The organism is Streptosporangium longisporum (assembly GCF_039534895.1).
In the GTDB taxonomy this organism is placed as follows: domain Bacteria; phylum Actinomycetota; class Actinomycetes; order Streptosporangiales; family Streptosporangiaceae; genus Streptosporangium; species Streptosporangium longisporum.
In genome coordinates, this window is record NZ_BAAAWD010000007.1 from 739,393 (window position 1) to 970,078 (window position 230,686).

Sequence of the window (230,686 nt, forward strand, 5' to 3'; positions counted from 1 at the left end):
TATGTCTTTAAATGACAATTCGATGGCGTATGCACATGCGTTTGCAAGTGCATCGGGTACGTGCGGTCGCGTAGGGCCGTGCAAATCTCACAGTAGTATGGAAAGGTATGACATCGCAGAAAGGTGAGACAGGGAGCCGACATGGCCGGACAGACCGCCGAGGACAGTGACGCACAGAGTGGCGTCCTCGCCTACTCGGGCGGTGGTGGCCCCACCATCCTGCGCATTCTGCTCGGTTCCCAGTTGCGGCGGCTGCGCGTCGCCAACAACATCACCCGCGAGCAGGCCGGTTACGCCATCCGCGCCTCCCACGCCAAGATCAGCCGCCTGGAGCTCGGGCGGGTCGGCTTCAAGGAACGCGACGTCGCCGACCTGCTGACGATGTACGGGGTGACCGATACCGAGGAAAGGGCCCCGCTGCTCGCCCTGGCCCGCCAGGCCAACGCCCCCGGCTGGTGGCACAAGTACGGCGACCTCCTGCCCAGCTGGTTCGAGGTCTACGTGGGCCTGGAGGAGGCCGCCTCGGTCATCCGCACCTACGAGGTGCAGTTCATCCCCGGCCTGCTGCAGAGTCCGGAGTACGCGCGCGCCGTCATCATGCTGGTGCACGGTGCCGCCTCCGCGGAGGAGGTCGACCGCCGCGTCTCGCTGCGGCTGGCCCGCCAGGAGCGCCTGAGCAGGCCGCACGCGCCGACCCTGTGGGCCGTGATGGACGAGGCCGTGCTGCGCAGGCCCATCGGCGGGCCCGAGGTGCTGCGCGCGCAGATCGACCACCTGCTCGAGGTCGTCGAGATGCCCAACATCAAGCTGCAGATCATGCCGTTCGAGCACGGCGGTCACGCCGCGGCCGGAGGGCCCTTCTCCATCCTGCGCTTCGCCGACCGGGACCTGCCCGACGTGGTCTACATGGAGCAGCTCACCAGCGCCCTGTACGTGGACAAGCTCGAGGAGACCGACCACTACATGCAGGTCATGGACCGCCTGTGCGTCCAGGCGTACTCCCTCGCCGAGAGCAAGCGGTTCCTGCGCGAGCTCCGCGACGAGCTCGCGGGCTGACGCCCTCCCGCGAGTGTGTGCCGGATGCGGTGAACCCGGCGGGGCCGGTGAGCGTATCTGAAGGATGTTGACACATTCGCGCCGGATCGGTGTCGCCAGGAACATCCGCGTGGTCGCCACCGTGACCCTCGCTCTCTCGTTCTCCCTCGCCTGCAGCGCGGAGCAGCCCCCCGCAGCCCCGGTCGCGGCCGGCAACGCCGCTCCCGCGGGGCCGCCGCTCACCGTGGAGCAGCTGGCCGAGAAGGTCGGCTGCAAGCCCACGATCCAGGTCGACGCGGTCGACATCCGGACGGGGGCCTGCAAGACCGCCACGGGCCGGTTCTTCATCAGCACCTTCGTCACCCAGTCCGGCAAGGACCAGTGGATGGACCAGGCGCCGGAGTACAACCCGCACCTCGTGGGGGACCTGTGGACCGTGCTCGGCGCGCGGAAGGTCCTGGACGAGCTGCGACAGGAGCTGGGGGGCGACCTGCACCTGACCGACCACCGGGTGAGCTCGACCCCGGCCCCACCCGCGGGGTGAACGCGACCCCTGCCAGGCGTTCCGCCCTCCCGGAGTTCCCGGGAGGGCGGAATATCCCTTAATGAAATGGATACGGCATTGCCTGGTGATTCGGCGATCCGTAGCATCCGTCCCATGTCCATCACACGTGAGTTCGCCTATGCCTCGCCCTCGCGTCCCGCCGACGCCGAGTGCGTGTGGTACCGCTCCAAGGGCGACCTCTACGACCTGATCCGTACGGGCAGCGACGGGGAGTTCCGCTACCACGCCTTCCACGCCCGTGACGGCCGCTACCTGCAGGCCTTCGCCTCCTGGGAGGACGGTCTGGAGTGGATCAGGGAGCGCGTCGGGGACGAGTGAGGGGGACGCCGGCCCGTTCGCCGGGCCGGGTGCGCGCCGCCGCGCGTATGAGGTCGCGGAACGCCGATCCGGCATGACTGATTCAAGATACTCTGCCGGACGTGCGGCGATTGATCACTTCCCGAGGAGTACGGCTCGCGCTCGCGGTCGGCGCGACGGCGATGGTGGTCATCGCGATCGTCACGCGTCTCCGCCAGAGCCGAAGCCGGAACCAGAGCCAGAGTCGGAGCCAGAGCCGGAGCCGGGCACGCCGGGATTCCGCTCCCCTCCGTCACGACGCCCCGCCCGCCGGGATCCCGTCTTCGGCGCAGTCCGGGACCCCGGCCCGCGCGGTGAGCGGGCCCGTCCCGCCGTGGCCCCCGGTCCCGGTCCTCGGTGTCCCCACCGCCGAGGATCTCAAGCGCTACGACGTCGAACCCTCCGCCCTCCGTTCCACCTTCGAGCGCTTTCTCACCCGAGAGCCGCGAGAGCCGCGAGCGCCGCTGGACGAGGCCACCCGGCGCCGGCTGCGCCGCTGGGGCGTCGCCGGGCTCGCGTTCCTCCTGCTGGCGGGCACCGTGCAGGCCCTTGAGTCCGCGGTCTTCCCGGGGACGCCGATCGAGGAATCCGGCCGGTACGCGAGATCGTGCACCCAGGGCTGGGATCCCCTCGCCCTCACCTACGCCTGTACGGACGACGGGTCGGGGGCCGACGCGGTCCTCGGCGAGGACACGCCGTCTTTTTCGTCCACGAGGCCGTCGGGGCCGCCGGAGACGCCGGAGACGCCGGAGACGCCGGAGACGCCGGGGCCGTCGGAACCGTCGGTGCCGGACGTGATGCCGGAGACGCCCGGGCCGGACCCCGGGCCGGCTTCCGACGCGGACTGCCGGCCCGCCCCCGCCGTCCCCCGCGTACGGCCGGTCGATCCGAGGGTGACGCGGGCGGTGAACCGGCAGTGGCGGCGGATCGAGAGGTGGTTGAAGGCCAACGCCCCCACGAGCCGTCGCACGCTCGGCAGGCCCGCGAGGGCCCGGACGATCGCGGTGGCGGAGGCGCAGATGGGCCTGCGCTTCCCCGACTCCCTGCGGGCCTCGCTGCTGAGGCACGACGGGACCGTCTTCGTGGAGGGCGTCTGGCGATTCGGTTTCCAGGGGGACACGAACCTGAGCGTCCGGGAGATCCGGGACACATGGCGGATGCTGTGCAGGGTCGATTCCGACGACGGAGTCGAAGGAGATCTCTCCGATCCGCGCTCGGAGTGGTGGGACGGGCGGATGATCCCCATCAGCGCCAGCGGATCGGGCGACCATCTCGTGGTCGACTCGATGAAAGGTGACGTCGGACATACCGATCACGAGGGCAACATGAGCTTCACGGTCGGAGGGATCGCGGTCCGCTCGTACTACGCCCTGCTGAAGGCCACCGCGGACGCCCTGGAGACCGGCGGCTCCATCGGGCACATGAGGCCCCGGGCGGTCGGCGGTCAGCTGGAGTGGGAGGTCGCCGAGTCGTCACCGGCCGCGGACCCGGATGCCTCCGGCTCCTCCTGACACGATCCGGACGGGGAGACCGGGCCGGACGAGACCGGGGAACGGACGGGGACGAGGGAACGGACGGGGACGAGGGAACGGGCCGTCGCGGTGACCCGCGGGGAGCGTCCCCGCGACGGTCGTCACCTCCCGGTCGTCGCGGGGTCCCCGGCGGCGCGCTCCGGGCCGTCGTGCGCGGCGTCTCCCGGGCCGGGCAGCGGCTCGAACCCGTGGGTGTAGAGCCAGGCGGTGGACCTCTCGTAGAAGTGACGGAAGAAGATCGGCATGATCAGGTCGTTGACGCGGCGGCCGACCGGTCCCGCGGTCTTGGAGTCGCGGTTGGCGCTCGCGGCCCTGACCATCCTCCCCACGCGGGCACGGCGGGCACGGTCGTAGCCGGCCAGCGCGTCCGGGATGCCGGGGACGGTGGCCAGGTGGTGGGCGAGCACCACGGCGTCCTCGATCGCCATGGACGCGCCCTGGCCCGCGCCGACCGGGTGCGCCGCGTCCCCGAGGAGCACGATGCGGTCGTCGTGCCAGGTCGGCACCGGGGCCAGGGTGTGCATCAGGGTCGGCCGGTGCAGCCGGGTGGTGGCCCGCAGGATCGCCGAGGGCACCTCCTCGAAGCGGTAGAGCTCCGTCAAGCGCCGTGACCACCCTTCCTCGTCCACCCCGGTGAGGTCCGGTTCGTCGGGACGGGCGACCTGCGCCGACCACCAGACGGTCCCGTCGGGAGCCGGCAGGTGGACGAACGCCCCGTTGCGGGCGAAGACCATGTTGAACGTGCCCGCCTCCGTCCCGATACCGACTGGAAGGTTCTCGGCGATCCCCGAGACGCTGTAGAGCCCGGCATAGGCGGGGACGGGCGCCGCCGGGTCGAGGACGGCCCGGGTCGCCGACCACAGGCCGTCGGCGCCCACGAGCAGGTCGGCGGTGTCCGTACGGCCACCGGCGAACACGGCCCGCACGCCGTCCCCGCCGTTCACCGCGCCGACCAGCCGTTCACCGGTGACGATCGCCGCGCCCGCCCGTAGCGCGTGCTCGCGCAACGTCCGGACCAGGTGCCCGCGCATCAGCGTCACCGCGCGCATGCGGTCGCCCGACAGACGGCCGCGGGGGACGTCGCCCAGGAGCCTCCCGGCGCTCGACCACAGGCGCTGCCGGGAGACGTCGAACCCGGCCCGCCGTACCGGCTCCAGGCAGCCGAGCGACTCCAGGGCGCGCAGGCCGTTGACCGCCAGGCTCAGGAACGAGCCGACCTGCCCGCCGGGATCGGAGTACGCCTCGTACACGGTGACCTCGGCGCCGATCCGCCGGAGCGCGATCGCGCTCACCGCCCCGGCCACCCCGCCGCCCACCACGATGACCCGCATGGTTCCCCTTTTCTGAATCCTCATTCACTGAATCTATATTCGGCGAATTGGGGTTCAGTATGCTGTCGTGCGAGACGGGACGTCAAGGAGCGGGCGAGAGCGAGGGCGAGGCGGCGGTGGTCACTCGGAAGGCGGGTGCGCGGAAGGGCGATGCGGCGGAGGCCACCAGGAAGGCGGGCACGCGGAAGATCAAGGCGGCCGAGACCGAGCAGGCGCTCAAGCAGGCCGCACGGCGCCTGTTCGCCGACAACGGCTACCCGAACACCAAGATCACCGACATCACCCGCGAGGCGGGACGCGCCACCGGCTCCTTCTACGACCACTTCGCGAGCAAGGAGGCGCTGCTCCAGGCGCTGATGCGGGACATGGACGACCAGGCCGACGCGGAGATCGGCGTCCGCGCGCACCCGCGCGAGCACGACCTGACCGAGCGCGACCAGCTCCACGCCCACCTCGGCGTCACCTGGACGGTGATGCGCGACCACCTGCCGGTCGTGCTCGCGCTCATGCAGTCGATGATGGCCGAGGCGCCCGGCACCGGCCGCGCCTGGCGGAACCTGGTGGCCGAGACCGCCGTCTTCCGCGACCACCTGGAGTACGCCCGGGAGCGGGGCCGCGACCTGCCCGGCGACCCCGCGATCGTCGCCGCCGCCATGGGCGCGATGATCTCCATGTTCGGGTACGCGCTGCTCACCGCCGGTGAGCACGGCCCGGGGCTCACCGACGACGAGATCGTCGAGACCCTGACCTCCCTGCTGCTCCACGGCCTCGCCGGGCCCTCCGCCCCGAAGCCGCGGTGAGGAGCCCGTCCGGACCCTGGTCCCGCGGCTCCACGGCCTCGCCCGGCCCGCCGCCCCGAACGTCGCGGTGAGAAGCCTGGTCCCGCTGTTCCACGGCCTCGTCCGGCCCACCGCCCCGAGGTCACGGTGAGGGACCCGTCCGGCCCTGACCTCCCCGCTCCCCCGCGGCCTCCTCCGGATGGTGGCGGGAACGCCCTGCCCGAGAGTGACACGGGGGATTCACGGAGAACGCTTTCACTCTCCGTGGCCATTGCGTAACGTTCTGCGTGTCGAGGGCCCCCGAGGGCGGCCGTCTCGTCGATCCGCCGAGCGTGACCACCTCCCGCTCCGCCGCGTGTCCCGGTGTCCCGCCCGGGTCGTCCGCGAGCGGGCCGGGGCAGACCGGAAGGACAGCGCGTGCCCCCCTTCGAGCTCCCCGACTTCTACGTGCCGTACCCGGCCAGGCTCAACCCGCACGTGCAGACCGCGCGCGAGCACACCCGCGCCTGGGCCCACGACATGGGCATCCTCGACGACGAGCTCGGGATCTGGGACGAGGCCAGGCTGGAGGCCATGGACTACGGCCTGCTGTGCGCCTACACCCACCCCGACGCCCCGGCCGCCGAGCTCGACCTGATCACCGACTGGTACGTCTGGGTGTTCTTCTTCGACGACCACTTCCTGGAGACCTTCAAGCGCAGCGGCGACCTGGCCGGGGCCAGGGAGTACCTCGACCGGCTGGCCGCCTTCATGCCGGTGCACCCCACCGGCTCGCCCGGCGAGCCGCGCAATCCGGTGGAGCGCGGCCTGGCCGACCTGTGGGGCCGCACCGTCCCGGCGAGGTCCGACGGCTGGCGCGCCCGGTTCGCCGAGAGCACGAGGAACCTGCTCGACGAGTCGCTGTGGGAGCTGGCCAACATCAACGAGGGCCGGGTCGCCAACCCGATCGAGTACGTCGAGATGCGGCGCAAGGTGGGCGGGGCGCCCTGGTCGGCCAACCTGGTCGAGCACGCCGCCGGGGCCGAGGTCCCGGACGCCGTCGCCGCGAGCCGGCCGATGCGCGTGCTGCGCGACACCTTCTCCGACGCGGTGCACCTGCGCAACGACCTCTTCTCCTACGAGCGCGAGGTCGGCGACGAGGGCGAGCTCAGCAACGGCGTGCTGGTCTTCGAGCGCTTCCTCGGCTACGAGACCCAGCAGGCCGCCGACGCCGTCAACGACCTGATCACCTCCCGGCTGCACCAGTTCGAGAACACCGTGCTGACCGAGCTGCCCGTGCTGTTCGAGGAGCACGGCCTGGACCTGAGGTCCCGCCTGGACGTGCTGGCCTACGTCAAGGGACTGCAGGACTGGCAGTCGGGCGGCCACGAGTGGCACCTGCGCTCCAGCCGCTACATGAACGGCGCCACGCGCGACTCCCCGGTCGCCGCCCCGGCCCTGCTGGGCGGCCCGACCGGCCTGGGCGTCGCGGCGTCGCGGATCAGGCTGGCGCCGGGCCTCACCGGGCCGGGCGGGATCAGGAGTCACACGCACGTCCCGCTGCGGAAGGTCGGGCCGATGCCGCTGCCCGAGATCTACATGCCGTACACCGCCCGGATGAACCCCCACATGGACCGCTCGCGCCGCAACGCGGTCGAGTGGGCCCGCGAGATGGGGATGTTCGAGCAGCTTCCCGGTTTTCCCGGGCTGGCCGTGTGGACCGAGCACAAGCTCGTCTCCTACGACTTCGCCGTCTGTGCCGGGGCGATCGCTCCGGACGCGACCGGCCCCGAGCTGGACGTGTCGACGTTCTGGCTCACCTGGGGCACCTACGCCGACGACTACGTCCCGGTGGTCTTCGGGGCCCGCCGCGACCTGGCCGGGGCGAAGCTGTTCGACGCGCGGCTGGCGGCGTTCATGCCGCTCGACCTCTCCGCCGTCCCGCCGCCCGCCAACCCGGTCGAACGCGGTCTGGCCGACCTGTGGGTCCGTACCGCCACGCCGATGTCGCGGGACGCGCGCGCCACGTTTCGCCGGGCCGTACGGGACATGACCGACAGCTGGCTGTGGGAGCTGGCCAACCAGGCCCAGAACCGGGTGCCCGACCCGGTCGACTACATCGAGATGCGCCGCAGGACGTTCGGCTCCGACCTCACGATGAGCCTTTCCCGGCTGGCGCACGGCCGGTCGGTGCCGCCCGGGATCTACCGCACCCGGACGATGCGCGCGCTGGACGACTCGGCCGCCGACTACGCCTGCCTGGTCAACGACCTGTGCTCGTACCGCAAGGAGGTCGAGTTCGAGGGGGAGCTGCACAACTGCGTGCTGGTCGTGCAGGACTTCCTCGGCTGCGACCGGCGGCGGGCCGCCGACATCGTCAACGACCTGATGACCTCCCGGATGCGGCAGTTCCAGCACATCGTCGCGACCGAGCTGCCCGTCCTGTACGACGAGCACGACCTGGACTCCGCCGCCCGGGCGGCGCTCGACGGTCACGTGCGGGAGTTGCAGGACTGGATGGCAGGGGTCCTGCTCTGGCACCTGCGGACCCGCCGCTACGACGACTCCGAGCTGCACCACCCGCCCGCGCGGGTGCGGCCGGTCATCGGCCCCAGCGGGCTGGGCACCGCGCTCGCCCGTCCGGGATCACGGCCCCGCGCCGAGGCGGTGCCGGCCCGGCCCCGCTGACGGTGGACGGGACACGGCCGGGGGCCGGTGCCGGACCCCCGCCGTGTCCACGAGCTGCCTCGCCGTGCCGTTCGGGATGAAACGTACATCGGGGTTCGTCTTCATACGGCGCGTTCCGCGGGGGCGTAACGCCAGGTAAGCGCTTTCCTGAAGTCTCGTCGGCCGTTCCGGGTGGTTCGCACTCCCTTGACGACGGCGGTGGCCGCCCTGACACTTGCCCGGAACCCCTGAAAGATCTCCGTGACCCCGACCGTTTCCCGCTCCGTTTTGTTAACGCTAACATCCCTCGGGGAGGCACCGCATGCCGAGTCCCACCCTCGGCGCGGTGCGCGATGTCGTGACGACCGGCCGATCGTCCGGAGTGCCATCCCTCCACCCTCCAGGAGTACCCCTCATGTCCCGAAGAAAGGGCATCATCGGCGCGATCTGCGCGCTTCTCCTCAGCCTCGGCTGCCTGGTCGCGGTCACGGCGCCCGCCCAGGCGGTGGGCGAGACCACCTTCCGCAACCCGCTGCTGCCCAACGGCGCCGACCCGTGGCTGCAGTACCACGCGGGCAACTACTACCTGGCCACCACCACGTGGAACTCCCAGCTGGTGATGCGCAAGTCGCCCACCCTGGCCGGTCTGCGCACCGCCGCCCCGCAGCACGTCTGGTCGGAGACCGCCGCCGACAGCTGCTGCAACTTCTGGGCCTTCGAGTTCCACCGGCTCAACGGCCCCAACGGCACCCGCTGGTACATGATGTACACCTCCGGGGTGAGCGCCAACCTCGACCGCCAGCACCTGACCGTGCTGGAGAGCGCCGGTGACGACCCGATGGGGCCGTACACCCTCAAGGGCTCGCCGATGCCGGGCACCTGGAACATCGACGGCTCCTACCTGCAGCTCAACGGGCAGCTCTACCTGCTGTGGTCGGAGTGGCAGGGGGCCGACCAGAGCCTGTGGATCGCCCGGATGAGCGACCCCTGGACGGTCACCGGTTCCAGGGTCCTCATCTCCAGGCCCACCCACTCCTGGGAGACCGTGGGCGGGCGCACCAACGAGGCGCCCGAGGTGCTGCAGCGCAACGGGAAGACCTTCATCGTGTACTCGGCCAGCTCCTGCAACACGCCGGACTACAAGCTCGGCATGCTCACCCTGACCGGGAGCAACCCGCTCAGCGCCTCCTCCTGGACCAAGGCGCCCAACCCGGTCTTCCAGCGCGGCAACGGCGTGTACGGCCCTGGTCACCACGGCTTCTTCACCTCCCCGGACGGCACCGAGGACTGGATCGTCTACCACGGCAACGCCTCCACGAGCGAAGGTTGCGGCAGCACCCGGTCCACCCGGGCGCAGAAGTTCACCTGGAACTCCGACGGCACCCCGAACTTCGGCGCGCCCGTCTCCACGAGCACCGACCTGCCGGTGCCCTCCGGCGAGCTGGGCCCGATCACCACGGCGGTGAAGGGCGCCGCGTACACGCTCGTCAACCGCAACAGCGGCCTGTGCCTGGCCACCACCGGCGGATCGGCCGCCGACGGGGCGAACGTCGCCCAGCACTCCTGCTCCGGTACGGCCGCCCAGTGGGTGCTGGACCCCACCGCCGACGGCCACCACCGGCTGGTCAACAAGCAGAGCAACAAGGCCCTGGACGTGGCCGACTGCGGCACCGCCGACGGCACCGACGTCCGGCAGTGGGCGTGGCTGGACAACACCTGCCAGCAGTGGCAGCCGATCACCACCTCCGACGGCTGGCTGCGGCTGCAGAGCCGCAGCAGCGGCAAGGTGCTCGACGTGGCCGACTGCGGCACCGCCGACGGCGCCGACGTCCGGCAGCGGACCTGGTCGAACACCACCTGCCAGCAGTGGAGGCTGCAGCCGGTCGGGAACGTCGCGATCACCAGCCTGCAGAGCGGCAAGGTGCTCGACGTGGCCGACTGCTCGACCGGCAACGGCGCGAACGTCCGCCAGTGGCCCTGGCTCAACACCGACTGCCAGAAGTGGACCTTCGGTCACACCGACAACGGCCACTACCGGATCCGCCCCGCCCACAGCACCGGGAGCTGCCTGATCGTGAACGCCGCCTCCACCGCCGACGGCGCCGACGTGACGCAGGGGGCCTGCTCCGGCAACAACTCCCAGTGGCGCCTGGAGGTGCTCACCGACGGCTCGGTCCGGTTCACGGCCCGGCACAGCGGCAAGGCCCTCGACCTCGCCTCCTGCGGGCTGGCGGCCGGTGCCGAGATCGCGCAGTGGGCCTGGCTGGACAACATCTGCCAGCGGTTCGCCATCAGGGCCGTCTGAGCGATCGGCCCCGGGGCGTCCGGTCCTTCCCGGCCGGACGCCCTTGCCCGGATCCCGGCCGGGCGTCCTTTCCCGGGAACCCGGGATCCTGGCCTCTCCGGCCGGGAGCGCCGGTCCGGTCCGCCCGCCGGAGTCCCGGTCACCCGGGGCACCGTCGGTGCCGGTCGGCGAATCGATGAATCAGCGAATCGGCAGATCGGCGGGTCAGCGGGTCCGGCGCGAACGGAGATCGTACCGGCGCGGCCTGATCCGCGGCGCCGGCCGTTCCGGCGCCGGACCTGTCCCGTTCGCCGGACCCGTCCCGTTCTCCGATCCGGTCCCGGCTCCGTTTCCAGCCCCGTTCTCCGTCCCGGTCCCGGGTCCGTTCTCCGGTCCGGGGGGCGGTGAGGCCGGTGCGGGGGGTTGCTCCGGGGTCGGGGCCGGGGCCGCTCTGCCGGGCTCGGCGACCTCGGGGATCACCGGGGCGGTGACGACCTCCGTGCGGGGCTCCTCGACCGGCTGGCCGGTGGACAGGTCGACGGCCGTGCCGTGGTGGCTGGTCGCGGCGTGCGAGGCGGCGAACAGGATGAGCACGTTGACCAGCTTCAGGAACAGCAGCATGCCCACCGCGCCCGCGACGACCTGGTACGCCGGGTTCGCCGAGCTCGCGTTGAAGTAGGCCTGCCCGAGGTTCTTGATCAGCTCCAGCCCGATCGTGATGATCAGGGCCGGGCCGATGACCCGGCGCGGGGAGAGGCGCATCCGGGGGGTGAGCGTCAGCAGCGCCGTCGACAGCAGCAGGTTCACGCCGATGCCGAGCACGAAGGCCGCGGCCGAGAGCGTCCAGCGCGCCGGGGTCGCCTCGGTCCCGATCGTCTCCCCGATCAGCCAGGCCAGCGCGGTCTGGGCGCCGAAGGAGAGGGTCAGCGAGATCGACAGCAGCAGCCCGAGCATGACCATCACGGCCAGGTCGATCAGCCAGCGCAGGAAGAAGTTCCCCGGGTACTGCACCAGCCCCCAGACGGCCCGGATGGAGGAGCGCATGGAGTCGATCCAGAACAGGCCGGTCAGCGGCAGGCCGAAGGAGGCGATCACCCCGGCCGTGTCCCGCGCGTCGCGCAGCGCCTGCACGTTCAGGCGCGGCAGCGTCTCGCTCAGGTAGTTCTCCACCTGGGAGATCGCGGCCGGTGTGTCCATCACATGGCCGATGATCACGAAGCCCAGCAGGACCAGCGCGAAGGTGGCGTAGAACGCGTGATAGGTCATGCCCGCCGAGAGGCGGCCCGCGTCGGTGCGGTCGTAGTGGATGGCGGCGCGGACGAGATGGTCGAGCCAGTCGTACCGCTGCCGTAGGTCGTTCCATCCCCTGGTGAGCCGGTCGGTCCACCGGCTTGCCCTCGCGGTGGCCGTCATGAGGCCAGACCCTACCCGCAGGAACGCGTTTCACCGCCGCCGACCACCGTCGGGATGCGCGGGAGTGTCCCTCAGGGCGCCGGACGGGGCTGGGCCGCCGATGGGGGCTCGTAGGCCAGGGCGAACATCCCGCAGAGATCGCGCAGGCACTCCTCGAAGACCGGCTCGAAATCGGTGTAGGCGAAGCTCAGCTGGTTCATGACCTCCATGCACAGCAGGCCGTACAGCCTCGTCCAGGCGGAGAGGAAGACGTGCAGCGCCGCGGGCGGCATCGGCTCGCCGATCCTGGCCGAGTACGCGTCGAGCTGGGCGCGCAGGGACGGGGCCAGATCCTCAGGGCGCGGGACCGGGAACCCCCCGGCCTCCCAGATCTTCACGATCTCTCCCAGGAAGATCTTCTCGAACTCGTTCCCCGCCTCGTAGCGGGAGGACTCGAAGCCCGAGTCGGCGGGGGAGGGGGCCGGGCTGGCGAACATCCAGCCGAACTCGGCGCAGTGGGTGATCGCCCAGCCGCGCAGGGCACGGCACATGGCGAGCAGCCGCCGGGCGGCGGGGGCCGCGGCCCATGTCCGGCGCGTCTCCTCGACGGTGCCGGCGAGCTCACGGTAGAAACCGGCGGTCACGTCCGCGACCAGTTCGTCGTAGCCGGAGTAGTAGCGGTACAGGGCGGGACCGCTCATCCCCATCTCGCGGGCGACGGCGTTGATCGTCACGGCCGAGGAGCCCTGGGTGACCAGCAGTTTCCGCGCGACGGCATGGATCTGCCGCAGGGTGGTCCGCCGCAGCCGCTCCCTGCGGCTCGTGGCGCTCGGTGTGCTCATCGCCTCTTCCTCGTCGGGATCTCGTTGACATCATAGAGCATGGTCGTGTTAGCATCAATAACAAAGTTATAGGGTCAAACTCTTTGCTTTATCAGTATGTTCTTGTTTTCTAAAGCGGCCTCCGTTCCCAAGGATGCCGAGACAGGTGCCGAATACATTCCGACCATTTCCGAGGAGCACCGAGTGAACGCCGGCCGAGCGGTTTCCGGACGTCGCCGCCCTTCCCTCAACCCGCTGGAGCGCATCTTCGCCAAGCACGTCGCCGAGGGCACGGTGATGGAGGCGAGCATGGTCACGCCCACGATGAGACGCATCCGCATCCACTGCCGGGAGCTGAACGAGCGCCCCTACGTGCCGGGACAGCACGTCAGGATCGAGATCAACGACCCGCTCTCGCTGTACGGGATCCTCCGTCCCGTCGAGACGCTCCGGACCTACACGATCTGGGAGCACTCGCCCGAGTCGCGGGAGTTCGAGCTCCGTGCCCACCTCTACGACGGTGAGGGGATCGGCCTGACCTGGGCGCGCAACGTGATGATCGGCGACCGGGTGAGGTTCTGGGGGCCGATGGGGGACTTCACGACTCGGCCCGCGCCGTACCACCTGTTCGTCGGCGAGGAGACCGCGACGGTGGCGTTCGGCCCGATGATCCGCGTCCTCGGGCCGCAGGCGGCGGTGTTCGCGGTGCTGGAGAGCGACACCGAGGAGGACGAGGTCCCGGTGCCCGGCGGACCCCACAGGCTGCACCGTGTCCACCGGAACGGCGCCTCGGCCGTGTCCTCCGAGGCGCTGCTCGCCGGGGTGGCGGAGCTCGACCTCCCCGGCAACGCCGGGACGGCGTACGTCGCAGGGGAGGCCCGGACGTGCCGGCTCGTCCGCGACCACCTGGTCCGCGAGCACGACTGGCCCCACACGTCGATCAGGGTCAAGCCGTTCTGGACACCGGACAAGCGGGGCCTGCACCACTGAGGTGATCCCGGCGAGATGGTTCGGGGATCGGGGCCCTCCTCCCGGCTTCCCCGGCTGCCCGGCGGGCGTCCGGCGTTTCGCGGGTTCGACGGTACCGACGACGATCCGCCGTGACGGCGCCCGGACACCTCCCGCCGCAGGATCGCGCGGGTGAGGCAGAAGCGGTGAGGTGCCGGTTCAGGGGGCCGCCGGTGGCTGGACGCGGCGTCACAGGGTGGAGGTGAGCCCTTCTCCGATCTTCTTCAGTTCGACGTCGACGGCCTCGGTACCGGAGAACGTCTCGGCGTACACCGGGCTGAACCTGATCTCGGCCCACTGCCTGTCGCTCATTCTGAGGAAGAGGGTCGGGGTGCCCTTCATGCCGTCCTCACCGACGCCCTGCACGACCAGGTAGCCGCTCCGGTCGCCGACGGTCACCTCCGCGCCGTCCTTCTCGGCGCGATACGCCCGGACACGATCGTCGACCTTCCGGACGTTCTCCTGCTCGTGCATGCAGATCTCGACCCGATAGAAGCCCTTCTCGTCGCCCTTGTCGTTGTACGACGTCGCGTACCAGTCGCCCAGGTCCACCGACCGCCGGGACCATCGCAGCCCGTCGGGCAGGTATCCCACCTTGACGTGCCCGAACTCCCTGCCGTCGCCCAGGTCCCCGAGGTCCGGCGGGTCGGTCGGCGCGGGCGGGGTGTCGTCGATGGCGGGCGGTTCCTGTACCGCGGGGAACGTGCTCCGGTCGCCGGTCGTGGGCGGCGAACCGAGGGTCAGGTCGGCGACGGACGGAGCGACGACCACGAGTGCGGCCACGGACGCGGCCGTCACCGCGGCCCTGGCCCTCCTCCTCTTGATCCGGGAGGAACGCACCACCCGCCCCAGCAGGTCGGGCGCGGCGTGCATTCTCGCCGTCCCCTCCGTCATGAGCCGGCGGATCTCGTCCTCAAGCGTGAGCATCCTTGATCGCTCCTTCCAGTGTTTCCCGGCCGAGCGCCGAACGGAGCTTGGCCATGGCCTTCGACGTCTGGCTCTTGACCGTGCCGACCGCGCATCCGAGCACCTCGGCGGTCTGCGTCTCGCTGAGGTCCTCCCAGTACCGCAGGACGATCACCGCCCGCTGCCGGGGCGGCAGGGTTCGCAGCGCGTCCATGAGCACGTGGAACAGGTCGGGGTCACTCGCACGGACCGACGTCTCCGGCGGACTGTGCATGGGGATGATGTTGAGGATCGCCCGGCGGCGGGCGCGGTTGATGACGGCGTTGATGATGACGCGCCGTACATAGGCGTCGGGGTTGTCGTAGCGGGCCACCCGGTCCCAGTTCTTGTAGGTACGCTCGAGCGCCGTCTGCAGCAGGTCCTCGGCCTCGGTCTCGTCGCCACAGGTGAGGTAGGCGACCCGCAGCAGGCTGGTGGCGCGTGCGGCCACGAAAGCGCCGAAGTCGGGTTCCAGGTCACTCACGGCTGTCCGTCCACTTTCACGCCTCCTAACACACTTCGGCCCTCGCGACGGTTGCCCGCTCGCGCGGAGAACTCTGCGGGCAACCCTTCGGACGGCTCAGGTGTGTGGACGAGTGTGACTTCGAATCGATGGAGCAGTCCGATGACGTTCGCGACCATGCCGTCCCGGCGGTCGATCATTCTCGGTGTCGCCCTGGCCGTGGGCGCCACCGTCCTGGGCGCGCCGTCCGCCGGCGCGGGCACTCCCCCGGAGGGTGCCTACTGGCACACCAGGACGCTGGAGACGTCCCCCCACCCCTGGCGGTTCGGTACGGACTCGAACCCCTATTCGCTGGTCGAGCGGCATGTCTTCGAACGGTGGAGCGCTCCCGGCGGCAGGGCCTGGTACGGCGGCCGGGACCTGGGGACGCTGCCCAGGACCGCGGCGGACAGGAAGGCATGGCGACGCGACGGCTCCCCCTCCAGGTGGAGCGAATCGATCGACGGCAAGACGGTGAAGCTGTCCACCGAGCCCGGCCGGGGTTCCCTGACCCCCGCACCGAGGGAACAGGACTGGTTCGAGTTCGCGGGGCAGCGGCTGACGTACGACGAGGTTCAGCGTCTGCCCGCCGACGTGGGCCGTCTGAAGGAGTGGCTCACGAGGGCGGGTCAGGTAGGCCGGGAGATGGACCTGGCCGGCTGGCTCAAGGAAACCCTGCCTGTGCTCCTGCATGACGTTCCCGCCCCGAGGGAGGTCCGCGTCGCGGCCTACCGGGCCCTGCTGACGCTGCCGGGCGTCCGCGCCGACGGCGACGCACAGGACGACCTGGGCAGACCCGGTGCCGCCGTCGTGATCGACATGTCCGTCAAGGCGGCGAGGAAGGCGCCCTCGACCACGGTGAGGGTGATCGTCGACACCGGCAGGATGGTGTTGCTGTCGCAGAGCCACACGGGCACGGTCGACGGCAAGGCGTCCGCGGAGTGGTCCTACGAGCAGACGCTGATCGAGGTCGGCTGGACGAACTCCCGGCCTGCCGTGCCGGCTCTGCCCTGACGCACGATCTCTCGAAGGCGGCGACCGGAGGCCTTCGTGGCTCGTGTCGCCGTGTCATCCCGGCGGATGATGATCCTTTCCGGCCCACCCGCCGCGTCACTCCGGGTTCCTCCCCGAGGACGAAGGACGGGCCGGACATCGCTGGAAGGCTCCTGGGAGGACACCGGAACGGCCACCAGGAGATCACCGATGACAGCTTCCGCACGAACCGCCCGAGCCCGCCGTACCGGGTGGACCATCGCCGGGCTGGGGGTCGCCGCCGCGCTGACGGTGCAGGCCGCACCTCCGGCGGTGGCCGGACCCGTGCCGTACGGGAAGGGTCCGGCCGCCGAGGGAGGCGTGCCGGGATCACCCGCGTCCGTCCTGGCCGGCCCGCCGGGGTCACCGGCGTCCGGCCCGGCCGGCGCGTCCGGTACGTCCGCGAAGGCCCTCGGGGTGTCGCTGCCGGCGCCCACCGGGCGGCACCCGATCGGCACGGTCTCCCTGCACCTGGTGGACCGGTCGCGCCCGGACTCCCTGGTGCCCTCCCAGCCCTACCGGGAGCTCATGGTGAGCCTCTGGTATCCGGCCCGCCGGTCGGGGAACCTCCCCCTGGCGCCGCAGATGCCGCCGCTGGCCGCGGCCGACTTCGACCGGGACACGGCCGCCGACCTGGGGATAAAGCCCGGTGAGGTGGACTGGGCGGCGACCAGGACGCACGCCCGCGCCGGTGCCCCGGTGGACCGCGGCGCGGGCGGCCTGCCGGTCGTGCTGTTCTCACCGGGGTACGAGGCCCCGCGCACGCTCAGCACCGTCCTGGTCGAGGAGTTGGCCAGCCGCGGCTACCTCGTCGTCACGGTCGACCACACCCACCAGCTGGACCAGGTGGAGTTCCCCGGCGGCCGGGTCGAGAGGTCCAAGCTCCCGCCGGTGCGGACCGAGCAGGAGCAGGCGAGGCTGTTCGACATCCTGATGCCGACCCGGGTCGCGGACATGCGGTTCGTCCTGGACCGGCTGGCGCACCTGGACCGCGGGCGGAACCCCGACGCGGCGCGCGCGAGGCTGCCGTCCGGGCTGCGCGGCGCCCCGGACCTGTCCCGTGTCGGCGTCTTCGGCCACTCCATGGGCGGGGCCACGGCCGCCCAGCTCGTGCACGACGACCGGCGCGTCGACGCGGGGGCCAACCTCGACGGCGTCCTGCTGGGGCCGGTCGCGAAAAGCGGCGTGTCCAGGCCGTTCCTGCAGGTGGCGGGGGAGACCACCACCCGTCGGACCGAGCCCACCTGGAAGTCCTTCTGGGAGGGCTCCACCGGCTGGAAGCGCGAGGTGCGGTTCACCGGGGCGCGGCACTTCTCGTTCTTCGACCTCCAGGCGATGTTCCCGCAGATCGCCGGGGAGCTGAAGGACGTGCCCGTCGCCGAGACCATCGGGACGATCGACCCCGCGCGCTCGGTCGCGGCCCAGCGCGCCCACCTGGCCGCCTTCTTCGACCTGCACCTGCGGGGACGGCACACCCGCCTCTTCGACCGTCCTTCCAGGGCCTACCCCGAGGTGAAGCCGATCCCGTAGTCCGATGCCCGTCCTGGGAGTGCAACCTGGGGTGTAGCCGGATCTCGGCCCGGAGAGGGAATCCGACAAAACGGATGATACGTATCGTTGGGCCCGTGTTCAGCAGACCGCGCGCCTGGGTGGCGCGCCACGGTGTCCTCGGGGACGCCCTCGTCGTCGCGCCGCTGGTCCCCCTCTGCCTGATCCAGGTGATCCACCCGGGCGGGCCGGGGATGCGCACGGGTGGCCCGTGGGGCGGCCTCGTCCTGGTCGCGGCCCTGCTGATCCCGCTGATCTGGCGGCGCCGGTACCCGCTCACGGTCTTCGCGGTCGTCGCGTCGGTGAGCTTCGCCCAGTGGGCGGCGGGCCTGGACATGGTCGCCGGGAACATCGCGGTGCTGGTCGCCATGTACGGGGTGGCCTCCCTGTGCCGGACGCGCTGGGCGATCGCGGCCGGGGCGGTCGCCCAGCTCGGCATCCTGCTCGTGGTGTTCCGGCCGGACGGCACGGTGCCCGTACTGGTCAAGGAGTACGCCGCGTTCTCCGTGTTCGTCGTGGCGATCTGGATCGCCGGGATCAACGCCGGCACCCGCCGCCGGTACGTGGAGAGCCTGGTGGGACGGGCGGAACAGGCGGAGAGGGAGCGGGGCCAGCAGGCCCTCATCGCGGCCGCCGCCGAGCGGGTGCGCATCGCCCGCGAGCTCCACGACGTGGTCGCGCACAACATGAGTGTGATCGTCATCCACGCGGACGGCGCCGGGTACGCCCTCGACGGCGACCCCGAGCTGGCCCGCCAGGCCCTGCGGACCATCTCGACGACGGGCCGCAGGGGGCTCGCCGAGATGCGCCGGCTGGTGGGCGTGCTGCGCGACGACACCGGGACCGCGGAACCGCACGCCCCCCAGCCGGGCCTGGCGCGGCTCGGCGAGCTCGTCGACCAGGCGCGGGCGTCCGGCCTGCCGACCGAGCTCGCCGTCCGCGGGACCCCCCGGGACCTGCCCGAGGGGGAGCAGCTGGTGATCTACCGGATCGTCCAGGAGGCGCTGACGAACACCCTCAGGCACGCCGGGCCGGGCACCCGGGCCACCGTCGAGCTCGGGTTCGGCCACGACGAGGTCGAGCTGGAGATCGCCGACGACGGCCGGGGGCCGGCCGGGCCCGGGAACACCGGTGGCCACGGGCTGGCCGGCATGCGCGAGAGGGCGGCGGTGTACGGCGGGACGGTCAGGGCGGCTCCCCGCTCCGGCGGCGGCTTCCGGGTGCTCGCCCGCATCCCCGTGGGCCGGGACGAATGAGTCCTCACGGCGCGCGGCGGGGTACCGTCCACCGCGACACGCCGCGACCGGACGCCGCGGAACGGGCGCCGTTCGGACGGGTGTCGCCGGAACGGGACCCGTCGCGGCGGGATCTGCCGGGGCGAGGACCGGAAGGACGGGCCCCGGGAAGACGGGCGCCGGGAGGGCGGACATCGCCGGAGCGGGGTGGGACACCATGATCCGAGTCGTGCTGGTCGACGACCAGGAACTCGTCCGGACGGGATTCCGGCTGGTCCTGCGCTCACAGCCGGACATCGAGCTGGTCGGCGAGGCCGCGGACGGCGCGGCGGCGATCGAGGTGCTGCGCGCGATCGAGGCCGACGTGGTGCTCATGGACGCGCGGATGCCGCGGATGGGAGGCGTCGAGGCGACCGGCCTCATCCGCGACGGCGCCACCGGCGGGACGCCGAAGGTGCTCATCCTCACCACGTTCGACCTGGACGAGTACGCCTTCGCCGCGATCAAGGCCGGAGCGTCGGGCTTCCTGCTCAAGGACGTGCCCCCGGCCGACCTGTTCGGCGCCATCAGGTCGGTGCACGCGGGGGACGCCGTGGTCGCGCCGAGCACGACCCGGCGCCTGCTGGAGCGCTTCGCCGTCCACCTGCCGGACGGCATCCCCAGGAGGGACGCGCACGGGCTCACCGCGCGGGAGCGGGAGGTGCTCCTGCACGTGGCGCGCGGCCTGTCGAACACCGAGATCGCCGAACGGCTCCGGCTGGCCGAGGCGACGGTGAAGACGCACCTCAACCGGATCCTCGCCAAGCTGGACCTGCGCGGCCGTGCCCAGGCCGTGGTCTACGCCTACGAGAGCGGCCTCGTCATTCCAGACCGTCCCGGGGACTGACGTCCCGGACCCCCGACCCCTCTCCGGTACCGGCCCGATCGGACCCGGGAACGAAGCCGAGATTGCCTAATTCACTATTTATTGGTAGGAAATAGGCATGTTCACGACCGCGCGTCTGGTCCGGCGCCTCCACCTCGACCTGTGCCGGGTGGCCGGCTCGACCTGTCGCTCCTGACCGCCGCCTTCCGTCCGCGGCCACCCGCCTTCCTTTCCGCGTCATGCCGCGTCCCGCTCCCGGCGGCGCGGACCGATGACCTCCCGGAGTGACAGCCGTGACCTCTTCCGCCCCCACCTCCCTCTCCCCGGACCCCGTCGCGCCGGACCCCGACGCCGGTTCCGTCCGCCCCCCGGGCCCGCGTGCCCCGCAAGGCGCGCGCCCCGGCCGGGAACCGGCCCGGTACGCCCGGACGGCCCGGCGGTTCGGCGTGCGCGCGCTGTCGCTGCTCGTCCTGCTCGGGCTCTGGCAGCTCGCCGCGGTCGCGGCGGACAACCCGTCGTTCGTGCCCGCCCCTGGCGCGGTGTGGGACCAGCTGCTGCTGCTGTCCAGCACCCATGACGGGATCCGCGGCTACAGCGGCAACCTTCTCGTGGAGCACCTGGGCATCAGCCTGCGCCGCATCCTCATCGGCTCGGCGCTCGGGGTGGCGGGCGGCCTGGTGCTGGGCGTCGTGCTCGGCGTCGTGCCGTGGATCCGCTTCGTGGCCGAACCGGTGGTGACCTTCGTCCGGGCCCTTCCCCCGCTCGCGTACTTCAGCCTGCTGATCATCTGGTTCGGCATCGACGAGACCCCCAAGCTGTGGCTGCTCGCCATCGCGGCGCTTCCCCCGGTCGCGGTGGCCACGGCCGCCGCGGTGCACGGCGCCCCCGCCGGCCTGGTGGAGGCGGCCCGCGCGCTGGGCGCGTCCCGGTGGAGCACGATCAAGGACGTGGTGCTGCCCAGCGCACTGCCGGAGATCTTCACCGGTGTACGGCTGGCCGTGGGCATCGCCTACTCCTCGGTGGTCGCCGCGGAGACCGTGAACGGCGTGCCGGGCATCGGCGGCATGGTCCGCGACGCCCAGCGCTACCTGCAGACCGACGTCGTGGTCCTCGGGCTGTTCGCCATCGGCATCTCCGGGTTGCTCCTCGACGGCCTGCTGCGCGTCGCCGAGAACCGGCTCATCCCGTGGAGGGGCCGCGTCTGAGCCGTCCCGCCCGCCGTCCCCCCTCCCGCCGATCCCGTACCACCCGGCGCTGATCCACCCACCCGGCACCGATCCACGTACCGCCCAGCTGAGAAAGAAGCCGATCATGTCACGGCCGCGTCCGACACACCTGCTCTCGCTCCTCCTGGCCGTCGCCACGGCCCTCGCCCTGACCGGATGCGGTAACGGCACGGCCTCCGCCGGAGGCGGTGGCGGCGGCGACAAGGCGGCCAAGACCATCCGCATCGCCTACCAGGCGTTCCCCAGCGGCGACCTCATCGTGAAGAACAAGGGCTGGCTGGAGAAGGCGCTCCCCGACTACGCCATCACCTGGACGAAGTTCGACTCCGGCGCCAGCATCAACACCGCCTTCGTCGCCGGGAGCATCGACATCGCGGCCATCGGGTCGAGCCCGGTCGCGCGCGGGCTGTCCGCGCCGCTGAACATCCCCTACCAGGTGGCGTTCGTGCTGGACGTGGCCGGTGACAACGAGGCGCTGGTCGTCAGGAACGACGCCGGGATCTCGGACGTGTCCGGCCTGAAGGGCAAGAAGGTGGCCACCTCCTTCGCCTCCACCGCCCACTACAGCCTGCTCGCCGCCCTGGACCAGGCCGGAGTGGCCGAGTCCGAGGTGAAGATCGTGGACCTGGAGCCTCAGGACATCCTGGCGTCGTGGACGCGGGGCGACATCGACGCGGCCTACACCTGGCTGCCCACCCTGGAGGAGCTCAAGAAGAACGGCAAGGTGCTCATCGCCAGCCGGGAACTGGCGACCGCGGGCAAGCCCACCCTGGACCTCGGCGTGGTGTCCACCGCGTTCGTCGGCGCGCACCCCGGGGCGGTCGACGCCTGGCGCAAGGCCGAGGCCCAGGCGCTCGACCTGATCGCCAAGGACCCCGACGCCGCGGCGCAGGCGGTGGGCGCGGAGCTGAACCTGAGCAAGGAGGACGCCAAGTCCCAGCTCAGCCAGGGGGTCTTCCTGAAGCCGGCCGACCTGGCCTCGCCCGAGTGGCTCGGCACGCCCGACAAGGTCGGCGGCCTGGCGAAGAACCTGGTCAGCGCGGCCCAGTTCCTCAAGGACCAGCAGAAGATCGACTCCGTGCCCGACCTGGCGACGGTCGAGCGCGCCATCTACAACAAGGGGCTCCCCGGTGTCCTCGGCTTCTGACCTCCCGGCCCCGGGGAGCCTCGCGGGCGGCGGGCGTCCCGCGGCCACCGAGGTCCTCACCGCCGCCGGAACCACCGCAACCAACGGAATCGCCGGAACCACCGTCGGGACCACCGGGACCACCGGGGCCACCACCGGGACCGGTGTCGCGGCCGCCGACGCCGCCGTCCAGGTGAGCGACGTCGAACACGTCTACGGTACGGCCGCCGGTGCCGTGACCGCCCTGGGCCCGGTCTCGCTGACCGTCCCCAGGGGGACGTTCCTCGTGATCGTCGGCGCCTCCGGATGCGGCAAGAGCACGCTGCTGCGGCTCATCGCCGGTTTCGAGCGGCCTACCTCCGGTGTCGTCCGCAGCGGCGGCACCGAACCGGTCCCCGGCCGTGGCGCCGGGGTCGTGTTCCAGCAGCCCCGGCTCTTCCCCTGGAAGAGCGTGGGCGGCAACGTCGAGCTCGCCCTGCGGTACGCGGGCGTACCCCGCGCCGAACGCGCCCGCAGGGTGCCGGAACTGCTGGAGCGGGTGGGCCTGCACGACGTGGCCGACCGCCGGATCTGGCAGATCTCCGGAGGCCAGCAGCAGCGCGTCGCCATCGCCAGGGCACTGGCCGGCGACGACCCGCTGCTGCTGCTCGACGAGCCGTTCGCCGCCCTGGACGCGCTCACCCGCGAACGGCTCCAGGAGGACCTGCGCCGGGTGAGCGCGGAGACCGGCCGCACCTGCGTGTTCGTCACCCACAGCGTCGAGGAGGCGGTGTTCCTGGGCAGCCGCGTCGTGGTGCTCACCCGCCGTCCGGGCCGGATCGCGCTCGACCTGGACATCACCCTGCCGCGCACCGGGCTCGGCCCCGACGAGCTGCGAGCCCTTCCCGAGTACGCCGCGTTCCGCGCCACGGTCGGCCAGGCCGTCCGCGCCGCCGCCGCGTGAGAACGCCCACCCGCGAGGAGAGAACCCGATGACCGTCCGGACCGTCGACGCACCGCCCGCCACCCCCGCCACGCTGACCCTGACCCCCCTCGGACCGCACTTCGGAGCCCGCGTCGAGGGACTGGACCTGGCGACGGCCACCGACGAGGAACTGCTCGCGGTCCGCGCCGCCCTGGTCGACCGCAAGGTGCTGTTCTTCGGGGACCAGGACCTCGACGAGGACACCCAGGTCGCGCTCGGCCGCCGCATCGGCGAGCTGACCGTCTCCCACCCCGTCATCGAGGGCGTGGACGAGGCGCACCCCGAGATCTACGCCCTGGACAGCGCGGACAACGGCTTCGCCGACGTCTGGCACACCGACGTCACGTTCATGCCCCGCCCGCCGCTCGGGTCGATCCTGCGGGCCGTCGTCCTGCCGCCCACCGGCGGCGACACGAGCTGGGCGGACTCCCAGCTCGCCTACGACTCGCTCTCCGCGCCGGTACGGGACCTGGTGGACCGGCTCACCGCGGTGCACGACGGCACCCGCGAGTTCGGCTACTACCTGGCGCAGCGGCGCGGCGGCCGGGGCAACGTCTGGGAGGACGAGGCCGTCACCCGGCTGGAGCCGGTTGAGCATCCCGTCGTGCGGGTCCACCCCGAGACCGGCCGCAAGGGGATCTTCGTCAACCCCGGGTTCACCTCGCACGTCTTGGGGGTGTCGGAGGCCGAGAGCCGGGCGATCCTGGACCTGCTCTACGCCCACCTGACCAAGCCCGAGCACATCGTCCGCCACCGCTGGAGCGTCGGCGACGTCGCCATGTGGGACAACCGCTCCACCTCCCACTACGCCAACCGCGACTACGGCACCGCCCGCCGCGTGATGCACCGCATCACCCTGCGCGGTGACCGTCCCTTCGGCCCCGCTCACCCGTTCCAGGTCGCCGGGAGCGCCTGACCCGGGCCTGCCGCGCGCGGGGTGGTGCCGACCGGCCCCGCGCGTAGTAGCGTCCGGGAGATGGAGCGGGTGAGCGGGCCCGGTTACCGGCTGCGGTTCGGCTCGGGCGCGGCCGGGATGGAGCGGCTGGAGGCGTCGCTGGTCGGCACGGCGTTCGCGCCGCACCGCCACGACACGTACGCGATCGGCATGACGCTCAGGGGCGTGCAGACCTTCCGCTACCGCGGTGAGCTGCGGCACTGCCTGCCCGGCGAGTGGCACGTGCTGCACCCGGACGAGGTCCACGACGGCGCGGCCGGCACCGACGAGGGGTTCGGCTACCGGATCGTCTACCTCGACCCGTCCCTGGTGCAGCAGGCGCTGGGCGGCAGGCCGCTGCCGTTCGTCGCCGATCCCGTGGTCAGGCCCGGCGGGATGCCCGCGTCGCTGGCCGCCTGCCTGGCCGACATCGACCGTCCGCTGGAGGAGGCCGAACGCCTGGACATCGCGCTGCTCGTCGCGGACGCGCTGGAGCGGCACTCCGGGACGAGGACCGCCAGGCGGGAGCCGCTCGCGCTGGAGGCGCTCTCCCGGGTACGGGAGCTGATCGTCGCCGATCCGGTGGTCAGGCACTCGCTCGCCGAGTTCGAGGCCGTCTCGGGCCTGGACCGGTGGACGATCGCGCGCCAGTTCCGCGCCGCGTACGGCACCAGCCCGACCCGGTTCCGTACCATGCGGCAGCTCGACCGGGCGCGGCTGCTGATGGCGGGCGGGACGCCGCCGGGCGCCGCCGCGCAGGCCGCGGGCTTCGCCGACCAGAGCCACCTGACCAGGATGTTCAAGCGCGCCTACGGGCTGACACCCGCCCGCTGGACCGCCGCGCTCACGGCCCGGCGGTGAGAGCCGCGGTCCGGCGGTGAGAGTCGCGGCCCGGCGATCACGGTCCGGCGGTGACGTTCACCGCCCGACGGCCGCGATCGCGGTCACGGGCACGGTCCGGCGGTGCGGGCCACGGTCCGGCGGTGCGGGCCACGGTCCGCGGTGACGGTCGTGGTCGTGGCTACGACCGGTCCCGTACGGCCCGCGTCCTGGCCTCGATGGCGTGGACGACGGCCGCCATGTCGTCGTCGGCGTGCCCCAGCGCGAGCGTCTCCCCGAACAGGGCGTGGCAGACGTCCAGCAGCGGCGAGGCCACATCGGCCTTCCGCGCCGCCTGGGCGATGAGCCGGTTGTTCTCCAGTACGTCGGCGATGGCCGCCTGGGGGGCGAAGTCCTGCCCGATCAGCTTGCCGAGCTTGATCCGGGAGATGTCGCTGGCCATCTGGCCGGAGTCCAGCACCTCCCGGAGCCGTTCGAGGTCGAGGCCGTGCCGGTCGGCGAAGTGGAAGGACTCGGCCAGGCCGGTCACCGTCGTGATCAGGAACACGTTGACCGCGAGCTTCATCAGCAGCCCGCTGGGCACCGGGCCGCAGTCCACGGCCTGGTGGCACATCGGCCCCAGCAGCGGGCGGACCTCCTCGACGGCCGCGGGCTCGCCCGCCAGCATCGCCACGAGCCGTCCGGCCTTCGCGGGCTCGCGCGACCCCGAGACGGGCGCCTCGACGTAGCGGCCGCCCGCGGCCAGGACGTCGGCCTCCAGGCCCGCGGAGAAGACGGGCGTGGTGGTGCCCATGTGGACGATCGTGCGCCCGGCGACGGTGTCGGCGAACCCGGGGGTGCCGCGCCCGAGGACGGAATCGATCGCGGCCTCGCCGGCCAGCATCAGGAAGATCAGGCGCGCCCGCTCGAACACCTCGGCCGCGCTCGCCACCACCGTCGCCCCGGCCTCGCGCAGCGGCCCGGTCCGTTCCGCGGTGCGGTTCCACACGACGAGCGGTGTCCCCGCGCGTACCAGGTTGAGCGCCATGGGCCGCCCCATGAGCCCGAGACCGACGAAGCCGACGTCCATGTTGCCCTCCCGAGTGGGGCACCGTTCTAACCCGTGAGGTCCCCGGCGGTCTTGAACGATTGTGCGGGCGGGCACGGCCGGAGGCGGGGACGAGCGGGAACGCGGGGAAATCCGCTGGCCGACGGCGACGGTGGTCTGCCAGGGTGGCGCGCATGACCGAGGTGGCGGGCGTGCGTGACGTGGCGGGTCTGATCGCGGCCGTGGAGCGGGGTGAGCGCGTCAGGTACCTGATGTTCTGGGGGCACCGGCCGCCGCGCTCGGGCGGGGTCGGGGCCGGGTGCCTGTCGCAGTGGTGGCCGGCGGACTTCACCGTGGACGGGGTCGTCTACCGCACCGCCGAGCACTTCATGATGGCGGGCAAGGCGCGGCTGTTCGGCGACGAGGAGACCGCGGCGGAGATCGTGGCGGCGGGGCACCCGAAGCGGGCCAAGGACCTGGGGCGCCGGGTGCGCGGCTTCGACGAGCGGGCCTGGGAGGAGGCCCGCTTCGACCTGGTCGTCCGCGGCAACCTCGCCAAGTTCGACCAGCACCCCGAGCTGCGGGAGTTCCTGCTGGGGACGGGGGAGCGGGTGCTGGTCGAGGCGAGCCCGGTGGACAGGGTCTGGGGGATCGGCCTGGCCGCCGACGACGAGCGGGCCGGGCGGCCCGAGCTGTGGCTCGGGCCGAACCTGCTGGGGTTCGCGCTAATGGAGGTACGGCGGGCACTGCGGCAGGGGTGAGGGCTCGTCCCCGTGCCGTGTGAGGCCGCCGAGCCCCTCGGCCCGCCGGGGACGCCGGTCGCGGTCCGGGTCACCCGGGCCCGAGTCCGGGTCACCCGGGTCACCCGGGTCACCCGGGTCACCCGGGCCCGCCGAGGACGCCGGTCGCCAGCCGGGTCAGGGCGGCCGTGATCTGCTCGGGGGTCAGCCCGCGGTCGGCGCGCTGGAAGCCGTACACCTCGGGGGCGAGCGGGGCGAGCAGGGAGTCCGTCAGCGCGTCGGGGTCCGGCACCCCCGCGGCGACGAGCAGGGACCGTACGTGCGCCCGCCAGAAGCCGTACGCCCCGGTCGCGAACCGGGAACGGCCGGTCTCGGCGCCGAGGACCAGGTGGGCGTGGTCCTCCAGGAGCCGCACCATGGCGGCGTAGAAGGTCGACAGCCGGGCCGCGGGCGGCGCGCCAGGACCCAGGGGAGGGGCGCCGCGCAGCAGCTTCTCCTGCAGGACCCGCTCGTGCTCGTCGAGCAGGGCGAGGGCGATCGACGCCCGGTCCGGATAGCGCCGGTACAGGGTGCCGCGTCCCACCCCGGCGGCGCGCGCGATGTCCTCCATGGTGACGTTCGGCGCTCCCTCGGCCGCGAACAGGCGTTCCGCCGCCTCGAGGATCCGGGCGCGGTTGCGAGCGGCGTCGGCTCTCTCCATGCCTCAGAGCATATCTGGACGCCATGTCCGCTTATCCCGTACGATCCTCCAAGTGGACACCGTGTCCGCTTATTTGGAGGGACCCCCATGAGCCATCTGCTCCACCTGGACGCCAGCGCCCGCAGGAACTCGATCTCCCGGGACCTCTCGCGCAGGTTCGCCGAGACCTGGCGCGCGGCGCATCCGGACGGGCGTTACACCTACCGGGACCTGGCGGCCGACCCCGTACCGCACATCGGTGAGGCGTGGACCGAGCTGTGCGACCACGTGCTGGCGCACGGGATCACCGACATCGGCCGCTACCGGGAGGCCGTGAGCACCCCCGCTCAGCGGGAGGCGTGGGCGGTCCTCGCCCCGCTGCTGGAGGAGCTGGTGGCCGCGGACGTGGTGCTCATCGGCACGCCGATGTACAACTACTCGGTCCCCTCGGCGCTCAAGGCCTGGCTCGACCAGGTGACGTTCCCCAAGATGTCGCTGGCCGGGCGGCGGTTCGTGGTGACCGGGGCCCGCGGCGGCGCCTACGGCCCCGGCACCCCGCGCGAGCCGGTCGACCACGAGGAGCACTACCTGCGCGACTTCTTCAAGGGGCACTTCGGCGTCGAGGACGTGGTGTTCGTCCACGCGGAGCTGACCAACGCCCTGATCGACCCGGGACTGTCCCACCTGAGGGACGGCCAGGCCGAGTCGCGGGCCGTGGCCGAGCTGCGGGTCCTGGAGGAGGCGAAGCGATGAGCTGGCCGATCCTGGTGCTCGCCGGGCTGGTCGAGATCGCCTGGTCGCAGAGCATCAAACCGACGGAGAACTTCACCAGGCCGCTGCCCACCCTGGTCTGCTTCGCCCTGGCGGCCGGCGCGGTCTGGCTGCTGTCCAGGGCGATGAACGACATCCCGGTCGGTACCGCCTACGCCGTCTTCACCGGCATCGGCGCGGTCGGCGCGGTCACCTTCGGCGTCGTGCTGCACGACGACCCGCTCAGCGTCGGCCGGATCGCCGCCATCGCGTTGATCGTCGGCGGCATCCTGCTCGCCAGGCTCGCCTGACCCGCCCGGTCCCGACGGCCGGGGGCGGGGACCGCCGGCCCCGCCCAGCCGGCCGGCTCCCCGGTCTCGCGCAGTTCCACGGCGAACAGCCCGAAGCCGCGGTCCTCCCAGCCCTGCTCCATGAACGTGAGCGTGGCCGCGGTCTGCTCCCGGGTGCGGACCGAGCCGTCGCCGATGAAGCGCATGACCTCCGGATCCCCGTCCATCGCCGCCAACGGTTCCAGGTCCTCCGCACGCCAGCGACGCAGCACCAGCCGCTCGGTCACCAGCTCGGTCACGATCCATCTCCTCTCGGCAGGGCCCCGTCCCCGATCTCGCCGCGACCGGACGGTACGGAGGCCAGGCAGCAGCGGACGAAGTCCCCGACGACCGGGTCGGAGTCGTCGGCGGGTGCCCAGGCCACGCCCACCCGGCTGGGGCCGACCCCGCTGAGGGGCCGGTAGACGACGTCGGGACGCGCGTAGAAGCGGGCGGCGGATTCGGGGGCCAGGGCGATGCCGTAACCGTTGGCGATCGCGTTGAGCCAGTCGTCGGGCCGGTCGGTGACGGCGCCGACGCGGACCGGACGGCCGTCACGCTCGTCGGCCGCCAGCCAGTGGTCCCGCCACCAGCCCGATTCGGCCGGTGCCGCCACGAACGGCTCGTCCCACAGCTCACGGAAGGAGATCAGGTCGCGCGTGGCGAGCGGGTGCGCCGAGGGGAGCGCGATCCAGCGGGGCTCGGTGAACAGCACCTCCACCCGCAGGGTCTCCTGGCCGGGGAAGGGCAGCCGCAGCAGAGCGACGTCCACGTCCCCGGCGGCGAGCCCGGCGGTCGGGTTCGACCACGCGGCCTGCCGCATGTCGGCCCTCCACCCCGGCCGTAGGCGGGCGAACGCCGCGATGATGTGCCGGGTGGCCTCGTTGGCGGCACTGGCCAGGAAACCGACCCGCAGCACCCGGGCCACCCGGCTGGTCGTGCTCTTGGTCTCCCGCAGCGCCTGGTCCCATCCGGCCAGCAGGGCGGGCACCCGTTCGGCCAGGACCCGGCCCGGTTCGGTGAGGGCCATGCCGGTCCGCGACCGGGTGAACAGCCGCACTCCGAGCCGGGTCTCCAGCTGCCGGATCTGCTTGGTCAGCGCCGGTTGCGACACGAACAGCCGTCCGGCGGCGTTGGTGAGGTTCCCCTCCTCCGCGACGGCGAGGAAGTACCGCAGCAACCGCGTGTCCACATCCATGCCCCCAGGTTATGGATGCGGATATTGGACGTGTTCCCGGCCCTCGTCGAGGCTTGAGGCGGCGAGCGGCGGCTCGCCACCGTCCACGACCGGCGAGGAGACGCCATGCCCGTTCTGATGATCCGTTACCAGGTGGCCGACGAGGGTGCGCAGGAGGTCGCCGACGCCGTCCGGGCGGCCTTCGCCGAAGTGGAGGAGCAGCGGCCGGACGGCATCCGGTACGTCTACCTGCGCCGCGCCGGCGGCACCGAGTTCGTCGCACTGCTGGAGCTCGACGAGGGCGCCGAGAACCCGCTGCCCGGCATGGAGGCCGCGCGGCGGCTGCAGGCGACGGTGGCCAGGTGGGTCGTGGGACCCGCCCCGGAACCCCGGCCGTTCGAGGTCCTCGGGACCTACCGGGCCCTCGGCTGAACCGGAGCCGCGCGAATGTTCACCGCCTATGTGGTCGTCACCGTCGTCACGATCGTGGCCAACGCCGGGATCGTCGTGGCCGACCTGGCACGAGCCGGGTTCGTCCTGGACAACGGGGCCGAGGTGGGGGGTCCCGCCGTCGTGGCTCCCGGTGCTCGCCACGCTGAAGGCCGCCGGGGCCGTGGGGCTCCTGCTCGGCCTGCTGGGCGTCCGGCCCGTCGGCGTCGCGGCCGCCGCCGGGCTCTGCCTGTTCTTCGTCGGCGCCGTCGTCGTCCACGTCCGCGCCCGCGTGTTCCACAACATCGCCTTCCCCGGGGTCTACCTCGCGCTGGCCGTCGCCTCCCTCGTCCTGGCGGTCGCGCGATGAACACCGGGATCGTCGCCCCCACTACCGCGCCAGGAACCACGTGCTCGCCGACGTGGGGAGGCGCGCGACGTCCGAGGTCCTCGCCGACCACCGGCGCGAGGGGTGACGGAGGCGCCGCCCTCGCAACCCTCGCCGACCTCGCCGCCCCCACAGCCCTCACCGATCTCGCAGCCCTGCTCGTGGCCGGGTTCGTGGCCGGGTCGGGGGTGCGGGCCGGTCTCACGGGGGCGTGAAGGCGTCCGCGTGGTCGGTCACCCAGGTGCGGAACGTGCGGGCCGGGGTGCCGGTGATCTCCTCCACCGCGGCCGTGGCGGCCCTCGGCTCGGTCACCAGCGCGGCCTGGGCCGCCAGGACGCCGTCCGCGACCGGGGGCGGCCAGCCCAGGTCGAGCATCCGCCGGCGCGCGTCCCCCGGTGAGACCTCCTCCCAGCGCACCGGACGGCCGGTCACCTCCCCGATGACGCGTACCTGCTCGGCCTGGGTCAGGGTCTCGGGGCCGGTCGGCTCGTAGGTCGCGCCGTCGTGCCCGTCGCCGAGGAGGGCGTGCACCGCGACCGCCGCGAGGTCCCGCTCGTGCAGCGGGGGCATGGCGGCCGCACCGTACGGCTCGCGCACGACCGCCTCGGCGCGGATCTGCCCGGCCCAGCGCAGGGCGTTGGCCGCGAAGGCGTGCGGCCGCAGGACCGTCCACTCCAGTCCGGACCGCTCGATCATCCGCTCGATGCGCCGCTCGTGCTCGCGTACGGCCGCCGAGGACAGGTAGACGACGCGGCGGGCACGTTCGGCGACGGCGTTCAGGAGCGGGGGCACCCCCTCGGCCGTGGCGAACGGCCACAGCAGGAACACGGCCTCGACCCCGTCCAGGGCCCCTCGCAGGGTGCCGAGGTCGCCGAGGTTTCCGAGGTCGCCCAGATCTCCGCGCGCCACCTCCACCTCGTCCGGCAGGTCGGCCGTGCCGGGGTCGCGGGCCAGGGCGCGGACCTCGGCGTCCGTCTCCAGGAGCCGCGCCACGACCTGCCGGCCGACCGTGCCGGTCGCCCCGAGCACCAGGGTCCTGCGTCGCCGCGTCATCGAAAGGCTCCCAACGGTCGAGTCGCTTCATGTGCACCCAACCGTACGAGGGGACGGAGAGACGGCCAATGCGGATGAGTCTCGTTCTCATACGCGTCCGTCTTCGAGGAGTCCTCTGTCTAGACTCCCGCCATGGACGTGCTCAGCGATGTGGTCGCCGCGACCCGGGCGGGGGAGCCCCGCTCGGCGTGCGTCCGCTGGCACGCACCCTGGGGGCAGCGCTTCCCCGCGGTGCCCGGCTCGGCCGGTTTCCACGTGGTCCTGCGGGGATCGTGCCTGCTGATCCCCACTCCCGGCGACGCCTCCGACGGTGTCTCCGGTGGTGCCGACGGCACCCCCGTCGTGCTGAACGCCGGCGACGTGGTGTTCCTGCCGCACGGAGGCGGGTACGCGCTGGCCGACGGCCCCGGCACCCCGTTGGACGGACCGGCCTGCGATCCGCTGAGCGACTCCCGGCCCGAGGACCGCTACGCCTCGGCGTCCGTGGGGAGGACCGGGCCGGACGGGTCGCAGGCGGTCACCGTGACCCTCTGCGGCGGGTACCGGATCGACGCCCGCCGCGCCCACCCGCTCCTGGGCGACCTGCCGGAGATCGTCCACCTGCCCGCCCGCCCCGGGCACCGTCCCGAACTGCGCGCCGCCGTCGACCTCCTCGGCGGCGAGCTGGACGATCCGCGTCCCGGCGTGGACACCGTCGTCCCCGCGCTGCTCGACATGCTGCTGCTCTACATCCTGCGAGCCTGGTTCGACGAGCAGGCCGCGCGCGGCACGGCCACCGGCTGGGCGGCGGCCCTGGGCGACCCGGCGATCGGCGCCGCGCTGCACGCCCTGCACCGCGACCCCGCCCGCCCCTGGACGGTCCAGGTGCTCGGGGCGCGGGCCGGGCTGTCCAGGGCGGCCTTCTCCCGGCGCTTCACCTCGCTGATCGGCCGGCCGCCCCTGGCCTACCTGACCTGGTGGCGCATGACCGTCGCGGCCCGGCTGCTGCGCGAGACCGACGCCGTGCTCGGCGAGGTGGCCGGCCGGGTCGGGTACGCCTCGGAGTTCGCCTTCGCCGCCGCCTTCAAACGGGAGTACGGCATCGCGCCCGGCGCCTACCGGCGGAGCCGGGCCGGAACGCGGAGCGGTGACCCGCGGCCCACCGGCCGGGAGGCGCCGGTGTGACGCGCCTGTCCGCGACCCCGGGTGACGGCCGGCCGGGACGGGTCGTGGACAGGCCGGTCCGGCAGGGGACCACCGGGGACTAGAAGGGCCGGTCGTCGCCGATGACCGGTGCGGTGCAGGTGTCCACGTCCACCGCGGTGCGCGCGAGAACGGCACCGCCTGCGCCGTCCGCGCCGTCGGCGACGAGGGCGATGTGCAGGCGTCCGCTGCCCCAGCCCTCGGGCAGCTCGGCGTGGACGTCGCAGGGGGAGCCCAGGGCGAAGGGCTTGGCGCCCGCGGTGCCCGCCCGCGTCCAGCCGTCCGGGATGCCGGCCGGGGCGTCGGCCGGGGTGGCGCCGAACGTGGCGGTCCAGGCCGTGCGGAGGTGGCCGTGGACGGGTCCGGTGCCGTGGTGCGAGACGCGCACCCCGACGGTGACGTCCCGCGACGCGGTCAGCAGGTCGCGTCCCGGCGCCACCGGGACGACGTCGACCACCAGCGTCGTCACCGCGTTCACGTCCGCGGGGTCGATCCCGGCCAGGTCCTTGGGGCGCCGTTCGGTGTCGAGCAGCCCGGCCGACTCGTGCTCGATGTCGTACAGCTCCGTGTAGACGTACCCGGCGAGCCGGTCGTGGCGGCGCAGTTCCTGGGTCTGCCAGCGCAGGTGCCAGGCCCGCTCCACGCTGGTGAACCCCGCGCCGTACTCGCTGTTGAGGTTGGGAAGGCCGCGCAGCGGCTGCTCGGCCGTGCCCGCCAGCGCCTTGTGCACGACGAAGTCCGGGCCGAGCCTGACGGGGAAGTCGTCCCGGTCGCCGTCGATCAGCCCGGCCACGTTGCGCGCCCACGCCGAGGCCGACTCGTCGTAGTAGTGCCAGTCGAGCAGGTCGGTCCGCACATGGGCCCAGCCGGAGTTGTCCACCGCGGGGCGGCTGTCGTCGAGCGCCTTCAGCAGGTCGTACGCCCGCGCCACCGCCTGCTGCTTGCGCGGGTCGCCCGGGATATCCCAGTCGAGTCCCCACTCCTCGTTGTACAGCCCCCAGACGACGATCGACGGCGCGTTGCCGTCGCGCTCGACCATCGGGGCGATCTGCGCCTCGAACGCCTCCACGGACGCGTCCGAGAACCGGCCGGTGGCGGCGGGCTCGGCCCACACGAGCATGCCCATCCGGTCGGCGTGGTGGTGGAAGCGGGGGTCCTCCAGCTTGAGGTGCTTGCGGACGAGGTTGTACCCGGCCGCGGCGGCCAGCTCGATGTCGCGCACCATGGCCTCGTCGGACGGCGGCGTGATCCCGGTCAGCGGCCAGTAGCCCTGGTCGAGCACGCCGCGCACGAACAGGCGCTCCCCGTTGAGGTACAGCTCCTCGCCGACGACCTCGATCCTCCTCAGCCCCGTGTAGGCCGAGACCCGGTCGCCCGAGTCGAGTTCGGCGTCCACGACGTACAGGTGCGGATCCTCGGGCGACCACCGTCGCGGCGACGGCACGGGCAGCTCGGCCCGCGCGTGCCCGCCGACGACGGGCACGGTGACCGGCTCGCCGCCCCGCAGGGTCAGCCGCAGGGATCCGCCGGTCGCCGCGGCCTCGACGAGGATCCCGTCGAGGCCTGCGTTCGGCCGCAGGGCCAGCCGCGAGATGTGGGCCTCGGGCCGCGCCTCCAGCCACACGCTCTGCCAGATCCCCGACGACGGGGTGAAGCACACCCCGTCGAAGTCGTCGCGCGGGACGCTGCGCTGCTTGCCGTGCGCGAGGTCGCGCTTGTCGAGCGGCGCGCCGACGCGCACGACGATCTCGTGCTCGTCCCGGCCCTGGTGACCGTCACCGCCGGTCAGCGCGTCGGTGACGTCCATCTCGAACGGCGTGTAGCCGCCGACGTGGCCGCCCGTCTCGACGCCGTTCACCCAGACGACGGCCTCGTGGTTGACGGCCCCGAAGTGCAGGATCACCCGCAGGCCCGCCCATTCGCCGGGCACGCGGACCCGCCTGCGGTACCACGCCACCGGCAGCCAGTGCCGTCCGACGCCGGACGCGGCGGTCTCCCAGGCGTACGGCACGGTGATGCGGCTCCAGCCGGAGTCGGTGTCGGCCCGGAAGTCCCAGTCGCCGTTCAGACTCGACCAGGCGTGCGACCGGTCGAAATGTGGCCGGGGGTACGGGTTCATGGTTCTCCGATCACGAAGGGTCAGCCCTTGACGCTGCCCGCGAGGATGCCGTTGATGAAGTGGCGCTGAAGCAACACGAAGATCACCAGCAGCGGGAGCATGGCCACGCTCCCGGCGGCCAGCAGCTCGCCCCAGACGGTGGCGAAGTCGGCGCCGACGCGGTTGCCGGTGACGTTCTGCGCCAGGGTGGAGAGCACCACCTGGAGGGTCTGGTGCTCGGTGTCGTTGACGGCGACGACCGGCCAGACGAAGTCGTTGTAGACGTTCATGGTGGTCAGCACGGCCAGCGCCGCGAGACCGGGCCGGATCACCGGCAGCACGATCCTGGCGAAGACGCCCAGCTCGGAGGCGCCGTCGACGCGGCCGGCGTCGATGAGCTCGTCCGGGATCGCGGCGATCGTCTGGCGCATCCAGAAGATGCTGAACGCGTCGATCGAGCCCGGCAGGATCAGCGCCCGGTAGGTGTTGACCCAGCCGAGCGCGCTCATCTCCAGCAGCAGCGGGATGATCAGCACGAGCGTCGGCAGCATCAGCGTCAGCAGCACCACCCCGAACAGGGCGTTCTTGCCGGGGAAGGAGTACTTGGCGAACGCGTACCCGGCCAGCGGGCAGAAGACCATCGTCATCGCGCCCTTGACCGCCAGTACCAGGGCCGTGTTGGCGAAACCGGTCCCGATGGGCACGTCGGCGAACATCGCCTGGTAGTTCTGCAGCGTCGGGCCCGACAGCGACAGCGGGTCGGTGATGATGTCGTTCGGCGGCCTGAACGACGAGCTGATCGCCCACCAGATCGGGTAGAGGAACGCGACCGCGAGCACACTCAGGACCGCGTACTGGGCGGGGCCCGGTCTGGTCTGGTTCACGAGGTCCCGTCCTTGGGCCGCAGCAGCCGGACCGCGCCGAGCGAGAGCCCGAAGACCAGCAGCACCAGCAGGAACGAGTTGGCGGCGCCGGTGCCGAGGTCGGACGCGGAGATGTGGTCGTAGAGGTAGAGCCCGGCCGTCTTGGTCGAGCCGTACGGCCCGCCCTGGGTGACGACGAACGGCTCGGCGAACATCTGGAACACCGCGAGCGTCTGCACCACGACGAGGAAGGCGACGCTGCGCCGCACCAGGGGCACGGTCAGCGACCAGAACTGCCGCAGGCGCCCCGCGCCGTCCAGCGACGCCGCCTCGTAGACCTGGCCGGGTACGGCCTGCAGCCCGGCGAGCAGGATGATGATCGCGAATCCGGTCGTCTTCCACAGGAACAGCAGCGCCAGCGTGGGCTTGGACCAGGCCGTCGAGGTCAGCCACCCGACGTCGGGCAGCCCGACCAGGTTGAGCACGTGGTTGACCAGGCCGTAGTCGGTGTCGAACACGACGATCCACACCTGGGCCATCGCCACCAGCGGGGTCACGAACGGCGCGATGAACGCCACCCGGAAGAACCCGCGCAGCCGCAGTCTCGCGTCGGCCAGCAGCACGGCCGCGCCGAGCCCGGCCACGACCTGGACGGGCACGATCAGCAGCCACATCACCGCGCTGTTGCCGAGCGACGCCCAGAAGTCGGGGCTGGTCAGCAGGTAGGAGTAGTTGTCCAGGCCGATGAACGTCGCCGCCCCGGCCCCCCGCCACCGGGTGAAGCTGAGCTGCAGGGCGAAGACCAGCGGATAGACCCCGAAGGCGGCGAACACCAGGAAGAACGGCGACACGAACAGGTAGGGCGTCAGCCAGGTGACCGGGCGCCGGTGCGGCGCCGCGAGCCGGTGTGGTGCCGTGAGCGCCATCAGCCGCGGTCGATCAGGTTGCGCTGGATCTTGGCGGCCGAGTCGGAGATCACGTCGTCCGGCGACATCTTCCCCTCGATGAGGCGCTGCACGTTGTTGCCGAGGTGGTCGACCGACTGTGCCCACCACCAGGGGATCGGCGCCGCGGCCGGGATCGTGGCGGCCGCCTCGGTGGCGACCTTCCACAGGTCCTGGCCGCCGAGCGCCTCGATCGGCTCGAACAGCGGCCTGGCCGGGTCGAGGGCGGGGGTGTAGCTGGGGATCGAGGTGGACAGGCCGCCGGGGTAGACGTCGCCGGGGCCGTACACGGCCCGGATGCCCTCGTCCTTGAAGCACAGGAACTCGTACAGCAGCCAGGCCAGCTCGGGGTTCTTCGCCTTGGCGGGGATGACGAAGCTGCTGCCGCCCATGACGCCGCTGCGCGCGCCGCCGGGGGTCCACGCGGGCAGCGGCGCGGCGCGCCACCTGCCCTTGGTGGCCTTGAGCAGGTTCTGCGGCGCGAACGACCACCAGATCGCCCACGGCACGAACACCTGCTGCCCGGAGTCGAGCGTCCTGACGTCGGCCGCCTCCAGGTAGGGGGCGTGGGTGACGAGGCCGTCGCCGGTGGCCCGCCGGATCCAGTCGAAGATCCTCCGGTACTCCGCCGAGTCCAGGCGGAGTTTTCCACTGGCGTCGGCCAGGGAGGTGCCCTGCTGGTTGGCCAGCATCTCCAGCCAGAGCTGCGACAGGAACGGGTTCTTGTCCAGGTGGATCGGCCTGCTGGAGGGGTTCTTCTCCTTGATCGTCCGGGAGGCGGTCAGCAGGTCGTCGTAGGTGGCGATGCCCGCGATGTCGACGCCCGCGTCCTGCAGGATGTCCTCGCGGTACCAGAGCAGGCCGGGGTCGAGGTCCCACGGGACGCCGTAGATCTTGCCGTTCACGGTGTTCACCGAGATCTTGTACGGCGAGGTGCGGTCCCGGTAGGGCGCGATCAGGTCGGTCAGGTCGTACAGGTGCTCGGCCTGACCGCCGATCTTGGCGTCGTCCCAGAAGCTGCCGTCGGGCACGTCGGTGCCGCTGATCAGCGTGCTGGCCAGCTTGGCGTCGATGTCGACCTGCCGGTGGTTCACCGTGACCTGCGGGTAGGCCCGGCGGAACTTCGCGATCGCGGCGTCGAAGACCTTGAACAGGTCGCCGGACCGGTTCCAGACGGTGATCTCGCCCTTGACGGCCGAGGCGGTGGCGCTCGGGGCGGTCAGCCTGCCGGGCGCGGCGGTCCCGCCGCCCGGCGCGCAGCCGGCCAGGGCCAGCGCGCCGGCTCCGAGCGTGCCCTTGAGGAAACCGCGACGACCGATGGGGGATGTGGGCATGGGGCGCTCCTTAAGCATCCTCGCCATCGGCGGAAGTGACGCTGTGAGGTCTCTGCAACGATGTAGACATCATGCATATAGGAATGCAACGATGCAAGCAGCAATCAGGATCTACCCAAATCGAGCGGTGCAAGGTATAGGAGACGCATGGCCGGTCCCACTCTGCGCGACGTCGCCCGCCGGGCGAACGTCTCGATCCGCACCGTCTCGAACGTCGTGAACGGGTACGCGCCGGTCTCCGACGAGCTGCGGGCCCGGGTCCAGGTGGTGCTCGACGAGCTGGGGTACCGGCCCAACCTGATCGCGCGCAACCTGCGTCAGGGACGCACCGGGATGATCGCCCTCGTGGTGCCCGAGCTCGACGTGCCGTACTTCGCGGAGCTCGCCCGGGAGGTGATCACGGCGGCGCGCGTCCACGGCTACGTGGTGATGGTCGACCAGACCGACGGCGACGCCGACCACGAGCGCGCTCTGCTCGGCCGCGACTCACGGGCCACGATGTTCGACGGCCTGCTGCTCAGCCCGCTGACGATCACCGCCGAGGAGCTTCGGCAGCGCGGCAACCGGGTGCCCATCGTCCTGCTGGGCGAGCACATCTTCAACGGCAGCTTCCACCACGTGGCCATCGACAACGTCGCCGCGGCCCACGACGCCACCGCACACCTGCTCGACCTCGGGCGGCGGCGCGTGGCCGCCATCGGCGACCAGCCGTACGCGACCGGGGAGACCGCGCAGCTGCGGACCATCGGCTACCGGCGGGCGCACGCCCGGCGGGGTCTCCCGGTGGACGAGGAACTCGTCGTCCCGACGGCCAACTTCCACCGCCGGCTGGGCGCCGCCGCCATGGACCGGCTGCTCGCGCTGCCCGAACCCCCCGACGCGGTGTTCTGCTACAACGACCTGCTCGCCCTCGGCGCGCTGCGCGCGCTGACCAGGGCCGGGGTACGCGTGCCCGACGACGTGGCGGTGGTCGGCGTCGACGGTGTCGAGGAGGGCCAGTACAGCACGCCCAGCCTGACCACGGTCGCCCCCGACAAGGCCGAGATCGCCCGGGCGGCCGTCGGCACGCTGTTGTCGGCGATCGACGGGACGGCGACGTCGGCGGCCGAGATCGTGATCCCGCACCGGCTGATCGTGCGGGAGAGCACGGCGGGCGAGGTGTGACCGCACCGCCCGCCCCTGAGGGCGGTGTGGTCACACCCGCGCCGCGGTCGCCTTCTCGCCGCAGAACGCCGCGGTCGCCTCCTCGCCGGAGAACGCCGCGTCACGCGAACGCGGGGAGGATGTGCCGCCCGAGCCGGGAAACGCCGCGCTACGCGAATGCGGGAACGCCGCTCTTCGCGAATGCGGGAACACCGTGCTGCGCAAATGCGGCAACGCCGCGCTGCGCGAATGTGGGAACGCCGCGCTACGCGAACCGCCAGCGCGTCGCCGTCAGGCCGTCCGCGCCGTAGCCGAACGCGCGGACGGGCGTGATCCGGTAGAAGCCGTACTCGGGAGAGCCGGGAAGGTGGTCCTCGTACACGGAGCCGTCGCGTACCGCCAGCTCCCAGCCGTACTTGGCCTCGAAGGCGGCGGCCACCCGCCGGAGCGTGGCCTCGTCCCGCGCCCGTACGGCCTCACCCTCGACCACCAGGTCGAGGGTCTCGGTGGAGACCGTGACGACGCACCAGGGGTTGCCGGACAGGTTCCTTCCCTTGCGGGACGTCGGGCGGGTCGTGATCCAGGGGGCGTCGTCGGCCCAGACCTGCATCACGGGCATGGCGTGCGCGCGGCCGTCGGGCCGCACGGTCGAGAGCCACACCTTCGGGGCCGACCGCAGGCACTCCCGCCCCTGCTCCCACGGCTTCACCGTCGCCTCGTCCGTGCTGATCGGCGTCGCGTCGGCCTCGCCGAACAGGAGCTCGGCGACGGGGAGGGCGGTGCTCACGCCTCGCGCCCGGCGTACTCGTCGTGCAGGCGCCACCACTCGTAGGGCTCGGTCTGCGGCCGGCCCTCGGGGGAGTCCTCCCAGGTCTCCTGCCTGCCGAGCGGCGTCAGGTCGAGGAAGGTCCAGATGCTGCCGAGCCGCTCGACGCCCCGGCCGGTGGTGAAGTAGGTGCGGTAGACCTCGTCGCCGTCGCGCAGGAAGACGTTCAGCCCGAACCCGTCGCCCGCCCCCATGTCCTCGTTGAAGCCGGTGCCCAGCGACGAGAACCACGGGATCGTCCAGCCCATCCTCTCCTTGAACGGCGTGATCTCCTCCAGCGGGCCGCGGGAGGCCAGCACCAGGGAGGTGTCACGCGCGTGGAGATGGGCCAGGTGGCCGACGTTGTCGGTGAACATCGAGCACCCCGAGCAGAAATGCTCGCCGTCGTTCCACATGAAGCTGTAGACGATGAGCTGACGCCGCCCGTCGAACAGGTCGAGCAGGCTCGCAGGCCCGTCCGGGCCCTGGAACACGTAGTCCTTGCCGACCCGGACCATCGGCATCCTGCGCCGCTCGGCGGCCAGCGCGTCCAGGGCGCGGGTGTGCTCCTTCTCCTTGACCAGCAGTGCCTCCCACGCGGCCTGCCACTCCTGCTCCGAGACGACCTCGGGACCGTTCACGATGGACTCCCCTCCGTACGTTCCCTAAGGGAACTTATAGGGAGAACCTAACAGGTGCCGTCTCCTGAAGGAACCTTTTCGGCCGGACCGGACGTGTGTCGCGGACCCGGCCCCTTTCCCTGACCGGTCCTGGCTCCCGGCCCTGACCGCGGACGCAGGGGTCAGGGCCGGGTGGAGGGCAGGCGCGGGCGCCACCACCGGCGCAGGGGGTTCGCCGGGCCCGCGAAGTGCTGGAACGGTGTCCCGTCCGCCGCCCAGCGATCGAGTTCCTCCCTGCCGAGAAGACGGAGGCGGAAATGTTCCGCCATCTGCCGGGCGTCCGGGGTGAAGGAGCCGTTGGTGACCACCACCGCGTAGTCGGCCCCGTGGACCGGGGCGGCGGTTCCGTTGACCTCGTACATGACCCGCGGTCCCACCCTGGCGCCGGTGGTGGTGTGCTTGCACTGCACCACGACGACGTTCCCGAGACGGTCGCGACCGATGACGTCGGCCGCCCTGTCCCCTCGCCGGCCGACGTGCTCGGCGCGGAGACCGTCACGGATCATGAGATCGCGTACCGCCAGCTCGAAGCCGGTGGGGGACATGGCGTCCAGGTCGGCCAGGGTCAGGCGCAGGGCCCGCAGGCGTTCGGCCCGGCGCCGGTCGGAGACGACCTTCCCTCGCGTCCAGACGGCGATCGCCGCGACGGCGCCCACCCCCACCGGGACGCCCACGTACCAGGTGCCCGGGCCGCCGACGGGGACCGCGGTCAGACGGGCAGTGGCTCCCCTTGCCGGGACTCGGCCCAGACGGGGACGGTCAGCGCGTCACCCACGGCGAGCCGTCCCGGGCGAAGGACGGAGAACTTGGCGCCGAACACCACGACGCCCTTGGCGGTACGGCGGTAGGTGGCCAGGGTCCGGAGGGGTTCGGGACCGGCACCCTCGCCGCTGTCCTGGTCGACCAGTGTGACGGCACACCGGACCGCGAGCTTGGCGTACCCGAGTTCCGCCTCACCGACGACCACCCGGTGGGCGAGGTCCTCCCGATGAGGCTCGTCCCACCCGTCGATCACGATGTTCGGGCGGAACCTGGACATCGGTACCGGGGGCCCGCTCACCCGGCGGTTCAGCTCGTCCAGCGTGGCCCGGGAGAGGATGTGGGCGGCATGGCTGTCGGCGTACCCGGAGGTTCCGGGTGTCAGGCCGTCGGCGGCCCGGTCGTGCTCCGGTGGCACCCGCATCAGCCTGCTCGGCGAGCCGAGCACCGACGACAGCCACTCGGCGGGCGCCTCGCCCTGGTCGATTCCCCGGTACTTCTGGCCGAACAGGTCCACCTCCCGGCGGGGGGCGTCCAGGTCGATGGGGACGTGCAGGTCCTCGAAGCCGGAGGCGCGGAGCGTGAGCCGTTCGCCAGGGGCGTCGACGGACGGCCGGATCACCGCCAGCCGGGGGTCCCGGCGCTGGCTGCGGAACGTCGCGTCCCTGTCGACGACCATGAAGCTGCGGTCGTGGGCCAGGCCCGCACGGGTCAGCACCGTCTCGCCCAGCGGGACACCCGCACAGCCTTTGATCGGATACGAGATCAGTTCGCTGATCACGGCCGTCATCGTCTCTCCCGTCGCGTCGCCCGCACGTCGCGACACTACGGGGACTCCGCACACGGCGCCAGACTCGGCGGCCGTATCTGACACCGTTTTGTGAGGTTCGACCCGTGGCCCCTGGCCGGGGAGCGGGCCCCTGGCCGGGGAGCGGGCCCCGGGGCGGTGACGGCGCCCCGGCCGGTCTCGTACCCGGTGGCACCGCGGTCCCTACCCGGCGTCCGACCGCTTCGCGAGCGCCAGCACCCGCTTGTGCCGGGTGTCCAGGAAGGCGATCACGGCGAAGGCGACGATCATCGCGCCGACGGCCGCGACATAGCACCAGGGGGCGGGCAGGTAGTTCGCGGCGGTCAGCACGTTCGGCCTCCTGTCGGTGTAGAGGCGGAAGACGATCGCCACCGGCCCCTCCCAGACACCCGCGATGAGGACCAGGAGCATCCCCAGCCGGTACCACGCCTCATCCATCGTCGTTCTCCCTTTTCGTGGTCGTGAACGTTACGAACGTATCAATCGCTGTACCTTTTCTAGTTGATCCAGCAGGGGTTATCACGACTTACATCACAGAATATCCACGCCTTTCCGCAGAAATGCGTGATGAAAATCCAAGGGTGATCCCAGCATGTCCCCGCACAGGTCGCACATCTCGTCCCGTGTCGCGTCGAAACGCGGACAGGAACCGGCCGCGATTGTTCGTAGCGTTCCGCCATGACCAACAGCAACCCCATCCTCGTCCTGGGCGGCACCGGCACGGTCGGAAGCCGGGTCGCCGACCGGCTGCGCGACGCCGGTCATGACGTCCGGGTCGCCACCAGGCACGCCGAGTTCCGGTTCGACTGGTCGGCCCCCCGGCACCTGGAGGCCCGCCCTCGAAGGCGTGCGCACCATGTACGTCCTCCTTCCCGAGCGGACCGGCATGCCGGAGTCGTTCATGCCGGAGGCGTACCGGACCGGAGTGCGCAGGGTGGTCCTCCACTCGGACCGCGGCGTCGACATCATGAACGTCACCCCCCTGCAGGAGGCGGAACGACAGGTACGCGAATCCAGGTGTGACTGGACGATCGTGCGTCCCGACTGGTTCGACCAGAACTTCGAGACCTTCTTCCGCGACTCCGTCGTCGACGGGCGCCTGTGCGTGCCCATCGGCTCGACACGCCAGGGCTTCGTGGACGCCGGCGACATCGCCGCCGTCGCGGCCCGGGTCCTGACCCGGGAGGACCACGTCGGGCGGATCCTGCCGCTGACCGGCCCGGAGGCGCTGTCGTTCCCGGAGGCGCTCGACCGCATCCGGGACGCGGGCGGGCCCGCGGTCCACTTCGACGGCACCCCGGACGCCTACCGCGAGTCCCTGGGTGCCGAGGGCGTACCGGAGGAGGTGATCGACACCATGATCGAGAACTTCGCGTCCCTCGCGGCGCAGGGGGACACCGAACCCACCGGGGTCGTGGAGGAGATCCTCGGACGTCCAGGAAAGGACTTCGCCGCCTACGCGCGGGAGGCCGTGGCCGCCGGGGTGTGGAAGAGGCCCTGACCGCACGCCCGCGATCCTCTTCCTCCGGGCCCGGGACGGGTCCCGTCCCGGGCCCGGAAGGAAGCGCGCGCGGCACCGATCGCTGGCAGTGCAAGGCCCTGATCATTACGCTTTTCGCCATGGAGATGCAGCCGGAGTTACGAGCGAGTGACCATGATCGGGAACGGATCGCCGAGATGCTGCGTGTCGCGGCGGGTGACGGGCGCATCAGCATTCAGGAACTGACAGAACGTCTCGACCGGGTGTACGCGTCCCGCACCTTCGGTGAGCTGGACGCCGTCATCGCCGACCTGCCCGAGGGCAGACGTGAGGTAGTACTACCGGACGCTCAGGACGTTCTGCGGCTCCACACCTACACGCGGACGGTCAGGCAGGCCGGGCGGTGGACGGTACCCGCGCGGATCGACGTCGACTGCACCTGGCGCACCGCGGTGATCGACTTCAGGGAGGCGATCTGCCCGCACCGCGAGATCGCCATGCACATGCAGTGCCTTTCCCCCTTCGGGGACATCGTCATCCGTGTCCCTGTCGGCTGGCAGGTGCTCTCCGACGAGGTGACGTCCGGCGGGTGGCTGCCGTTCCGGCGGGTCCACAACAGGCCGCCCGGGCCCCCGTCACCGGACGGAGTGGTGTTGCGGTTGTCCGGCCACACCAGGGGGGACGTCTGGGTGCGGTACCACCGCCCGACCGCCTGACGGTCACCGTTTCAGCGGCCGCCCGGCACGTCGACGAAGGTGGCGCCGATCTCCGTCATCCGCTCGACCGCGTAGGAGGGGTCGATCAGGCCCTCGGGGGTGTGGATCCCCGGCGCCGCGGGTTCGCCGCGCAGGCCGAGGAGCCGTTCGACACCGAGGGCGATGCCGAGTGAGGTCAGGGGGCGCCGGCCCTCGGGGTGCAGGAGGTAGTGGCCGGTGCGGCGCGGCGCACCGGTGAGATCCAGGCCCTCCAGGTCGATCCTGATCTCGGCGGAGGCGGGTCCGCCGCGGCGCCTGCTCGCGGACTCGCCGACGGCGAAGTCGAGGCGGACGTCCGACGCGCCCGTCGCCAGGGCGAGGCTCGGGACGTCCAGGGTGGGAACGGCCTGGCCGGGCAGGAGGACGCCGTCGACGCCCGGGACCTCCGCCTGCGCGTCGGAGCCGGCGAGCCAGGTGAAGACGCCGTCGCGGCGGACGAACCCCGCCGAGGTCGCGGCCATCAGGCGCTGAAGGTCCGCCGTCGCGGCGGGTCCGCCGCTGTCCGTCTCGTCGAGCACGGCGCCGATCCGGATGCTGTCGACCCGGTCGAACCCCCTGGCGAGTTCCAGCACGGCGAGGACGAGGAGCCCGGCATACAGGTGGCCGGCCAGCAGGATCGGTGCGGCGCCGGCCCGCAGGCCGCCCGGGACCACCTCGGGCGCGACCTCCACCATGCCGCTGGAGATGCCGATGTACGGCAGCCCGCGGTCCTGCGCGTAACGGAGCCCGTTCAGGTGGTCGTCCCACACGGCCGCGACGACCGCCGAGTGGTCGTGGCCGGGCGGAAGACCGAGGTCGCCGCGTCGCAGATCGATGGTCGTGGCCGTCGCTGTGCCGAGCCGGTCGGCGACACGCCGCGCGCGATCGAGGTCGCGGCCCGCGATCGTCAGCGGCAGCGCCGGGTGCCACCGGCGCAGCACGGCGGCGGCCCCCGAGCCCGCCTGGCCAGATCCCCCCATGATCAGTACGGATTTCGCGTGTTCCACCGCAGAGGTCCGCCGGTCGCCGTCTCCCGCACCGCACCGCACCGACGACGCTTTGTGCTCACCGGCGTTCACACGACGGTGCGGACCACTCCGGCAACGTCCGGCCGTTCTCCAGGTACAGCGGGTGGCCGATGCTGCGGGCGGTGACGGCGGCCGTGACGCAGGTGGTGAGCCGTTCGATCAGGAGGCCGGGTAGTTCCTCGACGGGGTGGAAGTCGTAGCCGGCCAGCTCGTCGGCTCCGAGCCGGATGCTGTCGCGCAGGGCCGGGCTGAGAATCCCGCCGTCGAAGAGGAACAGGATCTCGTCGCCCTCTTCATGGCGGGACGGCCAGTCGACCACGAGGAGGCCGCCGATCGGCGGCTGGATGCCGAGTTCTTCCCGGACCTCGCGTACGCAGGCCTGGAACGGGGTCTCACCGGGCTCGATGTAGCCGCCGGGGACGTCGTGACAGTCCTTGTAGTGGGGGTCGACCAGCAACAGGCGGCCGTGGTCGTCGAAGAAGAGCGCCCCGGCCGCGGCGTGAGGGCTGGCCATGGGCGGAGCCCCTTGTTCGGTCATGGTGCCTACGGTACGGGAAGCACCTGGTGTGACGATCGCTCAGGTCACGTGCGGACGGCGGGCGATATCGGTGAACCGGTGGCCGGGTCCGCCTCCTGACGACGGACCCGGTTCGGGACGGCGACGGCGGACCTGCCCCGTGCGAGGTGCCGGCCCGAAGCTCCGCGGGACTCGGAAAATCCGGGCTCACCTGAAGAACGGGGTCCTGGGCATCCCGCGACGGCAGGGCGGTCCGGCGCCGCGGGCGTGCTAGTCGTCGTCCTGCTCGACGGCTTCCCACAGGAAGGCGCTGCTGCCGGTGATCTGGCTGCTGCGGGAGTCGAACGTCGCCGAGCCGTTCACCGCGTCGTCGTCCTCGGCCGCCGTCACGGTGAGAGGCTGAGGGACGTCCCAGTTGTCCGGGGTGAAGGTCAGCGGCGGCCCGGCGGACAGGCTCGTGTCGCCGTAGACCCGCGCGGTTCCCACGATGACGTTGCCCGGGGGCCGCTGGCTGAGCCGTACCTGGACGCTCGCCGTGCCGCCCTCGGGCACCGTGAGGTCGGAGGGGGAGATGAGGATCCGCAGCCGCGGGGGTGAGGGCGAGGGGCTGGGTGAGGGGGTGGGACTCGGCACCAGCTTGACCGTGCACGGCACACCGTTGAGGGCGAAGTCCGTCGGCGGCGGGTTGCTGCCGGTCCAGGTTCCGTTGAAGCCGATGCCGAAGGTCTTCCCGGAGGGGACCGATCCGCCCCAGGTGGGGTTTCTGGCGGTGACCAGCGGGCCGCTCTGGCTCCACTGCGCGCTGAAGCCGGTGGTGATCCGCTGGGTGCCCGGGAACGTGAAGGTCAGCGCCCAGCCCGAGAGCGGGTCTCCGGTGTTGGTGATGTCGATGAAGGCGGTGAAGCCGCCCGACGAGGTGCCCCAGGTGTGCGAGGTGTAGGTCACGGCGCAACCGGCCGCCGCGTCGGCGGAGGCGGCCGCAGTGCCCATGACGGCCCCGGTCCCGGCCGCGAGGAGCGCGGTGGCCGCGGCCGATGTCAGAACCCTGTTCCGTAACGAGCCCTTACCGAGTCCCACGAATGATCATCCTCCCGTTGAGGCACCCCGTCGGCCGCCGCCCGTCACGCCGGCGGTTCCAGGTTCGGACGGTTCCCGGAGGATGTACAGACACCGCCGTCGCCGCACGGCCGCCGCCTCCCCGGGGCCCGTACCAGGGCCTGGGCGGGGGCCTTGAAGACCTCGGGAAACGCCGCCCTCGCACCCGCCGCCCAGGTGGGGCGGCAGACGGAACCGGGTGAAAGTTTCACCTGGCGCCGACGACCCGAACCAGGAAGACCGGCCGACAGAGATCATTCCCCGGCCTGGAAACGGTCTGCGTGCTCGTCCGCCCACCGTGTGAACGTACGTGCCGGACGGCCCGTCACCCGTGCGACCGTGTCGTCCACGGTCGTGGAGGAATCACTGGGCTCGGCATACCAGCCGACGACATACTCGGCGTCCGCCCGGGACACGCCGGTGGCCATCAGCCGGTCGATCGCCTGTTCGTGCGTTATCGGCTCGAAGGCGATGTCGCGGCGGACAGCCCGGGACAGGATCGCGATCCGCTCACGTGGGGTCAGCGCTTCAGGTCCGGTGAGGTTGTAGGACCGCCCCGCGTGGCCGTCGTCGAGCAGTGCGACGGCTGCCACGGCCGCGATGTCGGCCTCGTGCACCAGCGCGCTGGGAAAGTCGTACGGTTCTCGGACCACTCCTTCGGCTCGGATCGACTCGGCCCAGCTCAACGTGTTGGACATGAACTCCTGTGCTTCCAGGCGTGTCCACTCCACGCCTGAGTCCGCCACCGCCTGCTCGACCGGGCCCACCCAGCCGCCCCACAGCACGGTGATGCGCCGGACGCCCGTGGCGACCGCCCGCTGGACCAGCTCGGGCCCGACCTCGGCCAGCCCCGCCGTCACCGTGATGTGCAGCCGGTCGACGCCGTGGAGTGCGGCGTCCAGCTTCTCCGGTGTGGTGTGCGTGCCGGCCACCAGCTCCACCTCGGCCGGAAATCTTCCCGCGTTCGCCGCCGGGTCTCGGCTCAGGGCCCGAACCCGCTCTCCTCGGCGGACCAGCTCTGCCACGACGTGCCGGCCGGTGTTCCCGGTGGCACCTGTCACCAAGGTCGTCACAGTCGAGTCCCTAGATCGTCTTGTCCGGATGAGTCACCGACGAGCCTAGAAACTCAACCGCACTCGAGGTCAAGAAGTCCGCCCGGCCACCGGCGTGCCCATCGGTCCAGCTGCTCACCTGGCACCCTGAGCCGCCGGGGCCACGTCGCCCCGGACACAGGCGCTCACACGGCACCCCCGGCATCCTCTGATGCTTCGTGCCCTCACCCGCACCGCCTCCGTGTCAGGCGCAGCCCGCCAGGAGTTCCGCGAGGCGTTCGGCGGGGATGTGAGCGGGAGTCCGGCACCGCGGGGTTTCGGCTGCCGCCGTTCGGTATCGGTCGTTGCCGAAAGGGTGCCGCCCCTACCGCAGCAGCTCGGAGATCCGCGCCTGGTCCTGGTCCGAGGCGGTGAAGGTGACGAGTTTCTGCTCGGTTGCGTCGGCGACCTGAAGCACGACGTGGCGCACCTCGAACTCACCGAGCGCCGGATGGTACAGCCGCTTGGTGCCGGAGCCCAGAGGCGCGACTTTGTGCTGCGGCCACCAGTCCCTCACCTCGGGGCTCGCCGCGTGCAGGCGATCGAGCAACGTGCCGAAGCCGGGGTCACCCGGGTGCCGTGCCGCGGCCGTGCGGAACCGGCCGAGCAGCGCGGACGCCTCGCCCGGCCAGTCGACCATGATCTTCCGGGCTTCGGGATCGGTGAACATCCACCAGAGCATGTTGCGGGCCTCCGGCGGGCGGGCCGGCCAGTCGGTCCACAGCGCCCGGGCGGCCCGGTTGGAGGCCAGCACGTCCCAGCACCGGCCGGTGACGTAGGCCGGGCACGGATCGAGCCGGTCGACGAGCGAGACGACGCCGGGCGAGAGCGATTCGACGACCGCGGGTGTCCCGGTGGGCGGGGCGCCGTGGACGAGCTCGTGGAGATGGCTCCGCTCGGCGGCGTCGAGGCGCAGCGCCGCTGAGAGCGCGTCGAGCACCTGGCGCGACGGACGCACCTCGCGGCCCTGCTCCAGGTAGGTGTAGTACGTCGAGGAGATGGCCGCGAGCTGGGCCACCTCTTCGCGGCGCAGTCCGCGGGTCCGGCGCCGGGTCCCCGCGGGCAGGCCGACGTCGGCGGGCTGAAGTCGCTCACGGCGGGAACGCAGCAGGTCCCCCAGCTCTCTCGCCCGGATCGCGGAGTGAGACATCCTGGCACTTCCATTACTAGGAACAATGACCTGTGGATACCAGGATAAGCCGCGGCTACGTTGCCCTCATGAACGTCATGAGCACACGAACCCTCGGGCCGGAAGGTCTCACCGTCTCGGCGGTCGGCCTCGGCTGTATGGGCATGTCCCAGGGCTACGGGGCGGCCGACGACACCGAGTCGATCGCCACCCTGCACCGGGCCGTCGACCTGGGCGTCACCTTCCTGGACACCGCCATGAGCTACGGCCGCGGCCACAACGAGCGGCTGCTCGGCCGGGCGCTCGCCGGACGCCGCGACAAGGTGGTCGTGGCCACCAAGTTCGGGATCGTCCGCGACGACGACGGCGTACGGGTCGACGGCCGGCCCGAGAACGTCCGCGCCTACTGCGAAGCGTCACTGTCCCGCCTCGGCGTCGACCACATCGACCTGTACTACCAGCACCGCGTCGACCCGCAGGTGCCGATCGAGGAGACCGTCGGCGCGATGGCCGAGCTGGTCGCCGAGGGCAAGGTCCGCCATCTCGGGCTGTCCGAGGCGAGCCCAAGCGAGCTCGAACGGGCGGCCGCCACCCACCCGATCAGCGCGGCGCAGTACGAATGGTCGCTGTGGTGGCGCGACATCGAGGACGACGTACTGCCCACGGCCCGGCGGCTGGGCATCGGGCTGGTCCCCTACAGCCCGCTCGGCCGGGGCTTCCTGACCGGCGCCGTCACCGCGGACACCTTCGAGGCCGGCGACCTCCGCGGCGGCGACCCGCGGTTCCAGGGCGAGAACCTGGAGCGCAACCGGGCGCTCGTCGCCGAGGTGCGCCGGCTGGCCGCCGAGCGCGAGGTGACCCCGGCTCAGCTGGCTCTCGCCTGGCTGCTGGCGCAGGGCGACGACGTCGTCCCGATCCCCGGGACCCGGCGCGCCGAGCGTATGGCCGAGAACGCCAGGAGCGCCGAGATCGTGCTGTCCCCCGCCGATCGCGACCTGCTGGAGGCGGCCGTGCCCCGGGCGGCCTGGTCGGGAGACCGCCGGGCGTTCGCCGCCCACCGCACCGTCCGGACCCCGGCGTGACAGGGCCGTACGCCTTTGCGGCCGGTGGGGCGGCCTCCCGTTCGGCGAGGACGGGTACGTCGTCCCCGGCGACGAGAAGCCCGCCGTCCAGGCCTGTTGCCGTGTTCTACAGCAGGGGCGTCTTCGAGGTCGGCCCACGGCACGGCGGGCGGTGTCCTCGACAACGGCTTGCTCGGGGGTCTCTCCGGCGAACGCACGTACGGCGTCCATGTCGGTGAAGAAGGTGATGGAGGTGAACATCACCTCGTCGGCGTCTTGGCGGAGCAGACGTGCTCCGGAGAAGCCGGCCACATGCCGGAGGTGCTCGGCGACCTCGGATTCGTAGTGGCGCTGATAGTCGTTCGCCGTTTCCGCCGAAGCCCATCCCAGCCATGTGCGCGCGATCATCGACGCTGTACCCGGACCTTCCTGTGATCTGCTGCCGGCCGACTGACCTGGTATCACGCCGCCTTGTCGTCAGTGTCGGCGGTTTCCCGCTCGACCATTTTGTCGCACTCGAAGCGCGCCCCGGCGCGGACGAGTGCGACGAACTGTGGCGCGTCCACCGCGCGCCGGCGGGCCTGGGCGGACTCGATGAGCGTGAACGCCATGACCGGTGGCATATGGCTGCTTTCGCCTACCTGTGACTGCCTGACGGGTTCGAGCTGCGGGCAAGCAAAAGACCAGGTCAGCGTGTGGATGACCTGGCCTTGGCAGCGCACCCTGCAGGATTCGAACCTGCGACCGTCGGATTAGAAGTGGAACGCTGCTTCTCGGCTTGGCGATACGCTGACCTGCCGGTAAATCAAGTGATCTTCATTTGACAGGGAGGCCAATCCGCACATGTTCCGGATCTTGAAAAGCGCCTTGTGCGAGATTAACGGCAGGCGACTTCCTTTCAAGGGCGGCGAAAGTACCGGCCGATGTCAGGCCACCTCATCACGAACCACCATTTGATGCTCTGCAGCCTCTGCCGCCTGCTCAACCAACCTGGTAGACGGGAATGCGGGATGAAGATCCATACGTCGGCGACGATGCTGTCCGCATGTTCGCGAACCACAAGGTCCAGGTCGCGCAGAAGCGGCCGGAGGATTTCCAGCGTCACGTCATCGATCTCACCGGTACGGCGGACCATGTGCGACACGGCGGTCAACCCCTGGCAGCGAAGCTGCCGTTTGTCGGAGGCGATGGCTCTGCGAGCCCGGGAAGCGATGACCTCGGCGTCGTCATGACACAGGGACAACCCGATCACGGCCACCCCGACCAGAGGATCACCTCGATTGAAGGCCGTGTCGACCTCGTCGGCGCACCCCTTCGGGTCGTGCGGAATGTTTCCCCAATCCACCCGGTCTCCCAATTACGCGATCTTCACCTGCGCCCGTTCGCTTGAAAGCGCTGCCCGGATACAGCCACGGGGTTGGAGTAATCGGCGTTCCAGCACCAAGAGGGTTCGTTGCCCTCCACGCTTGATCCTCTCATCAGAGGCCGGTTCCATCGGAGCACCCCTGATCACGAATTTGTATCCGTCCCGTCCCCGGAGTTTGAGCGTCTCGCCTGGATGCCGATCTTTCGGACGCCGGTGATCATCGGTCATGACGTCCGCCCTGGACACCGTGTCCATCTGCATCGCCCGAAAGCGAAACGGACCCCATCAAGGCCTGGCGCTGGGCTCCCGAACGACCGGCATGATCATTGCCAGCCATGTGCTGCGCCGGTCGCCAGGACTCCGCCCGTTTGATCTGTCCGACTCGGTTCGTGGTCACCCGGCCGGGCGGATTCGGGCGACTCTCACGCACAGCCCTCGTGTGAGGCTGAGCACTGTGCGTACGCTGCCTCCGTGAACAGAGACGCGCTCGCCGGCCTCCTCGCCGGAACGGGAGAGGCCGGCCATGCGTGCCGCCGATCACTCATGGCCGGAGCGCACTTCACGATCTGGCCAGGCCTCGTCCCGACATCTGAGTTGATCAGTATTTACCGGCGGCGCGCACGCCACACCCGCCGCAAGAACATACCGACCCTCGGCTTCGACGAGGCAATCCTCAACCTCGAAGCCTGCGGACTTGAGCACCTCAACCTCGGTATCGTCCCAAGCACCCCGTCCGCCTACCACTTCCAGCTCTTCCTGTCACCTGACTCCTCACGCGTGGTGGCCTGCCTCGGTGTCGGCCGAAACCCCTGACCGCGTCCCGGGCGCCACCCCGCCGACGCTCCCGCGAGCATTCGCAGATCCTTTAGGGTCGGTGCGTGCGCATCAGCCAACATGCCTACTTCGCCCTGCGAAGCACGACCATGACACCCGCGCAGATCACCGCCCGCATCGGACTGGAACCGGATGAGGTCACGCTACGCGGCAGCCGGTCGGCGGATCCGCCACGCCCCATCGCGTACGCCTGGAAGATCGTGTGCCGCGAGCCGGCACTGACGGTCGATGAGATGATCACTCGTCTGCTGGATCGAGCCGAACCCTTCAGCCACACCATCGCCCTCCTGGTACAGGAGCTGGACCAAGAGGATGACGACTGCGGTTCTTCCGCTGTTCTGCAGGTGGTCCGTCACCTCGATGACGAGGACGGCGAGGAAGAAGATCTCACCTCTCCGCCCGGTTTCGAGAAGATCACCGGTCAGCACCAGTTACTCGGCTGGCATCTGGATCGCCGGGTACTGGCCTTCCTGACCACCACCGGCGCTGAACTGGACGTGGACGAATACGGGTGACCCTCGCCGAGAGGGAGTGATCCTCCCTCACCCGGGAGAGGGTGACCGTAAGCTGCATGCTGCTCTAGCAGTTTTCAAGAGGGCTGGGTTCCGAGCAGCGGAGGGGCCTCCCAGCAGGGCGAGCAGTCCATCATGGAGATCAGTCTCCGAAGATCATCCCGTGTATATCCCGCGGCAGTCACCACCAAAGTCATGGTCATCACACCAGATAATGAAGTATGTCTCGACTTTCTGAGGATGTCCGCGCCAGCCTGCGCCTCTTTGCGTTCTACCTGGCCAACGGCACCATCGACATGGAGCTGTTGGAGGACATCGACTACCGGCCAGCCCTGATGGAGTTCGGTTCGCCGTTGGAGATGGTGTTCACGATCTTCACCAATGTGCTTGAGGTAGATGAGAACGGCATGGTCACCAACGAGGGGAACGCTCAGAGGCGGGCAGCCCAGTGGATCCGCCACCACTGTGACCCGTCTTACGAGGTCGACCCGCCGTTCCAAGCATGGGAGACCGAACTCATCGGCCCTTGACCATCGGCTGTCCATTGCTTTGCCGTGGAACGGCGCGCGCTACTTTCCATACGCTCCGGCCACGGCGGGCCCGATGTCGGCCGGCAAGTGCCTGGCAGCCAGCGCTACCGCCTCCTCCGGGCTGGCGGTTTCCCCCAGCACCGGTCCATACGCAGACGCCTTGACGACGTAGCCGCCTCTGCCGACTTGCAGACACACCACGTCGGGTGAGAACGGTGAACCCGTGGTCGTCGAGAATCGCAGTAACCAGTGGCTCACGTACGGAAACAACTGCCGTAGCCTAGGATCTGCGTAGGCAGCTTCGACCAGCACGCGATATTCGGGCCATGGTGCCTCTTCCGCGTCCTGTCGCACCCATTCCCACTGCACTGACACCAGATGTGCCGGCCCCTGCTCGGCAGCCTTGAGGCGCCTAGCAGATTCCGGACAGTCGGCTGCATAAGCTGACAGAAGTCTGGAAGAGGTAGGCACGTGACGAGACGTCGCAGGCAGTTCTCACCCGAGTTCAAGGAAGAAGCCGTCCGTATGGTGCTGGAGGGTGATCGCACAGTCGCGGCGGTGGCCCGGGAGTTCGGCATCAACGCCAGCACCTTGGGCAGTTGGGTGACTCGGCATCGGGTTGTGCACGGCCCAGATGAGCAGCCGGTCTCCGGGCCGGAGCGGGCCCGGATCCGGGAGCTGGAGCGAGAGAACGCCGAGCTGCGAGAGAAGCTGGCGTTCTTGAAAAAAGCAGCCGCCTTCTTCGCGGCCGAGAGTCGATGACGCTCGCCAAGTACGAGCTGATCGATGCGGAGAAGGCCCACCACGCCATCGCCCGGATGTGCACCTGGCTGAACGTGTCCCGCTCGGGCTACTACGAATGGCGCGAGCGGCCGGCCTCGGCCACCGCGCAACGCCGCGCGTTGCTCACCCAGCTGGCCGCCGAGGTCTTCGCCGACTCGCACGAAACCTATGGCTACCGGCGGGTCCACGCCGCCCTGCTGCGCCGGGGCGAGCACTGCTCGGCCGAACTGGTCCGCGCGTTGATGCGCACCCAGGGCCTGGTCCCGGCCCAGGTGCGGGCGTTTCGGCCCACCACCACCGTTCAGGGCGACTTTCGCGGCATCCCCGACCTACTCGGCCGCGACTTCACCGCAACCCGGCCGGGCACCAAGCTGGTCGGCGACATCACCTATATCCGCACCTGGGAGGGCTTTTTGTATCTGGCCACCGTGATCGACTGCCACAGCAAAGCGGTCCTAGGCTGGGCGATGGCCGACCACTACCGCACCGACCTGATCAAGGCCGCGATCCAGATGGCCGCCGGCACCGGCCTGCTCCAGCCCGGAGCCATATTCCACGCCGATCGCGGCTCGAACTACACCAGCAACGAGTTCGGCCGTTTCCTGGCCGGGTTGGACATCCGCCGCTCGGTCGGCCGCACCGGGGTCTGCTACGACAACGCGATGGCCGAGTCGTTCTTTGCCGCGCTCAAGAACGAATGGCTGCACCGCTTCGTCTTCACCACCCGGGCCAAGGCAAGACGGCAGGTCATCCGCTACATCGAAGGGTTCTACAACCGCCGGCGCCTGCATTCGGCGCTCGGCTACCGGCCGCCCCTGGAAGTACTCAACGAGTCCCTTTCAACCCCAGCAGCCGCATAGGCTACGCCCATAAGACGGCTGTCCGGAATCGCCGTGGCCCCTCACCTCGGCTAGATAGGTCAGTTCGACGAAGGGTGCCGATTGCCGAATATCGCATAGCGGGGTCCCGTGTCGCCACTCCCGCGCGACCTTGGCAACCTCAGACAGCTCCCGCGTCTGACCTGAGATCAAAGGTGTGCCTTGGCCCCAGCCGTTGATCAGCCAGTATCGATTGATGTGGCCGGCACTGACACCGAGGGCTTCGCGAAGCGGCGTCGCGCTAGGAACGCTGGCATAAAGCAGTGAGCCTTTTTCATCCTGAGTAGCGGCCCTCTTCGACGAGTTGCAGAACGAGGATCGCCTGTACGAGCGCGGTCGCGCGATGCGGACAGCAGCGCAGCTTGGTCAGCACCCTCCAAGACTTCAAGGTCGCGACGGCGCGTTCACCGATGGCTCGGATACGGGCATGAGAGCGGTTGACGTCCCTCTGGGCGCGTGACAGCCAGGGGCGATGGCGGTGCCGTTTGAACGGCGTGCGGATCGTGCCGCCCGCACCCTGGTAGCCCTTATCCGCGAAAGTCTTCACACCGACGCCGGCCAGGGCGTCGATCAGGCCAACCGTCCGGGCCGCGGTCACGTCGTGGACGGCGCCCGGCAGAGCAGGTGAGGCCCACACCAGCCGTCCCACAGGATCGGTCAGCAGTTGGACGTTCATCCCGTGCTGTTTGTGTTTCCCGCTGTAGTACGGCCGTTCGTCGGTGACGCGATCGATGGGAATGAGCGTGCCGTCCATGATGGTGTAGGCCAGCGGGGATGCGCGCTTGGCGGCGGCGTGCACGTCGTCGGCCAAAGTGGCCAGAAGATCGACGCTTTCGTGGATGTAGCGCCAGGCCGTGGTGGTGCCGATGGCGAAGCCGGCGGCCAGGCGGGCGTAGGTGTCGCCGTTGCGCAGGTGTGCCAGTACCAGGAGCGCTTGCCGGGACGGGTCTAACCGTCGCCATCGGCAGCGGCGTTCGATACGTCGCGTCCGGATGAGTTCGGCGAGGCGGGCCAGGGTGTGGTTGGACAGCGGAATCGAGGCACGGTAAGACAGCAACGAGGCTCCCGGTTGGGGCATCGGATCTTGGTCGACTGCTGTCTTAGACCGTGACTCATTTGGTAGTCGGTCGTTGGATAGGACGTGGATGCATTCCTTCAGCGACTGGTCCCTGACGAGTTGTGGGAGCTGTTTCAGCGCGTGGTTCCCTCGGCTCCCACCCGGCCGCAAGGCGGTGGACGACGGCGCGTGGATGATCGAATGATCTTGGCGGCGATCGTGTACGTGGCCACCACAGGGTGCGCCTGGCGGCAGCTCCCGCCGGTCTTCGGCGCCTCCTGGCAGACGGTGAACCGTCGTTTCGCCGAGTGGAGCGCCGCCCGGGTGTGGGCCAAGCTGTACCGGGTTGTACTGGATGAGCTGGGCTCGCGCGGAGAACTCGACTGGTCGCGGTGCGCGATCGACTCGGTCAGCGTACGGGCGGCAAAAGGGGGGAGCTGACAGGTCCGAATCCTGTCGATCGAGGCAAGGCCGGGTCGAAGATCCACCTCATCACCGAACGGACCGGTCTGCCGATCTCTGTCGCGATCAGCGCGGCCAACGTCCACGACAGTCGGGGATTGGAGCCGCTGGTGCGCGCTATCCCGCCCATCCGCTCTCGCCGTGGACCGCGACGTCGCCGACCGGCGAAGCTTCATGGTGACAAGGGTTATGACTACCCGCATCTGCGAACCTTCCTGCGCAGCCGCGGGATCATCCCGCGCATCGCCCGCCGGGGGATCGAGTCCAGCCAGCGCCTGGGACGCCATCGCTGGGTAGTCGAGCGGACCGTCTCCTGGCTGGTCGGCTGCCGACGCCTCCACCGCCGCTACGAACGCCGCGCCGACCACTTCGCGTCCTTCGTCGCCATCGCCGCCGCTCTCATTTGCTACCGCCGCCTGACCAAATGAGTCACGGTCTTACCGGGAGCCTCCTCTCATCCGCCACTTCTTGGCGCCAACCCACCGCGACCTGCGCCGTCAGGATGGAAAGAGCTCAGTGGCTGCGTCTCGTTGGCCGCCACAGTACCGAGTACGAATCCGTGCTCCTTGGCCACTTCCTGAAGGGCTCCGGCCAGACTTCCCTTAGCTGCTACATCGGGATAGAGATCGGCCGGGTCTGGGAACGTCGTCACCATGGCGAGTCTGCCGCATGCAACATGGCCTTCTGCCCCGTAGGTCCCCGAACGGCATGCAGGAGACCGTTCAGAGCCGTCCGCCGCGCTGCTCGTCGGGACTCCGGCCGTTCGGATCCGTCCGGCTCAGTTCATGATCGTTCGCTCGGGTGGCTCCCAAGTTGGCTCCATACCACCGTTCACACATGCAGAGCCGCACCCCGATCATCGGCAACTTCCAGCCGTGATCAAGATGCTTCATGCTGCTGACTTCGCTAGTTGTGATGAGCGATGGGGAGTGACGGCGCGTGAAGAGGCGGAGCACAATCTTGCTGCTGATCATGGCATCGGTGGCAGTGCCGACGCTTAGCACCGCCGCCCCGCTGGATTGTCGAATGCGACCACTCACGAAGGCCGAGTCCCTCGCGATGGATGAGTCGTTCCTTGAACGGCAGAGGGAAGACTGCGAAAAAGAAAGGCATCCCGACCGACTCGTTCACGCGCTGGATGACGGTTGACGGCGCCATACGTGATGTGAGGGCGGACAGTGTGGCGCCATCCATCGGGGTTGAGGTCGTGGAGCTGCCAGGCTGTTCCGAGATCAGCGGTTCACATTAAGCTGCAACTCGAATCGACTCAGAACCTGCACGGCCATGGATGCTCCCGCCTCCATGGCTTCTCGCGGAACTGCTGTCAGGTGACCGAGGGCCGGTGCGGGTCGGTGTAGTCGACCTGCTTCTCCTCGAAGAGTGACTCGAAGGCTTCCAGACCAGCGTTCATGATGAGGTCGCGCTCCGCCGGGGTGATCGGCAACAACCAGAGGATGCGGGCGTGGCCGCCGTCCCACGTGCAGACCTCGAAGTCGGGGCCGAAGGGATAGGGCAGGCTGCTCAGGTACCGGTCGCATGCCGAGTCGGCGAACCAGGGCCGGTTGATCGGGACGACGTGGCCGTGATCGAGGCGCTGGTGAGGTGGGCCCGCATGATAGTAGGCGTTCATGGTCACCGACTCCAGGTGCTGCCAGTCGTCGGTCCGCGCGGTGAGCACGAACTCCAGGTCGTGCCCGTCGGCCGAGCCGGTTCCGGCGCATCCAGAAGTCACGTAGGTCCAGTCGCCGAACCGCGGTCCCGGTCCGATGCGGAAGATCCGGAATCCCGGGATCCGCTCCTCGATGGGACCAGCGACTCCTGGTAGGCAGTCGACCTGGTGTCCTTGGAAGAAGTCTTCCAAATGATCCCGCAGGGCGTCATGGGCTTCGTCCACGTCAGCCCTCTTGCCACGGGCGTGAGACTCATCCACGTCGTGCTCCTGATTGTCCTGTCCGCCCCGTCTCCCACGGGACAGGGACGGGGATTGAACCCGCGCTGTCAGCTTGGGAAGTGCATCGATCGCGCCTCGTAGGACGGCTGAGCTGGGCGTCGGGCCGGTCGTGAGTGACCATGGTCGACCCTTCGTCCCCCTGTCTGATGGCACGCTAATGGCACGGTGATCATGCCGGTGATCGGTGATTCTGTTTCGTCGGGCTCTTGCTCTACGGTGTGCGGTCACGGCATTTCGTGATGATCGGGGTGAGAAGGCGTGGGGCTGACAACACCACCTGCACCGGTGGATGTAGTGGTGCTCTTTCCTGAGCTGGCCAGCCAGAGTAAGACCGCCGTCCGGCTGCACCCGCGCCGTGGGACTCCAGCCGCCACGGACAGTTCCATGGGTGGGCCGCTGCTCTGGCCTGCCGATGAGCCGTGGCCGTCCTGCGCTTCCTCCGACCATGAGGACCTCTCAAGCCCGCGTCCGATCGCGATGGTGTCGATCCTCCAGGTCTACGCCCGGGACGTGCCGGAACTGCCGTTTCCTCCGGATGCGGACGTATGCCAAGTGCTGTGGTGTCCCTTCGTTCACGAGTCCGACTACCGGCCTGTGGTACGCGTGGTCTGGCGCGATTCGCATCTCTTCGCGGACCTCCTCGCCGCGGCCCCGGAGCCCGTGGCCAGTGAGAAGGGCTATCGTCCGCGACCTTGCGTGCTCTCACCTGAGCGAGTCGAGGAGTATCCCGCCGTCTGGGAGGTGCCGGAGGAACTGTACGAAAAGATCGATGCCTGGGAATCGTCTCTGAATGGCCCGCAGAAATGGAGCTACCAGTACCACCTGTCGGTCGCGCCGGGAACGAAGGCCGGCGGGTGGGTCGACTGGGTGCAGCTCTCGGAGACCGTCGAGTGCGGACAAGACCACGAGATGGAGCACCTGCTGACGATCGCCAGCTGGGAGCATGATCCTGGATCCGCGATCAGATGGGTCCCGCTCGAAGAACAACATCTCCTTAGCTCGGACTTCGACCCCGAACGCATGGGCCCAGCCAGCATCATGATCGGCGACGCTGGATCGGCATACCTCTTCATCTGCCTTCAGTGCCCTGACCGACCTGTCCGAGGTGTCAGCCAGTGGTCGTGAAGCCGAGCGTCATACGTCGGCACGCGACGCGGATAGGAGTCGAGCTGCACTGTCAGCTTGGGAAGCATCTACTGGCTTTGGTGGTCTGAGCTGGGAAAACGAGAACGCAGGTCAGAACGGGTCGAGTTGCCTGAGTCCCCTGAGTCACCGTGACTCCCCGCCTGTTCTGGCACGCATCTGGCACGGGATCAAGATCTCCGTGTCGTGGCACTGTCGGCGCAGCCTGGCACCATGCACCGTCATGGATATCGATGAGTTCTGGCTCTTCCTTCAGCGATCCCGGCAAGTGACCAGCAATCCAGATGAGCGCTTGAGGTGGCTCTCCCTCCACCTTGCACAGCGTCCGTCGGCCAGGATCATCGACTTTCAGATCCTCCTCAACCAGGTACGGCGGCGATCCGACACCTACGACATGTGGGAAGCCGCCGACCTCATCTGTGGTGGCTGCTCCACCGACGGCTTCTGGTACTTCCAGGCGTGGCTGATCGGGCTCGGCCGCGACACTTTCGAGCGTGTCGTGACCGACCCCGACAACTTGGCCGAGGTTCCGGAGGTGCAACGGTTGGCAGAGCGCCCGATGGGCGAGTGGGCCGATGACGAGTGGCCGGGATGGGAGGCACTGAGCTATGTGGCTGTTTGCGCATACGCAAAGGTGACCGGTGAAGAGGAAGGCGTCTACGACGCCATGGAAGAACGCGGGCACACCAACCAGAGCGATCCCGAGCCTTCGGGGCTTTCGTGGGGGCTCCGCGACCCTGAAGCGGTGGCTCAGAGGCTGCCCCGGCTGAGCCGCATGTTCCAACGAGACGAATCGTGATCCGATGCAGGAAGACGCGGTTACGCACCTGCGTGCACTCCGCCCCTGCTCATCTCGTCTGCCGTCGACCCTGCCCAGCTCGGCTTGTTCCGGGTCGACGGCAGACGAGATGAGCAGGCCCCTACCTCAGCCACCGATCGGCTGGCGGTGATGGGCACGTCCTAGGTTGAGCTTGCTCCGCTTTGACGGACACCATCGTTGTGGTGGTCAGGCTGCGCGGGCGGCCTCGTAATCGGCAGGGCTACGGTAGCTCAGGCTGCTGTGCAGCCGGTGCAGGTTGTACCAGCCCTCGATGAATTCGAAGATCGCGCTTCGGGCGGCGGAGCGGGTGGGCCAGGGCTGGACGTCGAGAAGTTCGCCCTTGAGCGTGGCGAAGAACGACTCGGCCAGCGCGTTGTCCCAGCACTGACCGGTACGACCGACCGACAGTCGCACTCCGAGCCGTTCAGCCAGGGCGGTGTAGTCAGCGCTGGTGTACTGGCAGCCCTTGTCCGAGTGAAAGATCACCGGTCGGGTGGGGCGGCGGCGTGCCCAGGCCTGGAGCAGCGCGTCGGTGACCAGGTCGGTGCGCAGATGATCCGCCGTCGCCCAGCCGACCACCCGGCGCGAGGCGATGTCGATGACGGTGGCCAGATACAGCCAGCCCTCCTCGGTGGCGATGTAGGTGATATCGCCACACCAGCGGGCATCGAGCCCGGCCGCATCTGGTGTGAAGTCGCGGCCGATCAAATCCGGCCGGGTGCCGGCGCCCGGGCCGGGGACGGTGGTCCGCCGCCGGCGCCGCCGATACCGTCCGGCCAGGCCGAGCACGCGCATCAGTCGGGCCACCCGCCGCCGGCCGCACTGCTCACCGTCTCGCTGCAGTTGCGCGTGCACCCGCGGCGCGCCGTAGCTGCCCCGCGAGCGTGCGTGCACCTCGGCGATGTGCTCGGCCAGCTCCGCATCACGCACGGCACGCGGACCGGGCAGCGCGCTGCGGCGCGAGTAGAAGGCGGCACGGGAGACTCCCAGCAGCTCACACGCCCGTTTGACGCTGTGGCCGCCCTGCTTCTCCGCCTCGATGAACGGGTGCACGCTCACCGGGTCTCCCTCACGAAGAAAGCCGTCGCTCGCTTGAGCACGTCGACGTCTTGGCGAAGCCGCTGGTTCTCCCGCCGCAACGCCTGCAGCTCCTGCCGCTCACTGCTGGTCAGCCCGTTCCTGTCGCCGGCATCGACCTCGGCCTGGCGCACCCATTGCCGCACCGCGGTCTCGGTCAGATCGAAGTCCTTGGCCACCTGCCCGACCGGGCGGTCACCGCGCCGGCACAGCTCGACGATCTCGGCTTTGAACTCGGGCGTGAACGAGCGGCGAGGACGCGGCTTCTTCTTCCCCATGCTCTCCATCATGGACATCCTCTCGGGGGCGAGCCCCTGATCTCGGATGTCCGTCAAACCGGATCAAGCCCAGGTGGTCATTTCGGAGTCGGAGCGCCCCCGCCGGAGGCATTAGGGTTCGTCGGTGCTTTCCGGCTCACAGGCTGGATGACTCCCAACCTCCGGGCGCTCAGTGGAGACAAAGTCATGGGGGTGAGCCATCCCTGCCGGGCCGAAACGACCTGGGCCGGCAGCGGGGTGAGCGGGTAGGCCTCGACTCCTCTCTTCCAGTTCATGAGCAGCCCTTCGGTCGCCTCTACGTCGACCAGGACGATCGAGAGGCTCTGGCCGTCTTCGGCCCAGGTGTTCCAGATCGCCCAGCCTTCAGGCCTGGCATCGACTCCCAGGCCGACGCAGACCTCGGTATAGCTCTCCTCCATGCCGAGGGGAACGGCATCCGGCCGGAGGAGGACGACCCCGGCGAGGCGCAGGAGCGAGCGTTCTTCATCGAGGCACCCGTCTGTGTCGAAGTGGTAGTGACGGAGCTGACGGGCTGTTTCGTTCACCATTCGCTGGAGCGGGGTGGCCTCGTCGGGATCGTCGGCGTAGGTGAGCCATCCTTCGGTGCTCGCTGCGTTGACGATTTCGCGGGCCAGGTGCTCGATATGGCGGAGGTATTCGGGCTCGCTGAGGTCTGGGCGGGGCATCGTGTCAGTGTGGCATTGCGCTTCAAGGCGGGGCACGTAGGTTGTCTGCACTGTGGTAGGCAACCGATAGTGGTCAGGTCTTATGCCGTGGAGGCCGGCGGGCCACTGACGGTCTCGTAGCGGTGGCGTGGCCCATGGGCGGTGCGTCGGTAGGTGCGACGAGGTGGGTGGTCGGTGGACGGCCCGAGTGCGGCCCCGGCTGTGACCGGCCCTCAGGCCGCGTGCGCGGCCGAGGCCGCGACGCTGGGCCGTGCGGCGCCGCGCCGCCGCCATATACCTATGAGAACACTTCGGCAATGACTTGGGACGCGCTCACCTGGTGTGCCGTTGCTCAGGGCTTCGCGAAGAGGCTGAGCACCTCGTTGAAGCCGGTGGTGAGATTGTCGAGCAGGGCCTTGCCTTTTCGGCAGTGGCCAGTGAGGGCCGGCCGATGACTCCGCTGTTGGTGTAGGACTGCATGCCCTTGGTCAGGAGGTGGCGGCGGTCGTCGGCGTTCCAGTCGGCGGACTCGTAGCCGACGCGGATCACCTCCGGGTAGGCGTGCACTGAAGAAGACCAAGCCGCAGAGCAACAAGCGGTTCACCGACTCGGGGGAGACCCACGACGAACGCGGTCTCAAGCACCGGGGCGAGAAGGAGACACGGCCGGTGCCGATCCCGCCGGAGCTGGTGGCCATCCCGCGTGATCACATCGACCGTCACGGCGTCGCCGCCGATGGCTGGCTCTTCCGGACCCGTGGGTGGACTGATCTCCGGGTCGGCGTACGCCAAGGTCTGGAAGGAGGCTCGGACGTACGCCTTCACTCCCGAGCAGGTGGCCTCACCCCTGGCGGGCAGGCCGTACGACCTGCGGCACGCGGCGGTCTCCCTGTGGCTCAACGCCGGGGTGCACGCGCCGGAAGCCGCGGAGAGGACCGGCCACGGGGTGGACGTGATGCTCAGGGTCTACGCCAAGTGCATCGACGGCCAGCGCGAGGTGGCCAACCAGAGAATCCTGGCCGCGCTCGTCACATGACACGGATCATGCTCCATGGAAGGACCCCGGGCCCCCTCGGGGTCCTTCGTCGTTCCGGCCCCGGAATCACTCCGCAGGACTCCGGAAACCTCGGGCTCACCTGGGAAGACGGGGCCTCGCGCATTCCGCGTATGTTCCGCGACCGGTGGCATACGGCTGCTTTCGCCTACCCATGACTGCATGACGGGTTCGGGCTGCGGACAAGCGAAAGACCAGATCAGCGTGTGGATGACCTGGTCCCGGCAGCGCACCCTGCAGGATTCGAACCTGCGACCGTCGGATTAGAAGTCCGATGCTCTATCCAGCTGAGCTAAGGGTGCTCCCGATCAATTGTGCATGATCCGGGGAGTGCCCACGTATCGGTTTCGGGGCTGTGTCGCGAAGGTCACTCCATGATTCCGTCATCTCCCGGCGGGTGGCCTTCCCTCCACCGGCCGGAGAGCGGGCACGGGGTGTGGTTCGGTCTCCTCCCGGAAGCCGCACGCCGACCCCGGAAGCCGCGGACCCACCCCCGGAGGCCGCGGCGGACCCCAGAAGGGCGGGGACCGCCCCTCGGAGGCCGCGGACCGTCCCCGGCCGGCACCCGGCCTAGCCCGGCCGGCACCCGATCGCACCTCGATCGCCCCGAGATCATCTTCGATCGGGCCGTCAGAACCGATCGGACCGTCAGGACGGTCCCCACCTGCCCGCCCGGAAGCCCGCGATCGGCATCCGGCTCTCCCGTTCCGCCCACGCGGTCTGCCCGAATCGTTCCCGTCGGAAGGCGGGCCGGTCTAGGCTCGTATGCCATGTTCGTCGCCACGGTCCGAGAGGAGATCCCCCTCCTGGGGGGTGACGTCACCGAGGGAGTGGTGCGGGTCGGGGACACCGTACGCCGTCCTCGCAGGCCCTCCACGGAGTCGGTGCACGCGTTGCTGCGTCATCTGGAGCGGTCCGGGTTCGAGGGTGCTCCCCGGGCGCTGGGTGTGGACGAGCAGGGCAGGGAGGTACTGAGCTACGTCGAGGGCGAGTCCGCGGCCAGGCCGTTGCCCGCGTACGCGCTCACCGGTGAGGCGCTGGCCGCGCTGGCGCGGCTGCTGCGGCGGTTCCACGACGCCGCCGAGGGGTTCGTCCCGCCCGAGGGGGCCCGCTGGGAGGCGGGGTCCAACGACGACGCGGCCCCGGCCCTGGTGGGGCACTGCGACGTCAACCTCGACAACGTGATCTTCCGCGACGGGCTTCCGGTGGCGCTGATCGACTTCGACATGGCCAGGCCGACGACCAGGCTGTTCGACGTGGTGACCACGCTGCGCCACTGGGCGCCGATCGCCGATCCGGTGGATCTGGAGCCGCTCCAGCGCGAGCTGGATGTCGGCCCGCGGCTCCGGTCGTTCTGCGACGCGTACGGCCTGGAGGCCCGTGACCGGCGCCGTCTGCTGGACCTCGCCCGGCTCCGCTTCGACCGCTCCTACCACGCGATGCGGGTCAAGGCCGAGCGCGACTCCGTGGACGGCGGGTGGGCCCGGATGTGGGCCGGTGGGGCCGGCGAGCGCATCCGGCGGGCCTGTGCCTGGCTGGAGACCCACCAGGATGAGCTTCATGAGCATCTCGTGTAGGAGATCGAAGCGCGGGCGCCGGTACGGGCCCGGAAGGGCCGAAGGACTGGGGATGCTCGCCGGGATCGCGATCGACGCGGTGTTCGCCGATCCCCGGCGTGGGCACCCGGTCGCGCTGTTCGGCACCGCCGCCGCCACGGTGGAGCGCCGGCTGTACGGCGACGACCGGTTCCGGGGCGTGCTGCACGTGGCCGCGTGCGTCGTCCCGGTGGCGCTGCTCGGCCTCGCCGCGACCAGGCCGCGTGACCCGGTGGTACGGGCCGTGCTGAGCGCGGCCGCGACCTGGGCGGTCGTCGGCGGTACCACGCTGGCCCGGGAGGGCACGGCGATGGCCGTCCTCCTGGAGGACGGCGACCTGGCCGGGGCGCGGGGGAGGCTGCCGCATCTGTGCGGGCGCGACCCGTCGGGGCTGGAGGCACCGGGACTCGCCAGGGCCACCGTCGAGTCGGTCGCGGAGAACACCTCCGACGCGGTCGTGGCCCCCCTGTTCTGGGGTGCGGTGGCCGGGGTGCCCGGCCTGCTGGCGTACCGGGCGGTCAACACGCTGGACGCGATGGTCGGTCACCGCAACGCGCGCTACGAGCGTTTCGGCTGGGCCGCGGCCCGTCTCGACGACGTGGCCAACCTCGTGCCCGCCCGGATCACCGGACTGCTCGCCGCGCTCGGCGCCTCCCTGGTGGGAGGGTCGGTACGGGAGGCGGCGGCGGTGCTGCGCAGGGACGGCCACCGCCATCCCAGCCCCAACGCGGGCCGCTGCGAGGCGGCCTTCGCGGGCGCTCTGGGCCGCACGCTGGGCGGCGTGAACGTGTACGGCACCCGCGTGGAGCACCGGCCGGAGATGGGTGACGGGCCCGCGCCCTCGGTCGCCGACATCCGCCGGTCCGTACGGCTGGCGCGCGCGGTGGGCCTGGGGGCCGCGGCCCTGGCGGTGACGGCCCTGCTGCTGCGGCGCCGGTGAGGGGAGCGGCCAGGTGCCGCGGCGCCACCGGTGCGGGAGCGGGCGGGCGAAGGCACGGGGGTGGATGGGCGGCACGGTCGCCCGACCGGCATGCTGGTCGGCATGACGGCCGATCCCACCGCAGGACCCCCCCACGACCGCGATCCGTCCCGGAGCGCCGCGCCGCACCGGAAGCTCCCTGCCCCCGGGCGAGGGACCGGGCGCGTTCCCGGGCCGGACGCCCCGCTCGCCGTACGGCGGCGTGCCCGCGGAGGCGGGAACGGGAGCGAGAACGGGAAGGCGCGACGGGGACGTGCCGGTCGCGCGCCGGACCGGGACCGGAGCCGGGGCGTGAAGGGGGCGCTGCTGGTCGCGGGGACGACCTCGGACGCGGGCAAGAGCGTCGTCACCGCGGGGATCTGCCGCTGGCTGGCCCGCCAGGGCGTGAAGGTCGCGCCGTACAAGGCGCAGAACATGTCGCTGAACTCGTTCGTCACCGCCGACGGCGCCGAGATCGGCCGGGCGCAGGCGATGCAGGCCGCCGCGTGCGGGCTGGAACCCACCGCGGACATGAACCCGATTCTCCTCAAACCGGGCAGTGACCGGCGCAGCCAGGTCGTGGTGATGGGCAGGCCGATGGCCGAGGTCGACGCCATGGAGTACTGGGACGTCAAGGAGCGGCTCCGCCAGGTCGCGGTGGAGGCACTGGAGCGGCTGCGGAGCGCGTACGACGTGGTGGTCTGCGAGGGTGCGGGCAGTCCCGCGGAGATCAACCTGCGCAGGGGGGACATCGCGAACATGGGCCTGGCCCGTGCCGCGGACCTGCCGGTGATCGTGGTCGGCGACATCGACCGGGGCGGGGTGTTCGCCGCGCTGTACGGGACGGTGGCGCTGCTGGAACCCGCCGACCAGGCGCTGGTCGCCGGATTCGTGATCAACAAGTTCCGCGGGGCCCCCGAGCTCCTCGAACCCGGGCTGGACATGATCAGGGAGCTGACCGGCCGCCCGGTGTACGGGGTGCTGCCCTGGCTGGACGGCCTCTGGCTGGACGTCGAGGACTCGCTGGCGCTGGAGAACCGGCCCGCGATCGGGACGCGGGCCCCGTACGGACGGCAGACCCTCCGGGTGGCGGTGGTACGGCTGCCGCGGATCTCCAACTTCACCGACGTGGACGCGCTGGCCGCCGAGCCGGGGGTGACGGTCCGCTTCGTGACCTCGCCCGGCGAGCTGGAGGACGCCGACCTGGTGGTGCTGCCCGGCTCCCGGGCCACCGTCTCCGACCTGGCCTGGCTGCGCGCCACCGGCCTGGCCGACGCCCTGCCCGGACGGGCCGTGCTGGGGATCTGCGGCGGCTACCAGATGCTCGCCAGGACCATCCGCGACGACGTCGAGTCCGGTGCCGGGCCGGTCGAGGGGCTGGGGCTGCTGCCCGCGACGGTGGAGTTCGCCCGGGACAAGACGCTGGGACGCCCGGTCGGTTCCGCCTACGGCCACCGCGTCGAGGCGTACGAGATCCACCACGGGGTGGTGACCGCCGACGGCGGCGAGCCCTTCCTGGACGGCTGCCGGGACGGCTCGGTGTGGGGGACCACCTGGCACGGGGCCCTGGAGAACGACGGCTTCCGCAGGGCGTTCCTCGCCGACGTGGCCGCGACCTGCGGACGGGACTTCGTCCCGGCACCGGACGTGTCGTTCGCCGCGCTGCGCCAGGAGCGGCTGGACGCGCTGGGCGACCTGATCGAGCGGAACGTCGACACGGACGCCCTGCTCCGGCTGCTGGAGGACGGGGCACCACCGGGGCTGCCGACGGTGCCACCGGGCGGGGCCGGACGCGGGGCCCCGGACTTCTCCGGCGGCGGGTGAGCGGGGTCCTCCCGGCGGGTGACGGGATCCGGCGCCTCGGGCGGGTAAAGTCGGCAGTGCCCCCGCCGGTCTCGACGGGCGCGACAGGGGAGGTCGCCGATGAGCCGCTTCATGATGTTGCTCTTCGTCATCGTCGTGATCGCCGCCGTGATCTTCGGAGTGATGCTGCTGGTGCGCGCCTCGGCGGCGCGTGCGGCCGCGGCGCGCGAGCCCGTCGCCGAGGACCCGCGGGCGATCCTCAAGCGCCGCTACGCGGCCGGGGAGATCGACGAGGACGAGTACCTCCGCCGCATGTCGGGACTGTCCCAGGACTGGTAGGCCGTCGGGCGGCCCGCCCGGCCACCGTCCTGTCGTCCAACGCCGCGCACGCCGCGCACGCCGCGCACGCCGTTCACGCCGTCTACGCCGGCTTGCCGTCCACGCCGGCCGCGGTCAGGTCGTGGGGGCCGGGGCCGGGCGGTTCTCGGCGATCCAGGCGTCGATCTCGTCCCAGTGGTCGAAGAGCCAGCGGATCTGCTCCTCCCGGTCGCGGGGCACGTCGTCCGCCCGGACCCGCCACCACTTGGCCTTGATCTCGGCGCTGACCGGCAGGCGGTGCCAGATGTCTCCGAAGGTGACCAGGTCGTCGAGGCCGGTGTGCGCGACGAAGACCACGTCCGCCTGCGGGCAGGCCTCGATCGCGGCGAGCGCCCCGTTGGGACGCGGGGCCATCAGGTACTCCAGCTTCCGGGCCCGCGCGGCCTCGGCGGCCAGGCCCTTCTGCTCCAGCCGCAGGATGGCCCGCCAGCGCCGTCTGGGCGTGAAGTTCCCGCCCTCGGGAAAGATCACCAGGGCGTCGTCGGCGTCCATGCCGGAGGACAGGCGGCGGATCTCGTCCAGGATGCCGCTCTCGGCGGCCCTGTTCGGGACGAAGGCGTTCGGCAGGCGGTTGATCACCACGTCCAGCGAGGGGTCGAACTGCAGGGCCGCCTTCATCACGATCCTCGGGCGCCTGTTGTAGCCGGTGAGCAGGTGATGGATCAGCAGGAACGAGTCACCGGGACCGGCGTGGCGCGACAGCACGACGACGGGACGGGTCAGGCGGCGGGAGAGCTCGTCGGAGGTGGGGGTGGGCTCGTCCACCTCGACGCTCAACCGGAAGATCCGCACGGCGGCCTCGTAGATCTTGGCCAGGAACCACCGGATCAGCTCGTAGTGGCGTTCCTGGTACTCGTCCCGGTTGAGGCGGGCACCGAAGCCGTTCGCCACCCACAGGCCCAGGCAGGCGCCCAGCATCATCGTCTCCAGCGTCAGCCAGGCCACCGCGAACCAGACCAGCCGGGTCCCGCGCCGTTGCGGGGGCGGCAGCCGGAGCGAGGCCGCGGTCACCACCAGCAGCCAGATCGGAAGCGTGATCACCGCTCCCACCGCGAGCACGACGATCAGCGGGGCGAGGACCAGGCGGCGGATGATGCGAGGAGGCAGCACGAGCGGCTCCTGCCGGTACGAAGGTGCGGTGTGGTCTTGGGGTCCCTCACGAGCGGTGGTCCGGACGACGGATCGGGCGGTGGATCGAACGGTGAATCGGACGATGGCCGGGCGGGTGGTTCAGGGCGTATCGGGCGGGTGGTTCAGGGCGTCCCGGCGGATCCGGGCGGATCCGGCAGGCTCCCGGTGGACGCCTGCTCCGCCAGGTAGTCGGCCGAGGCCCGGTACGCCCGTTCGATGTATTTAGATATATGCGATAAATCCCGATAACGCAGTTGGGAGAGATCGACCCCGGGACGGGCCTCGCCCCCCGAGGGAAGCACGTGGACCTCGACGTCCCCGGGCAGGGTGGCCATCTCCTCGGTGAAGCGGTGCCGCCGGGCGATCTCGAAGGCGGTCATGCCGACCTCCCACGGCCGCTTCGGCACCGTCAGGGGACGCTCGATCCGGCCCACGTGCAGGACGTAGACCCGGCGCGCGCCGAGCGCGACGGCACGGCCGATCGGGATGCTGTGCACCAGCCCGCCGTCGAGGAAGTGGTCGTCGCCGATACGGATCGGCGGCAGCAGACCGGGAACCGCGCAGGAGGCCAGGACCGCCTCGACCACGGGTCCCTCGGTGAACCAGTGCGCGGCGGCGCGCTCGACACAGGCGGCCACGCACTGGAACGGCACGGCCAGGTCCTCGATGCGGGAGACCGGCAGGGTCCGGGCCAGCAGGCCGCGCAGGGGCTCGGCGGAGTGCAGGTGGGTGCCGCTCCGGGCGAGGGTGGACAACCGCGTCACCCACGAGCCCGCGAACGCGGTACGGACGATCTCCGAGCTCCACAGGGTGGTCAGGCGCGCGACCGCCTCGCCGGGGGCGGCGGCGACCACGACGCCGTTCAAGGCGCCCACGGAGGTGCCGACGATCACGTCCGGCGTGATGCCCGCCTCGTCGAGCGCCCGCAGCATGCCCACCTCGTGGGCGCCCATGACGCCTCCGCCCCCCAGGACGAAGGCGGTGTCCACGCTCATCGGTTCTCCTTGAGAGTGGAGGGAACGCGGCACGGTGCCGCACGGTCCGGTGTGGGCATCACGATAGACCGCGCCGGGAACCGCCGCGTACGCGGTGCGGGTTCCGGATCCGCGCAGTGAAGAGGGGGCCAACTGTGGGGATCCGGCCATGGCCCCGGCCGTGCCCCGGCGGGCACGATCGGGCACATGACAGCGGTGGTGCAGACCGAGGGGCTCACCAAGTTCTACGGCGGGCGCCGGGGACTTGAGGATCTCGACCTGGAGATCCGGCCCGGGGAGGTGTTCGGGTATCTCGGCCCGAACGGCGCGGGGAAGACGACCACGATCAGGCTGCTCCTGGACGTCATCCGTCCCACCAGGGGGCGGATGACGGTCCTGGGAGCCGATCCGCGGGACGCGGCGGTACGGAGCAGGATCGGCTACCTGCCCGGGGAACTGGCCCTGGAGGGCAGGGAGAACGCCGCAAGGTACCTCGCCTTCCTCGGCGCGGTGCGCGGCGGCGTGCCCGCGGGACGGATCGAGGGACTGGCCGAGCGGCTGGAGGCCGACCTGTCGGCGCCCATGGGAAAGCTCTCCAAGGGCAACCGGCAGAAGATCGGCCTCATCCAGGCGTTCATGCACGAACCGGAGTTCCTGATCCTGGACGAGCCGACCAGCGGCCTGGACCCGCTGGTGCAGCAGGAGTTCCTGTCGATGGTCCGTGAGGTCCGCGCCTCCGGCCGGACCGTGCTGATGTCCTCCCACGTGCTGGCCGAGGTCGAGCACGTCTCCGACCGGGTCGGCATCGTGCGCTCCGGCAGGCTGGTCGCGGTGGAGGAGGTCGCCGCGCTCCGGGAGAAGGCGGTGCGCCGGGTGGAGTTCCACTTCGACGCGCCGGTTCCGCGCGAGGCGTTCGAGGACCTGCCCGGCGTACGGGACCTGCGGGTGGAGGGCGCCGGGGTGCGCTGCACGATCGACGGCCGCCCGGACGCGCTGGTGAAGGCGGCGGCGAGGTTCACGGTCGTGCACATGGTCAGCGCCGAGCCCGACCTCGAGGAGATCTTCCTGACCTACTACAGCGGAGAGGAGGCGCGTCATGCCCGCGCTGACGTCGAAGAGCCTGCGTGACAACCGGAGGGCACTGATCGGCTGGACGGCCGGGATCGGCGCGTTCTTCACGCTGTACCTGTCGTTCTACCCGAACGTCGCGGACAACCCCGGCCTGTACGGGGACGTCGCGCTCACCAAGTTCCCCGGGGCGATGCGCGACCTGATGGGCGGCCTGGAGGGAGGCTTCACCAGCGGTTCCGGCTACCTGCAGGCGCTGGTCTACCAGTTGTTCGGGCCGCTGCTGTTCATCATGTGCGCCGCGGTGCTCGGCAACCGGGCGATCGCCAGGCCCGAGGAGTCCGGCACCCTGGAGCTGACCCTCACCCTGCCGGTCACCCGCAGGCGGCTGCTCCTGGAGCGCTTCGCGGCACTGGCGCTGTCCCTGCTCGGCGTGGCCGCGGTCACCCTGGTGATCGTGCTGGTCCTGTCCGCGGCCGTCGGCCTGGGCGTCCCGGCGGACAGGATCCTGGCCGGTCACACCGGGGTCCTCCTGCTCGCCCTGTTCTTCGGCACGCTCTGCCTGACGGTCGGCGCGGCGACGAGGCGCCCGGGGACCGCCCTGGCGGTGGTCGGGACGGTCGCCGTGGCCGGGTACGTGGTCGAGACGATGGGCAAGGGCGTGGACGCGATCTCCTGGCTGCGCTGGGTCTCGCCGTTCCACTACTACCTCGACGGCCGCCCGATCCAGCTCGGGTTCCCCGTCTGGGAGTATCTCGTGCTGGCGGGGGCGATCGCCGTGCTGGTGCTGGTCGCGATACCGGCCTTCGACAGGCGTGACGTGGGAGTCTGATGGACGAGCTGCTCGGCGGCCACCTCCGGGCGTTGAGGGAGGCGGCCGCCACCGGCAGGCCACCCGGCCGGGCCGAGCTCGACGACTGCCGCGCGGCCGGGGCGCTGGCCGCCGAGCGCGGCCTGAGCGTGCGCGGCCTGGTCGAGGCCGCGCTGGCCGGGGCCGAGGCCGTGACCCCGGTTCCGTTCCCGGCCCTGCGGCGGACGGTGTCGGCCCTGATGGAGGGCTACGAGAACGCCCAGCGGTCGGCGCTGCGCCGGGAGGAGGCCGCGCGCCGGGAGTTCGTCGACGACCTGCTGCAGGGGCGTGCCGACCGGCTCGCCGAGCGGGCCGAGCACTTCGGGCTCCGCCTGGCCGAGACCTACGTGGTCGCCGTGGCCCGTCCCCGCGTCCCAGGCGTCATTGAGGGTGACCCGGGACGGACGGGCGATCCCACGGGCACCACACCCTCCGGAACCACCACGACGGCCAGGGCCACCGCGGCCACCACGGACGCGGGGGTCACCGAGGCGACGGCCCGGCGGATCGAGGAGGCGCTGATCACCAGGTTCGGCTCGCACAACGTACTGGTCGCGGTCCGCGACGGGATGCTCGTGTGCGTCGCACCGGGCGGCCTGACCGTCGCGATCGGAGAGTTCACCCATCACGTACGGCAGGCGTTCGCGCCCGGCTGGAGGGTCGGGCTCGGCCGGCCGCACCGGGGTCCCGGCGGGGTGGTCACCTCCTACCGCGAGGGTGCCGGAGCCATCGGGCTCGGCGACCGGCTGGGGCTGCGCGCCCCCGTCCTCAAGGCCGCCGACCTGCTGGTCTTCCCGGTGCTGCTGCGCGACCGGGCGGCCATCGAGGACCTGGTGACGACGGTGCTCAGCCCGCTGCTGGAGGCGCGCGGTGGCCCCGGGCCGCTGCTGGACACCCTGGAGGCCGTCTTCGCCTCCCAGGGCAACCAGACCGCGGCCGCCCGCAGGCTCGGCGTCAGCACCCGGGCGGTCACCTACCGGCTGGAGCGGATCCGCCGCCTCACGGGCTTCTCGCCGGACGACTCCACCCAGCGGTTCACCCTGGAGACGGCGGTCCTGGGAGCCCGCCTCCTCGACTGGCCCGCCCACCCGCCGGGCTGACCACCGCACCGACGCCCCCGCGCGACTCCCGTACGGCTCCCGGACCCACCGGCACCCCGGCGGACGCTTCCCAGGCCGTCAGGGGATCAGCAGCACCTTGCCGGTCGTACGGCGGGCCTCCAGGTCCTCGTGGGCACGGGCGGCCTCGTCCAGCGGGTAGCGCCCGGAGACGTGCACCCGCAACTGCCCCGAGGCGACCCACCCGTACAGGTCCGAGGCCCGCCAGGTGAGCTCGTCGCGGGTGGCGACGTACGCGTTCAGGGTGGGACGGGTCAGGAACAGCGAGCCGTTCCGGGCCAGGAGCTGCGGGTCGAAGGGCGGCACCGGGCCGCTGGCCTGGCCGTACAGCGCCATCATGCCGCGCGGGCGCAGCGAGGCGATGCTCTGGTCGAAGGTGGCCGCGCCCACGCCGTCGTAGACGACGTGCACGCCGGAACCGGCCAGCTCGCGGACCGCCTCGGAGAAGCCCCCGTAACGCAGCACCTCGTCGGCGCCCGCCTGGCGGGCCAGCTCCTCCTTCTCATCGGTGGAGACCGTGCCGATCACCCGGGCGCCGCGCAGCTTGGCGATCTGGGTGAGCAGCAGCCCCATGCCACCGGCCGCCGCGTGCACCAGCACGTCGTCCCCGGCCTTCACCTCGTACGTGGAGTGGGTCAGGTAGTGCGCGGTCAGCCCCTGCAGGGTGACGGCCGCCGCGATCTCGGGCGTCACCCCGTCGGGTACGGCCAGCAGCTTGGAGGCGGGCACCACGACCCGGGAGGCGTAGCTGCGCGGCACGCCCGCCCAGGCCACGGTGTCGCCGACGGCGAACTCGCGGACGTCCTCGCCGACCGCGGCCACGGTGCCCGCCCCCTCCTCGCCGGGGACGAAGGGCAGCGCGAGCGGGTAGCGTCCCATCCGGTGGTAGACGTCGATGAAGTTGACCCCCGCCGCGGCGACGTCGACCAGCACCTCGCCCGGGTTCACCTCGGGGTCGGGATGGTCGGCGCAGGTGAGGACCTCGGGTCCGCCGGTGGCGGAGACGACAATGGCGCGCATCTGCTGAGCTCCTTCGATAGGTCGGGTCCGCTCATCCTCCCCGGTCCCGTACGGGTCACCCGCCGCGGGTCTCCCGCCCGGGGCCGTCCGGCCGCCGGGCCGGAGCGCGGGGGACATGAGGCGTTCCCGGTCAGGGTTTCCCGGTGGTGGCGGGGCCGTGCAGGGTGAAGTTGTCGAACGCGACCCTGAGCACGGCGCCGCTGTTCTCGCCCACCCGGGCGATCACGCCGACCAGCCCGTTGGGCAGCGGGGTGTTGGTGTCGAGGTGGGTCTGGACCTGCTCGTCGCCGACCCACATGGTCAGCTGCACGCCCTTGTCGACCCCGGTGCACTCGGCCGACAGGCGGGTGGTCCCGCCCTTGGGCAGCTCGACCTTGACGGGTTTGGTGAGCTCGCCCCCGGCGTCCTTGACGGCCTTGCGGATCCGCGCGTTCCCCGTGGTGTCCAGCAGGAACTCGTACCGGGTCGCCTTGTTGTCGTCCTCGCCCCGGCAGAACAGGCCGTACTCGCCCACGCCGACGCTGCCGGGGCGGATCAGGATGTCGGTGCCGAGCAGGATCCGGCTCGGCGTGACCGGTGTGGGGCTGGCCGTGGGATCGGGGGTGGCGGGCGGCGCGGGCACGAAGGGGATCGGGGCCTGCTCCCGCTTGACGGCGGACTGGCCGCTGACGTCGATGGCGTAGTACCCCTGGGGGGCGTAACCGTAGCTGCTGACCAGCGGGTTGTAGGCGCCGCCGCTCCAGCCGGTGCCGCTCTGGGTGAAGTCGTCCTGGTAGAGCAGGGCGAGGTTCTCGGGCGGGCCGCCCGGGGAGAGCGCCATGCGCACGCCGAGCGCGCCGCCCGCGACCAGCAGGACCGCCGCGACCGCTCCGACGGCCAGCTTCCGCCGCCCGGTGACCGATCCGGGCCGGCCGGTCCCCGGGTCGCCCGGCCCGGTGCCGAGCAGGGTGTGGCCGGGACCCTGGCGGGAGGCGGGCGCGGTCGGCGGCACGTCGGAGACCGTCTGACCGGACCAGGCGAACGCCGGGGCCGCGGTGCCGGGCCCGTGGAAGGCGCCGGCCGGGACGTGCCCGCCCGGTCCTGGGGCGTTCGGCCCGGGGCCGGCCGGTCCCGTACGGCCGGGCGAGCCGGCCGGTCCGCCCGCGGTCCAGGGGCCGCCCTCCCGCGCCGGTGCCGGGTCCTGCCAGGAGGCCCGTACCGAGTGGGCCGCCTGCTCGGGCGCGGCTGAGCGGCCGACCAGGTGGTCCAGCAGCTGCTGGGAGGTGGGCCTGCGCCGGGGGTCCTTGGCCAGGGCGTGACCGACGATCCCGCGCAGGGCGGGCTCCATGCCCTCCAGGGAGGGCTCGGTGTTGAGCACCTGGTACAGCACCGCGGGCAGCGCCTCGCCGCCGAACGGCGCCCGGCCGCTGGCGGCGAAGGCCATCAGGCAGCCCCACGAGAACACGTCGCAGGCCGCCGAGACCGGCTCGCCGCGCAGCACCTCGGGCGCCATGTAGCGGGGGGTGCCGAGGATCTCGCCGGTCCCGGTCATCCCGCTGAGCGTGTCCAGCGCGCGGGCGATACCGAAGTCGATCACCCGGGGGCCGACGGGGGAGAGCAGCACGTTAGAGGGCTTGAGGTCGCGGTGCACCACCCCGGCGCCGTGGATGGCGGTCAGCGCGGTCGCCACCCCGACGGCCAGCGCGTCCAGGCTGGAACCGCGGAGCGGCCCGCCGGAGTCGACGGCCTCCTCCAGGTTCGGGCCGGCGACGTACTCGGTGACCACGTAGAGCTGGTCGCCGTCGAGCGCCGCCTCGATGACCGCGGCCGTGCAGAACCTGCGGACCCGCTGCGCGGCGTCGGCCTCGCGGCGGAAACGCATCCGGAACCGCTCGTGCTGGCTGTACTCGGGGTTGATGACCTTGATGGCGACCTGCTGCCCGTCGGGGGACGCGCCGAGGTAGACCGTGCCCATCCCGCCCCGCCCCAGCCTGCTGAGCACGCGGTATCGGCCGATCTGCAGGGGTTCGTCGGGACTGAGGTTGTTCACCCTTGTACCTAACCGCATACGCCGTCACATGAGGGGATCAGCCTACCGATCCGTTGTCGCGCGCCGTCGGCCGCAACAGCGGCAGGCCCACTTTTTCACGGCCGTACGCCGCCGGTCGTGAGGCGGCCCGGCGACTTGCGCCCGGCGCCGTGAGAACGTATGTTCGATACTCCAGGCCCGCCTTCCCCCGGGTGCTCGTCCGAAAGCCGCGGGGAGAAGACCGTTGTGAGCAGACTCTACGGCGACCCTGTCGAGGTGTGGACCCGCGAGGGAAGGCCCGTCCAGTTCGTCTGGCGCGACCGTCTCTACACCGTCCACCGGGTCCTCGACCACTGGGTGGTCGCACGCGAGTGGTGGAAGATCTCCGAGACCGATCCGGGAGAGCGCCGGTTCTGGCGGGCCGAGGCCGCCACGGGCGGCCGGGCCGGCACCTACGAGCTCCGCTTCGACACCGCGGGCGCCGACTGGCTGCTGGTCCGGGCATGGGACGACGCCCCGCCCTGATCGCCGTGTCCCGATCTCCCGCCGGGGCTCACTGCCCGGCGGGGTGGACCTCCTGGGCGCGTTCCCGCCGGACGGGCTCCTCCACGGTCTGCGGCACCTGCTCCGGGGCCGGCCGCCCTGCCCCTCGCGGACCCTCCTCGCGGGCGTTCGCCTCGCGGGCGTCCGCCTCCCGGGAGGCGGACGGGGCGACGGACGAGGAGACGGACGGGGAGGTCGTCGGGGCGGTGGACGCGGAGACGGGAGGGGGGTCCTGCGGGAGCGGGTCCGGGGCCACGGGTGCGCCCGTGGCGAGGTGCGCCGACGTCTCCGCCGGAGGCCGGGGGAGACGGCGTCCGGCCGGTTCCCGGTGACGGTGCGCGGCGCCCGCGGCCTGGACGGCGCCGATCTGCCGGACGGTCGCCCCGCAGAGCAGGGAGGCGACCACGACCGCGGTCAGTTCGAGCATCCCGAAACCGGTCAGGCTCCCGCCGCCGCGGGAGGCGCCGGGCCAGAGCCGTACCAGCACCAGGACGAGCGCGACCAGCCAGCTCAGCCACCACGCGGTCAGCAGCGCCACCCAGCGCTCGCGGCGGTCCAGCGGCGGCCGGGAGGCCCACCACAGCCGGTCGACCAGCAGCGCGGGAGCGAACAGGTTGACCACCGGCACGAGCCAGCTCGCCAGGACCGGGAAGATCGCGGGCAGGTCGGCGTACCGGCGGGCCCGGACCAGCCAGTTCAGGTACGCCACCGCGCACGCGATCGCGGCCCCGGCGAAGAGCATGATCAGAATCGCGAAGACGGTGACCGCCCCGAAGACCGCCTCCGCACCCGGGGACCGGGGGTCGCCACCGAGCCTGGAGATCTCCACGACCAGGCGCCTGCCGCGGGCGTTCTCGAACACCACCAGGGCGGTGGCCGCGAGCACCAGCGCGGTGAGCGCGAGGTAGACGGCCGAAGTCGCCCTTCTCTGTAGAGATGGGATAGAGCGCATGTATATCTCCCCCCGCCATGCGCCGAGGACCTGCCTCTTTCCTATCCCGTAGGCTCTTCCGCTAATCGGACCCGTCCGGCCCGTCCGTCCCGCGTTGCCCCTCCGGCCCCGTTTCCCGCCTGTTTCCCGCCGGTCCGCTCAGCTCACGACGCCGGACTCCCAGGCCCACGCCGCGGTCTCCACCCGGTTCCTCGCGCCCAGCTTCGCCTGGATGCTCCCCAGATGGGTCTTGACGGTGGAGAGCGAGACGAAGAGCTCGGCGGCGACCTCCTGGTTGGTCCGTCCCCTGGCCACCAGCCGGACCACGTCCAGCTCGCGCTCGGTGAGCGGCTCGGCCGGGGGCCGGCTCGCCCCGGACCGCGGATGGGCCAGGTGCGCGAGCAGGCGTACGGTGACCGACGGCGAGACCAGCGCGTCACCGGCCGCCGCGGCCCGGATCGCCTCGATGAGCAGCGTCGGCCCGCTGTCCTTGAGCAGGAAGCCGGTCGCGCCGGCCCGGAGCGCGCCGTAGACGTACTCGTCCAGGTCGAAGGTGGTGACGATGACCACCTTCATCGGGTCCGTCACCCCCGGCCCCGCCAGGATGCGGGTGGCCTCCAGGCCGTCCAGCTTGGGCATCCGGATGTCCAGCAGGCACACGTCGGGCCGCAGCCTGCGCGCCAGCTCGACGGCCTCGGCACCGTTGGCGGCCGTCGCCAGGACCTCCATGTCCTGCTGGGCGTCCAGAATCATCTGGAACCCCGTCCGCACGAGCTCCTGGTCGTCAGCGATGAGCACCCGAATCGTCACCTGAAGGATTCTGCCAGCTCGCGCGAGGGACGGGATCGGGCATCCGGCCGATGCGCGCGCGGACGGCGGCGCCGGACCGTGCCGGAGGGTGCCGGAGGGTGCCGGAGGGTGCCGGAGGGTGCCGGAGGGTGCCGGAGGGTGCCGGACCGGCGTGGGTCCGGGCCGGTCGGCGGGGTGCGGTGTCGGGGTCGCTAGCCCAGGACCAGGTCCCGGATCGCCCGCAGGGAGGGCTCGTCGCGGGGGCCCATGACCAGGAGGTTGCTCACCGGGCTCTTGCGCCACGGCTCCAGGCGTTCGCGGATCCGGCCCACCGGGCCGACCAGCGAGATGCCGTCGGCCAGCTCGTCCGGGATCGCGCGGAACGCCTCGTCCCTGCGTCCGGCCAGGTAGAGCGCCTGGATCTCCTCGGCGGCCTCGGCGTAGCCCATCCTGCCGATGATGTCGGCGTGGAAGTTGCGGCTCTTGGCGCCCATGCCCCCGATGTAGAGGGTCAGCATCATCTTGACCCCGTCCAGCGCCGCCCGGACGTCGTCGGTGATCAGCGTCATGACCATGGCCGCGATGTCGAAGTCGGGCCCGGCCCCGGCCAGCGAGGGGCCGTACATCTGCTCGATCTTCTCCGGGAACACGAAGAGCGGCAGCCAGCCGTCCGCGATCTCGGCGGCGAGCGCGACGTTCCTCGGGCCCTCCGCGCCGAGGTAGAGGGGGATCTCGCGGCGCAGCGGACGGGTGATCAGCTTCAGCGGCTTGCCCAGGCCGGCGCCACCGGGGTAGGGGAGCGGGTAGTGCTCGCCGTCGCTGGTCACCGGCTCCTCGCGGCGCCAGACCTTCCGCATGATCTCGACGTACTCGCGGGTGCGGGCGAGCGGTCTGGGGAACGGCACGCCGTACCAGCCCTCGACCACCTGGGGGCCCGACGCGCCGATGCCGAGCAGCAGCCGCCCGCCGGTGAGGTGGTCCAGCGTCATCGCGGTCATCGCCGTCGCCGCCGGGGTCCTGGCGGAGATCTGCACCACGGAGGTGCCCAGTTTGATGCGGGACGTCCGTGCGCCGTACCAGGCCAGAGGGGTGAAGGCATCGCTACCGTATGCTTCTGCCGTCCATACGGACTCGTACCCCAGCCGTTCGGCGGCCTGGACGAGTTCGGTGGCGTCGTCGGCGTTCCGCTGCCAGTAGCCGAGGTTCAGGCCGAGTCTCAGGTCGGTGCTCACGGGGACCTCCTCGCGACGTGCGCCGGACGCGCCCCATAATTAGAACACGTTCTATATTGCTCGGTCGAGTGTGAGGTGTCGAAATTCGTTCTCCAGGGAAGCGTGCATTTGTGCTCAACGCCGCTCGTAAACTCCTCTCCCTGATCTCCCTCCTCGCGCTCGCCCTGGTGCTCGCCGCCGCCGGGACGACCCCGGCGGTGGGAACGGTCCCGGCCGTGGCGCAGGCGTCGGGACGGCCCAACATCGTGCTGATCCTGGTCGACGACCTGGAGGCCGGGGACCTGCGGAGATTTCCCAACATCTCCGCGCTTCTCGGTCAGGGCGGTACCAGGTTCGACCGGTTCTTCGTGACCAACTCCTGGTGCTGCCCGTCGCGGGCGTCGATCATGCGGTCCCAGTACGTGCACAGCCACGGCGTGCTCACCAACACCGCCCCCGAGGGGGGTTTCACCAAATATCATCTTTCGGGGTTGGAACGCTCCAATATCGGGACATGGATGAAGTCGGCCGGGTACCGGACCGGCCTGATGGGCAAGTACCTCAACCACTACCCCGGCGGCGCCACCGACGCCGCCTACGTGCCTCCCGGCTGGGACGAGTGGGACGTGCCCGTGCGCAGGCTGTACGAGGAGTACGGCTACACGCTCAACGAGAACGGCACGCCGCGCGCCTACGGGTTCACCCCGCAGGACTACCTGACCGACGTGCTCAGCGCCAAGGCGGCCTCGTTCGTCTCCTTACCGGACGACGACCCGTTCTTCCTCTACCTCGCCCCGGTCGCCCCGCACAACCCGGCCAACCACGCCGCGCGGCACGCCGCCGCCTTCCCGACCGAGGTGGCCCCCCGCCTGCCCTCCTACAACCAGCCGGACGTCTCCGCCGAGCCCCTGTGGCTCAGGTCGCTCCCGCAGTTCGGGGCCGGGACGGTCCGGCGGATCGACCGGCAGTACCGCAACCGGCTGCGGGCCATGCTCGGCGTGGACGACATGGTCGGCACCCTGGTGGAGTCCCTGAGAGTCTCGGGAAAGCTCGACGAAACGTACATCTTTTTCGCTTCCGATAACGGGTTCCACCTGGGCCAGCACCGGATCGCGCTGGGCAAGACCACGCCCTTCGACGAGTCCATCCGGGTCCCGCTGCTGGTCCGCGGCCCGGGGGTGCGGCCCGGTGGCGTGGTCGGCGACCTGGCCGCCAACGTGGACCTGGCCCCGACCTTCGCCGACCTGGCCGGGATCACCCTCCCGGACTTCGCCGAGGGGCGCTCCCTGCTCCCGCTGCTGCGGGGGGAGCGGCCGTCCTCGTGGCGCCGCAACGTGCTGCTGGAGTTCAACCGGCCGATCAACCCGAACTCGGCCCGCCAGACGCCGGTCCCGGCCTACCAGGGGATGCGGACGGCCCGGCACACCTTCGTGCGCTACTCGACCGGCGAGTACCAGCTCTACGACCTCGTCGCCGATCCCCACCAGCTCCGCAACATCATCGCCGAGACCCCGCTGCCGGTGATCGCCGAGTTCAACCGGCAGCTCGACGCGCTGGTCTCCTGCTCGGGCGCCACCTGCCGCAGGGCCGACGCGGCCGAGCCGCCCGTGCTACCCGCCGGACCCATGCCGCTCACCCCCTGGGGGCAGTGAGATGCCCGGGTAGGCCCGTCGCAGGTGCGCCTCCACCGCGGCCGACGCCTCGGCCGCGTCCCCGCCGGCGATCGCCCGGTGGATCCGGCGGTGGTCGGCCATCAGCCCGGCCGTGTCACCGAGGCGCTCGACCGCCTCGACCGCGTACCGGCGGAGCGAGTCGCGCAGCGAGAGCATCATGGCGGTGGTCAGCCTGTTCCCCGACGCCTCGGCGATGGCCACGTGGAAGGCCGCGTCGTGCTCGACGAACTCCTCGGCCGTCGTCGCGGCGTCCATCCGCTCCAGCGCCGCGGTCATGGCCGACAGGTCGGCGCCGCGCACGGCGGCGTGCGACGCCGACCACCGTTCGATCATCAGGCGGGCGTCGACGACCTCCTCCAGGGAGAGGCTGGACAGCCCGAGGTGCAGCCTGAGCAGGTCGCTCAGGGCGTCGGCCGGCCGGGAGATGAGGAAGGCGCCCGCGTCCGGGCCCCTGCCCACCTGGGACGACACCACCCCCAGCGTCTCCAGGACGCGCATCGCCTCGCGTACCGAGGAACGGCTCACCCGCAGCTGCTCGGCGAGCTGCCGTTCGCCGGGCAGGCGGTCGCCGACCGTGAGGCCGTCGCCGGCGATGCGCCGCTCGATCTGGGCGATCACGTCCTCGAAGGCCCGGGTACGCCGGACCGGTTGCCAGCCGCTCAACAGACCCTCCGCCTTGTGGGGAATATGGTCAGACCATACTGTGGTCAGACCATAGAACGGAAGGAGCGCCGTGCGCGTCGCCCTCTTCATCACCTGCGTGAACGACACGCTGTTCCCCGGGACCGGGCGGGCGGTCGTCACGCTGCTGCGCCGCCTCGGCTGCGACGTCGAGTTCCCCCGGGCCCAGACCTGCTGCGGCCAGATGCACGTCAACACCGGGTACCCCGACGAGGGCAGGCGGCTGGCCGCGCACTTCGTGGACGTCTTCTCCGGGTACGACGCGATCGTGGCGCCCTCGGGGTCGTGCGCGGCGATGGTCCGCGAGCAGTACCCCCGGCTGGCCCGTACCCCCGGGACCGCGACCTCCGCGACCTCCGCGACCGCCGTGACCTCGAAGGACACGGTCACGTCCGGAACGGCCGGCGGCCCCCCGCCGGGCCTGGTCACCGGGAGTCTCGCCCCCGCCGCCGAGCCCGGCTCGTTCGCCGCCGCGGTCGCCGAGACGGCGCCGAAGGTGCACGACCTGTCGGAGTTCCTCGTCGACGTCCTCGGCGTCACCGACGTGGGCGCCTACTTCCCGCACCGGGTGACCTACCACCCGACCTGCCACTCGCTGCGCGGCCTGCGCGTGGGCGACCGGCCCACGCGGCTGCTCCGGCAGGTCAGGGGGCTGGAGCTGGTCCCGCTCCCGGGCGACGAGGAGTGCTGCGGCTTCGGCGGCACGTTCGCGGTGAAGAACCCCGCGATCTCCGCGGCCATGTGCGCGGACAAGGTGCACAACGTCACGGCCACCGGCGCCGAGGTGCTCTGCGCCGCCGACAACTCCTGCCTGATGCACATCGGCGGGACCCTGCGGCGCCAGCGCGCCGGAGTGAGGATCATGCACCTCGCCGAGATCCTCGCCGCCACGGAGGTGACCCGGTGAACGCCCCCGGACCCCGGAACGGGACGGCGCGCGGCCCCGCGGCGGGCGGCACGTTCCTGGGCATGCCCGCCTTCCCGGCGAACGCCGCCGTGGCCGTGCAGGACTCGCAGCTCAGGTACAACCTGCGCAAGGCCACCCGGACGATCCGCGGCAAGCGGGCCGCCGTGGTCGGCGAGCTGCCCGACTGGGCCGAGCTCCGCCGGGCGGCCAAGGAGATCAAGGACCACACCCTGCGCGACCTGGAGCGCTACCTGCTGCGGATGGAGGAGGCCGTCACCGCCGCGGGCGGGCACGTCCACTGGGCCGCCGACGCCGCGGAGGCCAACAGGATCGTGGCCGACCTGGTCAAGGCCACCGGCGAGACCAGCGTGGTCAAGGTCAAGTCCATGGCCACCCAGGAGATCGGCCTCAACGAGGCGCTCGAACGGGAGGGCGTCACCGCGTACGAGACCGACCTCGCCGAGCTGATCGTCCAGCTCGGCGACGACTGGCCCTCGCACATCCTGGTCCCGGCGATCCACCGCAACCGCTCGGAGATCCGCGAGATCTTCCAGGACAGGATGGCCGACTGGGGCCGTGCCGCGCCCGAGGACCTGACCGACGAGCCGCGCGATCTCGCCGAGGCGGCCCGCCTGCACCTGCGCGAGCGCTTCCTGTCGACCAAGGTCGCGATCTCCGGCGCCAACTTCATGATCGCCGAGACCGGCACGCTGGTGGTCCTGGAGTCCGAGGGCAACGGGCGGATGTGCCTGACCCTGCCCGAGACGCTGATCAGCGTGGTCGGCATCGAGAAGCTGCTGCCGAGCTGGCAGGACCTGGAGGTCTTCCTCCAGCTGCTGCCCAGGAGCTCCACCGGTGAGCGGATGAACCCCTACACCTCCACCTGGACGGGTGCGGTCGAGGGGCAGGAGTTCCACCTGGTGCTGCTCGACAACGGCCGTACCGACGTGCTGGCCGACGAGGTCGGACGCCAGGCGCTGCGCTGCATCCGCTGCTCGGCCTGCCTGAACGTCTGCCCGGTCTACGAGCGCGCCGGAGGCCACGCGTACGGCTCGGTCTACCCCGGGCCGATCGGCGCGATCCTCACCCCGCAGCTGCGCGGCACCGCCTCGGAGCTGGACGCGTCGCTGCCGTACGCCTCGACGCTGTGCGGCGCCTGCTTCGACGTCTGCCCGGTCGCCATCGACATCCCCGAGGTCCTGGTCCACCTGCGCGGCAAGGTCCGCCACGCGCGTGCCGAGCGGCTGGGCATGCGCGCCGCGGGCTGGGTGTTCGACCGCCCGGCACGGCTGGCGGGCGTCCAGCGGCTGGGCGGGCGCCTGCGCAGGTTCGTCCCCGGCCGCCTGCCGGGACCGCTGTCGGCCTGGACCGACACTCGCGACATCCCCGACATCCCCGACGAGTCCTTCCGCGACTGGTGGAACCGTACCGACGGAGGCGCCCGATGACCGCCGGAACACCCGCCGACGGAGCGAGCGGCACGGGAAGCGCGGGAGGCGCCGGAAGCGCCGGAAGCGCCGGAAGCAGGGAGCGGATCCTGGCGAGGATCCGGGCCGCCGTCGCCGGAGCCCCGGAGGTCGAGATCACCCGTGCCTACCGCGGGTCGCCGCTCACGGCTCCCGTCCCGGCCTCTCCTGTCCCGGTTCCGGACTCGGGGGATCGGACGCGTGCCGGGAGTTCCGAGGTCGTGGAACGGTTCGCGGAGCGGGTGGCGGACTACCGGGCCGTCGTGCACGTGGTGGACGAGGACGAGGCGGCCGCGACGATCGCCGCGGCGCTGGCCCGGCGGGGTGCCGTCCGCGTGGTCGTCCCGGACGGCCTGCCGCCCGGGTGGGCGCCCGCGGACCCGGTCACCGACGATCCGCCGCTGAGCGCGGCCGAGCTGGACGGGGTGGACGGGGTCCTCACCGGGTGCGCCGTGGCGATCGCGGAGACCGGCACGATCGTGCTGGACACCGGGCCGGGACAGGGACGCCGGGTGCTGACGCTCGTCCCCGACTACCACCTGTGCGTGGTGCGCGCCGGGCAGATCACGGCCGGTGTCCCGGAGGCGGTCGGCAGGCTCGACCCGTCCAGGCCGCTGACCTGGATCAGCGGCCCCTCGGCGACCAGCGACATCGAGCTGGACCGGGTGGAGGGCGTGCACGGGCCGCGCACCCTGGAGGTCGTCGTCATCCGCTGAGGCGCGTCCGGGAAGCGGGCCGTGCGCGCGGCCCGCGGGCACCCACCGGGACGTTCCGCATCCGGTCTCACGGGTCCCGTGGCCCCGGAGGCGCGGGCCGTACGGGCCCGTACGGCCCGCGTCCTCTCGGCCTGTTCGGAGGCGATCCGGCGCGATCCGCGTGGTGCGGCTGGACGTCCCGCGCACGCCCGGTTACCGTGCCAGGACGTGGCATCCGGCGGGTCCCGTGACCACGGGGGTCCGCCGGTCGTCGCGACCGATGTTAAAAAATGCATTTACCGATCCGTTACCTGCCCATGAGACGCCGCGATCGGCTATTGTCGCGATTCGCACTCGCGTAACCCCAGGTCAAGGTCATTGGAGTCCTGTTTCCATGAAACCGCCGCTGCTGCTCATCGGGCAGGGCTCGCACGATGACAGTGGATCTGCTGAATTCGGCAGGTTCGTCCACCGGCTCCGCTGCCGTCTGGACCGGACGGCGGCCGACGTCTCCGGTGGCTACATCGCCAGGGCCAGACCGCGCCTGAGCGACTCGGTCGCCTCGCTGGTCGCGCGGGGGCACCATCGGATGGTGGTCCAGCCGATGAGCCTGACCGGTGACGTGCGGCTCGGCGCGGACATCCCCACCGCGATGGCCCGCGAGCAGGAGAGGCACCCCATGCTGACCTGCGACCACGGCCGCCCCCTGGGCTCCGACCCCCGGGTGCTGGCGCTGCTCGCCGAGCGCCTGGCCGACGCCGCCGCCGAGGTCGCCAGCCTCCGGCTCGTCCCCGTGGCCGCCGGGCCGTTCGACGACGAGCCCGAGCGCATCGAGATCGGCGAGACCGCGGTGGTCCTGGTCGGGGACGGCTCGACCAGCCCCGAGACCAACGCCGACGTGCACCGGGTGTCCCGGCTGTTCTGGGAGATGCACGCCCACGAGTACATGACCGTGGAGACGGCCTTCGTCTCCCTCACCCCGCCCGGCGTCCCCGGTGGCATCGAGCGCTGCCGCCGCCTGGGCGCCAAGCGCGTGATCGTCGTGCCGTACCTGCTGTTCGCCGGGAGCCTGCTCGACCGGATCTGGGCGCAGGCCATGGCCTACGCCGCGGGCCACCCGGGGCTGGACGTCCGCTGCGCCGACGTCATCGGCGACTGCGAGGGCCTGGCCGACGTGGTGATCGACCGCTACGAGGAGGCGGTCAGCGGCATCATCTGGTGATCCGCGGCCGTCCGGACCCGTCTCTTACCCCACTTCCGGCTTTCCGGACTTTTCCTGAAACGGCGTTTCCGCGAGAGACTGGATCACATGACCATTCTTGAGGAGACCGTCGCGGCGATCCTTCCCGCCGACCCGGCGGCCGTCGCCGAGGCCCGAGCCCACCAGGACCGCCTGACCAAGCCGCAGGGCGCGCTCGGCGTCCTGGAGGACGTGGCGGTACGGCTGGCCGGAGCGGCCGGGGTCAGCCCGCCGCCGCTCCCGGCCCCCGCGGCCCTGGCGATCTTCGCGGCCGACCACGGCGTCCACGCCAGGGGCGTGACCCCGTGGCCGCAGGAGGTCACCCTGCAGATGGTCGGCAACTTCCTCGCCGGGGGCGCCGTGGCGAACGCCTTCGCCGCCCAGGTCGGCGCCTCGGTGACGGTCGTCGACGTCGGCGTGGCCGCCGACCTCGACCCCGCGCCCGGCCTGATCGTCAGCAAGGTCGCCCACGGCACGGCCGACCTGTCCCGCGGTCCGGCGATGACCCGCGAGCAGGCGGTCGCCGCGCTGGAGGCCGGGATCGCGGTGGCCCGCGACCTCGTCGCCCAGGGTGCCCGTTGCCTGGTCAGCGGGGACATGGGCATCGCGAACACCACCGCCTCGGCGGCGCTGATCTGCGCGTTCACCGGCCGGGACGCGGCCGTCGTGACCGGCAGGGGGACCGGCGTCGACGACGAGACCCTGACCCGCAAGGTCGAGGTGGTCCGCGAGGCCCTGCGGGTGAACGGTCTGGAGCGCGGGCCGGACGAGGCCCCGCCGGTGCCCGCGCTGGAGACGCTGGCCGCGGTCGGCGGCCTGGAGCACGCCGCGATCGCCGGATTCGTCCTCGGCGGGGCCGCGCTGCGGGTGCCCGTCATCCTGGACGGCGTCATCGCGGGGGCCGCGGCGCTGGCCGCCGTGGCACTGGCCCCCGACGCCGTGGACCACTGCGTGGCCGGGCACCGCTCGGCCGAGCCGGGCCACGCCATCGCCCTGGAGCACCTGGGCCTGCGCCCGCTCATCGAGCTGGGGATGCGGCTCGGCGAGGGCACCGGCGGCCTGCTCGCCCACCCGCTCGTCTGCGCGGCGGCCAGGGTCATGCACGAGGTGGCGACGTTCGATTCCGCCGGGGTGACGGACAAGACGGCCTGACCTGCGAAAGCCTCGGGGAGCCGATCGACGGTGGACGGTCGGCCGCCCCTTGACATCTGTTAACACCGTGGCAGCAAAGGCGGGGCCGCCAGCCGGTAGGTTTACCTCCTAGCACGCCCCGCTTCACCATCACTCGCGAACGGGAGATCTGTCGCCATGTCGCCCTACCTGCTCGGCCTGCGTCTCTCCGGGCGGCGGGTGCTCGTCGTGGGCGGCGGGCACGTCGCCCAGCGCCGGGTCCCGACGCTGCTCGACGCGGGTGCCCTGGTCACCATCGTCTCGACGAGCGTGACGCACGCCCTCGACGACCTCATCGCGACCGGCCGCGTGACGTGGGAGGCCAGGCGCTACCAGGTCGGCGACGTCGACGGGGCATGGCTGGTCCAGGCGTGCACGAGCGACCGCGCGGTGAACGCCGCGGTGGCCGCGGAGGCCGAGGCCAAGCGGATCTGGTGCGTACGCGCCGACGACAAGGACGCCTCGGCCGCCTGGACCCCGGCCAGCGGCAAGGTGGACGAGATCAGCGTGGCGATCACCGCCGGGGGCGACCCCCGGCGCGCCGCCGGGATCAGGGACGCCGTCGTCGGGGCCCTCAGGGACGGCACGGTCGGTGCCCGGCGCAACCGCGCCAAGCCGGTGGGTGTCGCCCTGGTCGGCGGCGGGCCCGGCGACCCGGGCCTGATCACCGTACGAGGGCGGCAGCTGCTGGCCCAGGCCGACGTGGTCGTCGCCGACCGCCTCGCGCCGCAGGCCCTGCTCGACGAGCTCTCCCCGGACGTCGAGCTGATCGACGCCGCGAAGATCCCCTACGGCCGTTACATGGCCCAGGAGAGGATCAACGAGCTGCTCATCGAGCACGCCAAGCAGGGCAAGTTCGTGGTCCGGCTCAAGGGCGGGGACCCGTTCGTCTTCGGCCGCGGCGGCGAGGAGATGCTGGCCTGCGCCCGCGAGGGCATCCCCGTCACCGTGGTCCCCGGCATCACCAGCCCGGTGGCGGCGCCCGCCGCCGCCAACGTGCCCGTCACGCACCGCGGGGTGAGCCAGGAATTCCACGTGATCTCCGTACACGTCCCCCCGGGCGACGAGAGATCCACCGTCGACTGGCCCAATCTGGCCAGATCGGGTGGCACGCTGGTGCTTATGATGGCGGTCGAACGGATCGGAGTGATCGCCGAGACGCTGATCCACGACGGACGTTCGCCGGAGACTCCCGTAATGGTGGTACAGGACGGTACTCTTCCCACCCAGCGAGCTCTTTACGCCACGTTGTCCACCGTGGCGGAGCGCGTGAGCGCGGCTGGGATTCGGCCACCTGCGATCGTGATCATCGGCGATGTCGTGAAGGTCGGCCAGGAGGTCGAGATGGTTCGAGCGGAGCGAGTACCGTGATATCGGCTTCCAACTGGCCCCCCCATCAAGGGGGCGGCCGTGATCCTCGCCTCGCCGGCACCCCCCAGGAACCATCCGACGACGCCCCGCCGGACGACACCGAATCCCCCGGCGAGCAGACGGTCTCCTTCGGCGCCATCCGTCCCGACGACGACGCCGCCTCCATCCGCGCCCGCACCCGGCCACCAGGGGGGACGGCCGATCCGGCCCCGGGTTCTCCCGACGTCCGCGGGGGGCCGCAGGGCGGTCCCGCCACGACCTCCCGGCCTGCGGGCCCCGCCACGACCCCGGGACGGCCTGCCGGTCCCGCCGCACCCCGGGCCTCCGGCGGGGCCGACAATCCCGCGGCCCCTCCCGCCTCCGCCGAGGCCATGGCGGCCTTCCGCGCCGCTGCCGCCGCGGCCCAGGCCACGATCGACGCCCTCACCGCCTCCCGGGACGCGGCCTCCGGATCCGCTCCGCCCGGCGGGCGCCCTGACGCCTCACGCGGCGCCCCGGCCCCCGCCTCCGGCCCTCCTCGCCCCCCTGGTCCCGGGACCTCCGTCCCCCCGTACGGCTCGCGCGGGGGTGGTCCCGCACCCGGTACGGTCCCGGGCGCCCCCGCCCACCCCGGAGCCCCGGCTCCCGCCCGTCCCGGCCCCCCGGCCCCCGTTCACCCGGCGGCTCGGCAGGGGGGAGCGCCCGGCGCTCCCCAGCCCTCAAGTGCTCAGAACCCGCAGGCGGGGGGTCCCCCGGGTGGTCCGCGAGAAGGCGGACCCGCCGCCCCGGGCGCGATCTTCCGCCCGGGCGCCCCCGTGCCGTCGGCCGCCCCCGTACCGCCGGGCACGCACGCCCCCTACCCCGCCGGTCCCGGTGCGCGACCCCCGGGTCCCGTCCCCGGCTCCCAGGGTGGGCCCGGCATGCCCCCTCCCGGTTCCGCCCCCGTCTCCCACGACGGTCCCGGTGCGATCTTCCGGCCGGGTGCCCCCGTACCACCGGCGACCCCGCTCCCCCCGCAGGCTCGTCCCGCCACCGGTGACCCGGGTGACGTCGCCACTGCCTCTCCCGGGGCCCCGGGAGCGCTCTTCCGCCCGGGAGCCCCGGTCCCTCCGAGCGCTCCCCGGAGCGGGGGACCGGCCATGTTCCTCCCCGGCGCCCAGGACGAGCGGCCCCACGCGGACGCCGCCCCACCGCTCCGCGCCGGCAGGCCGCGCGAAGAGCCCGAGCAGGACGGACCCGATCAGGGCAGACCCGAGCAGGACGAGAACGCGACACCGGGCGAGGGCTCCGGTCTGTCCGAAGGGGCCGAGGAGGCGTCCCGGCAGGGGCGTTCCGTTGGTCCTGAGACCGCTGGGCCTGAGACCGCTGCTCCCGAGATCGGTGGTCCCGAGACCGACGGGTCCGGTTCCGGGTCCGGCCAGCCTGGACTCGACGAGCCCGGGGCCGGTGAGCCCAGGTCCGGCGAGCCGGAGTTCGACGGCTCCGTGGACCAGCGTTCCGGCGGCTCGGAGAACGAGCACTCCGACGACGCCGGGGACGAGCGTTCCACGGACGATCGCTCCGCAGGTGAGCGTTCCGGAGACGCCGCGAGGGGAGACGTCGAGACGTCGAACGCCGACGGTGTCGAGAACGACTCCGCGGACATCCCGCCCTCGCGTGACAAGGTCACGCCCCCGCATGAGCACGAGATCGTCGAGATCCGGGACGACGTACGAGACGACTCCGGTACCGGCGTCGTCGACGGCGAACTCCGTGACGCCGAGCACGAGAGCACCGAGTCCCGGAGCGGGGAGCGACCCGCCGGGACCGGGGAACAGGTCCCCGACGGGGCCGACGGGGCCGACGACACGACCGGTGGCGGGACCGATGACGAGGTCAGGGCCGACACCGGGGCCGAGGGCGAGGACGCAGCAGGGTCCGCCACCTCCGAAGACGACGGTGCCGATGTCGCCTCCCCCGAGGCCGACGGCCCCACCGAGACCGGCACCCCTGCCGACACCGGCACCGATGCCTCCACCGAGACCGGCACTACTCCGGCCGACACTGATACCGGCACCGAGACCGGCACTCCGGCCGACACCTCCGACCACCCCGAGAGCGAGCCCTCCGCTCCCGACCCCTCCGACTCCGAGGCGTCCGACCACGAGGCGTCCGGTGACGGTGACGGTGATCACGAGAGCGGTGACGCCGAGGCCGAAGACCGCGGCGACAAGGCCCGGGACGCAGAGGACGCGGAGCCGCAGGAGCGCGTACGGGAGACGCCGCTTCCGGCCGCCGTCTCCAAGGCCCTGAGCAGCGCGCTCACCGCCGTCCGCATCGGCGTGACCGACCTCACCTTCGGCCTGGACCTCCCCGGCGCCGAGGAGGCCAGGAAGGTCCAGGGCGAGATCCTGGCCCAGCTCGACGACTACGTGATCCCCCGCGTGCACACCAGCACCGCGCCCGCGCTCATCGTGGTCGCGGGCTCCACCGGCGCGGGCAAGTCCACGCTGCTCAACACCCTGGCCAACGCCAAGGTCAGCGCGACCGGCGTACGCCGTCCCACGACCGGTACGCCCGTCCTGGCCTGCCACCCCGACGACCACGAGTGGTTCGCCAAGGGCGAGCTGCTCGGCGGCCTGCGGCGGCTCGGCGAACCCGACCCCGAGGTGTCCTCGGGCGGTCTGGTGCTCGTCTCCACCGAGCACCTTCCCGCGGGCGTGGCCCTGCTGGACACCCCCGACATCGACTCGGTCGTCGAGGAGCACCACGAGATCGCCCACCGCATGCTCGACGTGGCCGACCTGTGGATCTTCGTCACCACCGCCGCGCGGTACGCCGACGCCCCGGCGTGGCGGCTGCTGCGGCTGGCCAAGGAGCGCGGTGCCCGGCTGGCCATCGTGCTCTCCCGGGTGCCCCCCCAAGTCCCGGGAAGTGATCGACAAGCACTTCGTGAGGATGCTCACCGAGTACGGTCTCGGCGAGGTCGACCGGTTCGTCGTCCACGAGAGCAAGGTCGTCGACGGGATGCTCCCCGACGACGAGGTGACCGAGCTCCGGCGCTGGCTGGACGAGCTCTCGGTCGACGAGCGCCGCCGCGAACAGGCCGTGAAGGCCACCCTGAACGGGGTGCTCAACAGCTTCCGTACCCGGATACCGGCCCTGGCCAGGCAGCTGGAGGTCCAGGTCGCCCTGCGCAGGGACCTGCGCGCGGACGTCGACACCGCCTACGCCCGCGCGCTGGCCGAGATCGACGAGAAGACCGGCAACGGCTCACTGCTCCAGGGGGAGGTGCTGGCCCGCTGGCAGGACTTCGCCGGTTCCGGTGACCTCATGCGCACCCTTCACCTGCGCAGACCCGGTCGTTTCGCGGGCAAGGCGAGCCAGCAGGCGCCCGAACGGCTCAGCGCGCTGAAGTCCGCGTTGCGGGCGGGGCTGGAGTCGGTGGTCGTCTCGGCGGCGCACCGGGCGGCCGAGGAGGCGGCCTCACGCTGGCTGAACCGTCCGGGCGCGCAGGACGTCCTGGCGGCGGTCCCCGACTCGGGCCGCGCGTCCGACGAACTGCTGCGCCGGGCCGGCCGGACCATCGGGGCCTGGCAGGATCACATCATCGAGCTGATCCGCACCGAGGGCGTGACCAAGCGGTCGGTGGCCAGGGTGATCTCGTTCGACGTCGAGTCCCTGTCGCTGATCCTGACCATCGGGCTGCTGGGGTACGGTTCCCCGGACGCTCGGAGCGGTCCCGGCGCGCTGCCGCAGCGCCTGGTGCACGCGCTGCTCGGCGCCGAGTCGCTGCGCAACATCGGGGTGAAGGCCCGGAGCGATCTCCGTGCCAGGATCGGCCTGCTCTTCGACGACGAGACCGCCCGTTACGTCCAGGCCCTCGACGGGGCCGGCATACCCGACGAGGCCGCGGCCACGCGTCTCTACCAGGCAACGTACAACCTTGAGGTCGCCCGATGAGTGTTGGCACCACCCAGGCACGCCAGGGACTCGGCGGACGGCTCGCCGCGCTGGCACGGATCGTGGAGCTGGGCCCGGGCAGGGTCGAACCCGCGCTGCTCGCGGAGTCGGGGCGGCTGCTGCTCCGGGCCGGTGAGCGGCTCAAGCTCTCCTCCGACCACACCGTGGTCGCGCTCGCCGGGGGCACCGGGAGCGGCAAGTCCACGCTGTTCAACTCGATCTCCGGCCTGGAGCTGTCACCCACGGGGGTCCGCCGCCCGACCACGGCCCGTACCCACGCCTGCGTGTGGGGGCTGGACGGCGCGGGCCCGCTGCTGGACTGGCTGCAGATCCAGTGGCGGCACCGCTTCGCGCGGGCCAGCGCCCTGGACCGGGGCGAGGGCCGGCTGAACGGGCTGATCCTACTCGACCTGCCCGACCACGACTCCATCCGCGCGCTGACCGACACCGAGGCCGACCGGCTGATCCAGGTCGCCGACCTCGTCGTGTGGGTGCTGGATCCGCAGAAGTACGCCGACGCCTCCACGCACCGGCGCTACGTGACCGACCTGGCCGGGCACGAGGCTGTGACGATCTTCGTCCTCAACCAGTCGGACCGGCTCGACGAGGACGAGCTGGCCGAGTGCGTCGCGGACCTGGACGGCCTGCTCCGCCGGGAGGGGGTCGAGCATCCGGTGATCGTCACCACCTCGGCGATCACAGGCAGCGGCGTCGGCGAGCTCACGTCCGTCCTCGCCGAGACCGTCTCCGAGCGCAGGGCCGCGGTCCAGCGCCTGGAGGCCGACCTGGACCGGCTGACGCTCCGCCTGGCGAAGGCCGTGCCCGCGGACGGGGACCCCGCCCCGTCCTCCTCCCTCGACGACGCCCGCCGGATCGGCTTGACCGACGCCCTCTGCGACGCGGTCGGCGTTCCCGCCGTCGGTGAGGCGATGGAGAACGTGTACGCCGCGCGTTCCGCCGAGTGGGTCGGCTGGCCCTACGGCCGCTGGATCGCCGGGCTCCGCCCGGACCCCCTGAACAGCCTGCGGCTGGGGGACCTCCGGGACGAGATCCGTGGCCTGACCGGTGGTTCGGTCAGCGCGCAGCCCGCCGAGGTGGACACCGCCGTCCAGGCCCTCGCCGACGGCCTCACCTCCGGTATGCACGAGGCGTGGCAGAACGGCATCAGGGACGCCGCCCGCTCCCGGGTGGCCCAGCTGCCCCAGGTGCTCTCGGAGGAGCTGTCGGAGGTGGCGCCCCGCCTGGACAGGGTTCCCGGCTGGTGGCGGCTGCTTCTGGTCTGGCAGTACCTGCTGGTGGTGCTCTTCCTGGCCGGGCTCGTCTGGGTCGGCGTGGCGCTGGCGTACGGCGTGTTCGGGCTCGGGACCCCGCCCGAGGCGCTGGAGTTCTTTGCCGACGTGACCTCGCTGCCCTGGGTCGGGCTGATGATGTTCTCCGTTCTCGGGCTCGGGGCGCTGACCGCGTTGGCCAGCCGCAACTTCGTCGTGCTCGGCGCGGGCAACGAGCGTGACGCGCTGGAGCGCGAGATGCGCCGCAGGGTCGGCGGCGTCGCCGAGAGCATGGTGATCGAGCCGGTGGAGCGCGAGCTGACCCGCTATAACGAGTTCTATTCGGCCATGCGGAGCCTGCGGGGCTGATCCCGTTCGGCTCTCTTCGCCGAGAGCCTCATGCCGAGCCGTCCCCTTCGGCCGTGTCGATCGAGGGGGCGGTGCGGCCGTCGCCGACCGTCCACGGCCTCACCCCGGGATCCGGGTTTTCCACAGAACGAGGTTCGGGGTCCTGCGGGCGGGACGGTAAGGGCCATCGTGTCTCTCAGCCGCCGGCAGTCAGCCGGCTCCCATGGGAGGCACGATGAACGACATCCATGTCACGCTGACCGGTAACGTCGCGGCCCCGCCGCGCCAGCACACCTTCCCCGACGGTTCCCGGGTCACCTCGCTCAAGATCGCTTCGACGAGCCGCTACTTCGACCGGGAGAACCAGCAGTGGCGCAACGGGGAGACCACCTACTTCGGGGTCCGCTGCTTTCGCGGGCTGGCCGACAACGTCGCCCAGTCGGTCCAGCTGGGCCAGCCCGTCATCGTCCAGGGCAGGCTGCGCATCCGCGAGTTCACCCATGAGGGGGAGCGCCGGTTCATGCCCGAGGTGGAGGCCGGCTCGCTGGGCCACGACCTGCGCTGGGGGCTCGGCAGCTTCAGCAAGCCACAACGTGGCGGGCCCGTCCCTGCCCTGGGCAGCGCGGAGCGGAGCGAGCTCGACCGCGAGACGTCCGACTGGGCCATGAGCGGCGGCGTTCCCGTCGGCTCCGACGCCCTGACCGCGGCGAGGTCCGGGTCCGGTGCCCGGACGGCCGGGGAGCCCGGATTCGGTGCTGAGATCACCGGAGGGTCCGGAGCCGGTGGTGAGACGACCGGGGAGGCGCCGTCCACGAAGGACGGGTTCGCGCAGAGCGGGTCCGGGGGCTCGACGGCCGAGGGGCTGGGGGAGACCGGAGAGACCGGGGAGACCTGGTCCGCCGATGCGGCGCCGTGGGAGACCGGGGCGCAGGCCGTTCCGGGCGCCGAGCCGATCGTGACGGCCGAGATCTTCGCGGAGATCGCCGGGAGCACCCCGCACGCGATGGGGAACGGGCTCCCGGCGGCGGAGCCCGCGCACGGGGAGGCCCCGAACCGCAGGCGCAGGACGACGGCGAAGGGGGCGAGGCGAGCGGACGCCACGGCGGGAAGCGGTCCCGCCCGGGAGGCCGGGGCGCTCGCGACCGTGCCGGACGAGGACAAGGTCCACTCCGCCGTGGACGACGAGGTCCCCTGGCCGGTACGGGAGCACGTGGCGGCCTGAGCCGCACCGCACCGCGACGGGAAGGCCCGGGCCGCGGGCCTTCCCGTCCGGCAGTCGGTCCGTCGTCCGGACGCGGGTCCTGTCACGGGCCTGTCACGGGCCTGTCGCGGGCCTGTCGTCCGGCCGGCGGACGCCGGCGCCGGATCGTCGACCCGAGGGGGGAAGAGAAGGGCGAAAAGAAAAGGGGCCGAGACGCAGGGGAGCGGCCGGGGCGGAAGGGGAATACAGGGGGCAAGGGGCAAGGGGGAGCCGGGGGGAAAGAGGGCTCAGGGGTGAAAGAGAGGGCCTGGGACGGGCTGAGCGAGGGGGCATCGGCCGGACGCGGCCGGCGCCCGCCGCGCTGGGCGGTGACGCCGGGATGAACCGGCCGATGGTCTTGCCCGTGTCAGATGCCGAGACACCTGTTAGGTCCAGGTCACGCCCCGCAGCATGGCTTGCTCCTTTCCCACACGGCCCGCTCGCGGGCGAGCGGTTTCCACGTCGTGGATCAACCGGCGGGTTGACCCACTTCGTCAACGTAGCGGTTGCCATCGCGCGACGCACACTCCGCAACTATTGTGTTACACATCGTTAGTCGGAGAGGGGGACGACATGGCGGCTCCCGGTCACACCTCGGTGAAAGCGCGCGACGGCGTGACGGCCTTGGTCGATCGATGGCCCTTGCTCGGGCAGCGTCGCCCGCTGGTCGCCTATCTGTGCGGGCTGGTGACGCTGGACGCCGTCGCGATCGTGTACTTCGCGACGTCCGGTGTCTTCCGCTGGTCCGATCTGCTGACCTTCACCGCGCTGATGGCATGCGGGGCCGTGTGCATCGAGGCGACCCGCAGGCTCGGCATGCCCGCGGGCGTCTACCGGGACCTGCTCTCCGCCTGGTGGCTGCCCGCCGCGCTGCTGCTGCCGCCGCTGTACGCCCTCCTGGCGCCCATACCGCTGCAGTTCCTGCTGCAGAAACGGGTGCGCGCGACCGTGGTCTACCGGCGGGTCGTCAGCTCGGCGGCGATCGGGCTCGCCGGATGCGCGGCCTCCCTGCTCTTCCATGCCACCGCCGGTGACCTGAACGCGCTGGTCAGGGGCGACGGAAGGCCGATCCTGGTGGCCGTCGGCTGCGCGGTCCTGTTCACGGTGATCAACACCGCCCTGATCGCCGTCGCCGCCCACACCGCCGACCCCGAGAGCCACTGGCGGGAGGTCCTGTGGAACCGGGAGAACCTGCTCCTGGACGTCGTCGAGCTCTGCCTGGGCGTCCTGGTCTCCATCACCTGCGGGCTCAACCCGGCGCTGCTGGTCCTGGCCCTGCCGCCGGTGGTGCTGCTGCAGCGCAGCCTGCTGCACGCCCAGCTCCAGGCGGCGGCCCGCACCGACCTCAAGACCGGCCTGCTGAACGCCGCGGCCTGGCACCGCGAGGCCGACACCGAGATCGTCAGGGCCCGGCGCACCGGGGAGACGCTCGCCCTGCTGATCGTCGACATCGACCACTTCAAACGGGTCAACGACACCTACGGCCACCTGATCGGCGACCAGGTCCTGGTCGGCGTGGCCGACACCATCCGCAGCCAGCTGCGCGACTACGACGTGGTGGGCCGGTTCGGCGGCGAGGAGTTCGTCGTCCTGCTGCCCAGGGCCGACGTGACCGAGGCGCGCAGGGTGGCCGAGCGGCTCCGCTCCCGGGTGGGGAGGATGGCCGTCCCGGCCGATGACAACATGATCACCGTGACCATCTCGGTCGGTGTGGCGATCATGAGCGTGCACGGGGACGACCTGATCGAACTGCTCGCCGCGGCCGACCTGGCCCTCTACCGCGCCAAGGAGCTCGGCCGCGACCAGATCTGCCTGCCCGCCACGGTCGTGCCCCCGGCCCGCAGGCCCGGATCCGAGGCCGCCCCTAGCTGAACTTTCCAGGCCCTAAACTAAAGGCATGCCGGAGTACATCTACACACTGCAGCGCGTGCGCAAGGCGCACGGCGACAAGGTCGTCCTCGACGATGTGACGCTGTCGTTCCTGCCGGGCGCCAAGATCGGTGTCCTGGGCCCCAACGGCACCGGAAAGTCGACGCTGCTGAAGATGATGGCGGGCCTGGAGCAGCCGTCCAACGGCGACGCCCGGCTCATGCCCGGCTTCACCGTCGGCATGCTTCAGCAGGAGCCCCCCCTCAACGAATCCAAGACCGTCCTCGGCAACGTCGAAGAGGGCGTCGCCGAGACCAAGGCGATGCTCGACCGCTTCAACGAGATCGCCGAGCTGATGGCCACCGACTACAGCGACGAACTGCTCGACGAGATGGGCAAACTGCAGGACGCCCTCGACCACCGCAACGGCTGGGATCTCGACAGCCAGCTGGAGCAGGCGATGGACGCCCTGCGCTGCCCCCCGCCGGAGGCCGAGGTCACCCAGCTCTCCGGTGGCGAGCGCCGCCGGGTCGCCCTGTGCAAGCTCCTCCTGGAGCAGCCCGACCTGCTGCTGCTCGACGAGCCCACCAACCACCTCGACGCCGAGAGCGTCCAGTGGCTCGAGTCACACCTGGAGAAGTATCCGGGCACCGTCCTGGCGGTCACCCACGACCGTTACTTCCTGGACAACGTGGCCAACTGGATCCTGGAGCTCGACCGGGGCCGCTGCCACCCCTACGAGGGCAACTACTCCACCTACCTGGAGGCCAAGGCGGCGCGGCTCAAGCTGGAGGGCCAAAAAGACGCCAAGCGCAAGAAGCGCCTGGAGGACGAGCTGGAGTGGGTCCGCTCCAACGCCAGGGCCCGCCAGACCAAGAGCCGGGCACGTCTCCAGCGCTACGAGGAGATGGCCGCCGAGGCCGACAAGCACCGCAAGCTCGACTTCGAGGAGATCCAGATTCCGCCGGGCCCGCGTCTGGGCACCACGGTCATCCGGTCCGAGAAGCTCACCAAGGGCTTCGAGGAGCGCGTGCTGATGGAGAGCCTCTCCTTCGACCTGCCGCGCAACGGCATCGTCGGCATCATCGGCCCGAACGGTGTCGGCAAGACCACCCTGTTCCGGATGATCACCGGGAGCGAGACGCCCGACAGCGGCGAGATCGTGATCGGCGACACCGTCAAGATCTCCTACGCCGACCAGAGCCGGGGCGGGATCGACCCGTCCAAGAACGTCTGGGAGGTCGTCTCCGACGGGCTGGACTACATCAAGGTGGGCCAGGTCGAGATGCCGTCCCGCGCCTACATCGCGGCCTTCGGCTTCAAGGGGCCGGACCAGCAGAAGAAGGCGGGCATCCTCTCCGGTGGAGAGCGCAACCGGCTCAACCTGGCCCTGACCCTCAAGCAGGGCGGCAACGTGCTGCTGCTCGACGAGCCCACCAACGACCTCGACACCGAGACGCTCTCCAGCCTGGAGAACGCGCTGCTGGAGTTCCCCGGCTGTGCCGTGATCACCTCGCACGACCGGTGGTTCCTGGACCGCATCGCCACCCACATCCTGGCGTGGGAGGAGGGCTCGAACTGGTTCTGGTTCGAGGGCAACTACGCCGACTACGAGAAGAACAAGGTCGAGCGCCTGGGGGCCGACGCGGCCCGGCCGCACCGCGTCACCTACCGCAAGCTCACCCGGGACTGAGGCCGGCCCACCGTCCCCGTCGCCCGGACGCGCGCGAGTGAAGGACCGTCCGGGCCGGTGCGGGAACGGGCCGTACGGACGACATCAGGGGCCGGCCGCCGATCGAGGCGGCCGGCCCGCGGTCATCGCGGGACGCGCCCCGGGGTGCGGCGGCCGCCGGAGGGTCGCTACGGTTTCGGGTGTGTTTGAACAGAGCGTCGCGGACGCGGTCGGCCGGGATCACCGGCACGTGTTCTCCAGGGCCGTCAGGTTCGCCGACATCGACTCGCTGGGACACGTCAACAACGTGCGGTTCCTCGACTACCTGGAGGACGCGCGGCTGGCGATGTTCCACATCGACCCCCACCACGAGGGCATCGCCCCGTTCCGGGGACTCGTGGTCGCCCGTCACGAGATCGACTACCGGCGTCCGCTCACCTTCCGCCTCGACCCCGTCCGGGTGGAGTCCTGGGTGACGGAGATCAGGCCGGTGCGGTTCACCCTCGCGTACGAGATCCGCGACGACGAGGAGGTCTTCGTCAGGGCCGGGTCGGTGCTCGTCGCCTATGACGTGGAGCAGGCCTCCCCCCGGCGGCTGAACCAGGACGAGCTGGCCTACCTGCGCAGGTTCACCGCCGGCGGCTGAGGACGGCCCGGCGACGCTGCCGGAGGGCACCCGGCGGGGACTCCCGGGGCCCGCCGGGTGCCCTCCGCACGCCCGGAACCCGTACCGCGGGAAAATCCCGCCGTCCTGGGTGCCCGGCGGTGGGCGCGCCGCCGGTGGGGGCGGCGCGCCGGGGGTGTCAGGCGCCGGAGGTGGCCAGCCAGACCGCCGTGTCCGGGAGCAGCAGGTGCCCCTCGACCGGGGCGCTGCCGATCAGGACGCGGTCGTGCGGGGGCAGCTTCACCGGCTCGGTGCCGCAGTTGATGACGCAGGTCAGCGGTCCCCGCCTGAAGACGAGGGCGTCCCCGGAGCTCTCCAGCCAGGTGATCTCGTCGGGCAGGGTGCCGCGCAGGTCGCGGCGGGCGCGCAGGGCCTCCCGGTAGAAGCTCAGCGTCGAACCCGGGTCGTTCGACTGGCGCTCGGCCGACAGCACCACCCACTCGACCGGCTGGGGCAGCCAGGGCCGCGTCCCGTCCGGGGAGAAGCCGTACGGCTCGGACACCCCCGACCAGGGCAGCGGGACCCGGCACCCGTCCCGGCCGGGCAGCTTCCCCTCGGACCGGGCGAAGATCGGGTCCTGACGGGCCTCCGGGGGAAGATCCTTCACCTCGGGGAGGCCCAGTTCCTCCCCCTGGTAGAGATATGCCGATCCCGGCAGGGCGAGCATGGCGAGCAGCGCCGCACGCGCGCGGGCCAGACCCGTCGTGGAGTTCGTCAGGCCGTCGCCGTACCGGGTCACGTGCCGGACCACGTCGTGGTTGGAGAGCACCCAGGTGGGGGCGGTCACGGCGGCCAGCGTGTCGTCGATGACCTTCTTGAACGCGGTCCCGGACCAGGGGGCCTCCAGCCAGGCGAAGTTGAAGCTCTGGTGCAGCTCGTCGGGCCGGACGTAGAGCGCGAGGTCCTCGGCGGAGTCGGTCCAGACCTCGCCGATGGCCATCCGCTCACCGTCGTAGGAGTCGAGCACCTTGCGCCACTCGCGGTAGACCTCGTGCACCTCGGGCCGTCCCCAGATCGGGGACTCGGCCTTGAACGCCTGGTCCTCCGGCGGCGTGTCCGGCAGCCCCTCGGCCTTGTACAGGCCCATCGCCACGTCGATCCTGAACCCGTCCACCCCCCGGTCCAGCCAGAACCGCAGCACGTCGAGGAACTCGGCGTGCACCTCGGGGTTGCGCCAGTTGAAGTCGGGCTGCTCGGGGGCGAAGAGGTGAAGGTACCACTGCCCGTCGGGCGCCTTGCTCCAGGCCGGGCCGCTGAAGGTCGACTGCCAGTTGTTGGGCGGCAGGTCCCCGCCGTCGCGGAAGACGTAGCGGTCGCGTCCCTCGCCGCGCAGCGCGGCCTGGAACCACTCGTGCGCCGAGGAGCTGTGGTTCGGGACGATGTCCACGATGACCCGCAGGCCCAGCCGGTGCGCGTCGGCCACCAGGTCGTCGAAGTCGGAGAGCGTGCCGAAGAGCGGGTCGACGTCGCGGTAGTCGGCCACGTCGTAGCCGCCGTCGGCCATCGGGGAACGGTAGAAGGGGGTCAGCCAGATCGCGTCCACGCCGAGCTCGGCGAGGTACGGCAGGCGCCGCCGGATGCCGGGCAGGTCGCCGACGCCGTCTCCGGAGGCGTCGGCGAAGCTGCGAACGTAGATCTCGTAGACGACGGCGTCACGCCACCAGGGGGTTTCCATGAGCATGGGTTGCCCCCGGTCGGCGGGGTTTATGCGTCGGGGGCGTTGACCATGCTGTGCGCCGCGTACACGAGGTAGTCCCAGAGGCGTTTCTCCAGGTCCTCGGGGAGCTCCAGGGAGGCCACCGCGTCGTGCATGTGCCTGAGCCAGGCGTCGCGCTCGGCCGAGCGGATGACGAACGGGTTGTGCCGCATCCGCAGGCGCGGGTGCCCCCGCTGGGTGCTGTAGGTGTTGGGGCCGCCCCAGTACTGGATGAGGAACAGCCGCAGCCGGTCCTCGGCGCCTTCGAGGTCGTCCTCGGGGTAGAGCGGCCGGAGCAGCGGGTCGGTGGCCACTCCCTGGTAGAAGTGGTGCACCAGACGCCTGAACGCCTCCTCGCCGCCGACGGCGTCGTAGAAGGACTCTGGTTCCTCGGGGGTGGCGGACACGTGCTCCAGCCTAATCGACGTCAGCCGGCGATCGGGATGGAGGCCCGGTCCAGGGCCGTCTTGACCCGCAGGCGGAGCTCACGGGCGATCTCGGCCTGCTTGGAGGGGAGGGTCTTCGCGCTGATCCGGAAGATGACCGAGGTATCGGAGATCTGCTCGATGCCCCAGACCTGCGGCTCCTCCACGATGACGGAGCGGAAGCCCGGGTCCTCCCACATCTCCTCGACGGTCGCCTTGAGCAGGTCACGGACGGCCGGGACGTCGGAGGCGTAGGCCACCGGCACGTCCACGGTGGCGCGCGACCAGCCCTGGGACTCGTTGCCGACCCGGGTGATGGTGCCGTTGCGCACGTACCAGACCCGGCCGTCGGCGTCGCGCAGGCGGGTGATGCGCAGGGTGACCGCCTCCACGGTGCCCACCGCGGCGCCGGCGTCGATCACGTCGCCCACACCGTACTGGTCCTCCAGGAGCATGAACATCCCGGCGATGAAGTCCTTGACGAGCTCCTGGGCGCCGAAGCCGATCGCCACGCCCACGATGCCGACGCTGGTCAGCAGGGGGGCGATGGGTATCGTGAGCCGCTCCAGGACGGTCAGCACGGCGGTGCCGAGGATGATGATGGAAGCCACGTGCTTGAGCACCGAGCCCATGGTCTCGGCCCGCTGCCTGCGCCGCTCGGCCAGGATCGCGTCCAGGCCCTCGGGGGCAGGCGCGTCCCGGCCGCGCAGCCGTCCCGCCAGGGAGGTGCGCCCGGAGGACGCCCGCCGCACCACGCGGTTGATCAGCCGGTGCGCCACGTTGCGCAGGATCAGCGCGATCACGATCACGAGCACGAGGGCGAGGGCGGCCGCGACCACGGGGGCCCAGTTGGCCGGGATGAAGAGCTGCACGAGATCGCACACTAGCCCCCCCGCCGTCCCCGCATCCCCTCGTCAGGCCCGCGCTCATGTCCAAAAGCCCCTTGACGCTCTCGGCTGGATCCAGCGTCGTGGTGACGGTCGGGGTCGGGACGGGGGACGGGCTGGGACTCGGGGTGGGAACGGGCGTGGGGGAAAGCAGGAACACGGAGTGGATCCCTCTCGGATCGGATCGATGGCCGGCCGGGCGCGTCTGATGACCCACCCATCTTGCCGATCGAACCGGCCTCCGTCACATCACGCCGGGGAAGACGGGGACATCCGGATCAGGGGCCGCGGGGGGCGGACCCGGATGCCCCGGTGACGGGTGGCCCGGACGGGACACGCACCCGGAAGCGTGTCCCGTGTCGTTCCCGAGAAGGATCCCCTCCTGTCACCGTCCGGACGAGAGGCCGGACGGCAGTCTGTGCTTCGGATGGGTTCGGGGGCCTCGGCCCGACGGAGCCGAGGCGTGTCGCGGGAGGTCCCGCGGGCGACCGGTTCGCAGGACCGGTCCGTGCGGGCGGCCCACCCCGCGAGGGTGGCCGCCGGGCCGGGACGGGCCCGAGGGGGCGGGCCCGTCCGGCCGATTCGGAGCCGGCGGGACGACCAGCGTCCGAGGACGCTCCGCACCGGTCGCCCCGCCGGCTCCGTCGAGCCGCGGCAGGCGCGGCGCACCGGCCGGAACACCGGCCGTTGCGCCGCTCACCTCACTCTCCTACCGCGGCGAGTACGCGTGCGACCTTGGTCGCGGCACCGGCGGGGTCCTCCACCGTGTGCATCTTCTCGCCCCAGGACCACCAGTAGTACCAATCCCGATGGCTGGGGGCGGCCTGGGCCCGGCAGGTGACGTTCTCCGCAAGGCTGGTCGCCTTGGGGTTGATCACACGCACGAACGTGCGGCCCGAGTGGGTCCGTACCACGCGGGCGTGCAGCCCGCGGCAGTCAAGCTCCGTCACCAGCCGTTCCAGGTGCCGGAAATCGTCTTCACCCACCTCGTCCCTCCTCGTGATGTCGGTTGCCGGCATCGAATCGTGTTCGCTCGATCACGCATTCGGTGCTGCTCGCCAAAGATGACTCACGGTGGGCCCATGGGTCAATTCGGGGAAAACCCTGTTCAGGGTGGACGTTGTGCCAAGTGGGTTGAAAGAAACAGTCCCCGGGAGGACGATTCTTAGCCCATGGCTTTATTAGTGCGTTCCGGATGAGTCAAACGTGGTCCATCATTCTCGGTAGGCGCAGTGCGACAGAAAGATCACACTGAGTCAAGGGGGAGAGGACCGGTCGGGACAACGTGTGCCGGCCAGCCCCGGCTGGCCACGAGAGAGGGGCCGGTATGTCCGGCAGGCAGCACAGGGAGACAGAGTTGGCGCGGCGGATCCGGGCTCGTGGCCTGGCGTCCGGGAAGTCCTCGGCGCAGATAGCCGAGGAAATTCACGACAAATGCAATGCGCAATTCGGGACCACACGGATTAAAGGTCACCGGCTCGCGCACGGCGTCGCCCTCGCGGACGTCATCGAACAGATACGGGCGCTGTTCGAACGCGACGGCAAGTCGGCCCCGGGCATCGGCGAGACGCTCCTGTCCGCGTACGAGAGCGGGCTGAAGCGGCCCGGTCCCGAGTACCTGCACTACCTGTGCTCCGCCTACCGGGTCGAGCCGGCCTCCCTCGGGTACGACGGCCCGTGCATCTGCGGCCACGGCCACAAGATGCCCGGTGTCGTCCGAGGCGATCTCCAGGATGGAAGACCCGACACTTCCCCTGGTCCGCGAGAGCTGCTGATCCAGCCGATCGGCCTCGGCCTTTCCGCGGACGGGGGCGAGGAGGACGAGAACGTGCTACGGAGGACACTCTTACAGCTCCTGGCGGGCAGCGGCATCGCGCTGGACGGCCAGGTGCTCGGATCGGTGGAGAGCATCCGCAGGAGGATGGACGACACGCTGGTCTCGGCCACCGTCTCGCCCGCCATGCTCGACCAGTGGGAGGAGTCGACCATCGGCTTCGGCCGCCAGTACATGAACACCCCGCCGCTCCGGCTGCTGTGCGACGTCATGCTGGAGTTCAGCGCGGTGCGCAAGGCGATGGAGCGGCGCCAGCCGGTCGACCTGCAGGAACGGCTCTGCCGGATGGCCGCCCAGCTCGCCGGGCTGAGCGGCATGATCATGATCAATCTCGGTGACCACCGGCTCGCCCGGTCCTTCTTCCGCACCGGCAGGACCGCCGCCGACGAGACCGGGGACCGCGCGCTGCGGGCATGGGTCACGGCCAGGGAGGCCCTGGTCCCGCTCTACTACGGCGATCCGCGCGAGGCGCTCAACCTGGCCAAGAAGAGCCGGGACCTGGCCGGGCAGACCCCCTGCGCGGCCCAGGCGATGGCCCCGGTGGTGGAGGCCCGCGCGCTGGCGATGATGTCGGGCGCGGGCAAGAAGGAGGTGGTCGACCAGGCCAAACGGGCCCTGTCCCGGGCCAGGGCGGCCTTCTCCCAGATGACCGCCGCCGACCAGGACGACTCCACCTTCGGCTACACCGAGCGCCAGCTGTACTTCCACCAGGGGGACGCGCTGGTCAAGCTCGGGCAGGCGATGGAGGCCGACCTCATCCTGGAACAGGCGCTCACCAAGTACGGCCCGACCGACTGGCTGGATCCGACCATCATCAAACTCGACCGTGCCCAGTGCAAGATCCTCGAAGGCGACGTGGAGGAGGCGCTGGACATCGCCCAGCGCACGATCGCGGGCCTCGACGACGAGTGCAGGCCCGACATCCTCATGCAGCGCGCGCACGAGGTGGCCCGGCAGGCCGAGGCGAAGGCTCCCGGCCATCCCAAGCTCAGGATCTACCTGGACTCGCTGCGCAGCCGTGGCGTCCCGGTGGCGGATCCGGTGGCCGACGGGAGGGAGAGTTGAGGCCGACGCTCCGGCGTTATCGCTGGTCCGACCTCGAAACCGTCTGGTCGCTGCACCAGATATGCCTCGCGCAGGTGGGTCTCGCGCCCGGGGACGGCGTCTACTACGAGGACGACTTCCCCAGGATCGGCGAGGTCTACCTCGCCGACCGGGGCGAGTTCCTGGTGGGCGAGATGCCCGGCGGGCGCATCGTCACGATGGGAGGGCTCCGTCGCGTCGACGACCGGAGCGCCGAGATGTGCCGGCTGCGGGTCCATCCGGAGTTCCAGCGGCGCGGGTTCGGCGCCCAGATGGCCCTCGCCCTGGAGGCCCGGGCGGTCGAGCTGGGGTACGCCCGGCTCTGCGGGGACACCACCCTGAACCAGCCCGCGGCGATGGAGCTCTACCGCAGGTTCGGGTGGCGGGAGATTCGCCGGGAGGAGCGAGGAGGATGCACGGTTATTTACGGAGAAAAAGACCTTATATCCGCTATGTCCTCTTTAATGCAGTAAGTTGGTGAACCGCTTCGCTCCAGGTATTGCCGATCGCGGAAACAGCGGAATACTGGGTCTTCTCATCCGTCGACATTCTCTGGTGCGTACGATGAAAAAGATCATTGTTCACAAGCCCGGCGTTTCCCGACTCGGTGGTGTCGCCGGAGTCATCCACAAGGGGTGAGGATCTTTTCGGCGAGGGAGGGCGGCCCCGGTCCATGAGATCGGGTGCCACTCTCGCCCCCTTCTGCGGCACGTTTTCCGGCTCTGCGCGGCCTTTTTCGGTCCGAAATGACGTCGAGGAATGCGCAGGCCCCTGAGGTGTGACGCATTCGCGTGGCTTTCCGGTCCCGTGACGGGTGTATTGCGGCCCCGTACGGATCGGCCGGTTCCAGCCGGGTGACCCGGCCGATCCGGGGCGTGTCCCGGCTGGCCCGGCAGACGATCCGCGGGCGTGCGGGCAGGGCGGTGGGACGGCCCGGCCGGCTCCTCCGCGGGCGTGCGGGCGGGACGACCCGCCGGTCAGCCCAGCAGGGTGAGGCGGCGGACGACCTCCGGCAGGCCGGGAGGCTCCAGGAAGCCGGGCAGGTCCGCCATCTCCGCCACGGAGAACCAGCCGGAGCCCAGGAACGTGACGTCCTCCTCGGCGGTCAGCGACACCGCGCCCGCTTCGGGACCGTCCTCGAACCTGGCCAGGTAGAACCGCTCGGTCTTGGCGTAGTGGACGCCGAGCCAGTCGAACTCCCGGCGTACCGGCACCCACCGGTCGAGCACCGCCTCCCCGGGCAGGCCCGTCTCCTCGGTGAGCTCCCGCCGGGCGGCCTGCAGGGGGGTCTCGCCCGGGTCGATACCGCCACCGGGCGGTTCCCACAGGGTGTGGCCGCTGGTGGCGTCACGCCAGTGCATCAGGAGCACCCGTCCGGAGGCGTCCACGCAGATCACCCGGGCCGCGGGCCGGTCGTTCGGCTGAGAGTCCCCCATGGGCCAGGGACGCTATCACCCGCCCCCGCCGGGCCGGAGCCCGGTGGCGGTCCGGTGGCGGTCCGATGAGGGACCCGGTGGCGGTCCGGTGACGACCCCGTGGTTTCCCGCGTCCCGGACGGCGTTGCGGACGCGTTGTGGACGGTGTCGTGGACGGCGTTCCGGACCGGCGGATGCGGCGCCGGGATTCGCTGTACCCTGCCCAGGTCAGGTGCGAGCACCGTACGATCCACCTCCTCAAGCTCAAGGGTGAAGGCATGAGTTCCAGGGCCGAGTATGTGTTGACGCTCTCCTGCCCGGACCGTCCCGGCGTGGTGGCCGCGGTCTCCGGTCTCCTGGCCGGACGAGGATGCAACATCATCGAGAGCCAGCAGTTCGGGGACGCCGTGGCCGGGCGGTTCTTCATGCGGGTGCAGTTCGCCTCCCCGCTGCCCGACGCGGAACTGCGCGAGGCCGTCGCGGCGCTGGCCCCGGAACTCGGCATGGACTTCAGGCTGCGCGACGTCTCGGTCAGGCCGCGCGTACTGGTGATGGTCAGCAAATTCGGCCACTGCCTGAACGACCTGCTCTACCGGACCCGTTCCGGCCTGCTCGACATAGAGATCGTCGCGGTCGTCTCCAACCACCCCGACCTGCGCCCGCTGACCCAGTCGTACGGCATCGACTACCACCACCTGCCGGTCACCCCCGAGACCAAGCCCAGGCAGGAGGCGGAGGTGCTGACCCTCGTCGATCACTACCGGGCCGATCTGGTGGTGCTCGCCCGCTACATGCAGGTGCTGTCGGAGGATCTCTGCGTCAAGCTCGCCGGCAACGTGATCAACATCCACCACTCGTTCCTGCCGTCGTTCAAGGGGGCCAAGCCCTACCACCAGGCGCACGCGCGGGGTGTGAAGCTGATCGGCGCGACGGCGCACTACGTGACCGCCGACCTCGACGAAGGGCCGATCATCGAGCAGGAGGTGGCCCGGGTGAACCACACCCACTCAGCGGAGGATCTCGCCGCCATCGGACGTGACGTCGAGTGCCAGGCCCTGGCCCGCGCGGTCCGCTGGCACACCGAGCAGCGGGTCCTGCTCGACGGCCACAAGACGATCGTCTTCCCCCGCTGACCGTCGCGATCGTCACCTGACCGTCGTGATCGTCACGTTCGTCATGTGAGCGGTGCGGTCGTCACGTGACCACCACGGTCGTCGTCTGGCCGGTGCGATCGTCACGCGCCTGTCAGGTATTCCTCAGGCGACCGTCCCGTGCCCGTCCGTCCCGTCGGTGACCGCACCCTCGGCCGGTTCGGGCGGCGTGTCCCCGGCCGCCTCGGCGAACCCGGCCGCCCGGGTGTCGGCGGCGCGGCTCTCCCGCTCGGTGAGCGTGAGCGTGCGCAGGTGGAACAGCTCGTCGAGCGCGGCGGCGTCGAGAAGGCCCTCGGGCCTGTCCGGTGAGACGTCCGGATGGTCGTGCAGGATGATCGGCGAGGAGAGCACCACGTCCCGGTGACCCGGTTCTCCCACCAGGACGGGCCAGGTGTGCTCGTTACGGCAGGTCTCCACGGCCGGTCGCGCCCACTCGGGCGGGTCGAGCAGGGAGACGAAGGCGCCGGCGGTCACCGCGACGATCAGGTGCGCCGAGATCAGCGAGTGCCGGAGCGCCTGCTCGCGCGGGGCCCCCAGCGGCTTCCAGTCGTCGGTGTTCTCCACCCGGGCACGCAACCTGATCAGGCCGTACGGTCCCGGAACCCGCTCGGCGGAGACGGTGAGGGCCGCGTGCAGCGGCAGGTGCTCGGAGACGAGCCGCCCCACGATCTCCCCGGACGGTGAGGCGATCGGCTCGATCACGCGATCACCGGGGATCCGTACCTCGACCATCCGGGCGGGCGCGTCGAGCAGACCGGCGACCGGGAAGACCGCCTCCACCTCCCGCTCCGTGGCCTCGTCGAAGGTGAGGTAGGTGCGGTGGCCGTTGCGCAGCTGCTGGACCGGCCAGTAGCCGTCGTCCTCGGCCCGCTCGACGCAGCGCGTCCTGACGTGCAGGAAACGCAGGTTCAGATGGACCACGGCGTACGCGGCCCCTTCGAGGAGGCACTCGGTCACGCTGGCCGAGTGGTCGGCGGTGGCCGTGAACCCCGGTGGCACCAGGACCCCGAACCGCCGCCGCACCTGGTCCTTGGCCGCGGGGGTGAGGTGGGGGTAGAGCAGGCGCCCCTCGTACAGCACCGCCTCCGCCAGCCGCCGGGCGATGTCCATCGGCACGCTCATCGAATACCTCCAGCGTGGAGATCCCGGGCTTCGGCCGTGGAAGCGACCGTGGGAGAAGGACGCGGAACGGCGCCGCGCGGACGTCCCGGGGCCGGGGGAGGGGCGGGCATCAGGCCCCACCGGTGCCGGGGTCTCCGGGGGAGCCGGTCCGGGCGTCAGGGGCACCGATGCGGGCGGCCGTGACCGGCGGCGGGACGGGCACTGCTCGCGTACGCGCTGCTGCGGTCATGTCGACGCTCCGTATTCTCCACGGTAGCCGTCACAGTACGATCGGCCGCCCCGGGGCCGACACCCCCGGTTCGGCAACCGGAGGCAAAGCTCTGATCATTGACGCGGCCTTTTCGTCCGGGACGTGCGGGTCGTGGCCGCCCCCGTGGACACGGCCCGCGACGCTCCCGGGGCCCTCACCTGGACCCGCCGGCCCCGATCCGCGCTCGGACCGCACACCGGACCCGGGCGACCGCACCCGGACCCCGAGGCCGGGAGCGGACCCCGGGATCAGGGCCGCCCCCGGATCAGGGCTGATACGTCCCGAAGTACCACTCGTTGCCCTCGGGATCCTTGCAGGCGTAGTCGCGGGAGCCGTAGGACTGGTCGCTCAGCTCCCTGGTGACCACGGCACCGGCCGCGACGGCCCTGTCGTGGTGGGCGTCGGGGTCGTCCACGACGACGTAGACCCCCGGCCCGCCGGGCTCTCCCGTGCCGGTCATGATCATCCCGGTGCCGACGAGCAGCTCACCGTGCTCGACCCTGCCCTCGGGTGAGGTGTGCAGCTCCTTGACCTCGAATCCGAACGCCTGGGTCAGCCAGTCGACGGCCTTGACCGGGTCGCGGTACATGACCAGTGGATACACCGTGCGCATGTCTCTCTCCTCCGTGGTGGTTCCCGATCACGATGCCACCGGAGAACACGGAGGGATTGGACGAATCTGACCTGTTCACCCCGGGACGGGGGACGCGGGCGCCATCATCTCTCCGGGGGTGACCCCGGCCATCGCCCGGAAGTCGCGGTTCATGTGGGCCTGGTCGTAGTAGCCGCAGGCGGCGGCCGTGTCGGCCGCGGACACCCCGGATCTCAGGCGGCCGGTGGCGTGCTGGAACCGCAGGACCCTGGCCGCGGCCTTGGGCGCCAGCCCGATCTGGTCGTGGAAGCGGGAGACCAAGTGGCGGTGGCTCCATCCCAGCTCGGCGGCGAGGGACGCCACGGGCACCGCGCCCCGGGCGGCGACCAGCCGGCCCCAGGCCCAGGCGACGCGGCGGTCGGGATCGGGGGCCTCGCCGATCCGCCGGACGAGCACCGCGTCCAGCAGGGCCAGACGGGCCGCCCGGCCGGGGGTCTCGGCCAGCCGCTCGATCGTGGTCGTGGCCCAGCCTCCCAGGACCTCCTCCAGGGACACCACCCGGTTGGCCAGCTCCCGCAGGGGCACCCCGAGCAACCTCCTGGCCCCGAGCGGCGTGAGGTCGACCTGCAACCCCTCGGCCGTCCCGGCGGTGACGGTGTCGACGTAGGTGTCGTGCAGGCCCGCGGCGAACGAGGCCAGCCGGCGGTCACCGCCGGGCCCGCTCAGCGCGAGCGGCGCGCCGAACCCGAAGATCATCGCGATGCCGGGGAAGGGCGGCTGCCGCCGTGCCGTGGGCAGGGCGTACCGCTCGCTGTAGGCCGACATCTCGGTGACATGGGGACGCAGGAGGGAACCGGGCTCCCCCACGGTGAAGCTCAGGCCCTCGGCCGCCCCCGTCTCGTCCGCGTCGTCGTGCACGCCCCGACCATAACCGGTCCCACCGACGGTTCGGCCCCGGGACGCCTGGGGCGCGTCCCGGGGCCCTTCTCAGGAGGTCAGGCCGGTGTGGTGGGCGAGGAAGACGAGCTGGTCGGCGACCAGCTCGACGGTCTTGCTCACCGCGCGGGCCCCGTGACCGGCCTCCATCTCGTTGCGGAGCAGGATCGGCCGGTCCCCGGCCTGGGCGTGCTGCAGGGCCGCGCACATCTTCCAGGCGTGCAGCGGGTGGACCCGGGTGTCGGACTGGAAGACGGTGAACAGCGTCGCCGGGTAGGAGACCCCCTCCCGCACGTTGTGGTACGGCGAGTAGGCGTGCAGCCAGGCGAACTCGTCGGGCTTCTCGGCGGAGCCGTACTCGACGTTCCACGTCGCGCCCAGCCCGAACAGCTCGTAGCGGATCATGTCCAGTAGCGGTGCCGAGCAGACCACCGCGGCGTACAGCTCGGGACGCTGGGTCAGGGCCGCGCCGACCAGGAGACCGCCGTTCGAGCCGCCGGAGATGGCCAGCTGCGCGGAGGTGGTCACACCGGTCGCGATCAGGTGCTCGGCCGCCGCGTGCAGGTCGTCGAAGACGTTCTGCTTGTGGGCGAGCATCCCGGCCCGGTGCCACTCCTCGCCCTGCTCGCCGCCGCCGCGCAGCTGGGCGATCGCGTACGTGCCGCCCGACTCGACCCAGCTCAGGATGGACGCCGAGTAGCCCGGGGTCATCGAGATGCCGAAGCCGCCGTAGCCGTACAGGACGGTGGGGCGCGGGCCCTCGGCGCCGGGAGGGGAGATCACCAGCATGTGGACCTCGCTGCCGTCGGCGGAGCGGTAGGTCACCTGCCTGGTGTCGACGGCCGGGACCTCGACGGCGCCGGGGGAGGCGGCCCACAGGGTCGTCTCCCCGCTGCGGGCGTCGTAGCGCTGGATGGTCGGCGGCGTGGTGTTGTCGGTGTAGCCGAACCAGGCCTCGTGACCGCCCTCGGGACGCTCGCTGATGCCGCCGATGGTGCCCAGGCCGGGGGTCGGCACCTCCCCGACGCGCTCGCCGGAGACCAGGTCGTGGACGGTGATCTCGCTGATCGCGTGACGGGTCCAGGCGACCAGCATGACCGGCCGGTCGAGGTCGTCGAGGATCGCGAAGTCCGTCAGCACCGCCTCGGGGTCCTGCGGGATCAGGTCGCGCCAGCTCTCGAAGCGCGCGTCCGAGGGGTCGGTCACGCAGATGCGGGCGCGAGGCGCGTCGCGGTCGGTGAAGACGTACAGGCGCCCGTCGCGGCCGAAGTACAGGGCGGTCTGGGCGTCGACGTCCTGCTGGACGACCCTCAGGTCCGGCGAGGAGGGGGCGGAGGCGTGCAGGTCGGCGACCCAGAGGTCGTTGCGCGGCGCGGTGCCCCGGGAGGCGGAGATCTGCAGCCAGCGGCCGTCGCGGGAGACCGAGACGCCGTAGTAGTTGGTCTTCTCCAGCCCCTCGCCGAAGATCAGGACGTCCTCCTGGGTGGAGGTGCCGACCCGGTGCAGGTAGACCCGGCGGTGGAACTGCTCCTCGTTCTCGGGCACCTCGGTGGCGGGCAGCCTGCGCACGTAGTAGAACGCCTCCCCGCCCGGCAGCCAGGCCACCGGGGAGTAGCGGCAGCGGTCGATCGGCCCCTCGACGCGCTCGCCGAGCGCGACGTCCATCAGGTAGAGGCTCGACTCCTCGTCACCGCCCACCGAGACCTGGTAGGCCAGCAGGCGGCCCTCCTTGTCGGGCTGCCAGGAGTCCAGGGTGGTCAGCCCGGTCGGGTCGAGCGCCATCGGGTCCAGCAGCGCCCGCTCGCTGCCGTCCGCATCGACGGTGTAGAGCACGGCGTGCTCCTGGGCGGGGGCGCGGCGCATGAAGAACCGCCGTCCTCCGCGCCAGGTCGGCGCGCCGATCGAGCCCGATGCGAGCAGCTCGGCGATCCGCGCCTTGAAGGCGTCGCGTCCCGGAAGGGCGTCCAGCTCGGTCTCCAGCAGCCTCTCCTGCCCCACGAGCCAGTCCTTCGTGGCCGGATCGTCGGGATCTTCCAGCCATCGGTAGGGGTCGGGGACGGGGACCCCGTGCAACTCCTCGACGAGGTCAACACGGCTGGCGGGAGGGTATGGCTGTCGCGTCATGGCCGAAACCCTACGACCTCCGGGCGACCGTACGGGGGCGGTGGCGGGGCATTGCGCGGCGGGCGTAGCAGATCGTCGGCGGGAGGAGTTAAAAAGTGGTAATGCGGGCATAAAACGTACCAGGTGTCTCTCCAGTCATTTATGGGTGGCGGGAACCGCGTTGCAGAAGCCAAACTTGGTGAAGGACGGTGCCGTGGTGAGCATCCGCTGGGCCGTCCGGCGGAGGTCCTCGTGACGGAAGCACCCGGGCCCCAGGAGGGGCCGCCAGCCGGGGCACGCAGTGGCGTGCCCCCTCAACAGACGTGTCGTACGGCGGGAGAGGCCCGCTGATGCGCCAGGTCCTGCTCTTGAACGCAACCTACGAACCCCTGACCACCCTGTCGCTGCACCGGGCCGTCGTGCTCGTGCTGCGGGAGAAGGCCGACGTCGTGCACCGCGACGGGCGGGGCGCCGTGTTCCGCTCGGCGAGCCGCACGCTCGACGTCCCCTCGGTGATCAGGCTTCGGAGATATGTCCGTATCCCCTACCGGTCGCGGATCCCGCTGACCCGGACCGCGCTGATGCGCCGGGACGACTACCGGTGCGCCTACTGCGGCCAGCGGGCCGAGACCATCGACCACGTCATCCCCCGCTCCCGGGGCGGCCCCCACACCTGGGAGAACTGCGTGGCGTCGTGCACGACGTGCAACCACCGCAAGGCCGACCGGATGCTGGAGGAACTGGGGTGGACGCTCAGCGTCGCCCCGGTGGTGCCACGCGGCGTCCACTGGCGGCTGATCGGCGCGCACACCGTCGGTGACCCGCAGTGGGCGCCCTACCTCCAGGAGAGCGCCGCCTGACGGCGACGCCCCTGACGCCGTCGACGCCACCGTCGACGTTGCCGACGCCGTCGCGGTCGCGCCTCCGGGCGTGCCGCGGCGGCGTCGCGGTGTCCGGCCGGCGCGTGTCCGCCGGTATCGACGATCACGAGCGGGGGATCATCATCGGATGACGTGGACACTCACCTCCGACGTGGAGGCGTTCGCCGGGACGGCGGAGCCGTGGCTGCTGCGGGATCCGGTGCGCAACACCGTCCCCCTCACCGTCCTGCGCGCGGTGCGCCTGGGGCTGTGGGGCGACGGCCCGCTGCTGGGCCGCCTGGAGCGTGACGGCCGGACCGAGGCCGTCGTGCTGCAGACGCCTCCGCACTTCCTGCTGCTCCCCGACATCCCCGTCGACACCGTGCCCGGCCTGGTGACCCGCCTGATCGAGGACGAACGGGCGATCCCCGGCGTGAACGGGCCGCTCGCGCAGGTCGAGGCGTTCGCCGCCCGCTGGTGGCGGCCGGAGAGCGGTCGCCGCTCCGAGCGCCTCTACCGGCTCGCCTCGCCCGTCCCCCCCGATCCGCCCGCCGAGGGGACCTTCCGGGTCGCGGGCGTCGGTGACCTCGACCTGCTGGTCCGGTGGAGCGAGGAGTTCCAGGTCGAGGCCGAGGGCATCGCCCCCGCCGGCATGACCTCGCTGGTCGCCAGCAGGATCACCCGGCGGGAACTGGCCGTCTGGGAGGTGGGCGGCCGGCCGGTCGCGTTCGCCGGGGCGTCCGCCCCGCTGGGCGGGATGTCACGGGTCGGCCCGGTCTACACGCCCCCGCCGTTCCGCGGGAAGGGGTACGGGACCGCGCTCTCGCACGCCTTGAGCGTCCGGGCGAGGGCCGAGGGGGCCGACGAGGTGCTGCTCTTCACCGACCTGTCCAACCCCACGTCCAACTCGATCTACCGGACGATCGGCTACCGGCCGGTGGCCGAGCACGCCTCGGTCACCTTCGGGTGAACGATCGGGCGGGCCTGGGTAGTCTTGACGCATGCCCCGATACGACTTCCGGTGCCGCGCCTGCGGATCCAGCTTCGAGGTCTCCCGGCCGATGGCCCGCTCCGGCGAGCCCGCCCCGTGCCCCGAAGGTCATGACGACACCGTGAAACTGCTCTCCACGGTCGCGGTGACCGGCGGCTCGGCGGCCTCGTCCGCCGCCGCCCCCAGGCCCGCCGCCGGTGGCGGTGGCGGGTGCTGCGGTGGAGGATGCTGCGGCTAGCCGCCCCGCCGGTACGCGGGCCGATGCCGCGTCGCGTGGCGCCGTCCCCGGACGGCCGCCCGCAGCGGCCCGGCCCCTTCGGCCTGCCCTGTCGTCCGGCCCCCTCACCCGGCCCGCGCCGGACGACGGTGCAGGGTGACGGGACCGGACGACGCGTCCGGAACCGGGCGGGGGACGACCCCGCCCGGGACCGGATCTAGGCGGCGTGCCTGGCGCGCTCGGCGCGCTTGCCCTGGAAGGGCAGGAAACCCTCGGCGCGGTGCGGGCGGGCCGGCACGAAGGTCTGCTCGGTGGCGACGATCCGGTCGAACCGGAACGCCCGGATCGCGCCGCGCATGCGGCACATCCCGACGAGGTACCAGTGGTCGCGGTGAACCATGCAGGTCACCGGGTCGACGTCGCGGACGGTGATCCGCCCGGAGACGTCACGGTAGTGCAGGCGGATGACCATGCGTGAGGTGATGGCGTTGGCGATCGTCCGGGCACGGTCGGCCACGGACGCGGGCAGCGGCTCGATCAGGGTCGTCAGGGTGGCCGCGACGACGTCGTCGTCGACCTCCAGGTGCTGGAAGGCATGACGCAGGCCGCTGCGGGCGGCATCGGCCTGCGGGCCCGAACCCAGGTGAGCCATGGACAGGGCGAGGGCGGCGATCTCGGCGGTCGTCAGCGGGCAGGCGTTGGGCTTCACGACAGTTGCCATACCCTGATGATACGTCTCGATACCGACATTTTTTCGAACTTCCTGTCGGGTAAGGCATGTATCGCCGACAGGAAGCCCAGGTCAGAGAGGTGGGGTCAGCGGGACAGCTGTGACAGGTCCCGCGAGGCGCCGGTGGAGGCCGAGGTGGTCAGCGCCGCGTACGCCTGCAGCGCGGCGCTCACCGTACGGCGCCGGTCGACCGGCCGGTAGCCGCCCAGCTCGGCCAGGAGCCTCTCCCTGCGGGCGGCCAGCTCCTCGGTGGAGACCTTCAGCTCGATCGAACGGCCCGGGATGTCGATCGCGACCAGGTCACCGTCCTGGACGAGGGCGATGGTGCCCCCCTCGGCGGCCTCGGGGGAGGCGTGGCCGATGGACAGCCCGCTCGTGCCGCCGGAGAAGCGGCCGTCGGTGACCAGCGCGCAGACCTTGCCCAGCCCCCTGCCCTTGAGGAACGAGGTGGGGTAGAGCATCTCCTGCATGCCGGGACCGCCCTTGGGCCCCTCGTAGCGGATCACCACGACGTCACCGGCCTTGACCTTGTTGCCGAGGATGCCCTCGACCGCGTCGTCCTGGGACTCGAACACCACGGCCGGTCCCTCGAACCGCCAGATCGACTCGTCCACGCCGGCGGTCTTGACGATGCAGCCCTCGGTGGCGATGTTGCCGTACAGCACGGCCAGGCCGCCGTCGCGGGTGTAGGCGTGCTCGGAGTCGCGCACGCAGCCCTCGGCGCGGTCGAGGTCCAGCTCCTCCCAGCGGGCGCCCTGGGAGAAGGGCTTGACGGTACGGGCGTTGCCCGGGGCCGCGTGCCAGAGCTCCAGCGCCTCCGGCAGGACCTTCTCCGAGCGCACGTCCCAGGAGTCGAGGTAGTCGCCCATGGTGCCGCCGCTGACGGTGTAGGCGTCGCGGTGCAGCAGCCCGGCCCGGTCCAGCTCGCCCAGGATCGCCGGGATGCCGCCCGCCCGGTGGACGTCCTCGACGTGGTACTTCGCGGTGGCCGGGGCGACCTTGCACAGGCAGGGCACCCGCAGCGAGATCTCGTTGATCTCCTTCAGGCCGAAGTCGACCTGGGCCTCGCGGGCCGCGGCGAGGATGTGCAGGATCGTGTTGGTCGAGCCGCCCATCGCCACGTCCAGCGCCATGGCGTTCTCGAACGCGTCCCTGGTGGCGATGGCGCGCGGCAGGACGGTCTCGTCGTCGTCCTCGTAGTACCGGCGGGTGATGTCCACGAGCGCGCGCCCGGCGTCCTCGAACAGCTTGCGGCGCGCCTTGTGGGTGGCCAGGATCGTGCCGTTGCCCGGGAGCGCGAGGCCGATGGCCTCGGCCAGGCAGTTCATCGAGTTGGCGGTGAACATGCCGCTGCACGAGCCGCAGGTCGGGCAGGCGTTCTCCTCCATCTCCAGCAGCTCGGCGTCGGAGACGGAGTCGTCGGCGGCGGCGATCATCGGGTCGATCAGGTCGAGCTTGCCGTTGGGGGTCTTGCCCGCCTCCATCGGCCCGCCCGAGACGAACACCGTGGGGATGTTGAGCCTGAAGGCGGCCAGCAGCATGCCCGGGGTGATCTTGTCGCAGTTGGAGATGCAGATCAGCGCGTCCGCGCAGTGCGCGTTGACCATGTACTCGACGGCGTCGGCGATCAGCTCGCGGCTGGGCAGCGAGTAGAGCATGCCGCCGTGGCCCATCGCGATGCCGTCGTCGACCGCGATCGTGTTGAACTCGCGGGGGATCGCCCCGGCCTCGCGGATCGCCCCGGCGACGACGTCGCCGACCTCGCGGAGGTGGACGTGCCCCGGGACGAACTGCGTGAAGCTGTTGGCCACCGCGATGATCGGTTTACCGAAGTCCTCCCCGGCCACACCGGTCGCCCGGAGCAGAGCCCGGGCCCCGGCCATGTTCCTGCCGTGCGTGACCGTACGAGACCTGAGGGCGGGCATGGGGCCTTCTCCCATCGTCGAGACCGTGTCTACGAATGGTACGGCCCCCGCCCGGTGCGTGAGACGCCCGTCCATGTCCCGAGACTGTCCCGAGGCTCCGCGAGACGCCGGTCCGGGGAGCGGGACGCGCGGAAAGGGCCCGCGGCGTCGACGCCGCGGGCCCGTCCGGACGACCGGCCCGGCCCTGGGGACCGGCCGTGCGGGTCAGCTCTCCGGGTAGCGCGCGGGCAGGACCCGCGCCGCCGCCTCGTAGATGCTCTCGATCTCGGCGTCGGTGAGTGAGCGTTCCCGCTTGGTGATCCATTTACGGACACGACTGCCGTCGAATACGTCCACCTCGCGGACGTTGAGGACCTTCCACGGGATGGCCGGGCCGTAGATCGCCAGGGAGGGCACGATGCTGATCTCGCGGCCCAGCTCGGCGCCGATCAGCTCGCTCGCCTGGGACGCCTCCCAGCGGGCCTCGTCCAGGCGGGGCTTCTGGTTGAACGGCCCGTGGAACAGCTTGCGGTGCGACTGGACGCGGACCGGAAGGCGCTTGTCCCACTTCTCGGAGTCGACCGCGTACACGCCGGTGGGGCCCACGACCAGGTGGTCGATCTGGGCCTCGCTGCCGGGGATCGCGCGCGCGTGCAGGGTGCGGTACCCCCCGCGCTCCAGCCGCCTGAGCTGCACCTCGGTGCGCCGCTCCGCGACCGAGGCACGCCGCCAGGCGGGCACCGAGGAGTTGGACCGGGCCCGGAGCACCGTGTCCACGATCGCGGCGATCACCGCGGCGGTGAAGCCCAGCTGCCAGCTGGCCAGCAGGATGCCCGCGAGCACGCCCACACCGACCGACACGGCGACACGCCTGCGCAGATGGCGGTATTTGGGGTGATCGAGCAGGCCGCGCAGCGACGCGCGCTCGACCGGCGCGTACGTCGTCGCCGGTGGGGCGGGTCGAGACGTCGGCCTCTCCTCGGCCTGTCGGTCACCGACCCAAATCGGTGACGCAGTGTTACCGTTTTCTGGTGCCTGACCGGAATCCACGTAACTCACGGTAGCTGACGTCCTCGGGGGTGCCTAGTATTGCGTATCTCATACTTTTGTGACCGTCGTCCCCCGCTTGACGACGCCGTGAATCGGGTATCTAAGCGCTTCAGCTCTGGATGACCACCGCTCCGGCGCCCTACTGTGCAGGACGTGGCACACATTCACGATCTTAATGCCCTGGAGCAGGCCGCGGCCGTGCGCCGCAGGGAGATCTCCCCCGTCGAGCTCACCGAGCACTACCTGGACCGCATCGACCGGCTGGACGCGCAGGTCGGGGCCTACGTGACCGTGACGGCCGAACTCGCCCTGGAGCAGGCGCACAAGGCCGAGGCCAGGGTGCTCGCCGGGGAGGACGTCTCGCCGCTGGCCGGGGTGCCGATCCCGATCAAGGACCTCAACCTCGTCAAGGGCGTGCCGATCCACTTCGGCTCGGCCACCTACGAGGGCTTCGTGGCACCGGTGGACGACAGCCTGGTCGAGCGCCTCCGGGACGCGGGCACGATCATGCTCGGCAAGACCGCGACCCCCGAGTTCGGGCTGCCCTGCTACACCGAGACCCCGCTGTCCCCGCCCAGCCGCACCCCGTGGGACCCGTCCCGCTCGGCCGGGGGGTCCAGCGGCGGCGCGGCGGCCGCGGTCGCCGCGGGCCTGGCCCCCGCCGCGCAGGGCAGCGACGGGGCGGGCTCGATCCGCATCCCCGCGTCGGTCTGCGGCCTGTTCGGGCTCAAGCCCACCCGGGGCAGGATCAGCTCCGCGCCGATCGTCCCCGACCTGGCCGGCCTGGCCACCAACGGCCCGATCACCCGGACCGTCGCCGACGCCGCCGCCCTGCTGGACGTGATGGCCCACCACAACCCCGGGGACCTCTACCACGCGCCCGAGCCCGAGCTCGGCTCCTTCGGCGCGTACGTGGGCCGCGACCCCGGCAGGCTGCGGATCGCCCGCTACGCCGAGCCGCCGGTGCCCGGCACCGTCGTGCACCCGGAGGTGCTGGCCGCCTACGAGCACGCCTCGGCGGAGCTGGCCGCGCTCGGGCACGAGGTGGTCGACATCGCGCCGCCGTTCGGGCCGGAGATCGTGCCCCAGTTCGTAACGCTCTGGTATGCCTTCTCCTGCATGCACCCGGTAGAGCCGGACAGGCAGGACAGGCTCCGGCCGCTCACCGCCTGGCTGCGCGAGCGCGGCTTCGCCACCCCGGCCCCGGACTTCCTGCAGGCCCAGTCGGCCCTGCAGCTCGCCACCCGGTTCGGGCTGCTGGCCACCGACCCCTACGACGCGGTCCTCACCCCGACCGTGACCCAGCCGCCCCGGCCCATCGGCTGGTTCGAGGACGTCGACGACCCCGAGGAGACCTTCGAGCGGATGAAGCGGTTCGCCGCCTTCCCCGCCATGTACAACGTCAGCGGCCAGCCCGCGGTCAGCCTCCCGCTGCACTGGAGCCCCGACGGGCTGCCGATCGGCGTGATGCTGGCCGGGCGGTTCGGCGACGAGGGCACCCTGATCTCGGTGTCGTCGCAGCTGGAGGCCGCGCGGGGCGGTTTCTGGGGAGAGCGCAGGCCCGCCGCGTGGTGACCCTCGACTGATCGTCGGCGCCGGGTTACTTTTGAGGTGTGGACAGCGCGATCGAGGTCTGCGGCTTCCTGATCGGGGTCTCCGGCGGTCTGTTCCTGCTCATCACCCTGCTCGTGACGATGCCCGGCAGGATGCGCGACCGGGCCGCCAGGGGCACCTCGGCGGGCGCGGTCTGGCTGGGCGGCCCGCACGGCAGCGAGCGCGGGATCACCGGCTCGGTGCTGGTGCTGACCAGCAGGCCCCCGGCCGGCCGTGCCGTGCCCGAGACCGACTGGGTCGCGCTCGCGGAGACCTCGGAGCCCGGACGTCACACCGGTGGCGCGTCGGCGGCCTGGTGACGTCCGACGACCCACGACGAGGCCGGGTGGGGCCGGGGAGACGGGGTGGGACGGGGATGTGGGCACTGACCTCGACGCAGGGGGACGACGTGCGCGACGCCCTGCGCGCCGCGGAGCGTCGCACGGGGCTGCGCTTCGCCGCCTACCTCGGGCCCGCGATCGGCCCGCGCCGGCACTTCTGCGAACGGCTGCACGCCGCGCTGGGCGAGGAGGCCGACCGGGCCGTGCTCGTCTTCGTGGACCAGCGGGCACGGGCCCTGGAGATCGTCACCGGCACCACGGCCAGGCGGTGGCTGCCCGACGCCGAGTGCCGGTCGGCCGCGACGGCGATGGCCGCGGTCCTCGGCCTGGGCGACCTGGTGGGCGGGCTGGTCACCGGGGTCCTGCTGCTCGCCGACCGAGCGGCCCGGTGCGAATGATCCCGCCACCGGCCCTGCCGACCCCGCCGGTCCCGCTCCCGGCCGTGCGCCGCCGCGGGCGCCTCCGGCTCCGCGCGGCCGGGACGATCTCCGGTGGTGAGCCCTGGAACGCCCTCCCGTGGGCCCTTCCGCGCCGTGGGACGGTGATTCTCCCGGATAATCACCTCGTGACGAGGATCTTGTGGGACACGCCGCCGGCCGGTTTCACCGATCCGGACGGAGCGGCCGGGGCCGCCGGCGCCACCGATCCCCCCGGTCCCGCCGGTCCCGGGAACCGGCCCGCGAGCACGGGCGCGGACACGGGCACGGGCACGGGTTCCGGCGCGCCGGCCGGTCCCGTCCGGCCCACCGGCTCTGTCGGCCCCACCGGCCCGGCCCGTCGCGCCGGTGCCCCTCCCTACGGGCTCCCCGGCCGTCCCGGTCCGACCGGCCCCACGGATCCGGCCGGTCCGCCCCGGTGGCCCGGTCCGGCCTCTCACCTCGCGCGCATCGCGAGGGAGGCCGCCGAAAGGGCGCGGCAGTCCGACATGATCCTCGAATACGTCCGGGAGGCGCTCGCGGACGCCCGCCGCAGGGTGCGCCGGGAGAACGAGACGGCGGCCGTCCTGCTGGCCGTCACCGGCGCCGCGGCCGGTGCCGTCGTCACCGGGGTGACGACGGGGCACTGGAGGCCCGGCGAGCTGCCGGGCCAGACCGGGTGGCTGTGGTGGACGGGCGCCTTCCTCTGGGTCATGGGCCTCCTCGTGCTCGGCGGCTCCCTGTGCCCGCCGATCGCGAACCTGGCGGGCAGGGCCCTGGAGAGGCGCCGCTGCTACCTGCGGGGCTTCACCGGCCGTCTCAGGGCCGCCCACGGGGCGGAGGGGGAGGGGCCGGGGGGCGGGCCGCGGATCGACCTGATCGTGCTGGAGATCCGGAGGCTCAACGCCCTGGCGGACGCCAAGCACCGCTACATCCGCCGGAGCGTCCTGCTGATGCTGCTCTCCATCGCCTTCTGCGTCCTGCCGACGCTCGTCGGCACCCCCCTGTGAACCGGGCGTACCCGCGTCCGGATCAGGCCCGCAGGAGCCCCACCAGGTGGGTGCTGATGTCCGTCAGCAGTGTCGACGGCGCCACCGGCGCGCTCGCGACGGCCGAGAACAGGGAGGGAAGTCCCGGCAGCGGGAACCCGTCGTCCAGGGAGGCCTGCCGGCCGACCTCGGTCTTGGCGAGCCCGACCCGGCTGCGCTCCCACGCCTCGGTGACCTCCTCGGGCGAGGGGACCCCGAAGCCGTGCCCGACCGGGGCCGCGTGGCGCAGCCGCACCAGCGGGGTCTCGGCGAAGGCCAGGGCCACCCGGGAGCGCAGGGCGAGGTCCTCGCGCCGGTCCGGCTCCACCCAGTCCATCGCGGTGCAGGGCTTGCGGCAGGCGGCCACGCAGGTGCCCAGCGCCCCGGCCACCTGGCTGTGCTGGCGGTCGAAGTAGGCGCGCCAGCCCTCGGCGGGCTCTCCCGCCACGCGCAGCGTCCGGTTGACGGCCGACTGCTCGGGCTTGGTGTGGTCGCACTCGCGGTCGCCGATCACGCCGAACCTGCTGCCCGGCGCGGTGAGGCCCTCCGGCCAGCGCGCCGGGTCACCGGCGCTGCCGAGCACCGGTTCGAAGGCCAGCAGCGGGAGGTACTCGCTCGCGATGTGCAGGGCGGCGACCATGGGGCTCAGCTCGCGGCGGTGCCACCGGACCGCGATGACCTCCAGCAGCAGCTCGTACGCGGGCAGCAGGGACTCCAGCGCGCCGCGCGGCTGCTCGCGGGGCGTCTGCGGCATCGTGCAGGCCCGTGCCCGCCTGCGCAGGTCGCCCGGGACGGACCGCGCCTCGATGGCGAAGTCCTCCGCGTCGAGGGAGAGCAGCCGCTGGGCGAACTCGCAGGTCGCCTCGATGTCGTCCGCGTTCTCCACCACGCCCGAGGCGAGGGCCCCGACGTCGCCGAAGGCGTACCGCCGGGCCAGGGAGATGAGCAGATCACGTGCCGATTCCACCCGGTTACCCTCTCATGGCCCGCAGGCGACAGAGGCATTGTCCGTCCACGAGTGGATACGGCAGGACATGTGGAGACGCGTGGCGACACGTATGGCCACGAGAAGAACGGCCCTGACCGGCCGGGCCGCGTCAGGTTCACGCGGCCCGGCCGGTCAGGGCCGTTCCGATCCGCTCCAGGGCCGGCCTGAGCCACTCCGGGGCAGATTCAGCCGGTCCGGGAGGCGGGCCCCCGGACCGGGTGGGTCAGGCCTGCGAGGCGTCCCTGGCCCGGGCGCGCAGCGCGCGCCCGACGCCGTCGGCGCCCTCCAGCAGCAGCCGCCGCAGGGCGTGCGGCGGCTCCTCGGCCGAGATGAAGTCCTGCGTCCTGGCGACCGTCTCCGGGGAGATCGACAGCGCCGGGTAGCAGCCGTTGGCGAAGTTCTGGGCGCTGTCGGAGGTCCAGGTCCTCCAGATCCTGCCGATCTCGGCGAAGTACCTCTCCCGGTACGGCTCCAGCAGCTCCGGGTGGTTGGGGTCCATGAACCCCATGACGGTCGACCGGAGCACGGCCCCGCTGAGCTTGCCCTCGGTGATCGCCGACCAGGCGGCCTCCTTGCCCTCGGGCGTCGGGATCGCGGCCCGGGAGAGCGCGGCCATGCGCTCACCGGTGGCGGTGGGGTCGCGCCGCAGCTCCCGCGCGATGTCCTCCTCGCCGAGCAGCCCGCCCGAGACCAGGGCACCGACCAGCGTCCAGCGCAGGTCGTCGTCGACGGTCAGCCCCTCCAGCGTGGTCTCGCCGTCCAGCAGCCCCCGCAGGAACGCCAGGTCCCCGTCCGAGGTCGCCCCGGCCGCCAGCGCGTTGAGGTAGGCGAGCTGCTGGTCGGAGCCGGGCTCGGCCGAGACCACCAGGTCGCGCAGCGTGGAGGTCAGCAGCGCCATGCCCTCGTCGCGCCAGGCCGGGTCGGCGTACTGCTGGACGGCCAGGCGGGCCTGGCGGAGCACGGTCTGCATGACCGTGATGTCGGTGATCGACCTGATCCCCGAGACGACCAGGGCGAGGTAGTCGCGGGTGGACATCTCGGCGTCCCGGGTCATGTCCCAGGCGGCCGACCAGCACAATGCGCGGGGCAGCGACTCGGTGAACGCGGTGATGCCGCCGTTCACCAGGGTCTGCAGCGAGCGCTCGTCCAGCCGGACCTTGGCGTAGGTCAGGTCGTCGTCGTTGATCAGGATCAGGTCCGGCTGGACCTCGCCGACCAGCTCGGCCACGGCCGTGCGCGCCCCGGACACGTCCAGCTCCACCCGCCGCACGCGGACCAGCTCACCGCCGGTGAGCGAGTACAGGCCGATGGCGACGCGGTGCGAGCGCAGCGTCGGGTGGTCGGCGGGCGCCTCCTGGAGCACGTCGAACTCCAGGAAACGACCCTCGGGGTCGGTGGTGAACGACGGGCGCAGCGTGTTGACCCAGGAGGTCTCCAGCCACTCCTTCGACCAGGAGGACAGGTCGCGCCCGGAGGTGCGCTCCAGCGCGCCCAGCAGGTCGGCGAGCGTGGTGTTGCCCCAGGCGTGCTCGTTGAAGTAGGCGCGGACCCCGGCCAGGAAGTTCTCCAGGCCCACGTAGGCGACGAGCTGCTTCAGGACCGAGGCGCCCTTGGCGTAGGTGATCCCGTCGAAGTTGACCTCGACCGCGTGCATGTCGACGATGTCGGCCGCGATCGGGTGCGTGGAGGGCAGCTGGTCCTGGCGGTAGGCCCAGGACTTCTCGACGTTGGCGAAGGTCGTCCAGGCGCCCTGGCCCCACCGGGTGGCCTCGGCCTGGCACAGCACCGAGGCGTAGGTGGCGAACGACTCGTTCAGCCACAGGTCGTCCCACCAGCGCATGGTGACCAGGTCGCCGAACCACATGTGCGCCATCTCGTGCAGGATCGTCTCGGCGCGGCGCTCGATCACCGCGTCGGTGACGCGCGAGCGGAAGATGTAGTTCTCCAGGAAGGTCACGCAGCCCGCGTTCTCCATCGCCCCGGCGTTGAACTCGGGGACGAAGAGCTGGTCGTACTTGCCGAACGGGTAGCGGACGCCGAAGATCCGGTGGAAGAAGTCGAAGCCCTGCCGGGTGACCTCGAAGATGTTCTCCGCGTCGAGGTGCTCGGCCAGCGAGGCCCGGCAGTACAGGCCCAGCGGGATGCCGTCGTGCTCGGAGGTCACCCGGTGGTACGGCCCGGCGCACAGCGCGGTGATGTAGGTCGACATCACCGGGGTCGGCGGGAAGTGCCAGCGCCTGGCCGCCTGGAGGGCCCCGTGCCTGCCCCGGTGCTCGGGCAGGTCCTCGGCCGTGTCCGGCGCCGCGTTGGAGATGACCTCCCAGCCCGACGGGGCCAGCACGGTCAGCTCGAAGGTGGCCTTGAGGTCGGGCTGGTCGAAGCACGCGTACATCCGGTGCGCGTCGGCCGTCTCGAACTGGCTGTGCAGGTAGACGCTCCGGTCGACCGGGTCGACGAAGCGGTGCAGGCCCTCGCCGGTGCGCGTGTAGGAGCAGTCGGCGTCCACGAGCAGCTCGTTGGTCTCGGCCAGCCCGGTCAGGGGCAGCCGTCCCGTCTCCGGGTCGTAACCGCTCACGTCCAGCTCGGTGCCGTTCAGCACCGCCCTGCGCACCTTGGCCCCCGCCAGGTCGATGAAGGTCCCCGCACCCGGGCGGGTGCTGGTGAAGCGGACCGTGGTGACGCTCTCGAAGCGCTCCTCACCCTCGGTCAGGTCGAGCTCCACCGCATAGGACTGCACGCTGAGCAGCCGTGCGCGCTCGCGCGCCTCGTCACGGGTCAGATTGCCTGCCACTACCGCTCCCTCTTCACAACATCCCCCGCGCTCCATTGCTAAGGGGTGACTGAATCCTGCCATGTAAGGCCGTGGAACGCCGCTTCGGATCAACCGGCCGACTGATACCCAAATTTGAGAATAAAGCTGCTCGTCAAGGTATTAATCCCCGCACGGAATAGGGAACTCCGTCCTTCCGGTTGTGGCCATCGACAGAGCCTCACTATCAGGAAGTCGAAGAACATGACAGAGCGAACCCCGGTGGATCTCTGGTTCGACCCCTTCTGCCCCTGGGCGTGGATGACCTCGCGCTGGCTGCTGGAGGTGCAGAAGGTACGGCCCATCGAGCCGCGCTGGCACATCATGAGCCTCACCGTACTGAACGAGGACAAGGAGGTCCCGGAGAGCTACCGCGCGCAGATCGCCGACGCCATGGGCCCGGTCCGCGTGGTGGCCGCCGTGCAGGCGAAGTACGACTCCGAGACGGTCGGCCGCCTTTACACCGAGCTGGGTGTCCGTTTTCACGACCAGAACAGGAAGGGCGGTGACACCCTCCGCGAGACCGTCGAGGAGGCCCTGGAGGCCGCCGGGCTGGACCGCGGGTTCGCCGACGCGATGGACTCCACCGAGTACGACCAGGTCGTGCGCGCCTCGCACGCCGACGGCATCGACCGGGTCGGCCAGGAGGTCGGCACCCCGGTGGTCTCGGTCGAGGGCGTCTCCTTCTTCGGCCCGGTCATCTCGCCCGCGCCCAAGGGCGAGGAGGCGGGCAGGCTCTGGGACGGGGTGGTCCTGGTGGCCGGAACCGACGGTTTCTTCGAGCTCAAGCGCTCCAGGACGCGGTCCCCGATCTTCGGCTGACCCACCGCGTCCCCTGCTCCCCGATGTCCGCAAGGCCCGCGAGGCCCGCCGCCGCACGGCGGCGGGCCTCGCGTTACGACGGCGCGCACGCCAGGATGAGGGACATGCGTCACCTTTATCTGAACGGGGCCTGGCGGCCGTCCGCGTCGAACGAGGGCATCGACGTGATCAATCCCGCGACCGAGGAGACCCTCGACAGGGTGCCCGCCGGGTCGCCCGCCGACGTCGAGGCGGCCGTGACCGCCGCCCGCGCGGCCCTGCCCTCCTGGTCCGAGACGCCCCCGGCCGAGCGCGGCAGGATCCTCGCCGCGGCGGCGGAGCTGATCCGGGAGCGCTCCGACCAGATCGCCAGGATCATCGCCACGGACATGGGCGCGCCGTACGGCGTGGCGATGCGGGTGCAGACGCTGATGCCGGCCGGGGTGCTGGCCTCCTACGCCCAGCTGGCCGAGACCTACGACTTCGAGGGCGGGCAGGTCGGCAACTCCCGCATCTTCAGGGAACCGGCCGGGGTGGTCGCCGCCGTCACCCCGTGGAACTACCCCCTGCACCAGATCGTCTGCAAGGTGGGCGCCGCGCTCGCCGCGGGCTGCACGGTCGTGCTGAAGCCCAGCGAGGTGGCGCCGCTGGCCGCCTTCGCGTTCGCCGGCATCCTCGACGAGGCCGGCCTGCCCGCGGGGGTGTTCAACATGATCAGCGGCTACGGGCCCGGGGTGGGCGAGGCGCTGGTCACCCATCCCGGCGTGGACATGGTGTCGTTCACCGGTTCCACCGCGGCCGGGAGGCGGGTCGCCGCGCTCGCCGCCGGGGCGGTCAAACGGGTGGCGCTGGAACTCGGCGGCAAGTCCGCCAGCGTGGTCCTGCCGGACGCCGACCTGGGCGCGGCGGCCAAGGTGACGGTGGCCAACGCCTTCCTCAACTCCGGCCAGACCTGCTCGGCCTGGACCCGCATGATCGTTCACCGCGACCGGTACGACGAGGCCGTCCGGCTCGCCGTCGAGGCCGCGCGCACGTACACCGTCGGGGACCCCTTCGACGAGGCGACCAGGCTCGGCCCGCTGGTGTCGGCCGCGCAGCGCGACAAGGTCGTCCGCTACATCAACCGGGGCCAGGAGGAGGGGGCCCGGCTGGTCACCGGAGGCGCCGACCGGCCCGCGGAGCGCGGCTTCTACGTCGAGCCCACGGTGTTCGCCGGGGTGGAGCCCGGGATGGTCATCGAGCAGGAGGAGATCTTCGGCCCGGTCCTCGCGATCATCCCCTACACCCGGGGCGAGGACGAGGCGGTCGCCATCGCCAACGGCACGCCGTACGGCCTCGCCGGGGCGGTGTGGGCGGGCGACGAGCAGAGGGCGGTCGCGGTCGCCCGGCGGCTGCGGACCGGCCAGGTGGCGGTCAACGGCGGCAAGTTCAACCCCCGTGCCCCCTTCGGGGGGTACAAGCAGTCCGGTCTCGGCCGCGAGCTGGGCGAGTTCGGGCTGGAGGAGTACCTGGAGATCAAGGCCGTCCAGCTCTGAGGCCGGTGGGCGCCCGTGTCCTCGCCGGGCCGCCGCGCCCGCCGGGCCGGGAGCCGGCGGGGGACATCGGGGGACGGCGGGGACGGAGAACGGGGACGCGGGGGAGCGGGGGTCAGGGAGCCTGGAGCAGGACCTTCCTCGCGGCGTCCCTGGCCAGCCGGTCCACGTACAGCCTGCCGTCCAGGTGGTCGGTCTCGTGCTGGAAGCAGCGCGCCAGCATCCCCCTGGCCCTGATCCGGATCGGCCGTCCCAGCCGGTCCAGGCCCCGCACGGTCACCCCGGCGGCCCGCGGCGTCCGGGCGTAGATCGGGGTGCGGGTCTCGCGGTCGGGCACCGACAGGCACCCCTCCTCGTCGAGGACCTCGGTGTCGTCGTCCACGACCAGCTCGGGGTTGATCACGTGGCCCTTGCGGCTGCTGCAGTCGTAGACGAAGAGCCGCTTCGACACGCCGATCTGCGGCCCGGCCAGTCCGACGCCCCGCGCTGCGTACATGATGTCGAACATCTCGTCGATCATGCGGCGCAGGTCGCGGTCGAAGTCGGAGACCGGCTCGGCGGGGGTGCGCAGGACGGGGTCGCCGACCACTCGGATGTCACGCATGTGGGACTCTCTCTTGTAAGGGGCGGATGAGCTCAGTGACCGTTACTCTAGTCCGGGCCGGGTGGAGGCGTCCCCGCGTACCTGCGAAACTGGCCCGGTGCGCGTCTACATCGGTGCCGACCATGCCGGCTATGAGCTCAAGAACCACGTCGTCTCCTGGCTGAAGGAACACGGCCACGAGGTGACGGACTGCGGTCCCTTCGTCTACGACGCGGAGGACGACTACCCGCCGTTCGTGCTGCGCGCGGCCGAGGGGGTCGTGAACGACCCCGGCAGCCTGGGCGTCGTGATCGGAGGCTCGGGCAACGGCGAGCAGATCGCGGCCAACAAGGTACGCGGCGTCCGCGCCGCGCTGGCCTGGAGCGAGGAGACCGCCAGGCTCTCCCGCGAGCACAACGACGCCAACGTGATCAGCCTGGGCGCGCGGATGCACACGCCGCAGGAGGCCGCGAGGTTCGTCGAGGTCTTCCTCGGCACCGCCTACTCCGGCGCCGAGCGGCACGGCCGCAGGATCGCGCAGCTCGCCTCCTACGAGACCGACGGGCTGCTGCCGCCGCTGCCCTAGGCGCCCGGCACCCCGCGGGGTCCCGCATCCCGTGCGGCCCGCATCCCGTGTGGCCCGCATCCCGTGTGGCCCGCATTCAGGTGTCCCGCATTCAGGTGTCCCGCTCCGCCGGCCGGTCCCCGGCCGTCTCCCGGCCGGGGCGGGTCAGCGGTGACGGGGCGGGTCAGCGGTGACGGGGCGGGTCAGCGGTGACGGGGCGGGTCAGCGGTGACGGGGCGGGGACTCCCCGCGCGGTGGCTCCCGGCGTGCGGACTCCCCGCGTACGGGCTCCCTGCGCGCCGGCTCCCTGCGGGCGGGCTCCTTACGGGGCGTCTCGTCGCGCAGGGGGCGGCGGTCCGCGCTCTCCTGCTGCTCGCGCGTCGGGCGTGACACGTCGCGCGCCCGCATCGCGGTGATCGTGTTGATCTGCAAGCTCTGCAGTGCCATGCCGCCACCATAACCCGCCCCGTTCCGGCCGTACCGGACATCCGGGTTCCGGGTTCCGGGGACGACGCTGCTCAGAAGATCAGGCCGCTCCAGGGGGCGGGCTCCCACGACATCGCGACGGACAACTCGCGCAGCGCTCCCGGACGCGACTCGCGCGCCAGCCCCGCCGCCCGCAGCGCCTCCAGCGGGCGTCCGCCCAGGTAGGCCGCGCCCAGCGCGGAGACGGGCAGCGTCACGTCGGCCGGGTCGGCGCTGGGCTCGCAGCGGGCGTCCGAGGTGCCGGCGGTCAGCCGCCAGCGGCCCGCGTTCCACGGGCACGTCGCGTCCTCGACCTCGATCACCACGTCCACCGGCGCGCTGTAGCGGCGAGCGGGCAGGGCACGCCCGACGTGCACGAGGCGGAACCACAGCTCGTCGGCCCAGCGTGCGCGCAGCGCGCGGGGGTCGGCCAGCAGGTGGATCAGCGGGTCGTCCCCGGGCCGGACCGCGGTGACGTGCGAGACCAGGTCACGGTCGAGGACGTGACGCCACAGCAGCGCGTACGCCGCCGGATCCAGGGCGAACAGGTCCCGCAGCCGCAACTCGCCGTCGGGGACGTCGTGCTCGTCCCAGCTCGCCTTCATCCGGAACAGCGCGTACCCGCGCGGTCCCTCGTCGTCCTCGGCGACCACGGCGCGCAACGCCCCCTCCCCCCGGTCGGAGTCCTCGTCGCTCAGCACCGCGTCCCAGCGCGCGGGGGTGCGGGCGTACAACCCCGGGCGGCGGTCCAGCACGGCCGCGTGGACCCTCTCGAAGACGTCCCTGGCGTCCGCGGGCCGGACGACGCGCAGCCGCAGCGCGGGATCGGCCGGGGCGTGCCGGGTGAAGACCGCGCCCGCGGTGGGGATCCGGACGCTCAGGCCGTCGGCGGCCCTGCCGTAGCCGTACCGCCCGTAGATCACCGCCTCGGAGGCGTGCAGCGCGGCCACGGCCTCGCCGCCCTCGTGCAGGTCGGAGAACTGACGGGTCATCAGCGCGGACAGCACGCCCCTGCGGCGGTGCGAGGGCAGCACGCCGACCGCGGTGACGCCGCCGACCGGGATCGGCCCGCCGGGCACGGCCATGGTGAGGCTGCACACCGCGGTGACGCCCACCAGCAGGTCACCGTCGAAGGCGCCGAGCGAGCGGCCGAACTCGGTGTTGCGCCGGTACAGCTCCGCGCGGTGCGGCGGTATCGCGTTGCCGAACGCCTCCTCGTCCAGGGAGATCCAGTCGGGCCACTCGGTCTCGGCGACCGGACGCAGGCTCAGGCTCATCCCTCGGATGGTAGAGAGGACAAACCGTTCCGGCCATCTAATATCCATGCTTAATGATCAAGGCGTTGGTCAAGTGGGCTGCCCAAAGGGGGGAGGGCCGGATACAGTCAGGCGCATCATGAGTTCCCGTCCGGTGCCGCTGCTCCCTCCGGCGCTCCGCGCGTTCCTGGTCCGGATCCCGTTGCTCGTCCCCCTCGTGCGCCTGCTGCGCAAGGGCCCGCTGGCGCGCGACCGCAACCTGCTCATCACCCTCACCCTGCTGACCCTGCTGATCGGCGTGCTGGCCGCAAGGGTCTCCATGGAGTGGTTCTCCCCGGCGCTCATGATCCCGGTCACGCTCGTGGCGGGCCTCCAGCTCCGCCTGAACAGCCTCGCCAAGCTGCTCTGCGCGGTCGCCGCCGCCCTCGTCTACGTGGCCGTCGTGCGAGGGGTCGGGCACATCGGCCCCGGCCTGCTGGTCACCTTCGGCTTCACCGCCGTGCTGGCCGCGCTGATGGCCCGTACCCGCGGCAAGCTCGGCGTGCAGGGCCTGCGCGGCGACGCGATGCTGCTGGAGCTGCGCGACCGCCTCAAAAGCCAGGGGGACCTGCCGCAGCTGCCCAAGGACTGGGGCTCCAAGGTGGTGCTCAAGCAGGCCGGAGGCTCCTCCTTCGGCGGTGACTTCCTGGTCTCCATCCGCGAGGGCGACACCCTCGACCTCGCCCTGGTCGACGTGTCGGGCAAGGGCGTCGACGCCGGCACCCGGGCCTTGATGCTCTCGGGCACCTTCGGCGGCCTGCTCGGCTCGGCCGACGACTTCCTGCCCGCCTGCAACGCCTACCTGCACCGCCAGCGCGAGGCCGAGGGCTTCGTCACCGCGGTCCACCTGCGGCTGAACCTGGCCACCGGCGAGTACGTCATCACCTCGGCCGGCCACCCCCCGGTGGTCAAGTTCGAGTCCGGCACGGGGACGTGGAAGGTCTCCACGGCCAAGGGCGTCGTCCTCGGCGTCGTGCCCGACCTGCACTGCGAGACCGACCGGGGGATGCTCCGCAAGGGCGACGCCCTGATGCTCTACACCGACGGCCTGATCGAGCAGCCCGGCCGCGACATCGACGCGGGCCTGGACCGGCTGCTGGGAGAGGCCGAGCGCCTGGTGCCCACCGGTTTCCGCGACGGTGCCCGCAACCTGGTGGCCTCCATGTCGGCGGGCCACAACGACGACTGCGCCCTCATCCTCATCTGGCGTCCCTGACCCGTCCGGGGCGTGGCTCCGGCCCTCGGGACCTCGCCCTCCGGGAGGCCCCGGGGCGGCGTCAGAGCCATCCGGACTCGCCGGCGATGCGCGCGGCGTCGAGACGGTCGCGCGCCTGGGTCTTGCAGACGATCCTGGACAGGTGGTTCCGGACCGTTCCCACGGAGAGGAAGAGCGCCTCGGCGATCTCGTTCGACGTCGCGCCCCGGGCGACCAGCCGGAGCACGTCCAGCTCGCGGGGGGTCAGGGGGTTCTCCGCCGACCTCAGGGCCGCCACCGCGAGCTCGGAGTCGACCGCGCGGCGGCCGGACGCGACCAGGCGGACGCCTGCGGCCAGCTGCTCCGGGCCCACCCGCAGGCTCATGAACCCGAGCGCGTGGGCGGCGAAGGCCTGCCGCACCTGGCCCGGGCTGGGGTCGTGCGACAGCAGCAGCACCCCGCAGCCGGGAGCCTCCTCGTGCAGCCGCCGCGCGACGTCGAGACCGTCGGCCGGGGGCAGGCCGAGATCGACGACGGCCACCTCGGGGGAGTGCCGCAGCACGGCCGTGAGCGCCTCCTCACCGGTGGCCACGTCGGCCACCACCTTCATGTCGGCCTCGCCCTCCAGGGACGCCACCAGTCCACGCCGGACCAGAGGCAGGTGTTCGGCGACCACGATCCCGATCAAGACGCTCCTTCCTCACCTCGACACCATCCTCACCTTGCCAAAGAGTGATCGTGCGATCGCTCATTGTCAACGATCCGTCCGCCATCGGTAAAGGAGGCGGCGGATCCGCCGGGGAACACCGCGGTGGCGGGGGAGCGTGCGGGACGGATACTTCGGCTAACCTCTTATGGGGCGTTGTCGGGGAAACCGCGATGGGAGTATGAACCTGTGAGCTGGCTCTCCGTGGTCGGGGTCGTCGTCTTTCTCGTGGGACTGATGGTGTCGATCGGGCTGCACGAGATCGGCCACCTGGTGCCGGCCAAGCTGTTCGGCGTCAGGGTCACGCAGTACATGGTCGGCTTCGGCCCGACCATGTGGTCGCGGCGCCGCGGCGAGACGGAGTACGGCATCAAGTGGCTCCCGCTCGGCGGCTACATCCGGATGATCGGCATGCTGCCGCCCCGGCCCACCGACGCCCCCGGCAAGGTGCGCTCGGTCTCCACCGGCCCCTGGCAGGGCCTGATCGAGAACGCGCGCGACGTGGCCCTGGAGGACGTGCGGCCGGGCGACGAGGACCGGGTCTTCTACCGCAAGCCCTGGTGGCAGAAGGTCATCATCATGTCCGGCGGCCCGGCGATGAACTTCGTGCTGGCGTTCATCCTGTTCGGCGTGGTGCTCATGGGGTTCGGCGTCCCCACGCAGAAGACCGAGATCGCCTCGATCCCGCAGTGCGTCAAGACCGCCGCCGACTACGCCAAGAACCCCGAGTGCACCGCGGCCGACCGGCAGAGCCCGGCCAGCGTCGCCGGGCTGAGGCCCGGGGACGTCATCGTCTCGGTGGCGGGCAGGCCCGCCGCGAGCTGGGAGGCCGCCACCCGCGCCATCCGCGACCACGGCGCCGGGCCGATCGCGATCGGCATCAGGAGGGCCGGTCAGAACCTGACCGTCAACGCCTCCCTGATCGCCCAGGACCGCGAGTCCCTGGACGAGCCGGGCAAGATCGAGAAGGGCGTCGGGTACCTCGGGGTCAGCCCGAAGATCGTCATCGAGCGGCAGGACCTCGGTGCCGTGGTCGCGCACATGGGGGACCTCACCTCGGCCACCGCGGCGTCCCTGATGAGGTTCCCCGAGAAGATGGTCGGCGTCTGGCACGCCGCCTTCTCCGGCGACGAGCGCGACCGCAACGGCCCGATCGGCGTGATCGGCGTGAGCCGTATCGGCGGTGAGATCGCCGCCGCCGCGATCCCGCTGGAGAACAAGGTCGTCGTCTTCATCAACCTGCTGGCGGGCTTCAACCTGGCGATCGGCATGTTCAACCTGATCCCGCTGCTCCCGCTGGACGGCGGCCACATCGCCGGCGGCCTCTGGGAGGGGCTCAAGCGCGCCTTCGCCCGCGTCACCCGCCGCCCCGCCCCCGGGCACGTCGACATCGCCAAGGCCCTTCCGCTCACGTACGCCATCGCCTTCCTGATGGTCATCATGGCGGGCCTGCTGATGTACGCGGACCTGGTCAACCCCGTCCGCCTGTCCGGCTGACCCCGGTGAACGACGGCACGCCCGGAGCGCTGATCGACGTGGCGCTGTTCCGGCTCCGCCGGATCTGGTCGCGCCCGCTGCGCGCGCGCCGGGCCGCGGAGCCGCAGCGGCCGGTGCACATGTCGAACGTGATGGTCGTGCACGCCGTGCACAAGCTGAGCCTGGACGTGCCCGAGGTGACCGTGGGCGCGGTCGCCGAGCAGCTGGACGTCGACCCCTCCACCGCCAGCAGGCTGGTCAACGACGCGATCGGCGCCGGGTTCGTGGAGCGCGAGGAGTCGGCCGTGGACGCCAGGCGGGCCCGGCTGGTGCTGAGCGAGCGGGGCCTGCGCGTGCTGGAGGCGGTCGTCCGCCACCGGCGCGCCTACCTGGACGACCTGATGTCCGACTGGGAGGAGTCCGACCGCGAGGTCTTCGCCCGGCTGCTCGCCCGGTTCGCCGAGGCGGCCGTCGCCCGCCCGGCGAACCTCACCGGCCTGGACCGGGTGATCACCGCGGTGCTGGCGGAGATGCCCGCCCCCCGCTGAACCGCCCTGCGGCTGAACCGCCCTGCGCTGAACCGCCCTGCGCTGAACCGCCCTGCGCTGAACCGCCCTGCGCTGAACCGCCCTGCGCTGAACCGCCCTGCGCGGGCCGGTCGCCCACGGCGGCCGTGGCCCGCCCGGCCGGTCTCCCCGGGCACGGGACCCTACTCCCCGGCCACCCCGTCGATCCGCTGGCGGATGATGTCGGCGTGGCCGTTGTGCCGGGCGTACTCCTCGATCATGTGGATGAGGATCCAGCGCAGCGAGACGTCCTTGTCGCGGCGCTGCGTCTTGCCGATCGTGTCCAGGGGCAGGGTGATCGACACCTCGCGCGCGTGGGCGATCTCGGCACGCCAGCGGGCGAACGCCTCCTCGGCGCTGGTCGTCTCCAGGTCGTCGAAGTCACCGTCGGGGTCGTCGTCGGTGTAGTAGTACGGGCCGACCCCCTCGCCGTTGAGGACGTTACGGAACCAGTTCCGCTCGACCTCGGCCATGTGCCGGACCAGGCCCAGCAGGGAGAGCGAGGAGGGCTCGGCGGAACGCAGGCGGAGCTGCTCGTCGGAGAGCCCGGCGCACTTCACCTCCAGGGTCTCCCGGTGCCACTCCAGCCAGGAGTGGAGCATGGAGCGCTCGTCGGCGATGAAGGGGGGATCAATGCGTTTGTCGGTCATGAGGTAATCCTGGCGTCACGTATGACCGCTGTCATATTGACGTGCTCATGACCGGGTGCCTCACGGCGTGCCCGGTCGCGGTGCGGCGGCCGAGAGGATCAGCTCGACCAGGCTCCGCGCCCGGCGGGCGGGGCCCTGCGGGCCGAGCGACTGGCCCGACGCGTGCAGGCCCTCGAAGACCAGCGTGAGGTGGTCGGCCACCTCGCCGGGGTCGTCGGCCCCGAGCCGGTCGGTCAGCTCGCCCATGATCTCGCGGAACCAGGTCTTCGCCGCGACCGCGCTGCGGTGCGCGGGCAGGTCGGCGTCGGGGAACTCGGCCAGCGCCATCAGCATCGGGCAGCCGCGGTACTGCTCGGAGCTCACCTGGGCGAAGACCGCGTCGAAGATCGCCAGGATCTGGTCGCGCGGGTCGGGGCCCGCCGTCTCCGTCACCGCCTCGACCACCTCCTCGAAGTCCTGGTGGGTGCGCTCGACGTAGGCGCTCACCAGCCCGTCCTTGGAGGAGAAGAGCCGGTACAGGGTCGTCGGGGCGACGTCGGCCTCGGCGGCGACGAGGTCCACGCCGGTGGCCCGGATGCCCTTCCGGTAGAACAGCTCACCCGCGACCCGCAGCACGTGGGACCTGGTCTTCGCGGCGGTTCTCTGCACGGTGCCCCTCCCGATTGCAATGTTAGGGATCGTTCCCTATAGTCTAGCGCAAGGGAACGATCCCTAACATTTCACGGTGTTCCGGCCGTCCGGAGCGCCGGTTCCCCGGTCCGTGCACGGCCGAGGGCCCGCGGCCGGAAGCGATCGCGAACCCGGTCTCCGGACCCGCGTGGCACCACCGGAAGCCCGTTTTCCCCCACCGTGTTCCGACCTGGCAGACCCCATATGTGAAGGACGACATGAGCGACATGACCGGTACGACCACGACGGCCACACCCTCCACCCAGGCCGCCCTGCTCCGCTCGCTGCACGTGATCGGCGACCCGCTGGTGCTGCCCAACGCCTGGGACGCGGCCTCGGCCCGGATGGTCGAGGCGGCCGGTTTCCGGGCCGTGGCCACGAGCAGCGCCGCCACGGCGGCGGTTCTCGGCTACGAGGACGGCGAGGCGACGCCCGTGCGGGAGGTGCTGGCCGCGACCGAGCGGATCGTCCGCGCGGTGAGCCTGCCGGTGACGGTGGACTTCGAGCGCGGATACGGGCTCGCGCCGGCCGAGCTGGTCGAGCGGCTCGCCGCGACCGGGGCCGTCGGGCTGAACCTGGAGGACTCCGACCCGTCCACCGAGCAGATGATCGACATCGGCGAGCAGGCGGACTTCCTGGCCGCGGTGCGTGAGGCCGCCAGGTCTCAGGGCGTGGACCTGGTCGTCAACGCCCGTACGGACTCGTTCCTGCGTCAGGCCGGGTCACCGCAGGAGCGGCTCGCCGCGACCCTCGAGCGCGGTGCCCGCTACCTGGCGGCCGGCGCGGACTGCGTCTATCCGATCGCCGCCGGAGCTCCCGACGTGGTCCGGGCGCTCACCGAGGGCGTGTCCGGGCCGGTCAACGTCGGGTACGGCGGGAAGCTGTCGCTGGCCGAGCTCGCCGCGCTCGGCGTCGCGCGGGTGAGCTTCGGGCCGTCGCTGCAGCGGCACCTGTACGGCAAGGCCGGGGCGGCGCTGTTCACGGCCGTCGCGTCCGGCGAGAACCCGTTCACGCTCTGACACGGTGACACGCGGCGCTCCCGGACGGCGGCACCGGGAGCGGCTTCGTCGCGCTCGGGGCGTCAGCGAGCGGGGCGGCCGGTGCTGGCCCGGAACACCATCTTGGGATTCACCGTCGCCGACGTGCGGAAGTGCGCGCGGACCCGCCCGGTGAGCGGACGCTCGATGCGTCGCAGCAGCATGCGCAGGGCCTGCGTGCCGACCTCCGCGAAGTTCTGCCGCACGGTGGTCAGCGGGGGCCAGGTGTAGGAGGACTCCGGCAGGTCGTCGAAGCCGACCACGCTGACGTCCTCGGGCACGCGGCGGCCGGCCTCGCGCAGAGCGCGCAGCAGACCGATGGCCATCGAGTCGTTGGCCGCGAACACCGCGGTGACGTCGTGGTCCCGGGCGAGATACCTGCCGAGCCGGTAGCCGGAACGCGCGGTCCAGTCTCCCGTCAGGGGAGGGCGTACCTCCCGGCCCGCGTCCTCCAGCGCCTCCCGCCAGCCGGCCAGGCGTTCGGTGGCGTCGATCCACGACGACGGTCCGGCGATGTGCCACACGGTACGGTGACCCAGGCCGAGCAGGTGCCGGGTCGCGCGCGCGGCGCCCCGCCGCTGGTCGATCGCGGTCACGGGGACCTGCCCTCCGAGGCCTCCTCCGGCGTCGACGACCGGGAAGTCGGCCGGCACCGGCTCCATGTCCGGCCGGTGGAGCGGGGCTATGACGATCACGCCTTCGGCCAGCTGCTCCCGGAGGGCGTCGATACCGGTCGCGACCGCGGCCGCGGAGTGGGCGGGCGCGTTGTGGACGGTGACCATGAGGTGGGCCGCCCGCGCCGCGCGCTCGATGCCGTGCCGGATGGAGGTGGGCCCGTACAGCGCGGAATCGATGCCGACCACGCCGATGACCCCCGGACGACGCCACCTCAGCAGGTCCGCGGACAGGTGCGGCCGGGAGCCGGTGTCGCCCGTCACCATCACGTGGGCCGGTGCCTGCCGCGGCCCGTCGTCGGAGGAGGGGGCGGGGTTGCGTGACGGGGACGCGGATGTCGATCCGGCGCAGGTGCCGATGTTGCGCACACGTATCCGCGGTCGATCCGAAGTCATGGCAGGAGTGTTGGGGGTAGCTAAGTTACTGTCAAGAGAAGTTATCGATCGGTGAGACGAGCCCCCGGAAACAGCAGGCAGGACGCGATCCGCGCGTTCCCGCCGGTGGACGGAGCGGTCCGCCGCCGTCCGGGTGGACGTGCCGGGACGCGTGGCGGCCGGATGAGGTCGTCCTTGAAAGTTTCACGAGCCTGGCGCTAACGTACTGCGAAATGTCCTGGTGACATCTGTCCGGCGGCCGCGGACGGGTACGGCGGTTGACACGTCGGCGGGACGTTCGATCTACTCCGCCACACACGCGCTTCCCGATGGTCCCGGTGACCGTCGGACGTTGAATGTTAACGCTAACAAAGTCGTGTGCCCGATCGGCCGCACGACGTCCTCCCGGTCGCCCGCCCGAAGGGAGAGCTCTCATGACGACGGCCGCCCCGGCGGACGGTCCCGCCGGTCCGGATCGACTCCCCTGCTGATCGTCGACAGGTCCGGGCGCCGACGCGGTCGCGCCCGGGCTCCCCACGCTCCCGCAAGGAAAGAGGCACGCCCGTGAAACCGGCACTCCGCCTGTTGACACTCGTGGTCCTGCTGCTGGCCACGACCCTCGTACCGGCATCGGCCCGAGCCGACAACCCCATCGTCCAGCACGTCTACACCGCGGACCCCGCACCGCTGGTCCACAACGGCCGGGTCTACCTCTACACCGGTCACGACGAGGACGGCTCGACGTACTTCACCATGAAGGACTGGCGCGTGTGGTCCTCCGAGGACATGGTGAACTGGACCGACCACGGCTCCCCGATGAGCGTCTCCACCTTCAGCTGGGCCAGCGCGGACGCCTGGGCCGGACAGGCCATCCACCGCAACGGCAAGTTCTACTGGTACGTCCCGGTGAAGGAGCGCGCCACCGGAGCCATGGCGATCGGGGTGGCGGTCTCCGACAGCCCCACCGGCCCGTTCACCGACGCCATCGGGCGCCCGCTGGTCAAGAACGGTGAGATCGACCCGAGCGTGTTCATCGACGACGACGGTCAGGCCTACCTGTACTGGGGCAACCCGCGCCTCGCGTACGTCCGGCTGAACGCCGACATGATCTCGTACTCGGGCGGGATCACCTACGTCCCGCTCACCCCCGCGGGATTCGGGACCCGCACCGGGAACGCGAGCCGTCCGACGCTTTATGAGGAAGGCCCCTGGATCTACAAGCGCAACGGCCTGTACTACAACGTGTTCGCCGCGGAGTGCTGCGGTGAGTTCATCGCCTACTCCACCGCGCCCAGCGTCACCGGCCCCTGGACGTACCGGGGAACGATCATGCCCAGGCAGGGCGGCAGCTTCACCAACCACGCCGGTGTGATCGACTTCAAGGGTGGTTCGTACTTCTTCTACCACAACGGCGCGCTCCCGGGCGGGAGCGGCTACACCCGCTCGGTCGCGGTGGAGAAGTTCACCTACAACGCCAACGGCACGATCCCGACCATCAACATGACCGCGGCGGGCGCGCCGCAGATCGGCACGCTGAACCCGTACGTCCGCCAGGAGGCGGAGACGATCGCCTGGGGGAGCGGGATCGAGACCGAGCCCGCGGGCGAGGGCGGGATGAACGTCGGGTTCGTCGAGAACGGCGACTGGATCAAGGTGAAGGGTGTGGCGTTCGGTGGCGGCGCGTCCTCGTACTCGGCCCGCGTCGCGTCGGGGACCGGTGGCGGACGCATCGAGCTGCGCCTGGGCGGCGCCACCGGCACCCTCGTCGGGACCTGCACCGTCCCCGGCACCGGTGGCTGGCAGACCTGGACGACCGTCACCTGCCCGGTGAGCGGCGCGACCGGCACCCACGACCTCTACCTGCGTTTCACCGGTGGCAGCGGTTACCTGATGAACCTGAACTGGTGGCAGTTCACCCCGGCCGCCCCCGGAGGGAACCTGCTGACGAACGGCACCCTGGAGAGCGGCACCGCCGGCTGGACCGCCTTCGGCGGCACGGTGGCCTCCAGCGGCACCGCCCACGGCGGGTCGCAGTCGCTGGCCAGCACCGGCCGCACCGCCTCGTGGAACGGCCCCAGCCAGGACGTCACCGGCAAGCTGACCAACGGGAAGAGCTACACCACCGGCGTGTGGGTCCGCTCCCAGACCGGCACCCCCGACGTGCGGGCGACCCTGGCGGTCACGGCCGGCGGCACGACGAGCTACGTCGCGCTGACCCCGGCCGCCACGGCGAACACGAACGGCTGGACCCGGCTGACCGGAACGGCGACCGTGTCCTGGACCGGAACCCTGACCGGCGCGAGGTTCTACGTCGAGACCGCCTCGGGAACCGACTCCTTCCTCATGGACGACGTCTCCTTCGAGTAGCCGTGAACGTCCGGTGGACGTGAGCCTCCGGAGGCCCCGAGCCTCCGGAGGCCGTACGTTGTTAGCGTTAACATAACGACGGCTCCGCACGGGAGGAAAAACATCGTCCGGGGGGTGGGCCGGTGCGGTTCGCGACGCCGCGGTACCGGTCTCTACGGCTTGACGGCCAGCCCGCCGTACGCCCAGGCGTGGCCGCCTCCGGGAATGGCCTCCCGGTACTCGTCCTCGGCGGGACGCCACTCGACCACCTCGACGAGGCCGGGATCCACCATCGTCCAGTCCCGGAAGAACCCTTCGATCTCCGCGTGAGTGCGCGGGACCATGGGTGCCGTGCCCTTGTCGTAGGGTTTGGTGAATTCGTCGCTGTTCACCTGGGGCGCGAAGTCGAGCGTTATGTGGGAAAGCAGCAGATGGCTTCCGGACGGCACGGCCGCCTTGTATCGCTCGATCATTGCGGCGGGTCCGTCGTCGTCGGTGACGAAGTGCAGGACACCGGCCATGACGAGCGCGACCGGCCGGTCGAAATCGATGACCTCATTGACCTGCGGGTCCGAAAGAATCCGGTCGGGGTCCCGGAGGTCGGCCTCGATCACCGTCGTCATTCCCTCTTCGCTGCTGGTCAGGAGCGCCCGCCCATGGGCCAGGACGATGGGGTCGTTGTCGACATAGGCCACGCGGGACGCGGGATTCACGCCCTGGGCGATCTCGTGGGTGTTTCCCTGGGTGGGGATGCCGGTGCCGATGTCCAGGAACTGCGTGGTCCCGGTCTCCTCGGCGAGATACCGGACGACGCGCCGAAGAAAGGCCCGATGGGCGCGTACGCCCTCACGTGTGCCGGGTGAGACCCTGACGAGCTGTTCCGCCGCCTCGCGGTCGGCGGCGAAATGGTCCTTGCCGCCCAGCAGGTAATCGTAAATGCGTGCCGGGTGGGGAATCGTCGGGTCGATCCGCGCGCTCGGTGGCCGATCGTCGGTCGCCTGCGCACTCAGACCATTCGTGGTATCGGTCATCGGTACTCCAGAGGATGGGCCTCCACCGACACGATCGGCGCTGGAGGCGTAACGTTCGATCACTGTAACCCGTCACTCCATGATTCGTCGCGCAAAGATCATGTTCTGATTCTCCGTCCGGCGCCGGACGGCCGAAGGGCCGTCCGGCGGATGAATGCGGTCCGGCCTGGGAAGATTCCCCCGTGGCGCCGACGGGGAATCCGCTCGGAGGGCATGTTCGCCGACGAGGTCCGTGCCGCCCGCGCTCCCGCCTGGAAACGCGCGATTTTCATGACGCGAGAAAGTGATTCGCTCCTTGACGGGCGAATTCATGGCGTCCGAGGGGCCGTCGACCACCGGTCCCGTCGTTCCGTCCATGGCGGATGCCGCAGCTCGCGAGGCGCTGGCAGGCCGCAGGTGCTCGTTCCCGCGTACCCGCGGGGTGAGCTCCCGGCCGCCGGACGTGCGGTGGCCGAAGGCCCGCTCATCGCTCCCGGCGCGGAGGCCGCGAGCGGAGCGGTGAACCACCCCTGTCCGATGCCGGACAGGGGTGCCGCCGCCACCCGTGAAGGCGGGACCCCGAGGTCGCGGGTCCCGCAGCCGGGCTCACGGGGAGCGCCGAGGGCGGGACGGCCCTGCGGGATCGCTGAAACTTTCATCCCGGCGCATCCTCTGCAATCCCATACTTACCGGCCGTGCGACAGAGGATTGATCGGACACATTTTCCGCTCGTTCTCGCAGGACACACCGGTCAGGCACGGCGACGGACCCGGAAATCCCCGTCCGGCGAGGTGCGCCGGGCCGCCCCGGCGGATGTCCGCCGGAAGCGACGATCGATCCGGCCGGAATTTCATTCAGCTTGACATGGCCTTGGAATGGTTTCCAGACTGTCCCTGGCGGCCGTTCCTCCCGGTCTGGTGGAGTCGGCGAGGAGACGTCGCCTTCGCCGTCGGCGGCGCATTGGTGGGAAGAACCGTCATGCGATGACATTTTTTGTGATCGTACGGCGAAAAAGAAAAATGCGCCGTCGACGGTGAACGAACGCGGTCCCGGTCACTCGACGACGACACGGATCACATGTGCGACGTGACCGTGGGCCGCGTGTGCTCAACAGGGTGGATCACGGTTCCTGCTTCGGCGAGTGCGGCCGCACCCCGCTCGCCGAAGCAGGGACGAGAACGACCACGAGGGTCACTGGACCGGCGAGAAGATGCGCTGCTGGATCTCCTTGCGGTAGTCCTCCAGCGTGTTGTCTATGTGCACCGCCGCCGCCTGGGCCGCGGCCTCCGCGTCACCCATGCGTATCGCCCGGTGGATGGCCTCGTGCTCCTCGACGGCCTTGGCCCCGTGCCCGCCGATGGAACCGCGTAGCCCGATGATGCTGGACTGGGCCTGAAGCCGGCGGGCCTCCCGTACCGCCGCCTGCAGGAACATGTTGTGCGAGGCGACGGCGATCGCGGTGTGGAAGGCGTCGTCGCCTTCGTTGAAAATGTCCTCGCGTCCGATCTCGAACCCGTGGCGGCAGCGCCCGGCGGCCTTTTCTATGTCGCCCAGTTCCGCAGGCGTGGCACGGCGCGCGGCCAGCCGGCTCGTCTCCATCTCCTGGGTACGGCGGAACTCGAAGAGCATGTAGACGTGATCGAGGTCCGTGGGCAGGAAGGAAGAGGCCCAGTGACCGCTTCCGAGCATTCCCTCATCCGCGGCCACATAGAGGCCACGGCCTTTCTGAGCACGTACCCGGCCCAGTGCCGAGAGTATTTTCACCGCCTCGCGCACGACCGTCCGGCTGGTTCCCAGCTGACGGGCGAGCTCATTCTCGGTGGGCATCCGATCACCGGGCTGCAGGCCCATTTGAGTGATCAGCTCCAGCACTCGCTCCGCGGCCACTTCATACCCCGGCCGATAACCCGTTGCGCGCGGAGTTTCACTCGCGCCGTCTGTTTCCTCTGCCACGTGTCCAAGAGTACGACCTGGCGCAGCGCGTAGCGGCGCGCATTCGCTCCGCCGTACCCGTCCGGCCGGGCGGGGCGGCGCGAAAGTGTTCTTCTCCGGTCCGCGGGGACGGGGTGGTCGACGACGGTCCGTCCCCGCCGACGGGGTGATCAACGGCGGTTCGCCCCCGCCGGGAGCGTCGGGGCTCCCGGCGGGGGCGTTCACGGACCTTGGGTGTCAGGCGGTGTCAGGCGGTGTCAGGCGCGGGCCCATTTCTGGTTGGTGCCGCCGTGGCAGGTCCAAATCTGGATCTTGCTGCCGTTGGCGGTGCCGTAGGCGGAGACGTCCAGGCACTTGTTCGAGCCGAGGGCGGTGACGGTGCCGTCGGCGTTGAGGCGCCATTTCTGGTTGTTCTGTCCGTTGCAGTCCCAGATGAGCACCGCGGTGCCGTCGGCGGTGCCCGCGGCGTTGACGTCCAGGCACTTGCCGCCGTAGACGCGCAGCTCACCGGCGGCGGTGGAGGCCCACTGCTGGTTGGACCGGCCGTTGCAGTCCCAGAGCTGCGTGGCGGCGCCGTTGGCCTGGGAGACGTTCGCCACGTCCAGGCAGCGGCCGGAGGCCACGCCGCGGATCGGGCCCGCGGGGGAGGACGGGGTCGGGCTGGGGGTGGCACCGGGCTGGCCGATGCTGCCGGGGACGGCCTGGAGCGCCGCGTACCAGGCGGCGGCCATCTTGTCGTAGCCACCGGCGGTGGGGTGGATGCCGTCGATCAGGTCGGACGTGGTCAGCTTGGAGTGCATGTCGACCAGGTGGACGCGCCTGCCGCTGTTGACCTTGGCCTGCACGATGCCGGGGACGGCCGCGTTGAAGGTACGGGCGGCGGCCGCCTGACCGGCGTTGGACAGCGGGATGATGGTGGCGACGAACACGTCCGCTTCCGGCACGGTCGCCGTGATGCGGTCGATCAGGGTGGACAGCCGCTGGGGCGCACCGGCCACGTTGTAGTTCTGCAGGATGTCGTTGGTGCCGATGTGCAGCAGCACCGTGCGCGGGTTGTGGGTCCGTGCCCAGCCGGTGATGTTCGCGTCGATCTGGTCGATGCGCCAGCCGGGGTGCCCCTGGTGGTCGTGGTCGCCCAGCGAGCCCGGCCCGTTGAACTGCGAACCGACGAAGTCGACGGTGTACCGGCCGGCGGCGAGACGCTGCCACAGGCCGATGCGGTACCCGCCCGGCACCTGGGTGCCCTCGGTGATCGAGTCACCCAGCGGCATGACGCGCACCCCGCCGTTGGACTCGGCGCCGGCGGACGTCGCCGTCACCCCCACCGTCAGGACGAGAATCGTCACGGCTCCCAGCGCCGCGGAGACCAACCGTTTCCAATTAAGCATGCCCAACCTTCTTCGGGAACTGAGAGCAATGGCTTACGACCGGCGCGGTGAGCCAGGAGACGCTGAAAGTCTTTCGTCGTTCCCGGCCGCAGTCGGCGGATCTGCCTGCCGGGAACGCATTCGGCCTTAATTGATGAGACGAGAAGGTGTTAGCGTTAACATCTACGGGATGGTGTCTTCCGGACGAACATCGGCGGATGAGGTGGAGTAAACACCGGGAAGACGGAGGGCGTCAAGAGTGCGAAACATCGTGGAAATCCGATGTGCTGGGTGGTACCCGGAGAGCAGGGGCTTCGAGGGCCGCCCACCTGGCGGGACGTACCGGCGCGATGAAAGTTCCACCCGCCGCCCCCGCCCCGCCGCCGCTGCCTCCGCCGCCGGACGCCCGCGTCCCCGGGGAAGCGGGCGGCCGGCGGCGGACCGGTGCGATCAGCGATACCCGGCGGCGACGACGTCGGCCTGGACGGCGTTCTCCGTGGCGTCGGAGGGGTACCCGGCGACCATGGCCCCCTCGTAGAAGGTGCCCGCGCTGAGGTTGGCGCCGCCGTCGGGCTTGCAGCAGTCGCCGCCACTGCCCAGGATGATGGCCCCCTGCTTCTTCATCGGGCTGTACCCGTTGGGCAGCGAGCCGTCGTACAGGGTGTACAGGCTCCCGGACTGGGCGTTGCTGCCCTTGATGGCGAACCGGGTCGTGCCGTTGTTCTTCAGCGTGGCGGTGACGAACTTGTGGGGGAAGGCCCTCTGGTTGGGGTTCCACGACTGGCTGCCACCGGGGAAGAGACCCCACTCCAGGTCGGCCTGCACCCAGGGACCGCTTCCCTGGCAGCCGCCGAACCAGCACTGGGTGCTGAAGTTGATGGCGTCCATGGCCCCGGCGGCGTCGGCCTTGCGGGTCGTCTCGCTGTTGCCGTAGTCGAAGCAGCAGCCGTTGTTGACGTGGGTGCCGCTGGTGACCATGTACATGCCCTCGGGTGCGCTGCCGGTGGGGACCCCCGTCAGGTGGCCGTCCCGCCAGTAGCTGTTGCCGGGGTTGATGTAGAGGGAGTAGGCCTTGCTCCCGCCGACGGTGAGCGACTCGGTGGTCGCGGTCGCGGGCCTGCTCTGCGGGGAGCCGGGGACCACGCTGGACCCCTGGTACCACAGGTCGTTGCCGCGGCCGGACTGGTCGTACACGACCGTGATGACGCACGCGGTGCCGGCGCAGAAGGAGTCCTGGGCCGCGGCGTTGGCGGTCCCGCCCGCCGCCAGGACGGCGATGTTCCGGGTGGAGCTGTCCGAGGAGCGCCTGACCTGGTAGAGGTTGCCGGCATAGGCGCCGTAGAGCGCCCGGGTCGTGCTGTGCGCGGCCACGCACGGCGTGCCGCCCGAGGCGTAGATGTCGCACGCGCGCGCGCCGGGCGGCGGCGGGGTGGGCGTCGTGGTGGGCGTCGGGCTGGGCTGGGTGCCGGTGGTCCACTTCTGGTTGGTGCCGCCGTGGCAGGTCCAGATGTGAACCTTGGTGCCGTTGGCGGTGCCGTAGCCGGACACGTCCAGGCACTTGTTCGAGCCGAGGGCGGTGATGGTGCCGTCGGCGTTCAGGCGCCACTTCTGGTTGTTCTGTCCGTTGCAGTCCCAGATGAGCACCGCGGTGCCGTCGGCGGTGCCCGCGGCGTTGACGTCCAGGCACTTGCCGCCGTAGACGCGCAGCTCCTGCGCGGTGGTGGAGGTCCACTGCTGGTTGGGCTGGCTGTTGCAGTCCCAGATGTTCACCGTGGCGCCGTTGGCCTGGGAGGCGCCGTTGACGTCCAGGCAGCGGCCCGAGGCCGTGCCGATCAGCGGGGTGGTCGCCGCCGAGGCCGGTGCCGACCAGGTCAGGACGGTCGCCAGCACGGTCGCCAGTGCCGCCACGACGGCCGCGACGGCGGCCGATCGAGAGCTCCGCCTTCGTGCCGGACGATGCGCCGGGTGGTCGGGGAAGGGCTGCATGTCGTACTCCTCGGGGTAGGGCATGACGAAGACGGTCGTGAGCCGGAGGCCGCGGGGCACCGCGCGGGCGCCCGGAGGCGGTACGGGCTCGCGCGGCCGATGGAGGAAGCCCGGAACACCGCTCACCACCTGGTCGAATCGATTCGACGACGGCGACGATCCACCGGGCGGACGAGAGGTCGTGTACGGCGAAGCACATACAGGCGGCGGATCACCTGTCAAGTCACGGCCCTTCCCGCCGGCCCCGGGGACCCCTCCGTACGGTGCCCGGCCAGCGACGCCGCCGATCGAGGCCGATGAAACGTTCACCCGCGGCTCGTTCCCGGCGGCGTCCCACCGTCCGGCCGGGACGGCGGAGCGGTTCCTCACGGCTCCCGCAGGCCGTCGGACCCCCGGCGCCGTCCGCGGCGGCCAGGACCGTCGCACCCGGGCCGGGGATCGTCGGAACCGACGTGACCACCGCACCGGACCGGGTGTCAGGACGCGGCCGTCCCCGGGAATTCGGACCCGGGTCAGTACGACACATGTGAACGGTTCATCCGGACCGGACCGGTCCAACGAAAGGGTTCTTCCATATCGTCGCTGGTGAGCCCGTTATATCGATTCACAGCGCCTCGAACCATCGTGTGCGCGGGACGAAATAAGTGTGCTTAAAGCCTTGACAGGTATCGGCGCGGCGAACGTAATGGGTAACGAGGTCCCGGGAGACGGCGCTCCCGCGAGGACCTCCCGGCCGGATCACAAAGGCGGGGTGCGGAGGCGCATCGGTGACCTCCACACCGTGGTCCACCACACATCCACAGCCTCGTTCGCCACGCGTTCCCGGTGGTGTTCACGGTGAGGCGTGCCGTCTTTTGGAGATGAACGTGACCGACCCGACCCCCCACGCCGACCGGACCGCTCGTGATCCGGTGCGGACGCCCCCGCCGACGCCGTGACGGCACGGCACCGCGGGCCCCTCACCAGGTGATCGCCCACGGTCACCGCGGCCGCCGATCCGCATGATCCCCCGTCCCGGAGCCGCCGTCGCGGCACCGGCCCTCGCCGCGCGCTCCCCGTCCGGTGATCGCCATGCCCAGGGAGGGCCCACCGCCTGACACGTCAGGGGCGGACCCGACAACACCCCCCATAGCCGACAAGGATCCACCGTGCACTTACCCTCGCGCGTCACGGCGCTCAGAACGGCCGTGATCGGTCTCGTCACCGGGGTGCTGGCCGCGGCATTCGCCTTCATCGTCCCGGCGACCTCGGCCCTGGCGGCCGTCACGACCCTGTACGCCGCCCCCTCCGGCACGGGCACCACCTGCACCTCGGCCCAGCCGTGCTCACTGTCCGCGGCCCAGACGGCGGTACGTTCGCTGAACGCGGCCATGTCCGGCGACATCGTCGTCGAGCTGGCCGACGGGGTGTACCGGCCGGCGGCGCCGATGCGGCTGACCGCGGCCGACTCCGGCAACAACGGCCACACCGTCAGGTGGCAGGCCGCCGCGGGCGCCCGTCCCGTCATCAGCGGCGCGAGGGCGGTGACCGGATGGACGCAGGCCGACCCCGCCAGGAACATCTGGCGGGCCAGCGTGGGCACCGGCATCGACACCCGGCAGCTGTACGTCGACGGCGTCGCCGCCACCCGCGCGCGCACCCAGGTGAACCGGGCGGACTTCACCGCGAGCAGCACCGGGATGAGGTTCACCAACGGTGCCCTGAGCTATCTCAACACCCTGGCCGGTCAGAACCGGATCGAGATGGAGAGCGTCGGCTCGTTCACCGACCGGTACTCCCCGGTCCAGAGCATCAGCGGCAACCTGATCACGATGCAGCAGCCCGCCTGGAACAACAACAACTTCGGCTACGACACCTTCACCCAGCCGCACCGCGCGGGCCCGCTCTACCTGACCAACGCCTACGAGTTCCTCGACTCCCCGGGTGAGTGGTACATCAATCCCGCGACCGGCGTCCTGTACTACATCCCGGCCGCGGGCCAGAACATGAGCACCGTCAGCGTCGAGCTGCCGGTGCTGCAGTCACTGCTCGCCGTGGGCGGGACCTACGACGCGCCCGCGCACCACATCGCCCTCAGTGGCATCACGTTCACCGGCACGACCTGGCTGGGCCCCAGCGGCAACCAGGGGTTCGTCGACCAGCAGACCGGCGCCTACATCGCCGGCAACTGGAACTGGCCCGCCTTCTCCTCCTGCCACAACGGCTGCACGCAGTTCGAGGCCGCCCGGCCGAACTGGTTCCAGATGCCGGCCGCGCTCCAGATCTCGGCCGCCAACAACGTCACGGTCAGCGACTCCCGGTTCCTGAACCTGGGCCAGACCGCCGTGGGCATCGGCAACGACGCGAACGCCCACGCCAGCGGTGTGGGTCTCGGCGCCGCCGGCATCACCGTCACCCGCTCCGAGATCGCCCGCAGCTCGGCCGGGGGCATCGTCGTCGGCGGCGTGCGCGCCGACGCCCACCACCCGAGCGACCAGCGTATGGTCAACCGCGACATCACCGTCAGCGACAACCGGATCCACGACCTCGGCCTGGACTACCGCGGCATCGTGTCGGTCCTGACCACGTACGTCACCGGCTCCCTGGTCGCCCACAACGAGGTCTACAACATGCCCTACACCGGCATGTCGATCGGGTACGGCTGGGGCGCCAACGACGCCGGCGGCAACAACAACTACGCCAACCGCGGCCTGTACAACTACCAGCCGCGGTACACCACGCCGACCACCGCCTCCAACAACCGGCTCGTCGGCAACTACGTCCACGACGTCATGCAGCAGATGAACGACGGCGGCTGCATCTACACGCTGTCGTGGAACCCCGGCGCGGTGATCAGCGACAACTACTGCCTGCGGACCAACGGCTACTTCGGGGTCTACTTCGACGAGGGCTCCAAGTACTACACGGTCAGGAACAACGTCTTCTCCGCCATCGGCACCTGGGCCACCGCCAACTACTGGGGCGGCGAGAACATGGGCACCTGGACCGTCGTCAACAACTGGACGAGCAACAGCGCCACGAACGTGACCAACGGCGACCGCGGCAACGTGGTCAGCGGCAACGTCACCGTCACCAACGGCAACTGGCCGTCGGGCGCCCAGGCCGTGATGGCCGCGGCCGGTCCCCGGACCGGCGTGACGCCGACCCCGACGCCGACCCCGACGCCGACCCCGACGCCCGGGAACGCGAGCCCGCTGAAGGGAGTGGGTTCGGGCCGGTGCCTGGACGTCAACGGCGCCTCCCGGACCAACGGCGCGACCGTGCTCATCTGGGACTGCAACGGCCAGGCCAACCAGCAGTGGACCTCCACCGCCGCGGGCGAGCTTCGGGTCTACGGCAACAAGTGCCTGGATGTCAACGCCGCCGGCACCGCCGACGGCACCGCGGTCCTCATCTGGGACTGCAACGGCCAGAACAACCAGAAGTGGCGGTTCAACTCCGACGGCACCGTCACCGCCGTCGGCGCGAACAAGTGCCTGGACGTCTCCGGATCCGGCACCGCCAACGGCACCAAGGTCCAGATCTGGTCCTGCACCGGCGCCAACAACCAGAAGTGGACCCGCGGCTGACATCCGCGGACGGCGGGGGCACCTGCCCCCGCCGTCCATCATGAGAAAGGAGAACAGATGCCCAGACGTCCGTGGCTCACATCACTGATCACGATGGCGTTGATCGTTTCCGGAACCTTCGCGCTCACCGCCACCCCGGCCAACGCGCTCACCATCCCGGCGTCCGACTACCAGCAGGTGCCGCTCGCGTCCGGCGGCGGCGAGCTGGGGGAGGCGATGTCGCTGGCCGTGCTGCCCAGCCGGTCGGTCCTGCACACGTCCCGCGACGGCACACTGCGCGTGACCGACGTCAACGGCAACACGAAGGTGGCCGCCAGGCTCAACGTCTACACCCACGACGAGGAGGGCCTCCAGGGTGTGGCGGTCGATCCGGGCTTCGCCACCAACCGGCACGTCTGGCTGTACTACTCACCCCGGCTGAGCACGCCGACCGGTGACGCCCCGGCCACCGGTACCCAGGCGCAGTTCGACCAGTGGAAGGGCGAGTTCTACCTGTCGCGGTTCACCCTCAAGGCGGACGAGACGCTCGACACGTCCACCGAGAAGGTGGTCCTGCGGGTCGCCAACGACCGCGGGCAGTGCTGTCACGCGGGCGGCGACCTCGACTTCGACGCGCAGGGCAACCTGTACCTGACCACCGGTGACGACACCAACCCCTTCGAGTCGGCCGGCTACTCGCCGATCGACGAGCGGACCAACCGCAACCCGCAGTACGACGCCCAGCGCTCGGCCGGCAACACCAACGACCTGCGCGGCAAGCTCCTGCGGATCAAGCCGCAGGCCGACGGCACCTACACGATCCCCAGCGGCAACCTGTTCGCGCCGGGCACGGCGAGGACGCGGCCGGAGATCTACGCGATGGGCCTGCGCAACCCGTTCCGGATGAGCGTGGACAAGGCGACCGGTGTCGTCTACCTCGGCGACTACGGTCCTGACGCGGGGTCGACCAACTCCGGCCGGGGACCCAGCGGGCAGGTGGAGTTCAACCGCATCACCGCCGCCGGCAACTACGGCTGGCCGTACTGCACGGGCAGCAACACCACCAACGAGACCTACAACGAGTGGAACTTCGCCTCCAACAGCACCGGCGCGAAGTACAACTGCGCGGGAGGCCCGACGAACAACTCCTTCCGCAACACCGGCCTGACCACGCTGCCCGCGGCCAAGCCGGCGTGGATCAAGTACGCCGGTGACTCCGGCTCGCCGCCGGAGTTCGGCAGCGGCTCGGAGTCGCCGATGGGCGGCCCGGTCTACCGCTACGACGCCAACCTGAACTCCTCCGTCAAGTTCCCCCAGGTGCTCGACGGGCGCTTCTTCGCCGGCGAGTACGGTCGCCGCTGGATCAAGGCCATCGAGGTCAGGAGCGACGGCGGCTACGGGGAGATCTCCGCGTTCCCCTGGTCGGGGACGCAGGTGATGGACATGGCCTTCGGCCCCGACGGGGCGCTGTACGTGCTGGACTACGGCACCGGGAGCAACAACCAGGCGCTCTACCGGGTCGAGTACATCGGCAAGGCCAACCGCAACCCGATCGCCAAGGCCGCGGCCGACAAGACCTCCGGGCCGGCCCCGCTGACGGTGAACTTCTCCTCGGCCGGCAGCTCCGACCCCGAGGGCGGCGCGCTGACGTACTCGTGGAACTTCGGCGACGGCACCACCTCCACGGCCGCCAACCCGAGCAAGACCTACACCGCCAACGGCGCGTACACCGCCACGCTCACCGTCCGGGACCCGCAGGGGCTGACCGGGAGCGCGAGCGTGAGCGTGTCCGTCGGCAACACCGCCCCGTCCGTCACGCTCACCACCCCCGGTGACGGCCGGCTGTTCTCCTTCGGCGAGACGGTGCCGTTCCAGGTCAACGTCAGCGACCCGGAGGACGGCACGATCGACTGCTCGAAGGTGACGGTGACCTACTCGCTCGGCCATGACAGCCACGCCCACGAGATCACCTCCAGGACCGGCTGCAGCGGCTCCATCGCGGTACCGGTCGACGGCGAGCACGACGCCGCGGCGAACATCTACGGCGTCTTCGTGGCCTCCTACACCGACGCGGGCGGCCTGACCTCCACCAGTGGCCGCACGCTGCAGCCGCGGCACCGGCAGGGCGAGCACTTCGGCGCCCAGCAGGGTGTGCAGACGGCCGACCACGCCACCGCCGAGGGCGGCAGGACCGTGGGCTTCGTCGACGACGGCGACTGGGTCTCCTTCCAGCCGTACAACCTGAGCAACGCCACGAGCATCACCGCGCGGGTGTCCTCGGCGGGTGCGGGCGGCCGGATCGAGGTCCGGGCGGGCTCGGCCACGGGCACGCTGCTGGGGACGGTCAACGTCACGAGCACCGGTGGCTGGGAGACCTTCGCCGACGTCTCGGCGAACCTCGCCGGCGCGCCGTCCGGCACCACCACGCTGTACCTCGTCTTCCGCGGCGCGACCGGCCAGGGCTACCTGTTCGACCTGGACGCCTTCACCTTCGGCACCGGTACGACGCCGACCCCGACCCCGACGCCGACCCCGACGCCTTCGGGGAACGCGCTGAAGGGTGTGGGTTCGGGCCGGTGCCTGGACGTCTCGGGTGCCTCGACGGCCAACGGTGCGGCGGTGAACATCTGGGACTGCAACGGCCGGACCAACCAGCAGTGGGCCTCGACCGCGGCGCAGGAGCTGCGGGTCTACGGCAACAAGTGCCTGGACGTGACCGGTGCCGGTACCGCCGACGGCACCGCGGTCAACATCTGGGACTGCAACGGACAGAACAACCAGAAGTGGCGCCTGAACGCCGACGGCACCATCACCGCCGTCGGCGCGAACAAGTGCCTGGACGTGTCCGGATTCGGTACGGCCAACGGCACCAAGGTCCACATCTGGACCTGTGCCGGAGGCACCAACCAGAGATGGACCCGCGCCTGAGGCCGTCCGCCCCACCAGGCGGCCTCGGCCGCACGACGAGTACCTAATCGACATGGCGCCCGGTACGGCCCGGCTCATCGCCGCAAGGGCCGCACCGGGCGCCACGATGGAAGGACACCCATGCTTCGACATCTGACCCCCGCGCCGCCCGGGCGCATCGCGGGCGGTGGCAGGAGGACCTCCGTGCTGCGACGCCTGTCGGTGGCCGCGGTGGCGCTCGCCGCCACCGCCGCGACCATGGCCCCCCGCCGTCTCCGCCGAGGCCGCCACGACCGTGATCCCCGCCGTCTCCGCCGAGGCCGCCAGGGCCGCCGCCTTCGAGGTGCTGGTCTTCTCCAAGACGGCCGGGTTCCGGCACGACGCGATCCCCGTCGGGATCCAGACCATCCGCGACCTCGGGGCCGCCAACGACTTCACCGTCACCGCCACCGAGGACGCCGGCGTCTTCACCACCTCCAACCTCGCCCGGTACAAGGCGGTGGTGTTCCTCAACACCACCGGTGACGTGCTGAACGACGGCCAGCAGTCGGCCTTCCAGTCGTACGTGGACGGCGGGGGCGGCTACGTCGGGGTGCACTCGGCCGCCGACACCGAGTACAACTGGCCGTACTACGGGCAGCTGGTGGGCGCCTGGTTCAGCAGCCACCCGGCGATCCAGCAGGCCACGGTGCGCAACGAGGACCGGGCGCACGCCGCGACCGCCCACCTGGGACCGACCTGGACGCGGACCGACGAGTGGTACAGCTTCCGCAGCAACCCCCGCCCGAACGTGCGCGTCCTGCAGAACCTGGACGAGAGCACCTACAGCGGCGGCGGCATGGGCGACCACCCGATCACCTGGTGCCGTACGCAGGCCTCCGGCCGCTCGTTCTACACCGGCCTGGGACACACCCAGGCGTCGTACGCGGACCCGAACTTCCGCACGCTGCTGCTGGGCGGGATCCGGTACGCGGCCAAGGCGACCAACGCCGACTGCCGCCCGGAGACCGGCTACACGCCGTTGTACAACGGGTCGACGACGGGCTGGTCGCAGGCCGGGCCGGGGTCGTTCACGAACAGCTCGGGCACGCTGACCTCGCAGGGCGGCATGGGCATGCTCTGGTACAACGCCAAGCAGTTCGGGTCGTACTCGCTCAAGCTCGACTGGAGACTGAACGGCGACTCCAACTCGGGGGTGGTCGTCGGGTTCCCGGCCACCACCGACCCGAGCACGGCGCTCAACACCGGGCACGAGGTGCAGATCGACGCGACCGACAGCGCGGACAAGACGACGGGCGCGGTCTACGGGTTCAAGGCGGCGGACATCGCCGCACGCGACGCGGCGCTGAACCCGCCGGGGCAGTGGAACACCTACGAGCTGCTGGTGGAGGGTGAGCGGCTGCAGGTGTTCCTGAACGGCGTGAAGATCAACGATTTCACCAACACCGACCCGGTCCGCTCGCTGCAACAGGGCTACATCGGCATCCAGAACCACGGGTCCCCCGACGTGGTGGCGTACCGCAACATCCGCATCAAGGAACTGGGCGGTGTGACCCCGACCCCGACGCCGACGCCGACCCCCACCCCGACGCCCTCCGGGCAGACGAGCGCGCTGCGGGGGGTGGGCTCGAACCGGTGCCTGGACGTCTCCGGCGCCTCGCAGGCCAACGGTGCCGCGGTGAACATCTGGGACTGCAACGGCCAGGCCAACCAGCGCTGGACCTCCACCGCCGCCGGTGAGCTGCGGGTGTACGGCAACAAGTGCCTGGACGTGAGCGGGGCGGGCACCGCCAACGGCACCGCGGTCAACATCTGGGACTGCAACGGCCAGAACAACCAGAAGTGGCGCCTGAACGCCGACGGCACCATCACTGCGATCGCCGCGAACAAGTGCCTGGACGTGTCCGGCTTCGGCACGGCCAACGGCAGCAAGGTGCACATCTGGACCTGCGCCGGCGGCACCAACCAGAGGTGGAACCGCGTCTGAGGTCTCCCGACGACGGTTTCACGCTCACCCGGTGCGCGTGACACGGCGTCCGGCGCGGGCCCATCGCCCGCGCCGGACCCCGGCGCCCTGGACGGTATAAGTTTCATACTCATTATGGCCGTGCGTTACGGCCGTACTGCATCCCACCCGCGTCGACCGGGCCCCTCGGTTTCCTCATGTCTTCGAGCAGCAAGACCTCAGGAACGGCGGATCCCATGGTGCGGTGCCCGGTCTCCACCCTCTCTACCATGTCCTTAAATATCCGAAATAAGGATGCTTGACACTGATAATTAAGTGGGCTTATTTTCCTAACGAACCGGTTTGATGATCGCCGGATGGCCGGTCCCGGTCTCCCTCACGCCACACGCCGTTCACCGGGCGGGCGCACCTTCCGACCTCGCGAGCGGACCTTCCGGACCGGTGGCCCGGGTCGTCCGCCGGCGGCGAACGGCCGGGCGGGCGCCGGGTCCGGCACAACCCCCTCATCGCCACTAGGAGATCCTCGTGCACGACTCCCCTCCCCGAACGGCGCGGAGATCGCCCTCGGACGATCTCACCGGTGCGCCACGGGCCGGCCTGACCGTGCCGTCCGGCGGGCGGGCCACGTGCTGAGGATGACCGGCATCGGCAAGAGCTTCCTGGGCGTCCGCGTCCTCGGCGGCGTCGATCTGGAGGTGTCCGCCGGCGAGGTCCACGCCGTGGTGGGGGAGAACGGCGCGGGCAAGTCGACGCTCATGAAGATCCTCGCCGGCGTGCACGCGCCCGACGAGGGGACCATCGAGATCGACGGCCGGAACGTGGTGTTCGGGCACCCGGTCCAGGCGCAGCGGGCCGGGGTGGCGATCATCTACCAGGAGCTCACCCTGCTGCCGGAACGGACGGTGGCCGAGAACGTCTTCCTCGGACGCGAGCCCGTCCGGCGCGGCATGGTCGACCGGGGTGCGATGGAGTCGGCGACGGCCGAGCTGCTGAACTCGCTGGGCGAGGAGTCGTTCGGGCCGCGCGATCTCGTCCGGCGGCTCTCGGTCGCGCAGCAGCAGGTCGTCGAGATCGTGAAGGCGCTGTCGCTGAACGCCCGGATCGTGGTCATGGACGAGCCCACCGCCGCCCTGGCCGACCACGAGGTGGAACTGCTCTACGCGCTGGTACGGCGCCTGGCCGGGCGCGGCATCGCGGTCCTGTACATCTCCCACCGGCTTCGTGAGATCTTCGAGCTCGCCGGCCGGATCACCGTGCTCAAGGACGGTGCCCGGGTCACCACGGAGCGGGCCTCCGACCTGGACACCGCGACCGTGGTCCGCCTGATGGTCGGCCGGGACCTCGACTCCTACTACCCGCCCCGGGCGGCCGGCCCGCCCGGGCCGGTCGTGCTGAGCGTGCGCGACGGCGCCAACGCCGCCCTGCGCGGCATCGACCTCGACCTGCGGGCGGGGGAGGTCACGGGGGTGGCCGGGCTGCAGGGCTCGGGCCGCAGCGAGCTGGCCAAGGCGCTGTTCGGCGCCGAGCCCTTCACCCGCGGTGAGATGACCCCCTGCCGTCCCCGGTCGGTCCGCGAGGCCATCACCGCGGGGATCGGCCTGGTCACCGAGGACCGCAAGGCCGAAGGGCTGCTGCCACGTCAGCGGGTGCGGGACAACGTCCTGCTCGCCACCCGGGCCGTCCGCGGGCGCCGGCCCGGGATCGAGCCGCTGCTGGAGCGCGTGCGGCTCGACCCCTCGCACCTGGCCCGGGAGGTGAGGCTGCTGTCCGGCGGCAACCAGCAGAAGGTCGTGCTGGCCAGGTGGATGACGGTCGCGCCGCGCGTCCTGCTGCTCGACGAGCCCACCCGCGGCGTCGACGTCGGCGCCAAGGCGGCCATCCACGAGCTGATCCGCGAACTCGCCCGCGACGGCATGGCCATCCTCATGATCTCCTCCGAGCTGCCCGAACTCATCGGCATGAGCGACCGCATCGTGGTGCTGCGGGAGGGCCGCGTCGCCGGGGAACTGCCCGCCGGCTCCACCGAGGAGGCCGTGATGGCCGTGGCGGCCGCGTCATGACCCGGCAGATGGAACTCCGGCGCGTCCCGGCCCCGGGCTCGCTCCTGCGTCGGCTGTCGGCCGACCGTCCCGCGCGCGCCGTCTACGTCGCGCTGGTCCTGCTCGTCGGGCTGGGCTGGCTGCTGTTCGCCCTGGACGGCGGGCGGTTCCTGGGCCTGGAGAACATCGTCGGCATCCAGCAGCGCTCGGCCGCGCTCGGCATCGTCGCGGTCGGGCAGACCCTGGTGATCCTGGCCGGGAGCCTGGACCTGTCGGTGGCGTTCCTGATCAGCCTGACCTCGCTGGTCGCGGCCGAGATCATGGCGGGTGCCGGTGCGAACGTGCCGGCCGCGATCGCCGCGGTGCTGGCGGTCAGCGCGCTGACCGGGCTGGCGAACGGCCTGATCGTGACCAGGCTCCGGGTGCACGCCTTCATCGCCACGCTCGGGGTCGCGCTGATCATCAAGGGCGTGCTGGACCACCGCTACGACGGACCGGCGGGCAGCGTGCCGGAGTCCTTCCGGCATCTCGGCTACGACCGCATCGGACCGCTGCCGGTGTCGGCGCTGCTGTGGGCCGCGGTGGCGGTCTGCGCGTGGCTGCTGCTCAGCCGGACCCGGCTGGGATACCGGATCTACGCGGTCGGCGGGGACGCCGAGGTCGCGCGGTTGTCGGGGATCCGCACCGAGCGGGTGGTCGTCGCCGCCCACGTGCTCTGCTCGGTCTGCGCCGGGATCGCCGGGCTGCTGCTGGCCTCCCGGCTCGGGGCCGGCGCACCGACGGTCGGGACCGACGGCGGCTACGACCTGGAGTCGATCGCCGCGGTGGTCCTCGGCGGGACCGCCCTCGCCGGTGGCCGCGGCGGGGTCGCCGGGACCGTGGGCGGCGTCCTGCTGCTGGCCGTCCTCGACAGCATCTTCAACCAGCTGGAGATCGACTCCTTCGCCAAGGACGTCGTGCGGGGCGTGGTCCTGATCGCCGCCCTGGCGGTCTACGCCCGCAGGAGGCGGACCGCATGAGACGCGCACTGCCCATCCTCGTGGTGCTGGCCGGACTGCTCGTGGCGATCGCGGCCGTCAACCCCCTCTTCCTGGAACCGCCCACCTTCCTGGCCTTCGTCAAACGGGCGGCGCCGCTGGTGATCCTCGCCGCCGGCCAGTACTTCGTCATCGTGTCCGGCGAGTTCGACCTGTCGGTCGGCTCCATCGTCACCGCCGAGGTGGTGATCGCCGCCCGGCTCATCGACGGCTCGGCGGAGGCCACCTGGCCCGTGCTGGCCCTGCTGATCGTCATCGGGCCGCTCATCGGGCTGGTCAACGGGCTCGTCACCACCCTGCTGCGCGTCCCGTCCTTCATCACCACGCTCGGCATGCTGCTGATCCTGTCGGGCGCGGTCTTCCTGTGGACCGGCGGCGCGCCCCGGGGAGCCCTGTCCGAGCAGTTCCGCGAGCTGGGACGGGGAAGCGCGGGGCCGGTGCCCTGGTCGGTCCTGATCCTCGTCGCGCTCGCGGGCCTCGCCGTCGCCGTCATGCGCGCCGGTTTCGGCCACACGCTCGTCGCGACCGGCGACAACGACAGGGCCGCGGCCCTGTCCGGTGTCCGCGTCGCCCGGGTGCGCACCGTGGCGTTCATGATCTCCGGGCTGTCGGCGGCGGTCGCCGCCGTCCTGCTCGGCGGCTTCGCCGGCGTCTCCGCGCAGGTCGGCCAGGGCCTGGAGTTCCAGGCCATCACGGCCGTCGTGCTCGGCGGCGTGGCCCTCGGGGGTGGCCGCGGTTCCGTGGTCGCCGCGATGGCCGGGGCCTTCACCCTGGAGGCACTGTTCACCCTTCTCAACCTGCACGGCGTCTCGGGGGCCCTGGAGCCCGCCGTACAGGGAGTGATCATCATAGCCGCGGTGGCGCTCGGAGCCGTGAGGCTCCCGCGCAGGACGACCGCGGCCGCCACCTGAAAGGACCATAATGCGCACACCCTCGCGGCGGTTTCTCACCGTCGCCGCGCTCATCGCACTGACGCTGCCGGCGGCCGCGTGCACCAGCGACACCCCGGTGCCCGCCGTCACCACCGCCACGTCCTCCTCCGCCGCCGCGGCGCCGGACAAGGGCACCGGGGCGCAGTCGAAGTTCTTCGTCCAGGCGGACCACGACGCCCAGATGGCGATGCGCAAGGCAGAGCCGACCGGCCCGGCGGACAAGCCGTGGGAGCAGAGCATCGATCCCGAGCCCGTCGACACCGCCGCGTACAAGAAGGCGGGCCCGTACCACCTGTGCTTCTCCAACGCCGCGGTCAACAACCCCTGGCGGCAGGTCGGCTGGAAGACCATGCAGGCCGAGGTCGCGCTGCACAAGGAGATCGCGCGCTTCACCGCCCTGGACGCCGAGGGCAAGGACGACAAGCAGATCTCCGACATCGCCGAGCTGCAGGACAAGGGGTGTGACGCGCTGATCGTCTCGCCCAACACCACGGCCACGCTGACCCCCGCGGTGTCCGGGGCCTGCCCCAAGGTGCCGGTCATCGTGTTCGACCGCGGGGTCCAGACCGACTGCCCGGTCACCTTCATCAAGCCGATCGGAGGGTACGCCTTCGGCGCCGAGGCGGCCGAGTTCCTCGTCGGCAAGGTGCCCGCCGGCGGGAAGATCCTCGCGCTGCGCATCCTGCCCGGGGTGGACGTGCTGGAGACCCGGTGGTCGGCCGCGAAGGTCGCCTTCGACAAGAGCGACCTCCAGGTGGTCGGCGTCGAGTTCACCGACGGCGACGCCGCCAAGACCAAGAGCATCGTCAGCGACTACATCCAGCGCCACGGCAAGATCGACGGCGTCTGGATGGACGCGGGCGCCACCGCCGTCGCGGCCGTCGAGGCCTTCGAGGACGCCGGTCAGCCCGTACCGCCGATCAACGGCGAGGACCAGCAGGACTTCCTGAAGAAGTGGAGCGACGCCAAGCTCACCGCGATCGCCCCGACCTACCCGACCTACCAGTGGCGCACCCCCGTGATCGCGGCCCTGAAGATCCTCAAGGGTGAGCAGGTGCCGAAGGTGTGGAACCTGCCCCAGCCGACGATCACCCAGGAGACCCTCGCCTCCCGTCTCACCCCCGGCATGCCGCCGCTGCACTACGCCCTGTGCGGGTGCGAGGACCTGCCCGGCTACCCCGCCAAGTGGGGCGGCACGTCGTGATCGGCGTCAACACCTGGGTCTGGGTGTCCCCGCTCACCGACGAGACGCTGGCCGATCTCTCGCCGCGGATCGCGCGATGGGGGTTCGACGTGATCGAACTGCCGGTCGAGCACCCGGGCGGCTGGGATCCTGGCAAGGCCGCGGCCCTGCTGGACGAGCTGGGACTGCGGACGTCGGTCGTGCTCGCCATGCCGCCGGGACGCGAGCTCGTCGCCGCCTCGCCGGAGACGATCCGCGGCACCCAGGACTACCTGCGGCACTGCGTGGACGTCGCGGTGACCGTCGGCGCGCCCGCGGTCAGCGGGCCCGCCTACGCCTCCGTCGGCAGGACCTGGCCGATGAGCCCGCAGGAGCGGCGCGCGCTCTACGCCGAGCTGGGGGAGAACCTCAAACCGGTCCTCGACCACGCGGCCGGACGCGGGATCCGGATCGGCGTCGAACCGCTCAACAGGTACGAGACCAGCCTCGTCAACACCGTCGAGCAGGCGCTCGAAGCCCTCCCCGAGGACTGCGGGATCGCCCTGGACACCTACCACCTGAACATCGAGGAGAAGGATCCCGTGCGGGCCGTCCGGCTCGCGGGCGACAGGATCGCGCACGTGCAGGCGTGCGGGACCGACCGCGGCGCCCCCGGCGGCGACCGCTTCGACTGGCCGGGCTTCGTCACCGCCCTCCACGACGTGGGCTACGGCGGCCCGCTGGTGATCGAGTCCTTCACCTCCGACAACGCCGTCATCGCCACCGCCGCGTCCGTCTGGCGTCCCCTCGCCCCGACCCAGGACGCCCTTGCCACCGAAGGACTGGCCTTTCTGCGCACCCTCACCACCTGACCCCCTCCCAGGAGACCCCCCATGCGAAGATCACACCTGCTCCCGGCCCTGGCCTCGGCCCTGTTAGGACTGTTCCTGTTCGTGGTGCCACCGGTGGCGAACGCCGCCGCGCCACAGTTCAAGGTCCTGCTGTTCTCCGAGACCGCCAGCGGCGCCTACCGGCACGACTCCATCCCGGCCGGCATCGCGATGTTCCAGCAGCTGGCGGCCGACAACAACTTCCAGGTCGACCTCAGCGAGAACTCCTCCGTCTTCACGTCGGCGACGTTCAACACCTACGACGCGGTCATCATGTTCCAGACCAGCGGCATGATCTGGGACAACGACGCCCAGCGTCAGGCGTTCCAGTCCTACGTGCGCAGCGGGCGCGGCGTCGTGGCGGTCCACAACGCCACCGACATGAACATCGAGGCGCAGTTCCCCTGGTGGGACCAGGTCGTGATGGCCGGGGCGCACATGACCGCGCACTCGGCGACCGTGCAGGGCACCGCCAAGGTGGCCGACAAGGTGCACCCCTCCACCGTGGGACTGCCCGACCGGTGGACGCGCCCCGAGGAGTGGTACAACTTCGACAAGAACATGCGCGGCTCGGTGCACGTGCTCGTCACGGCCGACGAGACCACCTACGACGCCGGGCCGAGCAAGATGGGCGCCGACCACCCGATCTCCTGGTGCCACAACCCCGAGGGCGGCCGGGTGTGGGCCACCGCCATGGGCCACCAGGCCTCCTCCTACTCCGAGGCCAACTTCAAGCAGCACCTGCTGGGCGGCGTGAAGTGGGCGGCGGGCGCGGCACCGGGCGACTGCGGCGGCACGGTCGCGGCCCGCTTCCAGAAGGTCACCCTCGACGGCGCGCCCGACCAGCCGATGGAGCTGGACGTGGCCGCCGACGGCAGGGTCTTCTACATCTCCCGCTCGGGCAAGGTCAACCTGATCCCCGCCGGCGGCGGCGGCACGCGCGTCATCGGCACCCTGCCGGTGTACGTCGGCGGCGAGGACGGCGGCGTCGGCCTGGCCCTGGACCCGAACTTCGCGGCCAACGGCTGGATCTACCTCAACTACTCGCCGGCGGGCGGGGGTGAGGTGAACCGGGTCTCGCGGTTCACCTTCAACGGCACGAGCCTCGACCTGTCCAGCGAGAAGAAGCTCCTCGAGGTCCCGGCCTACCGCAACGTCGACGAGCCCGGCCACACCGGTGGCTACCTGGCCTTCGGCCCGAACGGCAACCTGTACATCGGCCCCGGTGACGACACCAACCCCAACGGCTCCAGCGGGTACACGCCGATCGACGAGCGTCCGGGCCGGGAGCACTTCGACGCCCAGCGGTCCTCGGCCAACACCAACGACCTGCGCGGCAAGATCCTGCGCATCCACCCCGAGCCCGACGGCACCTACACCGTTCCCGCCGGAAACCTGTTCGCTCCGGGTACCGCCAAGACGCGGCCGGAGATCTACGCGATGGGCTTCCGCAACCCGTTCCGGTTCTCGGTCGACAAGAACACCGGCTGGATCTCGGTGGGGGACTACGGTCCGGACGCGGGCAGCGCCAACGCCAACCGCGGCCCCGAGGGCACGGTCGAGTGGAACCTGATCAAGCAGCCCGGCAACTACGGCTGGCCGTACTGCGTCGGCAACAACATCCCGTTCAACGACTTCAACTTCGCCACCAACACCTCGGGGGCGAAGTTCAACTGCTCGGCGCCGGTCAACAACTCGCCCAACAACACCGGCCTGACGACCCTGCCCCCGGCCCAGCCCGCGAACGTCTGGTACAACTACCACGTCTCGGCCCAGTTCCCCGAGATCAAGTGCTGCGGCGGCGCCGCCGCGATGGGCGGCCCGTTCTACCGCTACAACGCGGCCAGCACCTCCGACCGCAAGTTCCCCCAGTACTTCGACGGCACGCCGTTCTTCTACGACTGGAGCCGTAACTTCGTCAACGAGTTCCGCCTGGACTCCTCCGGCAACCTCCTGAAGATCAACCCCTTCGTGGCACAGATCGCGCCGCGCGCGCCGATCGACATGAAGTTCGGCCCGGACGGCGCCCTGTACATGGCCGACTGGGGCAACGGCTTCGGCCACGCCAACACCGACGACTCCATCTACCGGATCGACTACGTGGTCGGCAACCGCGCCCCCGTGGCCAAGATCATCGCCAACCCCGACTCGGGCGCCGCGCCGCTCACGGTGGCGTTCTCCTCGGTCGGCTCGGCCGACCCCGACGGCGAGGCGATCACCTACGCCTGGGACTTCGGCGACGGCGGGACCTCCACCGCGGCCAACCCGTCCCACACCTACACCGCCAACGGCACCTACACCGTCAGGCTGACCGTCCGGGACTCGAGCGGGAAGACGGCGAGCGTCACGACGCCCGTCGTCGTCGGCAACACCCGTCCCGCGGTCGTCTTCTCGGCACCGCCCGACGGCGGGTTCATCTCCTTCGGTGACCGGGTCTCCTACACGGTGAACGTCACCGACCCCGAGGACGGCACCGTCGACTGCGCCAAGGTCAACGTGATCACCGCGCTGGGCCACGACCAGCACGCCCACGACACCGGTCAGTACACCGGCTGCTCCGGGACGGTCACGACCACCGCCTCCGGCCACGACGAGGCGTCCAACGTCTACTACGTGCTGGCCGCCGACTACACCGACTCGACCGGCCTGAAGGGCAGCGCCGGCATCACCCTGAACCCCAAGCACAAGCAGGCCGAGCACTTCTCCGGCTCGTCCGGGGTCCGGGCCGTCGACGAGGCCGGGGCCGAGGGCGGCAGGCGCATCGGCGACGTCTCCAACAACGACTGGGTCTCCTTCACGCCGGTCAACCTGTCCGGGATCGACTCGGTGTCCTTCCGCGTCTCGGCGCCGTCCGCCACGGGAGGGTCCATCGAGCTGCGCGCCGGCTCGCCGACCGGGACGCTCGTCGCCTCCGCCGCCGTGACGGCGACCGGGGGATGGAACACCTACGCGTCCCTGCCCGCGGCGCGGGTCACCGACCCCGGTGGCACGCGCGTCCTCTACGTGGTGTTCAAGGCGCCGACGGCCAACGCGTTCGACGTCGACTCCATCACCTTCAACGGCAGGGGCGTCGGTCAGGGCGACGGTAACCCGACTCCCACCCCGACGCCGACCCCGACGCCTTCGGGGAACGCGCTGAAGGGTGTGGGCTCGGGCCGGTGCCTGGACGTCTCGGGTGCCTCGACGGCCAACGGTGCGGCGGTGAACATCTGGGACTGCAACGGCCGGACCAACCAGCAGTGGGCCTCGACCGCGGCGCAGGAGCTGCGGGTCTACGGCAACAAGTGCCTGGACGTGACCGGTGCCGGTACCGCCGACGGCACCGCGGTCAACATCTGGGACTGCAACGGCCAGAACAACCAGAAGTGGCGCCTGAACGCCGACGGCACCATCACCGCCGTCGGCGCCAACAAGTGCCTGGACGTGTCCGGCAACGGCACGGCCAACGGCACCAAGGTCCACATCTGGACCTGTGCCGGAGGCACCAACCAGAGGTGGACCCGCTCCTGACCCTGATGTGATCCTCATGTGACACCCGAAACCCCTGGGGCCGGTCCGCGTAGGCGGGCCGGCCCCAGCCGGTTTCACGGAGCACACGGCCGTCGGCCCTCGCGCATGGTTCGTCGGCTGCGCTCCTCTCGGCGGGGCGGGTGGGAGGTGGTGTGCAGGGGAGCACACACGAGGGGCCGGGCCGTTGTCAAGAACGCGAGTCGCGGCCGGGCGGACCGCGCGGGCCGGAACGCGGCCATCTGCGCCTCGACGCCCCGCTCATCGGCACGGACGATGCCCGGTGATGAAAGTTTCACCCTGATGTCACGACGGACGAGGGACGACCGAAACTTTCGGAGTACGGATCCCGCCTGTCCAGGCGCGACCGTCCTGCCAGGAAGAAACGGGGGTTTCGAAACTTTCTTTCGGCTATTGACAAGTTTCGGCAAGGTTTCCACACTGAGTCTCCGGAGCGGCCCCGCCTGTCAGGTGGTGATCGGACAGGGCCGCGTCCGCGACGCCCCGGTGGTGTGCGTCCGCCCTCCGGCGACGCGGCGTCGACCCCGCGGGGACCCCCGTCCCCTCTTCGTCACGGAGATATGGAGGCTCAGGTATGGGCGTAACCGCCATACCCTCGCCCGGAACCCGGCTGCGCCGGGTCCTGGCCGCCGGTGCACTCGGCATACTCGGCGCCGCCGCGGTACTGGTGTCGGCGACGGTCCCCGCCGACGCCGCGGAGAGCACGCTCGGCGCCGCCGCGGCCCAGAGCGGCCGCTACTTCGGCACCGCGATCGCCGCGGGCAAGCTCGGCGACTCGGCGTACACGACCATCGCCAACCGTGAGTTCAACATGATCACGGCCGAGAACGAGATGAAGATCAACGCTACCGAGCCCAACCAGAACCAGTTCAACTTCACCGCGGGCGACCGCGTCTACAACTGGGCCGTGCAGAACGGCAAGCGGGTCCGCGGCCACACCCTGGCCTGGCACTCCCAGCAGCCGGGCTGGATGGAGGCGATGTCGGGCGCCCCCCTGCGCCAGGCGATGATCAACCACATCAACGGCGTGATGAACCACTACAAGGGCAAGATCTACGCCTGGGACGTGGTCAACGAGGCCTTCGACGACGGCAACTCCGGCGCCCGGCGCAACTCCAACCTCCAGCGCACCGGCAACGACTGGATCGAGGTCGCCTTCCGCACCGCGCGGGCCGCCGACCCCGCCGCCAAGCTCTGCTACAACGACTACAACATCGACAACTGGAGCTGGGCCAAGACCCAGGCCGTCTACAACATGGTCCGCGACTTCAAGGCCCGCGGCGTCCCGATCGACTGCGTGGGCCTGCAGTCGCACTTCAACAACAACAGCCCCTACAACAGCAACTACCGCACCACCATCTCCAGCTTCGCGGCCCTGGGCGTCGACGTGCAGATCACCGAGCTGGACATCGTGGGCGGCTCGGCCACGACCTACGCCAACGTGGTCAACGACTGCCTGGCCGTGCCGCGCTGCACCGGCATCACCGTCTGGGGCGTGCGCGACAGCGACTCCTGGCTGGGCGCCAACACCACCGCGCTGCTGTTCGACGGCAACGGCAACAAGAAGGCCGCCTACAACTCCGTCCTGAACGCCCTCAACGCCGCGGGACCCGGCCCCACACCCGGCCCCACCCCGACCGTCACCCCCACGGGCGGCACCGGTACCGGGCAGGTCAGGAACACCGCGTCCGGACGCTGCCTGGACGTGCCCAACGCCACCACCACCGACGGCACCCAGATCCAGATGTGGGACTGCCACACCAACCCCAACCAGCAGTGGACCGCCAACTCCGCACAGGAACTGCGGGTCTACGGCAACAAGTGCCTGGACGCCGGCGGTACGGCCAACGGCGCCAAGGTGCAGATCTACGGTTGCCACGGTGGTAACAACCAGAAGTGGCGGCGCAACTCCGACGGCACCATCGTCGGCGTGCAGTCCGGACTGTGCCTGGACGCCGTGGGCGCCGGGACCGCCAACGGCACCCTGATCCAGCTGTACTCCTGCCACGGCGGCAACAACCAGAAGTGGACCTACAGCGGTACCTGATCCCCCATCGGCGTGAAGGACGACGGCCGGGGCGTGGCCCCGGCCGTCGTCTCGTGCGTCCGGGGTGGCGGGGAGCCCTCCACGTCCTCGGCCCCTCGCCCTCGTCCCTCGCCTCCGGCCCCGAGGGGCCGAAGGCACAGGAGCGTCCGCGGGGCCGCCGGATCAGGCCGGCCGGTTCCCGATCGGCGCGGTGCTTCCGCGGACGACCAGCTCCGTGCCCACCTCCACGCGCGTCTGCGCCGGCTGCCTGCCGTCGGCCAGGGCGAGCAGCATGGTCGCCGCCGCGTTGCCCATCTCGGTCAGCGGCTGGCGGACCGTGGTGAGCGGCGGGAGGGTCCAGCGGACGGAGGGCATGTCGTCGAAGCCGATGACGCTCAGGTCGTCGGGGATCCGCAGCTTCAGCTCCGCGGCGGCCCAGTACGCGCCGACCGCCTGACCGTCGTTGCTCGTGAAGATCGCGGTCGGCGGGTCGGGCAGGCCCATCAGCTCCTTGGTGCGCTTCAGCCCGGAGACGATGTGGTAATCACCCGTACGGACGAGATCCGGGTCGACGGAGAGACCGGCCATCTCCAGCGCGGCGCGGTAGCCGTCCACGCGGGCCCTGCTGGAGACGGCGTTGGGGGGCCCGGTGATCACGGCGATGCGGCGGTGCCCCAGTTCGAGCAGGTGCCGGGTGGCCACGAGCCCGCCGCTCCAGTTGGCGGCGCTCACCGACGGGACACCGGACATGGGGAGGTCCAGCGGATCGAGCATGACGAGGGGGATGTTGCGGGTCGCGAGCTGGTCGCGCTGTGAGGACGTCAGGCTGGAGAACACCGTGATCACCCCGGTCGAACGGCGGCTCATCACCTCTTCGATCCAGGTACGGCCCGGCGTGTGGTCACCCTGGAAGTCGGAGATCACGACGGCCGCGTGGTTCCGCCTCGCAACCTGCTGAACGCCCTTGATGATCTCGACCGGATAGTCACCGGCGAGTTCGTGGAAGACCACCTCGATGAGACGGGCCGGGCGGACGCGCTGGCGCTGGCGGCGGTAGCCGTGCTCGCGGATGAGGCCTTCGACGAGGGCGCGCGTCTCCGGCGCGACCTCGGTACGCCCGTTGATGACCTTGCTGACCGTCGCCGTGGAGACGCCCGCCCGTTCGGCCAGTTCGGCCAGGGTCAGAGCCTGCGGCGACGACATCGGATCGGAGAACCGCTCTTCGGGCCAGGTCATAGCGGGATCATAACTATATGATCCACCCGGACCGGGCGGCGTTCGCCGGCCCGTGCCGGAGATCGGCACAGGGACGGCGAAAGGGGCCGGGGATCCGCGGGGGAAGAATGCCTGGTTATCGCCCCTGGCTCCTTACCGCTCATGTGAAACTTTCAACGCCGAGCTCGATTCCGGTCCTCGAAGTCACGTGCCCGAGCACCCGAGGTCGAAGGGGTCCACCGAAGGGTTTCACCGAAGGGGTGAGCGCGGTGCCCGCCCCGGAGCTGCCGGGATCTGCCATGACATGTCGTGGACCTGCCGTGGACCTGCCGTGGACCTGGTACGGGCCTGGTGCCGGCCCAGCCACCGGGCCCGCGTCACGGCAGCCTTCGCCGGCCCCGCGAGCGCTGATGATTCCGGGCGGGAACCCCGTTCTCACGGGGGTGATGGTGGTGCGCCGGAGTAAACATGAGAGCGCGGGGCCCCGTCAAGCGGCCGGTCGCGGTCCTTCCCGGACGGCCCGGTGGCCACACCGCCGGACTGTGTCGCCGGCCGCCCGGTGATGAATGTTTCACGGACGAGGTCAACCGGCCGGTCGGCGTGCCGTCCCACCGCATCCGGTGGCCGGGGAGAGGATGCGCCGCGGAGCGGGACGGCCTGGCAGGCGTACCGGGGGCCGAAATTTTCAGTCGAACCTTGACATGTTTCGACAGTGTTTCCAGACTAGGCCCTGAAACGGTCCGGCCGTGCTCGGTGGTGGTGCACGAAGGCCTCGGCGGACCGCGACGCCCTCATGGTGTGCGTTCGACGACAGCGGCGCGGCGTCGCCCTGCGTGCACCCCTTCCTCCCGCTTTCCCCCCACCTCGGTCATGGAGGCTCAGACATGGGCACGAACGCCATACCCCCACCCGGAACCCGCCGGCCCTTCGGCGGTCTTCGCCGGGCCCTGATCGCCGGTGCCCTCGGCACCCTCGTGCTCGGAACGCTCACGGCGGTGACCGGCCCGGTGGCGGCCGGCGCCGCTTCCGCGGGCACCGCCTCGGTCAGTGCCGCGGCGAGCACGCTCGGCGCCGCCGCGGCCCAGAGCGGCCGCTACTACGGCACCGCGATCTCGGCGAGCAGGCTCGGCGACTCGGCGTACACGACCATCGCCAACCGTGAGTTCAACATGATCACGGCCGAGAACGAGATGAAGATCGACGCCACCGAGCCCGCGCGTGGCCAGTTCAACTTCACCGCGGGCGACCGCGTCTACAACTGGGCCGTGCAGAACGGCAAGCGGGTCCGCGGTCACACCCTGGCCTGGCATGCCCAGCAGCCGGGCTGGATGGAGGCGTTGTCGGGATCCGCGCTGCGCCAGGCGATGATCGACCACATCAACGGCGTGATGAACCACTACAAGGGCAAGATCTACGCCTGGGACGTGGTCAACGAGGCCTTCTCCGACAGCGGGGGCGGCCGTCGCGACTCCAACCTGCAGCGCACCGGCAACGACTGGATCGAGGTCGCCTTCCGCACCGCGCGCGCCGCCGACCCGGCCGCCAAGCTCTGCTACAACGACTACAACATCGACAACTGGACCTGGGCCAAGACGCAGGGCGTCTACAACATGGTCCGCGACTTCAAGGCGCGCGGCGTGCCGATCGACTGCGTGGGCCTGCAGTCGCACTTCAACAGCGGCAGCCCCTACAACAGCAACTACCGCACCACCATCTCCAGCTTCGCGGCCCTGGGCGTCGACGTGCAGATCACCGAGCTGGACATCCAGGGTGCCTCTCCCACGACCTACGCCAACGTCACCAACGACTGCCTGGCCGTGCCGCGCTGCACCGGCATCACCGTCTGGGGTGTCCGGGACCAGGACTCCTGGCGCTCGGGTGACACCCCGCTGCTGTTCAGCGGCAGCAACAAGAAGCCGGCCTACAACGCCGTGCTGGACGCTCTCAACGCCGCGGACCCGGACCCGGACCCCACTCCGACCCCGACCCCCACGCCCACCCCGACCCCGACCCCGACGCCGACCCCCGGCACGGGGGAGTGCTCGGCGACGATCGCGACGGCCAACAGCTGGTCGGGCGGCTTCCAGTCGACCGTGACGGTCCGGGCGGGCAGCGCGCCGGTCAACGGGTGGACCGTGCGGTGGACCTGGCCCGGCGGGCAGAGCGTCAGCAGCCTGTGGAACGGCGAGGCGAGCGTGTCGGGCTCCACGGTGACGGTCCGTAACGCTCCCTACAACGCCACCATCGCCGCGGGCCAGTCGACCACCTTCGGCTTCACCGCCAACGGCACCGCGGCCACCCCGGCCGTGACCTGCAACAGCGCCACCGCGCGATGACCCCCGGCGCCGGGGCGGCCACCGACCGCCGCCCCGGCGCCGCTCCGCCCGGAGGCGACCGGCCGGGCCGGGAACGGACGTCCCCCTCGGCCAGGCCCTCGCCGAGACGGCCGGACGGCAGGCGGGACGTCGCCCCCGCCGGTCCTCGCCGGCGTCATCGGGCGGTCCGCGGTCGTCGGCGCGGCGGCCGCCGTGGGGCCACGTCCTGCTCGGGTGTCTCCGGTCGTTCGACCCGGACGGGGTCGCCGCGTACGAGCTCGTCGTGGACGCGGCGGCGGGCCGTGGCGAGGGCGCGCTCCGCGAGCTCGTCGCCGTGCTCGATGCGCTCCCGCAGCAGCCGCACGGCGATGCGGCGGTTGAGGTCGAACCGCCGCTCGGTGTCGACCACGACGACGATCCCCGAGGGCCGGTGGGTCGCCCGTACCGCGGTGGAGGCCTTGTCCCGGTGCTGCCCGCCGGGGCCGCCGGTGCGGCAGGCGACGATGTCGACGTCGGCCTCCGAGAACGTCGTGCGCGGGACGTCGGCCCGGCACGGCCGGGCGACGATGTACCAGTTCTTCCGGCCCGTGCCGGCCCGGTACGGGCTGGGGGCCTGCCAGCACAGGGTGCCGGTCCACGAGGCGGCGAACGCCTCGGCGCCGGCTCCCGAGATCCGGACCAGGACCGACCGGTAGGTGCCGGGCCGGTCGCCGGGAACGGTCTCGGCCCGGCGGGTCTCCAGGTCCTGCCGGACGGCGTCGGCCTCCAGGCGGCGCAGCAGCCGGGCCAGCGCCCAGGCGCACTCGGCCGGGCCGCGCCCGGCCGACAGGAGCAGGTGGACGGTCACCGCCGGCCTCGCTCGCGGCGCCGGTCCCGCCGGGGCGCGGACCCGAGGTCGGGCGTCTTGTAGGTGACCAGGGGGATCGTGGTGGCCACGGGCGTGGCCAGGTCGTGGGCGATCAGGTCGGCGATCACCTGCTCGATGCGCTTGTAGGCCGTCGGCGCCTCCTCGAAGAGCAGCTGACGGTCCCCGCACACCACCAGCGACCCCACCGGCGTGCGGCGCAGCTCCTCGACCGTGTGCTTGGCCCGGCCCCGGCGCAGGGCGTCCGCGCGCGACATCTTGCGGCCCGCGCCGTGCGCGACGGAGTGGCCGGCGTCCGGCCCGGCGTGGGCGGCCACCAGGTAGGAGGGGGTGCCTCGCGTACCGGCGACGAGCACGTCGCATCCGTCGCCCGGCGCCGCCCCCTTGCGGTGCAGGTAGAGACCGTCGCGGATCTCGACCAGGTTGTGGCACCGGTCGACGATCGGCTCGGCGGTCTCGGCCCCCAGGGCGTGGGCGACCCGGGCGGCCAGCAGCCGCCGGTTGAGCGATCCCCAGCGGACGGCGTCGTCGTGCATCGCCAGGTAGGCGGCGGGATCGGCGGCGGGGCCCGCGCCGTGGACCTCGGTGTGCGCCCGCAGGATCCGTTCGCCCAGCCCCCGGGAACCGCTGTGGACGACGAGGACCAGGTCGCCGCCGGCGAGTCCGAGACGGCTCGCGTGGCCCGGCTCGAAGACGGTCCCGATCCGGGCCAGCTCGACGAAGTGGTTGCCCCGGCCGACCGTCCCGAGGCCCTCGGTGTGACCGGCGGGGATGTCGCCCTTCATGACGGCCCAGGCCGGGTCGCCGGCGTCCCGCTCGGGGTCCAGCGCGCGATCGAGGTCGGGGAAGCGGGCGGCGAGCTTCTCCGGGACGGCGCGCTTGAGCCTGATGGGGAACACGGCGATGCCGCAGCCGATGTCGGAGCCCACCAGGAACGGGTACAGCACGGTCGAGGTCATGGCGGCCCCGATGGGGGCGCCCTTGCCGGGGTGCAGGTCCGGCATGGCGGCGACGTGCGTCATGCCGTCGAGGGCGGCCACCTGGTGGCACTGATCGAGGGCGTCGGACTCGATCCAGCTCTCGGGGGAGGCGAACACGCTGACGGTGGCCGGACCCGCGGCCGCGGTGGACGGCGGCGGGGACTCCCGCCGGGAGGGCTGCTCGGAGGGCTGCGGGGAGGGCTGCAGGGACAAAAGGCTCTCTTCCCTTGACGGGGGCATACGGGATGAACGGCATCGCGAGACGAGCCGGCGCCGTGGCATGTCGGGGTGACGGGATGACAGGGCTGAAGGGGTGACAGGGTGACAGGGTGCTGTCCGTCAGAGCGTCATGACACCACGTTCCCCGAGCCCGTTCCCCCGGGGCAAGCGATTTTCGGCCGACCCGTACGGCCCCGTACACCCGCCGGGGACCGTCGAACGGAAGACCGCCGCCCCGCACGCACGCCGTCGACCCCGGCCTTCCGGTGGAGGCGATGCGGTACGAGCCGGGACGGCTCGCCGGCCCGAGCCGGTGAGGACCACCCGCTCACCACCGGTCGTCGAACCCGGCCGTACCGCGGTACCGGCTCCGTGAACGCCGCCCGCGCGGCATGCGGAGGAGCCGGCCGTGGCGCTACTTCCCCGTGCCGGTCTGCGCGGGAGGCGCGGGAGGCGCGGGCCAGCCCTTGCCGACGACGGTGAACCCGCCCCGCTTGACGGTGGCGAACGTCGCGGGGGCCATGCAGGGCTGCACCGCGCCGGTCGGTACCGACCAGTTCCAGCCGATCCGATCACGACCGCCGCCGGACCTGTCCGTTCCGCCGTCGTACACGCTGACCGCGATCCGGTCGCCGACCGGGAACGAGGTGGAGGTGGTGATGACGGCGGTCACCGTCGCGACCGGGCCGCCCGCCACGAGGCAGTCCACCTCCGCCTCGAATCCCCCGCCGTTGCCGTCGGCGAGGTAGTGCTCGACCTTGACGGTGCCCTTGGCCTCCGTGAAGACACCGCGTGCGGCGATGGTGAAGGTGATGTCGTCACCGGCCGCCGGCTCGAAGTGGATCTTCGCCGTGCCGGACACGCGCCACTGGGGGTCCTTGCTCGTCGCGGACGACGCGGCCGAGGCCGATGTACCGATCGTGGCGACCGTGGCCAGCGAAAGGGCGACGGCGGTGATCCCTGCCCGGATCATTGTGGATCTCATGTCAACGGCTCCTTGGGGTGTACGGGTGAGGCCCGCTCCGGCGACCCCGGAAAGGGTGCCGTGCTGCCATGCCTCAACCCTGCCGCCGGGCCTCATCGGTTCCCACATGCCGTTCGGCGGATCGATCCCCCGCACGCGGGGCCGAGCATCCCGGATAGGACATGGCCCATGGGGCGCGGATGTGCTATGTCCTTCCGTCCATCCGTTCGTGACCGCTTCCGAACGACGACCTCGAAGCAGCGGCGTCACCCCGCGCACCCGCACGCACCCGGCGCCTTCGGCGAGAACCGCACGAGGCATGTGCCCTGTGCTCCCCGATCTGGAGGGGCACCACCGCCGGGTCCGGCCGCGCGAAAACCGTTCGATCATGAGACTGAGCGATGGCTACGCTGGCGAGCATCTCGTATCACCTGTCGCTGTCTTCGGTGCTCTTACAGCGCAGGGACGAAACAAGGCAGGAGACCGGTTCCGTGGCGATCCCCAAGAAGGGCTCCAGGCTGATCAGCGTCGACGGTGCCGTCTATCGCTGGCGGATCCGCCACAAGCCCACATACTCCCAGGCAAACAGCTGGGGATCACTGACCTACGCGGTGGAGCCGGCCGAGGGACAGGGGCGGATTCTTCTGGTCGAACTCCCCTGCTCTCGACCGGACGCCTGGTACGGGGAGCGAACGATGACCGTACGGCCGGCTCTCGTGGCGGCGACCATACGCAGAGCCCTTGACCGTGGCTGGGATCCATCACAGACGGGTAGTGCCTTCACCCTCAACCTCACCGAGGGCGATCTGAACGACGTGATGAACCGCCATCCACCCTCTCACGGAATCACCTTTAGACCCGTCTGACCGATCTAAAAGACACTCACCTTGCTAATCGTTTCAAAATGGGGTTCGGAGACGGCGCAGGCAGATGAGGTTGCACGCCGGGTCGAGCAGGCCTTGATGGAGATCGGTGCGGTGTTCGTCGCGGATACGTAGCCGTTCGAAGTGGTGTGGCCAGGCGAAGGTCCGCTCGACCGTTCACCGGATGACTCCCGGTCCGGAGCCGCGCGGGGTGCCGCGGCGGGGGATGACCGGCGTGATCCCTGCGTGCACAGGTGGCGGCGGTGGCTGGGGTAGTCGTAACCGCGATCGGCGTACAGGTGCCAGGGACGGCCACGCACTCCACGAAGCTGCCACGTCCGCGGATGACACCTATCTTCAGCACGCGGCAGAAGACCGTGATCGCCCGTAACGGCTTCACCACGTTCGCCTGGAAGACGGTCCTCGCCAAGGTCGGCATTCCCACCACGAGAGAGAACGGCTTCCACATGCTCCGCCACCACTTCGCCTCGGTGCTTCTGGAGGACGGGGTGTCCATCAAGGCCGTCGCCGAGTTCCTCGGGCACGCGGACCCCGGCTTCACCCTGCGGACCTGCACCCACCTCATGCCGTCCAGCGAGGACCGCATGCGCAAGGCGATCGACGGCGCCTGGGGGAGTGCCGCAGACCCCGGATGTGCCCTGGATGTGCCCTGAGAGGGGCAGTAGACCAAGAAACCGCAGGTCGGTCCGTCGCAGCACTAGTACATCGAGATGTGCGGATGGTCGAAGTGGTTGGCGGTGACGCCGCCGCGGTTGGACATGGTTCTCCAGCCGGAGCCGTGGTTGATGCGCTGGCGCCAGATCACGTACTTCACCCCGAGCCTGGCCTTGTTCTTGATGGCCCAGGCGGAGATCTCGTCACCGAGCCTGAGGTTGGCGGCCGTGGGCATCGAGCCGCCGACGCTCATCATGAAGTCGCAGGCGCGGCCCAGCGGGTGCTCGCCGCCGTCGTTCGCGGCCCGGTAGCAGCCGACCGAGTACGGCAGGTCGAAGCGCCTCTTGATCGCCTCGCGCATGATCCGGGTCCGGTCGGTGATGTTGTCGGCGCCGGTGGGCAGCTGCGGGGCCCAGCTGCCGTCGGAGCGGCGGCCCGAACCGGTGGGGACCAGCTTGTCGAGCTTGTCCTTGATCTCCTCGATCAGGTCCTCGGCCTCCTCGCGCCGCTCCTGGACCTCCTTGGCCTCCTCGACGATGTCGTCGGTGAGGCGGGCGGCGGTCTCGGCGGACCTCTTCCTGCGCTCCACGCTCTGGGCGAACCCCTGCAGGTGGGCGCTCTGCTCGGCGGTGAGCTGCTCCATCACCGCCGCGCTGCCGATGTCGTCGGCGAACAGCAGGGCGGGCAGGCCGCCGATGCTGCTCTGGTAGTGGAGCTGGACGATGGAGTCGACCTGCTTCTCGTTCTCGGCGTAGACCTCCTCGGCCCTGCGCAGGTTCTGCTTGGCCACGGCCTCGGCCTTCTCCGCCTTGTTGAGGGACTCGCGCTTGGCCGCGTAGGTCTCGATCAGCGCGTCGATCTTCTTGTTGAGCTTGACCAGGTCGGCGCGGAGCTCGGCCTCGGTCGGCTTGGGGTCGGCGCTTCCCGCGGTGGGAGCGCCGAGGGTGAACGCGGCGATCGAGCCCACGCAGAGGGCCAGAGCGGCATGGCGACGGAACGTGGGGGACGGGGCCGCCACGAACTCTCCTCTCCTTCCGCCTACCGGGTTAGCTGACGGGTTCGGGCTGGAGGATGCCCTTCCACCGAAGTGGTTTCACCCCAGGTGCGGTGGTTCCCCGGCTCCCGGGCGAGGCGCCTGGGATTAGGCATATCGGCTGCTACAGCCGATGTGGGAAGGATAGTAGTGGTAAACCCCAGGTCACGCGACCTCAAACGAGACCTATCGGTGATCAGCTCGTGACAATGGAGCGCAGTAGATGTGCTGTCTCCTCGGGCAGCACGTCGTTCACGAAGGCCCCCATGGCCGATTCCGATCCCGCGAGGTACTTCAGCTTGTTCGGCGCGCGGCGGATGCTGAACAGCTCCAGGTGCGCGTACGCCAGGTCGCGGCCGGTGTTGACCGGTGCCTGGTGCCAGGCCGCGATGTAGGGCATCGGCATGTCGAAGAGCCCGTCGAGACGGCGCAGCACGTCGGTGTAGAGCGGTCCGAACGCCGCCCGCTCGGCCGCCTCCAGGCCGATCAGGTCGGGGACCCTCCGGTGCGGGTAGAGGTGGACCTCGACCGGCCAGCGCGCGGCGGCCGGGACGAACGCCGTCCAGTGCTCGTTGGAGGCCACCACCCGCACCCCGGCCTCCCGCTCGGAGGCGAGGACATCGGCGAACAGATCGCCCCCGGTACGGTCCCGGTAGCGGCCGGCCGCCGCGAGGTTCAGCCTGGTGCGCGGGGTCACGTACGGGTAGGCGTAGATCTGCCCGTGCGGGTGGGCCAGGGTGATGCCGATCTCCGAGCCGCGGTTCTCGAAGCAGAACACCTGCTCCACCCCCGGCAGCGACGACAGCTCGGCCGTACGGTCGATCCAGGCCTCCATGACCAGCTCGACCTGCTCGGACGACAGGCGGGAGAACGAGGAGTCGTGGTCGGAGGTGAAGCAGACCACCTCGCAGCGGCCGATCCCGGGCCGGACCTCGCTCAGCCCGCCCGGCTGCGGGTACTCGCCCGGCTGGGCCGAGAACGAGGGGAAGCGGTTCTCGAAGACCACCACGTCGTAGTCGGGGGAGGGGACCTCGGTGAGGTTGCCGGGACCGGACGGGCAGAGCGGGCACTCGCTGGCCGGGGGCAGGAAGGTACGGCCCTGCCGGTGGCCGGCCACCGCGATCCACTCCTCGGTCAGCGGGTCGTAGCGCAGCTCGGAGGCGGCGGGCCGGGGCGGCAGGTCGCGCAGGTCGGCCGCACCCCTGTCCGCATCGTCGCGCCGGTCGAAATAGAAAAGCTCCCGGCCGTCGGCCAGGTGGGTGGCGGTGCGTTTCATCGGGTGGCGGTCTCGCTCTCCTGCTGCGGTTCTGTGATGATCAGCTCGCCGACCGAGGCGGCGAGCTCCTCGCGTGCCTCGCCGGACAGGCCGGAGTCGGTGATCACGATGTGCGCCTGGGACAGCTCGGCGATCGTGCTGATGCCGACCGTTCCCCACTTGGTGTGGTCGGCGGTCACCACCAGGCGGCGCGCGGAGGCGACCAGCTCCCGGTCGGTCTCCGCCTCCAGCAGGTTGGGCGTGGTGAACCCGGCGCGGACGCTCATCCCGTGCACGCCGAGGAAGAGGGTGTCGACGTGCAGGCCGCGGACCGCCGCGACCGCGACCGGGCCGACCAGCGCGTCGGAGGGGGTACGGACCCCGCCGGTCAGCACGACCGTGCGGTCGGCCCTGGGGGAGCGGTGGAAGACGTCGGCGATCCGGATCGAGTTGGTGATCACGGTCAGCTCGGGCACGTCGACCACGTGGTGGGCGAGCGTCCAGGTCGTGGTGCCCGCGGAGAGCGCGATGGCGGTGGCGGGACGGACGAGCCCGGCGGCGGTGCGGGCAATCGTCTCCTTCTCGGCCTGCTGGCGCACGGACTTGGCGGTGAAGCCCGGCTCCTCGGTCGAGCCCGGCCCGGCCACGGTGGCGCCGCCGTGGACCTTCTCCACCAGCCCCCGCTCGGCGAGCACCTCCAGGTCGCGCCTGATCGTCATGTCGGAGACGCCGAGATCGCGGACCAGGTCGGCGACCCTGACACCGCCGCTGCTGCGGACCCTTTCCAGGATCGCCTGCTGCCGCTGCTGGGCGAGCATCGTCACTCCCCTTAATTCACCAGATTCCACCAAATTACCACGCCGAGGCTCGAGAGGCGCTGTTGGAACATGGTGAACCGCCCGCTCACAACCGCTCGAGCTCCGCCTCGATGTTGGCCCGCGCCGCAGCCTCCGGCCCCTCGACGCGGAAGATCGCCGGGAGGTCGAGCAGCGAGCGCAGCACCGCGGCCCGCCCGGCCCTGAACGCCTCCTCGGGCACGAAGGCGTACTCCTCGCGCACGGCCGCGGCGTAGGCGGCGTAGACCTCCTCGGGCGCGCCCAGGATCGCCAGGTCGGCGTCGCAGAGCACGGCCCCGTCGGTGTCGTCCGGCGTGGGGTCGTGCGTGACGGTCAGCCTGACCAGCCGGGCGACCGTGGCCACCGCCTCGGGGGACAGGCCCGCCTCCGGCAGCGCGCGCTCGGCCAGCCGGGCGCTGCGCTCCTCGTTGTCGGCGTTGCGGGGGTCGTAGACGGCGTCGTGGAACCAGGCCGCCATCCGTACCAGGTCGGGGTGCTCGGCGTGACCGGCCAGGGCGTCGACCCCGGCCAGGACCGCCTCCAGGTGGGCGGTCGTGTGGTACCTGCGGTGCGGCTCGTCGTAGCGGGCGATCAGTTCGCGGCCGAGCCGTTCGGCCCCGGGGCCGGCCAGCGACCGCCAGCGGGTCATCAGCTTCTCGCTCATGCCAGGGAGCCTAGAGGCGGCCGGACCGGGAGCCCGGCCCGGGCAGGTCAGGCGTCACGGCCCCAGGAGGCCAGCAGCCGGGCCTGGGCGTCCTCGGCGGGCGACCGGGACTCCCCGGGGGCCGTCTCCTGCTCCCGGCCGGGCTCGGCGGCGGCGAACCAGGCGGCGCAGGCCTCGACCAGCTCCGGGTCGAGGCGCTCGTCGGCACCGATGGCGCGGGCCAGGTCCCAGGTGTGGATGAGGGCGTCGGCGAACAGCTCGGTGACGTACTCGCGGCCGGGCACGTCGCCGAACGGCAGGCGCACGACGCCCTCCAGGGCGCCGCGGGCGGTCACCGCCTGGACGGCGGCCACGGCCGAGGTGTCGAACGCCTTGATGGGGTCGTCGCCGAGCAGGTCGCCGTCGAAGGCGTCGCCGACCTCGGCGGAGGTCCGCCCGGCCAGCAGCTCCGGAGCCCACAGGCTCTCGCCGACCACGTGGTTGACCAGCGCCCGCACGTCCCAGTCGACGCAGGGCGTGGGGGTCTCCCACTGGCCGGGAGCGATCCGGTGGACGAGCGCGCCGAAGGCGTCCAGCGCGCGACCGTAGGCCTCGGGTACGTCGATGGTCATCATGCCTCCCGATGTCCTCCCGGCCGCGCCGTGCCCTTCCCCTGACCGTAACCTCTGGGCCGCCAGTAGTCATCCGCGTCAACGGGCATGACCGGCACGGCCCCGGTACCGCGTGGACCGGTGCTCGCCGGCACGTGCCGGCGAGCACCGGGCGGCCCTCCCGAGTCACCCGGGGTCACCGGTGGGCACCGGGGGCATCGCGGGTCACCGGTGGGCACGGCCCCGGACGCCACGGCACCCGGCCGGGATCGTCCCGGCCGGGGACCGCTTCGAGCTTTCCGAGTCCGCGGAGCTTCGCGCGGACGGGTCAGGGCAGCCGCTGCTCGATCCAGACGATCTTGCCCTTCGCGGTGAGGCGGGAGCCCCAGCGGTGCGCGAGCCAGTTGATCAGGTGCAGGCCGCGCCCGGTGTCGCTGGTGGTGGACGCCTCCCGCATCACCGGTACGGACGAGGAGGTGTCGGACACCTCGCAGACCAGGGTGGGCCCGCGCAGCAGCCGCAGCTCGACCTCGCCCTGACCGTGCTCGACCGCGTTGGCCACCAGCTCGCTGACCATGAGCTCGGTGTTGTCGCAGAGCGAGGAGAGGCCCCAGTCCTCCAGCGTGGTCCGTACGAAGCGCCGGGCCTGCGAGGCCGAGCGCCGGTCGGCCGGCATCGACACCTCGACGAACTCCTTCTCGGTCAGCTCCGAGACCCTGGCCAGCAGCAGCGCGATGTCGTCGCGCTCGTGTCCCGGCCGCTGGGCGCTGATCGTGAGGTTGCAGACCTCTTCCAGGTCGTGGTTCTGGCTGGCCAGCAGCCCGCGCAGGGCGCTGATGCCCTCCTCGATGTCCCGCTCGCGGCTCTCCACCAGGCCGTCGGTGTAGAAGGCGAGCACCGTGCCGTCGGGGAGCGTGAACTCCCGCATCTCGGCCGGTTCGTTGCCGATGCCCAGGGGGAGACCGGGGGGCAGCTCCAGCAGCTCGGTCTCGCCGCCTGGCCGCACCAGGATCGGCGGGACGTGCCCGGCGCAGGCCATGGCGCAGCGCCGGGTGACCGGGTCGTAGGTGGCGTACACGCAGGTGGCGATCTGGCTGGCGTCCAGGTCCTGGCTCATCAGGTTGAGCCGGAACAGTACGTCGGCCGGGCTCAGGTCCAGGCTGGCCAGGGTACGCGCGGCCGTGCGGAGCTGGCCCATGGTGGCCGCGGCCCTGATGCCGTGCCCCATCACGTCGCCGACGACCAGGGCGACCCGGCAGCCGGGCAGCGGGATCACGTCGTACCAGTCGCCGCCCACGCCGACCAGGTCGCTGGCGGGCAGGTAGCGCGAGGCGATCGTCAGGCCCAGCGGCTGGGAGAGGTCGACCGGCAGCAGGCTGCTCTGCAGGGTCAGCGCGGTACGCCGCTCCCGGTTGTAGAGCCTGGCGTTGTCGAGGCAGACCGCGGTCCTGGCCGCGAGCTCCTCGGCCAGGTTCACGTCCTGCTCGTCGAAGGGCTGGCTGCTGGGCCGCCGCGTGAAGATCACGAAGCCGAGCACCCGGCCGCGCGCCTTCAGCGGGACCACCAGGAAGGAGCTGTCCTCCAGCACCTTGGAGACCGAGTCGCGCTTCCAGAACCGCCCGATCTCCTCGGCCGTCCGGCGTCCCAGCCGGGGGTAGAGGATCGGGTTGCCGGTGGCCATGCACCGGGCGTACGGCGTCCACGCCTCGTAGACGGCGACCTCGTCCACCGGGAACGCCTTGGCGTACTCGTCGGGGGAGGGGTCGGCCACGCCGACCGCGATCCGGCGCACCAGCGCCGAGCCGTCGGTGCTCTGCTGCGGGAACTCCCCCTCGGTCACCAGCCGGTCCTGGACGAGGATGCCGGCCGCGTCCGCGAAGCGCGGCACGGCGACGTCCATCAGCTCCCTGCCGGTCTCGAACATGTCCAGCGTGCTGCCGATCCGCTTGCTGGCGGCGTTGAGCAGCGAGAGCTGCTCGTGCATGGATGCGGGGCTGCCCATCCTGAAGCCTGGCGTAGCGGGATCCTTGGTGACGAAACGGGACTTCACTCGCTCCACCGGGGTGCGGGAACCGGCGTCCACCAGGTGGCCAGTTCGAGGTCTTCTGCGATGGCGTTGGCGCCGTTGTACCCGGGGGCCGCGGAGACCGAACCGCCCGGGTGACTGCTGGCGCCGCACAGGTAGAGGCCGTCGACGGGGGTGCGGTAGCGCCCCATCTCCGGGACCGGGCGGTTGCCGCCCAGCTGGGAGGGCTCGTAGGCGCCCACGTGGTGGCTGCCGCGCACCATGTTGACGCAGTGCCGCTCGATGTCGAGGGGGGAGAACACCCGGCTGCCCAGCACGGCGCCCCGGGCGAGGTTGGGGGCGTACTCGGCCCACTCGGCCAGCAGCCGTTCCCCGACCTCCTCCCGCTGCGCGTCCCAGTTCGCCGGGTCGCCGTCGAGGTCGTAGGGGGCCCATGGCCACCAGAACGCCACGTGTTTGCCGTCCGGCGCGTACGAGGGGTCGAACAACGAGGGGCAGGCGCCGTTGCCGGCCAGCCGGTCGGGAAGCCGGCCCTCGTGGATCCGGTCGAACGTGCGGCCCAGCTGCTCGCTGTCGTCGGCGCCCAGCACGACGAGGAACGCCCGGTCCACGTCGGGCTCGAACTCGGCGGCCCGGTAGCGCGGCGCCTCCTCCAGCGCCAGGTGCAGGGTGACCAGGCTGTGCCCGGCCCACCGGTACCCCTCGATCTTGGAGACGATCTCCTCGCCGAAGTTCTCCGGCCCGGCCAGCCGCACGGTCTGCGGGGCGTCCACCGCGCTGGCCACGAACCGGCGGGCGCTCAGGACGTCGCCACCCGCCAGCCGCACCCCGGTGGCCCGCCCGTCGTCGACGAGGATCCGCTCGACGTGCGAGCCGGTCAGCACGGTGCCGCCGTGCTCCTCGATGACGGCCCGCAGCGCGCTCGCCACGTTCGCGGCACCGCCCACCGGTACGCCGAGCCGGGCGATGCGCGACAGCAGCCGGGGGAGGAAGCCGCCGGTGCCGGGCACGTTCTCGATGGAGATGGCGTGCAGGAAGGACTTGAACAGCACCCTGACCTGGTCGCTCTCGAAGTTCCTGTCGACGGCCTCGTACAGCGACAGCGGCATGTAGCTCAGCAGGTCGCGGCCGAGGTCACCGCCGAGCCGTTCGGCGAGCACCGGCGGCGGGAGCGGGGCCGAGTACAGGAAGCCGTTCATCAGGCCCCTGGCCGCCTCGGCGTAGCGCTCGTACAGCTCCAGCCAGCGGTCGGCGTCGGCCTTGGAGAACCGGGCGAAGGACTCGGCGGTGCGCTTGGGGTCGGTGTAGACCGTGATCGCCCGCCCGTCCCGGAAGATCGTGGCGTGCTGGGTCTCGGGGTAGACGTAGCGCAGGCCGTGGCGCCGGAGCTCCAGGTCGCCGGGAACCGGCCCCTCCTCCAGGAAGTGGTAGCTGCTGTGGGTGTTGTGCCGGAAGCCGGGGAGCGTGAGCTCCTGGGTGCTGCAACCGCCACCCGCGACGTCGTTGCGCTCGACGACCGCGACCGACAACCCCGCCTTCGCGAGGTAGGCGGCACACGTGAGGCCGTTATGGCCCCCGCCTACGATGACGCCGTCGAACTCCGACACGTTCCCTCCAGGGCACTTTGACTGCTGGTATGGAGGATTGTAAAGAATGATCTACTGCGATCCTCGTGTTTAACAGAGATCGGTTGATATTTCCACACAGAGTAGGACTTTAGGGGTGTGCCGGGCCCGATGGAGATATGACGGAAAAGAACGTCGGGAGAACGGGGCCGGCTCCGCCTCGCCACGGCGCGGGAAGGGCCACCGGTGCCGTGTCGAGCCGCTCCCGCGGGGACGCGGGCGGCTAGCGGTCCATCAGCACTATCAGGTCGGTGGTGGAGGGCTGGGCCCTGGTCGTCCCGATGATCTGCAGGATCCGTTTGAGCGTCCCGTGGACGAAGGCCACACGCAGCCACCCGTCCATCGTGGCGGCGTGATGGTGACATTCCAGCAGGGCCCACACGCCGACCGAGTCGCAGAAGGTCAGCTCGGCGACGTCCGCGATGAGACGGGTACGGCCCCGGTCGACCAGCCGTTCGACCGTCCGGCGCAGCCGATCGGCCGAGAGACGGTCGAGCTCGCCGACCAGTGTGATCACCGAGCAGGTGTCGTGATCGGTGACCGTGATCGACAGTGGGGTCATGCAGGCTCCTGTATCGGCCTCAGGGTGCGGGCGGTGAACGCCGGCGGGACGCACGGGCGAGTGTCGAGGGCGGGCCGGACATGGGCCGGGCCCGTCGTGGGGGCACACCTGGCGGTGCGGCCCGCGACCGGACGGCTAGGAAGGGCCGCTGGTGGCCAGGGAGGGGTCCGGCAGGCCGATCACGTCGCGTACGGCCTGGTCGACGGTGGCGTACACCCTGATCGCGGGAGCGGGCCGGTCCGACTCCGGGTCGCGCATCAGCGTGATCAGCCGCCGTAGCACGGGCGCGGGCTCGGCGACGACCAGGGAACCGCCCGTGGCGGCCATGATCGTGTGCATGCTGATCAGCACCCGCAGACCGCACACGTCGCAGAAACGCAGCCGGTCGGCGGCCACGATGACATGGCGGACGCCCTGGCCGGGCAGTGGGAGCAGAACCGCGTCCAGCAGGACGGCGCTGTTGAGGTCGAGTTCACCCTGAAGGGCGACCACCGCGGCATCCTGGCGCGTGGTGACCAAGCGCACCGACAGCTTCATCGAGAACCCCTCTCGCCACAGTACGGGCCGCCGACGATCCGGAGGCCATGGGGGAGGTCGAGACGGGGGTCGATGATCAAGAGCACTAGGCGTTCACCTTCATGGGCATGACGAGAAGGCGGCCGCGTCTCTGGACCAACACCCACCTTATCCCACCCGTGGCCGAGCGTCGGATGGGGTGGGGGAGCCCGGGAGGGGCACCGAGGGCGTCCCGTACCCGTCGTCATGACCCGCCATCCGGAGCGCGGGCCACCGGGCACGGTCCGGCGCGTCGGCACGTCGGCTCGTCCGGGTCGTGAACACCCTGGGCCGGGACGAAATACGCGGCGTCATCCCGTGAAGTGGTGTCGGGAACACGAAGAGAAAAAGAAAATCGACGGCGTCCGGATGGCGTGGAAGACCGGTGTGAACACGTGAAATCCAAAAGGCCAGATCAGTCGTATAGCGACTGACCTGGCCTCTTGCCATTCGGAGCGGACGACGGGAATCGAACCCGCGTAGCCAGTTTGGAAGACTGGGGCTCTACCATTGAGCTACGTCCGCGCGAGCCGGCGTCGGTCTGGTCTAGACTTCATCCGTTCGTCAGGGCGTAATCGTACCGGAGATCCGGAGCGTGCGCGCACTCGACCTACTCGGGGTGTGGCGCAGTTTGGTAGCGCACCTGCTTTTGGGAGCAGGGGCCGCAGGTTCAAATCCTGTTTCACCCCGACGTATGCCGGGCACCGGTCTCACCGGTGCCCGGCTCTCGTCTTTCCGGACACCTCCGGGTCGCGCGTGAGAAGCGTCCGGGGTCGTGCGAGGACGTCCGGGGTCAGGCAAGGCGTCCGGGGTCAGGCGAGGGCGTCCGGGCACGTGCGAGGGTGCGGGCCGCAAGGCCGTTCTCCAGGGAGTGCGGGACGTGCCGCGCGGGTCTCGTACGGGATCCCGCGTCGTACGCGGGTGAGCGCGGCCGGGGCGGTGACGGGGCGGTGGCGAACGGGCCGGTGACGTCAGTGGCGGGCGCTGAAGAAGGCCCAGACGGCCTTGCCGCCGCGGTTGAGGTGGTCCCAGCCCCAGCTCTGGCTGTAGGTCTCCACGATGTAGAGCCCCCGGCCGTTCTCCGAGATGAAGTCGGGCTCCTTGGGGGTGGGGACCTCGTTGCTCGGGTCGGTCACGGCCAGCAGCACGTGGGGCGAGAGGCGGAGCAGCACCAGGGTGATCGGTGTGGCCTCGGGCTGACCGTTCGGGCACAGCGCGTAACGGACCGCGTTGGTGACGAGTTCCGAAACCACTAGCGCTGCGTCATCACTGAGCTCCTCCAGCCCCCAGTCGTGCAGGGTGGAGCGGGTCACGTCCCGGGCGGTCTTCACCGAGTCGGCCTGCCGTGGCAGCGGGCACGCGGTGGCGCCGGAGTGATTGGCCACGAGCAGCTCGTCGAAGCCGACCTCGCGGGTCGCCTGCAGGTAGTCGGCAGCCGATTTTGGCTCCTCCACCATCCTGCCGGTACCTCCCGCTGTCATCGTGAGTCTCCGTACCACTTGAGAGTTTTCAGAGGTTGTGCACCATAAGCCCAATATGCACTAGGCCATCATGGGTCACCGGCAGGTCCGCTGCAAGACCCAAATGCACGTGCAGTTGCAATGTGCAGCCGCATGAGCGGTTTGGTCGCCGACTTGGCGAATTAGGCAGGGTGTTGAGACCTTGTCATCGCGGCCGGAAGTAGTGACACTGTGTGCGCTGGCCCAAGTACAGAGGGAGGCGAAGTGACGCAGGTTCAACCGGGATCAGGTCCCACAGCTCTGCGTATCCTCTTGGGCTCCCAGCTGCGTCGCCTGCGTGAGGCCAAGGGGCTCTCACGCGAGGAGGCGGGCCATCTGATCCGCGGCTCCGAATCCAAGATCAGCAGGATGGAGCTGGGCCGGGTCGGTCTCAGGGAACGGGACGTGGCCGATCTGCTCACCTTTTACGGGGTGGAGGACGAACACGCCCGATCCGCGGTGATGGACCTGCTGCTGAGGGCCAACGAGCCCGGCTGGTGGCACCGGTTCAACGACCTGCTCCCCTCCTGGTTCCAGACCTACGTGGGCCTGGAGGAGGCCGCCTCCAGGATCCGCACCTACGAGGTGCAGTTCGTCCCGGGTCTGCTGCAGACCAAGGAGTACGCCCGCTCGGTGATCACCGCGGGCAGCGCCGGCGTCTCCCCCGAGGAGATCGCCCGCCGCGTGGACCTGAGACTGGAGCGCCAGCAGGTGCTCGAACGGCCCGGCGGGCCGTTCTTCTGGGCCGTCATCGACGAGGCCGCCCTGCGGCGCCCCATCGGCGGCGCGGACGTCATGCGGGCCCAGCTGGAGCACCTTCTCGAACTGATGCGCAAGCCCAACATCACGATCCAGGTGATGCCCTTCAGCTTCGGCGGCCACAGCGCCGAGGGCGGCGCCTTCAGCATCCTGCGCTTCAACGACAGCGAGCTGCCGGACGTCGTCTACGTCGAGCAGCTGGCCAGTGCCCTCTACCTGGACAAACGCGAGGACGTCGACCGCTACAGCGAGGTCATGGAACGCCTGTGCGCGGTCAGTACCACCCCCGGGGAGACCAACGACATCCTGCGGCGGATCATCAAGGAGGACTGAGCGGTCATCGGTCGCTCCCCGGTGCCGCTCTGCCCTAGACTGGCCAGCGGCGCTGAACACCCGCCGCAGTGGAGCATGCCCTCATCTCGCATGTCTCCTCGGCCTGTGCCAGGTGCCGCTCATGTGGGCGCGGCGCGCGAGCTTGCCGCGGTAGCCGTTACGACTTGACGCGCCCGCGATCACTCGAAGCTTGATCAAGGAGACGACCCCGTGAAGACCGCTGTGGAGGAGCTCAGCCCGACCCGGGTGAGGCTTACCGTCGAGGTGCCGTTCGAGGAGCTCGGCGAGAGCCTGCAGGCGGCGTACAAGAAGGTCGCGCAGCAGGTGCGCGTCCCCGGGTTCCGCCCCGGCAAGGTTCCGGCCCGCATCATCGAGCAGCGGTTCGGCCGCGCCGTGGTGCTGGAGGAGACGCTCAACGACGCGGTGCCCAAGCTGTACGGCCGGGCCGTCGACGAGAGCGACATCTTCCCGGTCAGCCAGCCGGAGATCGAGGTCACCAAGATCGAGGACGGCCAGCAGGTCGAGTTCACCGCCGAGGTGGACATCCGCCCCGACTTCGAGGTCCCCGACTACCAGGGCCTCGAGGTGACCGTCCCGGTCGCCGAGGTCTCCGACGCCGACATCGACGCCCAGCTGGACGGCCTGCGCCAGCGCTTCGCCACCCTGACCGGTGTCGAGCGTCCCGCGGCCGCGGGCGACTTCGTGGTGATGGACCTGGCCGCCGCGATCGACGGTGTCAACATCGAGGAGCAGCAGGCCAACGACGTCTCCTACGAGGTCGGCGCCGGCTCGGTGCTGCAGGGCCTGGACGACGCCCTGGTCGGCCTGTCGGCCGGTGACACCAAGGAGTTCACCACCAACCTGGTCGGCGGCGAGAACGCCGGCGAGGAGGCCGTGGTCACCATCACGGTCAAGAACGTCAAGGAGAAGGTCCTCCCCGAGCTGGACGACGAGTTCGCCCAGCTCGCCAGCGAGTTCGACACCCTGGACGAGCTCAAGGACAGCATCCGCGAGCAGGCGCGCCGCAACAAGCTCATCGACCAGGTCGTCCAGGCCCGGGAGAACGCGCTCGACACGCTGCTCGGCAAGATCGACATCCCGCTGCCCGAGAGCGCCCTCAAGGCCGAGGTCGACAACCGCAGGCACAACCTCGAGCACCAGATCGCCGACAGTGGCCTGAGCAAGGAGGCGTACTTCCGCCTCTACCAGACCACCGAGGAGGAGCGCTTCGCCGAGTTCGACGAGAGCGCGGCCAAGGCCCTCAAGACGGGCTTCGTCCTCGACAAGATCGTCAAGAGCGAGGAGCTCGGCGTCAGCGAGCAGGAGCTCACCAACTTCGTGGTGCGCCGCGCCATGCAGATGAACGTCGCCCCCAACACGCTGGCCCAGCACCTGGCCGACAACGACCAGCTCACGCTGGCCATGGTCGAGATCGTCCGGGACAAGGCCAAGAGCGTCATCGGCGACGCCGCCAAGGTGATCGACGAGGCCGGCAACGAGGTCGACCTCAAGGCCATCTACACCGAGATCAACGGTGAGGAGCCCGGCCAGGCCGACGAGGCCGAGGCCGAGGACAAGAGCGAGGACAAGGCCGAGGCGAAGTAGCCCCGGACCGGTACGCACGTCGCCCGTGGCGCCCCCGCCGTGTTCTGCGGCAGGGGCGCCACGGTCATGCCGGGGCGCCTTTCACCGCTCGCGCCACGGGTCCGTGGAGCCCTCCGGCGCCGGGTGCGGGCTCTTCCGCTCTCACCGGGCCCTTCCGCTCCCACCGGAGCCCTGCCGCTCTTGTCCGGCCTTTCCGCCTCTCCAAGGCCCAGCCGGCTCCCACCGGGGCTCTGCTCGTCCCTGTCGGGCTCTTCCGCCCCCACGGGGCCTGCTGCTCCTACCGGACCCTTCTGCTCCCACAAGGGCTTTGCCGCTCCTGCCAGGGCCATGCCGTCCGTCGTGGGCCGGACGGACGCGTGGACCCTTCCGAGGGCCGCGTCCGTGCCCGGGGGTCGCGCCGAACGTCTCCTGCCGCTCCCCGCGACGGGTCCACACCCCGTTCCCCCGGTGTCCCGCGTGCCCCGGTCGTCTTCCGACGTCTCCCGGTTCCCCCGGTGCGGCCTCCGCGGACTCCGGAAGATCTCCGCGTGTCTCCGCGAGGTGCGACGAGGTGCGACACGCCGGGCGGACCACGTCCGGAAACCTCCTCCGGGGCGGCGGGCACGGGCCCGCGGACGTGCGCGGGAGGGCGCGCCCAGCATGCGCCGTCAGCGAACAGCGCGTTGAGGAGGCATGTCCGGTAGGCGGCGCGGGTTAAGGTCACAGGCAAAGCCAATCGATTACGACGCATCGGAAGGTGACGCTGTGACCAGCCCGCCGACCTTCTACCAGCCGACCGGCTCCGGGCCCGAGTCGATGAGCCAGCCGACCGGCTCGTTCAGGCTCGAAGACCAGCTCTACCAGCGGCTGCTGCGTGAGCGCATCATCGTGCTGGGCACCCAGGTCAACGACGAGATCGCCAACCGGATCTGCGCCGAGCTGCTCCTGCTCGCCGCGGACGATTCAGAACGCGACATCTGGCTCTACATCAACTCGCCGGGCGGTTCCGTGACCGCCGGTATGGCGATCTACGACATGATGGAGTACGTACCCAACGACGTGTGCACGGTCGCGATGGGCCTGGCCGCTTCGATGGGCCAGTTCCTCCTCTGCGCCGGTGAGCGGGGCAAGCGCTACGCCCTGCCGCACGCGCGGATCATGATGCACCAGCCGTCCGGTGGCATCGGCGGTACCGCCGCCGACATCGCCATCCAGGCCGAGCAGATGCTCTACGTGAAGAAGACCCTCGCCGAGCGGATCGCCTTCCACACCGGCCAGAACCTGGAGCAGATCGAGGCCGACTCCGACCGGGACCGCTGGTTCACGGCCGAGGAGGCCAAGGACTACGGCTTCATCGATCAGGTCGTGCGCAGCGCTCGGCAGGTGCCCTCCACGGGCGCCGTCTCCTGAAGGGGCACAAGGTGAGTGAGTTGATCCGGCCGGGAGACATCAACGGCCGCTACGTTCTTCCGTCGTTCACCGAGCGCACGTCCTACGGCATGCGGGAGATGAACCCGTACGCCAAGCTGTTCGAGGATCGCATCATCTTCCTCGGGGTGCAGGTGGACGACGCCTCGGCCAACGACGTCATGGCCCAGCTGCTGACGCTGGAGTCGCTCGACCCCGACCGTGACATCAGCATCTACATCAACTCGCCGGGTGGCTCGTTCACCGCCATGACGGCGATCTACGACACGATGCAGTTCGTCCGGCCGGAGATCCAGACGGTCTGCCTGGGCCAGGCGGCCTCGGCCGCGGCGGTCCTGCTGGCCGGCGGCACGCCGGGCAAGAGGTTCGCCCTGCCGAACGCCCGGATGCTGATCCACCAGCCCTCCACCGAGGGCGGCGGCCAGGGAAGCGACATCGAGATCCAGGCGCGTGAGATCCTGAGGATGCGCGCTCAGATGGAAATGATCATCGCTCAGCACTCGGGCAGGGCACCGGAGGCGGTCCGCAAGGACATCGAGCGGGACAAGATCCTTGACGCCGTGGAGGCCAAGGAGTACGGGTTGATCGACGACATCATCCCGTCCCGTAAGAAACTTGCCAAGGCCGTAGCCTCCTGACGAGGCACAGCGCACCGGAACCGTGCCGAATCCGGCACGTTCCGGTGCGACTCGCCGCTAGGGGGCTCACTGAGGGCTCAGAAGACGGTAACGTCGAAACCTAAGCGGGATGACTTTTCCATCGGGTATCGGGCCGATCGGAAGAAACGGACCGCGGCAGCCAGGGCGGTCCCACGCAAAGGAGTATCTGGGGTGGCACGCATCGGCGACGGGGGAGACCTGCTGAAGTGCTCTTTCTGCGGGAAGAGCCAGAAGCAGGTCAAGAAGCTCATCGCCGGACCCGGCGTATACATCTGCGACGAGTGCATCGATCTCTGTAACGAGATCATCGAGGAGGAGCTCAGCGAGTCCTCCGAACTCAAGTGGGACAGCCTTCCCAAGCCGAGGGAGATCTACGAATTCCTCGACGCCTACGTCATCGGTCAGGACCAGGCGAAGAAGGCTCTCTCCGTGGCGGTCTACAACCACTACAAGCGGGTGCAGTCCGGAGAGCGCGGGCGTGACGACGGCCTCGAACTGGCCAAGTCCAACATCCTGCTCCTGGGCCCGACCGGTTCCGGCAAGACACTGCTCGCCCAGACGTTGGCGAAGATGCTGAACGTTCCGTTCGCCATCGCCGACGCCACCGCCCTGACGGAGGCGGGCTACGTGGGCGAGGACGTCGAGAACATACTGCTCAAGCTGATCCAGGCCGCCGACTACGACGTCAAGAAGGCCGAGACCGGCATCATCTACATCGACGAGGTCGACAAGATCGCTCGTAAGAGCGAGAACCCGTCGATCACCCGGGACGTCTCCGGGGAGGGCGTGCAGCAGGCCCTGCTCAAGATCCTGGAGGGCACGACCGCGAGCGTTCCGCCCCAGGGCGGGCGTAAGCACCCGCACCAGGAGTTCATCCAGATCGACACCACCAACGTGCTGTTCATCTGCGGTGGCGCCTTCGCGGGCCTGGAGAAGATCATCGAGTCCAGGGTCGGCCGCAAGGGCATCGGCTTCAACGCGATCATCCGCTCCAAGGAGGATGTCGACAGCTCCGACATCTTCAAGGACGTGATGCCGGAGGACCTGCTGAAGTTCGGCATGATCCCCGAGTTCGTCGGCCGCCTCCCGGTGATCACGAGTGTTCACAACCTCGACCGCGAGGCGCTCATCCAGATCCTCACCGAGCCCCGCAACGCCCTGGTCAAGCAGTACCGTCGCCTCTTCGAGCTCGACAACGTCGAACTCGAGTTCACCGACGACGCGCTGGAGGCCATCGCCGACCAGGCGATCCTGCGGGGCACCGGAGCCCGTGGCCTGCGGGCGATCCTGGAGGAGGTCCTGCTCTCGGTCATGTACGAGGTGCCCTCCCGGCAGGACGTGGCCCGCGTCGTGATCACTCGCGAGTCGGTCCTGGAGCACGTCAATCCCACGCTCGTACCGCGTGACCAGCTCAGCAAGCAGCAGCGCCCGCCGCGCGAGAAGTCGGCCTAGGCGTTCCCGCGAGCCCGTGAGGCTCGCACGACCGGCGCCCCCCACGGGTCCTCCGTGGGGGGCGCCGGTCTTTTCGGTGCCGGAAACGGCTTTTCGGTGCCGGCACCGGCCGCGCGCCGCCCGGTGGCCGGGGGAGGGCGAGAAGCGCGATCCGCGGGACACGGGACCCGCGGACATCCCTAGACTTGGGCATCGTGACGACGCCAGAGCTGCCCACCCAGTACGCACCCGCCGACGTGGAGACCCGGAGCTACGAGCGCTGGGTATCGGAGGGATACTTCACCGCCGACCCGAGCAGCGAGCGCGAGCCGTACACCATCGTCCTGCCCCCGCCGAACGTGACCGGCGTCCTGCACATCGGCCACGCCCTCGACCATTCCGTCCAGGATGCGCTGACCCGCCGTGCCCGTATGCGCGGGCAGGAGACGCTCTGGCTGCCCGGCATGGACCACGCCGGTATCGCCACCCAGAACGTGGTCGAGCGTGAGCTCGCCAAGGACGGCCTCTCCCGGCACGACCTCGGCCGCGAGGCGTTCGTCGAGCGCGTCTGGCAGTGGAAGGAGGAGTCCGGCGGCCGGATCCTCGACCAGATGAAGAAGCTGGGCGACGGCGTGGACTGGTCGCGTGAGCGCTTCACCATGGACCCCGGCCTCTCCCGTGCCGTTCAGACGATCTTCAAGAGGCTCTTCGACGACGGGCTCATCTACCGGGCCGAGCGGATCATCAACTGGTGCCCGCGCTGCCTGACCGCGCTCTCCGACATCGAGGTCGAGCACAGCGAGGACGAGGGCGAGCTGGTCTCGATCCGCTACGGCGAGGGCGACGACTCCATCGTGGTCGCCACCACCCGGGCCGAGACGATGCTCGGCGACACCGCCGTGGCCGTGCACCCCTCCGACGAGCGCTACGCGCACCTGATCGGCCGGGAGGTGGAGCTGCCGCTCACCGGACGCCGGATCCCGATCGTGGCGGACGAGCACGTCGACCCCGCCTTCGGTACCGGTGCGGTCAAGGTCACCCCGGCGCACGACCCGAACGACTTCGAGATCGGCCGCCGCCACTCGCTGCCCTCCCTGACGGTCATGGACGAGCGGGGAGTGATCACCGCTCACGGCCCGTTCGAGGGACTCGACCGCTTCGAGGCCAGGCCGGCCGTGGTGGCCGCGCTGCGCGAGCAGGGCCGGATCGTCGCGGAGAAGCGCCCCTACCTGCACTCGGTCGGGCACTGCTCGCGGTGCAAGACCGTGGTCGAGCCCAGGCTCTCCCTGCAGTGGTTCGTCAACGTCTCGCCCCTGGCGAAGGCGGCGGGCGACGCGGTGCGGGACGGCCGGACGAGGATCCATCCGCCGGAGCTGGCCAAGCGCTACTTCGACTGGGTGGACGACATGCACGACTGGTGCATCTCCCGGCAGCTGTGGTGGGGCCACCGCATCCCGGTCTGGTACGGCCCCGAGGGAGAGGTCGTCTGCGTCGGCCCGGACGAGCAGGCGCCCGAGGGCTACGTGCAGGACCCCGACGTCCTGGACACCTGGTTCTCCTCGGGACTGTGGCCGTTCTCCACGCTGGGATGGCCCGACAAGACACCCGAGCTGGCGAAGTTCTACCCGACCACCGTCCTGGTGACCGGCTACGACATCCTGTTCTTCTGGGTCGCCCGGATGATGATGTTCGGCATCTACGCGATGGACGGCGAGCCGCCGTTCCGGACCGTGGCGCTGCACGGCATGGTCCGCGACCAGTTCGGCAAGAAGATGTCGAAGTCGTTCGGCAACGTCGTCGACCCGCTCGACTGGATCGAGCGCTTCGGCGCCGACGCCACCCGCTTCACGCTGCTGCGCGGCGCCAACCCCGGCTCCGACGTGGCGATCAGCGAGGAATGGGCCGGAGGATCGCGGAACTTCTGCAACAAGATCTGGAACGCCACCCGCTTCGCGCTGATGAACGGGGCGGTGACCGGCGAGCTCCCGACCGAGGAGCTCACCGCGGCCGACCGGTGGATCCTCTCCCGGCTCCAGGAGGTCATCACCTCGGTGGACGCGGCCTTCGAGGACTTCGAGTTCGCCAAGGTCTCCGATCTTCTCTACCACTTCGCCTGGGACGAGGTCTGCGACTGGTACGTGGAGCTCGCCAAGATCCAGATCGCCTCCGGCCAGGAGCACACCCGCATCGTGCTGGGCCACGTCTTCGACGCGTTGCTCCGCCTGCTCCACCCGCTGGTGCCGTTCGTGACGGAGGAGCTGTGGCGCGCGGTCACCGGGGGCGAGTCGATCGTGGTCGCACAGTGGCCGACGGTGCAGGAGTCGCTCCGTGACCCCTCGGCCGTGCAGGAGATCCTCGCCGTGCAGGGAATGATCACCGAGGTGCGCCGGTTCCGATCCGACCAGGGTCTCAAGCCGGGACAGCGGGTCGCGGCCCGGCTTTCGCTCGCCGGGACCGCGCTGGCCTCGCACGAGGGGGCGATCCGGTCGCTGCTCAGGCTCGACCAGCCGTCGGAGTCGTTCGCCGCCACCGCCCGGCTCGACGTGGCCGGGATCGCGGTGGAGATCGACACGGCGGGCACGATCGATGTGGCCGCCGAGCGCAAGCGCCTGGAGAAGGACCTCGCGGTGGCGCGCAAGGAGGCCGCCCAGGTCGCGGCCAAGCTCGGCAACGAGCAGTTCATGGCCAAGGCGCCCGATGACGTGGTGACCAAGGTCCGCTCCCGTGCGGCCCAGGCCAATCAGGACATCACCCGGCTGCTCGCCCAGCTGGCCGCGCTGCCGGCGGGCTGAGCCCGCCGGATACGGCTTTCGACGTCGGCCGGTACGCGTGCCGGACGGTGATGGATGCGCGGGGAACCCGGAGTCTCTTGACTCCGGGTTCTCGTGTTTGAGGTGTGGGAGCCCAGGGAAGACCTACTCGTTACCGGGAAGATGGCCCGGGGAGCCCTGGACGGCTGGTAATGTTCTTCATGCAGGGCGAGCCCCTGCAGCCCCCTAAAAAGATCCGACAAATCGGACATGCCAGTTTTGCTGGACATCGACCGGATGTTGGAGTAAGTTAGAGGGGTTGCCCTGGAAGCAGGGCGGTCGACATCCTAGTGGTGGCGACGGGTTCGGGTCGAGGGTCGGGAAAACCGACAGTTTGACACGAATCACGCGGATTCACTAGAATGGTAGTACGAAATGGAACGCCCCTGGCGGTCGGCCCGAACGGGTCCGAGTGGCCGGGTGTACGCGTCCGTTTCTTGAGAACTCAACAGTGTGTTAAAAGCCAGTGCATGAAGCACAACCCTGTCCTAACCACCCTTTTGCGGGGTGGGGGACGGATTCCTTTGGTTGAACATCCATCGCGTTCCCGGGCCTTGTGTTTTGGGGATGGTGGTGGGCTTTCAGCCGGGTAAGGACTGTTCAGACATTGTTTGGAGAGTTTGATCCTGGCTCAGGACGAACGCTGGCGGCGTGCTTAACACATGCAAGTCGAGCGGAAAGGCCCTTCGGGGTACTCGAGCGGCGAACGGGTGAGTAACACGTGAGTAACCTGCCCCTGACTCTGGGATAAGCCCGGGAAACTGGGTCTAATACCGGATATGACACATGTCGGCATCGATGGTGTGTGGAAAGTTTTTTCGGTTGGGGATGGACTCGCGGCCTATCAGCTTGTTGGTGGGGTAATGGCCTACCAAGGCGACGACGGGTAGCCGGCCTGAGAGGGCGACCGGCCACACTGGGACTGAGACACGGCCCAGACTCCTACGGGAGGCAGCAGTGGGGAATATTGCGCAATGGGCGAAAGCCTGACGCAGCGACGCCGCGTGGGGGATGACGGCCTTCGGGTTGTAAACCTCTTTCAGCAGGGACGAAGTTGACGTGTACCTGCAGAAGAAGCGCCGGCTAACTACGTGCCAGCAGCCGCGGTAATACGTAGGGCGCAAGCGTTGTCCGGAATTATTGGGCGTAAAGAGCTCGTAGGTGGCTTGTCACGTCGGGTGTGAAAGCTTGGGGCTTAACTCCAGGTCTGCATTCGATACGGGCTGGCTAGAGGTAGGTAGGGGAGAACGGAATTCCTGGTGTAGCGGTGAAATGCGCAGATATCAGGAGGAACACCGGTGGCGAAGGCGGTTCTCTGGGCCTTACCTGACGCTGAGGAGCGAAAGCGTGGGGAGCGAACAGGATTAGATACCCTGGTAGTCCACGCTGTAAACGTTGGGCGCTAGGTGTGGGGACCTTCCACGGTTTCCGCGCCGTAGCTAACGCATTAAGCGCCCCGCCTGGGGAGTACGGCCGCAAGGCTAAAACTCAAAGGAATTGACGGGGGCCCGCACAAGCGGCGGAGCATGTTGCTTAATTCGACGCAACGCGAAGAACCTTACCAAGGCTTGACATCGCCCGGAAAGCTTCAGAGATGGAGCCCTCTTCGGACTGGGTGACAGGTGGTGCATGGCTGTCGTCAGCTCGTGTCGTGAGATGTTGGGTTAAGTCCCGCAACGAGCGCAACCCTTGTTCAATGTTGCCAGCAACATCCTTCGGGGTGGTTGGGGACTCATTGGAGACTGCCGGGGTCAACTCGGAGGAAGGTGGGGACGACGTCAAGTCATCATGCCCCTTATGTCTTGGGCTGCAAACATGCTACAATGGCCGGTACAGAGGGTTGCGATACCGCAAGGTGGAGCGAATCCCTAAAAGCCGGTCTCAGTTCGGATTGGGGTCTGCAACTCGACCCCATGAAGTCGGAGTCGCTAGTAATCGCAGATCAGCAACGCTGCGGTGAATACGTTCCCGGGCCTTGTACACACCGCCCGTCACGTCACGAAAGTCGGCAACACCCGAAGCCCGTGGCCCAACCAGCTTGTCTGGGGGGAGCGGTCGAAGGTGGGGCTGGCGATTGGGACGAAGTCGTAACAAGGTAGCCGTACCGGAAGGTGCGGCTGGATCACCTCCTTTCTAAGGAGCACCGGCCCTTCCACCGATCCTCTGGGATCGTGGGGGTCCATGTCGTGTTCGTGAGCGAACGTCTCACGCTCGGCGCGCTCATTAGTGGAGCACTGGCTACTCGGTTCAGCGTGATCGCTGACCGATCAGTACCGCCCCCGGCTTCGGCCGTGGGGAGTGGGAACGTCGGGTCAGGGGTCGGGCTGGGGCGAACACACTGTTGGGTCCTGAGGAAACGGACACCAGGTGGGCCCGCTGAGGCGGGCTTGCTGTCTGTTTGACCCTCATGCAGGACCGATCATCTGCCAGACCAGCTCGTCACGCGTGTCGTGAGGGGTGTTGGTGGCAGGTTCGAGAGGTTGCTGTTTGTTGTTTGAGATTTGCATAGTGGACGCGAGCATCTTTGTGGCCAAGTTTTTTAGGGCACACGGTGGATGCCTTGGCATCAGGAGCCGATGAAGGACGTGGGAGGCTGCGTTAAGCCCCGGGGAGTCGCCAACCAGACTTTGATCCGGGGATGTCCGAATGGGGAAACCTAGCACCAGTCATGTGGTGTTGCCTCCGCCTGAATGTATAGGGCGGTTGGTGGTAACGCGGGGAAGTGAAACATCTCAGTACCCGTAGGAAGAGAAAACAAATAGTGATTCCGTGAGTAGTGGTGAGCGAAAGCGGATCAGGCTAAACCGTAGGCGTGTGATAGCCGGCAGGCGTTGCGTTTACGGGGTTGTGGGACCCTCTTACGGTTTCTGCCGAGACCGTGAACAGTAAGAAATCCAACTGATAGTCGAAGCTTCTGGGAAGTGGCGCCGTAGACCGTGAGAGTCGGGTAGGCGAAATTGGTTGGACTGTTGGAGGGGATCCCAAGTAGCACGGGGCCCGAGAAATCCTGTGTGAATCTGCCAGGACCACCTGGTAAGCCTAAATACTCCCTGATGACCGATAGTGAACAAGTACCGTGAGGGAAAGGTGAAAAGCGCCCCGGTGAGGGGTCGTGAAATAGTACCTGAAACCGTGTGCCTACAAGCCGTAGGAGCGTAAACACTTTTCGGAGTGTTTGTGATGTGACTGCGTGCCTTTTGAAGAATGAGCCTGCGAGTTATGGTGTGTGGCGAGGTTAACCCGTGTGGGGGAGCCGTAGCGAAAGCGAGTCTGAAGAGGGCGTTTGAGTCGCATGCTGTAGACCCGAAGCGGAGTGATCTAGGCATGGGCAGGTTGAAGCGCGGGTAAGACCGCGTGGAGGACCGAACCCACCAGGGTTGAAAACCTGGGGGATGACCTGTGTTTAGGGGTGAAAGGCCAATCAAACTCCGTGATAGCTGGTTCTCCCCGAAATGCATTTAGGTGCAGCGTCGCGTGTTTCTTGCCGGAGGTAGAGCACTGGATGGCTAATGGGCCCGACAAGGTTACTGACGTCAGCCAAACTCCGAATGCCGGTAAGTGAGAGCGTGGCAGTGAGACTGCGGGGGATAAGCTCCGTAGTCGAGAGGGAAACAGCCCAGACCACCGACTAAGGCCCCTAAGCGTGTGCTAAGTGGGAAAGGATGTGGAGTCGCAGTGACAACCAGGAGGTTGGCTTAGAAGCAGCCACCCTTGAAAGAGTGCGTAATAGCTCACTGGTCAAGTGATTCCGCGCCGACAATGTAGCGGGGCTCAAGTACACCGCCGAAGTCGTGGCATTCACATATTAACTGAGCCTTCGTGGTTGAGGTGTGTGGATGGGTAGGGGAGCGTCGTGCGGCCGGGGAAGCAGCGGAGTGATCCAGCTGTGGAGGCCGTGCGAGTGAGAATGCAGGCATGAGTAGCGAATCAGAAGTGAGAAACTTCTGCGCCGGATGACCAAGGGTTCCTGGGGCAGGCTAATCCGCCCAGGGTAAGTCGGGACCTAAGGCGAGGCCGACAGGCGTAGTCGATGGACAACGGGTTGATATTCCCGTACCCGCTACGATGCGCCAATACTGAATCCAGTGATACTAAGGGTCCTTAAGTCCCCCGTTGGCCTTCGGGCTTGGGGTGAGGCTGAACGCCTGGCCTGAACTGGTAGTAGGTAAGCGATGGGGTGACGCAGGAAGGTAGCCCAGCCCAGGCGATGGTTGTCCTGGGGTAAGCATGTAGGGAGAACCGTAGGCAAATCCGCGGTTCGTATATCCTGAGATGTGATGCCGAGCCGATTGTGGCGAAGTGGGTGATCCTATGCTGCCGAGAAAAGCCTCTAGTGAGTGTCGTGGCGGCCCGTACCCTAAACCGACTCAGGTGGTCAGGTAGAGAATACTAAGGCGATCGGGTGAACTGTGGTTAAGGAACTCGGCAAATTGCCCCCGTAACTTCGGGAGAAGGGGGGCCTTCGCTGGTGATCACACTTGCTGTGTGAGCTGGTGGGGGTCGCAGAGGCCAGGGGGAAGCGACTGTTTACTAAAAACACAGGTCCGTGCGAAGTCGTAAGACGATGTATACGGACTGACGCCTGCCCGGTGCTGGAACGTTAAGGGGACCGGTTAGTTGTTCTTCGGAGCAGCGAAGCTGAGAACTTAAGCGCCAGTAAACGGCGGTGGTAACTATAACCATCCTAAGGTAGCGAAATTCCTTGTCGGGTAAGTTCCGACCTGCACGAATGGCGTAACGACTTCCCCGCTGTCTCAACCGCAGACCCGGCGAAATTGCACTACGAGTAAAGATGCTCGTTACGCGCAGCAGGACGGAAAGACCCCGGGACCTTCACTATAGCTTGACATTGGCGTTTGGAACGTCTTGTGTAGGATAGGTGGGAGACTGTGAAGCTGTCACGCTAGTGGTGGTGGAGTCATTGGTGAAATACCACTCTGGTCGTTTTGAACGTCTAACTTCGGTCCGTGATCCGGATCAGGGACAGTGTCTGGTGGGTAGTTTAACTGGGGCGGTTGCCTCCTAAAGAGTAACGGAGGCGCCCAAAGGTTCCCTCAGCCTGGTTGGCAATCAGGTGTCGAGTGTAAGTGCACAAGGGAGCTTGACTGTGAGACCGACGGGTCGAGCAGGAGCGAAAGCTGGGACTAGTGATCCGGCGGTGGCATGTGGAAGCGCCGTCGCTCAACGGCTAAAAGGTACCCCGGGGATAACAGGCTGATCTTCCCCAAGAGTCCATATCGACGGGATGGTTTGGCACCTCGATGTCGGCTCGTCGCATCCTGGGGCTGGAGTAGGTCCCAAGGGTTGGGCTGTTCGCCCATTAAAGCGGTACGCGAGCTGGGTTTAGAACGTCGCGAGACAGTTCGGTCCCTATCCGCTGCGCGCGCAGGAGACTTGAAAGGAGCTGTCCCTAGTACGAGAGGACCGGGACGGACGAACCTCTGGTGTGCCAGTTGTTCCGCCAGGAGCACGGCTGGTTGGCTACGTTCGGAAGGGATAACCGCTGAAAGCATCTAAGCGGGAAGCTCGCCTTGAGATGAGGTCTCCCACCACGAGAGTGGGTAAGGCTCCCGGGAGACGACCGGGTTGATAGGCTGGAAGTGGAAGCGCAGTAATGTGTGGAGCTGACCAGTACTAATAGGCCGAGGACTTGACCACAAAGCAACATGCTCGCGTCCACTAGGCAATTCTGAGACAACAACCAGTGTTCTGGTTTGTGTGTTTCATAGGGTTACGGCGGTTATGGCGAAGGGGAAACACCCGGTTACATTCCGAACCCGGAAGTTAAGCTCTTCAGCGCCGATGGTACTGCACCGGGGACGGTGTGGGAGAGTAGGTCACCGCCGGACAATCTTTTTGAAGGCCCCCACCATTGGTGGGGGCCTTCGCATTTCCGGGGTGCACCGGGTGACGGGCACGTTTCCCCGCCTCGCGGGCCGGTCCGGGACGTGAGGGAAAGGTCAGTAGGCTGGGGACGTGGACTACCGAGCCGTTGAACAAGCGATCATGCAGCGTGGCGTCGAATGGAACTTCGAGCCCGGCCTCGACCGGATCGCCGCGCTCGTGGACCTGCTCGGCTCCCCTCAGCACTCCTACCCCGTGGTGCACGTGGCCGGCACGAACGGCAAGTCGACCACGACCCGCATGATCGAGGCGCTCCTGCGCGAGCGCAACCTGCGCGTCGGCCGTTTCACCAGCCCTCACCTCGTCTCCATGCGCGAGCGCATCTGCGTGGACGGTGCCCCGCTGAGCGAGGAGCGCTTCGTCGAGGTCTACGAGGACATCGTGCCGTACCTGGAGATGGTCGACGCCCAGGGCAGGCGGCTCTCCTTCTTCGAGACCCTCACCGCGATGGCGTTCGCCGCCTTCGCGGACGCGCCGGTGGACGTCGCGGTCATCGAGACCGGCATGGGCGGCATCACCGACGCCACCAACGTCGCCGACGGCGCCGTCGCGGTCATCACCCCCATCTCGCTCGACCACATGGACTACCTGGGCCCCGACGTCGAGACCATCGCGGGGGAGAAGGCCGGCATCATCAAGCCCGGCGCGGTCGCGGTGCTCGCCCAGCAGCAGGTGCCCGCGGCCGGGGTGCTGATGCGGCAGGCCGCCGGGGTCGGGGCCACCGTGGCGCGCGAGGGGCTGGAGTTCGGGGTGCTGAACCGCGAACTCGCCATCGGCGGGCAGCTGCTCCGGCTCAAGGGCCTCAAGGGCACCTACGACGACATCCTGCTCCCCCTGTACGGCGCCCACCAGGCGGGCAACGCGGCCTGCGCGCTGGCCGCGGCCGAGGCGCTGACCGGCGGGGACGAGCCTCTCGACGCCGAGCTGGTACGGCAGGCGTTCCTGGGGGTCCGCTCCCCGGGCAGGCTGGAGGTGGTGCGCAGGGGGCCCACGGTGATCGTCGACGCGTCGCACAATCCCGCGGGCATGCAGGCCAGCCTGGACGCGGTGCAGGAGTCGTTCGACTTCGAGAAGCTCATCGGCGTGCTGGCGGTGTTCGAGGACAAGGACGTCCAGAGCATGCTGGAGCTGCTGGAGCCGCTGATGGACGAGATCGTGGTGACCCGGAACTCCTCACCCCGGTCCATGGACGTGGACGAGCTCGCCGCCCTGGCCGAGGAGATCTTCGGTCTCGACCGGGTGTACCAGATCGAGCGGCTGGACAACGCGATCGACCGGGCGATCGGCATCGCCGACGCGCTGGGGGAGTTCAGCGGGGCCGGGGTGCTGATCACCGGGTCCGTGGTCACCGCCGGAGACGCGCGCCTCCTGCTCAAGGCCGAGGAGTCACGGTGATCGGGAACGGAAGAGACCCGGAACCGCCGGGCGCGGTCCGGCCGGTGCGATCAGGCGGGAGCGAGAGATGATCACGGTCACTCCGGGGATGAGGCGCCTGTGCGCCAGCGTGCTCGGCATGGAGGCGATAGTCGTCGGGCTGTTCACGCCGGTGGCCATCAACGTCCAGGGCGTCGCACCGGCGGTCGCGGCCACCGTCGGCCTCGGCCTGGCGGTGCTGTGCGTGGTGGTCATCGGCCTGCTCAAGCGGCCTTTCGCGTACGTGCTGGGCAGTGTGGTCCAGGTGCTCGCCATCGCCTCGGGCCTGATGGTCCCGACCATGTTCCTGCTCGGAACGATCTTCGCCGCGTTGTGGATCACGGCGATATTCGTCGCTCGCCGTGTCGAGGGCGTGACTTCTCGCTAAAGTCGGCCAACATGGCCGTCCCTCCCATCCAGCCGACGCGGGCGGTGGCAGCCGGGCCCACGGGCCTGGTGCGCGCGCTCCGTGTCTCCCCGATGCTCGACGTCGTGCTCGGGCTGCTCGTCGCGATGACGCTGCCACTGGCGATCGTCGCCATTCCCAACACCATCTCGGTGGTCGCGGCCCTGCTGCCCCCGGACGTCTCGCAGATAGAGATGATCCGGGCGCACGGGCTGGCGCTGCCCGCGATGGTCCTGACCGTGCCGGTCGCGGCGGTGGTCCTCCGCAGGATGAGGGCGGCCCCGATGGTGGTCGCGGGGCTGGCGGTGCTGGCCTTCGCCGACGCCGCCGGCGGGTACGCCGGGTCGACGGTGCCGGTGGGGGCCCTGCGGGTCCTGCACGGCGTCGGCGCGGGCCTGCTGGTCCCCGCAACGCTGATGGCCGTCTGGGGGCGCTCGCCGCTTCTGAGGGCCGTGTGGGGGGCCGCGCTGGCGGCCGGCCTGCTGGCCGCCCAGGCGCTCGCGCTCTGGCCCCTCGACCAGGTCGACTCCTGGCGTGTCACGCTCCAGCCGTACCCGATGCTCACCGGGGTCGCGCTCGCGCTGGCCGCGCTCTACCTCGTGCTCTGGCTGAGGGAGGGCGAGGGGGCCACGCCCGAGCCGGTCCTGTCCGGAGGCGGGCGCACGCTCTGGGCGGTGGTGCCCGCCGCGGGCGTCGCGGCCCTGGCGCTGGGCAGCACGTTCGACTGGCCGGCCGGCCTGGTGGTGCTGGCGGCCCTGGCCTCGGTCCTGGTGCTGCTGGTCCTGGCCTCCTGGGGGACGTCGAAGGGCACGGTGCAGCGCGCGCCGGCCTACGCGATGATCGCGGTCGGCGTCGTCCTCCTGCCGACCGCCGCCCAGACCACCTACGTCGAGCTCGGCGGGCTGGGCGGGCCGGGGCTGTCCGGTCTCTGGCCCGCCTTCGCGATCGCCGCGGTGGCGGCCCTGCTCTCGGCGGTGCTGGTGAACCGGGCCGCCGCCTCGGCCGTGCCCGTGCTCACCGCGGGCGGGCTGGGGGTGCTGGTCGCGGGCCTGTGCGCGGTACGGCTCTTCCTGCCGGCCTCGGCGGGGTTCACGCTGATCCTCCCCTTCGTGCTGCTCGCGGTCGGCGCCTCGGTGGCGCTCACCGCCGCGCTGCGCTCCTGTGACGAGGGGGCGGCGCTGACGGCGCTCTCGCTGTTCTTCCCGGCGGTGCTCGCGGGCTTCCTGCTGGGCAGCGGGGTCCAGGTGACCCGGCTGGAGCCGGTCCTGAAGCAGGCGACCACCCCGCAGGCGCTGGTCGACGGGTTCGTGGACGCGCTGCATCTGTGGGCACTGATCGGGGGTGGCCTGGTGCTCGCGGTGATCGTGCTTGGCGCGGTCCTGGCGCGGGTGCGGCCGGGAGCCCAGGAGGATCCGGGCCGGGACGCCGAGGTCGCGGCACGCCCGGCGGGGCCCGCCTCCGGCCTGGTGCCCTCCCCGGCGGGAGAGGCCGATCCGATGGGCGGCGGACGGCCGGGGGCCACGGCGTCCGGGCCGCCCGTCCGGACGGAGCGGGCGGCACCCTCGGTGGTGTGGCCGCGTTCCGGCGCCGCGGACTCCCCGGTGCCGTCGCGGCCGGAGCCGTTCCGTACGGAACCGGAACGCGGATCGACGGCCGCGGCCGGGGGCGGGGCGGGGGAGAGCGGCAGGGCCAGGCCCTGGCGCGAGCCGGACCGCGAGCCCGCCCACGACCCCGGGCGTGATCCCGGACGGGAGTCGGAGTGCGATCCCGGGCGGGAGACCGACCCCGGGGAGGTCGCCACGCCGCCGGTCGTGGTGCCGCCACCGGCGCCCTCGCCGGAGGACGGGCCCGGGAACGGCCCGGCCCGGGGGTGATCCGGCCGACCGCGGGGAAACGCGCCCGGGACGGTAAACTTCGCGCATTCATCGCAGTCGGCGATTCACGCATGTTCAAAGGAGAACGTCAGTGTCCGAGCGCACCCTAGTCCTGATCAAGCCCGACGGTGTGGCACGCGGCCTCGTCGGCGACGTGATCGCCCGTATCGAGCGCAAGGGCCTGAAGGTCGTGGCGATGGAGCTGCGCACCCTGGACGTCGAGACCGCCAAGGCGCACTACGCCGAGCACTCCGAGCGGCCGTTCTTCGGCGAGCTGGTGGAGTTCATCACCTCCGGCCCGCTGGTGGCGCTGGTCCTCGAGGGCCCGCGCGCCATCGAGGCGTTCCGCTCCCTCGCGGGCCTGACCGACCCGGTCAAGTCCGCCCCCGGCACGATCCGCGGGGACCACGCCCTGGAGATCGGCGAGAACGTCGTGCACGGCTCCGACTCCCCGGAGTCCGCCGCCAGGGAGATCAAGATCTTCTTCCCGGACCGCTTCTGAGCGTCCGTCCTCGTCGTGCCCGCCGGGCCCCGCCGTCCTTCCGGACGGCGGGGCCCGCCGCGTTCCGCGAGCTTAAGAATTTTGCCGGGGCAGGCCGGCTCATTGCGCTCAAGGGTGGGTACATCACGTTACGATTCGAGTGCGTTCCGTAGTTTTCGCCGACCACCTGACGGAAGGAGGCCAGCCTTCCTCATGGGCAGCAATCTTGCTTTCCTGGGCCGTGACATGGCGGTCGACCTCGGCACCGCGAACACCCTCGTCTACGTGCGCGGCCGCGGGATCGTGCTCAACGAGCCGTCCGTCGTGGCGATCAACACCACGACCGGGAAGATCGTGGCCGTTGGCATCGAGGCCAAGCGGATGATCGGCCGCACACCGGGCAACATCGTCGCCATCCGCCCGCTCAAGGACGGCGTCATCGCCGACTTCGACGTCACCGAGCGCATGCTGCGCTACTTCATCCAGCGGGTGCACAAGCGCCGTCACTTCGCCAAGCCGCGCATCATCATCGCGGTGCCGAGCGGGATCACCGGGGTCGAGCAGCGGGCGGTCAAGGAGGCCGGGTACCAGGCGGGAGCGCGCCGGGTCTACATCATCGAGGAGCCCATGGCCGCCGCGATCGGCGCGGGCCTGCCGGTGCACGAGCCCACCGGCAACATGGTGGTCGACATCGGCGGCGGTACCACCGAGGTGGCGATCATCTCGATGGGCGGTGTGGTGACCAGCCAGTCGATCCGGGTGGGCGGCGACGAGCTCGACCACGCGATCATCGCCTTCGCGAAGAAGGAGCACTCGCTCATGCTGGGCGAGCGGACCGCCGAGGAGATCAAGATGGCGATCGGCTCCGCCTGCGCGCTGCCCGAGGAGAGCCACGCCGAGATCCGGGGCCGTGACCTGGTCAGCGGCCTGCCGAAGACGATCGTGGTGTCGGCCGCCGAGATCCGCAAGGCCATCGAGGAGTCGCTGAACGCGATCGTCGACGCGGTGAAGACCACGCTCGACAAGTGCCCGCCGGAGCTCTCCGGAGACCTCATGGACCGCGGGATCGCCCTCACCGGGGGCGGAGCGCTGCTGAAGGGCATGGACGAGCGGCTGAAGGCCGAGACCGGCATGCCGATCCACCTCGTCGACAACGCCCTCGACTCCGTGGCGCTGGGGTCGGGCAAGTGCGTGGAGGACTTCGACGCCCTGCAGCAGGTGCTGGTCCCCGAGCCGCGGCACTGATGAAGGACACCCGCCGGGCACGCATCAACCTGGGGCTGTTGCTGGCGGCCGCGCTGGTGCTCGTGACCGTCGACCACCGTTCGGCGGAACGGTCGCCGTTCGATCCGCTCCGCGGGGCCGGGACGGCGGTGTTCGGCTCCCTGGAGAGCGCGGGGGCCGGGATCGTGCGGCCGGTCGGCGGATTCTTCGAGACGATGACCGGCGCGTTCTCGGCGCAGGACCGGATCGAGCGGCTGCAGGCGGAGAACCAGCGGCTCAGGCGCGACCTGATGTCGCAGAGCCTCGACCGGAGGCGTTCGGAGGAGTTGCGCCGGTTGCTCGCCGTCGCCGGGACCGGTGGATACCGGATCCTGCCCGCCCAGGTGATCGCCCGGCGGGGGGCGCCGGGGTTCGAGGAGGCGGTCGAACTCGACGTGGGACGCGCCGACGGGGTGCGTACGGAGATGACCGTGCTGAACGCCGACGGCCTGGTCGGCAGGGTCGTCCGGACGGGCTCGGCCACCTCCACCGTGGTCCTGCTGAGCGACGCCGCCTCGGCGGCCGGGGCCCGGCTGGAGGGCAGCAACGAGATCGGGGTGGTGCACGGGGTCGGGGAGAGCGGGAGGCTGGTCCGGTTCCGGTTGCTGGACTCGACCGCGCCGATCACCCCCGGGCACCGGATCGTGAGCTTCGGCTCCCACCGGGGCGTGCCGTACGTGGCGGGGGTGCCGATCGGGGTGATCGAGCGGGTGGAGGCCACGCCGGGTGAGCTGACCCGCATCGCGTACGCGCGGCCGTACGCCGATCTGACCGCGCTCGAGGTGGTCGGCGTGGTGGTGGGGGCGCCGGAGCGTCCCGCGCGTGACGCGGTGGTCCCGCCGCCCCCGCCCTCGGGGCCGCGTAAGGCGGACACCCGCCGCGTGCGGCGGGAGGGGGTGTGATCGATGGGCCGCACGGTGGCGTTCGCGGTGCTGGTCCTGGGGATCATGGTGGCCCAGGTCAGCGTCGTCAACCTGCTCCCGCTGCCCGGGCACGCCGCGCCGGACCTGGTCCTGCTCGCCGTGGTGGGGTACGCGCTGGCCCGCGGTGCCGTCCCCGGTGCCGTCCCCGGTGCCGTCGCGGGGTTCGTCACCGGTCTGGTGAGCGACGTCCTGCCGCCGGTGGCGCACCTGTTCGGGCACAACGCGCTGGTGTTCTGCATCGTCGGATCCGTGGCGGGACGCGCGGCGCGGGGCCGTCCGGGCGCGGAGCCGCTCGTGGCGCTGGCCTGCGCGGCCGCGGGGCCGGCGATCGCCATGGTGACGGGTGCCCTGCTGGGGGATCCCAGGAGCGACCTGTCGCTGCTGGCGACGGTGTTGCCGCAGACGGTCGTCTACACCATGCTCGCCGCGCCGCCGGTGGTCTGGGCGGTGCGCAGGCTGGTCCGCGGGCCGGAGCCGCAGCCGGTCCATCTGCGCGCGTACGTGATGCGGAGCCGGGCGTGAGAGGCGCCGGGGGTCGGGGTCCTGGGTGAGGCGGGTGGGAAGGGGCGGACATGGGGTTGATGCGGGGACGGCTGGTCGTGGTGCAGGTGCTGGTGGCGTCGATGCTGGCGGTGCTCGCGGTGCGGCTCTGGCAGGTGCAGGTGGTGCGGGGGGCGGAGTACGTGACCGCCGCGACCGAGACGCGCACGCGTGACGTGGTGGTCCCGGCGGTACGGGGGCAGATCCTCGACGCGTCGGGCCGTCCGCTGGTACGCAACCGGACCACGCTGGTGGTCTCGGTCGACCGGACCCGGCTGAACCGGATGGAGGGCAACGGCCAGGCGGTGCTGCAGAGGCTGGCCGCGGTGCTCGGCCGCCGTCCCGACGAGCTGCGCGAGCGGATCAGGGCGTGCGGCCCCGGCGTGGCCCGGCCGTGCTGGCCCGGTTCGCCCTTCCAGCCGATCCCGATCGACGCCGACGTCACCACCCGCGAGGCGCTGCAGATCCTGGAGCGGCAGGAGATGTTCCCCGGGGTGACCGCCGAGGTGCAGGCCGTGCGGCAGTACCCGCGCAAGGGCGCCGGCGCGCAGGCGCTGGGCTACCTGCAGCCGATCACGCAGGAGGAGATGGAGCGCAAGGGCGGGCGCAGGCAGGCGTTCTCCGGGGTGGACCTGGTGGGCAGGGACGGGCTGGAGTCGGTCTACGACGTGCCGCTGCGGGGGACGCCGGGGACACGGCGGGTGCAGGTCGACCGGCTCGGCAAGGTGATGGGCGTGGAGCGGAACGTGCCGCCGGTGCCGGGGGACACGCTGATCACCAGTATCGACGCCAGGGTGCAGTCGGTGGCGGAGAAGGCGCTGCGCGAGGCGATGAAGGGCGCCCCCAGGGCCGACGGCGCGGCGGCGGTGGTGCTGGACGCCAGGACGAGCCGGGTGCTCGCGCTGGCCAGCGCGCCGACGTACGACCCGGCGGTCTGGACGGGGGGCATCTCCGAGGGCGAGTACCAGCGGCTGCTGTCGGGCAAGGCGGGCAAACCGCTGGTGTCGCGGGCCATCAAGGGCGAGTTCGCGCCTGGTTCGACGTTCAAGGTGTCGTCGGTGGCCGCGATGCTCAAGGACGGCTACCCGCTGCACGGCCGCTACGACTGCCCGGGGTCGTTCATGGTGGGCGACCGGCCGTTCAACAACTTCCGGGGCATCGCCCTGGGGTCGCTCACCCTGCACATGGCGCTGGTGAAGTCCTGCGACACGATCTTCTACCGGGCGGCCTACGAGCAGTGGCTGCGCGACGGCGGGCTCAACCCCAGGGGCAGGCCCAAGGAGCCGATGGCCGGCATGGCCCGCGCCTACGGGTTCGGCCGTCCCACCGGCATCGACCTGCCGGGCGAGTCGCCGGGACGCATCCCCGACCGGGCCTGGAAGAAGACCATCTGGGCGGCGACCAAGGAGACCAACTGCAAGCGGGCCAAGACCGGTTACCCGGAGGTGGCCGGGAAGAGCCCCAGCAGGGCGGCCTTCCTCAAGCGGCTGGCGTACGAGAACTGCCTGGAGGGGTTCCAGCTGCGTCCCGGGGACGCCGCGAACTTCTCCATCGGGCAGGGGGACGTGCTGGTGACGCCGCTGCAGCTGGCGGCGGCCTACACGGCGCTGGTCGGCGACGGCAGGCTGCGCAGCCCGCGGGTGGGCTGGGCGCTGGTGCGTCCCGACGGCACCAAGGTCAAGGAGATCAAGGTGCCGGTGACGGGCAGGTTGCCGCTCTCGCCGAAGGAGCGGGCCTACATCAAGGGGGCGCTGAGCGAGGTCGCCTCCGACGGCACCGCGGCCGGGGCCTTCTCCGGGTTTCCCATGGACAAGGTCAAGGTCGGTGGCAAGACCGGCACCGCCGAGGTCTACGGCAAGGCCGACACGTCGTGGTTCGCCTCGTTCGCCCCGACGGACAAGCCCCGGTTCGTGATCGTCGTCATGGTGTCCCAGGGAGGCATGGGCGGCCAGACCGCGGCCCCGGCAGTGCGGAAGATCTACGAGGGCATCTACGGGTTCTCACCGGACGGGAAGACGGCCGGTCCTCCCATCCTGCCGGGCGGGCGTCCGGCGAGCAGGCTTCCGGTGATCGCGCGGGACGGGACGGTGGCGCGGTGACGCCCGCCGGGGTGATCTCCACCGGGGTGATCTCCACCGGGGGGACGCCCGCCGAGGTGGCACCCGCCGGGGTGACGTCCACCGGAGGGACGTCCACCGGCACGACGTGCGCCGGGGCGACGCCCGCGGGGAGGACGGGGTGAGCCGCGCGGGTGTCGCGCCGGTGACCAGGAGGGCGCCGGCACGGACGTCCCTGGCCGGGCGGACGGTGGCGGCGGCCTCCTCGCTGAGACGGACGGACGGGCTGATGCTGGTGGCCGTCACCGCGCTGGCGGTGATCGGCACGATGCTGGTCTGGTCGTCGACCAGGACCTGGGCGGCCGGATCCACCGGCCTGGTCAAGAAGCACGTCCTCAACCTCGTCATCGGGGCCGTGCTGGCCGCCGGGACCGCGATGGTGGACCACCGGGCGCTGCGGGCCTTCGCGCCGCTGGTGTACGGGGTGACGCTGGTCGGACTGTGCCTGGTGCTCACGCCGCTCGGCAGCACCGTGAACGGCGCCCACTCGTGGATCATGCTCGGCGGCGGGTTCGCGTTCCAGCCGTCGGAGTTCGCCAAGCTCGGCCTGGCGCTGATGCTGGCGATGCTGCTGACCCGGCGGGCCAAGGGCACCGAGCGGCCCCAGGGGCCGTACGTGGTGGTCTCGCTGGTGGTGGCGGCCTGCACGATGGCGCTGGTGATGCTCCAGCCCGACCTGGGCACCACGATGGTCATCGGGGTGATCACGGCCGGCACGATCGTGGTGGCCGGGGTGCGCAAGCGCTGGATCGCCGGGCTGGGCCTGGCGGTGGCCGGGGCCGGGGCCGCGGCGTGGTTCCTCGACGTGCTGGAGCCCTACCAGATCGCCAGGTTCACCGCGTTCCTCAACCCGTCGGTGGACCCGCGCGGGGTCGGCTACAACAGCACCCAGTCGCTGATCGCGATCGGGTCGGGGGAGGTGCTCGGCAAGGGACTGTTCGGGGGAGGCCAGACCACCGGCCGCTTCGTGCCCGAGCAGCACACCGACTTCATCTTCACGGTGGCGGGGGAGGAGTTCGGCTTCCTCGGCTCGGTCACCGTGGTGGCGCTGCTGGGAGTGATCCTGCTGCGCGGGGCGCGGATCGCCCGCGAGTGCGACGACAGGTTCGGCATGCTGGTGGGCGGGGCGATCGTCTGCTGGCTGGCCTTCCAGACGTTCGTCAACATCGGGATGACGATCGGGATCATGCCGATCACCGGCCTGCCCCTGCCGTTCGTCTCCTACGGCGGTACCGCCACCTTCGCGAACATGATCGCCTTCGGGCTGCTCCAGGCGATCCAGCGGCGCGGGCATTCGTCGTAGTCCCGGTGGTCCCGGTGGTCCCGGTGGTCCCGGTGGTCCCGGTGGTCCCGATGGTCCTTCCGGTCGCCGGGATCGTCCCGCGGGGCGTCGCGCGGCCGTCCGGATCGGCCGCCCCCGTCCCTCGTCCGGGCGGGCGCCGGGGCCCGGCCCGGACGGACATCGGGGGTGCGGAAAGGCCCCGGGCGGTGCCGGACGCCTGGTGCACCCCTCGGAGGCGGATATTCTTGACCACATGTCTGTCGAGTCGCTGTTTCCCCGCCTGGAAGCGCTCCTGCCCAGGGTGCAGAAGCCGATCCAGTACGTCGGAGGTGAGCTCAACTCGACCGTCAAGGACTGGGACGAGACCACGGTCCGCTGGGCGCTGATGTATCCGGACGCCTACGAGGTCGGGCTGCCCAACCAGGGCGTCCAGATCCTCTACGAGATCCTCAACGAGCTGCCGGAGACACTGGCCGAGCGGACCTACGCGGTCTGGCCGGACCTGGAGGCGCTGATGCGCTCCGAGGGCGTGCCCCAGTTCACGGTCGACGCGCACCGGCCGGTACGGGCGTTCGACGTGCTCGGGCTGTCGTTCTCCACCGAGCTCGGCTACACCAACATGCTGACCGCGCTGGACCTGGCCGGCATCCCGCTGAGGGCGGCCGACCGGGGCGACGAGGACCCGATCGTGCTGGCCGGTGGCCACGCGGCGTTCAACCCCGAGCCGATCGCCGAGTTCCTCGACGCCGCCGTGCTGGGCGACGGGGAGCAGATCGCCATCGCGATCACCGAGGTCATCCGGGAGTGGAAGACCGAGGGCTCGCCCGGCGGCCGGGACGGGCTGCTGATGCGGCTGGCCGAGTCCGGCGGGGTCTACGTGCCCAGGTTCTACGACGTCGACTACCACCCCGACGGCCGCATCCAGCGCGTGGCGCCCAACAGGCCCGGCGTGCCGTGGCGGATCCACAAGCACACGGTCATGGACCTGGACGAGTGGCCGTACCCGAAGAAGCCGCTGGTCCCGCTGGCCGAGACCGTGCACGAGCGGTTCAGCGTGGAGATCTTCCGCGGCTGCACCCGCGGCTGCCGGTTCTGCCAGGCCGGCATGATCACCCGCCCGGTGCGGGAGCGGTCGATCACCACGATCGGCGACATGGTCGAGGCGGGCGTGAAGGCGTCCGGCTTCAACGAGGTCGGCCTGCTGTCGCTGTCGTCGGCGGACCACTCCGAGATCGGCGAGGTGGCCAAGGGGCTGGCGGACCGCTACGAGGGCACCAACACCTCGCTCTCGCTGCCCTCCACCCGGGTGGACGCCTTCAACATCGACCTGGCGAACGAGTTCTCCCGCGGCGGGCGCCGTTCCGGCCTGACGTTCGCCCCGGAGGGCGGCTCGGAGCGGATGCGCAAGGTGATCAACAAGATGGTCACCGAGGAGGACCTGATCCGGACCGTCACCACGGCCTACACCCAGGGCTGGCGGCAGGTGAAGCTCTACTTCATGTGCGGCCTGCCGACCGAGGAGGACGCCGACGTCCTGGGCATCGCCGACCTGGCCAGGAAGGTCATCAAGGCGGGCCGCGAGGCCACCGGGTCGCGCGACGTGCGCTGCACGGTCTCCATCGGCGGGTTCGTGCCCAAGCCGCACACGCCGTTCCAGTGGGCCGGTCAGGCCGACCACGAGACGGTCGACCGCAGGCTGCGGGCGCTGAGGGAGGCGCTGCGCGGCGACCGCGAGTACGGCCGCGCCATCGGCATCCGCTACCACGACGGCAAGCCCTCGATCGTGGAGGGCCTGCTCTCCCGCGGTGACCGGCGCATCGGCGAGGTCATCCGCGCGGTGTGGGAGGACGGCGGCCGGTTCGACGGCTGGAGCGAGCACTTCTCCTACCAGCGCTGGATGGACGCCGCCGAGAAGACCGGGGTGGACGTCGACTGGTACACCACGCGCGAGCGCGGCGAGAACGAGGTGCTTCCCTGGGACCACCTCGACGCCGGTCTCGACCGCGAATGGCTCTGGCAGGACTGGCAGGACGCGGTCAACGACGTCGAGGTCGAGGACTGCCGGTGGACGCCCTGTTACGACTGCGGCGTCTGCCCCACGATGGGCACCGAGATCCAGATCGGGCCCACCGGGAAGAAGCTGCTGCCACTCACGGTTGTCTGAGGCAGGCGGTGCGTGAGCACCGCCCGCCCGAGAACGACGACCACGACCCGGGAAGGACGACACCGCCCTGAAACCAGCTCCCGACGGGCCGCCGCCCGCGCCCGTGGTGCAGCGCCTTCGCGTGCGCTACGCCAAGCGTGGCCGCCTGCGTTTCACCAGCCACCGCGACATCTCCAGGGCGCTCGAAAGAGCCGTCCGGCGGGCCGACGTCCCGGTGGCGTTCAGCGCGGGTTTCTCACCCCATCCGAAGATCTCCTACGTGGGAGGGGCCGCCCCCACCGGTGTCGCCAGCGAGGCCGAGTACCTGGAGATCAGCGTCACGCGCGAGTGCGACCCCGAGCGGCTCAGGATCGCCCTGGACACCTCGCTGCCCGACGGTCTCGACGTGCTCGACGTCGTCGAGGCGGGGAGCACGAGCCTGGCCGACCGGATGGAGTGCTCGGCGTGGGAACTGCGGCTGCCGGGAGCCGATCCCGCGCTCGCCGAGGCGGCGGCCGGGAAATTCCTCTCCGCCGATCAGGTCGAGGTCGAACGCCTTACCAAGAAGGGGATGCGACGCTTCGACGCCCGCGAGGCCGTGCTGAGCCTTGCGGTATTTGAGGGAAATGAGACAACAGCAGGTCAGGCGTCCGGTCAGCCATGTGTCATACTTCGCATGGTTGTACGGCACGCAACTCCTGCCGTACGACCCGACGACGTTCTCACTGGACTGCGTCTTGTGGCTGACTTCGCGCCGCCGGTGCCCCCCGAGGTGACCAGGCTGGCGCAGGGCCCGCTCGACGTTCACACCGGTGAGCCCGCCGACCCGCTCGGCCTGGACCGCGACACCACGCGCGGCGGCGAAGCGGAACCGGTGGGCAGGCACGTCGACGGCCACACATAGGACTTGGCGCCGGGCCCCTGGCCTGGCGGACAGTGAGAGACGAGAGCTCCCGCGCGGCGCGGAGACGTGCCCGGGAGCTGAACGGGAGAGCGTCCGCATGCTCGAGAACGAGCCCGAGACCGGGGCCAGCGGCCCCGGCGGGAACACCACGACAGATCAGCCGCGGCCGGTCCGCCGCAGGGCCGCGAGCCGGCCCGCGGGACCTCCGCCGGAGGAGCCGGAACCGGCCCCCGCGGCACGGACCACCGCACCGCCTGCGGCCGGGGCCCTCGCGCCCGCCGCCGAGCCGCCTTCCCCGGCTGCCGAGGCGCCTTCTCCGGCCGCCGAGGCGCCCGAGCCGGTGACCGCCCGGCCGGTGGACGACGAGCCCGCCGGGCCCGCCGCAAACACGGAGCCCACAGCGCCCGAGCAGGCCGCGGAGCCCGTGGCCCCGGAGGCGCCCAAGCGCGCCACCAGGCGCAGGGCCGCCGCGGCCGACGGTACGACCACCACCACGCGCCGCAGCCGCGCCAAGAAGACGGCCGAGCCGGTCGCCGAGCCCGTCCAGGACGTCGACCCGGTGATCGCCGGGCCCACGGGCCCCGCCGAGTCCCTGACGCCGGCCGTGGCCGCTCCCGAGCCGTCCGTCGAGCAGCCTCAGGACGAGCAGCCGCCCGCCGCCCCGGCCCGGCGTACCCGCTCGCGCAAGAAGGCCGTCGTGCAGGAGGCCGCGGCCGAGCCCGCCTTCTCCGAGCCGGCCCCGTCCCGCGCCGCCCCTGCGGCCGCCGAGCCGAGCCCGGAGCCGGTGACGGCGCGGGACGAGGACGTGACCCCTGCCGAGGCGGAGGAGGACGAGGCGGCGCTGCTGCTGGAGCTGCCCGTCGAGGAGCCGTTCGACGACGAGCCCGACGGTGAGGACGTCATCGAGGAGCCCAGGCCCGGCCTGTTCGCGAACCCCTTCGGGCTGACCTCCCAGGAACGTTCCGAGGTGCCCTCGGTGACCTTCCAGGCGCCCGCCGCGGTGTTCCAGCCGCTGTTCCAGGCCCCCGACCCGCAGCTCGCCGCGCAGGCCCCCGCGCGTCCCGCCCCCGTCCAGCCGCCCGCGCCGCCGGTCGAGCCCGAGCCCGCCGAGGCCGTGACCGAGGCCGAGGAGCCCGAGGACGACGACCTGGACGAGGGCGACGACGACGCCGGAGGCCGCCGCCGCAGGCGTCGCCGGGGCGGCCGGGGCCGCGGCAAGACGCGCGACCTGGACGAGGGCGAGGAGACCGAGGCCGAGCAGGCCGACGAGGACCGCTCCGAGGCCGACGCAGACGACGAGAACGAGAGCGGCAGTTCGCGCCGGCGCCGCCGCAGGCGCCGCAGGGGCACCGACGAGGTCGCCGAGGTGCCGGACGACCCGCCCAACACGGTGGTGCGCATCCGCGCCCCCCGCGCCGGGCGCAGCACCTCGGTGGACGAGGTGCAGAGCGTGCGTGGCTCCACCCGCCTGGAGGCCAAGAAGCAGCGCCGCCGCGAGGGGCGCGAGCTGGGCCGCAGGCGTCCGCCGATCATCACCGAGTCGGAGTTCCTGGCCCGCCGGGAGTCGGTCGAGCGCATGATGGTGGTCCGCCGTACCGGTGGCCGCACCCAGATCGCGGTGCTGGAGGACAACGTCCTCGTCGAGCACTACGTCAACCGCGAGGCGAGCCAGTCGTACGTGGGCAACGTCTACCTCGGCAAGGTGCAGAACGTGCTGCCGAGCATGGAGGCGGCGTTCGTCGACATCGGCAAGGGCCGCAACGCGGTCCTGTACGCCGGAGAGGTGAACTTCGACACCGCCGGGCTGGAGGGCCAGCCCAAGCGGATCGAGGTGGCGCTGAAGTCGGGCCAGTCGGTGCTGGTGCAGGTCACCAAGGACCCCATGGGGCACAAGGGCGCCCGGCTGACCAGCCAGATCAGCCTGCCGGGACGCTACCTGGTCTACGTGCCCGACGGCTCGATGACCGGGATCAGCCGCAAGCTCCCCGACAAGGAGCGCACCCGCCTCAAGAGCATCCTGAAGAAGGTCATGCCGGAGAACGCGGGCGTCATCGTCCGCACGGCCGCCGAGGGCGCCTCCGAGGAGGAGCTCGCCCGCGACGTGGCCAGGCTCTCGGCGCAGTGGGAGAACATCCAGCGCAAGGCCAAGTCGGCCAGCGCGCCGGAGCTGCTCTCCTCCGAGCCGGACCTGACCGTCCGGGTGGTCCGCGACGTGTTCAACGAGGACTTCGCCTCGCTCGTCGTGGCCGGTGAGGACGTCTGGGAGACCGTCGACGAGTACGTCCGCTACGTCGCCCCGCACCTGGCCGACCGGCTCAGCCGGTGGGAGGAGAACGGCGACGTCTTCGCGGCCTACCGGATCGACGAGCAGATCGCCAAGGCGATGGAGCGCAAGGTCTGGCTGCCCAGCGGCGGCTCCCTGGTGATCGACCGGACCGAGGCCATGACCGTGGTCGACGTCAACACCGGCAAGTTCACCGGCCAGGGCGGCAACCTGGAGGAGACGGTCACCCGCAACAACCTGGAGGCGGCCGAGGAGATCGTCCGCCAGCTCCGGCTCCGCGACATCGGCGGCATCATCGTGATCGACTTCATCGACATGGTGCTGGAGAACAACCGGGACCTGGTGCTGCGGCGGCTGCTGGAGTGCCTGGCCCGCGACCGTACCAAGCACCAGGTCGCCGAGGTCACCTCGCTGGGCCTGGTGCAGATGACGCGCAAGCGGGTCGGCCAGGGCCTGCTGGAGGCGTTCTCCACCGTCTGTGAGTGCTGCAACGGCCGTGGCCTGCACGTCTCGACCGAGCCGGTCGAGGCCAAGCCCGAGCCGCGCGGCACCCAGGGCAAGATGGCGGTGGAGAAGGCCGTGTCCGAGAAGCTCGGCAAGGACGGTAACCACGCGGTGGCGGCCGGTGACCAGTCGGGCCGTGATACGGTGACCGATGCGCTTGACGGCGTCCAGAACGAGGACGGTCAGGCAGCGCAGGCTTCTGGCCGGGGGCGGAGACGCTCCCGCAAGGCCAGGCCGGCCGAGTAGGTCCCGTCCGGAGATCTCGCCGCGACGAGGTCCGGCCAGGTGGTTCCCGCGGGGCGGTGAGGGGTTCGTGACATGTCACGGGCCTCCGCACCACCCCGGAGGGCGTCACCGGGCCGGTCGTCGCGGGCGGAGATCCCGCGGGACGGGACCTGAGGCCGGCACCCCCGACGTTCCGCCCGGTTCGACCAGGACACCGTGAATCCGGTACTCTGGTGAACCGGTGCGCTCATGGCGCGCCCTGTTCGCGCGCCTACCCGGTACGTCATCAACGACCACAGCCGGATGCGGGGCGCAGCATCCAGCGAGCAAGCAGTCAAAGAAGGGTTCCGCGGTGTACGCGATCGTTCGTTGCGGCGGCAGGCAGCAGAAGGTCTCCGTCGGTGACGTCCTTGAGGTGGACAAGGTCGCCGGCGAGGTCGGTTCCACGGTTTCGCTGCCGACGGTCCTCGTCGTCAACGACGGCGACGTGACCACCGAGGCGGGCAAGTTCACGGTCGCCGCCGAGATTCTCGGTGAGACCAAGGGTCCGAAGATCCGGATCCTGAAGTACAAGAACAAGTCGGGGTACAAGAAGCGCCAGGGTCACCGCCAGCGGTACACCCAGGTGAAGATCACCGGCATCGACCAGGCCTGAGTTTCGGGAGTTTTGCGAGATGGCACACAAGAAGGGCGCGTCGTCCACTCGGAACGGCCGCGACTCCAACGCCCAGCGACTCGGTGTGAAGCGCTTCGGCGGTCAGCTGGTCAACGCCGGCGAGATCATCGTCCGTCAGCGCGGCACCCACTTCCACCCCGGCGACAACGTCGGCCGTGGCAGTGACGACACGCTGTTCGCACTGGCCGCTGGCCACGTGCTGTTCGGCGTCAAGCGCGGACGCCGCGCGGTGAGCATCGTTCCGGTCACCGTTCCGGCCGCGGAGTAGATTCGCGCCGAAAGACGTTCACGGCAGGGGTGGATCGCATACAGCGGTCCGCCCCTGTTCGCGTTTTCAGGAAATTGCCGTAGATAGGGGTAGAAAACAGCATGCCGGACTTTGTGGACCAGGTGGTCCTGCACATCAAGGCCGGTGACGGGGGGAACGGCTGTGCCTCTGTGCATCGGGAGAAGTTCAAGCCCCTGGGAGGGCCGGACGGAGGCAACGGCGGCCGTGGCGGCAACGTGATCCTGGAGGTCGCCGCCAACACCGCGACGCTCCTGGAGTACCACCACCGCCCGCACCGCAAGGCCGAGAACGGCAAGCAGGGGGGCGGCTCCAACCGCGACGGCGCCAACGGCGGCGACATCGTCATCCCGGTGCCGGACGGCACCGTGGTCAAGGACGCCGTCACCGGTGAGGTCATGATCGACCTCATCGGGGTGGGCACCCGCTACGTGATCGCCGAGGGCGGCCACGGCGGGCTCGGCAACGCCGCGCTGGCCTCGGCCAAGCGCAAGGCCCCCGGGTTCGCGCTGCTGGGCGAGCCCGGCGACGAGCTCGACGTGATGCTGGAGATGAAGAGCGTCGCCGACGTGGCGCTGGTCGGCTTCCCCAGTGCGGGCAAGTCCTCCCTGATCGCCGCGCTCTCCGCGGCCCGCCCCAAGATCGCCGACTATCCGTTCACCACGCTGGTGCCCAACCTCGGGGTGGTCACCGCGGGCGACACGATCTTCACGGTCGCCGACGTGCCCGGCCTGATCCCCGGCGCCTCGCAGGGCAAGGGGCTGGGGCACGAGTTCCTGCGCCACGTCGAGCGGTGCAACACGCTGGTGCACGTGATCGACTGCGCCACCATGGAGCCGGGACGCGACCCGATCAGCGACTACGAGGTGATCGAGGCCGAGCTGGCCGCGTACGGGAAGCTGGAGGACCGGCCGCGGCTGGCGGTGCTCAACAAGTCCGACGTGCCCGACGCCCGGGAGCTGGCCGAGATCGTCACGCCGATGCTCGTCGAGCGCGGCCTGCGGGTCTTCTCGATCTCCGCGGCCACCCACGAGGGCCTCAAGGAGCTGACCTACGCCATGGGCGAGATGGTCGCCGCGGCCAGGGCCGCCGCCCCCGTGCCCGAGCCGACCCGCCTGGTGATCAGGCCCAAGCAGCACGGCGACACCGGCTTCGCGGTCCGCCGGATCGACGACGACACCTTCCAGGTCACCGGGGTCAAGCCGGAGCGGTGGATCCGCCAGACCGACTTCACCAACGACGAGGCCGTGGGGTACCTGGCCGACCGGCTGGAGCGGCTCGGCGTGGAGGAGGAGCTCACCAAGGCCGGCGCCAAGGCCGGGGCCGAGGTGATCATCGGTTCCATGGAGAACGGGTACATCTTCGACTGGCAGCCGACGCTCAACGCCGAGGCCGTGCGCCAGGGGCCGCGTGGCTCGGACAACCGGCTCGGCGGGCAGTGACCGCTCCCCGATGCCGCCCCTGTCAGTGCCGCTCTCTCCGGTGACCGTCGTGGACGGTGATCGTCGTCGAAAGGTGCCCGTCGTGGACGCTGCGCGCGAACGGATCCGTACGGCCGCACGCCTGGTCGTGAAGGTGGGTTCGTCCTCGCTCACCACCCCGCAGGGAATGATCGACGTCGACCGGGTGGACGCCCTGGTCGACGTGCTGGCCGCCCGGCGGGGGGCGGGGACCCAGATCGTGCTGGTCTCCTCGGGGGCGATCGCGGCCGGACTGGGCCCGCTGGGGCTGTCGGCGCGCCCGCGGGACCTGGCGACCCAGCAGGCCGCCGCCTCGGTCGGCCAGGGCGTGCTGGTGGCCCGCTACACCTCCTCCTTCGCCCGGTACGGCCTGCGCGTCGGCCAGGTGCTGCTGACGGCCGACGACATGATGCGCCGCTCGCACCACGTCAACGCCGAGCGCACGCTGGCCCGGCTGCTGGAACTGGGCATCGTCCCGGTGGTCAACGAGAACGACACCGTGGCCACCGACGAGATCCGCTTCGGCGACAACGACCGGCTCGCCGCGCTGGTCGCCCACCTGACCCGAGCCGACGCGCTGGTGCTGCTGTCGGACGTGGACGCCCTCTACGACGGCGATCCCCGCCGTCCGGGGGCCCGCAGGCTCACCGACGTGCGCGGGCCCGCCGACCTGGTCGGGGTCGAGCTCGGCAAGGGGGGAGCGGTCGGCACCGGCGGCATGGTCACCAAGGTGCAGGCCGCCACGATCGCCACCGGCGCGGGGGTCCCCGTGGTGCTGACCGCGGCCGCGCACGCGGCCCAGGCCCTGGCCGGGACCGACGTCGGCACCTACTTCCACCCGGGCGGGCGCCACCCGGGCACCCGCCTGCTCTGGCTGGCCCACGCCACCACCGGCCGGGGCCGGCTCCACCTGGACTCCGGCGCGGTCGAGGCCGTGGTGGGCCGGCGCATGTCGCTGCTGCCCGCCGGGGTGACCGGTGTCGAGGGCGAGTTCGCGGCCGGTGACCCGGTGGACCTGTGCGGGCCGCGCGGCCGGGTGGTCGCGCGCGGCCTGGTCAACTTCGACGCGGCCGAGATCCCCGGCCTGCTCGGCCGCTCCACCCGGGAGCTGGCGGCCAGCATGGGCCCGGAGTACGAGCGAGAGCTGATCCACCGCGACGACATCGTCATACTGGAAACCCACAACTAGTTCTTTTGGAGCGCGAAATGTCCGAGGACTTCCTGAAGGTGGCCCTGGCGGCCAAAGAGGCCGCCGCCGAGCTGGCCCCGCTGCCGAGGGCGCCGAAGGACGCCGCGCTCCGGGTGATCGCCGACGCGCTGGTGGCCGCGTCCGCGGAGATCGTCGAGGCCAACGCGCTCGACGTGCGCCGGGCGGTCGAGAACGGCGTGTCCGAGTACATGGTCGACCGTCTCCGCCTGGACGACGCCAGGATCGCCTCGATCGCCGAGGCGGTCCGCCAGGTGGCCGACCTGCCCGACCCGGTGGGCGAGGTGGTCCGGGGCAACACCCTGCCCAACGGGCTGGAGCTGCGCCAGGTGCGGGTCCCGCTGGGAGTGATCGGCATCATCTACGAGGGCCGTCCCAACGTGACCGTGGACGCGGCGGCGCTCTGCCTGAAGAGCGGCAACGCCACCCTGCTGCGCGGCTCGTCCAGCGCGTACGAGTCCAACACGGTGCTGGTGAGGGTCATGCAGGAGGCGCTGGCGGGCACCGAGGTGCCGGCCGGGACGGTCCAGCTGGTCCCGGGGACGTCCCGCGACTCGGCCAAGGAGCTCATGCGGGCCCGCGGCCTGGTGGACGTGCTGATCCCGCGCGGCGGCGCGTCGCTGATCAACTCGGTGGTGGAGGAGTCCACGGTCCCGGTGATCGAGACCGGCGTGGGCAACTGCCACGTCTACGTCGACGCGGACGCCGACGTCGAGCTCGCCGTGCAGATCCTGCTCAACTCCAAGGTCCAGCGGCCCTCGGTGTGCAACGCCGCCGAGACGCTGCTGGTGCACGCGGCCGTCGCCGACGCCTTCGTGCCGCGGGCGCTGGCCGCGCTGGCCGCCGAGGGCGTGACGGTGCACGGGGACGACCGGATCGCGGCCTACGGCGACGTGGTGGCGGCCGGGGAAGAGGACTTCCGGACGGAGTACCTGTCGCTGGACATCGCCGCCGCCGTGGTCGACTCCCTGGAGGAGGCGGTCGCGCACATCAGGAGGTACGGCTCGGCGCACACCGAGGCGATCGTGACCCGCTCGGTCGGCGCGGCGCGCAGGTTCGTCTCCCTGGTCGACTCCGCGGCGGTGGCGGTCAACGCCTCCACCCGGTTCACCGACGGCGGGGAGTTCGGGTTCGGCGCGGAGATCGGCATCTCCACGCAGAAGCTGCACGCGCGCGGCCCGATGGGCCTGCCGGAGCTGACCTCCACCAAGTGGGTCTACACCGGTGAGGGCCAGCTGCGCACCGCGCAGGGCACGGTCCTGGCCTCGACCGAGGCCTGTTCCCGATAGTCGCGACGCGACCGGCCGTCCGGCAGGCCGGTCGGGTGTGGTCTCCCGGCGGCCCGGGTGCCGCCGGGACGCCGGGAGACGGTCCGGCCGGTCCGGCGGGCGGGCGGCGGGGGCCGCCCCCAGGGTGTGACGGGCGCTCGGTGAGAGCTCACGCGACCCGGCGTGATTACTCGTTGCTATGGTGTGTCGCTCCGGGTAATCGGCATAGCTTATGGTTTGACTGGACTCCATGGAAATCGGAGTTGCATTCCTATTTATAGCTCTTGTTCTTTTTGGGGCTGATCGGGTGCTGCTGGTCCTGGAGAGCCGCGGCCATGTCACCTGGCGCCGGAGCAGGCGGCGTGACCTCTCGGCCGAGCCCACGGCCGGGCTCGACAGCCTGCTGGAGGACCCGGTCCACCGGCCGCAGGACGGCCCCTGAGGCGTTTCACATGATCTGCTCCGGGGTGTCCCGGTTGTCCGGCCGCGCGGGGGAGGGGGGCGCGGATCCGGCCGTACGGGGGCCCGCGCCACGACGGGACGGGCGCGTCCCGGCGACGGGACACTTTTCACGACTCCGGCGTGCCGCCGGGAAAACGTCGCTCTCGCCCGCTATGGTGTGGTCTCCTATGGCTGGAGAGCAGGGAAGCGAGCACGAGCGAGCGACCCGATAGGCGCAGCGGTCCCTGACCCATGTGGCCGACGCAGGAGGTCACGTGGGTCGTCTCGGGCGGGTCGGTCCGTACACGTTGCTGGAGCGTCTCGGCCGCGGTGGCATGGGCGAGGTCTACCTCGCCTCCGGGCGCCGGGGCGACAGCGTCGCGCTCAAGGTCCTCCACGACATGGTCGACGCCGACTTCGAGGCCCGTATACGGCTGGAGCGGGAGGTCCGCGCGCTCCGCAGGGTCGAGAGCCCCTACGTGGCCCGCGTCGTGGACGCCGACCTCGAGGGGGAGCGTCCCTACCTGGTCATGGAGTACATCGAGGGCGAGACCCTCCTGGAGCGGGTGCGCCGCGCCGGTCCCCTGGAGGGCGGCGGGCTGCTCACGCTCGCGCACGGCCTGGCCACCGCCCTGTCGATCATCCACGCGGCCGGGGTGGTCCACCGCGACCTCAAACCCGCCAACGTGCTGGTCGGTGAGGACGACGAGCCGGTGCTCATCGACTTCGGCATCGCCCACGTGCTGGACGCCACCCGGCTGACGCTGACCGGCACCTTCCTCGGCACCCCCGGTTATGCCGCCCCCGAGCTGTTCGCCGACGAGCCGGTGGGCGAGCCCGCCGACGTGCACGCCTGGGCGGCCACCGTGGCCTTCGCCGCGACCGGGCGCCCCACCTTCGGCCGGGGCACGGTCGAGGCGCAGATGTACGCGATCCTCAACGGGCAGGCCGACCTGGAGGGCGTCCCGGCCGCGCTGCTCCCCCTGATCCGCGCGGCCCTGCACCGCGAACCCGCCAAGCGGCCCACCGCGGCCCAGCTGTGCGGCCGTCTCGGCCGTCTCGTCCGGGTGGCCCCGGAGGCGTCCCGCAGGACGGGACCGGCGGCCGGGAGGCAGGGAGCACGGGCCGGGGCCAGGGGCGACACCGCCGCGGGCGACCGGCCGCCCAGGACGGGACGGGGCAGGGGGAGGCCCTCCGCCCTCGCGGACGGCCCGTCCGGGCCCGTCCGGCCCACGCGTCCCGTCGCCGGTGCCGACGGCGCGCCCCGGAGCGGCCGTCCGGGACAGGCGCCCGCGGCCGACGACACGCCCCGGACGGGGCGAGGGCTCCCCGCGAACGGGGAGAGCCCCGCGGGCGGGCGGCCCGCCTCCGCCGCGGCCGGGGAGATCGCCCGGAGCGGCCGTGCCCCCGGAACCGGTGAGACCGCCCGGGCCGGGCGGGGCCAGGCGCAGGAGAGCGCGCGTGCCGGCCGGGGCTCGGTCCCCGAGACCTCGCGTACGGGCCGGGGCTCCGTGTCCGATCCTCCGCGCGCCGGGCGGGGGCCGGTCCCGGAGACCTCGCGGTCCGGGCGGGGGCACCGCCGCGGAGAGCGCGCGCGCCGAGCGGGCCGCCCCGGCCGAAGGCGCGCGTCCCGGGCGCCGGCCCCCCCGCGGGCACCGGGACCGTCCGGCGCGGGCCGGTGAGGAACCGCCCGGAGAAGGCGGCCGGGGAGACCGGAGCGCGGGGCGGGTCCGGGCCGCTGCCCGCGGGTAACGCGGCGCTGCTCCTGCTGGCGGTCCTGGCGGTGCCGTGCGTCGTGGCCACGGTCCTGTGGCCGGTGGCCACCTTCGCCGTGACCGCCCTGTTCACCACGCTGGCCCGTACGCTCTGGGTCGGGCACCGGCTGGTCAGGAGACGCCGGTCGGCCCGGGCCCGGGCCGCGCTGCGGGTGGCGGGTTTCCCGTTCGTCCTCGCCGGTTCGCTGCTGACCGCCCTGGTGTGGCCGGGGCTGCCCGCGGCGGCCCTGGCCGGGGCGGCGCTCTGGCTGACCTTCGGCGGCTCGCTGCCGCCGCACTGGTGGGAGGTCCCCGCGCCGGTCGCCCTGGCCGGGGTGGTGTTCGGTGTCGTCTGCGGCGGCGTGCTCGGCCGGGAGATCGAACGGATCGGGGCCGAGCTGGTCGAGCTGCGCAAGGAGGGGCTCCGCGCGCTGGCCGTGCTGGGCGGGTTCGTCGCCCTGTGCTCCGCGGCCGTACAGGCGATCGCCCTGCTGGTGTAGGAAAGCGGGCCCGGATCCGGGAGGCCGGATCCGGGCCCTGTGGGACGGCCGGGACCGGAAAGCTCTAGGAGACCTTGGAGGAGGCGGCGCTCCAGGTGTTGCAGGCGCCCGGGTCGGCGGCGGCGTGACCGCGGGCCGACCAGGCCACCCGGGTGGAGCCCTTGCCGAAGGTCCGCTCCTCGCCCTTCTGGTCGCCGCTGACCTTCAGGACGCTCGTCAGCTTCTTCCAGTCCCGGCTGCCGCGGCCGATGGAGTCCTGGACGCTCCGGACGAACACGGCGCCCAGGCAGTCGCTCTGCAGGCTGTAGCGGCGGTTCTGCTCGTGCAGCTCGCTCTTGTTCCTGTACGGCGCCTTGTCGTACGCCGTGACGATGCCCGTCAGGCCCATCACGTGGCTTCCGTACAGCGCGGCCGTGGCGTGCAGCATCCAGAGGTCGTCGGTGCCCTCCAGCCAGTCCCGGCCGAGGCGGATCATGATCGTTCGCGCCTGGAGGCAGTACATGGCGTACGATCCCGGCTCGGTCTCCAGCGTGTGGCCGCAGTACTTCTTCGGCAGCTTGTCGAAGAACACGACCTTCGGCTTGCCGAACGAGATCCCCGCGGCCGTGAGGTGTCCCTCCCACGCGGTGTCCAGGCAGCCGACGACGGCCCAGATGTACCGCTTGGCCTGGGCGCGGGAACCGTCCTTGATCGGCGGTTCGGTGCAGGTGGAGTCCGCGAGCCTGCCGGAGCCGTACAGGGAGTTCTCCGTCAGGGTGGAGTCCTTGATCGGGTAGGCGTGCGCCGTGCCCGTCAGGAGCATCGCGGCCGCCCCGGCCATAGCGATGATCATGCGAATTCTCATGAGAAACGATGGTAGGGGTAATGCTCGGCACCACAGCGGGTAAAGGGATTCTTTTCCGGTGTTCCTTCCGGTGTTCCGCCGTGGTCCGTCGCGTGAACCGGCCGGGCGGACGCGTGCGCCGGGTGGGCCGCGTTTCCGCCGTCCCGGCCCCGAACCGGGCGGGCCGCGTTTTCCTCAGGCCCCGGTCTGCGCCGCCGGGCGTGCTCAGGGCGGCGGCGCGGGCGGACGGGGGAGGTCAGGAAAAAGGGCCCGGGTGACGATCCCCGGACCCCTTCGGTGGCACCCTCCGTTAATTTCCATCGCGGCGGGAGAAGCGGTTGAAGATGCGCTCCCCGGCGTTGACGGCACCTTCGGCCACGTCACGCAGGACACCGATGAACGGGTCCTGCGACTGCGACCACGATTCCCGGTAGGAACGCGCGGCGGCCTTGATCTCCTCGGAGATCTTCGCGTTGGAGTCGTCGGCGCGGCGAGGGTACTCGCCGCCGACGATCCTGGTGTACTCCCCGCCGCGGCTCCACTTGTCGAGCTCGGCGACCCGGGAGACGGCGAACGGGTGGGTGGTGCCCAGCAGGTTGAGGACCTTGAGCAGGCCGTCACGGACGTCGCCCGCGGTGTCGTACTCCCGGGCCTGGTCCAGGAAGGCCTCGACGTTCATCTCGTGCAGGCGCGAGCCTCCGGCGAGCTTCATCAGGGCGCGCATCGCGGCGTCCGGGTCCTGGCCGCAGAGCAGGCCGCCACGGTCGGCGGAGAGCTCGGACTTGCGGTGCCACTCCTCCAGGCCGGCCACGATCGCGCGCAGGCCGATGTAGCCGAGCGGGATCCAGGCGACCCGGCTGGCCAGGCGGGTGAGGATGTCGAGCATGGTGCGGTACACCGCGTGGCCCGACAGGATGTGGGCGGTCTCGTGGCCGATGGCGAAGCGCTGCTCCTCGGAGTCCATCAGGTCGAGGAGGCCGGTCGTGACGACGATGAACGGGTCGTCGAAGCCGATCGCCTTCGCCTGCACCAGCGGGCTCTGCTGGACGTAGACCTCGGGAATGCGGTGCAGGTCGAGCGTGTAGGCCGCGTCGCGGCCCATGTCGTGCAGTGCTCGGAACTGCGTGTCACTGGTCCGTACGGCCGAGGCGAGGTAGATCAGGCGCAGGCGGCGCTCGCTGACCAGGCCGGACATCTGCTTGAGCACCGTGTCGAACCCGCTGAGCGACCGGAGGGCGACCAGCGCGGACCTGTCGGCGGGATGTTCGTAGGCACGTGAGCTGATGCCGGGGAGCTGCACGCGGTTGCGATCCGGGGTGGTGGTCATGCCCGGCATGCTACGTCGGCCTCGCCTGCCCTGCGCGGGGGGTGATTAAAAGCCGTGTGTGGCTTGCGCGTATGGTCCGTTTCATGATGAACGCGGCTACCGGTGGGACACGGCGGCGCCTGGGGGTCATGGGCGGCACCTTCGACCCCATCCACCACGGTCACCTGGTCGCGGCCAGTGAGGTCGCCCACCACTTCGATCTCGACGAGGTGGTCTTCGTGCCGACCGGGAAACCGTGGCAGAAGGCCGACAGGACCGTCTCGGCCGCCGAGGACCGCTACCTGATGACGGTCATCGCGACCGCCTCCAACCCGCGCTTCTCGGTGAGCCGCGTCGACATCGACCGGCCCGGCCCGACCTTCACCATCGACACCCTCCGGGAGATCTCCGAGGCCTGGGGACCCGACGTCGACCTGTTCTTCATCACCGGTGCCGACGCCCTCGCCCAGATCCTGAGCTGGCACAACGTCGACGAGCTGTTCACCATCGCCCATTTCGTGGGCGCCACCCGGCCCGGTCACGTGCTGCACGACCCGGGCCTGCCGCACGGCAAGGTGAGCCTGGTGGAGATCCCCGCGCTGGCCATCTCCTCCTCGGAGTGCCGCACCCGGGTGGCCTCGGGGGAGCCGATCTGGTACCTCGTCCCCGACGGGATCGTCCAGTACATCAACAAGAGGGGCCTCTACCGGCGCCTGGAGGGCTGAGCGGGGTTTTGACGTGACCTCTCAGCGCCCGGCACCCCACAGGTTTTCGAAGGTCCGGAGCAGGTGGTCGTACATCACGCTGCCGTTCCCGAACACGAAACAGGGCGAGTTGCGTCCGTGTGTGCCGGTTAAATAGGGGGTGAAGTAGGCGAAACGATCAGTGATGATCGCCCGGCAGGTGTGGGGAGCGTCGAAGAGGCGCATCTCCACCTTCGGGTTGGCGGAGATCACCGCCGAGAGATAATCGACGTTGGCCGACACCTGTTTGGCGAGCAGGCCGGGTTCGAAGCCCGGATCGACCGGCCGCATCTCCTCCTCCCGGCTCCGGAGCCAGCCTCCGGGATCCGCTGGATCGGGCAGCAGGATGTGCACCGATCGCAGCCGCGTGTGCCGCTGCCGCCACACGTCCTGGAAGCTGTCGCGGGTCAGCTCGTTGCCCCGGCCGACCAGCGCCTTGATCCAGCGGGCCGAGCGCAGATCGGCCGCGAGATCGTTATTGGCCGCCGACTGCTTCTTGTAGGCGCGTACGACCCCGAGCCCCGATACGCGGGACGACAGCCGCAGCAACAACTTTCTCGGCCACGACAGTCCGAACCACCCGGCGGTCACCGTAAGGCCGGTGGCGATGAGCGAACTGACGACGCCGATAATGAGCTCCCGCACATGAATCTCCTTCGCAGGACATATCGTGTGCCGCCGAGACGCATGCGGTCTATGGTGGAAAACCCGATGTTCTGCATGGAGCACTTACCATGATAGGCGTCATCACCGCTCTTTCCGTGGAATTCGTCGCCGCGCGACATGCCCTGGGACCCCTCCAAAACGTCTCACCGCCCGGCGATCCCAATCGGTACGCCGTCGGTGAGCTGGGAGGAGGCGTGGTGGTCACCTGCCTGGCCACGACGAGTAATGTCCCCGCCGCCGACGCGTGTGCCCATTTGATGCGCAGTTTTCCGCAGGTACGGGCTTTGGTGATGTGCGGGATAGCGCTCGGCGTGCCGTGTCCCGGAGATCCGGAGCGGGACGTACGGCTCGGCGACGTCGTGGTGGCCACCGGAGGGGTGGTCCACTACGCGCATCGCCGGATCACCGAGACGGGTGGCGCGCTCCGAGGTCCCGCCCTTCCGGCGTCGCCACTGCTGCTACGGGCGGTCAATGAGGTGCGCGCGCTGGCCCTGAGCGGCGGGCCACACTGGGCCGGGGCCGTCGGCCTGCCGTCGGCCGCCTACCGACGCCCGGCCCCGGGGGAGCCGCGGGTGTTCCACGGGAAGATCGGCAGCGGTGACGAGTTGCTCCGCAGCGCCGCCAGACGTGACGAGATCGCCCGCCAGGACGGTCTGCTGGCGCTCGAGATGGAGGGTGCCGGCGTGGCGCAGAGCGCGGCGTTGAACGGCGCCGGCTGCCTGGTCGTACGAGGCGTCAGCGACTACGGCGACGCCGCCAAGTCGGACGCGTGGCAACCTGCCGCCTCGCTCGCGGCGGCCGCCTACCTGCGTGCGCTGCTGGAGCACCTCGCCCCCGCCCGCCCCGCCGCGAGCCCGCTCACCCTGCTCGACGTCGCCGAGGCGCTGGAGCGGGTGCCGTCCCTCCAGACGCCGTCCGACCGTGACGACGTCCTGCAGCTTCTGGGCCCCGCGATCGCCGGGCGGGTGAAGCGCGACCCCCGGACCCGCCAGGCGGTCCTCAGCCTGGCCGATGTGTGCTTCAGGTATCCAGACGGGCTGGAGCGGCTCCTAGAGGTCCTGCGGCGCCTGGAGGGTGACTCCGAACCGGTGCGGGCGTTGGCCACGCTTCTGAGTGAATTCTGCGCCCAGGCTCCCTAGCGCTTCCCGCGGGGTTTACTGGTCGAACTCGCCGTCGACCGCGCCAGCGACGAACGCGTCCCATTCGGCCCGGGTGAAGACGAGAACCGTGCTGTTGTCGGTGCCCCCGTTGCGCATGAGGATGTTCTCACCTACGAACGCCACTTCCACGGGATCGTCGATCTGCTGGTCGCTCGTTCCGCGTATCCAGACAATGGATGACAGGTCGAATTCTGTCGCCTTTGGTTTGATATGCACCATATCCGTAGTTTATGACGGAATCGTGCTGGGCGCAGGTCGGTCGCCCAAGAGTCCTGCCGACGTGGTGGACACCCTCACCCGATAGAGTAGTCGAGCGATCACTCTACGCTATCAAGGAGAGGAGCAGTCCATGTCCCAGTCGCCCGTATGGCGCAAGAGCAGCTACAGCACCGAGCAGAACCTCGGCACGTGTGTGGAGGTGGCCCGGCTGGACCGGCAGGTCGGGGTTCGCGACTCGAAGAA

General features: G+C 70.8%; 201 protein-coding genes, 3 tRNA genes, 3 rRNA genes, 2 pseudogenes and 1 riboswitch (1 of these 210 cut by a window edge). Of the genes and pseudogenes, 123 read left to right on the top strand and 86 right to left on the bottom strand.

The features are described from left to right. Nucleotides 1-141: 141 nt before the first annotated feature. The 4 genes from ABD832_RS16290 (at nt 142) to ABD832_RS16305 (ending at nt 3,447) form a co-directional block, all read left to right on the top strand. Nucleotides 142-1,056, top strand: coding sequence for a helix-turn-helix domain-containing protein (locus ABD832_RS16290; protein ID WP_344895306.1), 915 nt, complete (start codon nt 142-144; stop codon nt 1,054-1,056). 64 nt (nt 1,057-1,120) lie between these two features. Further along, complete coding sequence (locus tag ABD832_RS16295; RefSeq protein WP_344895309.1) at nt 1,121-1,579, top strand: hypothetical protein; 459 nt, start codon at nt 1,121-1,123, stop codon at nt 1,577-1,579. A gap of 114 nt (nt 1,580-1,693) precedes the next feature. Further along, the gene (locus tag ABD832_RS16300; RefSeq protein ID WP_344895312.1) at nt 1,694-1,918 is read left to right on the top strand and encodes a hypothetical protein; all 225 of its coding nucleotides are present in this window, start codon (nt 1,694-1,696) and stop codon (nt 1,916-1,918) included. 332 nt (nt 1,919-2,250) lie between these two features. Continuing rightward, nucleotides 2,251-3,447 (top strand): SMI1/KNR4 family protein, encoded by a 1,197-nt coding sequence (locus ABD832_RS16305; RefSeq protein WP_344895315.1) that lies wholly within the window; start codon nt 2,251-2,253, stop codon nt 3,445-3,447. A 122-nt stretch (nt 3,448-3,569) separates the two neighbouring features. On the opposite strand, the gene ABD832_RS16310 is transcribed toward ABD832_RS16305, so the two are convergent. Continuing rightward, on the bottom strand, nt 3,570-4,823 hold the full coding sequence (locus ABD832_RS16310; RefSeq protein ID WP_344895318.1) for an FAD-dependent oxidoreductase: 1,254 nt from the start codon (nt 4,821-4,823) through the stop codon (nt 3,570-3,572). A gap of 23 nt (nt 4,824-4,846) precedes the next feature. Between ABD832_RS16310 and ABD832_RS16315 the strand changes: the two genes are divergently transcribed. From ABD832_RS16315 to ABD832_RS16325, 3 genes are all read left to right on the top strand, one after another. Then, nucleotides 4,847-5,599, top strand: coding sequence for a TetR/AcrR family transcriptional regulator (locus ABD832_RS16315; RefSeq protein WP_344895321.1), 753 nt, complete (start codon nt 4,847-4,849; stop codon nt 5,597-5,599). A 396-nt stretch (nt 5,600-5,995) separates the two neighbouring features. Further along, nucleotides 5,996-8,245: a family 2 encapsulin nanocompartment cargo protein terpene cyclase gene (locus ABD832_RS16320; protein ID WP_344895324.1), complete on the top strand. Its 2,250-nt coding sequence runs from the start codon at nt 5,996-5,998 to the stop codon at nt 8,243-8,245. A gap of 394 nt (nt 8,246-8,639) precedes the next feature. Next, nucleotides 8,640-10,529 carry an RICIN domain-containing protein gene (locus ABD832_RS16325; RefSeq protein WP_344895327.1) on the top strand — a complete coding sequence of 630 codons (1,890 nt, stop codon included), beginning with the start codon at nt 8,640-8,642 and terminating at the stop codon, nt 10,527-10,529. 204 nt (nt 10,530-10,733) lie between these two features. Here the strand turns inward: ABD832_RS16325 and ABD832_RS16330 are convergent, their stop codons facing one another. Further along, a complete protein-coding gene (locus ABD832_RS16330; protein ID WP_344895330.1) occupies nt 10,734-11,921 on the bottom strand; it encodes a YihY/virulence factor BrkB family protein in 1,188 nt (395 codons plus the stop codon). A gap of 71 nt (nt 11,922-11,992) precedes the next feature. After that, nucleotides 11,993-12,742: a TetR/AcrR family transcriptional regulator gene (locus ABD832_RS16335; protein ID WP_344895333.1), complete on the bottom strand. Its 750-nt coding sequence runs from the start codon at nt 12,740-12,742 to the stop codon at nt 11,993-11,995. Between the two features lie 183 nt (nt 12,743-12,925). Between ABD832_RS16335 and ABD832_RS16340 the strand changes: the two genes are divergently transcribed. Continuing rightward, on the top strand, nt 12,926-13,711 hold the full coding sequence (locus tag ABD832_RS16340) for a siderophore-interacting protein (protein WP_344895336.1): 786 nt from the start codon (nt 12,926-12,928) through the stop codon (nt 13,709-13,711). Between the two features lie 207 nt (nt 13,712-13,918). Here ABD832_RS16340 and ABD832_RS16345 read toward each other — a convergent pair whose 3' ends face one another. Next, entirely contained in the window at nt 13,919-14,656 is a 738-nt protein-coding gene (locus ABD832_RS16345) for a hypothetical protein (RefSeq protein WP_344895339.1), read from the bottom strand. After that, nucleotides 14,643-15,158 (bottom strand): SigE family RNA polymerase sigma factor, encoded by a 516-nt coding sequence (locus tag ABD832_RS16350; protein WP_344895341.1) that lies wholly within the window; start codon nt 15,156-15,158, stop codon nt 14,643-14,645. Before ABD832_RS16350 ends, ABD832_RS16345 begins: the two co-directional genes overlap by 14 nt. A gap of 141 nt (nt 15,159-15,299) precedes the next feature. Here ABD832_RS16350 and ABD832_RS16355 point away from each other — a divergent pair, with 141 nt between their 5' ends. The 10 genes from ABD832_RS16355 (at nt 15,300) to ABD832_RS16395 (ending at nt 24,967) form a co-directional block, all read left to right on the top strand. Continuing rightward, the gene (locus tag ABD832_RS16355; protein ID WP_344895344.1) at nt 15,300-16,190 is read left to right on the top strand and encodes a hypothetical protein; all 891 of its coding nucleotides are present in this window, start codon (nt 15,300-15,302) and stop codon (nt 16,188-16,190) included. A 189-nt stretch (nt 16,191-16,379) separates the two neighbouring features. Beyond that, nucleotides 16,380-17,738 carry an alpha/beta hydrolase family protein gene (locus tag ABD832_RS16360; RefSeq protein ID WP_344895347.1) on the top strand — a complete coding sequence of 453 codons (1,359 nt, stop codon included), beginning with the start codon at nt 16,380-16,382 and terminating at the stop codon, nt 17,736-17,738. A gap of 95 nt (nt 17,739-17,833) precedes the next feature. Further along, nucleotides 17,834-19,012 carry a sensor histidine kinase gene (locus ABD832_RS16365; protein WP_344895350.1) on the top strand — a complete coding sequence of 393 codons (1,179 nt, stop codon included), beginning with the start codon at nt 17,834-17,836 and terminating at the stop codon, nt 19,010-19,012. A 196-nt stretch (nt 19,013-19,208) separates the two neighbouring features. Then, nucleotides 19,209-19,877 (top strand): response regulator, encoded by a 669-nt coding sequence (locus ABD832_RS16370; protein ID WP_344895353.1) that lies wholly within the window; start codon nt 19,209-19,211, stop codon nt 19,875-19,877. A gap of 97 nt (nt 19,878-19,974) precedes the next feature. Beyond that, the gene (locus tag ABD832_RS42150) at nt 19,975-20,052 is read left to right on the top strand and encodes a putative leader peptide (protein WP_413224804.1); all 78 of its coding nucleotides are present in this window, start codon (nt 19,975-19,977) and stop codon (nt 20,050-20,052) included. A gap of 97 nt (nt 20,053-20,149) precedes the next feature. Further along, a complete protein-coding gene (locus ABD832_RS16375; protein ID WP_344895356.1) occupies nt 20,150-21,061 on the top strand; it encodes an ABC transporter permease in 912 nt (303 codons plus the stop codon). A 106-nt stretch (nt 21,062-21,167) separates the two neighbouring features. After that, entirely contained in the window at nt 21,168-22,229 is a 1,062-nt protein-coding gene (locus ABD832_RS16380) for a taurine ABC transporter substrate-binding protein (protein ID WP_344895359.1), read from the top strand. Then, complete coding sequence (locus tag ABD832_RS16385) at nt 22,213-23,151, top strand: ABC transporter ATP-binding protein (protein ID WP_344895362.1); 939 nt, start codon at nt 22,213-22,215, stop codon at nt 23,149-23,151. Before ABD832_RS16380 ends, ABD832_RS16385 begins: the two co-directional genes overlap by 17 nt. A gap of 28 nt (nt 23,152-23,179) precedes the next feature. Continuing rightward, nucleotides 23,180-24,088: a TauD/TfdA dioxygenase family protein gene (locus ABD832_RS16390; protein ID WP_344895365.1), complete on the top strand. Its 909-nt coding sequence runs from the start codon at nt 23,180-23,182 to the stop codon at nt 24,086-24,088. A 60-nt stretch (nt 24,089-24,148) separates the two neighbouring features. Continuing rightward, the gene (locus ABD832_RS16395) at nt 24,149-24,967 is read left to right on the top strand and encodes an AraC family transcriptional regulator (protein ID WP_344895368.1); all 819 of its coding nucleotides are present in this window, start codon (nt 24,149-24,151) and stop codon (nt 24,965-24,967) included. A 160-nt stretch (nt 24,968-25,127) separates the two neighbouring features. Here ABD832_RS16395 and ABD832_RS16400 read toward each other — a convergent pair whose 3' ends face one another. Next, nucleotides 25,128-26,015 (bottom strand): NAD(P)-dependent oxidoreductase, encoded by an 888-nt coding sequence (locus ABD832_RS16400; protein WP_344895371.1) that lies wholly within the window; start codon nt 26,013-26,015, stop codon nt 25,128-25,130. Between the two features lie 152 nt (nt 26,016-26,167). Between ABD832_RS16400 and ybiA the strand changes: the two genes are divergently transcribed. Further along, nucleotides 26,168-26,734, top strand: coding sequence for a riboflavin biosynthesis intermediates N-glycosidase (ybiA, locus tag ABD832_RS16405; protein WP_344895373.1), 567 nt, complete (start codon nt 26,168-26,170; stop codon nt 26,732-26,734). A gap of 118 nt (nt 26,735-26,852) precedes the next feature. Here the strand turns inward: ybiA and ABD832_RS16410 are convergent, their stop codons facing one another. After that, on the bottom strand, nt 26,853-27,413 hold the full coding sequence (locus ABD832_RS16410; protein WP_344895376.1) for a TetR/AcrR family transcriptional regulator: 561 nt from the start codon (nt 27,411-27,413) through the stop codon (nt 26,853-26,855). Between the two features lie 87 nt (nt 27,414-27,500). Here ABD832_RS16410 and ABD832_RS16415 point away from each other — a divergent pair, with 87 nt between their 5' ends. Then, nucleotides 27,501-28,145, top strand: coding sequence for an FMN-dependent NADH-azoreductase (locus ABD832_RS16415; RefSeq protein WP_344895379.1), 645 nt, complete (start codon nt 27,501-27,503; stop codon nt 28,143-28,145). Then, a complete protein-coding gene (locus tag ABD832_RS16420; RefSeq protein WP_344895382.1) occupies nt 28,142-28,453 on the top strand; it encodes a DMT family transporter in 312 nt (103 codons plus the stop codon). Before ABD832_RS16415 ends, ABD832_RS16420 begins: the two co-directional genes overlap by 4 nt. A gap of 35 nt (nt 28,454-28,488) precedes the next feature. Here ABD832_RS16420 and ABD832_RS16425 read toward each other — a convergent pair. Then, a pseudogene (locus ABD832_RS16425) lies at nt 28,489-28,731 on the bottom strand (GNAT family N-acetyltransferase); the annotation flags it as partial. After that, nucleotides 28,728-29,669: a LysR family transcriptional regulator gene (locus ABD832_RS16430; protein ID WP_344895385.1), complete on the bottom strand. Its 942-nt coding sequence runs from the start codon at nt 29,667-29,669 to the stop codon at nt 28,728-28,730. The gene ABD832_RS16430 and the pseudogene ABD832_RS16425, both read right to left, overlap by 4 nt. A 105-nt stretch (nt 29,670-29,774) precedes the next feature. Here ABD832_RS16430 and ABD832_RS16435 point away from each other — a divergent pair, with 105 nt between their 5' ends. Both ABD832_RS16435 and ABD832_RS16440 read left to right on the top strand, forming a co-directional pair. After that, the gene (locus ABD832_RS16435) at nt 29,775-30,080 is read left to right on the top strand and encodes a hypothetical protein (RefSeq protein WP_344895388.1); all 306 of its coding nucleotides are present in this window, start codon (nt 29,775-29,777) and stop codon (nt 30,078-30,080) included. A gap of 151 nt (nt 30,081-30,231) precedes the next feature. After that, a complete protein-coding gene (locus tag ABD832_RS16440) occupies nt 30,232-30,447 on the top strand; it encodes a DoxX family protein (RefSeq protein WP_344895391.1) in 216 nt (71 codons plus the stop codon). A 219-nt stretch (nt 30,448-30,666) separates the two neighbouring features. Here the strand turns inward: ABD832_RS16440 and ABD832_RS16445 are convergent, their stop codons facing one another. Then, nucleotides 30,667-31,518 (bottom strand): NAD(P)H-binding protein, encoded by an 852-nt coding sequence (locus ABD832_RS16445; protein WP_344895394.1) that lies wholly within the window; start codon nt 31,516-31,518, stop codon nt 30,667-30,669. Between the two features lie 132 nt (nt 31,519-31,650). Between ABD832_RS16445 and ABD832_RS16450 the strand changes: the two genes are divergently transcribed. Next, nucleotides 31,651-32,682, top strand: a complete 1,032-nt coding sequence (locus ABD832_RS16450; protein ID WP_344895397.1) for an AraC family transcriptional regulator — start codon at nt 31,651-31,653, stop codon at nt 32,680-32,682. A 79-nt stretch (nt 32,683-32,761) separates the two neighbouring features. On the opposite strand, the gene ABD832_RS16455 is transcribed toward ABD832_RS16450, so the two are convergent. Genes ABD832_RS16455 through ABD832_RS16470 form a run of 4 tightly spaced genes read right to left on the bottom strand, consistent with a single transcriptional unit; the run spans nt 32,762 to nt 37,939 of the window. After that, nucleotides 32,762-34,819: a glycoside hydrolase family 2 protein gene (locus tag ABD832_RS16455; protein ID WP_344895400.1), complete on the bottom strand. Its 2,058-nt coding sequence runs from the start codon at nt 34,817-34,819 to the stop codon at nt 32,762-32,764. Between the two features lie 20 nt (nt 34,820-34,839). Further along, nucleotides 34,840-35,682 carry a carbohydrate ABC transporter permease gene (locus ABD832_RS16460; protein WP_344895403.1) on the bottom strand — a complete coding sequence of 281 codons (843 nt, stop codon included), beginning with the start codon at nt 35,680-35,682 and terminating at the stop codon, nt 34,840-34,842. After that, entirely contained in the window at nt 35,679-36,587 is a 909-nt protein-coding gene (locus tag ABD832_RS16465) for a carbohydrate ABC transporter permease (protein WP_344895405.1), read from the bottom strand. Before ABD832_RS16465 ends, ABD832_RS16460 begins: the two co-directional genes overlap by 4 nt. Next, a complete protein-coding gene (locus ABD832_RS16470) occupies nt 36,587-37,939 on the bottom strand; it encodes an ABC transporter substrate-binding protein (RefSeq protein ID WP_344895408.1) in 1,353 nt (450 codons plus the stop codon). The genes ABD832_RS16465 and ABD832_RS16470 overlap by 1 nt, the downstream gene beginning before the upstream one ends. Before the next feature lie 147 nt (nt 37,940-38,086). Between ABD832_RS16470 and ABD832_RS16475 the strand changes: the two genes are divergently transcribed. Further along, nucleotides 38,087-39,103 (top strand): LacI family DNA-binding transcriptional regulator, encoded by a 1,017-nt coding sequence (locus tag ABD832_RS16475; protein WP_344895411.1) that lies wholly within the window; start codon nt 38,087-38,089, stop codon nt 39,101-39,103. A 244-nt stretch (nt 39,104-39,347) separates the two neighbouring features. On the opposite strand, the gene ABD832_RS16480 is transcribed toward ABD832_RS16475, so the two are convergent. From ABD832_RS16480 to ABD832_RS16505, 6 genes are all read right to left on the bottom strand, one after another. Next, nucleotides 39,348-39,869, bottom strand: a complete 522-nt coding sequence (locus tag ABD832_RS16480; RefSeq protein ID WP_344895414.1) for a pyridoxamine 5'-phosphate oxidase family protein — start codon at nt 39,867-39,869, stop codon at nt 39,348-39,350. Next, nucleotides 39,866-40,528, bottom strand: coding sequence for a DUF899 domain-containing protein (locus ABD832_RS16485; RefSeq protein ID WP_344895417.1), 663 nt, complete (start codon nt 40,526-40,528; stop codon nt 39,866-39,868). Before ABD832_RS16485 ends, ABD832_RS16480 begins: the two co-directional genes overlap by 4 nt. A gap of 161 nt (nt 40,529-40,689) precedes the next feature. After that, nucleotides 40,690-41,241: a restriction endonuclease gene (locus tag ABD832_RS16490; protein ID WP_344895420.1), complete on the bottom strand. Its 552-nt coding sequence runs from the start codon at nt 41,239-41,241 to the stop codon at nt 40,690-40,692. Nucleotides 41,242-41,276: 35 nt separating this feature from the next. Then, nucleotides 41,277-42,116, bottom strand: a complete 840-nt coding sequence (locus ABD832_RS16495) for an MOSC domain-containing protein (protein ID WP_344895423.1) — start codon at nt 42,114-42,116, stop codon at nt 41,277-41,279. A gap of 201 nt (nt 42,117-42,317) precedes the next feature. Next, nucleotides 42,318-42,572, bottom strand: coding sequence for a hypothetical protein (locus ABD832_RS16500; protein ID WP_344895425.1), 255 nt, complete (start codon nt 42,570-42,572; stop codon nt 42,318-42,320). Nucleotides 42,573-42,665: 93 nt separating this feature from the next. Continuing rightward, nucleotides 42,666-42,992, bottom strand: coding sequence for a hypothetical protein (locus ABD832_RS16505; RefSeq protein ID WP_344895427.1), 327 nt, complete (start codon nt 42,990-42,992; stop codon nt 42,666-42,668). Here ABD832_RS16505 and ABD832_RS42155 point away from each other — a divergent pair. The 3 genes from ABD832_RS42155 (at nt 42,882) to ABD832_RS16515 (ending at nt 44,330) form a co-directional block, all read left to right on the top strand. Continuing rightward, the gene (locus ABD832_RS42155) at nt 42,882-43,157 is read left to right on the top strand and encodes a hypothetical protein (RefSeq protein WP_425582603.1); all 276 of its coding nucleotides are present in this window, start codon (nt 42,882-42,884) and stop codon (nt 43,155-43,157) included. The two genes, ABD832_RS16505 and ABD832_RS42155, sit on opposite strands and share 111 nt — an antisense overlap. After that, nucleotides 43,102-43,635, top strand: coding sequence for a Rossmann-fold NAD(P)-binding domain-containing protein (locus tag ABD832_RS16510; protein ID WP_425582599.1), 534 nt, complete (start codon nt 43,102-43,104; stop codon nt 43,633-43,635). The genes ABD832_RS42155 and ABD832_RS16510 overlap by 56 nt, the downstream gene beginning before the upstream one ends. A gap of 119 nt (nt 43,636-43,754) precedes the next feature. Continuing rightward, entirely contained in the window at nt 43,755-44,330 is a 576-nt protein-coding gene (locus tag ABD832_RS16515) for a DUF1707 SHOCT-like domain-containing protein (protein WP_344895431.1), read from the top strand. Nucleotides 44,331-44,341: 11 nt separating this feature from the next. Here the strand turns inward: ABD832_RS16515 and ABD832_RS16520 are convergent, their stop codons facing one another. The 5 genes from ABD832_RS16520 to ABD832_RS16540 all read right to left on the bottom strand — a co-directional run bounded on the left by ABD832_RS16520 (nt 44,342) and on the right by ABD832_RS16540 (nt 49,229). Further along, the gene (locus tag ABD832_RS16520; protein ID WP_344895433.1) at nt 44,342-45,328 is read right to left on the bottom strand and encodes a hypothetical protein; all 987 of its coding nucleotides are present in this window, start codon (nt 45,326-45,328) and stop codon (nt 44,342-44,344) included. An 85-nt stretch (nt 45,329-45,413) separates the two neighbouring features. Further along, nucleotides 45,414-45,914, bottom strand: a complete 501-nt coding sequence (locus tag ABD832_RS16525) for an NUDIX domain-containing protein (RefSeq protein WP_344895435.1) — start codon at nt 45,912-45,914, stop codon at nt 45,414-45,416. A 249-nt stretch (nt 45,915-46,163) separates the two neighbouring features. Continuing rightward, nucleotides 46,164-46,970, bottom strand: a complete 807-nt coding sequence (locus tag ABD832_RS16530) for a cellulose binding domain-containing protein (RefSeq protein WP_344895437.1) — start codon at nt 46,968-46,970, stop codon at nt 46,164-46,166. Nucleotides 46,971-47,242: 272 nt separating this feature from the next. Then, on the bottom strand, nt 47,243-48,061 hold the full coding sequence (locus tag ABD832_RS16535) for an NmrA family NAD(P)-binding protein (RefSeq protein WP_344895439.1): 819 nt from the start codon (nt 48,059-48,061) through the stop codon (nt 47,243-47,245). A 343-nt stretch (nt 48,062-48,404) separates the two neighbouring features. After that, a complete protein-coding gene (locus tag ABD832_RS16540; RefSeq protein WP_344895441.1) occupies nt 48,405-49,229 on the bottom strand; it encodes a helix-turn-helix transcriptional regulator in 825 nt (274 codons plus the stop codon). A gap of 77 nt (nt 49,230-49,306) precedes the next feature. On the opposite strand from ABD832_RS16540, the gene ABD832_RS16545 reads away from it, so the two are divergent. Further along, nucleotides 49,307-50,290 carry an aldo/keto reductase gene (locus tag ABD832_RS16545; protein ID WP_344895444.1) on the top strand — a complete coding sequence of 328 codons (984 nt, stop codon included), beginning with the start codon at nt 49,307-49,309 and terminating at the stop codon, nt 50,288-50,290. 440 nt (nt 50,291-50,730) lie between these two features. On the opposite strand, the pseudogene ABD832_RS16550 reads toward ABD832_RS16545, so the two are convergent. After that, nucleotides 50,731-50,880, bottom strand: a pseudogene (locus ABD832_RS16550) (IS256 family transposase); the annotation flags it as partial. A 287-nt stretch (nt 50,881-51,167) separates the two neighbouring features. Beyond that, complete coding sequence (locus ABD832_RS16555; protein ID WP_344895446.1) at nt 51,168-51,614, bottom strand: hypothetical protein; 447 nt, start codon at nt 51,612-51,614, stop codon at nt 51,168-51,170. 492 nt (nt 51,615-52,106) lie between these two features. On the opposite strand from ABD832_RS16555, the gene ABD832_RS16560 reads away from it, so the two are divergent. From ABD832_RS16560 to ABD832_RS16570, 3 genes are all read left to right on the top strand, one after another. Then, nucleotides 52,107-52,448: a hypothetical protein gene (locus ABD832_RS16560; RefSeq protein WP_344895449.1), complete on the top strand. Its 342-nt coding sequence runs from the start codon at nt 52,107-52,109 to the stop codon at nt 52,446-52,448. Between the two features lie 65 nt (nt 52,449-52,513). Continuing rightward, nucleotides 52,514-52,984, top strand: a complete 471-nt coding sequence (locus tag ABD832_RS16565) for a DUF4279 domain-containing protein (RefSeq protein WP_344895451.1) — start codon at nt 52,514-52,516, stop codon at nt 52,982-52,984. Nucleotides 52,985-53,202: 218 nt separating this feature from the next. Then, nucleotides 53,203-53,511 carry a DUF7677 family protein gene (locus ABD832_RS16570; RefSeq protein WP_344895453.1) on the top strand — a complete coding sequence of 103 codons (309 nt, stop codon included), beginning with the start codon at nt 53,203-53,205 and terminating at the stop codon, nt 53,509-53,511. A gap of 39 nt (nt 53,512-53,550) precedes the next feature. On the opposite strand, the gene ABD832_RS42160 is transcribed toward ABD832_RS16570, so the two are convergent. Beyond that, nucleotides 53,551-53,982, bottom strand: a complete 432-nt coding sequence (locus ABD832_RS42160) for a DUF6193 family natural product biosynthesis protein (protein ID WP_425582600.1) — start codon at nt 53,980-53,982, stop codon at nt 53,551-53,553. On the opposite strand from ABD832_RS42160, the gene ABD832_RS16575 reads away from it, so the two are divergent. Beyond that, a protein-coding gene (locus tag ABD832_RS16575; RefSeq protein ID WP_413224990.1) for an IS3 family transposase occupies nt 53,983-55,154 on the top strand; the annotation gives its coding sequence in 2 pieces (ribosomal slippage) (nt 53,983-54,235 and nt 54,235-55,154; 1,173 coding nt in all). It abuts the gene before it with no gap. 292 nt (nt 55,155-55,446) lie between these two features. Here the strand turns inward: ABD832_RS16575 and ABD832_RS16580 are convergent. Further along, entirely contained in the window at nt 55,447-56,229 is a 783-nt protein-coding gene (locus tag ABD832_RS16580; protein WP_344895456.1) for a transposase family protein, read from the bottom strand. 84 nt (nt 56,230-56,313) lie between these two features. On the opposite strand from ABD832_RS16580, the gene ABD832_RS16585 reads away from it, so the two are divergent. Further along, nucleotides 56,314-57,119 (top strand): IS5 family transposase gene (locus ABD832_RS16585; RefSeq protein WP_344895459.1). Its coding sequence is split into 2 segments (ribosomal slippage): nt 56,314-56,665 and nt 56,665-57,119, totalling 807 coding nucleotides; the frame shifts between segments, so codons are not numbered across the junction. 896 nt (nt 57,120-58,015) lie between these two features. Here the strand turns inward: ABD832_RS16585 and ABD832_RS16590 are convergent. Continuing rightward, complete coding sequence (locus tag ABD832_RS16590) at nt 58,016-58,585, bottom strand: suppressor of fused domain protein (protein ID WP_344895463.1); 570 nt, start codon at nt 58,583-58,585, stop codon at nt 58,016-58,018. A 315-nt stretch (nt 58,586-58,900) separates the two neighbouring features. On the opposite strand from ABD832_RS16590, the gene ABD832_RS16595 reads away from it, so the two are divergent. Then, nucleotides 58,901-59,767, top strand: coding sequence for a hypothetical protein (locus ABD832_RS16595; RefSeq protein WP_344895466.1), 867 nt, complete (start codon nt 58,901-58,903; stop codon nt 59,765-59,767). A gap of 241 nt (nt 59,768-60,008) precedes the next feature. Next, on the top strand, nt 60,009-60,584 hold the full coding sequence (locus ABD832_RS16600) for a DUF4240 domain-containing protein (RefSeq protein WP_344895469.1): 576 nt from the start codon (nt 60,009-60,011) through the stop codon (nt 60,582-60,584). A 207-nt stretch (nt 60,585-60,791) separates the two neighbouring features. Here ABD832_RS16600 and ABD832_RS16605 read toward each other — a convergent pair whose 3' ends face one another. The 3 genes from ABD832_RS16605 to ABD832_RS16610 form a co-directional block, all read right to left on the bottom strand. Next, complete coding sequence (locus tag ABD832_RS16605; RefSeq protein ID WP_425582572.1) at nt 60,792-61,664, bottom strand: IS3 family transposase; 873 nt, start codon at nt 61,662-61,664, stop codon at nt 60,792-60,794. Then, entirely contained in the window at nt 61,661-61,960 is a 300-nt protein-coding gene (locus ABD832_RS42165) for a transposase (protein ID WP_425582571.1), read from the bottom strand. Before ABD832_RS42165 ends, ABD832_RS16605 begins: the two co-directional genes overlap by 4 nt. A 77-nt stretch (nt 61,961-62,037) precedes the next feature. After that, nucleotides 62,038-62,697 (bottom strand): hypothetical protein, encoded by a 660-nt coding sequence (locus tag ABD832_RS16610; protein ID WP_344895472.1) that lies wholly within the window; start codon nt 62,695-62,697, stop codon nt 62,038-62,040. 684 nt (nt 62,698-63,381) lie between these two features. On the opposite strand from ABD832_RS16610, the gene ABD832_RS16615 reads away from it, so the two are divergent. After that, nucleotides 63,382-63,660 carry a hypothetical protein gene (locus tag ABD832_RS16615; protein ID WP_344895475.1) on the top strand — a complete coding sequence of 93 codons (279 nt, stop codon included), beginning with the start codon at nt 63,382-63,384 and terminating at the stop codon, nt 63,658-63,660. A 246-nt stretch (nt 63,661-63,906) separates the two neighbouring features. Here the strand turns inward: ABD832_RS16615 and ABD832_RS16620 are convergent. Beyond that, nucleotides 63,907-63,980: transfer RNA gene (locus tag ABD832_RS16620), tRNA-Arg, on the bottom strand. 468 nt (nt 63,981-64,448) lie between these two features. Here ABD832_RS16620 and ABD832_RS16625 point away from each other — a divergent pair. The 4 genes from ABD832_RS16625 to ABD832_RS16640 all read left to right on the top strand — a co-directional run bounded on the left by ABD832_RS16625 (nt 64,449) and on the right by ABD832_RS16640 (nt 68,373). Further along, nucleotides 64,449-65,255 carry a phosphotransferase gene (locus ABD832_RS16625; RefSeq protein WP_344895479.1) on the top strand — a complete coding sequence of 269 codons (807 nt, stop codon included), beginning with the start codon at nt 64,449-64,451 and terminating at the stop codon, nt 65,253-65,255. A gap of 52 nt (nt 65,256-65,307) precedes the next feature. Beyond that, on the top strand, nt 65,308-66,213 hold the full coding sequence (locus ABD832_RS16630) for a cobalamin biosynthesis protein (protein ID WP_344895482.1): 906 nt from the start codon (nt 65,308-65,310) through the stop codon (nt 66,211-66,213). Nucleotides 66,214-66,543: 330 nt separating this feature from the next. Continuing rightward, complete coding sequence (locus ABD832_RS16635; RefSeq protein ID WP_344895485.1) at nt 66,544-68,055, top strand: cobyric acid synthase; 1,512 nt, start codon at nt 66,544-66,546, stop codon at nt 68,053-68,055. A 99-nt stretch (nt 68,056-68,154) separates the two neighbouring features. Then, entirely contained in the window at nt 68,155-68,373 is a 219-nt protein-coding gene (locus tag ABD832_RS16640) for an SHOCT domain-containing protein (protein ID WP_344895488.1), read from the top strand. Between the two features lie 114 nt (nt 68,374-68,487). Here ABD832_RS16640 and ABD832_RS16645 read toward each other — a convergent pair whose 3' ends face one another. Together ABD832_RS16645 and ABD832_RS16650 are read right to left on the bottom strand one after the other, a co-directional pair. Then, nucleotides 68,488-69,522, bottom strand: coding sequence for a 1-acyl-sn-glycerol-3-phosphate acyltransferase (locus ABD832_RS16645; RefSeq protein ID WP_344895491.1), 1,035 nt, complete (start codon nt 69,520-69,522; stop codon nt 68,488-68,490). Nucleotides 69,523-69,665: 143 nt separating this feature from the next. Further along, nucleotides 69,666-70,538 (bottom strand): patatin-like phospholipase family protein, encoded by an 873-nt coding sequence (locus ABD832_RS16650; protein ID WP_344895494.1) that lies wholly within the window; start codon nt 70,536-70,538, stop codon nt 69,666-69,668. 186 nt (nt 70,539-70,724) lie between these two features. On the opposite strand from ABD832_RS16650, the gene ABD832_RS16655 reads away from it, so the two are divergent. From ABD832_RS16655 to ABD832_RS16665, 3 genes are read left to right on the top strand one after another with little or no spacing between them, the layout of a single operon-like run. Then, a complete protein-coding gene (locus tag ABD832_RS16655; protein ID WP_344895497.1) occupies nt 70,725-71,645 on the top strand; it encodes an ABC transporter ATP-binding protein in 921 nt (306 codons plus the stop codon). Continuing rightward, the gene (locus ABD832_RS16660) at nt 71,614-72,417 is read left to right on the top strand and encodes an ABC transporter permease subunit (protein WP_344895500.1); all 804 of its coding nucleotides are present in this window, start codon (nt 71,614-71,616) and stop codon (nt 72,415-72,417) included. Before ABD832_RS16655 ends, ABD832_RS16660 begins: the two co-directional genes overlap by 32 nt. Beyond that, nucleotides 72,417-73,535, top strand: a complete 1,119-nt coding sequence (locus ABD832_RS16665; protein WP_344895503.1) for a PucR family transcriptional regulator — start codon at nt 72,417-72,419, stop codon at nt 73,533-73,535. Before ABD832_RS16660 ends, ABD832_RS16665 begins: the two co-directional genes overlap by 1 nt. Nucleotides 73,536-73,613: 78 nt before the next feature. Here ABD832_RS16665 and ABD832_RS16670 read toward each other — a convergent pair whose 3' ends face one another. Continuing rightward, nucleotides 73,614-74,573, bottom strand: coding sequence for a quinone oxidoreductase family protein (locus ABD832_RS16670; protein WP_344895506.1), 960 nt, complete (start codon nt 74,571-74,573; stop codon nt 73,614-73,616). A gap of 130 nt (nt 74,574-74,703) precedes the next feature. Continuing rightward, nucleotides 74,704-76,602: a serine/threonine protein kinase gene (locus ABD832_RS16675; RefSeq protein WP_344895509.1), complete on the bottom strand. Its 1,899-nt coding sequence runs from the start codon at nt 76,600-76,602 to the stop codon at nt 74,704-74,706. Nucleotides 76,603-76,827: 225 nt separating this feature from the next. Between ABD832_RS16675 and ABD832_RS16680 the strand changes: the two genes are divergently transcribed. Next, nucleotides 76,828-77,106, top strand: coding sequence for a DUF6504 family protein (locus ABD832_RS16680; RefSeq protein WP_344895512.1), 279 nt, complete (start codon nt 76,828-76,830; stop codon nt 77,104-77,106). Nucleotides 77,107-77,134: 28 nt separating this feature from the next. On the opposite strand, the gene ABD832_RS16685 is transcribed toward ABD832_RS16680, so the two are convergent. The 3 genes from ABD832_RS16685 to ABD832_RS16695 form a co-directional block, all read right to left on the bottom strand. Then, a complete protein-coding gene (locus ABD832_RS16685; RefSeq protein WP_344895515.1) occupies nt 77,135-78,076 on the bottom strand; it encodes a DUF4328 domain-containing protein in 942 nt (313 codons plus the stop codon). Between the two features lie 138 nt (nt 78,077-78,214). Next, the gene (locus ABD832_RS16690; RefSeq protein WP_344895518.1) at nt 78,215-78,865 is read right to left on the bottom strand and encodes a response regulator; all 651 of its coding nucleotides are present in this window, start codon (nt 78,863-78,865) and stop codon (nt 78,215-78,217) included. A 191-nt stretch (nt 78,866-79,056) separates the two neighbouring features. Beyond that, the gene (locus tag ABD832_RS16695; RefSeq protein ID WP_344895521.1) at nt 79,057-80,076 is read right to left on the bottom strand and encodes an LLM class F420-dependent oxidoreductase; all 1,020 of its coding nucleotides are present in this window, start codon (nt 80,074-80,076) and stop codon (nt 79,057-79,059) included. Between the two features lie 110 nt (nt 80,077-80,186). On the opposite strand from ABD832_RS16695, the gene ABD832_RS16700 reads away from it, so the two are divergent. Next, nucleotides 80,187-81,707 (top strand): sulfatase family protein, encoded by a 1,521-nt coding sequence (locus tag ABD832_RS16700; RefSeq protein WP_344895524.1) that lies wholly within the window; start codon nt 80,187-80,189, stop codon nt 81,705-81,707. Here ABD832_RS16700 and ABD832_RS16705 read toward each other — a convergent pair. Beyond that, complete coding sequence (locus tag ABD832_RS16705; protein ID WP_344895527.1) at nt 81,666-82,391, bottom strand: FadR/GntR family transcriptional regulator; 726 nt, start codon at nt 82,389-82,391, stop codon at nt 81,666-81,668. The two genes, ABD832_RS16700 and ABD832_RS16705, sit on opposite strands and share 42 nt — an antisense overlap. 70 nt (nt 82,392-82,461) lie before the next feature. Between ABD832_RS16705 and ABD832_RS16710 the strand changes: the two genes are divergently transcribed. The 12 genes from ABD832_RS16710 (at nt 82,462) to ABD832_RS16765 (ending at nt 100,222) form a co-directional block, all read left to right on the top strand. Next, nucleotides 82,462-83,316, top strand: coding sequence for a (Fe-S)-binding protein (locus ABD832_RS16710; protein WP_344895529.1), 855 nt, complete (start codon nt 82,462-82,464; stop codon nt 83,314-83,316). A gap of 62 nt (nt 83,317-83,378) precedes the next feature. Continuing rightward, complete coding sequence (locus ABD832_RS16715; RefSeq protein ID WP_344895994.1) at nt 83,379-84,764, top strand: lactate utilization protein B; 1,386 nt, start codon at nt 83,379-83,381, stop codon at nt 84,762-84,764. Beyond that, a complete protein-coding gene (locus ABD832_RS16720) occupies nt 84,761-85,498 on the top strand; it encodes a LutC/YkgG family protein (RefSeq protein ID WP_344895534.1) in 738 nt (245 codons plus the stop codon). Before ABD832_RS16715 ends, ABD832_RS16720 begins: the two co-directional genes overlap by 4 nt. 373 nt (nt 85,499-85,871) lie before the next feature. After that, entirely contained in the window at nt 85,872-86,699 is an 828-nt protein-coding gene (locus tag ABD832_RS16725) for a sirohydrochlorin chelatase (RefSeq protein WP_344895537.1), read from the top strand. An 87-nt stretch (nt 86,700-86,786) separates the two neighbouring features. Continuing rightward, nucleotides 86,787-87,869, top strand: coding sequence for a nicotinate-nucleotide--dimethylbenzimidazole phosphoribosyltransferase (gene cobT / locus ABD832_RS16730; RefSeq protein WP_344895540.1), 1,083 nt, complete (start codon nt 86,787-86,789; stop codon nt 87,867-87,869). A gap of 156 nt (nt 87,870-88,025) precedes the next feature. Beyond that, the gene (gene cobA / locus ABD832_RS16735) at nt 88,026-89,258 is read left to right on the top strand and encodes a uroporphyrinogen-III C-methyltransferase (RefSeq protein ID WP_344895543.1); all 1,233 of its coding nucleotides are present in this window, start codon (nt 88,026-88,028) and stop codon (nt 89,256-89,258) included. A 1,118-nt stretch (nt 89,259-90,376) separates the two neighbouring features. After that, entirely contained in the window at nt 90,377-92,545 is a 2,169-nt protein-coding gene (locus ABD832_RS16740; RefSeq protein WP_344895546.1) for a GTPase, read from the top strand. Nucleotides 92,546-93,175: 630 nt separating this feature from the next. Then, the gene (locus tag ABD832_RS16745; RefSeq protein WP_344895548.1) at nt 93,176-94,816 is read left to right on the top strand and encodes a GTP-binding protein; all 1,641 of its coding nucleotides are present in this window, start codon (nt 93,176-93,178) and stop codon (nt 94,814-94,816) included. Nucleotides 94,817-95,030: 214 nt separating this feature from the next. Continuing rightward, nucleotides 95,031-96,017, top strand: coding sequence for a single-stranded DNA-binding protein (gene ssb / locus ABD832_RS16750; RefSeq protein ID WP_344895551.1), 987 nt, complete (start codon nt 95,031-95,033; stop codon nt 96,015-96,017). 660 nt (nt 96,018-96,677) lie between these two features. Further along, entirely contained in the window at nt 96,678-97,907 is a 1,230-nt protein-coding gene (locus ABD832_RS16755) for a GGDEF domain-containing protein (RefSeq protein WP_344895554.1), read from the top strand. 25 nt (nt 97,908-97,932) lie between these two features. Next, complete coding sequence (gene ettA / locus ABD832_RS16760; RefSeq protein WP_344895556.1) at nt 97,933-99,597, top strand: energy-dependent translational throttle protein EttA; 1,665 nt, start codon at nt 97,933-97,935, stop codon at nt 99,595-99,597. Nucleotides 99,598-99,778: 181 nt separating this feature from the next. Then, nucleotides 99,779-100,222 carry an acyl-CoA thioesterase gene (locus ABD832_RS16765; RefSeq protein ID WP_344895559.1) on the top strand — a complete coding sequence of 148 codons (444 nt, stop codon included), beginning with the start codon at nt 99,779-99,781 and terminating at the stop codon, nt 100,220-100,222. 157 nt (nt 100,223-100,379) lie between these two features. On the opposite strand, the gene ABD832_RS16770 is transcribed toward ABD832_RS16765, so the two are convergent. From ABD832_RS16770 to ABD832_RS16785, 4 genes are all read right to left on the bottom strand, one after another. After that, entirely contained in the window at nt 100,380-101,921 is a 1,542-nt protein-coding gene (locus tag ABD832_RS16770) for a glycoside hydrolase family 13 protein (protein ID WP_344895562.1), read from the bottom strand. A gap of 23 nt (nt 101,922-101,944) precedes the next feature. Next, the gene (locus ABD832_RS16775; protein WP_344895565.1) at nt 101,945-102,343 is read right to left on the bottom strand and encodes a globin; all 399 of its coding nucleotides are present in this window, start codon (nt 102,341-102,343) and stop codon (nt 101,945-101,947) included. 20 nt (nt 102,344-102,363) lie between these two features. Further along, a complete protein-coding gene (locus ABD832_RS16780; protein WP_344895568.1) occupies nt 102,364-103,233 on the bottom strand; it encodes a mechanosensitive ion channel family protein in 870 nt (289 codons plus the stop codon). Nucleotides 103,234-103,949: 716 nt separating this feature from the next. Continuing rightward, a complete protein-coding gene (locus ABD832_RS16785; protein WP_344895571.1) occupies nt 103,950-104,234 on the bottom strand; it encodes a hypothetical protein in 285 nt (94 codons plus the stop codon). A gap of 341 nt (nt 104,235-104,575) precedes the next feature. Between ABD832_RS16785 and ABD832_RS16790 the strand changes: the two genes are divergently transcribed. Together ABD832_RS16790 and ABD832_RS16795 are read left to right on the top strand one after the other, a co-directional pair. Next, nucleotides 104,576-106,147 (top strand): NsdA family TPR-like regulatory protein, encoded by a 1,572-nt coding sequence (locus ABD832_RS16790; protein WP_413224821.1) that lies wholly within the window; start codon nt 104,576-104,578, stop codon nt 106,145-106,147. Beyond that, complete coding sequence (locus ABD832_RS16795) at nt 106,144-106,638, top strand: GNAT family N-acetyltransferase (RefSeq protein WP_344895577.1); 495 nt, start codon at nt 106,144-106,146, stop codon at nt 106,636-106,638. Before ABD832_RS16790 ends, ABD832_RS16795 begins: the two co-directional genes overlap by 4 nt. A gap of 504 nt (nt 106,639-107,142) precedes the next feature. On the opposite strand, the gene ABD832_RS16800 is transcribed toward ABD832_RS16795, so the two are convergent. After that, complete coding sequence (locus tag ABD832_RS16800) at nt 107,143-107,601, bottom strand: NUDIX hydrolase (protein WP_344895580.1); 459 nt, start codon at nt 107,599-107,601, stop codon at nt 107,143-107,145. A gap of 257 nt (nt 107,602-107,858) precedes the next feature. On the opposite strand from ABD832_RS16800, the gene purU reads away from it, so the two are divergent. Next, nucleotides 107,859-108,713 (top strand): formyltetrahydrofolate deformylase, encoded by an 855-nt coding sequence (purU, locus tag ABD832_RS16805; protein WP_344895583.1) that lies wholly within the window; start codon nt 107,859-107,861, stop codon nt 108,711-108,713. A gap of 123 nt (nt 108,714-108,836) precedes the next feature. On the opposite strand, the gene ABD832_RS16810 is transcribed toward purU, so the two are convergent. The 4 genes from ABD832_RS16810 to ABD832_RS16825 form a co-directional block, all read right to left on the bottom strand. Continuing rightward, complete coding sequence (locus ABD832_RS16810; protein ID WP_344895586.1) at nt 108,837-109,853, bottom strand: hypothetical protein; 1,017 nt, start codon at nt 109,851-109,853, stop codon at nt 108,837-108,839. Nucleotides 109,854-110,368: 515 nt separating this feature from the next. Next, entirely contained in the window at nt 110,369-110,716 is a 348-nt protein-coding gene (locus ABD832_RS16815) for a VOC family protein (protein WP_344895589.1), read from the bottom strand. Between the two features lie 75 nt (nt 110,717-110,791). Further along, nucleotides 110,792-111,613, bottom strand: a complete 822-nt coding sequence (locus ABD832_RS16820) for a helix-turn-helix domain-containing protein (protein ID WP_344895593.1) — start codon at nt 111,611-111,613, stop codon at nt 110,792-110,794. A 69-nt stretch (nt 111,614-111,682) separates the two neighbouring features. Continuing rightward, the gene (locus ABD832_RS16825) at nt 111,683-113,755 is read right to left on the bottom strand and encodes a prolyl oligopeptidase family serine peptidase (protein ID WP_344895596.1); all 2,073 of its coding nucleotides are present in this window, start codon (nt 113,753-113,755) and stop codon (nt 111,683-111,685) included. Nucleotides 113,756-114,084: 329 nt separating this feature from the next. Here ABD832_RS16825 and ABD832_RS16830 point away from each other — a divergent pair, with 329 nt between their 5' ends. From ABD832_RS16830 to ABD832_RS16840, 3 genes are all read left to right on the top strand, one after another. After that, the gene (locus tag ABD832_RS16830) at nt 114,085-114,594 is read left to right on the top strand and encodes an HNH endonuclease (protein WP_344895599.1); all 510 of its coding nucleotides are present in this window, start codon (nt 114,085-114,087) and stop codon (nt 114,592-114,594) included. A 148-nt stretch (nt 114,595-114,742) separates the two neighbouring features. Then, complete coding sequence (locus ABD832_RS16835) at nt 114,743-115,564, top strand: GNAT family N-acetyltransferase (protein ID WP_344895602.1); 822 nt, start codon at nt 114,743-114,745, stop codon at nt 115,562-115,564. 31 nt (nt 115,565-115,595) lie between these two features. Then, the gene (locus tag ABD832_RS16840; RefSeq protein WP_344895605.1) at nt 115,596-115,823 is read left to right on the top strand and encodes an FmdB family zinc ribbon protein; all 228 of its coding nucleotides are present in this window, start codon (nt 115,596-115,598) and stop codon (nt 115,821-115,823) included. A 196-nt stretch (nt 115,824-116,019) separates the two neighbouring features. Here ABD832_RS16840 and ABD832_RS16845 read toward each other — a convergent pair whose 3' ends face one another. From ABD832_RS16845 to ABD832_RS16855, 3 genes are all read right to left on the bottom strand, one after another. Further along, nucleotides 116,020-116,523: a helix-turn-helix transcriptional regulator gene (locus tag ABD832_RS16845; RefSeq protein WP_344895608.1), complete on the bottom strand. Its 504-nt coding sequence runs from the start codon at nt 116,521-116,523 to the stop codon at nt 116,020-116,022. A gap of 95 nt (nt 116,524-116,618) precedes the next feature. After that, nucleotides 116,619-118,457 (bottom strand): dihydroxy-acid dehydratase, encoded by a 1,839-nt coding sequence (gene ilvD / locus ABD832_RS16850; protein WP_344895611.1) that lies wholly within the window; start codon nt 118,455-118,457, stop codon nt 116,619-116,621. A 204-nt stretch (nt 118,458-118,661) separates the two neighbouring features. Further along, a complete protein-coding gene (locus ABD832_RS16855) occupies nt 118,662-119,297 on the bottom strand; it encodes a nuclease-related domain-containing protein (RefSeq protein WP_344895614.1) in 636 nt (211 codons plus the stop codon). A gap of 342 nt (nt 119,298-119,639) precedes the next feature. Between ABD832_RS16855 and ABD832_RS16860 the strand changes: the two genes are divergently transcribed. From ABD832_RS16860 to ABD832_RS16875, 4 genes are all read left to right on the top strand, one after another. After that, a complete protein-coding gene (locus ABD832_RS16860; RefSeq protein ID WP_344895617.1) occupies nt 119,640-121,061 on the top strand; it encodes an amidase in 1,422 nt (473 codons plus the stop codon). Nucleotides 121,062-121,099: 38 nt separating this feature from the next. Beyond that, nucleotides 121,100-121,399: a hypothetical protein gene (locus ABD832_RS16865; protein WP_344895620.1), complete on the top strand. Its 300-nt coding sequence runs from the start codon at nt 121,100-121,102 to the stop codon at nt 121,397-121,399. Nucleotides 121,400-121,455: 56 nt separating this feature from the next. Further along, a complete protein-coding gene (locus tag ABD832_RS16870; RefSeq protein ID WP_344895623.1) occupies nt 121,456-121,818 on the top strand; it encodes a DUF5130 family protein in 363 nt (120 codons plus the stop codon). 527 nt (nt 121,819-122,345) lie between these two features. Further along, nucleotides 122,346-122,846 (top strand): Pycsar system effector family protein, encoded by a 501-nt coding sequence (locus ABD832_RS16875; RefSeq protein WP_344895626.1) that lies wholly within the window; start codon nt 122,346-122,348, stop codon nt 122,844-122,846. A gap of 22 nt (nt 122,847-122,868) precedes the next feature. Here ABD832_RS16875 and ABD832_RS16880 read toward each other — a convergent pair whose 3' ends face one another. Together ABD832_RS16880 and pepN are read right to left on the bottom strand one after the other, a co-directional pair. After that, nucleotides 122,869-123,831 carry a hypothetical protein gene (locus ABD832_RS16880; RefSeq protein ID WP_344895629.1) on the bottom strand — a complete coding sequence of 321 codons (963 nt, stop codon included), beginning with the start codon at nt 123,829-123,831 and terminating at the stop codon, nt 122,869-122,871. Nucleotides 123,832-124,075: 244 nt separating this feature from the next. After that, the gene (gene pepN / locus ABD832_RS16885) at nt 124,076-126,643 is read right to left on the bottom strand and encodes an aminopeptidase N (protein WP_344895632.1); all 2,568 of its coding nucleotides are present in this window, start codon (nt 126,641-126,643) and stop codon (nt 124,076-124,078) included. 222 nt (nt 126,644-126,865) lie between these two features. On the opposite strand from pepN, the gene ABD832_RS16890 reads away from it, so the two are divergent. Both ABD832_RS16890 and ABD832_RS16895 read left to right on the top strand, forming a co-directional pair. Further along, a complete protein-coding gene (locus ABD832_RS16890) occupies nt 126,866-127,483 on the top strand; it encodes a mycothiol-dependent nitroreductase Rv2466c family protein (protein WP_344895635.1) in 618 nt (205 codons plus the stop codon). 104 nt (nt 127,484-127,587) lie between these two features. Next, a complete protein-coding gene (locus tag ABD832_RS16895) occupies nt 127,588-128,997 on the top strand; it encodes an aldehyde dehydrogenase family protein (protein WP_344895638.1) in 1,410 nt (469 codons plus the stop codon). Nucleotides 128,998-129,109: 112 nt separating this feature from the next. Here the strand turns inward: ABD832_RS16895 and def are convergent, their stop codons facing one another. Next, nucleotides 129,110-129,598 carry a peptide deformylase gene (def, locus tag ABD832_RS16900; RefSeq protein ID WP_344895641.1) on the bottom strand — a complete coding sequence of 163 codons (489 nt, stop codon included), beginning with the start codon at nt 129,596-129,598 and terminating at the stop codon, nt 129,110-129,112. Nucleotides 129,599-129,695: 97 nt separating this feature from the next. Between def and ABD832_RS16905 the strand changes: the two genes are divergently transcribed. Then, nucleotides 129,696-130,163 carry a ribose-5-phosphate isomerase gene (locus ABD832_RS16905; protein ID WP_344895644.1) on the top strand — a complete coding sequence of 156 codons (468 nt, stop codon included), beginning with the start codon at nt 129,696-129,698 and terminating at the stop codon, nt 130,161-130,163. 201 nt (nt 130,164-130,364) lie between these two features. Here the strand turns inward: ABD832_RS16905 and ABD832_RS16910 are convergent, their stop codons facing one another. Further along, nucleotides 130,365-130,589 carry a hypothetical protein gene (locus ABD832_RS16910; protein WP_344895647.1) on the bottom strand — a complete coding sequence of 75 codons (225 nt, stop codon included), beginning with the start codon at nt 130,587-130,589 and terminating at the stop codon, nt 130,365-130,367. 71 nt (nt 130,590-130,660) lie between these two features. Further along, a complete protein-coding gene (locus tag ABD832_RS16915; protein ID WP_344895649.1) occupies nt 130,661-131,884 on the bottom strand; it encodes a GNAT family N-acetyltransferase in 1,224 nt (407 codons plus the stop codon). Between the two features lie 118 nt (nt 131,885-132,002). Between ABD832_RS16915 and ABD832_RS16920 the strand changes: the two genes are divergently transcribed. Continuing rightward, nucleotides 132,003-133,118, top strand: coding sequence for a PP2C family protein-serine/threonine phosphatase (locus ABD832_RS16920; RefSeq protein WP_344895652.1), 1,116 nt, complete (start codon nt 132,003-132,005; stop codon nt 133,116-133,118). A gap of 61 nt (nt 133,119-133,179) precedes the next feature. Here ABD832_RS16920 and ABD832_RS16925 read toward each other — a convergent pair whose 3' ends face one another. After that, the gene (locus ABD832_RS16925) at nt 133,180-133,785 is read right to left on the bottom strand and encodes a LuxR C-terminal-related transcriptional regulator (protein WP_344895655.1); all 606 of its coding nucleotides are present in this window, start codon (nt 133,783-133,785) and stop codon (nt 133,180-133,182) included. Between the two features lie 207 nt (nt 133,786-133,992). Between ABD832_RS16925 and ABD832_RS16930 the strand changes: the two genes are divergently transcribed. Further along, complete coding sequence (locus tag ABD832_RS16930; protein ID WP_344895658.1) at nt 133,993-135,300, top strand: M50 family metallopeptidase; 1,308 nt, start codon at nt 133,993-133,995, stop codon at nt 135,298-135,300. A gap of 5 nt (nt 135,301-135,305) precedes the next feature. Next, entirely contained in the window at nt 135,306-135,827 is a 522-nt protein-coding gene (locus ABD832_RS16935) for a MarR family winged helix-turn-helix transcriptional regulator (protein WP_344895660.1), read from the top strand. A gap of 161 nt (nt 135,828-135,988) precedes the next feature. On the opposite strand, the gene ABD832_RS16940 is transcribed toward ABD832_RS16935, so the two are convergent. Both ABD832_RS16940 and ABD832_RS16945 read right to left on the bottom strand, forming a co-directional pair. Continuing rightward, nucleotides 135,989-136,495, bottom strand: a complete 507-nt coding sequence (locus ABD832_RS16940; protein ID WP_344895663.1) for a DinB family protein — start codon at nt 136,493-136,495, stop codon at nt 135,989-135,991. 60 nt (nt 136,496-136,555) lie between these two features. Next, nucleotides 136,556-137,143: a TetR/AcrR family transcriptional regulator gene (locus tag ABD832_RS16945; RefSeq protein ID WP_344895666.1), complete on the bottom strand. Its 588-nt coding sequence runs from the start codon at nt 137,141-137,143 to the stop codon at nt 136,556-136,558. 239 nt (nt 137,144-137,382) lie between these two features. Here ABD832_RS16945 and ABD832_RS16950 point away from each other — a divergent pair, with 239 nt between their 5' ends. Beyond that, on the top strand, nt 137,383-138,183 hold the full coding sequence (locus tag ABD832_RS16950; RefSeq protein ID WP_344895669.1) for an isocitrate lyase/PEP mutase family protein: 801 nt from the start codon (nt 137,383-137,385) through the stop codon (nt 138,181-138,183). Between the two features lie 62 nt (nt 138,184-138,245). Here ABD832_RS16950 and ABD832_RS16955 read toward each other — a convergent pair whose 3' ends face one another. Then, nucleotides 138,246-139,271, bottom strand: coding sequence for a substrate-binding domain-containing protein (locus ABD832_RS16955; protein WP_344895672.1), 1,026 nt, complete (start codon nt 139,269-139,271; stop codon nt 138,246-138,248). Between the two features lie 573 nt (nt 139,272-139,844). Between ABD832_RS16955 and ABD832_RS16960 the strand changes: the two genes are divergently transcribed. After that, entirely contained in the window at nt 139,845-141,617 is a 1,773-nt protein-coding gene (locus ABD832_RS16960; protein ID WP_344895997.1) for a family 43 glycosylhydrolase, read from the top strand. A 152-nt stretch (nt 141,618-141,769) separates the two neighbouring features. Here ABD832_RS16960 and ABD832_RS16965 read toward each other — a convergent pair whose 3' ends face one another. The 4 genes from ABD832_RS16965 to ABD832_RS16980 form a co-directional block, all read right to left on the bottom strand. Then, complete coding sequence (locus ABD832_RS16965) at nt 141,770-142,627, bottom strand: SAM-dependent methyltransferase (protein WP_344895675.1); 858 nt, start codon at nt 142,625-142,627, stop codon at nt 141,770-141,772. Nucleotides 142,628-143,797: 1,170 nt separating this feature from the next. Beyond that, nucleotides 143,798-144,763, bottom strand: coding sequence for a FadR/GntR family transcriptional regulator (locus ABD832_RS16970; protein ID WP_344895678.1), 966 nt, complete (start codon nt 144,761-144,763; stop codon nt 143,798-143,800). A gap of 32 nt (nt 144,764-144,795) precedes the next feature. Beyond that, nucleotides 144,796-145,926: an RICIN domain-containing protein gene (locus ABD832_RS16975; protein WP_344895680.1), complete on the bottom strand. Its 1,131-nt coding sequence runs from the start codon at nt 145,924-145,926 to the stop codon at nt 144,796-144,798. A 429-nt stretch (nt 145,927-146,355) separates the two neighbouring features. Further along, entirely contained in the window at nt 146,356-147,915 is a 1,560-nt protein-coding gene (locus tag ABD832_RS16980) for an arabinofuranosidase catalytic domain-containing protein (RefSeq protein ID WP_344895682.1), read from the bottom strand. 1,124 nt (nt 147,916-149,039) lie between these two features. Between ABD832_RS16980 and ABD832_RS16985 the strand changes: the two genes are divergently transcribed. The 10 genes from ABD832_RS16985 to ABD832_RS17030 all read left to right on the top strand — a co-directional run bounded on the left by ABD832_RS16985 (nt 149,040) and on the right by ABD832_RS17030 (nt 167,947). Next, on the top strand, nt 149,040-151,460 hold the full coding sequence (locus tag ABD832_RS16985) for a ricin-type beta-trefoil lectin domain protein (RefSeq protein ID WP_344895684.1): 2,421 nt from the start codon (nt 149,040-149,042) through the stop codon (nt 151,458-151,460). A gap of 57 nt (nt 151,461-151,517) precedes the next feature. Beyond that, on the top strand, nt 151,518-154,367 hold the full coding sequence (locus ABD832_RS16990) for a PQQ-dependent sugar dehydrogenase (protein WP_344895687.1): 2,850 nt from the start codon (nt 151,518-151,520) through the stop codon (nt 154,365-154,367). A 274-nt stretch (nt 154,368-154,641) separates the two neighbouring features. Continuing rightward, nucleotides 154,642-156,333 carry a lectin gene (locus tag ABD832_RS16995; RefSeq protein WP_344895690.1) on the top strand — a complete coding sequence of 564 codons (1,692 nt, stop codon included), beginning with the start codon at nt 154,642-154,644 and terminating at the stop codon, nt 156,331-156,333. Between the two features lie 614 nt (nt 156,334-156,947). Continuing rightward, nucleotides 156,948-158,372 (top strand): sugar ABC transporter ATP-binding protein, encoded by a 1,425-nt coding sequence (locus ABD832_RS17000; RefSeq protein ID WP_344896000.1) that lies wholly within the window; start codon nt 156,948-156,950, stop codon nt 158,370-158,372. Then, nucleotides 158,369-159,370: an ABC transporter permease gene (locus tag ABD832_RS17005; RefSeq protein WP_344895693.1), complete on the top strand. Its 1,002-nt coding sequence runs from the start codon at nt 158,369-158,371 to the stop codon at nt 159,368-159,370. The genes ABD832_RS17000 and ABD832_RS17005 overlap by 4 nt, the downstream gene beginning before the upstream one ends. After that, nucleotides 159,367-160,299, top strand: a complete 933-nt coding sequence (locus ABD832_RS17010; RefSeq protein WP_344895696.1) for an ABC transporter permease — start codon at nt 159,367-159,369, stop codon at nt 160,297-160,299. Before ABD832_RS17005 ends, ABD832_RS17010 begins: the two co-directional genes overlap by 4 nt. A 10-nt stretch (nt 160,300-160,309) precedes the next feature. Continuing rightward, nucleotides 160,310-161,524: a substrate-binding domain-containing protein gene (locus tag ABD832_RS17015; RefSeq protein ID WP_344895699.1), complete on the top strand. Its 1,215-nt coding sequence runs from the start codon at nt 160,310-160,312 to the stop codon at nt 161,522-161,524. Further along, complete coding sequence (locus ABD832_RS17020; RefSeq protein ID WP_344895702.1) at nt 161,521-162,354, top strand: sugar phosphate isomerase/epimerase family protein; 834 nt, start codon at nt 161,521-161,523, stop codon at nt 162,352-162,354. Before ABD832_RS17015 ends, ABD832_RS17020 begins: the two co-directional genes overlap by 4 nt. Nucleotides 162,355-162,375: 21 nt before the next feature. After that, entirely contained in the window at nt 162,376-165,882 is a 3,507-nt protein-coding gene (locus ABD832_RS17025; protein ID WP_344895705.1) for a ThuA domain-containing protein, read from the top strand. Nucleotides 165,883-166,474: 592 nt separating this feature from the next. Continuing rightward, the gene (locus ABD832_RS17030) at nt 166,475-167,947 is read left to right on the top strand and encodes an endo-1,4-beta-xylanase (RefSeq protein WP_344895708.1); all 1,473 of its coding nucleotides are present in this window, start codon (nt 166,475-166,477) and stop codon (nt 167,945-167,947) included. Between the two features lie 162 nt (nt 167,948-168,109). On the opposite strand, the gene ABD832_RS17035 is transcribed toward ABD832_RS17030, so the two are convergent. After that, the gene (locus tag ABD832_RS17035; RefSeq protein ID WP_344895711.1) at nt 168,110-169,162 is read right to left on the bottom strand and encodes a LacI family DNA-binding transcriptional regulator; all 1,053 of its coding nucleotides are present in this window, start codon (nt 169,160-169,162) and stop codon (nt 168,110-168,112) included. Between the two features lie 863 nt (nt 169,163-170,025). Between ABD832_RS17035 and ABD832_RS17040 the strand changes: the two genes are divergently transcribed. Next, the gene (locus ABD832_RS17040; protein ID WP_344895713.1) at nt 170,026-171,477 is read left to right on the top strand and encodes a glycoside hydrolase family 10 protein; all 1,452 of its coding nucleotides are present in this window, start codon (nt 170,026-170,028) and stop codon (nt 171,475-171,477) included. 154 nt (nt 171,478-171,631) lie between these two features. On the opposite strand, the gene prfH is transcribed toward ABD832_RS17040, so the two are convergent. From prfH to ABD832_RS17055, 3 genes are all read right to left on the bottom strand, one after another. Then, on the bottom strand, nt 171,632-172,303 hold the full coding sequence (prfH, locus tag ABD832_RS17045) for a peptide chain release factor H (protein WP_344895716.1): 672 nt from the start codon (nt 172,301-172,303) through the stop codon (nt 171,632-171,634). Continuing rightward, the gene (locus ABD832_RS17050; protein ID WP_344895719.1) at nt 172,300-173,514 is read right to left on the bottom strand and encodes an RNA ligase RtcB family protein; all 1,215 of its coding nucleotides are present in this window, start codon (nt 173,512-173,514) and stop codon (nt 172,300-172,302) included. Before ABD832_RS17050 ends, prfH begins: the two co-directional genes overlap by 4 nt. Before the next feature lie 421 nt (nt 173,515-173,935). After that, complete coding sequence (locus ABD832_RS17055) at nt 173,936-174,505, bottom strand: hypothetical protein (RefSeq protein WP_344895722.1); 570 nt, start codon at nt 174,503-174,505, stop codon at nt 173,936-173,938. A gap of 380 nt (nt 174,506-174,885) precedes the next feature. Here ABD832_RS17055 and ABD832_RS17060 point away from each other — a divergent pair, with 380 nt between their 5' ends. Next, nucleotides 174,886-175,350 carry a hypothetical protein gene (locus ABD832_RS17060; RefSeq protein WP_344895725.1) on the top strand — a complete coding sequence of 155 codons (465 nt, stop codon included), beginning with the start codon at nt 174,886-174,888 and terminating at the stop codon, nt 175,348-175,350. A gap of 341 nt (nt 175,351-175,691) precedes the next feature. Continuing rightward, nucleotides 175,692-176,021 carry a tyrosine-type recombinase/integrase gene (locus ABD832_RS17070; RefSeq protein ID WP_344895728.1) on the top strand — a complete coding sequence of 110 codons (330 nt, stop codon included), beginning with the start codon at nt 175,692-175,694 and terminating at the stop codon, nt 176,019-176,021. A gap of 44 nt (nt 176,022-176,065) precedes the next feature. Here the strand turns inward: ABD832_RS17070 and ABD832_RS17075 are convergent, their stop codons facing one another. The 10 genes from ABD832_RS17075 to ABD832_RS17120 form a co-directional block, all read right to left on the bottom strand. After that, entirely contained in the window at nt 176,066-177,040 is a 975-nt protein-coding gene (locus ABD832_RS17075) for a coiled-coil domain-containing protein (protein ID WP_344895731.1), read from the bottom strand. Between the two features lie 3 nt (nt 177,041-177,043). After that, nucleotides 177,044-177,180: riboswitch (cyclic di-AMP (ydaO/yuaA leader) on the bottom strand. Nucleotides 177,181-177,251: 71 nt separating this feature from the next. Then, the gene (gene galT, locus ABD832_RS17080) at nt 177,252-178,331 is read right to left on the bottom strand and encodes a galactose-1-phosphate uridylyltransferase (protein ID WP_344895734.1); all 1,080 of its coding nucleotides are present in this window, start codon (nt 178,329-178,331) and stop codon (nt 177,252-177,254) included. Beyond that, nucleotides 178,328-179,128, bottom strand: coding sequence for a DeoR/GlpR family DNA-binding transcription regulator (locus tag ABD832_RS17085; protein WP_344895736.1), 801 nt, complete (start codon nt 179,126-179,128; stop codon nt 178,328-178,330). The genes galT and ABD832_RS17085 overlap by 4 nt, the downstream gene beginning before the upstream one ends. A gap of 85 nt (nt 179,129-179,213) precedes the next feature. Then, a complete protein-coding gene (locus tag ABD832_RS17090) occupies nt 179,214-179,810 on the bottom strand; it encodes an HD domain-containing protein (RefSeq protein ID WP_344895738.1) in 597 nt (198 codons plus the stop codon). 47 nt (nt 179,811-179,857) lie between these two features. Beyond that, the gene (locus ABD832_RS17095) at nt 179,858-180,424 is read right to left on the bottom strand and encodes a TIGR03086 family metal-binding protein (RefSeq protein WP_344895740.1); all 567 of its coding nucleotides are present in this window, start codon (nt 180,422-180,424) and stop codon (nt 179,858-179,860) included. Between the two features lie 304 nt (nt 180,425-180,728). Then, nucleotides 180,729-182,402, bottom strand: coding sequence for an ATP-binding SpoIIE family protein phosphatase (locus tag ABD832_RS17100; RefSeq protein WP_344895742.1), 1,674 nt, complete (start codon nt 182,400-182,402; stop codon nt 180,729-180,731). A gap of 44 nt (nt 182,403-182,446) precedes the next feature. Continuing rightward, nucleotides 182,447-184,033: a phytoene desaturase family protein gene (locus tag ABD832_RS17105; RefSeq protein WP_344895745.1), complete on the bottom strand. Its 1,587-nt coding sequence runs from the start codon at nt 184,031-184,033 to the stop codon at nt 182,447-182,449. Between the two features lie 241 nt (nt 184,034-184,274). Next, nucleotides 184,275-184,613, bottom strand: coding sequence for an STAS domain-containing protein (locus tag ABD832_RS17110; RefSeq protein ID WP_344895748.1), 339 nt, complete (start codon nt 184,611-184,613; stop codon nt 184,275-184,277). Between the two features lie 135 nt (nt 184,614-184,748). Then, the gene (locus ABD832_RS17115; protein ID WP_344895751.1) at nt 184,749-185,150 is read right to left on the bottom strand and encodes an STAS domain-containing protein; all 402 of its coding nucleotides are present in this window, start codon (nt 185,148-185,150) and stop codon (nt 184,749-184,751) included. Nucleotides 185,151-185,622: 472 nt separating this feature from the next. Beyond that, nucleotides 185,623-185,693, bottom strand: a tRNA-Gly gene (locus tag ABD832_RS17120). 90 nt (nt 185,694-185,783) lie between these two features. Here ABD832_RS17120 and ABD832_RS17125 point away from each other — a divergent pair. Beyond that, nucleotides 185,784-185,859: transfer RNA gene (locus ABD832_RS17125), tRNA-Gln, on the top strand. Nucleotides 185,860-186,139: 280 nt separating this feature from the next. Here ABD832_RS17125 and ABD832_RS17130 read toward each other — a convergent pair. Then, entirely contained in the window at nt 186,140-186,649 is a 510-nt protein-coding gene (locus ABD832_RS17130) for an ATP-binding protein (RefSeq protein WP_344895753.1), read from the bottom strand. A 243-nt stretch (nt 186,650-186,892) separates the two neighbouring features. On the opposite strand from ABD832_RS17130, the gene ABD832_RS17135 reads away from it, so the two are divergent. From ABD832_RS17135 to ABD832_RS17280, 30 genes are all read left to right on the top strand, one after another. After that, complete coding sequence (locus ABD832_RS17135; protein ID WP_344895756.1) at nt 186,893-187,759, top strand: helix-turn-helix domain-containing protein; 867 nt, start codon at nt 186,893-186,895, stop codon at nt 187,757-187,759. Between the two features lie 210 nt (nt 187,760-187,969). After that, nucleotides 187,970-189,364 (top strand): trigger factor, encoded by a 1,395-nt coding sequence (gene tig, locus ABD832_RS17140; RefSeq protein ID WP_344895759.1) that lies wholly within the window; start codon nt 187,970-187,972, stop codon nt 189,362-189,364. A gap of 744 nt (nt 189,365-190,108) precedes the next feature. Further along, complete coding sequence (locus ABD832_RS17145) at nt 190,109-190,753, top strand: ClpP family protease (RefSeq protein WP_386206743.1); 645 nt, start codon at nt 190,109-190,111, stop codon at nt 190,751-190,753. An 11-nt stretch (nt 190,754-190,764) separates the two neighbouring features. Next, complete coding sequence (locus tag ABD832_RS17150) at nt 190,765-191,409, top strand: ATP-dependent Clp protease proteolytic subunit (protein ID WP_344895762.1); 645 nt, start codon at nt 190,765-190,767, stop codon at nt 191,407-191,409. A gap of 192 nt (nt 191,410-191,601) precedes the next feature. After that, nucleotides 191,602-192,882 carry an ATP-dependent Clp protease ATP-binding subunit ClpX gene (clpX, locus tag ABD832_RS17155; protein WP_344895765.1) on the top strand — a complete coding sequence of 427 codons (1,281 nt, stop codon included), beginning with the start codon at nt 191,602-191,604 and terminating at the stop codon, nt 192,880-192,882. Between the two features lie 185 nt (nt 192,883-193,067). Beyond that, on the top strand, nt 193,068-195,653 hold the full coding sequence (locus ABD832_RS17160) for a valine--tRNA ligase (RefSeq protein WP_413224982.1): 2,586 nt from the start codon (nt 193,068-193,070) through the stop codon (nt 195,651-195,653). A 626-nt stretch (nt 195,654-196,279) separates the two neighbouring features. Continuing rightward, nucleotides 196,280-197,804, top strand: a 16S ribosomal RNA gene (locus tag ABD832_RS17165). 395 nt (nt 197,805-198,199) lie between these two features. Then, nucleotides 198,200-201,329, top strand: a 23S ribosomal RNA gene (locus ABD832_RS17170). A 74-nt stretch (nt 201,330-201,403) separates the two neighbouring features. Next, a 5S ribosomal RNA gene (rrf, locus tag ABD832_RS17175) occupies nt 201,404-201,520 on the top strand. Together the 16S, 23S and 5S rRNA genes form the textbook arrangement of a ribosomal RNA operon. 157 nt (nt 201,521-201,677) lie before the next feature. Beyond that, nucleotides 201,678-202,970, top strand: a complete 1,293-nt coding sequence (locus ABD832_RS17180; protein ID WP_344895771.1) for a bifunctional folylpolyglutamate synthase/dihydrofolate synthase — start codon at nt 201,678-201,680, stop codon at nt 202,968-202,970. 67 nt (nt 202,971-203,037) lie between these two features. After that, nucleotides 203,038-203,376, top strand: coding sequence for a DUF4233 domain-containing protein (locus ABD832_RS17185; protein WP_344895774.1), 339 nt, complete (start codon nt 203,038-203,040; stop codon nt 203,374-203,376). A gap of 11 nt (nt 203,377-203,387) precedes the next feature. Then, nucleotides 203,388-205,268 (top strand): hypothetical protein, encoded by a 1,881-nt coding sequence (locus ABD832_RS17190; RefSeq protein ID WP_344895777.1) that lies wholly within the window; start codon nt 203,388-203,390, stop codon nt 205,266-205,268. A 91-nt stretch (nt 205,269-205,359) separates the two neighbouring features. Further along, nucleotides 205,360-205,770: a nucleoside-diphosphate kinase gene (gene ndk / locus ABD832_RS17195; RefSeq protein ID WP_344895780.1), complete on the top strand. Its 411-nt coding sequence runs from the start codon at nt 205,360-205,362 to the stop codon at nt 205,768-205,770. 192 nt (nt 205,771-205,962) lie between these two features. Beyond that, entirely contained in the window at nt 205,963-206,994 is a 1,032-nt protein-coding gene (locus ABD832_RS17200) for a rod shape-determining protein (RefSeq protein ID WP_344895783.1), read from the top strand. Next, the gene (mreC, locus tag ABD832_RS17205; RefSeq protein ID WP_344895786.1) at nt 206,994-207,914 is read left to right on the top strand and encodes a rod shape-determining protein MreC; all 921 of its coding nucleotides are present in this window, start codon (nt 206,994-206,996) and stop codon (nt 207,912-207,914) included. The genes ABD832_RS17200 and mreC overlap by 1 nt, the downstream gene beginning before the upstream one ends. Nucleotides 207,915-207,917: 3 nt before the next feature. Next, entirely contained in the window at nt 207,918-208,457 is a 540-nt protein-coding gene (mreD, locus tag ABD832_RS17210) for a rod shape-determining protein MreD (protein WP_344895789.1), read from the top strand. A 50-nt stretch (nt 208,458-208,507) separates the two neighbouring features. Next, the gene (gene mrdA, locus ABD832_RS17215) at nt 208,508-210,574 is read left to right on the top strand and encodes a penicillin-binding protein 2 (RefSeq protein ID WP_344895792.1); all 2,067 of its coding nucleotides are present in this window, start codon (nt 208,508-208,510) and stop codon (nt 210,572-210,574) included. Beyond that, complete coding sequence (locus ABD832_RS17220) at nt 210,571-210,717, top strand: hypothetical protein (protein ID WP_344895795.1); 147 nt, start codon at nt 210,571-210,573, stop codon at nt 210,715-210,717. The genes mrdA and ABD832_RS17220 overlap by 4 nt, the downstream gene beginning before the upstream one ends. After that, nucleotides 210,714-211,895, top strand: a complete 1,182-nt coding sequence (gene rodA / locus ABD832_RS17225) for a rod shape-determining protein RodA (RefSeq protein ID WP_413224606.1) — start codon at nt 210,714-210,716, stop codon at nt 211,893-211,895. Before ABD832_RS17220 ends, rodA begins: the two co-directional genes overlap by 4 nt. Nucleotides 211,896-212,127: 232 nt before the next feature. Beyond that, nucleotides 212,128-214,038, top strand: coding sequence for a TIGR03960 family B12-binding radical SAM protein (locus tag ABD832_RS17230; protein ID WP_344895798.1), 1,911 nt, complete (start codon nt 212,128-212,130; stop codon nt 214,036-214,038). Nucleotides 214,039-214,159: 121 nt separating this feature from the next. Further along, nucleotides 214,160-214,921 carry a TIGR03936 family radical SAM-associated protein gene (locus ABD832_RS17235; protein WP_413224605.1) on the top strand — a complete coding sequence of 254 codons (762 nt, stop codon included), beginning with the start codon at nt 214,160-214,162 and terminating at the stop codon, nt 214,919-214,921. 97 nt (nt 214,922-215,018) lie between these two features. Then, entirely contained in the window at nt 215,019-217,955 is a 2,937-nt protein-coding gene (locus ABD832_RS17240) for an Rne/Rng family ribonuclease (RefSeq protein WP_344895804.1), read from the top strand. A 331-nt stretch (nt 217,956-218,286) separates the two neighbouring features. After that, complete coding sequence (rplU, locus tag ABD832_RS17245) at nt 218,287-218,589, top strand: 50S ribosomal protein L21 (protein ID WP_030924785.1); 303 nt, start codon at nt 218,287-218,289, stop codon at nt 218,587-218,589. Between the two features lie 19 nt (nt 218,590-218,608). Then, nucleotides 218,609-218,878 (top strand): 50S ribosomal protein L27, encoded by a 270-nt coding sequence (gene rpmA, locus ABD832_RS17250; RefSeq protein ID WP_344895807.1) that lies wholly within the window; start codon nt 218,609-218,611, stop codon nt 218,876-218,878. A gap of 101 nt (nt 218,879-218,979) precedes the next feature. Continuing rightward, the gene (gene obgE / locus ABD832_RS17255; RefSeq protein ID WP_344895810.1) at nt 218,980-220,338 is read left to right on the top strand and encodes a GTPase ObgE; all 1,359 of its coding nucleotides are present in this window, start codon (nt 218,980-218,982) and stop codon (nt 220,336-220,338) included. Between the two features lie 82 nt (nt 220,339-220,420). Beyond that, entirely contained in the window at nt 220,421-221,545 is a 1,125-nt protein-coding gene (gene proB / locus ABD832_RS17260) for a glutamate 5-kinase (RefSeq protein WP_344895813.1), read from the top strand. Nucleotides 221,546-221,562: 17 nt separating this feature from the next. Next, complete coding sequence (locus ABD832_RS17265; protein WP_344895816.1) at nt 221,563-222,852, top strand: glutamate-5-semialdehyde dehydrogenase; 1,290 nt, start codon at nt 221,563-221,565, stop codon at nt 222,850-222,852. 286 nt (nt 222,853-223,138) lie between these two features. Beyond that, complete coding sequence (locus tag ABD832_RS17270; protein WP_344895819.1) at nt 223,139-223,273, top strand: hypothetical protein; 135 nt, start codon at nt 223,139-223,141, stop codon at nt 223,271-223,273. 274 nt (nt 223,274-223,547) lie between these two features. Continuing rightward, on the top strand, nt 223,548-224,954 hold the full coding sequence (locus ABD832_RS17275) for a serine/threonine-protein kinase (RefSeq protein WP_344895822.1): 1,407 nt from the start codon (nt 223,548-223,550) through the stop codon (nt 224,952-224,954). After that, the gene (locus ABD832_RS17280; protein WP_344895825.1) at nt 224,951-225,526 is read left to right on the top strand and encodes a hypothetical protein; all 576 of its coding nucleotides are present in this window, start codon (nt 224,951-224,953) and stop codon (nt 225,524-225,526) included. The genes ABD832_RS17275 and ABD832_RS17280 overlap by 4 nt, the downstream gene beginning before the upstream one ends. A 64-nt stretch (nt 225,527-225,590) precedes the next feature. On the opposite strand, the gene ABD832_RS17285 is transcribed toward ABD832_RS17280, so the two are convergent. Next, nucleotides 225,591-226,370 carry a neutral zinc metallopeptidase gene (locus ABD832_RS17285; RefSeq protein ID WP_344895828.1) on the bottom strand — a complete coding sequence of 260 codons (780 nt, stop codon included), beginning with the start codon at nt 226,368-226,370 and terminating at the stop codon, nt 225,591-225,593. Nucleotides 226,371-226,659: 289 nt separating this feature from the next. After that, entirely contained in the window at nt 226,660-227,685 is a 1,026-nt protein-coding gene (locus ABD832_RS17290) for a M48 family metallopeptidase (RefSeq protein ID WP_344895831.1), read from the bottom strand. Between the two features lie 74 nt (nt 227,686-227,759). Between ABD832_RS17290 and nadD the strand changes: the two genes are divergently transcribed. Beyond that, nucleotides 227,760-228,380 carry a nicotinate-nucleotide adenylyltransferase gene (gene nadD / locus ABD832_RS17295; protein WP_344895834.1) on the top strand — a complete coding sequence of 207 codons (621 nt, stop codon included), beginning with the start codon at nt 227,760-227,762 and terminating at the stop codon, nt 228,378-228,380. 21 nt (nt 228,381-228,401) lie between these two features. Here nadD and ABD832_RS17300 read toward each other — a convergent pair whose 3' ends face one another. Continuing rightward, entirely contained in the window at nt 228,402-229,043 is a 642-nt protein-coding gene (locus ABD832_RS17300) for a hypothetical protein (RefSeq protein WP_344895837.1), read from the bottom strand. An 89-nt stretch (nt 229,044-229,132) separates the two neighbouring features. Between ABD832_RS17300 and ABD832_RS17305 the strand changes: the two genes are divergently transcribed. After that, nucleotides 229,133-230,203 carry a phosphorylase family protein gene (locus ABD832_RS17305; protein WP_344895840.1) on the top strand — a complete coding sequence of 357 codons (1,071 nt, stop codon included), beginning with the start codon at nt 229,133-229,135 and terminating at the stop codon, nt 230,201-230,203. Between the two features lie 15 nt (nt 230,204-230,218). On the opposite strand, the gene ABD832_RS17310 is transcribed toward ABD832_RS17305, so the two are convergent. Next, the gene (locus tag ABD832_RS17310) at nt 230,219-230,443 is read right to left on the bottom strand and encodes a DUF397 domain-containing protein (protein ID WP_344895843.1); all 225 of its coding nucleotides are present in this window, start codon (nt 230,441-230,443) and stop codon (nt 230,219-230,221) included. A gap of 130 nt (nt 230,444-230,573) precedes the next feature. Here ABD832_RS17310 and ABD832_RS17315 point away from each other — a divergent pair, with 130 nt between their 5' ends. Continuing rightward, nucleotides 230,574-230,686, top strand: the 5' portion of a protein-coding gene (locus ABD832_RS17315; RefSeq protein WP_344895846.1) for a DUF397 domain-containing protein. It continues 79 nt past the right edge of the window; 113 of the gene's 192 nt are visible here — the first part of the coding sequence; it begins with the start codon at nt 230,574-230,576; the stop codon falls past the right edge of the window.

Coding starts and splice junctions, on each gene's coding strand:
- ABD832_RS16295 (WP_344895309.1), top strand. CDS start 1,121: ATGTTGACACATTCGCGCCGGATCGGTGTCGCCAGGAACATCCGCGTG.
- ABD832_RS17185 (WP_344895774.1), top strand. CDS start 203,038: ATGATCACGGTCACTCCGGGGATGAGGCGCCTGTGCGCCAGCGTGCTC.
- ABD832_RS16650 (WP_344895494.1), bottom strand. CDS start 70,538: ATGAGCGTGGACACCGCCTTCGTCCTGGGGGGCGGAGGCGTCATGGGC.
- ABD832_RS16435 (WP_344895388.1), top strand. CDS start 29,775: ATGCCCGTTCTGATGATCCGTTACCAGGTGGCCGACGAGGGTGCGCAG.
- nadD (WP_344895834.1), top strand. CDS start 227,760: ATGATGAACGCGGCTACCGGTGGGACACGGCGGCGCCTGGGGGTCATG.
- ABD832_RS17180 (WP_344895771.1), top strand. CDS start 201,678: ATGCAGCGTGGCGTCGAATGGAACTTCGAGCCCGGCCTCGACCGGATC.
- mrdA (WP_344895792.1), top strand. CDS start 208,508: ATGGGGTTGATGCGGGGACGGCTGGTCGTGGTGCAGGTGCTGGTGGCG.
- ABD832_RS16965 (WP_344895675.1), bottom strand. CDS start 142,627: ATGACCGATACCACGAATGGTCTGAGTGCGCAGGCGACCGACGATCGG.
- ABD832_RS17000 (WP_344896000.1), top strand. CDS start 156,948: ATGACCGGCATCGGCAAGAGCTTCCTGGGCGTCCGCGTCCTCGGCGGC.
- ABD832_RS17265 (WP_344895816.1), top strand. CDS start 221,563: ATGTCCGAGGACTTCCTGAAGGTGGCCCTGGCGGCCAAAGAGGCCGCC.
- ABD832_RS16790 (WP_413224821.1), top strand. CDS start 104,576: ATGTCCGGCAGGCAGCACAGGGAGACAGAGTTGGCGCGGCGGATCCGG.
- def (WP_344895641.1), bottom strand. CDS start 129,598: ATGCGTGACATCCGAGTGGTCGGCGACCCCGTCCTGCGCACCCCCGCC.
- ABD832_RS42150 (WP_413224804.1), top strand. CDS start 19,975: ATGTTCACGACCGCGCGTCTGGTCCGGCGCCTCCACCTCGACCTGTGC.
- ABD832_RS16410 (WP_344895376.1), bottom strand. CDS start 27,413: ATGGAGAGAGCCGACGCCGCTCGCAACCGCGCCCGGATCCTCGAGGCG.
- ABD832_RS16810 (WP_344895586.1), bottom strand. CDS start 109,853: ATGAGCGTGCCGATGGACATCGCCCGGCGGCTGGCGGAGGCGGTGCTG.
- ABD832_RS16630 (WP_344895482.1), top strand. CDS start 65,308: ATGCTCGCCGGGATCGCGATCGACGCGGTGTTCGCCGATCCCCGGCGT.
- ABD832_RS17010 (WP_344895696.1), top strand. CDS start 159,367: ATGAGACGCGCACTGCCCATCCTCGTGGTGCTGGCCGGACTGCTCGTG.
- ABD832_RS16640 (WP_344895488.1), top strand. CDS start 68,155: ATGAGCCGCTTCATGATGTTGCTCTTCGTCATCGTCGTGATCGCCGCC.
- purU (WP_344895583.1), top strand. CDS start 107,859: ATGAGTTCCAGGGCCGAGTATGTGTTGACGCTCTCCTGCCCGGACCGT.
- ABD832_RS16870 (WP_344895623.1), top strand. CDS start 121,456: ATGTGGGCACTGACCTCGACGCAGGGGGACGACGTGCGCGACGCCCTG.
- ABD832_RS16670 (WP_344895506.1), bottom strand. CDS start 74,573: ATGCGCGCCATTGTCGTCTCCGCCACCGGCGGACCCGAGGTCCTCACC.
- ABD832_RS17030 (WP_344895708.1), top strand. CDS start 166,475: ATGGGCGTAACCGCCATACCCTCGCCCGGAACCCGGCTGCGCCGGGTC.
- ABD832_RS16290 (WP_344895306.1), top strand. CDS start 142: ATGGCCGGACAGACCGCCGAGGACAGTGACGCACAGAGTGGCGTCCTC.
- ABD832_RS17025 (WP_344895705.1), top strand. CDS start 162,376: ATGCGAAGATCACACCTGCTCCCGGCCCTGGCCTCGGCCCTGTTAGGA.
- ABD832_RS16980 (WP_344895682.1), bottom strand. CDS start 147,915: ATGCCCTACCCCGAGGAGTACGACATGCAGCCCTTCCCCGACCACCCG.
- ABD832_RS16495 (WP_344895423.1), bottom strand. CDS start 42,116: ATGACGGCCGTGATCAGCGAACTGATCTCGTATCCGATCAAAGGCTGT.
- ABD832_RS16990 (WP_344895687.1), top strand. CDS start 151,518: ATGCCCAGACGTCCGTGGCTCACATCACTGATCACGATGGCGTTGATC.
- ABD832_RS16540 (WP_344895441.1), bottom strand. CDS start 49,229: ATGTCTCACTCCGCGATCCGGGCGAGAGAGCTGGGGGACCTGCTGCGT.
- ABD832_RS16330 (WP_344895330.1), bottom strand. CDS start 11,921: ATGACGGCCACCGCGAGGGCAAGCCGGTGGACCGACCGGCTCACCAGG.
- ABD832_RS17115 (WP_344895751.1), bottom strand. CDS start 185,150: ATGAAGCTGTCGGTGCGCTTGGTCACCACGCGCCAGGATGCCGCGGTG.
- ABD832_RS16570 (WP_344895453.1), top strand. CDS start 53,203: ATGTCTCGACTTTCTGAGGATGTCCGCGCCAGCCTGCGCCTCTTTGCG.
- ABD832_RS16815 (WP_344895589.1), bottom strand. CDS start 110,716: ATGCGCACGGTGTATCCACTGGTCATGTACCGCGACCCGGTCAAGGCC.
- ABD832_RS16655 (WP_344895497.1), top strand. CDS start 70,725: ATGACAGCGGTGGTGCAGACCGAGGGGCTCACCAAGTTCTACGGCGGG.
- ABD832_RS16450 (WP_344895397.1), top strand. CDS start 31,651: ATGGACGTGCTCAGCGATGTGGTCGCCGCGACCCGGGCGGGGGAGCCC.
- ABD832_RS16390 (WP_344895365.1), top strand. CDS start 23,180: ATGACCGTCCGGACCGTCGACGCACCGCCCGCCACCCCCGCCACGCTG.
- ABD832_RS17240 (WP_344895804.1), top strand. CDS start 215,019: ATGCTCGAGAACGAGCCCGAGACCGGGGCCAGCGGCCCCGGCGGGAAC.
- ABD832_RS16335 (WP_344895333.1), bottom strand. CDS start 12,742: ATGAGCACACCGAGCGCCACGAGCCGCAGGGAGCGGCTGCGGCGGACC.
- ABD832_RS16310 (WP_344895318.1), bottom strand. CDS start 4,823: ATGAGGATTCAGAAAAGGGGAACCATGCGGGTCATCGTGGTGGGCGGC.
- ABD832_RS16845 (WP_344895608.1), bottom strand. CDS start 116,523: ATGGCAACTGTCGTGAAGCCCAACGCCTGCCCGCTGACGACCGCCGAG.
- ABD832_RS16890 (WP_344895635.1), top strand. CDS start 126,866: ATGACAGAGCGAACCCCGGTGGATCTCTGGTTCGACCCCTTCTGCCCC.
- ABD832_RS16940 (WP_344895663.1), bottom strand. CDS start 136,495: ATGACCGACAAACGCATTGATCCCCCCTTCATCGCCGACGAGCGCTCC.
- ABD832_RS17230 (WP_344895798.1), top strand. CDS start 212,128: ATGTCTGTCGAGTCGCTGTTTCCCCGCCTGGAAGCGCTCCTGCCCAGG.
- ABD832_RS16545 (WP_344895444.1), top strand. CDS start 49,307: ATGAGCACACGAACCCTCGGGCCGGAAGGTCTCACCGTCTCGGCGGTC.
- rpmA (WP_344895807.1), top strand. CDS start 218,609: ATGGCACACAAGAAGGGCGCGTCGTCCACTCGGAACGGCCGCGACTCC.
- galT (WP_344895734.1), bottom strand. CDS start 178,331: ATGAAACGCACCGCCACCCACCTGGCCGACGGCCGGGAGCTTTTCTAT.
- ABD832_RS16800 (WP_344895580.1), bottom strand. CDS start 107,601: ATGGGGGACTCTCAGCCGAACGACCGGCCCGCGGCCCGGGTGATCTGC.
- ilvD (WP_344895611.1), bottom strand. CDS start 118,457: ATGCCCGCCCTCAGGTCTCGTACGGTCACGCACGGCAGGAACATGGCC.
- mreC (WP_344895786.1), top strand. CDS start 206,994: ATGAAGGACACCCGCCGGGCACGCATCAACCTGGGGCTGTTGCTGGCG.
- ABD832_RS16825 (WP_344895596.1), bottom strand. CDS start 113,755: ATGACGCGACAGCCATACCCTCCCGCCAGCCGTGTTGACCTCGTCGAG.
- ABD832_RS16515 (WP_344895431.1), top strand. CDS start 43,755: ATGGAGATGCAGCCGGAGTTACGAGCGAGTGACCATGATCGGGAACGG.
- ABD832_RS16770 (WP_344895562.1), bottom strand. CDS start 101,921: ATGCTCATGGAAACCCCCTGGTGGCGTGACGCCGTCGTCTACGAGATC.
- ABD832_RS17110 (WP_344895748.1), bottom strand. CDS start 184,613: ATGACCCCACTGTCGATCACGGTCACCGATCACGACACCTGCTCGGTG.
- ABD832_RS17055 (WP_344895722.1), bottom strand. CDS start 174,505: ATGAGATCCACAATGATCCGGGCAGGGATCACCGCCGTCGCCCTTTCG.
- ABD832_RS16415 (WP_344895379.1), top strand. CDS start 27,501: ATGAGCCATCTGCTCCACCTGGACGCCAGCGCCCGCAGGAACTCGATC.
- ABD832_RS16445 (WP_344895394.1), bottom strand. CDS start 31,518: ATGACGCGGCGACGCAGGACCCTGGTGCTCGGGGCGACCGGCACGGTC.
- ABD832_RS17060 (WP_344895725.1), top strand. CDS start 174,886: ATGGCTACGCTGGCGAGCATCTCGTATCACCTGTCGCTGTCTTCGGTG.
- ABD832_RS17190 (WP_344895777.1), top strand. CDS start 203,388: ATGGCCGTCCCTCCCATCCAGCCGACGCGGGCGGTGGCAGCCGGGCCC.
- ABD832_RS16525 (WP_344895435.1), bottom strand. CDS start 45,914: ATGACCGAACAAGGGGCTCCGCCCATGGCCAGCCCTCACGCCGCGGCC.
- ABD832_RS16470 (WP_344895408.1), bottom strand. CDS start 37,939: ATGCCCACATCCCCCATCGGTCGTCGCGGTTTCCTCAAGGGCACGCTC.
- obgE (WP_344895810.1), top strand. CDS start 218,980: ATGCCGGACTTTGTGGACCAGGTGGTCCTGCACATCAAGGCCGGTGAC.
- ABD832_RS16380 (WP_344895359.1), top strand. CDS start 21,168: ATGTCACGGCCGCGTCCGACACACCTGCTCTCGCTCCTCCTGGCCGTC.
- ABD832_RS16520 (WP_344895433.1), bottom strand. CDS start 45,328: ATGGGGGGATCTGGCCAGGCGGGCTCGGGGGCCGCCGCCGTGCTGCGC.
- ABD832_RS16840 (WP_344895605.1), top strand. CDS start 115,596: ATGCCCCGATACGACTTCCGGTGCCGCGCCTGCGGATCCAGCTTCGAG.
- ABD832_RS17005 (WP_344895693.1), top strand. CDS start 158,369: ATGACCCGGCAGATGGAACTCCGGCGCGTCCCGGCCCCGGGCTCGCTC.
- ABD832_RS17290 (WP_344895831.1), bottom strand. CDS start 227,685: ATGCCGGGCATGACCACCACCCCGGATCGCAACCGCGTGCAGCTCCCC.
- ABD832_RS16740 (WP_344895546.1), top strand. CDS start 90,377: ATGTTCCTCCCCGGCGCCCAGGACGAGCGGCCCCACGCGGACGCCGCC.
- ABD832_RS16400 (WP_344895371.1), bottom strand. CDS start 26,015: ATGGACGTCGGCTTCGTCGGTCTCGGGCTCATGGGGCGGCCCATGGCG.
- ABD832_RS16475 (WP_344895411.1), top strand. CDS start 38,087: ATGGCCGGTCCCACTCTGCGCGACGTCGCCCGCCGGGCGAACGTCTCG.
- ABD832_RS16920 (WP_344895652.1), top strand. CDS start 132,003: ATGAGTTCCCGTCCGGTGCCGCTGCTCCCTCCGGCGCTCCGCGCGTTC.
- ABD832_RS16830 (WP_344895599.1), top strand. CDS start 114,085: ATGCGCCAGGTCCTGCTCTTGAACGCAACCTACGAACCCCTGACCACC.
- ABD832_RS16685 (WP_344895515.1), bottom strand. CDS start 78,076: ATGCGCTCTATCCCATCTCTACAGAGAAGGGCGACTTCGGCCGTCTAC.
- ABD832_RS17015 (WP_344895699.1), top strand. CDS start 160,310: ATGCGCACACCCTCGCGGCGGTTTCTCACCGTCGCCGCGCTCATCGCA.
- cobT (WP_344895540.1), top strand. CDS start 86,787: ATGACCATTCTTGAGGAGACCGTCGCGGCGATCCTTCCCGCCGACCCG.
- ABD832_RS16345 (WP_344895339.1), bottom strand. CDS start 14,656: ATGCTCACGCTTGAGGACGAGATCCGCCGGCTCATGACGGAGGGGACG.
- ABD832_RS17090 (WP_344895738.1), bottom strand. CDS start 179,810: ATGAGCGAGAAGCTGATGACCCGCTGGCGGTCGCTGGCCGGCCCCGGG.
- ABD832_RS16370 (WP_344895353.1), top strand. CDS start 19,209: ATGATCCGAGTCGTGCTGGTCGACGACCAGGAACTCGTCCGGACGGGA.
- mreD (WP_344895789.1), top strand. CDS start 207,918: ATGGGCCGCACGGTGGCGTTCGCGGTGCTGGTCCTGGGGATCATGGTG.
- ABD832_RS17130 (WP_344895753.1), bottom strand. CDS start 186,649: ATGACAGCGGGAGGTACCGGCAGGATGGTGGAGGAGCCAAAATCGGCT.
- ABD832_RS16835 (WP_344895602.1), top strand. CDS start 114,743: ATGACGTGGACACTCACCTCCGACGTGGAGGCGTTCGCCGGGACGGCG.
- ssb (WP_344895551.1), top strand. CDS start 95,031: ATGAACGACATCCATGTCACGCTGACCGGTAACGTCGCGGCCCCGCCG.
- ABD832_RS16600 (WP_344895469.1), top strand. CDS start 60,009: ATGGATATCGATGAGTTCTGGCTCTTCCTTCAGCGATCCCGGCAAGTG.
- ABD832_RS16465 (WP_344895405.1), bottom strand. CDS start 36,587: ATGGCGCTCACGGCACCACACCGGCTCGCGGCGCCGCACCGGCGCCCG.
- ABD832_RS16505 (WP_344895427.1), bottom strand. CDS start 42,992: ATGGTGCGCACGCCTTCGAGGGCGGGCCTCCAGGTGCCGGGGGGCCGA.
- ABD832_RS17035 (WP_344895711.1), bottom strand. CDS start 169,162: ATGACCTGGCCCGAAGAGCGGTTCTCCGATCCGATGTCGTCGCCGCAG.
- ABD832_RS16455 (WP_344895400.1), bottom strand. CDS start 34,819: ATGAACCCGTACCCCCGGCCACATTTCGACCGGTCGCACGCCTGGTCG.
- ABD832_RS16895 (WP_344895638.1), top strand. CDS start 127,588: ATGCGTCACCTTTATCTGAACGGGGCCTGGCGGCCGTCCGCGTCGAAC.
- ABD832_RS17100 (WP_344895742.1), bottom strand. CDS start 182,402: ATGGGCAGCCCCGCATCCATGCACGAGCAGCTCTCGCTGCTCAACGCC.
- ABD832_RS17285 (WP_344895828.1), bottom strand. CDS start 226,370: ATGAGAATTCGCATGATCATCGCTATGGCCGGGGCGGCCGCGATGCTC.
- ABD832_RS16300 (WP_344895312.1), top strand. CDS start 1,694: ATGTCCATCACACGTGAGTTCGCCTATGCCTCGCCCTCGCGTCCCGCC.
- ABD832_RS16720 (WP_344895534.1), top strand. CDS start 84,761: ATGACCGCCGGAACACCCGCCGACGGAGCGAGCGGCACGGGAAGCGCG.
- ABD832_RS42165 (WP_425582571.1), bottom strand. CDS start 61,960: ATGGGGAAGAAGAAGCCGCGTCCTCGCCGCTCGTTCACGCCCGAGTTC.
- ABD832_RS16955 (WP_344895672.1), bottom strand. CDS start 139,271: ATGACTTCGGATCGACCGCGGATACGTGTGCGCAACATCGGCACCTGC.
- ABD832_RS16910 (WP_344895647.1), bottom strand. CDS start 130,589: ATGGCACTGCAGAGCTTGCAGATCAACACGATCACCGCGATGCGGGCG.
- ABD832_RS16875 (WP_344895626.1), top strand. CDS start 122,346: ATGATCCTCGAATACGTCCGGGAGGCGCTCGCGGACGCCCGCCGCAGG.
- ABD832_RS16430 (WP_344895385.1), bottom strand. CDS start 29,669: ATGGATGTGGACACGCGGTTGCTGCGGTACTTCCTCGCCGTCGCGGAG.
- ABD832_RS16510 (WP_425582599.1), top strand. CDS start 43,102: ATGAACGTCACCCCCCTGCAGGAGGCGGAACGACAGGTACGCGAATCC.
- ABD832_RS16950 (WP_344895669.1), top strand. CDS start 137,383: ATGAGCGACATGACCGGTACGACCACGACGGCCACACCCTCCACCCAG.
- ABD832_RS16665 (WP_344895503.1), top strand. CDS start 72,417: ATGGACGAGCTGCTCGGCGGCCACCTCCGGGCGTTGAGGGAGGCGGCC.
- ybiA (WP_344895373.1), top strand. CDS start 26,168: ATGACCGAGGTGGCGGGCGTGCGTGACGTGGCGGGTCTGATCGCGGCC.
- ABD832_RS16725 (WP_344895537.1), top strand. CDS start 85,872: ATGAAACCGCCGCTGCTGCTCATCGGGCAGGGCTCGCACGATGACAGT.
- ettA (WP_344895556.1), top strand. CDS start 97,933: ATGCCGGAGTACATCTACACACTGCAGCGCGTGCGCAAGGCGCACGGC.
- ABD832_RS17085 (WP_344895736.1), bottom strand. CDS start 179,128: ATGCTCGCCCAGCAGCGGCAGCAGGCGATCCTGGAAAGGGTCCGCAGC.
- ABD832_RS16360 (WP_344895347.1), top strand. CDS start 16,380: ATGACAGCTTCCGCACGAACCGCCCGAGCCCGCCGTACCGGGTGGACC.
- ABD832_RS16395 (WP_344895368.1), top strand. CDS start 24,149: ATGGAGCGGGTGAGCGGGCCCGGTTACCGGCTGCGGTTCGGCTCGGGC.
- ABD832_RS16745 (WP_344895548.1), top strand. CDS start 93,176: ATGAGTGTTGGCACCACCCAGGCACGCCAGGGACTCGGCGGACGGCTC.
- ABD832_RS17095 (WP_344895740.1), bottom strand. CDS start 180,424: ATGATGACCATCGACGTACCCGAGGCCTACGGTCGCGCGCTGGACGCC.
- ABD832_RS17040 (WP_344895713.1), top strand. CDS start 170,026: ATGGGCACGAACGCCATACCCCCACCCGGAACCCGCCGGCCCTTCGGC.
- ABD832_RS16625 (WP_344895479.1), top strand. CDS start 64,449: ATGTTCGTCGCCACGGTCCGAGAGGAGATCCCCCTCCTGGGGGGTGAC.
- cobA (WP_344895543.1), top strand. CDS start 88,026: ATGTCGCCCTACCTGCTCGGCCTGCGTCTCTCCGGGCGGCGGGTGCTC.
- ABD832_RS17305 (WP_344895840.1), top strand. CDS start 229,133: ATGATAGGCGTCATCACCGCTCTTTCCGTGGAATTCGTCGCCGCGCGA.
- ABD832_RS16325 (WP_344895327.1), top strand. CDS start 8,640: ATGTCCCGAAGAAAGGGCATCATCGGCGCGATCTGCGCGCTTCTCCTC.
- ABD832_RS16500 (WP_344895425.1), bottom strand. CDS start 42,572: ATGGATGAGGCGTGGTACCGGCTGGGGATGCTCCTGGTCCTCATCGCG.
- ABD832_RS16975 (WP_344895680.1), bottom strand. CDS start 145,926: ATGCTTAATTGGAAACGGTTGGTCTCCGCGGCGCTGGGAGCCGTGACG.
- ABD832_RS17070 (WP_344895728.1), top strand. CDS start 175,692: ATGACACCTATCTTCAGCACGCGGCAGAAGACCGTGATCGCCCGTAAC.
- ABD832_RS16355 (WP_344895344.1), top strand. CDS start 15,300: ATGACGTTCGCGACCATGCCGTCCCGGCGGTCGATCATTCTCGGTGTC.
- ABD832_RS16915 (WP_344895649.1), bottom strand. CDS start 131,884: ATGAGCCTGAGCCTGCGTCCGGTCGCCGAGACCGAGTGGCCCGACTGG.
- ABD832_RS16715 (WP_344895994.1), top strand. CDS start 83,379: ATGCCCGCCTTCCCGGCGAACGCCGCCGTGGCCGTGCAGGACTCGCAG.
- ABD832_RS16660 (WP_344895500.1), top strand. CDS start 71,614: ATGCCCGCGCTGACGTCGAAGAGCCTGCGTGACAACCGGAGGGCACTG.
- ABD832_RS16420 (WP_344895382.1), top strand. CDS start 28,142: ATGAGCTGGCCGATCCTGGTGCTCGCCGGGCTGGTCGAGATCGCCTGG.
- ABD832_RS17200 (WP_344895783.1), top strand. CDS start 205,963: ATGGGCAGCAATCTTGCTTTCCTGGGCCGTGACATGGCGGTCGACCTC.
- ABD832_RS17310 (WP_344895843.1), bottom strand. CDS start 230,443: ATGGTGCATATCAAACCAAAGGCGACAGAATTCGACCTGTCATCCATT.